Raw genomic sequence first — 230,686 nt, 5'->3', positions numbered from 1 at the left:
CTAGAACCCCTGACGTCCCTTTATCAAGGGCGGCTATTCGGCGATCGATGTCGTTAATTCCCAAACGTTCCTTATCCAACAATGCTGGGTCTATTGTTGCCGAAATAGTAACTAAAATTTCATTTGATTGGACTCCTTCACCTACAGCATCTATAAATGCTGCTTTTACACGATAAATATCTGCAGCACCAGTATATGTAATCATATTACCTGTAGAGTTTAAAATATCTGTTTTTGCAGAACCTACAATATAAAATCGAATACTATTCGCTGTGCTTGGCATATTAGATACCAATAACGCAAATCCTTTAACCATATTCATAGATGTTACTACTGGCGCATCTAATTGTTTGAAATCATAAGATACATTGAGGCCTTGTCCATATCCTTTTACTGGATTATGTCCATAAATTAATAATGTACCTTTTCTGTTTTTAAGTTGTATGATCTCTCGAATTGAATTTGATTTTACAATTAATCCTTGTAAATCACCTGTATTACTATTACTTCTAACTTCATAGAAATCGATGTATGTATTTGTGATTGGTGTCCATTCTAGTAATACCCCATTTTTTGTTAATTCAATACTTGCCGAATCAACTTTGTCAGGTACTGCTATACTTCCCTCTGAAATTGTAATTTGAATACTTACCTTTGTGGCGGTTTCAGATTCAATTCCGGATGTATTAATTGCTTTAATCCCAAATGTATATGTCTTACTTTCGGTTGCAAAAAACGTATAATTTGTGGCTCCTATATAATTTACAAGTTCCTTACCGGCATTATCATATAAACGATAGCCATATATGTCAGGCTCCTGATTAGGCGCCCATTGCAGATGTAGAATACTACTATTTACAACATCCTGTGTGACTGTGAATTGTTTTACTCCTGCAGGTGCTGTTTCCTTACCAGCAATATATATAGTTTTTTCTATTCCAGGTCCGGCAATGCCTAAATCGTTCAAACATATGATACGGACTACATAATTTTGTGTTGTAAGCACTGATCTAATGACCGCTGATGTTTCATTTCCACTGAATATATTTAGCAAAGTATATGTTTCTTCATTTGTACGTTTGTAATATACCTGTACTTGTTTACATTGATTACTAATTGGCAATACCCAGTCAACTTTGATATCACATAATACAGTCCCATCTTTTAATGTGTTTACAATTTTGGTTAGCTGAATATCCTTTACCGATAATTCTTTTTCTACCTTGGCATAATCAATTACAGGATACCGACTATAATCAAGTTCATATACAGCCGCATCATATTCTGTGGCTGTTATCGTTACTTGATTATCTCCATTCTTTGTGATTTTTGTAATTCTAAATGGTTTGACTTCCTTATTTGCTTCACCGAGCATATATGGATCATATCGTTTAGGTAATTCTTGTTGTGAAAATTCACCAATTACAGTAATTGTATCTGTATTTATTTCCTCTGTTACCGCTTGTATTTGCTTTGTAATAATACTGTCATCTTCTAACCGAATCATAATGCTATGATTTTTATTCGGTTTCAATACAACAAATTTATCCAATACGACTGTATTGCCTTCTGCTTTTACAATACGGCCGCTAGCATCTCCAAATTGAGGAACCGCATGATTGATACCTATAACATCGCCATATTCACACACCATACCGCCTATATCTGTACCAAATGTAACAGTCTGTAACTGTCGCTCATTCGTAGCCATTAGATACATTCCTTCTCTGTATGCTTGTGAACGCCTTGTTACACCAAACAATGACAATTTAGCTGTGTTATCATTCTTCCTTAAATCGTTTGCATAGTTTGGACTTCGCACCATAAATACAGTATTTTTGTAGTCATTATCTGTATCATTGTACGTAATTTCTACTGAACGGGCCCTATCGTCCCTAGATGAATATTCACCTTTAAAAGATGACTTTACTATTTGCCCTTCTCCAAATACCTGCACAATGTTACTTGGTCTATCCACTACTATGCCATATTGTGTACCATGTCTTAATATTGTAGCTCGTCCTGATGTTGCAGCCTTTTGTGCTGCTTCCCATCTGGTCTGTGTCGTATCCATAACCGCATCAAATCTAAACCTTTGTTCTTTTTCTCCACTAATCATAGATACTTCTTCATCTGCATAAGCCGCCGCACTTTTCCATTCATCCCAATACTGTTTAAAATTATTAGCCGGTACACCTTCAACTACATATTCTTCAACATTTGTATTGATGTTATACAGTCGTTTACAGTTATGTAACATATCATATGCTGCCCATATAGGGTTCTTTGCATCTTTTTCAACATATGTTCCTGTGTCCCAATCAAATACATGCACCGTATTTCTTGTTTGCCTCCAATTTACATTTGGAATGCCTCCGGATAATTGATTAGTTGCCTTTATCCGTAGTCCAATTAATACCTTACCTGGTCTACTATATGCGCTATCCATAATAAAACTTGATAACGTTGACCATGTCATATAAGCCGTTGCTCTTGTTGTCGTTGGTAACTTAGTACCTACAACCTTAATATCATATTGTCCTGCCTCTGGCATTTCAAATTGATATGATCTGCGCACAGCTTGACTGGTTGCTTTCGTTAAACTAAATCTAGACTTCTGTACTGTAATGGTTATGGTACCTTCTCTTTTCATAAAGACTTCTCGTCTCTTCAAATCAAAGGATATTATGCCATTGTCATAATGCTCACCATACTTAGCATCTTTTTTCTTGCCGCTTATACTCCCCGTTACACTTACAGTGTCTTTGCCCTTAGCTGTTACTAATGTCCATACCTCCAATGGTGCTGCATTACCTATGGATTGTACATTTGTAACTATATTTGATAATCTTCCGTTTGATTTAACAATGTGATTACTATCATCGCCGCTAAAATCTTTCCATTCCGCTGTACCCGTTTTCCTATACAGAATTTGAAACTCGGCTGTATTCTTATCATAATCCCCTTTATCATTTACCTTGTATAAGCCATTTGGAAATTCAACTGTTACCTCTAACTTCTTAGCTTTCTTAGTATCTGTTGTTCTAATTAATGGTTTATTTTCAGCACACTCAAGACCTATTGATTGGTCTAATACAGTAGTTGGAAAGAATGATATCGGCTCTTGATTATTTTCGCCTAACCTTGTTTCAATCTGAACATCTGTAAAGTTTTCTATGGGGGTTGTTCCGATACGGATATTGTTAATACTATCCACAGGACCCCATCCACCACAATACAAGAGATTTAAATATTGAACATTTTTATCTTGATCATCTGTATTTGTGGTTTCTACATGACACATTAATAATTGAGGGGTTGGAATACATTCCCCATATGTTTCTGCAATCACACCACCTTCATATGTCTGTACACTTGGCAATGACCATCCATAAGATGTGCTTTGTGAATTTTCTGATGTACTACCTATCTGGTTTAATCGAAGCATGCTATTTATCAGTTTGCCACCAACCATTGTAATGGCCCCTGTCATGAGTCCGATTGCTAATTTACTAGCTGTTGCAGGTAGCCACTTTGCAGCTAATGCAGGAGCATAAACGGCTAGTGCTATCATAGCCACCATACCAAGTATCCCCTTTAGACTTTTACCAATATGTGGGGTTACTACAATTTGATTTCCATCTTGTGGAAAACAATTTACAGGGTCTAATACAAGTATTCCATTTAGGTACACATCTTTATCTGTTGGATCTAAATAAGAATAGAGTGTACCATCTGTACACTCTACCTTTTTTCGTTCCTTTTTATTCGGTTCAAACGGATTCTTTATTTCAACAATTTCAATCATTATATAATACCCTTTCTGTTGGAATATAGAAACCTAGTATTCTTGACTTCCATTTACGAACTCTATCAATTACTACCCCTGTTTCATGACAATAGGCGTGAATAAAATGACCATCACCAATATAAACGCCACAATGGTTCGCCCATTCATTTTCTGCCAGTCGAATAATCACCAAGCATCCTATTTTAGGCTCTTCTATTTTTTGCCACATCTCATTCAAATCATGTTGCATAGTATCTGATATTACATGTGCCTCTTCCGAAGATATAGAATAGTCATGAATAATATAGCCTTGTCGTTTAAATAATTCCAACGCAAGGCCCCAACAATCTAAGCCTGTTATATCTCGGCCCCCATCTACAAATGGAATGCCTATTAGATCATCATAATTAAACATTGTTTCCATTCATGCCTTCCTCTCCCCCAAATCGTGATGGTATTCTACATGTTTCTAATGTATTATTGCAAGGCTCTTTACCTCCGGCATACCCACATCTAACTGATTTAAATCTATATGGACAATAATGAGCCATATAAATATGAGTTGGAAACTTAACTACTGTTTCCGGTGATGCCCCTAGTATAAATGTTACCCATTCCTCATCGTATTGAGTCGTTGTAACAGTAAATTCAAAGGCTTGTAACGGCTCTGTATTATCTAGCATATTTGCATGTACAACATATATTGTTACTTCCGCATCCGTAAACCCTTTGAATTTTTGTATATACTGTTGCAATGTTCCAGCACAGTTAGATACAGTCCAACTTAACTTAGGTTCTGTTTGCCCATCAATTGTATTGATGTCAAAATTCATAGGATATGCTTGCCACTGTTTACCATCCCATGTAATACTTTCTGTATTTCTAACCAAGCATATTGGCTCTGTTAATTCTGAATGGATCATTTTAACCAATACTAAGAAAGGGGCATCACTTGCTAATTTATTCTTTTCAATAATTGCCGTAGCAGGCCATCTTAGCATTTGTTACACCTCCTCAAATTGTAATGATCCATACCATCCAACAGGATAATCCAATCGGAAACTAAACTTATCTACGAATCTACATCTATATGTTTTCCCATCAGTATAATTCTTAAATTCAAACTTTTCTGATGTTCTAACCTTTTTCCAAAACGCTTTCAACTTTTCGTAATTTTCATCGCTAAGTCCTAGCCATGTATATGTCCAGCTTCCAATAACCCTTGTTGTTCTCGGCCGTGTGATTTTATAGTTGGCATCCGTAGTGGATGTGATTGTACTATCTGTTAGTACTTCCGTATAAGTACTTCCGGAATTCGATGCGGCCGGTATGATTGGCTCCGGAATATCTGTAGGAAACACATACATTATCGCCTACCTCCTATTAATTGTTTCAAAATATCTTGGCTTCCATTTCGGTTACTAGCAATTTCTTCAATCACAATATTTACAATTTGTGTTTTCATATCACCGGTTGATGTCTCTTCCGTAACTGTAACCTTACTGTTGGTATAATTATTTACATTCACCATAACCGGTCCCCCGCCTATGGTGCTCGCAATATTACGCCCAAGACTAGCAAATGTATTTTGGTTTAAAGGTAATACAGCCTCATGATCTTTACCTTCCCCCATTAATGACATTACTGGAGCAGTAATTACACCACCGCTTGCAAACTTATATGTAGGCATATTGGGCATTCTAGCAATGGCACTATTTACAAACCCCTGCATTGTTAATGTTTGTACATTACCCCCACTAGCAACACTTGGTGCTCCTACGCCCAATGACTGCCCTAACAATGCTGCCGCTAATCTTGCAGCCGCTATCTTAGCAATGATATTTACTACTGTACTAAGAATTAATTTCCCCATATTTGTGGTTAAATCTTTTACGCTTGTAATATCTGTCGCTAGATTTGAAAAGATTGAGGATAATCCACTAGCAAATGACTCTGCCGCCTCTGCTGTAGCAGCTGACATTGACATATTACCTTGTTCCCAAAGCTTATAGAATGTCTGTAGTTTGGCTGTATCGCCTTCCCAATCCCTATATTGCTTTGCATCTTTTGAACTTGTTAATTGTTGGAGTCTATTTGTATCATGTCGGCTAATTGCTAATTTAACAGCTTTATCATATGACTCACGCTCTGCCGTTTCACGTTCTGTTACTAAGGCTTTATATTTGGCTGTATACCACTCTTCAACCTGTGCTTTAGCTTCCGCATCATCCTTTTGTTTTGCAACTGATTTTAAGCGCTCTTCTCGCTCTCTATCTAGTTCGCTTTTAGATACTATAAATTGCTTTTCAGCTAAATCTTTATAGTTTCCTAAGATCTCTGCATTAGTCTTAGCTGTATCCAGTTTTAATTTATCCCGTTGTTCCTGTAGCTTTTTATTTACTTTATCTACTTCAACAGTTTTAAACTGATCTAATAGCTTTTCAGCATTTGAGGTATCAATCGTATCACTTACATCTTTAATCTTCTTGATTGCTTCAGATTTTTTCCGTACATCCTCTTCAATCTTTTGAATTTCACTTTCATAAGATGTACCAATTTCTCCGGTGATACTTTGCTTTAATTCACCTTCTAAATTCTTTAAATCCTTTTTAGCATCATCAATTGATTTTTGACGGCGTAATATATCAGCCCCAGTAAGGCCCCCTTCACCCTTCATATCTTTATAAAGTAATTGTGCATTGGCTGCCTTTTGAGACCTAATATCTTCCGTTCCTTCTGAACGTGTTATCCATTTGTCAACTAACTTAGCCGCTAATCCTACATCTTGACTATTTCCAAGTTCTGCTAATGCCTTCTTATAATTATCCTTTTCTTTCCCATATAGCATTTCATATACCTGAAACGCTTGTTGAGTATGAATATCATATGGATCTGAATGATTCTGTTTGGCAAAGTTAAATAAGTCTTCTTTTCTATCTAACAACCATTGTTGAATACCGAATGCTCCCCCATTTGGATTTACAGCCTTTGCATTTAAGTTCTTTGTATTTCCGCCTGATTCAAGCATATTTCCACCAGCCATACCAAATGCTATACGTGGATCAATGCCTTGATTAATCATGAACCTAACTGTTTCGGCTGCACTTGATGCATCTTTATGAGTCGTAGTAGTTGATGTTTTATTTATAGAATCTCCAATATTTGATATGCTTTGCATTTGTGTAGCTAGCTCAGCTTGCATTTTAGCTTGTTCTGCTTTAATATCACCTAATGCCGCATCTGCACTGGCTTTCTTTTGAGCAGCTACATAAGATTCATATTTTTTCCTTAGTCGTTCTGGAACCTCTACATAACCAGCACTATCATTTGCATAAACAACTTTACCATCTTTATTTTTTGCAAGATGATATTTCTTTCCCTTATCCATCAAGGTAACTTCATTAGCGTGTTGGAATTCTGCTTCTGCTTTATTTGCTTGTCCCATAGAATATAATGCAAATCCTACGGCTGTCGCTACACCTAGCCATCCACCAGCAAGCCCCCATACTGCACGTGTTAATGTAGTAACGGCCCCTAATGCTCTACCTGCCGCACTAACTGCTACCTCTCCTGCTGTTGTGGCTCTTACACCGACACCTTCATAGCTTGCTGCTAACACTGCATTCTTTTCAATATTTGCTGTTGCCGCTGCTGTTGCTGTTGCACTAGCTTCTACGGCTTTTGTGCCTGCAACCGTTGCAGCTACACCTACTTTACCTTGACTGGCTACTACAGCCATATCACTTTCTACTTTACGAACATTAGCCGCTACATGTAGATTTGCTGATTCTTCTGCTGCTACGCCTGTAGATAATATGGATCTATTAACTGCAATTGAACTTTCTGCCGCTTCTGCTCGTGCGCTTTGAAACCCAATAGTCATAGCCGCTCGAATTTGCTCTGCTGATTGCGTTGCCTTAATACTAATCTTGCTAAATTCCTGCGCTAAAAATGCACTCGTTTCTTCTGCAGATAACTTTTGTTGATTAGCTGTTTTAATCGCTTCTCTTCGCATTTGTGCATATACACGTTCATTATCTCTAAGGGCTTTATTAATCTGTACTTCTTGCGCTCTTGTTAATTCAGCCGTATCTAACCCCATTGAGCCTTGCGAATTTTTCACAGTTGATACTACTGCATTAACTGCCGCCGCTGCTTTTTTAGCAATCTTAATGCTTTCATACAATGCTACAATCTGAACTAATGTTTTAGCCGTGCTTGCAATCTCATTTTTATTTTTATTAATCCATACTGCCGATTCTTGCAAATACGGTAGTAATTGTGGTAATAATTCCATTACTAATGGTGTAATGGCTGCGCCACTCGCTAGTTTAAGTTGTCCAAACTGCAATTCCATCTCTTTCAATTGAAGAGATGCTTTATGCATTTCTTCTGGATTTAGACCAATTCCTTTGACTTTACTAGCAACTTCCGCCGCTTCATTGTAATTCTGCAATACAGAAATTAAAGCAAGACCACGAACACCAAGGGTATTCATCACATATTCCTGCCCATATCCCGCATCAGCAGCCGCTTTATATCCTTTGGCTAACTCCGCCAATTGTTGATTAATTGGTAACATCTTACCATTAGTATCAGTTAATGAAACACCAAATAGTTTTAGTGTTTCTTGGGCTTTCTTACCTTCATTACTATTTCCGGATAACGCTTTATCCAATCGCATAATTGTTTTAGCTGCTGTATCCGCATCAGAACCTGTAATTTTTAGAATTCGGTTCATTTCAGATGCTTCTTTAGTTGTGATCTGGTACCGTTGAGATAATTGGTAAACTGCTTCGCCAGCTTTCACAGAACCTTCAATCATGGATGTTAGTCCAAATCCTCCGGCCATAATTCCTGCTATAGCTGTAAACTTACTAACCAAACTACCTACACGACCCGTTACACTATCTACACTTGTAGAGAACTCATTAATTGGGTTTACATTAAATGCTTTCCCTACCTGCGTTTCTACTTTCTGTAGTTCTTGTTTAAACTGATTACTATCCGCACCTATCCTAACCTCTAAATCTGCTATGGTTGTTCCCATCATTCCACCTCCTTTCTTTATAAATTAAATGTACGTAATAGCTCCTCTTTTTCGCTTTCCTTATCCTTTACCATATCTTGATGCAATGGATTGAAGATATCATCTACTGTAATTTTGCTTTCTCTCCCTAAGTTTGGAGCAAGCATCCAATATGTGAAATATGCTTGCTTATAGTCCTCTTCTTTTTTACGGGCATAATGGCCATCAAGTAACAAATAGAACTCTTTCATAGTTAGATTTTCAAGAGCATCAGGCAATAGATGTAATGGTCCATATGCAATTGGTTCTACAGTTCTAATCCATTCTTCAATGGAGGCTACTTCTTTTTCTGTTCCTCCACCTGTGCTTCCACTTCTTCTGGTAGCTTTGGGATAAAAAAACCAGTATTATATAACGCCATCATTAGGAACCCTGCCAATGTATCTAGTGTGCCTTCACCTTCACAATATTTATCGATGAGATCATATGCTTCATCTTCCGATAAGCCACCAACTACCGCATATTGCAAGTTTGCCATAATGAAATCAATGCCTACTCGTTCCTGTGCGTTGCCATCAAATCTTGTTAGAATTGAAATCAACGAACACCCTAATGTTCGTTCAATCTGTCGCATAATACCAAGTGTATACAATAATTCATATTTTTCCCCATTGACGGTCAATGTAGTCTGTTCTTTCATTTTTATCTCCTTATATAAATAGGGCGGGTTTTAACCCGCCCTTTGTATTACAAAATTATGCTGTTACAGTTACTGTGATAGGAATTGTCTTTGCTGCAAATTTTGCTTCAAGTACATGGTTACCTACTGTCATATTTTTAAGGTATTCCTTTTTCAAAGTTAATGTACCTTCTGCAAATTCGTAGTCTTTTCCGAATACCAATACAGTACCAGTATCATCGGTTACAGTACGAATTGTAATGTCTGTTGGTGTTACAGCTACAGTTTTATCTGCTGTAGCTGCCTTAGAGAATGCAGCTGTAGGAGATGTGATTTTAACTTCACCAATCGCAATCAAATCGCTAATTGCGCCATACCCTGTCAAGGATACCTTTAATGTTTGAATTGCATCAGAAGAGTTGTTATCTTCAAAAGATGTTACATTCGCCCATCCTTGTTTGTAAGAACCATCCGGATATTCTACACGAACATACACAGCCTTACCTTCACGGAAGGAATAGCGCAAGATATCCACTGCATTATCATTTAACACATATAGACCATCATATTCGATGCTCCAAGATTTCATACCAGGGATGCCTTTTTTCCATCCACCACTAGATTTATCAGAACCATCCAAGGAATCTGCCTGTTCTTTAAGTGGTGAGTTCTTTTGACCACCAACCAATAACCATGTTAATGGTGTTTGTTTAGATGCAATATACAATAACGTATCTTTACCAGCTACCGCCTTTGTATCACTAGGTGCCACTGGTAGTGCTGTAATTTGCTCTTGTGTTAATGCCATATTAATTACCTCCTAATCAATTTCTTCAATTGTGTACTCAATCATCATGATTCCATGATAAGCACTAGTCTTATCTTCGTATCGTTCCCCTATTGCCTGATATAAAGATATATGAGCATCACCAACCTGTTTAAACCCTTCAAGTGGTAATTGGTAATGTCTAACTAATGTAGCTACATCATTCAGAATTTCATTAACCTCTTTCTTACCAGGTTGATTACTCCATATATCTATTTGCTGACTAATTCTATGTACTGTATGTGTTTTATTATCTTCCACAGGTACACCATGAAACTCACCCAGCCAAATATACGGCATTTCTTCATCCCCTGCAGGTATACGATCATATACAGGGGCCGTCTGTCCTTCTGACAGCAGTTTATAAAATGCTTTTTGTACAGCATTAAATGGAATAGTTTTTATCTTCATTTCTTTATTGCCACCTTAATTGCGCCTTCAATCGTTGGACGAACCTTATCCATAGCCGGTTTCATAAATGGCTTTGCAGATATTGCAGGAATTGTAGCATTAGTCATAAACCATCCAGCCGCTCCTGGCGCCAATGCTTTTTTCTTTTTAGGCATTACTACATGCCCCTTTGTCCCAAATTCAATTAAATGTGCTACCGGTGAATTTGTGAATACCCGTCCATAGATACCTTGACTATGTGTTTTAATTTCTTCCCTTATTGTTCCTTTAAATTTACCGGTTATATAAGGTGCCAATTGAATTGCCACAGTTAATACTTCATGCGTTTTATTCCTTGTAACTTCTTTAATTCGTTCTTGTGTTTCAGAATTATAATTGTGAATATCTCGCATTGCCTTATAAGTGGCATTAGATATATCAGCTTTTACAAATGCCATAGTTACCTACCGTTTCTTGATTGCCTGACATGTCAATATATAAGAGTCCGTATTATACTCTATGTCTAATATTTCATAATTTGTATTACGGTACCTAATAATACAATCAGTATCAATTGCTTTTAACGGTCGTATCTGTATACCTTGTGTAATTGCTGTAGTAGGACCTTTCCCACTATCACCATCCCAAAATCTTGGTTTTAAAATAGCGGCCCATACCGTGGCAATTCTACGTGGTTTTTCTTTTTTTAAACCACCTTGTCCATCCGGCTCTATGGTCTGCCGTAATATTTCTATCCGGTTCTTCATAGATCCAATCCGTAACATGATTACTTACCTTTACCGGACTTAGGACCTTTACCACCGTCATCATTTGTTTCATCATCCGATGTGTTTTCATCACCGTCATTATTGTTATTTGACTGTATAATTGTTTCTTCATCAACAGCTTCAATTAATCCCAATTCTACATATGGTTGTGCTGTTTCGATTTCAATGTCTACTACGTCATCAATTTGAAGCCATTGGCTATCAATGATTGTTGGATGCAATACTTTTACTTTCATTTGCTACCCCTCTTTCTTATGTTCAATCTGCAGTAATAATGAAGTAATAGTAAACGGTAGTTCACCACCACCGCCTACTACATTCCGATTATCATACCAATGCCCACATAACATATTAACGACTAAAAGCATTTGACTATTATTTTCGTCAAATGCTTTTCCTGTGCCGTTCTCTATATATGTTTTTGCTGCTTCAATATAATTTTCAATTACTGTATTTTCATCATTACTGTCTACCCGTAAATATTCTTTTACATGATCCAGTAACTTTTGCATAGCAATTACCTTATGCTAATTTCAACTGCCCAAATACAGCCGCTTCATTATCTACTACTTTTGTATCAAAACGAAGTGTACCACGGATATTATATCCATCTGTTACGAACGCGTTACCCCCAATGTTTGTACCTAACAATGTAATTGCTTCACGGTCAAACAATGTAATTGCTTCTGTTAAATCCCCAACAATTACTGGTGCATTTTTCCCGCTACCAGTAGTATCTGTAGGTAATACTTTATTACTTGCCACTTTAACCACAACACCGCTTAACATTTTCTCAGTTGGATTTAATGGGTTAGGTTGCAATAAATAATGACCTTGTGTATCTTTCAATTTATCAAGATAGTTATAACCATCTTGGTTAGTTAAAATCACCGAAGACAACGCAATTGCTGGATCTAAATCCACATTTAAAATGTCTTTTAACCCATCAATACCTGTAATTGGTTTTTTCGTAAGCGTATTGATTAATTTAACAATTTCCGTATTACGAGTAATTGTATCCTTTTTAGCCAACCAACGATACAAATATTCCAATAAGTTTTGGTCTGTATCCGCCAATAGTTCACTAGAAATCGGTAAAATTCCTGCATATTTTTGAACTTTGTATTCAATACGATTAAATTCCGGAGTTTCCAAATTTGCAATGTTTGCCAGTTCAGCTACATTTGGGAATGCTGTCATGGTAGAAAGCTTTTCATAAGTTCGCTCCCCACTCATAGTGGCAACCTTTTCAACACGTACTAATTCATCCAATGGATTTAATGTTCGTTTCAATTCATTAATAGCTGTCTGTACATCTTTAGGAACAATAAACCCACCATCTTTACCCGTTCCTTCATTCAGTGTGCTAGCACGCACCAATACTTCATTTTCTTCTTTAGATAATTGATTGCCACGCAAAGCACGAGCCATGATTTGATTTACATCAATATCATTATCATGATTTTGATGTTGACGTGCTTCTGGTGGTACAGTATCTACACTGTTTTCACCCAATGTAATTTCTACTTGTAATTCACGTTTTAAGCGGCGCAATTCTTCTGTTGCTTGCTCCGCATCATCCAGTTTACCTTCATTCATCAGGCCACGGATTTCTTCATTTTTTGCTGCCATCTTTTGGCGTAATTCACGTTCTTTTTCGTTCATTGTTTATCCCTCCAATAATTCCAATTCAATTGCTAATTTACGTTTTCGAACTTCATCTAGTTCATTTTGTTGAGTCCTCTTGAACTCTTCCAAATCACGTTTTGCCGTATCTGCTTCTGTATCTGGATATGCCGGTGTCGTAACAATCGAAACATCCCATAATCGTTTGATCGCCGTAATTGTTCGAATGTATACATTATCATCTTCATCCCATATCCATTCAGAACCACTTGGAGCCAATGAAAATGCAAATGAGCATTGACCTACAACACCCGCATCAAGATTTGTAATTAAATCTTTTGCATATGTTGTTTCTGTTGGTGTTAATCTAAAATACAAACCAGTGTCATCAACTTTAAGCTCCAATGACCCCGCCCCTGATGGCACAGTATTACGTGCCAATGGATAACTTTCATCATGGTTATACAAAGCAACGACATTATTCATGTCTGTATTGTCCAAACAGTTTTTAGATAACATTTCCACAAAGCCACCCATATTTTCTGACCGGGTTCCAAACTTCAATGCATAACCTTCGATATATGGTAACTCACCGTTATCATTCTCCACCTTCCGGATTTCTATCTTGGTCTGAAGTGTCCTCCGTTCCTTGTCCATTCCCCTCACCTCCTTTCACTGTTAAGTCTTCACCAGCTTTAATTTTTGCCAGTTGTAATTTCTCCAAATTATCGGTAGTCGTATAATTTAGAGATATAAAATGCTTATCACCCATACCATCATTCATAGGCTTTTGCTCTTCCATGGCTCGCACTTCATTTAGTGTGTATACCCCAGTCTGAATCATCTTTGTGTAGTATTCAGCCCTAGACTTACTATCTCCTCGAAGTTCCGCATCAGCATTAAATTTTACATAATATTGTTGCCGTTCTATTTTAGTAAATAATTTGTAGTTTAGTTCTTGTTCCCATTGCATAAAAATAGGAAGCAGTGTTGACTTGATATATTCAAGCCCCATTGCTTCCGCATTTGCATAGGTTGCTCTATCTAGTTGTGCTAATTTATGAGGAGGTACCCGGTAAACTTTAGCCACCTCATTAATCCCAAATTTTTGCGTCTCAATAAATTGTGCTTGATCAAGTTGCATACCTATGGTCTGAAACTTTAAGCCCATATCCAATACAACTGTTTTACCAGCATTATCTGGACTCGCATACCGGCTTGCAAAATCTTTCCTCAACTTATCCTTTGCTTCTTGATTGATTTTTGAATCTGTCTGCAATACACCTGACACTAGTGTTCCATTCTTGTAGAAATTGCTGATAAATTCTTTCGTTGAATTCTGCCCTCGTAATTCATCAACCAATGTTCTCCATGGTGCTTTACCTACAATGCCATCTCTAGCCATTGTTTTAAAATGCAATACATCAGATGGTTGTAATGTAATTGTTTCACCTTGTAATGTTTGTGTTTGATATGTTAATCGCCCAGTTTTTACATCCAAATATGGAGCAGTAGATGATGGTTCTAATGGCCATATTGCTTTTGTAAATCCATCATTTCCCCAGTCAATAAATGCGAAGGCATTGCCATACAACCCCACATGCATTTGTAATGTTTGTTTCAATGTAAATGCACTCATTAAATGGTTAGGCCTTGTATATAACAATTCTGCTACAGGATGTTTCATCCCTTTTGTTCTATCTCCATCTCCATAATATGTATGGATTGGAAGTTTTGCTAAATCATCTGCCAAGATGCTGACACAGGCAAATACATTTGAGTTTTTTATAACATCACTTACCCGCATAAATTTATTTGTTGATGTTCCTAAGAAATCTATAATTGAATCCGCATCAACATGATTAGGCTGCATATAGCCATCCCTTTTTTCAATGAACTTTCTTAGTATCAATTGTTATATCTCCTTTCCTATTCTCCATATGGTCTATCCCTCGTTCCTTTTCTTTCAACATGATACGCCGTTCCAATTATGTACCCAAGTACACAGGAGGCCAACGCAACACTATATATGCCTACTATCGTATGGATCATAAATCCTCCGATGCAAAAAAAGATGGCCCCTATTGTAAATAGCATGTCATCAATTATACTTCCTATTATTTTTATATATTTCATTACGACTCCTATAGACTAAACTCATCACTCATTATGTATGCACTTAAATCATCATCAGCTGCTACTTTTGCCCTTGTGTATGCATTTATTATGGCTGCTATTGGGTCAATACGTTCAGTACTTTTTGCCTTATCTAACATAATATTTTCTTGAGCATCAACTTTTGTTACAGCATTACTAATTGCCCAATCTAATAAATCATTAGTTGGGTGCAATATATTGCCTTGATATGTTTCTGCTCTGAACGACTTTGTAGGTTCTGACAATGTAATAATACCTTGCCTGATTTCTACAATTCCCCATCCTTTATTTGACTCTAATTCTTGGGTATAGTGAGTAGCATTATATGGATCATAACAAACATCTTTAATATTTAATCCATATTTATTTAATGTTTCTTCAATCCATTTAGTCATAAATCGATAATCAACAATTTCACCTGGAGTAATTGTTAGCCATCCTCTTTCACTCCATAGTCTATATGGGATTTTATCTGTTCGTTCTTTTGTTTGTACTGTTTCTTCCGGTATAAAACCATGTGCTAAAGTAATAAATTTCTTACTGTTATTAATATCTACCGGGATTACTATCCCAGCAGCTGTAAGGTCAATTGTTTTTGATACGTCAATACCTACATATGCATCATATCCATATAGTGATATTCCTAAATCGTTTTCAAAGTCCTCATTTAATCTTCCTCGTGCCTTCCATTTTGCCATATCAATATATGACTGCGCTGATTGTTTAACCCATATATTCATATTCTTAGTCATAAATGACACCATCTTTTCTGGGCTTTCTATCGCTGACATATAATTACTTCTGATATTCTTTAATCCTACCTCATATGTAGCTGCAATTGGATTTGCTTTTATCCAACACTCTTCATCGTTTATGTCATCAATCAGATTCCCTTCTTCATCTCGATCTAATTCATTAACCATACAAAAATAATCCGGTATATCAAATTCGATATCCGGATTTAGGATTTTACTTACTAATGGATATTCAATTCTATAGCAAGGCCCCCCTAAATTATTACCTGCTGTTGTAATAATAAATAATAAAGGTTGTCGCCGTGCAATCATACCTGTCTTAATGACTTCTAATATTTCATCTGTTGGATGCGCATGATATTCATCAATCAGTCCACATTGTGGATTTAAACCATCGCCAGTTTTTCCATCATCTTTAGACAAAGCACGCATTATTGAATTACTTTTAATATGTACAATCGTACTATATGCTTCTTTCCATTTGCCTTTAAACAAAGCACTTGATTTTTTAAGCATTGCCAATACTTCATTGTAAATGATTTTTGCCTGGAGTGTTTTAGTCGCACCTATATAAACTTCTGAATTATCTTCACCAAGTGCCATTAATTCATAATCACCAACTAGACCTAATGATTGAGATTTTGCATTTTTTCTTCCCACTTGCCAATATGCCTTTGTAAATCTTCTATACCCAGTATCTTTATGAATCCATCCATAAATGTTACCAAATATAAACCGCTGTATTGGTGTAAATATAATGGGCGTATTTACTAGCACGCCTTTAGTATGCTTATGTAAACTTGCCCATTTATAAAATCTCTCTGCTTTTGCATCATCAAAGATATAAGGGAATTCATCCGTTCCTTCACGGCTTATATCCCTCAGAAATCTTTCACATGCCCATCTATGTTTCTGGCAACAATGCTTGGTGTCATTAATACAGTCTTTAGCATATTGTATTAACTCTTCCTTTATTGTCATATATCACCAAATCCATTCTGATCTAATTCTGTTTTTTCTTCCTCTGGCGGTTTCTTAGGTACGTTTTTAATTTTAGCCAATGGATTCAAGAATAACCTATCTTCCATTTTAACCAATGCATCCATCTTTGCATTGATTGCTTTATCAAGTGCAATGAGTCCACCTATTGATAAGATAAATTCGTACTTCTCTATCATCTTCTCAATTCGTTTTTCAGGGACTCCTTCATCTTTCAACTCTTTTTCAATATAATAATGTTCTTCAATATTAATTGATAATTGGTTGATTATCGCTCTTCGTTCAATTAAATCAAGATATTCACTATAGGCCATACAGTAGCGACCTAGCATCCCAACATCTCCGGATGCTACAAAATTAAAATCTTTATAAAGACGCATTAATTCTTTCCATTTTGCATATGCATTTTTGTTATTTTTTATATGTTTTGGACATACTAATTTATCATTTCCAAAACGTATTTCTGTGTTTTTTCTATGTTCAATTTCAGCTTTTGTTAAATGTCGTTTATTCCCATCAGCCATTATTAAATCTATAGGTTTCGCATTTCGGCCCACTACTTTTTCACCTCTTTTCATTGCCTATAAAATTTTCGTTTCTCAGAAATAGTTTATTTCACGAACTTTTTACGAAGAAAGGAGCCACACGGTCTGGGTTTTCAAGGTTCAAACATTTTTAAATAGGGGGGTATTCTCACTATTTATCATTATCGTTTAACCATATTACCAAAACCGCCATTTTCTCTTGCTGTTTTCTTATCATGACAGCGTTTATTCATAGCTTGCCAATTATTCCTATCCCAAAACAATTTCATATTTCCTCTATGAGGAATGATATGATCCACTACATTTGCCGCCAATGGATTTCCTGATGCCTTGCATTCGGCACATTCACATGTTGGATGTTCTGCAAGAAATACCTTTCTAGCTTTATCCCATTTAGAGGTATACCCTCTAGCATGTGCAGATAGTCTTGTATTATCTTGTTTTACTTTATGCTTTTCACAATATCTATCTGTTGTTAATTCATGACATCCAGGATACCTGCATTCATGCCTTGCTCTTTTCATTTGTATCTCCACATAAAAGGCACCCACTAATAATGGGTGCCTTTTATTTCTTCTTCATTCCATATTTATTTACACTATCATTATACCTTTATCTTTACGACACGTCCACGACACTTTTACGACAATTTATTTTTAATCCCGGTTAATCCCCACAGAAGAATGGACATCTCTTCCAATCCTCTTTTGATGTATCGCTGCACTGTTCTTTCATCGACTTTAGGATTAAATGAATCGCCAATGTTCTGCAAGGATTCATTGTCAATATAATATCGTCTTACGCAATCACAGTAATTAACTCGCCTGCATTTGCAACGTTCATTATAGATATCAATCATGTTATCTATATGCCGCATCATGAGTTCGGTTTGCTCCTTACTCTTAATTATCGATTTAACCATTACCTTGCTATCATCATCAAACATTTCTCCTAATAATTTATCAAGCCATAAATCTTTAGCTTGTGATGAGTCAGATATACTATTCTCTACATAAGTCTTTAACTTATTGTAATGTTTGAATAGCTTCATGGTATTGTGTCTAAGAGTATCTACCGTTTCCTTTTCATTCTTACTTATTTCTTTCCTATATTCTTCTATTGCTGTTTTAGCCGCAATAGTCGTTATCTCTCTTATTAGTTCCTGTTCAGTCAATGGCTACCTCCCGCATCAAGTACCTTGTACTTATTCCCCTTGTACCACTTTTAATGCCGATTCTGTCCAATCATATATATGCTCATCCGCATATATAAAATATCCATCTTTACCGTCTATCTTTTTATTTTTCCCTTCTACATATGTAAAGATGCTTGGTGTCCCCCATGTACTCGTTGCATATGCATCATTATGGATTACTTCACCATGATCATATATAACCCCACATGTATTTTCCCAGTCTTCATTAATACCAGCATATACCATTATATTAGGGCCATGATTTACAATATGTTCTGCTACTTTATCCCAGTTAAGATTTCTTATTCTTTCTCCTCTTAATTGTGCTTCTATATTATTATTGATGCATTCCATTGTATCCATAATTTTTCACCTATTAACCCACTTCATACAACCAATCCTTAAATAGTTCATAACATCGCTTTCATTCAACAACCTTACATTTTTGCGTTTCTTTGCCCTCTTAATGTATTTAACTGCTTCGCCTTTGTTTTGAAATAAATTAACCACTATTAACCCCGCATCACCTAATAAGCTTTCTATTTCATCCTTATGGTCTTCATACAGGTCTTGTGGTATTGCATAATACAAATATCCTACATGTAAATGATCATGATATCTTTTCTTCTTAAAATCTGCCCTAAAATCTTGAATGCTTATCTTTATTTCTACTTCAGTGATAACTCTTGCTTTAAGATTGAAGTAGATTAGATCTGCTTCATATTGCCCCTTACCTCTTCCATCTCCATGCATTGTTATGTTAGGAATGGTAATATTCTTTAAAAATAAATGCCGGCCCAATTTCTTTTGTATTTCTTCTTCCGTCATATCTTACAGCCCCTTATGCTACCTTATTTGGCTCTTTTCTGTTTTGCATTCGCCCTATATCTTGCTCTATTAGTTTGCAACCGTTCTATACGCATTTTCTCTTCACAATCATAATCACTGCATATCACTCGGTTGGTTTTATTTGTATAGAATTTCTTACCACAACATATACAGTACCGTTCATACTTATATTTCTTTGCTTCTTCCGCATCACGCTTCGCTTGTATTTCTGCCCTTACCTCAGCTACTGTTCTCTTCTTTGGTATTGGCTTTCCTTCTATACAATCCGGACAATGCTTTTCTGACCTTACTGGTGTGAATAACTTATCACACCTATGACATTTCATTTGCATAACTTTTACCATCCTTTATTTAATTTAAACTCAACAATTTCAAATTCTAAATCTAATTCTTTATGATTCTTTACTGTTCTTATATATTCTTCTGCTAATTCTTTCTTAGTAAATATGCCTACCATAGCCTTTTCTCCGCCCAACATAGTAAATACTGCATATACCTTTTCTTTCATCTATTTATTTCCTCTTTATAATTCACAATATTCTAATAAATTCCCTTGTGTTTTTACATCGCTAAGCATTTCCTCTTTAGCCTTTATGTAAAATTCCTTTGATATTTCAAACCCATATGCACTACGTCCTAACTCCATAGCTGCTCTTAATGTTGTGCCGCTACCTGCCACAGGATCTATTACTACATCACCTTCATCAGTAAAGATTTCTATCAATCTCTTTAATACTGATACAGGCTTTTGTGTTGGATGAATTTTAGGGATCATATTCTTATTATCCCTACGCCATTCAAACCAGTTAAATATCATCTTGTGATTATTATTAAACTTAGGTAGTTTATCCCTGTACAAAATTAAGGCATATTCTGTGGCCCCTACTACCCTCATATTTGCTTTCAATGCCTGTGCCGAATAATTCTTGATGAAAAAAATAGGAATGTAATTCTTAAATCCATGTTTCTTAGCATATTGGATTACCATAGATTGTTGTTCATAGCTACAGAACACAATCATACATGGAGCCTTGCCCCTCTCTTTTGGTTCTTTTTTTAATAGGCGGTTACAGAAATGAAAATATTCTGCAATATTGAAGTTATGATCTGTATTAAAGAATGCCTTTCCTGCTTTCTTACTTTCACCATTCTTATTGTTCCCGCCTATATACCACATGGGATTGCTGGCATATGCTGCCCCCCCCCAAATTATATGGAATATCGGCTATTACAAGTTGTGCCTTAGGTATGCCATATCTTTTATAGTTCTGAAAATTATCATTAAATAATTCTACTTTCATATTCTGTTCAATGCCTTCCATTCATCTAGTTTGAATACAGCCTTACCATGCTTTTGAGCATATTCATATTCACCTTTACATCCTCTACTCTGTTCCCATCCATCACATAATACTAGGATGTCGCAATGACCTAAGAGACCTAAGCAAATATCTAGCCCCTTTTGGTATTCATCGCCTGTCAAATAAACAAATCCATAGTTGTGGATAGGCGATACATAATCATTTGCTGTATCTGCAAATATTAATTCATTCATGATTACATCTATCTTTTCTCTATTTCTTTTCTTCCCACCATAAGGATGGGCTACATAGATAAGTTTCTTACTCATTAATTGAATCCCCTCGCTACTCTATTACTTTCTAAATGTCCGCATCAGCGTGATTAGCATTATTTTCTCTTTGCCTTTTCTTTTCTAGCATCTATATACCCGTTACAATTTATGCACTTCTTAGCCATGATATAAGGTACTTTTACTCTAATTCCTCTTTTATCCGGCACCGGCAGCATTAATTTATTTGGGCATTTACAAGTAGTTCTTACAAACAATCCTTGATTGCCTGTAAACTTTACTGCATGCTTACAGGTTTTTGCTTTTAAAAACATATCCTTTGGTCTTGCCATTACCGCATCAACCTTTCCGCTCTTTCTATGGCCTTATTTCGTTTCTTCTCTATTGGCAATATCTCTGCATTGCCCTTATCAAAAGGGGATTTGTTCATCATTATTGAAGTTGTCAAAATTCGATGGTTCATTATGGCCCCCATTCAATGTGGCCCCTACAAAACTTGTAACTACTTCTGTTACATATCGCTTTTCACCATTCTGATTTTCATATGATCGTGTTTGAATTCTTCCCTGTACCAAACATTTGTTCCCTTTCCGTAAGTTCCCTATTTCTTCTGCCAGTGTTCCCCACGCTACACAGTTTACAAATGCCGTCTGTTCTTTTGCTTCCTTTGTATTGGCATCAATATAGGTATTACTTGCAGCTACTGTAAATGTTGCTACCGCTCTACCAGTTTTTGTATATCTTACTTCCGGGTCCCTCACTAGATTTCCCATTAGATTAACATTATTCATGCTTATTCTCCTTTACTCTATTTGTTCTATTTGTATAGATACCTTCTACCTCTTTTAATTCGGTAATTGATATCTCCCCATTTAACCATGCAGCACATATAGCTACATCCATAAATGAATTTATGTATATCCCGTCATCTGTTGTATGTATCCCTACTGATATTCCATCCTCTTGAAAATAGATATACTTCCCTGTGTCATTCCATGCATTCATTGCATATGCATTTATGATCGCTTCTCCAGTTGTTCTTGGAACAAATACAAGTCCTCTATATTCCATTAGTTATCTACCCTTTTATTCCATGCCTTTTCACAATCCAAATACATTGGCCATTCTTCAAAATGAGTAACGGCTCCACATTTATCACATGCCACCATATGATGTTTTACTCCTACTTTTATTCCTGTCATAATTCTCATATTTTTATTCCCGCAAAACGGACAGGGCCTTAGTCGATTTTCTCTGTTCATATTCTCCCCTCCAATCAGGTAATCGAATTAGCCTATATGTTCTAAATGAAAATCCATAATTATTTACCCCTTCATAAACACTATCTTTATCTAAGTAGTATCCATTAGGTACTTTAATATCTTTACGCCACTCTGTAGCCTTTAGTATCTTTTTCTTTACTTTCGGCTTTTCAAGATTTGTACTAGATACCCATTTCTTTCTTATCTGCGCATCATTATGATCAATGTCAGATTTTCTCTCCTTCATAAAATACTTAGCCAACCCTATAGCATCTTCTGCTTCCCCTCTGTAGTACTCAATTTTTGTATAACCATGTGGCCATAGTTTTTTTAATAATTGAGTGGTTAGTTCAATCCCTCTTGAAAGTAATGCATGAAAATGTATGCGCCCCTGCTTTTCCATCACATAAATGTACTTACAGGTTTCCGCCGCCTTATTAAATAAGTCTCTTACCTTTCTAAAGAATTTTCGTATCATCTCTTTTGCATCTAATTCATCTTCCTCATTCCTAAATGTGAGTGTTAGATAATAATCATCTGCCTTGAAATTCATATCTATTAGTAACCTCAATTGCTTTTCAGCCATCCTTAAATTATTCTTTCTTATGACTTCTGGTGTTACTTGCTTTCTTTCACTCCGTATTTTTCTTCCTGGTTTCCCATAGTATGAATTCCCTGTAATATGATCTGATACTTCAATCATATTTTTAGATGTTATAGTTGTTCTTCTTCTCATTTAGTTATCACCTTATGTTGAGTTGTTAATGTATCTATCTAGTCTCACAAAATAGCTATCAAACCGCTATTTTACTAGACTTTTCCCACTATACGTGATATACTAAACATGTAAGGTTTTAGTTATCACATAACTTTAATGGCCGTGTTTCCCGACACGGTCATTTTTCTTTGTCAAAATTACAATGCCAATCACCTTGAGACTTTGTTAGGTATTGGCAATTACTGCAGCAATCCATGCATATCAACTGTTTATGTCTATGACATACTACAGCATGCTTGATTGCTTTTTTACATTCCGGACATGTATTATTTAGTGCTTTCTCATACCATTTAGTACTCATATCCATGCCTTTCTTTTAGTATTGTTTGTAAAACTTTTCTGTATTCTCTTTGATGTGATCCAGCGTGAATTTTAATTCTATGGCAATGCCAGCATAAGCAACATAGATTTTCTATGTTATTTTTCCCTCCTGCTGACCTATATTTGATATGATGGACCTCTTCATAATGCGCCCCACATAAAATGCATTTTCCGTGGTCTCGCTCTATTACTTTCGGCCGGATTTTCTCCAACTCCATATCATTCTTTTTCTTATTTCTACTTTTCTTGCTTAATGGCTTCTTTGAAACCAGTCTTGTTTTGGCTCTTAATGGTGTCCTTTTAAGCATTTTTATCCCAGTCCCTAGCTATTTGGGCCTCAACTAATCTACAATCCAATTTATAAATATTGATGGCTTCCGTAGCACTGGCATAGAGTGTTTTAGCTACATCTCGTTCATATCGTAATTGGCTGATAACCTCATCCCCATTTACCAGTTCCATAATTAGAGATACTTTTTCTCCATTATGTTTTGCCTGTAATATAGCCTTACGTTTTTCAACTCTATATTTCCGTTCTGCTGCTGCTAACTCTATGCCTCGCTCTTTGGCAATCGTAAGGGCCTTATTTAAATCATCTCTTTTCCTATTTAAGTAAGGTAATAGCTCCCAACTATCTAATTGCTGCATACTGTTTCCTTTTTAGTTCTTTAATTTTCTTGTTATAAAGCCATATTCGTTTAATTTTTTGAAGTAAATAAATTCCTATACTGTAAGCGATCATGTTGATGACATTAAACAAAACATCCCCCCATGACTCTGCAAATTCAATGCCACCATATAAACCAAATACAATGACACCAAATAACCACTGTATCGCTGTAATTACCTTATCCATATCTACCACTCTTATGCCTTTAACCATTTCATATGTTGTGAACGCATCCACATTTCAAATTTATCTACATGGACCAATGTTTGTTGTGGTCCAAGTTGCATACAAATTTCGTCAAACTTTCCTTCATTGCGGATTATGTCAATCCGCCGATAAATGTACATTTTACTGCGCCCCCATATTTTAGCTAATTTGCTAATGGGAACGTATTTAGGACTAATATTATCCATATAGTTACCCTCTTATTGTTAATATGTTATGTTCTATCAAATGTTTTTTATGATGAATTGGCTCTACTTTGATTGCCATATATCCACCATCATTATGTAAGTATCGTTTGTAATATATTGGTTGTTGTTTAATCTTTTTCTTTCTACCCATTTTCTTTTTGATATTCTCCTTTAATATTCTTTTCATGTTTGTTTCATTTTTATTAATAAGTTGTTGTTATAATCGCCTTAGAAAATAGATTGTTATTATAGATGATTATTTAATTACTCAATTAAATACCTCTTTGCTTTTAACTTTTGATTATTATGAATGCTATAAACATTCTAGAAAGGAAGTATTTTTATGGATTTAAACCTTACTCTCAATTTGCCTGAACCAGTAAATAAAGTGTTAAACCCTGTCACAAGTGCTGCCGGTGAAACCTTAGCAAATATTTGGAATGGTTGCTTTGCCTATGTAAATACTTGGTCTAAAAAACAAGTTATTAAACACGAACATTCACTTTTAGAATACAAACGTAGTATTGAAGAAAATTTTGCTAATATTCCTGAAAATCATCTAGTTGAACCACGATTAAGTATTGTCGGACCTGCTATAGAAGCTTCTAAGTACTACATAGAGGAAGAATCTATTAGAGAAATGTTTTCCAAATTAATAACAGCAGATATGGATGATCGAAAAAGAAATTTAGTACATCATTCATTTATTGAAATATTAAAGCAAATGAATCCTACTGATGCTAAAATACTTGCAGAATTTGATAATCCTACAACACTTTTACGCTGTCTTATAAGAAGAAAATCTACCCCAGATGTATCATTATCTATAACAGATATATATTTGTCAGAAAACTTTAAAGAATTTGACCAATCACACTGTATTTCTATAGCAAATCTAGACCGATTAGGCTTAATTTCAATTCCAACTAGAAACTTAGGTGGTATTTTGGTCGATTCAGAAAATTCAGATGCTATTACTAGATTTAAAGCGACTAATCTCTATTCAGTTATAGTTTCTGATTGTAATAATCCATTATCTGATTATTCAGATTATGAAATAGTTACCTACAACGGTTATTTAACTGAGCTAGCTTTTAGCTTTAAAAAAATCTGTCTCTGATTCAAAAATTTTCTTCTCCATAAATCCAAACATTTTTATTGTTAAAAATCCCGCTACAGTAACGTTAATAAACGTTGAAAATAAAAATCCCAGTGTTAATAACACATATGTATACCCTTCCATCTTTTAAACCTCGTTTCCAGTCTTAAACAATTAACAATTTAATTTACATTTATCTTGCCTCACAATGTTCACAGAAATTTCCATCTATCACTTCTGTATTACATTTGGGGCATTTTACTTTTCCTGTTTCATTTTTATCACCTCATTAAAAATCTCATTTTTGAGACTATTTTGATAAAAAAATAGAATAAGCTTCCGAATCAGTTAATGAAAGTACCGCTTTAATTCGTAATGCCTCTTCTATTGTAAAATTGTTTCCATCTTTATCAAGTCTTCTATAAAACGTGCTTCTATCAATTCCAACTCTATCAGAAAACTCTACAATATTATACCCACAACTTAATATTTTTGCTTTTAAAGCCTGTACATCCATATACATCACCTCCCTTGATGTTTGTCTCATTTTTGAGATTAATTAAAGTATATCCCTATCATTATATTTCGTCAAGATATTTTTTCTCATTTTTGAAACATTTTAAACTTTTTAAATTTATTTGTTGCAAATATGATACACTTATACTATACTTGTCTCAAAGGAGGAGAAGTTATGACTGAAAGGATACATGAGCGTATAAAACGTTTACGCAAACAGAATAACTTATCTGTAGATGAGATCATTAAAAAATTAAATATTTCTCGTGCGACCTATTATCGATATGAAAGTAATGAAATAGAAAAATTACCATTAACGATACTTGAACCACTTGCAAACATATTAAATACTACTCCTGCATATTTAATGGGATGGGAAAATCCGCATCAATCTACACTCAATACTAATTCCAACCAAACCGACAGTTACTATTTAGATGCAGAAGCTGCAGAGTATGCGGAAATGCTTCGCACTCGTCCAGAAATGCGTATGTTATTCTCCGCATCAAGAGGTATTTCTAAAGAGGAAATGCAAGAGGCAGTAAATTACATTGAATTTATCAAATCTAGAAATAAAAAATAATGCTATTAGGGGTTGTTAGTTTGATTATTAATATTATTGAGTGTGATATTCCTAATGTAAAAGCCATTTCATCAACTGGGGAAGATGAAGGTGTACACAATATTTATATCCGTAAAAATATGTCTATTGAAGATATGCGTAACGAAATAAAGCACGAGTTATTGCATATTATTAATGATGATTTTTACTTAGATCATCATGTTAATTTAATTGAACATATGGTAAGACGTAGAGAACTTACTGATGATGTATTAGAAGAAATCGACTTTTATCATCATGTATTATAGATTTCATGCCTTTTTGTTGACATCAACAAAATCATAGATCACTTATATAGGCCGTTTGAGTTGCAATGGCAACCTTTATATATTTCATTATTAAAATGGGAGATTTTATTATGAAAAAAACATTATTAGCAGGTTTAATTGTAGCATCTTTAGTTGCTAGTGGTTGTGGCGGTGTAACCAGCAATAAGTATACCTTAGAGAAATACAATAAAATTCAAACAGGTATGACATACGAACAAGTCAAAGATATTTTGGGAGACCCTGGACAACCTTCAGCAGAAAGCAAAATGCCTGCTATTGAAGGGGTATCTGGTGAAGTTGTTTTTAAAATCTATCAATGGCAAAATAGCGATGGATCTAATATGCAAATCTCATTTACTAATAATCATGTTGATATGAAAGCACAAGCTGGATTGAAATAAATCGGATGTAACTAAACAAAATAATGCCCCTTATCCTCTAACATGTAGGATAAGGGGCTATCATACAACCTAAGAAGTATATAACTTACAATTTTAATATTATTTAGTGTCAAGTATGATATACTATAGATAGTGAATTGACTTCAATGCTACGGGCGTTGGTCACTAAGGCGCTATCTTCGGATAGTGCCTTTTTTATATATCAAAGGTTTTATTATGGCATACGATAAGCCATTACCTAAACTTAAGGAAAAACTTCATCTTCATATGGAAGATAATATTGATAAGTCTATTTATCAATATTCTTGTGATCAATATATTATAAAAACGTATCCTGGTTAAATTCCCATATAAAGGAGGTATAAATTCATGTTAAAAGCAACCCACCAAGGAAAGATTAAAATTGGGAAAAAAGAAATACCTTGTGCAGTACTTGAAGATGGAACACGAGTTTTAAGCGAAACAGGTATTACTAATGCTGTCTTGGGTGGTCGTAGTGGGGCTTCAAGACTATTAGCAAAAGAATTAAAAAATAGCGGGTCCCCTTTACCAATATTTTTAGCATCAAATAACCTAAAACCTTTTATTCATGCGGATTTATTGGATGGCCCCCTTGCTCGCATAGAATATATTAATAGTAACAATAAAATTGTAACTGGATTCACAGCTGATGCACTACCAGTTGTTTGTAATATTTGGTTAGAAGCTAGAGCTGCTGGTGTTCTAATGGCAAATCAATTAGATAAAGCACAAACTGCAGAAATTATTATGCGTGGTCTAGCTCACATTGGAATTGTTGCATTAGTTGATGAGGCAACTGGATATCAAGCCGATAGAGAACAAGAGGCCCTTCAAAAACTTTTGTCTGCCTATTTATCTGAAGAACGTCTAAAATGGGCTAAAATGTTTCCTGATGAATTCTATAAGCAATTATTTAGATTAAAGGGTTGGTCTTACAATCCTATGAGTGTTAAACGTCCTCAAATTGTAGGTAAACTCACAAACTTACTAATCTATGAAAAATTACCACCTGGAGTATTAGAGGAGTTAAAGCGACTAAATCCTATAAAAAATAAACGTACCGGACGAAGAGAGGCAACACATCATCAACATTTAACTAATGATATTGGTCAACGTGATTTACATGATCATCTTATGCAAGTCATTGCAATCATGAGAATTTCCAAAAACTGGCCTGATTTTATGAATAATTTTAAGAAAGCATTTGGTAACTTCGTTCAAGATGAGTTAGATTTTGACATTTAATTTTAGTGTTAATCTATAGAATATAAATAAAAAATGCCCCTATCTAACTACTACTAGATAGGGGCTTACAATTCATATATTCCATCATAAACAGAAAGATATAATATTATGAATACCGAAACAACACAATTTGAAAACTTTGAATCCGGCTATTATCAAAATATGGGAGATTTTAAGTCTTTTATACCTTCCTATATAAACAAAGAATGGGTTTGGATGAATCCTCAAATCAATATGCTTCTTTCTATTGCAGATCAAGAACTTGGTAAATTAGAAATGTACTCTGATCGCATCCCTAATGTAGAGTTATATATCCAAATGCATATATCTATAGAAGCCAATAAATCTAGCAAAATCGAGGGAACAAAAACTACAATCGAAGAGGATTTTATAGATATTGAAGATTTAACTCCTGAAAAGCGTGACGATCAACAAGAAGTAAAAAATTATATTACTGCAATGAACCATGGTATTAATCGCATTATCAATGATGATTTTCCAATATCCACCCGTTTAATTAAAGAAATCCATGAAAAATTATTATTCGGAGTACGTGGTGAGCGTAAAACACCCGGTCAATATCGAACAACTCAAAATTGGATTGGCGGTAATAAGCCTTCTGATGCTAATTTTGTTCCGCCACCAGCAAGTGAATTAAATAATTTATTAAGCGACTTAGAAAATTTTATCCACAATGAACAAATATATGTTCCTCATTTAATTAAAATTGCCATTCTTCACTATCAATTTGAAACTATACATCCTTTTTTGGATGGAAATGGCCGGGTTGGACGATTAATAATTCCTTTATATTTATTAAGTAATAAGCTTCTATCAAAACCTTGCTTCTATATTTCAAATTATTTAGAAAAAAATAGAATTCAATACTATGATGCATTAGATCGTGTCCGCCATTTTAATGACTTATCTGGTTGGATCATATTCTTTTTACAAGCGGTTATTGAAACAGCACGTGTAGGAAGAGAAAAATTTGAAAATGTTTTATTACTAGTTGATAAACACAATGAACAATTAACCAAATTAAAAGGGAATAAGGAGAATTTAAGGGCTGTTTTTAATGCATTCTATGCCTCTCCCATTTTAACTATAACAAAATTATCTCAAACTATTGGTGTTACTTATAATACAGCCCGAAATCTTGTTAATACATTGGTTGCTGCAGAAATTTTAGATGAATTTGATATTCCTGGTAGCCGACATAATCATTATGTTATGTCTGATTATTTGCTTATTTTTGTTTAAAATTTAGTTATCCACTTCTTTCAACTCAAAAAAATTCTTTTTTTTTAGTTATCCACAAGACTCAACGCAAATTTTTACTAATTTTTGAGTTGGAATTTTTTATAATTCCAACTTATAATATGGTACCCTGTAATTTAACTTATCATTGGAGGTGCTTTTATGTGGGTTGAAACCGTTATTTCTAAATCTGGTGTTACCAAATATAAATTTTTAGAACGCTATGTAGACCCATATAGTGGTAAAACAAAACGTGCTTCCGTAACCTATTCTTCTAATAGTAGACAAGCATATAAGGCCGCATCAGCAGAGTTGCAAAATAAGATTGCTGAATTAACTAATACCGATGTTAATAAAGATATACTGTTTAATGATGTTATCTCAAATTATCTTGACTCTAAACGTAGTTTTCAAAAACCATCTACTATTTATGCCTTAGATCGCTTACATAAAATTATTGTGCGTTGTTTTCCGGAAGATATTCTGCTGTCTAAATTATCAACATATATCATTCAAACTACGCTTGATACTATCTCAGCAAAATACGCCTATAATACAACACGTGCCATTGTAAGCCTTATCAAGCAATCATTAAAGTATGCAAGGCGTATGGGCCACATCTATGATATTTCTTTTCTAGATAATATCGAAATACAAAAGCCTCCTACCGATGTTGACCGAATCAAGAAACAGCGTTCTAAATTCTTAACTAAATCAGAATTACAACAGCTCCTTCAACTTATCGATAAAACACATCACCATGTTGCTTTATTGTGTGAATTCCAATCTTTGACCGGCCTTAGATTCGGTGAAATGGTTGCCTTACGTACACAGGATTATGATAAAGCTACAAATGAAATTGATATTAACGGCACATTATCCACGTACGGTAGTGCAAAAGACCCGGACAAACGATTGCCACCCAAAAATGTACATTCTATCAGAAAGGTTCAATTGGATCATCGTGCTTCCCAAATCATTAATTATTTTCTTACTGCTAACCAGGCTCGTAAATTATGGAAAGGACAATTTACTAATACAGATTATATATTTGTAACTGATGGGGGCCTACCTTATGATCTAAATTTTGTTAATAAAATTCTACGTAAAATTAATTTCCATAAACATATAAGCACCCATACATTTAGACACACTCATATTTCATTCCTTGCAGAAGCAAATGTACCATTAAAAGCGATCATGGAACGTGTAGGCCATAATGAGCCACGCACTACATTAGCTGTTTATACTCATGTAACAGATGAAATGCGTAAGGAAATGAACAATGCTATTAATTCTATAGGCAAATCTATTTCCCATAAATAAATCGAACCCATCACATTAAACTTGTGATGGGTTTATTTTTTATAAAAAGGGGCAGCGAAAAGGTGGCAAAAAAGGGGCAAAACTTTGTTATAATGCGTTACAATCCGTAACACTTCAAAGTCTTACCCCTTTCAATTTTACTTGATAACTACTGCATTTGTTACACTTTGTTATAATGCGTTACAATCTGTTAATTATCAAGTAGCTGTGGAGCTGATAATAGGATTCGAACCTACGACCTACTCATTACGAATGAGCCGCTCTACCAACTGAGCTATACCAGCATATGTATAGATTTATAGTACATCTATATACAGGTATTGTCAATTTATATTATTTCAATACGGTATGAAGCCATTGATTCCAATGTTGGAGCACCGAAATGGACAGTGCCGTTACGATAAACATAACCAAAAAGGTTTTGGCAATTCCTAAGTTTACATAACGACGCATGATTTGCGCAGCGATAAATACGGCATAATACTGACTGAAGGTCGTGATAAAATACGCTACATCAACTATGTATCGTCTCCACGACAGAGTATATAAGACAACCCCTATCAAATGAATTAAAACTATGATCAACGTGCGTAACGCGTTCATATAGGACAGGCCATATATGTAATTCTGTACAACCCCTTTATAAGAACCTCGGCCACCGACAAGGTCCAATAAACGCCATAAGATACATCCGCCCAATACGACTTGAACCACGAGAAAAGAAACACTTGCTAATGCAGTAATCCCATCAAATTGAGGCAATCCTTTCAGAAATTTAACGCCCGTAACGGAAATTACGTCTGCCACTACAAATGGTGAAAGATAGGTAACCAAATATAAAATGATGGTGGAAGCCACCAAGTTGATCAGAGCCTTTCTAAAGGTTCCGCCGTCAACAATATTCCAAAATGATCTGTCACTTAATTTTGTAAAGAGGTGTAATATTTCTTTATACCAGCTCATAATGTATATATACCTTCAAAAATACTACAGATAATCGCAGCCCCAACCATAACAGCCACACCTTCAAAGACGGAACCGCTGACACAGGCACCGATAATACGTCCCACGACATTGAACAACAGCATCAGACTCAACACACATAAGCTCACCAAGCTTATCCCCATAATAATTTGCACCCCTATCGGCAATGTGGCAAGGACTAATAAGACGCCCAATGTTAATGTGATCAAAGCTATCACCAGTTGACTGACAGCCATGATGTGAAGTACCCCGGTAACAACAGTCCGCACATAGAAGGTCCGTTCCCTGGCAAGTGCATACCCGCCTACCACAATAGACATGATAAGAGCTTTCACAACCACCCATAACAGATGTGAAAGGTTCCAGAAATCCTGTTGTGAACATAGTCGATTTACAAAACATCCTAAATCATGATGAGACAATAGCGGTAAAGGAATGATTTGTAATTTCAAGAATATAGTGGAATTGCGTATAAACGATCGAATGGCCTCCATATAAACGCTATCCCCTACAATGGTAAATTGATAACATATGAGTGCCAGCACCAGCATAGCGGCAAGTTGCCCATAAACTGTATCGTAACGATATATACGAGCATTCTTATCTTCAACAGGGCTCAATAGGCGATACGCAAATTCTGTAAGACCGGCCAACATATGTTTCACCACCTTTCACAAACGCTCAATAAAATGCCTATGTACATGAAACATAGGCATAAATAACTTGCTATAATCAATAGTTTTAAATATATCTATAAATATAAAATATATTTAAAAAATTCTATTTTATTTCATACTCATTATAGCACAAAAGCAAGGCATACAATATACCTTGCTTTTATAAGTCTATATATTTTTGCTACTAATACTGACTATGATGATATGATTTATCACTGATCCAATTCCACCGTAAAGCTACGCATGTATTCCCTTTAAAAGCAGGAACCCTGCCCCCCATATGATCACAACAAGTATCAGAAATGCCAGTATTGCAATACCGAGCACAGTTAAACGGGAGATATTAATCTGACGGCTCAGCAACGATACACTAACCCAGAAACACCAAAGTATTACGGCATATGATAAATAGACAAAAACCACCAGACCAATATAACGTACATAATTTGAAAGGTTTAACACTATGCAAAGTAACAGAAATATCGTCTGCCATATAGCCAGAACACTCTTAAAAATCTGTCCATATGCCATCTCATACCAGCAAACCGTCAATACAGTTTCATAGGTTGTCTCTATCTTAAATTTACCGGCAATCCAGGAAAATATAACCGAGTAAAGTGCTAGAATAAAATAAAGAAGCACTATACCGAGAGTAATCGAAAATAAACCTTGTCCTACTACCGCACCAAGCTCCGACCCCACCTCGCCTAATGGAACGCCTAAAAAAGCATCGCAGATCAAAGGGATTATCTGACTGCAGAAAATATACAGCAAAAAAGTCATCAATGTGGCAATAAAACCCTTATGACAAGACCCTTGTTCTACAATCTGAGGAATCCCCCGTTTAAACGGAGCAATTACAAGAGCCCAAATATCTGAATACCATTTTGTTTCCATTTTCCCTCCCAAAAACTAAAACCAAACTATATTGGGCTCATTATATCATATTTTTTTATAAATTAGATACTAAATATTCGCATGTAATCAAAGGACATTAACATATATAATAAAAATATATGCTAAACTTAAATTTTGTCCGCTCCCCCATTTGTTTACCTCTCAAAGCAAATAAAACTGGCGACCCGCGGTCGCCAGTTTTATAATTATGTTATTGCAATGATGCAACAATTTTTGTAAGATTTTCATCCATCCGATCGAGATAGGATTTATTATCTTCATTACTTTCGATTGTATAAATCGTTTCGACTTTAGCCCCTACTTCTTGTGCTAATGTTTTAGACACATCAGGGCTTGCCATTTCCTCTGCAAAAATAGTTGTGATATGATTATCTTTGCAGTATTCGATGAGTTTTGCCAACTGTGCCGCATTCGGTTCACCTTCGGCAAATACATCTTCTACACTGTTCTGTTTCAACCCGAAATCACGACAGAGATAAGCAAATGCCGCATGACCTGTTACAAAATTTTTATGAGGTGCTTTGGCGAATTGATCTTCATACTTCTTAATCATAGCATCCAGTTTCGCTACATAATCGGTATAGTTCTTTTCATAATACTCTTTATTCGCCGGATCCGCCTTTACAAGGGCGTCTTTGATGTTCTTCACTTCAATCTTAGCATTCTTCAAAGACAACCATGCATGAGGATCTTCTGCACCATGTTCTTTGATTTCCTCCGGATCTGTATTTTTAATGGCTTCTACACCGTCGGATGCTTTTACAGACACGAGTTTATCATTTTTAGCCGCCGAAATGGCCTGTTCAGCCCAAGGTTCCATACCGAGGCCGTTATACACGAATAACTGTGCCGAAGATAGTTGTTTCATATTTTCCGGTTTCAATTCAAAATCATGAGGTTCCGTGCCGTCCGGAATAATCGTTGATACTTCCACCTTATCACCACCGATGGCCTTCGCAAATTCCACCATTGCATTAAAACTTGTTACCACTTGGACTTTCTTATTTGCCTGTTCTTTCGGAGCATCATTACCGCATCCCGCAAATACAGCAGCCATCAATATACCAATGACTAACAATACCAATTTCTTGACCATAGTAGTCCTCCTTTTTTAATACTGATCGTCTACGCACACAAATAATATGACACCTCTTCTTTGTTGCAGTTGCGACTCAGTTGCATTTGTAATATAGTTATAGTATAAACGTACCAAAAATTTTGTCAATCAGAAAAGTGGTTTTCATATGTTATCAATTAAACACCTTTATTTTTCCTATCAGGGTCAACCGCCATACGTCTTGAACGACCTTAATCTACATATTCATAACGGTGATTATATATCCATCGTCGGCGACAACGGTTCCGGTAAAAGTACCTTGCTTCGTCTTATCTTAGGCTTTCTGACACCTGTAAAAGGCAGTATCAAACGGAGTACAAACAACATCCGTTATGTTTCTCAAAAGAATGATTTTTCCCACGCCGGATTTCCCATTACCGTAAGAGAAATCCTTGACTCCTATCATAAGCTATTGAAAATTAAAGATAAAAACGAAGTAAATCGCGTTCTATCTTTAACCGGCATGACAGACTTTAAGAACCGTCTCATCAGCAAGCTGTCCGGCGGTCAGGCGCAGCGGATTTCCATAGCCCGCGCCCTCATCGGTCATCCGGACCTCATCATTCTCGACGAACCGTCTACAGGTATCGACCGTAAAAGCCAGGAGGGTATTTACGCACTCCTGCGCGAGCTCAACCAGAAGCATCATATTACAATTATTTCCGTAGAACACAATTTGGAAATGGCCCTTGCGAACTCCACGAATATTTATCATATTGCAAACGGACAGGGACATCTCTGCTCCCCGGAACAGTATGCCAACGAAATCATGCACAGTTCAGGGCGCAATCCTGTAGCGCACGCGGACTGCTCCTGTTTCACGGATGTCAGAAATAACAGCGATACAATAAGCTTAGATAATACGGCTCCAATGTGTAACGAAAAATCAAATCCACCATCAGAAGTGCAGACTGATACATTATCAAATGCTACAGCCGAGGAGGTGCACCATGTTTAATTATTCATTTATGCAGAACGCCTTCTTCGTTGCCCTCTGCATTTCTCTACTTTGCCCATGTATCGGCATCTTTATGGTACTGCGCCGCTCCAGCATGATCGGCGACACCATGAGCCACGCATCCCTCGCGGGGATAACGCTCGGTCTGTTGACGAATACGAATCCCATTCTGGGGGCTTTCATCTTCACCGCCATCTGCGGCGCACTCATCGAGTTCCTGCGAAAATATTTCGCACACCATCTCGACCTTATCCTCACCATTATTCTATCCCTCAGCATCGGCACCGCCATCACCTTGATCAGTTCAGGTCTGTTGAAAGCAAACGCCAATGTATTCTTCTTCGGCAGTATCCTCACCGTCAACATGACGGACATGATCAGCATCGGAGCACTCACGATTCTATCGGTACTAACCCTGTATTTCCTGTATAACTCCCTACTCTACATCGCGTACGATGAGGAAGCGGCTCGCGTAGCGGGCGTAAAGGTTGACCTCATCAACTATATTTTCGCCATTCTCATGGCAGCCGCCGTATCCATTTCCATAAAAATCGTCGGTGTCCTCGTACTAAGTGCCATGATTGCCCTTCCGGTAGCATCCGCACTGCAACTGGAAAAAGGATTCAGAGTAACGCTCCTATGCTCCATCGGATTCAGTTTGCTCGCCATGATTATCGGTCTCTTCGGATCCTACTACCTCAATGTGGCGCCGGGCGGCTTTGTGTCCCTCACATCGGTAGGTATTCTACTGATCGTTCTGGTCATCAAAAATATCCGTGCCATCATACGTCGACTCCAATTCAGTAAATAATAGTAAACAATAGTTTTATCTACATAAAATTAGATAAAATTAATCAGCACAGAAAGAAAATTATGAAACACTTACAGTGGCCGGAAGGCATAAAAAAGACTAAACAGCGTGAAGCCATCTGGTCTGTATTGACAACTGCAGATAAACCAGTCACCGCCATCGACATCGCCGACCGAATCGGCGATGGTACAACATGGATGTCCACGATTTACCGCACCTTGGAATTACTGGAAACAAAGGGCATCATCACGCGTACCACCATCATGGGCAGCGATATGGCGTACTACGAGATCACACCACATACACATCGGCACTATGCGGTATGCACTAATTGCGGCGCCATGGTTCCGCTCCATACCTGTCCCGTTGTAGAAATGCCAAAAGAACTGAAGGATGCGGGATTTACCGTGACGGAACATCATCTGGAAATAGCGGGTCTATGTAAAAAATGCAATAACAAGAAATAAAAATGATGCCCAGAGAATCAAACGCCGGGCATCATTTTTATTTACTTTGGATACCTTAAAAACACAATATAGCATAGCCTTACAGGATGGTAAGGGCAATATACGTCTATATACAAAAAGGACGTAACTGTATAGTTACGCCCTCTATAGTTTCATAATATATTCTATTTAACCGTATTCAGCTTTCACCAATCACAACATCAACGGAGCCACAAGGAATCCAAGTGCCACGGAGATAGCGATGGCGAGCACGCCCGGAATGAAGAACGGATGGTTGAATACGAGATTACCAATTCGCGTAGAACCCGTATCGTCCATCTGAACAGCCCCTAACAGTGTCGGATATGTCGGCAGTACAAAAAGCGCCGATACAGCCGCAAAGGATGCGATAATGATGTACACAGATTCCGTATGTTCCGGTGTAATACCCAACGCCAGGATTACTGCCGGCACCAAAGCCTGCGTCGTAGCCGCCTGGCTGTAGAGTAATGTGCTGGCAAAGAAAAATGCCACCGCCAACAGGAACGGATATGCCGTTACAAGGCTGGACGCGAGAGCTTTAATTTCAGGGATATGTCCTTTCACAAAAGTATCCCCGAGCCATGCAACACCCAATACGCAGACACAGGCGGATAAGCCAGATTTGAACGTGCTTGTATTAACAAGATCCGCCGTATCAAGCTTACAGAAGAATGTAATCGCTGCCGCGATAATCATCATAAAGCCTACGATAGCATCATTCCGACCGAAGATAACCGGCTTGATGATACCGATATTTTTAGAAATAGCCGTCGCATAAAATACGATACAGATAATGCCGATTAAGAAAATCAAAACAGACGTCTTTGCCCCCGGTTTCAAGTGGAAATCAACACTCTTTTCACGAGGTGGCGCCACATGGCCCGCCGCCAATCGTTCCCGGTAAACCGGATCAGAAGATAAATCATTATTCGCAAATGTGGACATGATAAACGCCGTAATCATAACGCCCACAAAGGTTGTGGAGATACAGATGGCGAGCAGTGTCGGATAATTCACGCCAAACGGTTCAAGGAATCCGCTCATAGCCACGACCGCCGCTGATACAGGGCTCGCGGTGATACCGATTTGACTTGCCACCACGGCAATCGACAACGGAACGGAAGGTTTAATATTCTCACTCTTCGCCACTTCCACGATAACGGGAATCATGGAGAATGCCGTATGACCGGTACCTGCCAAAATCGTAAGAAAGTACGTTACGGTCGGAGCAAGATAGTTGATATGCTTCGGATTTTTACGCAAAATACCTTCCGCAATACGCACCAGATAATCAAGGCCGCCGGCGAGTTGTAATGCACAAATCGCTGCAATAGCAGACATGATTATAAGGATTACGTCCCATGGAATCTGTCCCGGGAACATCCCCATCCCGAGACTCAAAAGGACTACCCCCAGCCCGCCGGCATAACCGATACCCATACCGCCGAGTCGTACACCGAGGAAGATGGCCCCAAACAAAATAATAATCTGCATAATTACATAAATGTCCATACGATGACCTCCTTTATACATATATAGTATCATAAGTATACTTAATTATCATAGTGAAACAGCATTGTATAGAATATAGTTTTTAAGTTTCAATATACCCCCATAAAAATAAGCGCCGCACGTATCGTTTGCCCATACGGAGCAATATATCGATAAGTGCGGCTCTCGTTTATTATATACTGTTAACGCTTTATAAAATAATCGGCTTCATATCTTCCAGTACGCCTTCCTCTTCAGTGGCACGGCGAATGCTTTCACCGACGATGCGTACCATATCCTCAAGCTGTTCAACGGTGGAGGCCAACGGAGGCATCAGAATCACCACATCCCCGATCGGACGACAGATGAGACCCTGTTCGCGGGCCAATACGGCAACCTTCGCGCCGACCGCATCATTCGGACGATATGCTTCGTGCGTTTTCACATCCTTTTCCAGCTCAATCCCCACGATGAGGCCTCGTTGGCGCACTTCTTTTACATGTTCGAGGGATTCGATCGGTTTCAATGCCTTTGTGAAAGCTTCAATCTTAGCCGGCAACTGTTCCATGACATGTTCATCTCTGAACACTTGCAACGAAGCCAACGCTACGGCACAGGCCAACGCATTCCCAGTGTAGGAGTGACCGTGATAGAAGGTTTTTCGTTCCTCAAAGGTGCCGAGGAATCCGTCAAAAACCTGTTTCGTGGTGAGCGTCGCCGCCAACGGCATATAACCGCCCGTGATACCCTTCGACAATGTCATGAAATCCGGTGCCACATCCTCCTGCTCACAGGCGAAGAATGTGCCGGTACGACCGAAACCCGTAGCCACTTCGTCAACGATGAGGAATACATCATGGGCTTTAGTGAGCTCACGAACCCGTTTCAAATACCCTTTCGGCATGACGAGCATACCCGCAGCCGCCTGTACTAACGGTTCCATCACAAGAGCCGTAATTTCATCACCTTCACGGTCCAGGATGCGTTCTAATTCCGCCAGAGACTCTTCAAAAGCCTGCTCCCGTTCCGCTACATCCCGATACACACCGGGACTTGGCAAAGTAATCGGCTTAAATAATAAATTATGGAACACTTCATGGAATAGCTGAATGCCGCCGACGGATACGGTTCCTAGTGTATCACCGTGATAACCCGCGTTAAGGGATATAAATTTTGTCTTTTTAGTTTGCCCGACCTGTTGACGATACTGATAGGCCATCTTGATGGCAATTTCTATGGCCGTACTGCCGTCATCGGATAAAAATACTTTATCGAGTCCTTCCGGCGCCAATTCCACCAATTCCTTACACAACTGTGCCGACGGAGGGCTCACAAGACCCAACAATGTGCTGTGAGCGATTTTATCCGCCTGGTCTTTCAAAGCCTGATTCAACACGGGGTGATTATGTCCGTGAATATTAACCCACAAGGACGACACGCCGTCATAATATTTCTTGCCATTTTCATCGATGAGATATATCCCCTCACCGCGCTCGATTACTACCGGTTCCTGTGCGAGCCAGTCCTGCATCTGCGTAAACGGATGCCATACGAATTCATGATCCCATTGTGCCGCCTGTGAAAGTTGTTTTGCTGCCATCATATCACCTCATACTTACGAATATCACTATTGTTTTAATGATTTTTGTTTTAATAATTTTCAATTGTTTTTCAAATCCCTCGGTATTCTTGTGAACACCCATGATATATATGATCAATTTACCATTATCAGTTTACACCAATGGTAATATATTCCCTTGCTATTTCAACGGAAATCCAACACCGTCTTCCACAACTGTTTCGAGTCTACAAAGGACCGTCCCCATCCAAGCCGTACACTATGTATATTCGGGCCTTGATACGGCGGCAATGCACCTACAACAGGAAGTCCCGTATACCGCTCCATATCCTCTATATTCGCCTTTAATAAAAACGGGTCCACTAATGTCGTATCATTTACGATGATTGCTTTCACGGAGATTCCGTGAGCCTTCGCATACTCGCAGGTCAATACGGCCCGGTTGATAGAACCCAGACGACCGTCGGCAATCATAATCGTCGGTAGCTCGATGGCTGCCATAAAATCCGTAAATGTCTTATCCCCGTAAAGAGGCGTCGTAATACCGCCCGCCCCCTCTACAAATGTCAGATCATAGCGCGATACCACATCTAATGTATGACGCACCACATCATCGTAATCGATGACTACATCCGCCAGCTCCGCAGCGAGACGCGGCGAGTAATCCCCCGCTAAAGCATACGGATTTACCTCATGCCGGCGTGATTCCGGTATTCCTACAGACTGCATCAGATACGTAGCATCCTTGCTTTCCAGATCATTTCTTACATTATCCTCATCCATCGTAATGCACTCCGGAAACGGCACCGCACTGGATGACACGGGCTTCACCATTCCCACGGAAAAGCCGTCATCTTGAGCCATTGCACCTAATAAACCTGTTACGAACGTCTTCCCCACATCTGTATCCGTACCGATTATCGATATACCGAGCTGTTTCATCGGGAAACCTCCCATCATATAACAAACTATGAGTTAACTGTTTCATTCTGTCGAGTTAACAATCTCATTTGCAGTATACAGCCGAACCGCATATATAGTCAACCGTATTTAATTATTCAGTTTACAGAAAAATCAAAAGTACAGAGTATCACTTGATTACTAATTTAGATTAAATATCCTCTACCGTAATTAATACTAAAAACAATGAATATCTTGAATATCATGTATATTTTATTAATAGAAGTATAGATTTACGTCCCCCGACTGTGATACTATTAATTACGTAGAATATATTACGCCGCATGATACCACATATGACGTAACTGTATGTACAGTAAGGAGGTTTTATCATGGGTATCAATCAAAAGACATTGCCCGGCATTTTGCTCTGTGCGATTCTCGCTATTCCTTGTTGGCTGTTAGGACAACAGTTCCATCTCATCGGCAGCCCTATTTTTGCCATTATTTTAGGTATTATCATCGGATCCGTATTCACTTCCTGGAAGCGTGAAAAAACAGGGGCCGGTATCGGATTCACATCAAAGAAAATTTTGCAGTGGGCCGTTATCTTACTCGGCTTCGGGCTTAATATTACACAGATTCTGCATGTAGGCTGGATTTCGTTACCTGTCATTATTTCCACCATCGCTACATCGCTCATCGTGTCGTATGCGCTCTACCGCTTCACCCATATCGATTCCAATACGGCAGTCCTCGTCGGCGTCGGCTCCTCCATTTGCGGCGGATCCGCCATTGCCGCTGCGGCTCCGGTCATCAAAGCGGACGACCAGGATATCGCCCAGGCTATTTCCGTCGTATTCTTCTTCAATGTAGTGGCAGCCTTCGTATTCCCTGCCTTCGGTGATATGATCGGCCTCTCCAACATGGGATTCGGCTTATTCGCGGGCACAGCCGTTAACGATACATCATCCGTTACAGCGACAGCGGCCGTATGGGACAGCATGAAAGGCACCGGTACACAGGTTCTTGAATATGCAACCATCGTAAAATTAACCAGAACCCTCGCAATCATTCCTATCTGTCTCGGTCTTGCCAGCTATCAGGTATATAAAGCAAAAAAAGATGCCGCTCAGTCCGGTGGCGGTTCTGTCAGCATCGCTAAGATTTTTCCAAAATTTGTACTGTATTTCGTCATCTGTTCCTTGATCACTACAGTGTTATCCTATATGAAGATAGACACTGCATTTCTCAATATCTTTAAACCTATTTCCAAATACTTTATTACCATGGCCATGGTAGCCATAGGCCTCAACACGAACATTGTAAAGCTCATCAAATCGGGCGGTTCCGCCCTCGCGTTGGGCGCCTGCTGTTGGATCGCCATTACGGCGGTCAGCCTTTTGGCACAGCACATGATCGGTTTATGGTAAATTTATAGCAAATAACAAACTCCATCTAGTCAACAACAACAGACATATGGTATAGTTAATGTATAGGAACTGAACGTTATACCTCCTATAATCTCTTAAAAGATGTACCCTTGCAGGTACTGATTAAAGTCGATTATAGGGGGTATTTTTTATTATATTTATATAAGTCCATCACATCTATAGGAGAGAGGAGAGATCACATGTATTTCTTACAAGGGCTGCTCATCGGTCTCGCCACCTTTGCACCGGTAGGCATGCAAAACTTATTCATCATCAATACGGCTCTTGTTCAGCCGGTGAGACGTATCCTATTGACGATTCTCATCGTAGGTGTCTTTGACATGTCGCTCAGTATAGCCGCCTTCTTCGGCATCGGTGCACTCCTTGAAATCTGGCCTTTGCTGAAGCTGGGCGTCCTTCTTATAGGCGGTGTATTAGTGTCTTATATGGGCTATACCACGTTCAATACGGAGCCGGATATACGCAATGTAGATACCAATGTACCCATAAAGAAAATCATGATGTCCGCACTCGTCGTATCCTGGGGCAATCCACAGGCCATCATCGATGCGAGCATGATGTTGGGGGCTTTTCAGGCAAACTTGCCGCGAGAAGGTATTTATCAATTCTTTGCGGGATTCCTGACCATGACACCGATCTGATTCGGCTCTCTCGCAACGGCGATGCATCTGTTATCAAAGAAAATAAAGTTTTCACATATGACAATAATCAACCGTATTTGCGGTAGTATCCTCATCGTGTACGGCATAAAACTTGCCATCGACGGAATCCATATGCTGTTAGAATTACTTTAATTATTAAAACAACTATAAAAACTTAGAACTAATATAAAAGCCGTTAGCACCTCATTGCTAACGGTTTTTTTCTACGGATAGTTCATCCAATATGTGTTTGAACATACCACTGAATATATTAATATATGTATTTGTCTGATTTAACTGGGATATGAAAAAATACTGTTTTTCTATGACATGCCCATGATTGGTCACCTGTTTACGCTCTATGCCCTGCATCGGCTCCGTCAAACGCTCAAAACAGTCCAGTAACAGCAATCCTTGATTACCGGCTACCAGGTATCTCGCCTCCTCCAACGTACGGGCGTACGCAAAGGCACCATTATAGCCGATAGCCTTTCGATAATGTTCCTCCTCGCCGAGGGTATACTTACCGCGACACACCAGGATGAGCGGCACATCATCGATCTGTTTGATATCGATACTTTCAGCTGTCGTGTACCCTTGCGGAACCTCAATAACAGACCGTGCGGTCCCTACGAGATGAGTGTCATATATGTCCGCCAGGACCTGCCATTGATCATTAAACACAACATCTACGCGACGATCCTGTAGCATACCGTACAATTCTTCGTGACTGCCGCTGTACATGCGGATATCGAGATTTTTATGACACTTCGCCATGCGGATGACGGTCTGTTGCAAAACTACGCCGCTATAGCGATTTAAATAGCCGATGCGCAAACTGACCCTTGCATCTGTACCGATACGTGTCGTTTCCACCGTAATGTCATGAAATCGCTCCAACAGTTTCTTGCCCGTCCGATACAGATACTGCCCGGCCGGTGTCAGGTGAAAGCTGCGTTTTTCACGCACAATCAACTCCACGCCCAACCCCGTTTCCAAAGCCTTGATCTGCTGCGATATGGCGGACTGAGAAATATATTGTTCATTTGCGGCCTGGGTAAAGCTGTTATTCTCTACGACAGACACAAAATACTCCAGCTGTTTTAATAACATAAGGATACTCACTCTTTACAAACTGTCTATACCAAAAATAAAAATTTACATATACATCTTTATAAATCATCGACTTAACGGCGATTTGAAAATCAAAAAACTTGAACAATTGCACTAAATAGATTTACGGATCAGATTTTGGTAGATAAATAATGCAGCCACAAAGAAAATGCCTGCCGTACTCCAAAAGACCGCACCATATCCGAAACCACGTGCAATCATACCGCTGATAACCGGCCCCAGAACATTCCCCATCATCGCCACACTGGATACAGCGCCAAAGACAATACCCCTACGCTCTACGGGCACGGCCTGAGAAATGAGGGTATTCGCAATAGGCGTAATAAAGCCCATAAAGAAACCCGCAATAGCCCGAAAGGTCCCCAAGGCCCAAACGCTCGGCACGATATACTGCAATACGAAAAATCCTCCTACCGCACAAGTCGCCATCAGCAAAATTCTCGGCATGGAAAGACGTTTTGAGAAATGACCGATGGACAGGGATGCAAGAGCGCTGAAAATACCGGCACCGAAAATGATAACCCCCACAATAGTCGCTACATACTCATCATTAACATTCATATAATGTTTGATGTAAAGCGGTAGAATCGGCCCTATGCCGGTAATGCCGAAATTACAGAGAAACTGCATACCCACCAGCAACCGAACGGCCGGTATCGATAAAAATGATTTAATCAACGACAACTGTGATTCCTTCTCATCCACCTTATGTGTAAACTGCAAATTAGGCATTAGGAAATACACCCCCAACAGGCAAAATCCCGACAAGGCGGAAAAGAGGAAAAATGGAGCCCGATACCCCAACAAGTCCGCCGCCAATCCGCCCATGAGGGGGCCGAAAACAAGGCCCATTACCATGGATGCCTGATAAAGCCCCATGGCCCACGGCACCTTCTCCTCCGGCGTAACCAATATAATGATGGCAAGACCTATAGGCACATAACCGCCTACGAGCCCCTGCAACGTGCGAAGAGCCAATAGCTGCAGCGGTGTTTGTGTAAATCCGCATACACCTACAGAGACCGTCAGTGTCAAGAGAATAAAAAGCATCACCTTGCGCGGTCCTATTTCATTAGCCTTTCGAGACCAGAACGGCGCACTCAAAGCCACCATACAAGGCGTTACACCGGATACAATTCCCGCCCACATAGCGGCTTCACCCTGATCATGGAGACCCAAATCAACCAGGAATAACGGTATAAAGGATAGAATACCTATAATGGTTATTCCAGCGCCGACTTGGATGGCGCAAATCAAATATATCAATCGTTTCCAATCAGAACCCATATGCGTCCTTCTTTCCAATTCGATAAATCATAACCTAAACTTATAGTATCGTTACCTAAACTAATTGTATCGTAAAGCACATAAAAAGACCATCAGTTCCGCTGATACGACATTTAAAGTTTTACCTTTAAAATGACATCCAGCAGTATCTGATGGTCTTTGAATATTCTTTTGCAATGCTCAGCCTTATTGTTTCCAGACTCTACACTCACGGAACACAATTATTTTTGTTTGAACATCCAGTAAATATAGTAAATAACTAAGGCATAAGTTAACACATCGAACACAGGCATGAACGGTACCATTTTAGACAGGCGCCCGAAGCCGTGTACATGAATATTCGCCGCTATGATGGCGACGAGGTTAAGACGGTGAATCCAGATCGCTTTTTTGCGGGATATGGACTTTGCCATATTTCCGATCCATGGGGTCAAGTATAAAATACCGAACACCAATGCGATAAGCATAGATGCAGTAGAAACATAACCGCCCCAGAAGCCCAACGGAGATTTAACGGCTTTAAGGAAATACACATACCAGTGAATACATACGAGTACCACGGTCACAATCCCTAAAATTCGATGAATTTGGAACATCTCCGCCGGATTATACCGCTTAATGAACCATTTAGGTTTCGTCGCGATATAGGTCATCACAAGCCATGTCACATACGGTACAAGACCTAGATGAACCTTCCAGTTACCAAACGATCTCCCGCCGGAGACATAACCGTATTCCACCATCCCCATAAAAATCAAGGACAAAATAATAACCCACCACAAAATATGATACTTGCTCTTAAATTTTTTCTTAGCTACTTCTGCCATAATAAACCTCGTTTCTTCATCTCACTACAGACTATTATACGACTGATACTTGTGTTACAAACACTTTATCTCTGGATCTACCTCTAATTTCCAGTTTTATCGCTAATTAAAATTTAAAGTTGAGATCTGCACGGTAGTAATCATTTACTTTATTACCCTCATGCGTCTTTCCATGAAAACCGTAGAAAGCATTAATGCCGACATTCTTTTCCGGTGCATAAGATGCGCCTAATTGCCATGCTTTATAGCCCTCGAATCGCTTATTTTTCTGCAGATCATTGGACTCGTATTTTTGCGTTTTAAATACCGGCGCATTTTTAGCCTGATCAAAGTAATCTAAACGAACGATCCATGAGTTTTTCTTGTCAATCTTATAGTCTCCCCATTTAACACCTACGTTCCATACATCGGAATCACTAAGGCCGGATGCTTTCACCCATTCTCCATCGACGCCGAATTTCCCGAGGCTATATTTTGCATTAAAGCCGTAAACATTATCAAAATCGTTATTACGCTTACCGTTAGCCATGCGCACATTAGCATTTCCCACATGTGCAAGCATACCGCCTACATCGAGGTGTTTACCGACCTGAACCTTGGCATTTACCAAACCCACATCGCCATTATCATCCTTGCTCACCTTCGCAAAACGTCCGGCTGTCATATAACCATAAGCGCCGTTCAACGTAACATTGCCGAGTTTTGCTGTAGCCCCGACACCGTCAAAATTAGAGGAGTAAATCAGACCGTTACCGAATTTCTGTGTATAACGGCTCGCATCGACGATAACATTTTTACCAAATTTATGTTCCACATAGGCTAGATCCCAATTAGCTTGTGCCGTCTTGGAGGAATCGCCAAATTCAATAGAGCCTGTCGTGATACGAGCTTTAACCGAAGTATTTTTGTTGACCTTTGCATCAAGTCCCAATCGAACACGGGTGGTAAACTTGTCTTCATAATCGTACCCGTCGCCGCCTTCTTTGCCGATGTAATTGATACGCGCATCTCCTGTCACCTTCACATTACCGACGCGGTCTTCGAGTTTTGCCACACGAACGCCCAATGTATTCAATTCATTGGAAAATTCATCCGCCAGACGATTCAATAACGCCTGCTGCTCCGCATTAGCGCGATCCTGATTGGCCATTCCCTTCGCAATCATCTGCGCCATTTCGTAGCGGGTAATATTATTTTGCCCTTTGAAAGTACCGTCCGGATATCCGTTAATGATACCCGCTGTCATTAACTGATCAACAGCTTGATAGGCCCAACTGTGAGAAGGCACATCGGAAAAAGGATTAACAGCAAAAGCCGTCGTCACGCCAATCATGGCTACCGCTGCAAAGGCACCGGTAATTTTACGTTTCTTCATAATAAACCTCATAAATAAGAACTAGCATAACACAACATGAAAATTCGATGAATATTGATTTATATAATCATTATCATCTTTAACATCAAAATAATAACAATTTTCATTATAAGAGTAAAGAAAACTCATATGCCAATCTTACAATCAATCATGCCTTATAGGGATAACTCATGAATAAAAAAAGATCTTTACAATGGCAAAAGCGGAGCTTTCATCATCATAAAGATCTTTAATAAAAATTGATGTGCCCTATTCATAGATAGGAACATACAAATTAAACATCATCCTATTATTTATTTGTAATCCCGTTTCCGATAAACGATAAACGGACGGGTCAAGTAGTTGAGCGGAACACTCAAGCAGTGTACCAGACGGCTGAACGGGAAGATAATCGCCACAACCATCCACGCCAACATATGGAACTTGAACATAAACGGCACACCTTCCATCAGGGACGGATCCGGCATAAAGGATAGTAAGCTGCGGAACCAAGGGCCGATGGATACGCGATAATCAAAGAAGCCGGATGCATTGAGCAATGTACCCGCCATGCCGCTGAAGATAGCTAAAGTCAAGAACAGATATAACCATTTATCAAGACGAGATGTGTTGACCTTCATTGCGGGAACCGTAAAACGGCGCTTCATCAAGAGTAAGAACCCGACGATGAAGATAAGACCGGCTACAGCCCCCAAATATAACGCCCCTTCATGGTACATATGGTCATTAATACCGATAGCGGCAGTCCATGCTTTAGGTACCAATACCCCCACTATATGCCCACCGATAACGCAGAGCAAACCAAAGTGAAACAACGGATTTGCGATGCGCAGCTGTTTTTTCTCTAAGAATTCACTAGATTTTGTAGTCCAGTTTCTTTCAAAATAAAAGAAACGGACAAGCGTGCCTACGATTAAGAAGGTAAACGCAATATATGGCAAAGCGCCCCATAAAAATTGATTCATCGTGCACTGTCCTCCAATCCGTTCGCAACCGACAATATGATATCAAATAAGAAAGCATAGGTCAGTTTTGCTTCAATCAATCGCTCCCGAATATACTCTAATTTCGGCTTGCAGTAATCATATACTTCACGCGCTTTATCCGGTTCGATAACGGCGCAAAGTTCTAAAATAGCCGGGATGTAATCGGGCATTTCCTTTGGCAAATCAAAACCGTTTTCGAGGAAAAAAGCTTTGTATTTAACAAGTTCTTCCGCCTGTTCCCCTGTACCTTGCACCTCGTAGGACGACAGATACATCGTCGTATTCCGGCTGAAGTCAAAGGTCCGCACATATTGATCTTCAAAAGCCTTGCGGTCCGATTCCTCAATATAATCGAAGAACTCCAACAACCCCTGGCGAAGTTGAGGATGCTCAACGGATCGGGCATCCTCCCTCCATTCGCCTAGTTCGTTATACCAGGTTTCATCGGGATAGCGAAGCAAAAAAGAAGCAATTAAAGCTATTTTTTGTGCATCATCCATTATGACAACCCCCTGTCAGGCATGCAAAACCACGGTGTTGCTGCATTTCTAAGCGACCTTCTCGGGATACCTTGACATCGGACGGAATGACAAAGCGGTCATTGTATTTGGACAATGCCAACAATTTATACATAGCATACATCTGCTCTTCCGTAAGATCCACCTCATGAGCAATAGGTTCCGCTTCGATTTCACGACGGCGCATGTATTCGCGCATATCGAGAATGCGTTGTAATACACGGGCCAAAATTTCCGTATTGCCCGCGGTAAACATATTCGCCAGATATTGTACAGGCACGCGCATTTCATGTGCATCCGGCAAGTATACATCGGATGTAACACGTTGCAAAATCGGGCTGAGCGGTGGCACATACCAAACCATCGGCAATGTACGATACTCAGGATGCAATGGCAATGCTACGCCCCATTCTTTTACCAGCTTGTACACAGGGGACTTCTGAGCTGCCTTCAGGAATGCTTCGGAAATACCTTCTGCGCGAGCAGCTTTAATAATCTCAGGATCATGAGGGTCCAAGATCAAATCCACCGTATTTTGATAGATATCCTGTTCATCCCTTGTAGATGCCATTTCTTCCACCTTATCCATATCATACAGCACAACGCCCACATAACGCATACGTCCAACGCATGTTTCCGCACAGATCTGAGGCAGACCGTTTTCCAGACGTGGATAACAGAATACACATTTTTCAGCTTTGTTTGTTTCCCAGTTATAAAAGATTTTTTTGTATGGACAGGATGGAACACAATGTCTCCAACCGCGACATACGTCTTGCGATACGAGAACGACACCATCTTCATCGCGCTTGTAAATAGCGCCGGACGGACATGCAGCCACACAGGAAGGATTCAGGCAGTGATTACAAAGACGCGGCAAGTAGCGCATGAACACTTCCTCGTAATCAAATACGATATCTTCGCCCATTTTCGTGAGATTTACGTCTTCACGAGCATGATGGCCACCGGCCAAATCATCATCCCAGTTCGGACCCCAGGTAACTTCCATTTTCTGTTTTGTAACAAGGGAACGGGGGCGCGCCACCGGTTGATTATTTTTACGACCAGAGTGAATCAATGTTTCATAGTCATATGTCCACGGCTCAAAATAATCCTTCAATTCAGGTTGTTCAGGATGATAGAACAACTTCATCAGACGAGACCCTTTAGAGCCTGTAGAAAGTGCCAGCTTACCGCTCTTGTCGATAATCCAGCCGCCTTTCCATTTCTCCTGATTTTCCCAATTACGCGGATACCCTACGCCAGGGCGGGTTTCCACGTTATTAAAGTACATATATTCCGCGCCTTCGCGGTTCGTCCACGTATTTTTACAAGTGATGGAGCATGTGTGACAGCCTAGACACTTGTCCAAATTTAGGACCATGGATACTTGAGCTTTAATCTTCAAGCCAATCCACCTCCTTCAATTTACGAGCCACAATTGTCATATCACGTTGGTTACCGGTCGGACCATAGTAGTTAAAGCCATAGCTCAATTGACCATAACCGCCGATCATGTGTGTCGGTTTCATGTGAATATGTGTTGGTGCATTGTGCGTACCACCACGACGATCTTTCTTGACTTGTGTACCGGGAACGTTGATATGACGGTCTTGGGAATGATGCATATAAGAAATACCGCGAGGAATACGAGGTGATACGACTGCTCGAGCCGCTACTACACCGTTTTTGTTGAAAGCTTCCACCCAGTCATTATCTTTTACACCGATTTCAGCCGCATCATCTTCGTTGAGCCAAATGGTTTGACCGCCACGGAACAATGTCAACATCTGTTGACTATCAAAATACATACTATGCGTAGACCACTTGTGATGCGGTGTTAAGTATTTCAACGTGATCTCCGGTATACCTTCAATGGAATAATCCTTTTGAACAGGTTTATAGGATAGTACAGGTTTATACAATGCCATGGCTTCACCGTAATCGCGCATCATTTCATGATCGCAATAGAAGGATTGTCGACCGGTTACGGTACGGAATGGCACCTTGTCCTCCGTAGACGTTGTAAATGGAGAATAACGACGATTTTTATCGTTCTTACCGGTACTTGTTACAGAACTGATGATAAAGCGTGGTTGGCGAACCATATCATCAAAGGTAATTTTTTCCTGTTCACGACCCTTTGCATTCTTTTCCAGACCGGAAAGACCTGTTTTTTCTTCCATCGCCTTCCAGGAGCGAACAGCGAGTTTACCGTTTGTACAGGATGACAATGTCAACACTGCATTACAAGCTTCTTTACATTCATAGATACTTGGACGACCATGAGAAACGAATTCAGGATTGTCGATTGTACCATTTTGATCGTACAACGTCTTGTATTCATCGGAAACGTCCCACGCCATACCGTGAGCCCCCATCTTGTTTTCAATATTAGGCCCCAATGCGATGAATTTTTCAAAGATTTGACCGTAATCGCGTTTTACATGAACGAGGTTCGGCATTGTTTTGCCGGGAATCGGCTCACATTCTCCTTTACTCCAGTCGAGCACCTTACCTTCCGGTTGTGCCACTTCACCGGGGCTGTCATGACCAAGAGGCACCGCTACGATATCTTCGTATTCCGTAAAACCAGACTCTTTCGCCACGCGAGATACGGTTTCAGCAAGAGCACGGAATGTATCCCAGTCGGATTTAGTTTCCCATGCGCAATCAACAGCAGCCTGGAATACGTGTACGTATGGATGCATGTCCGTAGAGGATAAGTCTTCCTTTTCATACCATGTGGCCGCCGGGAATACGATATCCGAATACAGACCTGTAGATGCCATGCGGAAGTCGATATCGATTAAAAGATCGAGTTTACCCGCCCCATCGGCTTCACGCCATTTAATTTCTTCCGGACGTGTAGGAGAATCATCGTCTTCCAATACCGCATTTTTAGTGCCCAGTAAATGTTTCAAGAAATACTCGTGGCCTTTAGAGGAGGAACCGATAAGGTTCGCACGCCAAACAAATAAATTGCGTGGATGGTTCTCTTTAGCCGCCGGATCTTCTACGCAGAATTGTAATTCTTTATTTTTCAATGATTGAGCCACATATTGGTTGATTTCAGATTCTGTACCGGCACCGGCCGCACGAGCATCGTTAATCAATTGTTGACTGCCTTTGTTGAAAGTAGGATACGACGGCAACCAGCCTAAACGAGCGGCCAACACATTATAGTCACCGGGGTGACGGTAGCGAGGCTTAGCTAATTTAGATACACGATCCGCTAAATCAATGCAGTCGGAACGATATTGTTCCGTAGCAAAGTAGAACCAGGATGTGCCATTTTGCAAACGGGGTGCCTTGCTCCAGTCATTAGCAGTCATAATACCGCCCCACCCTTCAACAGGACGCAATTTTTCCTGTCCTACGTAGTGAGCCCAGCCGCCGCCGTTAACACCTTCTGTGCCGCAGAACATGATAAGATTCAAGATTGTGCGGTAAATAATGTCAGCATGATACCAGTGATTGATACCGCCTCCCATGATAATCATGGAACGGCCTTTCGTTTTTTCCGCATTATCGGCAAATTCACGAGCCGTAGCAATAGCGATATCAGCTTTTACGCCTGTGATTTTTTCCTGCCACGCCGGTGTGTAAGGAGTGTCATCAGTATAACTTGTCGCTACTTCACCGCCGATACCGCGGTCGATACCGTAGTTAGCAAGGATGAGATCGTATACGGTAGTTACTTTTACCGGACCATCTACAGTTTGTACCGTAATGGTAGGAATAGCACGTTCAATAATACCTTCATGTGCTTCGTCACCAAAGTATGGCAATTTAACGATGGTAACGTCCTCGCGTTGGTCAAACACGGATAATTGAGGGTCGATTTTTGCCCCCGTATCACGGTTTTCAAGACGCAAGTTCCATTTTTCAGGATGGGTATGACGATCACCCATTGTACCGTTCGGAACAACGATTTCTTTAGTCGTTTCATCGATCAGTACCATCTGGAAGTCTGCGCCTTCCTCTTGACGACCTAAGTCCTTCGCATTCAAGAAGCGGCCCGGTTGTACGTTGCCGTTGATTTCTTCAACGCGCACGAGGAACGGCATGTCTGTGAACTCTTTTGCATACTCCTTAAAGTATGGCGTCTCTTTATCGATGTAATATTCTTTTAAGATAACATGCCCCATTGCCATAGCAAGAGCCGCATCAGTGCCGGCTTTCACATTGAGCCATGCATCGGAGGACGTCGTAGATTCCGCATAGTCAGGGGATACGGACACAACCTTCGTACCTTTATAGCGAACCTCTGTCAAGAAGTGAGCATCAGGCGTACGAGTCAATGGAACATTGGATCCCCAAGTCATAATATAACCCGCATTATACCAGTCACCGGATTCAGGCGTATCAGTCTGTTCACCCCAAACTTGTGGACTGGAAGGCGGCAAATCGGCATACCAGTCATAGAATGATAATGGAGTACCACCCATTAAGTTAAGAAAACGGGCACCTGCCGCATAGGACAACATGGACATCGCCGGAATTACGGAAAAGCCCGCATTGCGGTCAGGACCGTATGTTTTTGCTGTATATAATAGGGATGCGGCGGTAATCTCTGTCGCTTCCTCCCATGTGGAACGCACAAAGCCGCCCATACCACGGGCAGACTTATATTTTCTGGCCTTTTCTGGATCCTCTACGATGGATTTCCAAGCTTCGATCGGATTCTTGGCATTCTTTTTCGCTTCTCTCCAAAGCTCAACCAATTCACCGCGCACATACGGATATTTTACGCGCAACGGGCTGTAGAGATACCAGGAGAATGTCGCACCGCGAGGGCATCCACGCGGTTCATAATCAGGCATATCATCCGGCGTTTCAGGATAATCGACAGCCTGATTCTCCCACGCCACCACACCATTCTTAACGTAAATATTCCAGCTGCAGGAACCGGTACAATTCACACCATGCGTCGTACGGACTACTTTATCGTAGGACCAACGGTCTCGATAAAAATTTTCCCACTCACGACCACCATCCTCTGTAATCTGATGACCGCTTGAAGACACGTCCTTCTTGCGAAGAAACTTAAACTTTTGAGACAACAGGCTCATCTCATGTCCTCCTTCAAAACTACAAAAAATCCCTTGTGCCAGGCATGCCGACACAAGGGAGAAAAGCCAATTATTCGATGTTACTGATGTTCGGGTCGATAGCATCGACATCCAAATCAAGCAATCCGATTAATGCATCAAAGTCACAGATAACCAGATGGTGTTTGTCGTAGGCTACATAGCCTAGTCTTCGTAACTCACTGAGCATGCGATTTAAACTTTCTCTTGATGTGGCAGCAAATTCGGCCAGCTCTTGATTAGTCAAGGCAATATCTATAAAGATACCGTCCTCACGCTTAATGCCATAACTATTGGCTAAACGTAACAGGGTAGAATAAAAAGCACCCTTCTTGCCGTATAAAAGCAAATCGCGGTACTTCGCCTGCTGGCGGCGCATATGTAATGTATAGATCTTCATCATCGCAATCGCTAACGAATGGTCCTTTGCAATAGCCGACTCCAACACATCATAACGTATGCAATACACAGAACTTGGTTCTCGTGCAATCGCATTAAACACGTATGTTTTTGTATTCTCCTCATAGAGAGGAATCTCGCCAATTACATTATCAGGACCTACAAGACGCAGAGCAAATATATGCCCGCTGGCCTCAAACTTTTTTATACTGAATCTACCTTTTAAAACAATATAAAAGTATTCAGCCCTATCTCCCTCATGGAAGAGAAAGTCACCTTTTTTTAGATGTACTTCATCCCCCGGCAAAGCAAGCAATTTGTCAATTAGATTACGATCCATACTATCACCGCCTACGTACTTTCAACATAAATCATTAGAAAAACTAATTCATCCTTCGTAAAAGTACATAATCCGTATACATTCAAGTACACTTAAAATTATTATAACTTATTAATTTAAATATATGTATGTTTTATATCACATTCATAGTATATTCTACACTATATAATATGTGTGTGATTTAAAGCACATGTTATTAAAGATGATACAATAATTATAACGTAATTCTATTCTGAAAGAGAGTACTTTATTGAATTGGCATTCATCAAACTGTGTAGTTGTTATAGCAAGGAGAAGTTCATTATGAGCGAACTAAAAATGCCTCAAGTAGGCGCTAGCCGCAGTGAAATCGTGGCAAACTGGCAACCGGAGAACCCTGAGTTCTGGGAGAAATTTGGTAAGAAAATCGCGAAACAAAACCTGGTTATCTCCACTATCGCCCTAACCTTATCATTTTGCGTATGGTATCTATGGTCTACCATCGCCGCACAGCTGAACAGCGCGGGATTTAACTTTACAACGGATCAGTTGTTCACATTAGCGGCCTTTCCTGGTCTCGTAGGTGCTACCTTACGATTTGTGTACACCTATATGCCGGCGTTGGTGGGCGGTAAAAACTGGACATTCTTCTCCACACTTATCTTATTGGTTCCTGTTGTATGGCTCGGCTTTGCCGTTCAGGATACGACGACATCCTATACCACATTCATGATTTTAACCGCTCTTATCGGTTTAGCGGGCGCCAACTTCTCGTCCTCCATGGCGTACATCGGCAACTTCTTTCCTAAATCAGAAAAGGGTACCGCCCTCGGTATCAATGGCGGTATCGGTAACCTCGGTATTTCCGTAATCTACTTCTTGGCTCCATTCGCTATGGGCTCCGCTGCATTGGGTAATATTTTCGGAGTGACACCGGCTATCATTAAAGGCAATGCGGTATACCTTGCCAATGCGGCTTTCATGTGGATTGTACCGCTCGTAATTATCCTTGCACTCATGACACGTTTCATGGATAACTTGCCGCTAGATAAACCGAACCCTAAAAATCTCGTACAGATTTTCGGTAATAAACATACTTGGGCTTTGACTTTACTTTACACATGTTCCTTCGGTGCTTTCTCCGGTTATGCCGCAGCGCTTGGACTCTTAGTAGGTAAAGAGTTCCCTGAAATTCCATTCGCATCGATTGCATTCGTAGGCCCGCTCGTAGCAGGTGCACTTCGTCCTGTCGGCGGCTGGCTCGCTGATAAGATCAACAGCGGTACAAAAGTTACATTCATCAGCCTCATCGGCCTATGCACTACGACGGCATTAATCGCAGTCGGTGTAGATATCCACAATTTTCCATTTTTCTTTGCAATGTCCGTATTGACCTTCGTATGTTGCGGTTTTGCAACCGGCGCAACCTTCCGTATGATTCCGCATGTATTCGGCAATCCATTGCTATCCTCACTTATTACAGGATTTGTAGCGGCCGTAGCTGCATACGGTGCCTTCGTTACACCTAAGATTTTCGGTTTCGTATATTCCACATTCGGCAATATCCATCCGGCCTTTGCCGTATTGCTCGCCTTCAACATCGTGACCGTAGCTGTCTGCTACTGGTTCTATGTACGCAAGTCGGCAAATATGAATGTATAATTTTTTAAACAAAAAATTTATACACACTAATACCGTACTGTAAAATATAATTCACATCGATAAATTAAATGATAAAAGGACCCCGCAACACTCCTCCAAGCTTATTAGGTCTACGGCCAAAGGCTTTGACCTCGCAAGTCGGATCGTTGCGAGGTTCTCTTTTATAAAAATATATCCTTCAGCGAGATGAAGGAAGATAATGAAAAAGGACTGCGTTGCAGTCCTTTTTCATTATCCAAAGATTTCTTCGACAATACATCGTCAATAATAGGGAATACTTTATCTACCGTATATTATTGGAATATTTCTTCAAATAGCGCGTCGTCAATAATAGTTCCAACGTAGAAATCGCTGAAGATGCCATATCGTGCACTCGCTTCTTCAAAGCGCATATCGTACACGATTTTTTTGAATTTCACATCGTCATTGCTGAAGATGGTGATGCCCCATTCCCAGTCATCAAGACCACAGCCGCCGGTGGTGAATTCGGACAATACATCTAAATATGTTTTCCCGAGTTCGCCATGAGCTTTCATCAAAGCACCGCGATCACGAGGCGGCAACATGAACCAGTTATCGGCACCTTCGCGTTTTTTGCTCATATTGTAAAAGCAGATATATTTATCACGCGGCACATGAGGATATAGTTTCTGATTAACCTCTTCCGTATCGAGTTTATCCTTAACGTAAGTGCTCACTTCAGTCACGGAGGTGTACGAATACGTCTGTACCAATACGCTCGCAATGGCAAGACGACGGAATGCGCGTTCCACCTGTGCCAAATACTCCAGAGACGGTCCCAACACCCATAAAATCAGATCACCTTTAGCACCGTTTACATCATAGAACGCATAACTGCCTTCCTTCGCCTGATGTTTTTCTTCAAGGCCCGATAAAAATGCTTTTAACTCGTTGCGAGCCGCCGCTTTTTCATCTGCCGTGAAGCAGTTCCACGCACTGAAATCCATGGTGAATACCATATGTTGACTATGCCAACCTTCTACCGTAGGGATTGCTTTACCCATTATAATCACTCCTATCGAATACATAATTCAAACTAAATATAAATATCAGACTATTTCTTCACTGATACGCTGTACGAGTTCCTTCGCCTGTTTCACGCCATCCGGGATACCGATACCGTCAAATGGTGTGCCGATGAGATATAAATTCGGATAATTCCGAGCCACATGTGCTCGAACGGCTGTAATACCAGCACGGTGCCCCACATTATATTGAGGCATGCAATGAATAAGACGATTGATTTTTACCCATTCAGGTGTAGCTGAAAAACTCATAATGCGTCGGATTTCCGTAACGGCCAATTCTGAAAGCTCATTATCGCTTAATCGTTCCACCATATCATTGCCGGGCTTTCCGATAAAGACGCGCAGCACGATTTTATCATCCGGCGTCGTCTGCGGCCACTTCTGATTCAAAATAGTACATGCCGTAAGCGGTGTATCTGTTTTTCGGGTAATTAGGAGTCCCGAACCTTTCAATTCACCGTCAAATGTGGCTTTATCAAAAGCCATGATGGCAATGGCACAGCTGGACTGCTCCATGGAGCGCAGATAGTCAAATCCGGAATCATCCCCGAACCATTGTTTGTAAGCAGCGGGCGGTGTACAAATAATCAACGCATCCGCAGCAACATTTCGACTCCGATTAACGCCCTGCGCTCCATCCCCCAGAATTTCAGAAGGGGATAAGAATGAGGATGAACCTATATCCGTATGTAAACACTCACAGCCACTTCGTTCCATTACATGTAGCTCATATCTGTCGCTATTCCGTTGAATATCATCAACAAACGTATTATTATGTAATTTCACATTGCCGGGCATAGCCTCAACAATGGCGGTAATAACGCTTTCAAGACCGCCCGTCAACTGACGGAACATACCCGATTGAACGGCGGTGCCTTTACGGGCCTCTATCGCCGACTGATGCGCCGACGTCTTAGCGGACTGATACTTCGCGTATTGACTGTCCGTCATGGCACTCTTGCCGGCGCGAGGCACATCGCCTTCCGCAACGGCCCCCTTAACAGCCTTCGTAACGCCCGCCTTGGAGTGACTCATCTTTGCAGCCATCATTCCTTTGACCATGTTTCCGTATTTTTGTTCCACCTGAATAAAGTGAGGGAACGTAGACAGAAGGCTTATCTTGTAGATATCTCCACCGTAAATGCCCGCCAATAAAGGCTCGATAAGCTTATCCATCATCTCCTGTCCCAAGTGATACTTGAAGAAATGACCGATAGACACATCGCCATTTACATCAAGCGGATAAGGCTTTTTGAAATAATCCAATCCGGCCCTCAATTTCCCGGGCCACGAAATAAGACCGGCTTTCACAAAGGGCATAATTTCCGTAGGAATCCCCATGATAGATCCGCCCGGAATAGGATGAATGCGGCCCTCATCATAGACATAAGCCTGCCCCGTTTCATTGGACACCAAGGTATCCCCCAATCCCAAATCATACACGAGGTCCGTCATTTCCGTCTTGCGCCCCAAATAGGAATCGGGTCCCAGTTCGACTACAAAATCATCTACGTGCTCAGTTTGAATTTTGCCGCCAAATCGCGACGCCTGTTCATACAGTTCTATATTCCATTCCGGCTTAGCATGACCTAAATAGTAAGCCGCTGTCAACCCCGTAAGTCCACCGCCGATGATTATTACTTTCACAAACGAATCCTTTCTGTTATAGCATCAGCCATAGCTCGTATAAAGCGCACATCATCATCGGGCATCGGAACGCGTCCATATCGGGCGCCGCCGGCCTCGACAAAGCCTCTGCACTCTATATCATTATCATACAACACTTCCACATGATTGCTCACAAAGCCGAACGGTACGAACACGATATGTCTAAAACCGTTCTGTACGGCCTCTTCAATGGCATCCTGCACCGTCGGTCCCAGCCATTGTCCGTGTGAACCCGCACTCTGCCACGCCAGAGACTGGTGAGGAAGTCCCAGCCGCTGGGCAATCCGTTCTGCACCAGCACGAAGGCTGTCCGCATAACCATCGGCACTCACAGCATCCACCACCGGTACGCTATGAGCACTGAAAACAACTGTCGTCTCAGCTTTATCAAATTTATGGGATTGTAAATATCCCTGAATAGCTGTCATCCAATAATCAATGAATGCCGGCTGGTCCCACCAGTGCCGAATAAATTCACTCGTTACGTGAGGATATTCCGATACCGCCGCATCGACCCGTTGCTCATAAGCACCCGTTCCGAGAGCCGAATAAAACGGCGCCGTCACAATAGCTACGATATGACTGACACCGCATTTTACCAAATCCGCAACAGCATCACCGATAGAGGGCTGCATGTGAAGATAACCGATTGCTGTCGGTACTGACGGCAACAAATCCTGTAATACATGACATTGCCGTTTCGCCATCGTCGACAGCGACTGATCTGTCCACTGCCCTATAACCTCATAACGATTTACCAAATTCTGTACTTCACAGTCTGTCGGAGTGCACCCCCGTCGAATGTTCGTCATATACGGAATCAAATCCCTCCTATCAGACGGGCTGCCATACGACAAAAATAACACTCCCACTTGTTTTGCATCTTTCACAATATCCGTCATCCCTCTTGCGCCCACAATTCCCGGCTGCGTTCATGCACATAGTCCGTTAGCCAATGCAGTTTTTTCGGGTCCGCTTCAGGGAATACACCATGTCCTAAATTAAAGATATGGCGACCGTATCGGATACCGTCCAGCAAAATACGATCCACTTCACGAGCCAATGTCTTTTCATCGGCATATAGATACGCAGGATCCAGATTTCCCTGAATCGTTTGTGTTACGCCCCGCTCATAAGCCATATTGATACAGCTGCGCCAGTCAAAAGCGATGACATCCAGCGGCAAATGAGACCAGATCGATACGAGATGATCCGTTCCGACGCCGTTCATGGCAATCGGTAAGCTGGGATACTTTGCTTTCACAGCCTTGATAATACGTTCCACATGCGGATAAATACCCTGTTTATACTGCTCCGCATTGACGGCACCGACCCAGGAGTCGAAAATCTGCAATGCATCGGCGCCCGCATCGGCCTGCATAGACAGATACACAATAGACATATCTGCCAGCTTTGTCATGAGCGCATCCCACACCTGAGGGGCACCGATGAGCATGCCCCGCGTTTTATTATAATTCTTCGTCGGTCCGCCCTCTATGAGATATGACGCAATTGTGAACGGAGCCCCGCAGAAGCCGATGAGCGGCACATCAAGCATGCCCGTTGTGAGCAACCTGATGGTTTTCGCAATATAGTCCACCTTCGCCGGATCGAACGGAGCGAGGCGTTCCACATCCGCCATCGATTGAATCGGCGTAGAGAATACGGGCCCCACCCCGGGCTTGATATCCACATGAATATTCATGCCCACCATGGGACTCATGATGTCTTTATAAAGGATTGCCGCATCAACGCCGTATTCACGCACGGGTAGTTCCGTAACACGAGCGCATAACTCCGGCTCCTTTGTGATTTCAAACAATGTATATTTCTCTTTTATCTTGCGATATTCCGCTTGACTACGGCCTGCCTGCCGCATATACCACACAGGTGTTACCCCCGGATTTTTACCCTGAATCATATCCAAGTATGTTGTATTCAAGTATTCATCCCCCTTCTGTTTCGCTGTATTGTCTATATACTAGCACAGGCATCCATCCAAAACTATTACTTCGGTTACACTCCGATATAACTTTCAATTTTGTGAAAGTTCCCTTACAAATTAATTTATAATTACTGCTCAATATATTACACTAAATCAGATACTTACGCTTTGCGCAGTTGGTGATAATCGATACCCGTAACGGATTGCGCCATATCATACACGCTGCGTTGACACGTAAAGAGCCAAATCTGTTGATCCGCACCGATATCGGCCAGTAATTCCAAAGCCTTTTTCTGACGTGATTCATCAAAGCGAACCAGAATATCATCAAGAATAATCGGCAACGCCTCCACCTGATAGGAAAAACCCTTTGCCAACGCAAGTCGCAACGCCAGATACACCTGATCTCCGAGGCCGCTGGACCAGAATTTCAGTTCCAATCGTTCACCCTTCGTATTAACCAGTGCTATGCCGTCGTTGATTCCCATCATATCAATCGTATATTTACCGCCCGTCAGACGCTCCACATAGGACGATGCCAATTCCAGCATATGAGGCTGTTTTTCCTGCTCATACGACTGCTGTGCCCGTTCCATGCAATGACTGATGAGAACCTGCGTAGCCCAGTCTTCCAGGGCATCCTCCAACTGACTCTGTAGCTCCTGGCGTTCCTGTAACGCCTGATGTTGCTCCTGATCGGAGCCGAGCGCCCGCATGGATTCTACAATTTGTCCTCTCTTTTCATAGAGATTGGCCAATTTTTCCTCGATGGACGTCATTTCCCGTTCCGAGTGAGCCAATTCATCAAGCCAGTTTTCCTTATTACCTTCATGCAGACGACGGTAAAATAAATCTTTATTTTCCGCATCAGGCGCCAACAAATCGAGCTGTACCTGACTTTGTTTATAAATAGTCTGCCACTGTTTATACTGATCCTCATCGATGAGATGCTGACGGTATTCATTGGAACTGTCCACGCCCGCCTTATGCAGCAACTCTTTCTGACGCAACAGCAGTTCCTTTTCCTTGCGATGCCAGTTATCATATTCGTTACGGAAACTCTTGCGCTGCTCTTCCTTTTGCTCCCAACGGATTTTATTTTGCTGAAAGTTCTTATACTGATTATATATGCGCTTCAACTCCGTCGGAGACACGGGGGCCTCTACGCCGAGGTTATACCACAAAGTCATGGCCTGGTCTTCAATAAGGCGCAATCCTTCCTTGTGTTCCTCCAGCCGTTTTTCATAGCCTTCAATGGTTCGCAGCTGCTCCTGATATTGATCGTACTCCTGCTTGAGTCCGAAGAAATCATCTTCACTTAAACTTTTAGCGGCCCCCTGCGGTAACCAGTTTTGCCATGCATTATAAGCTTCGTCATATATGGATTGTAACGTGAGGCCTTCCTGAGACCATCTATCCAATGACGCAGCAGCCGAAGAACTGGCTCCGGCCTGCTCTCTGGAGCTTGCCACCTGGTCCAGCGCATCCAGCTGATGCTCTACATCGGATTTACGGGATGATAACAGCTCCAGCTGATAATTCAGCTTAGATGTATCCGTACTTCCGTTATGACGCATCGTCGATGCATACCAGAACAGCCCCATCGATAAAAGAATCAGCACAAAGCCGCCCACGGTATATAAGACGGATTCCAACGCCACCAGGCCGACCAGGACAAGCAAAACGCCCACGACGGCTCCGATGCCGCCGATGCGTTGCAACCACTTCGGCAATTGTGTCTGCTGTAATTCGCCATCATATTCTTCAAGCTTTTCATCTACGAGATCCATATCCGCCAGAATACGTTGTAATTCAGCTTCCAAGGCTTCTCTCTTTACAGCATTTTCATCACCGTCATCTGATGTCGATTGATGTTCCAGATGCGCTGATGCGTCACCGACTTCAGACGGCTTGCGGTCCTGCCAGTGTAACAGCTGGTCTTTAGCCGTACGCAATCGGCTTGTCAATCGTTCGCCTTCAACCCAGTTGACCGTATCCGGCATAGGCTCATCATCGCGCCATGTGGAATATAGGGTACGGGAAAATTCAAGCTGCTCCTTGACCTTCCGGATGTATGTATCCCCTTCTTCACATTCGCTGCGCAATTGTTCCCATTTAGCCCCTTGATGGATAAGATTTTCAATATCTTGCCCGTAAATACCGAAAGGGCTGTCCGGGCTGAAGTTCTCCGGCATCAAGGACGCTTCCTTTTCCTGCCATAACTTCATATTTTCCCGAGCCCGTCTGATATCTTCATCAATGCTCAGGAACTCATCCCGGCTGAGCGCCAAATCGCTGTTATATTGCTGCATATGCATACGCGCTTCTTCGCTGCGTCTATATGTATCCCACGCCCGCAATACCACATCAATACCGTCCCGATAATCCTTCCACTCCTGCAACTGACTCTGCAGTTCCGCCTCGGTCTGTTCCGTGCTGTGAAACTCCCGTTCCAAGGCTACATATTGGGCTTCATGCTGAGACAACCGACTTAATTTCTGACGGTTTTCTTTCAGTTCATCCATCAGAACATTGATGCGACGCTTGCCGTTTGAGGACGCAACCAGCAAATCGGTGGCGCCTTTTTCCACATTCTTTACGGCAGAGCCTAAGTTCTCGCCCCCCTCGGCACCGAAGAATCGGGAACGCACCTCTACCTCGCGCAATACATCGAGGCCTTGCAGATCATCAAGGGTCAGTGCGAATATGCGGTTGTATGTATTCTTATCGATGCCATGCCACCAATATTGGGACGGCTCCTCATGAATGGCCGGATTTCCCGGGCTGTAAAAGCTCAATTCTTTGCCCTTACGGCCGATATAATAGCTTTCACCGTCCCGTTCTATATCAACAGAACCATTCATGGGCCCGTACGTTTTATGCGTACCACCGAAAAGCAGTGTGCGCATGCCCTCCAAAAGAGATGTTTTACCACTTTCATTCGGACCGTATAAAAGCTGAACCCCATTGGAGCCTGCCGTAAGCGACCAGTCCCGATACGGGCCAAATTCATCAAATCGTATGCGTTTAATGTTCATCGTTAGCCCCCATCAACACCGTAACACCTTCCAATTCACAGCGTTTTAAAGCCCGCTGCAACAATTCATCAGTCAGGAGTTCCGCATAAGGTCCCAACCGTTTAAATTCAGGACGTTCTGCCATGATACGCTGCGCCTCGCCGACACCGCCGGCAGATACCATATCGTCATAGGCGCGCAAGTAATCACCGACCACATCGGATAACATACGGCGCTGCGCTAAATTAACGGCCGGCCGCGTACTCGGAATCATGCGGTACGGCATGACGAAAATGGATTTTCCGTGCTCTTCCCCTTGCGACTCCTCAAGCCACAACTTGCGTATCGACTCCTGAGCGCAAAGACGATGTAGCGGACCCGTACCGGTCAACACAATAGATAATAAAATCGGTTTCTTATACTGTTTCCGTAAATTATCTTTCTTACGGCGCAGGATTTCCATGAAATCAGCTTCATTCTGCATGCCTGCGATATCGATTCTGATCTCTTCAAAACGAATGGCGCAGGTATCGATGAAACGCAAATCACAATGACCGTTATGCGATACGGACACCAGATAACAGCCCTTCGGCCCCACCTCTTTACGATGCAGCCCCTGCGGATTGCCCGCATACACGACCATCGGCTCTTCATTGAGCACCTGTGCTTTATGGATATGACCGAGCGCCCAGTAATCCATGGCAGCCTCCGCCAGATCACCTAAGCTGCACGGACCGGTTACATTATGATTCTCCGCTCCTTTACTGGATCCCACCGTACCATGCATAACGGCGAGAGAAAATTCATCCCGTTCAAACGCACGATACTGAGCAGCAAAATTATCGCCTTCATTACCATGCCCGCAGCTGATACCGTAAACACCGCCGATTTCTATATTATTGACGAGCAGCGGAAAGCGTTGTACCTGCGTATCGGAAAACACATGCACATTATTCGGCATTTGCAGTTGTGCCTGCCAACTTTCAGCAGGATCATGATTTCCCTGCACCATGTACACGGGAATGCGATGCTCCGCCAATCTGTAAAGGGCACGCACAAATCGCACCTGCGCCTCCAGATTATGATCTTCGCTATTATAAATATCGCCGGCAATAACGACGGCGTGAACCTGTTCATCAATCGCTGTATCCACAATATTGTTAAAGGCGGTATACGTCGCTTCACTCACCATGCGATCAACGGTACGACTCATACCTGTCGCATATTGAAAGGGTGCGCCTAAATGCAGATCACCACAGTGTATAAATCGAAACGGCTGCATCTATATCCACTCCTTTGTATCAGTATTATTAGTTAGAAATTACATATTTACAATATTTTATTATACTATAAAACGATGGATATTAGTTAGAAATAACTATCAATTCCCCTATATCCACGAATATATCCTCGTATATTTGTTAACTCCACCTTTAATAAAGTTGACAAATACATCTGTGAAAGTTTACAATCAAATTGTCAATATTTTATGATTAAAAACAGGTTAACAATATATCAGGAGGCTAGTATGGCATTGCCTATAGATCAACAACCATCCCAAGTGGGAGCATACGAAAAAATTCTTACCATTGCAAACCGCATCATAAACGGCGGTGAAATCACAAAGGCGGAAGCCATCGAGCTGATTCACACCTCAGACGATGATACGATGATTCTGCTCGCCATGGCCGATAAGATACGCCAACATTTCAATGACAATTCCGTTGATGTATGCGCCATTGTTAATGCACGCTCCGGTAAATGTCCTGAAAACTGTAAATTCTGTGCTCAATCGGCACACCACAACACAGGTGTTCAGGAATATCCGTTTATGGATGAAAAAAGCCTTCTCGATGCGGCACGCAAGGCTAAAGAGGCCGGCGCTATCCGCTTCTCCATCGTAACGAGCGGACGCAACACAAATAATCCTAACGAATTTGAACAGATCATACATATTCTGGATCGTATCAAAAATGAGGTAGGCCTTGAAATCTGCTGTTCACTCGGTCTATTGAGCTACGAACAAGCTGTCAAATTAAAAGAAGTCGGTGTTACACGATACCACTCCAATATCGAAACAGCACCAAGCCACTTCCCTGATATCTGCAGCACTCACTCATATCAAGATAAAATGAGCACAATCGACAACGCTCAAAAAGCGGGCATCCGCGTCTGCTCCGGCGGCATCCTCGGTCTCAACGAGACTCTGGAACAACGCGTAGAAATGGCATATGAACTTAAGCGTTTAAGCATTGATTCCGTGCCATTAAATATTTTAAATCCTGTTAAAGGCACTCCATTTGAAAGCAACGAGGCGTTGCCTCCGCTTGAAATCCTGCGTACCTTTGCAATATTCAGATTTATCTTGCCGAAGGCTTTGATTCGTACCGCCGGCGGTCGCGAAGTCAATCTGCGTGACTTACAGGCCTATGCATTGAAGGGCGGTCTGAACGGTATCATGGTAGGCGGTTATCTGACAACCGGCGGCCGTTCACCAAAAGACGACCTTCAAATGATTCAGGATTTGGGCTTAGGCAGGACATCCGTTCAATCCTGATGAGACTTGCAGAACAAAACTGTCCTATAAGCCACTGATGATTAAACGGTATACAACCAGGTTTATAAATTATTTACATATATAAAAAGGACCATCTAGTTTGCTGTGCTAGATGGTCCTTTTATTCATAATATACATTTAATTCCATAATAGATTATAAATGGCTTGACCGTTTGTGTTGCCTTCAATAGGCTCAGGGTCCTCATTATAATTTACGTTCTGATAAGGAGTGCCGTCAGACATATAAGCATCTACCGTAATCGTCTCCATCGTATGATTATATCGGCTTATATACACCTTATACCGCAATTCATCACCACTCAGCTCATTGACGCGCAACCATAATAATGCATCATACTTACTCTTTTGCACACTGTCATTGTCAATGAACAGTTGATTGCCCGATGCATCAGGTCCCACATAGTACCATTCCGTCGCCAAAGCGGTTCCGTCTGTACTGAGTAGCCACAAAAGGGACAATATGGTAAATATTTTCCTCATATGACTGCTCCTCTCTTGCTACATAAACCGTATATTTTATAAAAGATTAAAGTTGATCAACCCTTTATAAAGTATACAACTTTCCCCTTTCTATATAATACCAAAAGAAGATACCATTTATCAACAATGATTAAAATTTATCCTCATTTTTTATTAAATATGAAAGAAATATGAAAAATTTTCAAAGGAATTTCTAAAATATCTTCATTTCCTGTTCATTTCACTTGAGTATTATAATGATGTCAAGTGATAGATGAAGGTAACAATTCCCTGGTTACTTTAGATGTATTTATCTCCCGACAAGTAATACTAACCCCAAACCTACTACTTGTTTAAATACATCGAGTCATTTGATATTAATACTAACACTCCCCTTACATGAAAAAGACTCCGTATGGAGTCTTTTTTCGTTGTATAAAAACTTCACAGAATACTAAAACATAAGCGAATATGAAGACTATTTACTTTGTAAACCACGATAAACGAGTTCAAAAATAATTTTCTGAGCTTCTAACCACTCATCGCTTTGAGACCACTTGTATTCTTTATTAACGGCATATAGTCCGTGTACTAAAAATAAAAAAATAGATACGCCCACATCAAATGAAACCCCAAGTGCTTCTGCCATAACGAGCCCTTGCCGATCTTTTTCACGCCGTATAATACGTTGTAATACATATTCTGAAATTTGTTCATCTAAAAATAAGGGTAAATACTTTTTATGTCGTATAATACGCTGACATAACGGCAGTCTATCAAAAATAGAATCGTATGCTTCTCTCAATGAAACAGAATCAGAAGCAGCTGATAAGGTTTTAGCTATAGTTTGTAAATTATTATTATCTACCATTCCTGAGTTTGAATAAGCGATTGCATCATCCACTAAATCATCAACAATTTCCATAATATTACTATAGTGTAAATAAAAAGTGGAACGAGTTATACCTGACGTTTTACACAACAATGTTACTGTTACAGACTCAAAAGAATGGTTCTCTAGACAGCCAAGCAACCCTTCTTTTAACAACATACGTGTCATTTCTTTTCGAGTTATCATAAAACCTCCAATATAGACACTTTTATACAATGTGTCTATTAATAAACAGAGTGTTAATTATTGTTGAGACTAGTATAACAAAACAAGGTACACTAATTCTAGAGATTACAAATAGTAATCTATTCAATTAAATCAATAGTAATTCAATTAAGGAGATAACCATGACTCAATATACTCACATTCGAAATGCAACGGGAAAATTAACAATAAAAAACACAACATTCCTTATTGATCCATTCTTAGCACCAAAAGATACTTATCCTGGCTTTGAAGGAACATTTAACTATCAACAGAGAATGCCTATGGTTGATTTGCCTGTATCAATAGACAATCTATTAAGCGATATAACTGCAGCAGTAGTTACACATACACATCTCGATCATTGGGATGATACGGCAATTAAATCTATTCCAAAATCACTTCCTATTTTTGTACAAAATACAGCGGACAAAGAACTTATTACGTCACAAGGCTTTAATGATGTACGCATCATTTTTGAAGGTCTAGAGTTTAATGGTATCACATTAAGAAAAACAGGTGGCTCTCATGGTACTGTAGAAATGTATGCAAACCCAATTCTCGCACCATTAGCAGGTGATGCGATGGGTGTTATTTTTGAAGCACAAGACGAGCCAACAGTTTACCTTGTAGGTGATACAGTTTGGACAAGTGATGTAGAGAAGGCACTTCTTCGTTTTGACCCTAACGTTATTATTATGAACACGGGATATGCTCAAATTTTAGGCTTTGAAGATAGTATTATTATGGGTACAAAAGATATTGGCCGCATGGTGGTACGCAAACCAGAGGCTAAAATCATCGCTGTTCACATGGATACAGTTAATCATACAGCAACAAGCCGTAAGGATGTACATAAATTTATCAAGGGTACTAACATTGAAAACCATGTAGCAGTCCCCGAGGATGGCGAAACTATTATATTATAATATCCGTAAAACAATTGATACTTTAATCGAAAACTAACACAACAATACTAAATATTATCTATCTACAAATAATAGAAAACACCCTCTATAGTCTAATAGTTACAATAACTACAAAAACGATAGAGGGTGTTTTTATACTCAACTACAAATTATAATTCATTAAACAGATAAACTATTTTACTGCTACCCAACCTAAAGCGGCACGTTTGTCATCGATATCCGCCAAGATTTTTTCAGCAACCTTCTTAGGATCGGTATTTACATACATAACAGAGCCTAAGATGTCTTTAGTATCCTCTTTGAGCCATTTTGTAACGGCATCGGAGCCTTGTGTAGGCGGTTCAACGCAATGATAGGAGTTGATACCCATCAAGCGGAAGCCGAGAGACGCATCGATACCTTTTTCATTGGACCATTCAGGACTGGACATGGCAAACGGCAACTGCGGCAAATTAAGGCCCAGCTCAGCGGCGATACCGCCGAAGATACCCGATGAACGGGCATTATCCACGCATTCACCGACATGCCATACCGGCGGTTGATCATCACCTAGAAATTCCTGCAACGCAGGGCTACATTTCTTAATAGCATCTGTATTACAATAGCCTAGCTTCATCAACGGGAATGATGCGCAACCGTTCGTTAAAATGATACAGCCGTTTTTAATGAGTTCATCAACGATATCAACGGTCGCTTTTTCATAAATAACACGAGGGTTTGAACAACCGACTACATTGACGATACCGCGAACCTTACCGGATTTTAAAGCCTCCGCCAACGGTTTGAAAGAACCGTAATGTTTAACCGTGGATTCCGGAGAGAAACCGACCTCAGCCGTAATTTCGTATGGAGGAATAAATACCGGCATGCCTTTACGCAATTCATGGGCTTCAAGAGCACGATCCAAAATTTTCCGTGCCAACTCTTTCGTTTCCGCCAAATTCGTATGATGGTGATCATAGCCGATATGTTCCGCGCCCGGCAGACGGGCCGCATCGGATGTGGTAATCACCTTTGTATTAAAACAACGCGCCACGTCCATGATAGCAGGGTACACATCCTGTACATCCGCTACCCAACAGTCGAGTGCGCCCGTACCGAGCACGAGCTCTGCCCCGATAGCATTACACAACGGAATAACATTTTCATACCGATACATGCTGGACAAACCGGAGCAGCAGATACCGTAAAACTGAATGCCTTTTGCACCGATAGCCTTAGCTTTTTCCTGATATTCTTCAGATGCACCGATCGTACAGATCTGAGATACCAGCGTCGGCAAATGACCATGTACGGCGATATTTACATAACCTTTTTTTAGAGCTCCGATATTAACCTTGGACGTACGACGGCCGCCTTGACCGAACAACGCATCCGTAGCGATATCCGCCGCCACTACACCGGTAAATGTGAAAGCCAGTCCGCAACGCAAGAATTGCTTCATGTTGCTTTCCCAGTCGCCATCTGTACCGACACAGGTGCGATGATATGCATCAAAGGCTTCATTGTACGCGGAAATAGGTAAGATATCCAAATTTTTCCAGACTTCACGACGTTCAGCAGGTGCCATCGCCGTAATCGTTTTATATTCACCCGGAAGAGCACGGCTCAAGTCTTCCAGCAACACATCCGCCAAATCATTGGCGACGTCATTTAACGGGCGCCCCTCCTCAGGAATGTTGAACGCCTTACATACGGTACGGATTTTCTCTTCTCCTAAAATAGGAATATCCAATTCACCGTTAGCAGCCGCTTTCAGAGAAATCAGAATTTCGCGCGCATGTGCACCATGTTGAGTCAACCCGCCTGCAGCGGCACGGGTCATGTTACGGGCAACGATAAGATCCGCATCCGCACCGCAGACACCGCGAGGGCTCTTAGGCGTAATCTTACAAGGACCCATAAAGCATACGCGACAGCAAACACCGGCAATACCGAAAGCACATTGAGGCTGCTGTTTATCAAAACGGTCAAAAACCGTGTCACAACCGATTTGTTCCATGCGAAGAATCATTTCACGAACCGCCGGATCCGGAGTCTGTTCAATTACATCCTGTTTTGTAGGCCATGTTTTGCGATACTCCGCAACGGCTTTCAAATAATCGTTTACACCATGTTCATGAGGCACCCCCGGCTCATGGGTATGCGGCACCCATTTATCCGTAGGTAAAGCTTTGGCATGGTTATGATCGTGTTCATGGTCATGACTATGGTCGTCATGGTCGTGGTCATGATTATCATCATGAGTTTGACCATGCTTATGCTGATGGCCATGTTCATGGTCGTCCGTATGATTATGGTCATGATGGTCTTCATGATCATGTCCGTGATGATGCCCCCCACAATGACAATGTTGATGTTTATGGGCATTTTTATTTTCTGCATCTTTACTCATAGTAAACCTCCTTGTGACCTACATAGGCCAAGCATTAACAATAAGGAACACAATCCTCACCACAATTCATAGTTAATACTACCATAATCATGGGCTTTAAAACCTATCTCATAGATATGTTTTAATTCACTATAAGTATATTTTCTGCACGGACATTTGTCAATTATATTTTGAGAAAATTTTTTCACATATACATTTATAAATCCGATAACAACAATGTTTTTACATTACTTTATTCAGCTTATATTCATAAATTCGTGAATAAGTTAATTCCCATTAATATAAAGGAATTAACTTTGCCATATTCATTATGTAAAATAATATAGTTTTAATATGTGATAATATCTTTTAGGTATGTGATGATATCGTTTTGGTATGCATATACAATGCTATAACTTTGGGGCATATGAATATATAATATGGATATATAAACAATAATAAGAAGGACCGCACCGGCTGCGATACATTCGCAGCCGATACAGCCCTTCTTTTATTATTACATTAATGTTTTAAGTACATTCATAACTTCTTCCGGTAATTCGTTCTTATAACCGATGAGTTTTTCCACATAGTCATAACGGAACTCAAAAGCCTGATGTAACTGATGGTGGTATTCACGCACCTCAAATGGCGGTTCAAAGCCCGGTATCTCGACATAGGAAAGATTTTCATACGCACCGAACGGTTTAAAGTCCAAATTGCCTTCTACCAATTGTTCCAATAAATTCAACGTCACTTCCTTAGGAATTTTCTTTTCCAGGAAGAATCCCGTGTTCATGATAAAGCAGTCTACGCCACACTCTTTAAAGAGTTTTTTGTAGCTTTCATAATCACGAACCAACGGATAGGTACGGAACGGATTTGCATACGGTTCGATAACGAGTGCATCCGGATCCACATGTGCGTCAAGTTTTTCAGCCGTAGAACGACGCGTCGCCAACGTCGCCCCCATGGTGGACGCCAACACAGGGTCGGATATTTTAAGAATCGGCGGCAATGTTTTATCCTTCATAAGCCATACGATGGCATTGACAGGTTCACCTACATAATTTACGCGATTATCCGTCCAGAATTGAGATTTAATGGCACGACCGTTGTTATTGCGCACATCCTCAGCCAATACGACCTTGCGACCCTCTTCATCCATCGTCACCCCTACATTCTGCAAGGTTAACAGGAATTCATTCGCCGGATGTTCTACAGGATAATCCTGCATTTTATCGAAATACGTAGGCTCCATCGCAATCGAGCTCAAATCCTTCGTATTAATGATATACGCATCGTCATGCAAAATGGAAATATCATAACGGCCATTGTGTTTTTCATGGGTCAACGTGGATTTACCGGAACCGGACAGACCGAACACGCCGATGGTATACGTCTTACCGCCGTCCAGGTTATAGCGCTTCATACCGCCATGACAGGCGACATAACCGAAGCGATTCGCCAAGGACCACGCCAATGTAAGGGTGCCTTTTTTATGTTCCCCGAAATAACGCATGCCGAGAATCATCGCGCAGTTATGAGCAGGATCAAAAATCGCAAGCCCGCCCGGATGACCGGGAACCACATAATCAGGGTCGGAGTAAATATAGATATCCCCTTCCGGAATGTCTTCGCTTTCATTATAAAATTCTTTTACAGCGGCATCAAAAAATTTAAAATTCATCACCCAGGAATATAAAATGGATGCATGATCCTTCGGAATCATCAAGTGAGCACGAGCGGTAAATTTCTTGTCGAGGCCGACGATAACCTGTGCGGCAATCCATTCCTTACCGCGACTGTCATACACGGCGTCGCGCGCAATATTGGCAAGTTCGATTTCATCAATACCTTCATCACCGATGATGCGACGAGCCTTTGCATAACGCCCCGTCGTCTTGCCATCATTCGTAACGAGCACCTTCGCATCGGCCGGTAAGCCCTGCTCCAGCGGTTTATGTACAGGCATATCGAGGACGATGACACCCGGTTCTTCAGAGGCCAGCTGATACGCTTGTGCCACAGAGGTAACCGGTTCTACATTATTTCCATAAAATGCGGTTTCAATCGTACTGCGTAACTTCGAAAATAATGGGTTTGTTTTGATTTCACTTTGTTTCCAAACGCGTCTCGTCGACATAATATCTAAATCCTCACCTTTTAATATATACATGATTTCATCTGTGAAAGTATGAAAATAGCCAATACTCTCATTAATACTTATTTTACCCTTTTCTATCAAGTTTGTATACATAAAACAACCAGCGCGCCCTTAATATTGTGTATTTACTATTAATTAGTGCAACATAATTAAACCGGCAACAGCCGCAGGCCAGTACTTACACCAACATGTGGCTGTAACCAGGATATACCATACGCTCCCGATAGTACGGTACATCCTATACATATACAATATAGGAAATACGAAATGTCAACTATTATTATTGATAAATGCATTTAGTTTGGCAATCAGGTCGTTCACATCAAAATCTCCGCGTTGTTCCGCAATCATTTTAACGGTCGCCACCTTCGCCATGACTTTCACCATAGGGGTTTTCAATTTTTCAAATTTAGGATTCAAGGAAACCAAATAGTCCACCACATCCGGAGAATGTTTGATCAGCTTGGACAATGTCGTTTTCTCATCGATGTGAACGTATCCGCCCGCATCGACTGCCAACGGTTCTTCTGCCACCGATTCCGCCGCTTTTAACGCCAAGGATTTTTCCGAGCCGCCATCACCTACATAATCAGCCTGATCCCATGTCAACAATGTGCGGGAACCTTCCAGTTCGCGAATATGCGTGCAGTCCTGCATCATTTCCAAAACACCGCGGAACTTGCCGTTTTCATCACGCACAGCGGTATAAATAACATAGATAAACAAACCCGGTTTATTGATCCAGAACTCAGCCTGACTTTGTTCACCGGAACGGAACTTTTCAACGATTTCCTCCACGATATGCACGGATTTTGCAGGATGACAGTTCTTCACCTCTCGGCCGATAACATTGGCACTGCGCGGGAAAATGCGATGAGCCGTATCACTGTAAAATTTAACAAGTTCGTTTTCATCCACATAGGATAAATCTACAGGCAAATGACGGAAAATTAAATTGATTTGATCCAATGTCAACTTTCCTGTAGCCACATCGAGCACTGCCTCCTTACCGACGGGTGCACCACCCACAGGGCCTACGTATTTAGACAATAGACCTGCCAAATCATTCAGAAATTCATTGGATACAGCACCGTCCCGAGTAGAGCCGCTTTGATTCAACTGCAACGCCGAATCGTTGATGCCCGGTACCACGTAAAGATCCGGAGTCTTAATGATAGCATAACCGATTTCATGGTCATTCTTGCTCATGCGCACAAATTCTTCATCGCTCAATAACTTAAAAGATGTAGGTAATAATACTTCCAATTCTTTGGAGTTCAAATCACGTAATTTAGACAATGTCTCCGGTACAGAGACCAGGAACTCATCATATTTATCTTCGCGAAGCAAAGCATAGGATGCGGAAATCGCATCGCGCACCGCATCGTCAAATGTCCACATGATGCGTGTAGGACGATCAAATCCATGATCCTCCAGCATCGGATACAGCTGATTCTGCTTACGGGATAAATGAGTTCGCCATTGAGCAAGCGAATCAAAAACGCCAAGCCACGGATTCTTGATAAATTTATCCTGCTTCAACAATTCATCAGCCTCGACAGCCACCTTTTCAACGGCGTTGATCTCCTCCAAATACACCCACAACGGATGATTTTCAGGATATTCATTCTCAGCGCGCATCAGTACGCCATCAAACAGATTCAGCAGATCATCCATCTTATCGAGGATTTCCTCATCCTTATATACGCCCTTTAAACTTTGCTCCGCGTAAGCAAACTCATCAGGCGTGCAGGTACCTAATTTTTCTTTCAGAATACGATTCCCGTCCTTCAGGGACAATTTACCGTCCAGATAATCCTCTTTCACGGACACGATAATTCTATACCGCTCGTTATTAATATCCAGTTCTTGTTTTAAGGGATTCATAATTTATACCTCCAGGGGCTCACTCGTTTATGACTATATTTTTATTATATCATTTTGAAAGTGATTTTCAGTAGCTACGGGTACAAATTTATAATTTGTGAATTTTTTACACATAATACACGTTTTATCCTATCCCTAATAGACCAAGAATTAATATGAACAGTCATACAAAGAAAAAGACACCCTCACAACTATGTGAAGGTGTCTTCAAACCGTATCTTATTTTTTAAAATCAATAAATTCAGTTTTAGAAGATGCTACCGGTTTCCCGTTGGAATCAGAGGCAGGCTTAAACTGCCAAGAGGATACAGCGCCCACAATAGACGCATCCACCGCGGCATCACCGCTGGACGTAAGTAATTTCACATCATCTACGGAACCGTTTTCTTCAATAGTAAACTGTACATCAACGCCACGCGCGTTGCCGGCATAAGCACCAAAAACCCCCGGATCAACAGCCGGTGTAGACACAGCTACAGGCGGTTCATACGGCGCAGCCAGGGCCGCCGTCACGGAACCGGCAGCGACCAATGCACTTAATGTTATACAACGCAACACTTTGTTCATCATCATTCTCCTTATTTAGCAGATTGACCTACAACCTTCTTAGGTAATGTAATCGTCATACCGATAATAGATTCATGCGGTTTCTTATCGTTGCCGATAGCAGGTGTAAATTTCCATTTCATAATGGCATCTTTCACAGCCTCATCGACCGGTGCATAACCGGAAGACTGTTCCACGAACACTTTCTTCACGGCGCCCTGTTTATCAATCAAAAATCGGACCCTCATATTCGGTGCCACCTTAGCTGTCTGAGGGATCTCAGGCATTTCAGGTTTTACGATGGTAACCTCCTTAGGGGGTGAAATAAAACCCGCCGCGTTTGCCGTATAATTTCCAAACATCCCGAATGATGCCGCAAGTACAGCCGCAGCGGTATAGCGAATAATTCTATTCATGATATAAGTCCTCCTTGGTTCTCTTAATCTATGGATATTATCATACTAAATTAATATGAAGAAATGAAGAAATTAATCATTTTTCTTATTGAGATTTAATCTCATTTATGATATAGTCTAATTAAAGTAATCGATCGGCCATCACACATCATGTCGATGTGTAACATAAAAAATAAACAAGGAGGTTCTTCATGAAACGTAGAAAGCGTATTCAAATGAAGGTCATGATGATACTCGGTATTATAGCCCTCATCGGGCCGGACCAGTTGCAATCATTCATACACTAAAGAACTCATGACCTCGGCAGAAGTACGACAGATCTGCCCCAGCCGCTACGTTGGTAGCGGCTATTTTTCTGTATTTTTTTTACACGGGAGGTTTATTATGAAATTCAATCGACTTGTATTAATCGCTCTATCGTTAACCGTCATGATGCTGGCTCTGATCGGCTGCGGAAAGGACACCGCCCGGGACGGGCAAAAGAAACTCCAGGTCGTGGCAACTACGACGATGTTGACGGACTTGGTGAAAGAAATCGGCGGCGATGATGTTTCCGTTCAAGGACTCATGGGCCCCGGCGTCGACCCTCATCTCTATCAGGCCAGCGCAGGTGATGTGACGACCATGTCAAAAGCGGATGTTGTCGTATATAACGGCGTTCACCTGGAAGGGAAAATGGGCTCCATCTTTGATAATTTGGCAAAGCAGAACAAAGCGACCATTCGCGTATCCGACGCCATCGATCCTGCCACACTGCTTGATTTCGAAGAGGACGGAGTATCCACAAAGGATCCGCACATCTGGTTTGACGTAGCCAATTGGAAATTGGCCGCAAAAGCGGTCTATGAAGGTTTGTCCAAAGCCGATCCTGCACATAAGGAAAACTTTCAGAAACGTTATGAATCCTACCTCACCAAGTTAGATGAGGCGGATGCCTACATTAAAACACAGGCCGAATCCATTCCTAAAGAGTCCCGCGTTCTCGTAACGGCGCACGATGCATTCCAATACTTTGCACGGGCCTACGGATTCGAAGTCAAAGGTTTACAGGGCGTAAGCACCGCTACGGAAGCCGGCACGCAGGATATGAACGAGCTCGTCCAATTCATCGTCGACCACAAAATCAAAGCCATCTTCGTGGAGTCATCGGTACCGCATAAAACGATTGAGGCCGTTCAGGAAGCCTGCAAGGCTAAAGGCTGGGACGTATCCATCGGCGGCGAACTGTATTCCGATTCCCTCGGCTCTGAAGGAACTGAAGGCGGCACATATATCGGCATGGTAAAAGCCAACATCGATACCATTGCGAAGGCACTTAAATAAAAATGCTAATTCAAGACCTGTTAATTAGAGCACGAAGTCGGTGCTGCAGATATGTATATTAAGACCTGCTAAAATAGAGCACGAAGTCGATACAAAAAAATATATAACAAGGAGGCATATATGGAATGGGCCGTAGAAGTTGAAGATATGACCGTCGCCTACACGACAAAACCCGTGTTGTGGGACGTGGATATGAAGGTCCCTATCGGTTCACTGGCGGCTATCGTTGGTCCCAACGGAGCCGGTAAGTCCACATTATTAAAAGCCATGCTGGGTCTGCTGACAGTCATTTCGGGCAGCGTCAAATTTTACATTGACCATCACCTGGCGGTCAATAAAAATGATTACAAAAAGATCGCCTATGTACCGCAAAGCGGCAGCGTTGACTGGGATTTTCCCACCACCGTGTTAGATGTGGTCCTCATGGGCCGCTACGGTCATCTGGGCTGGTTCAAACGCCCTACAAAACAGGACAAGGAATTAGCTTTGTCCATGATCGATAAGATGGGCATGACCGATTATGTAGACAGACAAATCCGTCAGCTCTCCGGCGGACAGCAGCAACGAGTCTTTTTAGCTCGCGCCCTCGTACAGGAGGCGGATATTTATCTCATGGATGAACCGTTCAAAGGCGTCGATAAGACGACGGAACGTGCTATCATCACATTATTACAGGAGATGAAAGCTCGCGGTAAAACGGTTATCGTCGTCCACCACGACCTTAATACGGTACCCCAATACTTTGATTGGGTCACACTGGTTAATAAACAAACCGTCGCTTACGGTCCTGTAGCGGACACATTCACTCAGGAAGCGATCGAGCGTACCTATGGTACAGGAGGAATTCTATGACGATTCTCCATTCCTATACGACGCAGATGGTATTGCTCGGCACCGCTCTATTGGGTCTTGCCAGCGGCATCGCAGGCACCTTTGCGGTACTTCGCAAGGAAAGTCTCATCGGCGACGGCTTATCTCACGCGGCATTACCGGGCGTAGTACTCGCCTTTTTGCTGACGGGCATCAAGGATATAGAGGTGCTCATCACGGGGGCCGCCCTCTCCTCGATTGCCGCCGCATGGCTCATCACGATTACCGTTGAAAACAGTAAAATTAAATTCGACGGTGCGTTGGCGACCATTCTATCCGCATTTTTCGGCTTCGGCATGGTGCTGCTCACCTATATCCAAAGCCTCAACAATGCGGGTCAGGCGGGGCTTTCAAAATTCATATTCGGACAGGCGGCGACCATCTTGGCCCGCGATGTATATATTACATCCATTGCGGCGATTATCATCATGATTTTGACCGCTTTGTTTTGGAAGGAACTGAAACTCATTTCCTTCGATTTGGAGTATGCAAAAACCTTGCAGATCCCCGTTACCTTTACCCTCATTTTATATAGAGCGTTGCTCATCATGACCATCATTATCGGGATTCAATCTGTCGGAGCCATTTTGATCAGTTCTCTCCTCATCGCACCGGCTGTTGGCGCCCGTCAATGGACAGATAAACTGGGAACCATGTGTATATTGGCCGGCGTATTCGGCATGCTTTCCGCTATCGGCGGTACATTGTGGAGCACGATTATTCCCAAATTACCTACAGGGCCTGCGATTATCGTCATCCTGTCGATTTTAGTGTTACTCAGTCTGCTGTTCGCACCGAACAGAGGTCTCCTATGGCAACTGCGCCGCGTTCGTCAGACGAAATACGCATTAAAATCCATGTCGGTCCCGCCCGCTAAAAAAATGATGCCATCAGATTCGGTCACAACAACCCCTGAAAGCGACAATATAGGAGGTACCCTATGACAGCTCACACCGAGATTTTACTCATCGCTATGGCGGTCTCCATCACCTGCGCCGTGCCCGGTGTCTTTCTGGTACTGCGCCGCATGTCTATGATGGCCGACGCCATTACGCACACCGTTTTCTTAGGCATTGTACTGGCCTTCTTCATGACGAAGGACTTGAATTCGCCGTTCCTGCTCGTAGGGGCTACGCTCGTCGGGGTCGGAACTGTATGGCTCATAGAAATGATTCATAATACACACCTCGTCAACGAAGACGCGTCTATCGGCATCATCTTTCCCCTGCTCTTTTCGGGCGCCATCATTCTGGTGAGCCTCTACAGCGGAAACGCTCACCTTGACGTAGATACGGCATTGCTCGGGGAAATCGCGTTTGCGCCTTTCGACAGATTCATCGTGAACGGAACTGATTTAGGTCCCGTATCGCTATGGATTTCGCTCTCAGTGGCCACGATCAATCTATTGCTGGTCATTCTGTTCTACAAGGAACTGAAAATATCCACCTTCGATTCCCTATTGGCCGGGCTTTTCGGATTTACACCGATTCTTATCCACTATGTATTGATGACCATGGTCTCCCTCACCGTAGTGGCATCATTCCAGGCGGTCGGCGCAATCCTCGTTATAGGACTTATGATCGGTCCTGCGGTTATTGCCTATTTATGGACCGACTCCGTGAAAGCCATGCTCATAGGCAGTATTCTCATCGGTATCGCCTGTGCCGTCATCGGCACGGAGATTGCTTTCACCATGGATGTATCCATTGCAGGGTCCATCGCCACCACCATCGGCATGGGCCTGATTATCGCCGTCATCGCTACGCCTAAGACCGGTTATATCGCCACATACCGTCGGCAACGCCATCTGCGTCGCCACTATCGGGAAACGATGATGTTGTGCCATATCTATACACATATGAACACGCCTGTTGCGCCCGTTGAAAACGGTATCGGCACCATCCATGAACATCTGAACTGGACGGCGGACTATACATATCAGGCTGCGGCCAATCTCAAGAAACGCGGTTTGCTCTATGTAACGGAAGGACGATATGCGCTGACCGATAAGGGTATCAAGCAGGTAAAAGAATCCATATAAATAGAAATAGAATATATAAGAAAGGGAATACATAAAATAAATAAAGCGCACCCTCAATAATATCGGCACCTGGTGTGGAAGATTTTAGTTCCGTAACCGCATTTCCAAAGCCGCTGCCGCCAGACGCTGCAAATAGAACAATCTTCTTTCCTGAGAAATCATAACTTTCAAGGAATGTATTAATAATCGTTGGTGCTATATCCATCTAGTTAAGATCTGCCTCAGTATATGGAACTGTAGGCTTAATCTTATAAATATCTGCTTTAGCTGCAGCTCCGCTATGTTCTTTGTTATTCCAGTGGCGCTAAAATACGCCACTAATGTTTTTGCCATTTTATTTCCTCCAATTATTCTTCAATATATTTTATAAACTTTGCATATAATGGACCTCAGCGGATAAAACTATTGCTTTGAAAACAACTTATAACGCTAAAAAAGCCAACAGAGGATATACTCTGTTGGCTTAATTATTATATTTAAATATCTTAAGTAAAAACCTCTTGATAAAATGCTATCAAGTCTTTTGCATATTTTGCGGCCCGAGGAATAGCTATTCTTTTATAATAGTCAGCTAATATTTCTTGATGATTCTTCAAAAGATCAAATTCAATTATATACAAACCAACACTCGTTATAGAATATTTTCCTATTTCAATTGTAGTTGATTTGTCATCTTCAGATATTTCCTCACCTATAGGAAATTCACCATCAGGATACGCCTCAATAGTAACATCACTATATTGCCAAAACTTCTTACTCCAAATGATAATATCTTTTCGATATTCTTCTATCATTTGCTTGTAAAACTGCACCATCTCTTTATCTGAAAGCACCTTACAATTAAACCCTTCTAATAAGAATTGTCTTTGTTTCAATCGATTTTTTACTTCTTCTATTTCAACACTCTGTAGGTCTTGATTAAAGTTGTCAACACCTAGTTCTTTTATAATATCTAAATATATGTTACTATCTAAAAATTCTTTTATAGTCTCCATATCCTTGTTCCCATAACAATATTGGCACCTTCCATGATAAAGAACTCTGTACCTGCTTGTAGAGCCGAATAATCTACAGTTTCATAAAGTGGCAACGCATTAGCTCCTATTTACTTATCAAAGATGACATCTTCACCATCAATAAAGTTGATACCAAGATATTCCTCATTTTACGCCTCATTTAACTACATATACCATATCACCTTTAAAGTATATGTTCATTATACAGTGTACTGGATTCCCTTTGGTCCATAACCACCCCTGGAATACAGCGTGTCCCCAATTATAGGTCTCCGTAATGACCTCAAATTCACTTTCACTATAATCCTGTTGATACTGGGGTAACTCAATTCTTTTACCTGTGAAAGTATCTAGTATTGTATTATTAAACACGAGAATTTCAAAAAAATCTATATCACACGTCTCAAACACGACTTGAGCCTTATGAGTTTGTTCAGCACCGTTCTCATAAGAAAAAATGTACTCAAAAGTAAGGATCAAATTATCATCTGCGTATTCTATTTTCTGTACTCTTGCATCATGGAGAGAATATTGGAGATGCTCGCTAAAAGATTTTATCGTTCTCATAGAACCTCGTTTTTACAAATTAATATACAATACATAACGACATAGACTTACTAGTTCAAGAGGAACGAAATCCCAAAATTCAGTTACCCTATTCCTTTACAATTAATTCATTTTTAGTTTTTCTATATAATCATTTGCTTTGTCAACTATATCAGAAATTTTTGGATAACCAGCTTCTTCAATTACTATGTTCTCAAGAATATAATCAGTAAGACTACCTTCACCCATTTTTTGCTTTACTTCTGCATAATCCCATTTAGAAAAGTCAAATGTTTTTTGCAATATATAAGGCACAAATACTTTCAAATAATCGGACATATCAAATTTATCATTTATACTTGAATGAAAAAGCAAATCGAAATATTGAAAAGCAATATCATTCCTAATATATGGAATAATTTTTAAGTTTTGCATGCAATTAAATGTTGCGATCGCCCCCATGCAATGTTGACTAATCAAGATATAAAATAGATCAGCCACACTCATCGACTCCATGGAAGGAATATACTTCCCCCCCATTTTGAGAGCTTTTTTACACTTTTCTTCTATTGACAATTTACTATCTTCAAGTGAATCAAAAACTATCCGTTCTTTTATCCAGCCGTGTAAATGACGCTCTAAGTCCTCATATGAAGAGTTATCATTTTTCATTTCTTCAATAGAGCCATATGGCTTAGAAAACAATAACAATAGCATTTGGTTCGCAGCATCATTAAGTGCCTCATAATATTCAGTACTTTCAGTAATAGTTATTGTTTCTAACGGAATCACAAAAAAATCTTCAGAATACTCACGTAAAAGCACAAGCATATCAAAAAAGCAATCCTTCAGATATCTATTTACTGTTTCAAAATTTATTTCATTATCTGTTCCACGGTAAAAAGTCGACATCTTCATGAATGGATCATTTATTAACCTACATCCTTTTACAATAATATACTCTTTGTGACCAGAATTACTTATATCCAATCTTACAGCACCTGATAAATATGTTACATAATCCTCTTTATCAATATTTGAAAGAAAATAGCATACATAACGTTTCTGACGATACCAAAACAAGCGGACTTCACCTATCAATCTCTTAATATCGTCTTGTGTAAAGCAATCAATTTTATCTTCATATTTTTCAAGAACGGAAAGATATTCATTCATTATTTTCTTTAAGGGTTTTGTTTCAATCAACCTAATTTCTCCCTTCTACACTTAATTAGCATAATAGAAATCAGGAAGCTCAATATATCCTGAAATAAGTTCAAACAATTTCTTCAAAAGCATATCACAATCATCTTGTACACTTCTTAATTTTTGTTCGGCATTATAATCAGGAATCATATGATAATTGTGGGTTGGATTGTCACATAAAAGCATTGAAGATTCTCTTATTGCTCCCCAAAAACCATGTGTAAAATTCGTTCCATATTCATAATAAATCTCGTACAGCATTTGTTCATCACATGAAATAAATTTTTTGTTTATTTGTGTTTTATCAAAATATCCAAAACTAGTATCAACAAATGCCTCATCCATATCCTCATTAACAAGAAGTTCCATCATTTTTAGATGAAGCTGTGCATCATCTGAAACAGAGTATTTACTTTCTCTCAGCTTAGCCATAACAAGCTTATACTTTCCTATTCCGTAAGCTTTAAATCTGTCATACACATCAGGAATTTCTTCTTCTTGCAACATAATATATTTTAAATTTATATAACTCTCCGTCATAGTTCTAAATAGTATTCTTCCACTTATATCATTTTGAAGTTTCTTCTCTGATATTTCTTTATAAATTTTATATATATAGCAAGTAATCCCCATTACAACTGCATATTTTTCATCCATCTTTTTATTATCATTAGTAGCGGCAATATAATCAATAACTTTTGATATTTTTTCAAAGAGTTTCATTTCTTCATTTCCATTCCATACTATCACTAAAGGATTACATTCCAGTATTTCTGCCAATTTTTCCCATATCATTTTTGAAAATATTTTACTACTATCAATACTACTTACTCCTTGAAATGTTGCCCTTATTGCAGGCCTATATATCCTCATTTTTTCATCAGAATGATTATATTTGTAATAAGTAGTCAACGCTTGTGGCAACAGATCTAATTTACTTGAAATTTTTAATCTCCCATTCTTTATATAGAACCAATTCACCGAAAAACATATATCTGTTGTAAGTTCATCATGAAATGTACTACATTTTTCTATTATCGAGAAAAGTTCAGAAATACTATCATCAATATTTATTGAATAATCAAAAAAGAAATTATAGAAAACATCATCTACATCTGGTGTCGCAACAATTGTAAATGGAGCCAATACATTACGATCCACATGGTTTAAAATAATAGACCAAAAATACTCTCTTTGTTCTTGCTCTAACTCATGTATTTTGGAAAACTGAGGAATACATATTGAGTGTGAATTTAATTCATAAATAATATTATTAATTTTCTCTAAGCCTATTTTTCTCCCATATTTATGAATAATTAGTCCAATCCATAAATATTCTGGAAGCCAATTTTTAGACCAACTCGATAAACTTAACTTGGCTCCAAGCCCTTCTGGATTGGTATAAGGTGTATATAATGTATCGCCTTTTTTTATATGCTTTGATAGTTTAATTCGCTCCATCAAAATGACTTCTCCTCAAAATAATAATGAAGATATCTATTTATCTCTTTTATAGATTAAAATAACCCTTATCTTCTAGTTAATTCTCTATGCAGCAAGTTCAAATTTTCTACATGTGACCTTAGTAGATTTGTTTATTGAGCATCATCCATAGAGTCCTCCCCTCTATAAAAACTAATACCTTCATCTTTGCATTAAATATTACGACTACCTACCTTCAATCTTCATACAAAGCTCCCCAGAACAAAAAAAATATTTTCAAAACTTTTATTTACACCTATCCCATAATTTCAATATAAAAAACACTTAAATTCTACCATATGTCATGTTTAATTTAATTTGCGTCGATGTCTTAAATATTTTTTAAGTTTCTATCCAAACATTTTTCCTTCCTCTTAGATGTGAACTCTGATTATTCTACTAATTCTAAACGTACATAGCTTTTATTAAAAAAGACACTAGCTGAGATCTGCCAATTTCTTTCATCCCCTCCAATAATTATCAATATCGGTTCAGGACATTTTAAATCATTGTTCCTGGACAGGGTAAACATTTGTTTTAAATCAATATCACTGGGGTCAGCCGAAGCATTCGGATGATAATGCCATTCCCCTAAATAATATAAACCTTGATTCCATACTGAATCTAAAAGCTCTTTTAATCCGCTTGAGCTCCTACGAAAATTATATTTTGAGTGTTGAGAGTTCTTAGGTGCTGGTGTTATCTGTAAAATATCTGCTATCATTTGATTATGTGAGTAATTTCCTATTAACACACCTCCCGTTTCATAAGGATTGGATTCATTACAATAACCAATCATTTGTTTATATATTTCTTTTCCCAAATATATATTATATGTTTGACTCTTATCTTTAAAGATCATTAATTATCTATCTTCCTTTTTTCTACCAATATATACCCCTCAAAAATCCCATTATTTTCTTTTTGTTCATAAACAACTGAAAGAGTCTTCTCTGGTTTAAAAACAATATAATTTTCGATTGCCTTTACTGCTGTAGAAGCTGCAAGCCAGATATCATCACTTCTTCCAGGAAATGTAGGGTGCCAACAACCAATTCCATTCCTTGGTAAGTTGTAATCATCAAATAATTCTCTTTCTTTTTGTATATATGGCGAAATCAACTCATAAAACGAATCAAAACTAAAAGAATTGCCACTCATTAGCGCTATATATAAATGCTTTGCTCCCAAACCTACAGATACAGAGGTTATGATATGACTTTTTGTAAAAACAACTTTTTCAAAAATATCAAGAACATTATGTTCTCCTGTGCAGTCAATAATTATATCGTATTTATCTAGATCAATATTTGTTTTATATTCTTCATCAATTGTAAGGATATCTTTAATTACTTCAATGTTTGCATGTGGATTTAAGGAATTAAGATAATCGCTCAATGATTGTTCTTTAAGTTCTCCAATATTACTTATATTAAGAACATGACGTGACAAATTTCCGATTTCAAATATGTCAGAATCTGCAATAGTAAGGTTGTATAGTCCTGCCCGTACAAGTATTTCTGCTACTGATGCGCCGATACAACCTGCTCCAAGAAGCAATATCTTTTTTCTAAGTAAAAGGTCGTTCAATTTCCCTCTCTGCAATATTTCTTGTTGATTCCAGTTTTCTGAAATAATCCATTCCAATTTCATCTTTCGTGTTAAAACGTCTCTTTTATCACGAAACCACCATCCTTTGTGATTAGTTCGGAATCCATTTGCTGTCTTTTCACCATATGATAAAACTGGTAAATACATAGCCATCCAAAAAATACTTTCGGTCTCACCTCCAAAAACTCTCGGAATTGGAAAGCCAAGTAGTAGTAAATGATGTTTCCCATCCCTAATCTTTGATACAACCTGTTCCAATATATTCATAACATCAATCTGTTGACTATTACAAACAGTTATTAACTCATCCAAAGTTTCTGGAGCTTGCCATTCATTAATTACTGGAAGATGCTCCAAAAGTATCCACGGAGCATTAATTGACGGGGATATATTCGTTTTAGAAAGATAGCTCCCCCATTTTGTATAGTGCACTATATTGCCATTTAATGATTTAAAATACTTTACATAATACACAGATGGCTTGTTTTTGTAAACATCTAATTCTGCGATTCCATATCTACAATCAGTACTTTGCCATTGCATAAAAGTAACACAGTCTTCAGAAAAAACAAATTGCATTTCAGACACATAAGTCAAACTAAACTCAGGCAATTCAAACAGCTCATTATCTAATACTAATTTATTTTGTGCCGCTAACTCAAGCCAAATTATTGCCCTACTTACATGGTATATCAATCGTTCATCAACACTATAAGGCTCTCCTTGAAAACCAGATATTGTGTTTCTCTCCAAACACAATGCTCCTTTTCTCCACAGACCATTCTTTTCCAATTCTGAGTTATTAGCTTGATGATATAATGTCACATTAATACTATTTTCTACATCAGGATATATCTTAATTTTACCCTTTGGATATTTATCTTCTGCTATAACATACCACTGGGACAATTGAGGAAAATAAGATGTTTCATATTTAATTGATATGCCTAAATGTAAAAACCAAACTTTTAATTCATTATCAAAATTCCAATCATCTAATATTTTAACCTGTGATAACGAATCCAAAGCTCTTCGAGCCTGTTTTAATTTATCAGGAATCTGTATTCTTTCCATTTATGCGAATCTTCCTTCTGGAATAGCTATTGACTTTTCAGTACGAGTTGAAAAACCTGTTGAAGAATTAGATTTTGTAGGTTCTGGAGCAGGGGGGAATTCAGTACCAAATAACTCTCTCCATTTGCAAACACTATCATATAATTCTTCACAATCAAAAGCTTCACGAGCAATTTTAGCAGCACCGCAAACTGTATCATAAAAATCAGCGTATTCGTCGTTTGTAATTCTTGCAAAAACATCATGTTCAGGTACACCTCTATCAGCCAAGAAAGGTTTAATAAGATATTGAGAAACAATATTTTCAAGAGTTAACACTATACCCTCCGCTACACTAGTTATACCATCCGGACAGCAGTCACCAATAAAATGCTCAAATGGATAGCTCTTTGGATGTTTTATATCTGGACACTGTATCTTACGCCACCATTTTAATGCCTTAACAACATTTATATAGTGTGTATTACAGTTCTTGTTTTTCTCAATTGTCCATCGAATTTGCTCAAGCGGATGTGTTTTATCCCATTCTTCAACTTCACGATCAGGAATTAGAAGTGGATCAGATTTCCATTGCAATTCGCTATCCGATTTACAAAATATATTATAGGTACTTTCAACCAAAACATTATCTAACGATTTTGTAAGCAAATTTTGCTGAAATTCTTCAATTGTATATTCAGAAATAATGGCTCTATCTTGCAATATTCCTATTTCACTTTTGCTTGGGGCGGAGGTAAGTACAATATCCAAGTCAACATAACTTAAACTTATACCTATTGATCTGCCTTGGAGTCTATACTTATCTTTGTAGTACTTGTCTAAAAAAGGTACAAATATATTTAATGCTTCTTCTGGCGTATATTCTTCAGAGTCTAACTTTGTTACAACAATAATATCAACATCGGATTTGTTCCCATTTTTAGGTTTGACAGCTGTAGAACGTCGATAGCTCCCCTGCAAAAATGTGCTAACAATAATATTCGATAATGCTTCGTCTTCTTCCAATCTTTTTCTTAACGTTGTATGTCCTGTTTTCAAGTCATTCACTTGATTTTCAGACAAACGGATATTAGATAAAAAGTCTTTAAAATATGACGGCACAATAGACATAAATACTTCTCCTTTACTTTATGAAACTTATTGATTTTGAATATGAGCAAGAACCTCGTTGTTCATAATCATATTCATACAAAACGCATTTACCAAATCCACGTGAGTTTTGTCCTAAAAAAAACATAAATGCACTTGGCGCAGCAGCAAAAATATGTAGCGTTGCTCGTCGTTCTTCAATAGACCTTTCTGCTATAGCACTACAAACAGAATTAGCAAGATTCGCTGCATGGTTTCCATCTTCTATTGAAAAGTTTGTGGCACCAACTTTGTTAGGCGTACAATTTATGATACGTCTAACTGATAGATTTTTTTCTTTAATATATCTAACCACATCATTATAAATAGGGTGAGTAACATTTAGTATTAATACAGAATCCAGTTGGGATTTATCAAATATTTCATGTGAAATATCCCAATTCGAATAATTTCGCTGAGCTGATTGTTTTACATCCCATAATTCAATACCATTTGTTGCGGTCTTTTGCATTGGAAATATATTAACACCTGATTTGCTATCAAGAACTCTCCCCGCAGCAAAAGCTAACGATAAATGTGTATCTAAATATATTTGATAGGCATCCTTATCGTTAGTATTTTCAAGCAAAAAGTCTCTCAGTATGGGATAAATATCATTATTCCAATCATATTCACTTTTCAGATTACGCCCTTCAAACCTCTCTATTAAGGACAAACATTGCGTAATATCTTCCAATATCACGGTTCCACGTGTAAAGCTTTGAACACTGATAGATATTCTTTTAGGAGAACACTCATCAGCCACCATAAAAATACGCTTTTCCAACGCCTCATCAAATGTATCTCTATCAATCCCTCTACCATTTGTTGAAGAAATTATTTGATCATGTACAGTAGCAGAAGCAATGAAGCTAATTTGATCAAAAGTCAGTCTTTTATTTTTATTTGAAATATATTTAAGTAAAGAATCTCTAACTTTTGCTTCCAATGTATCAATATCAAAAGAGTGGCATTTAAATTTTATTTTTCTACCTTGTATGATATCGGTATTAAATCCTTTCAATGAATTTTGTGTTTTCTTATCCAAGTTATTGCGTTGAAATTTATCTATTGAATTGATAAATGCAATAGCATCATTATCACATTGCCCTATTAGAAACAACTCAAACTCACTCGAACCCACATCATCACTAATAAGAGCTTGTAACCATGTGCTTAGCGAATGTTTAGTAAAGGTATTTATTGTCGATTTTACCTGAATGCTTTTGAAAATCCTATTCTCTTTTTCTAATGCAATATCAACCTTATCCTTTTCAGACTCAAATTCAATATAAATTTTATCCCAATTCTTTTGACACAGTGCTTCAAGAACGGATGCAAATGCTTGATACAAAAAGCCTCGTGAAGCTTCTTTTCCTCCCATACTATACTCCTCTTTTCATATTTTTTCGCCTAACTTTAACATAATAAAAAAAATCACAAAAATTCTTTCAATTGTTATAACACCAAATAACTAAATTACATTTTATTACTCACTTCTGTACAAAAGCCTCCCACCAAAATGATGGGAGGCTTTTATGCACTCTTTAAATCCAAAACTCTCCCTTTCAAACCTATTCTTTTACCTTTCAGTTAAAGTAAATATTACTCAAAAGTTTAGTTAATGAATTTAAAATCAATATTTCTTATTATTCCCACTCAATTGTAGCAGGTGGTTTAGATGTAATATCGTACACGATGCGGTTGATGTGTTGTACTTCGTTTACGATACGACGGGAGATTGTATCCAATACGTCGTAAGGGATGCGTGCCCAGTCAGCGGTCATGAAGTCTGTTGTCGTTACGCCACGCAATGCCAATGTATAATCGTATGTACGGAAGTCACCCATAACGCCTACGGTACGTGTGGATGTTAATACGGCAAAGTACTGATTGATGCTGCGATCAAGTCCGGCTTTCGCGATTTCTTCACGGAAAATGGCATCCGCATCACGCAGAATATCGAGTTTTTCCTTTGTAATATCGCCCATTACACGGATAGCAAGGCCGGGTCCCGGGAATGGTTGACGCCATACGAGGTAATCAGCCAAACCTAATTCAGAACCGAGTTCACGTACTTCGTCTTTGAAGAGGTTGCGCAATGGTTCGATAAGGCCTTTAAAGTCTACAACTGCAGGCAAGCCGCCTACGTTGTGGTGAGATTTGATAACTTCCGCTTCACCGGTACCGGACTCGATAACGTCAGGGTAGATTGTACCTTGCGCTAAGAAGTCAACGGAACCGATTTTACGGCCTTCGTCTTCAAATACGCGGATAAATTCTTCACCGATAGCTTTACGCTTCGCTTCTGGATCTTCAAGACCGGCTAATTTATCTAAGAAACGTTTTTCTGCATCGACACGGATGAAATGCATGCCGGAATCTTTGAAAGCTGCTTCAACTTCATCGCCTTCGTTTTTACGCATTAAACCATGGTCAACAAAGATACAAGTCAATTGGTCGCCTACAGCTTTAGAGATAAGTGCTGCCGCAACGGAGCTGTCTACACCGCCGGACAATGCCAATAATACTTTGCCATCGCCTACAGTGTTACGGATGTCTTCAATAGCAGTTTTTGCATAGTTTGCCATTGTCCATGTGCCTGTGAAACCACATACTTCGTACAGGAAGTTGTGAAGCATTTCTTTACCATGTTCAGTGTGCAATACTTCTGCATGGTATTGCATAGCATATAGTTTGCGTTCTGTATTTTGCATGGATGCCACAGGGCAATCCTTAGTATGTGCAACAATTTCAAAGCCTTCAGGAACCTTTGCTACATAGTCAACATGGGACATCCAAACAACTTGGTCTTCTTCCAAGCCTTTGAACAATGGAGATGTAGTGTCCACTTTAGTAGGTGTTTTGCCGAATTCACGGTTGTCCGCAGATTTAACTTCGCCACCCAATGTATGTGCCATAAATTGCATACCGTAGCACATGCCTAGGACAGGAATACCGAGTTCAAAAATCTCTTTATCGATTTTCGGGGAATTTTCTTCGTACACGCTGTTAGGTCCGCCCGTAAAGATAATCCCTTGCGGTTTCAGTTCCTTAATTTTTCCCAATGCCTTGTTGTATGGATATACTTCGCAGTATACGTGATTTTCACGAACGCGGCGCGCGATCAGCTGATTGTACTGGCCGCCAAAATCAACAACAATAACAAATTCCTTATTTTCCATGCCTTCCTCCGTATGCATCTATTTGTGAAAGTAAATTCACTGATTTCTATAGGTTATACATTTCTGTACGAAAGTGAGTTTATCAGACAAATGCCTGTTTTCATTACAGTTTATTATACCATAGGCGCCTTTTCGCCTCTACATGTTCCGTATGAAAGTTTCACGAAACTTTTAAACGTTCGGATTATTCCATTACCCATTCTAATTACCAATTCTATGTAGTATAAGAATTAACATCCAGTAACTAATCACCGGTATTAAATGCCGGCAGTTACCAGTTAGCATTTAATCTCTACCATCTTCTTTTGCATCTTCCTTAAGTCTTACCATCTTAACGGAATCCGATTTTACCATCTTGACGGCGCCTACGGGACAGATGGAATAACAGTCCCCGCAGGAGATACAACCCTTGCCAATGATAAACTTGACAGCACCTTCCGTTATGCACTGAACAGGGCAGTCTACAGCACAGGCACCGCATTTGACACAGGTATCATCAATATGGAATTTTATTTTTCCCATGCGCAGCCTCCTTTCAGTCAACTTCTACCTTCCGTTCCTATAACGCTTACGCAAAACAATTAATTCCGATGAGCAGACACCAATTATTTAGGGGAAACCAATTTATCCGTGACGATCGCGAATCATCACATTTCATCGCGGTTTATGAAACGCCTCATTATATGCAATTGCCGAGTAAATGGCTCTTTCCACACCGTGGTGGTTATTATCCGTCGTTTCATAGCGGGCCGCTTCTTTTATATCGGCATTTGCATTGCCCATGGCCACGCCGGCTCCGGCAAAGCGCAACATGGACAGATCATTTTCACTGTCGCCGATCGTCATCACCTCGTCAGGACTGAAGCTCCAGTGCTGTGTCAACGCCTCCACAGCCGTACCTTTTGTAGTATGAGGCAACACGAATTCCAGATTGCCCTCACTGGACAGCAGCACATCGTAAAAGCGCTCCCGCCCCGTTCCGTCATGAGCCAATCCCTGATAGTCGTCACGCAGGTCCTGTAAAATGCGCTGACGCATCGGTTCATCACCGTAGAAAATTTGGATTTTCTCTGGCCCTTCATCTAAGGATTCCATATGAGATAACAAATCACAAACCATGGTACGGGTCTCCAGGATGAAAGGGCGGATATTCGGACGAAAAAAGAACGTAGACTGCTCCGTCTCGCAATCCGACAACCCTCCATTCACCGAATTATGATTGACTCCGACGGATACGGATTGATTCCCGTCTATCGATGTGCCGGATACTATGTCAGTCGACTCCTCACGACGATCACAAATGCACGAGGTTAACCGTTCAGGCGTGATACATCGCGACGGAGGATACATGCCGAAGATTTCGTCCTTCACATAAGCCTCCACGTACACGCCATACGCAAGAAGTTTGCGCAGCAAATATAGCGCCTGCTTCTTATCAAAGGCGATATGAAACAGGTTTTTATTTTCATCCTTATCGATGACGTACGCCCCGTTGGTACACATAAAGTACCGCAAACAAGGCAATGCGTCAATAACATTATGCATTTCATTCCACGCCCGACCGCTGGCGATAGCAACGCGAATACCGCTTTCACGGGCGGCACGAACGGCATCCACCACCTCCGGGTCGATTATCTTCGCATCATTGACCAAAGTACCGTCCACATCGGAAACGATGAATCGGATCGGCTTGTCACCGGTGAGGCCAATATAGTTTTGAACCGTTAAATTGTCTGAGTGAATCATATGACCTCCCTAAACTCCGCTACAATATCCGTCATCACCTGCGGTTCATCCATCACATGCAGCAAGGTCCCGCCGATAATGCCGGCGCCGTCGCGGATTGTTTTTTCAATGGTCGGCTCCAGCATGGCAGCTGCAAATTCTTTCGAGTGGCACACCTTCTCTTCACCGGCCAGGCGAAGTTTCGGATGAAAGGCCGCACATTGAAAGCTCACATTACCGATATCCGAACTGCCCCCGATATCGGCCGGTCCCGGTTCGAAATCAATGCCGAGTTCCGTCATCACCTCTTCGATGAGATGTGTGCCCCGCTCATTCTGATTCATGCTGTCATAGGAATTTCCGTAAAACGCATAATCCACGGTCGTTCCCGTACAGAGCGCCGCCCCTTCAAAAATCTGTTGAATCTGTTGAGATACACCGTTCAGGTACTCCCGCTCCGTATGGCGTACCGTCACCTCCAGCTCACCGAACGGAGGAATCACGTTAGATGCGGTACCGCCGGCGATAATCCATGTACCGATACGCGTCTCCGGCCGCACCTGTTGACGCAGCATATCCATCGCGTGAATCGCCAGCTGCACACCGTTCACCGCATTAACGCCGTTCCAGGGCTCCTCTGCCGCATGGGCCGGCTTGCCGTGGAACTGAGCACGGAAGCAGTCGAGGGCGAGAAACTGCGAGTTTGGCCGTGTTTCCTTTCCGTCGAGATGCACCATAATCGCCAAATCATATTCCTTGAACACGCCGGCATTGCACATATCGACCTTGCACCCCTTCGCCTCCTCGTCAGGGGTCCCGATAATATCGATATCCATGGTGAAAGCCGCGCCGTCCTCCTGCATTTTATGTAACGCTAGAGCCGCCAATACGCTCATGGACCCGCTGGCGCAATGGCCGCACGCATGCCCCACCTCAGGCAGTGCGTCGTATTCACAGAGAATCGCCAGACGCCCCTGAGGGTTCTCTACTTTCACAGCGGACGCCTTAAACGCGGTCGGCAAATCGCAGAATTCATAGGTAACGGGAATGCCGTGCTTTTCCAGAACGGCGCCGATGGTTTTAACGGACTCAAACTCGCAGCCGGAAATCTCCGGATTCTTCGCCAATGTATAATTGATCGTGAAAGCATCCTGCACGAAGCTTTCACAAGCGGAACGGAACGTATCGATACGGGACATATGCACCTCCTGAAAAATCGTGATTTAATACCTTTAATTATACAATGTTATTGCCTATTGTTACAAAATTCCGTACAATATAATCAGATTTGTAGAAACCGACGTTTATGACATGGTTTAGGAGGATATTATGTTCAAGTTCAAAAAATTGACTGCCCTCGCCCTCGTAGCTGTAGCGGCAATGGGAATTCTGGCCGGTTGCGGCAGCGAAAAAGGTAAAATGACTCAACAGGAGGGCGTATTACGCGTAGGTTCCGAGACGACGTTCCCGCCGTTTGAATTTACGGAAGGCGATAAATATGTGGGCTTCGATGTTGATCTGTCCGAAGCAATCGCTAAAAAACTGGGCATGAAAATGGAATTCAAATCCATGGGTTTCGACGCTTTGATTCCGGCTGTTCAGTCCGGCGATATTGACATGATTGCGGCAGGCATCAATGCGACACCGGAACGGGAAAAAGCATTGGAATTCTCAGACGTATACTTCGATCAGGGCGGCTTTATCACGGTCGTACGCAAGGACAACGACACGATTCACAACATGGATGAATTAGCCAATAAAACCGTAGGTGTTCAGATCGGTACGATCCCTGTAGAAATGGCGCATAAAATTCCGGGAACGACGGTAAAAGAAATCGATTCCAATGCGAATATCTTCATGGAATTAAAAGCCGGCACCATTGACGGTGCTATCCTCGACAACGCTGTTGCCATGTACTACCTGAAACAAGGCGCCGACAAAGACCTTAAACTCGTAGGCGAACCTACACAATCCCCGGGCACCGTACTGGGCGTGAAAAAAGGCAACACCGAACTGCAACAAGCTGTTAACAAAGCACTCAAAGAACTTAAAGAAGACGGCACATACCAAAAAATCTACGATAAATGGTTCGGAGATTATACAAAAAAATAACCCTTTAACGTGCGCTTAGTACGCTATCAATAAAGACACCTCTTGAAAAGCCTCCGAGGCCACCCCTTCGGCGCCAAGTCATTTTTCAAGAGGTGTCTTTATTTTTTCTATCTACCTATGGCCACCGCTAAAGGTTTATTTTGTTTGTATCGCTAACGCGTTTTTAGGAGCCGCCAAGTCGTTTTCCTCGAGGATTTATTTTTTTTACAAACTACAGCAAATAGGGTTATTGTTTTGTATAGGAAGAAAAATGGTATGTCAAGTCGTTTTTTTAGAGGTGCCTTTATTTTTTTCTATCTACCTACGTCCGCTAAAGGTTTATTTTGTTTGTATCGCTAACACGCTTCTCCCCGACGATCTTTAGAAATTTTATATTTATTATTTACTGCAATCCCAACCGTGGTTTGTGGTGATGGGGTTCTCTCTAAAAACGACTTGGCGGCGTAGCGGTGGCCTTGGAGGCTTTTAGAGAGGACCCCATCACTCTACCGCCACTAATGGATTCGGTATATAATAAATATGAAATGTTAAAAACGAAAGGAGTCCTTATGGGGCAATATTTCACAGACCGCCTGCAAGAGGTCTTCCACATGATTTTTACGTCTTACGATCCAAAGCAAGCTCAAGAGGGTTTACGCCGTTTAGAGTTAATTGTAAATAATCAAAGTATCGACAACCATACAACACATCACGGCTTACGCAGGGATGTGGCAACATATACCGCCCCCACCGGATCAACTGAAAATGCTGAAACTAGTGAAAATGCTGAAGCTGCTGGAGCTGCTGAAATCGATCAGGAATTATCGATTCTGTTAAAAAATCCGGAAAATCGCGAACTCGGTGATGCGTACGCCCTATTGGCTCGAGTCTATGCAGGTCCTCACTTTACATGGGAGGAGTCCGGATTTCCTGAAGACAACATGCGTACATACCAATGCCTTCACGACAGCATTCGCCGACATAGTCCTATCGGTACCTTACAGACATTGCGCATTGCCGGCTCTGTCACACCTACGGTAAAAAAGGATATAGAGCTGTCTTTTGATGATGCTTTCAACATCGTATACGAGTACGCCCAGCAAGGCGACGCGTACTGCCAGTACATCATCGGCAACGTATTTTTCTGGCGCGATGACCGGCGTATCGATGCGGCCAGAACATTACTGGAGCCCACAGATTCAAAGTGGTCTAATCGATTACAGCGGGTCTTTCAGAGTCGCAATATTCAGGACGGTATCGCGGCGCTGCAAGGAACCGTGACGGACAAAGCATTGCATACAAAAGCACTGAATGCGGCGAAGTTTTGGTTCAACAAGGCCTTAGATAATAAACTGGCCATGTTTCAGGGCAATCTCAGGAATATTTACATCGACGAAGGTGACCATGACAATGCACGGCGTGTTGCACGAACCGCTGCGGAGCTGGGAAATCCGACGATGATGCTCTATACGGGTCTCGACTGTCACGAAAACGGCCGCTACGAAGATGCTTTCACATGGTTTACGAAGGGTGTCGCTTTGGGACAACCGGAGTGCATCGCCGAATTGGCGGACTATTATTACCATTTCTATGATATACAGAATTTGCGCGCCACGATTCCCTATGACCCGATTAAAGCCATAGGACTCTATCGAAAAGCCGCCACAAAAAATTTCAACGATGCCGGCTATGCGGCGCTGCAGGCGGCCTTCGGATATATTTTTCACATAGGACATCTGCCGTTGGACTGGGGGCTCATTGCGGATTTAACCCATACGGCGGCCACAAAGGACCGGTTCATATTCGCCCTGCCCTACATAGCCTATATACGGCTGCATGGATTGGGCGTTTCGCAAAATACCCGATTCGCCGTCCAGTCATTGCTGCGCGTCTTGGAGGAGGAAACCCGCGCCCTTGAAAAAGAGGATCGCGTTCTTTTTTACGACATTACCCGCGCCTTGACGCGTGTCGCCCTTGGCTACGCTTATGAAAAAGGATATGTTACAGGCACCCCTGATCTTGATATGGCCGTTCATTATTATGAAAGCTCCCATCAGTACATCCTGTCCCACAAGGCCAATTGCGATGAAGAAATGCGGAGTTTTCCCGTCGATGATGAAGCGGCGGATCGCCTGCAGACCTTTGAAGAAATTGACGGACATTGGCACTATAGGGAAGGTTACACGGAATCCGTGTCGCCCGCACGTCCGGCCCCCGCAGCATGGCCGCAATTCGGAGCACGCCTTGCCGTTGATACGGATGATAATCCCTGGGAGACCACATTATACGATTGGAATACGATTGAGACAGCATTACAGAAACATCAACGCATGATGCTCAGCTTTTACAATCATTTCCTGTCCATTCCGAATACGCTCCGCAATCTCAATAAACTGGAGGCACAGCCTCTCCCGAATAACAAGTACCAGGTACGATTATACGGTTATACCGAAACGGAAGGTCAGGAAATCACCTATAAGGCCGTGCTGGATATCGAATCGGTGCGGACACTTCTACACACGATCTATGAAGATCGCACCATAGCCGCATTATCCGACGAGTGGGCCCTTGAAAGCGAAAAATCGCAACCGACTTGGCATTATGTGCTTGATGTGGATCAGGAACCGTTTCTGCTCGAAGAATACGATGACGCCGGCGCCATGATTCAAACAGCACTGCAAGGCCTCAACGATAAACAGTATAAGCAAATCAACATCCGCACGCACGACTTCATCGGACCGTCGTACTTCATCTTTCGCGGCAATTCCGCTCATCTGTTCAGAGTGCAGCTGTATCTGAAAGAATCCGTACGCCATCACATCGACGAAAACGGTGAACAACAGAATACCCCTGGAAACGCATATCTATTTGAGCACTACTTCGATAACGAAATATCGTTAAACTATTGGATTCAAAAAACCATTAATACGCTGGAAATACCGGAACTGGATAATTGGAAACAACTGAGAGTTCCTAAAGATTTGCAGTAATAAAAATAGCAGTGGCTACTGATGTAACCACTGCTAAAGCTATAAAACAAACCATCTGTATGTGAGTATTACAAAATAATCATTTTATATACGACTGTTCTTTAATTTATTTTTTGTCTGAATTAGGTTTTATACCTAATTCCTCTTCTTGTTCATACATTCGTTTTGTCTCTTTTTTCAATAATCGATCATAGAACTTATTACCGGTTTCTACATTCACTGCAATATCGGAATCATCTTTTTTATCCATATCTAACTCGTCTAATAATTCATTAGCACGCTTTTCTTCTTTATCCAATAATTTTTTCTCTATTTTTTTGCCATGGACATAGTTGAGCCCTCCATTCAAAAATAATGAAACCGTTACTCTATATGATTATTATATCTTAAAACGTTCAATATTATAATCAAATTGATTTGATAAAAACACTATAACTAACATATCAGATAAATACAATTATTTCCAACTTTATATTCACTAAATATTATATATTTATTACTACCTCGGCGCAACGGTGGCATAATGTAGGATGTTCACTGTCCTGACCTACCGTATCGCGATGGATCCAGCAGCGTTCGCATTTTTCAAGACCCGATGCGACAACAACGGTAGCAACGCCGGTTTCTTCGTCTTTTACAGCCTCAGCCGGTGCAGCGCCGTTTACGATGTGCGCTTCGGATACGATGACAAGTTTAGCCAAACCTTCTTCACCAAGTGCATGCAATGCATCGAAAGCAGCACCTTCAGCGTATACTGTGATGGCTGCATCTAATGGATGACCGATTGTTTTGTCTTGACGCGCGGTTTCCAATGCTTTTTGAATCGATGTACGCAAGTCTAATAATTGACTCCATTTATCCGCTAATGCCTGATTGAAATGATCCGCATGACCTTGCGGCCAATCGATGAGCATAACAGATTCAGGCATGCCGTCTTCTTTAGGCATATATTTCCAAACTTCTTCCGCTGTGAAAGAAAGCACCGGTGCCACCATAGCCACGAGAGTTTTCAGGATCTCATACATAGCCGTTTGAGCGGAGCGACGAGCTACATCATTCTGGCTTTCAGCATACATCGTATCCTTCATCACATCCAGATAGATGGAGCTCAAGTCTACTGTACAGAAGTTATGGATTGCATGATACAACATGTGGAATTCATAGTTTTCATATGCGTCTGTAACCTTTTGACGCACTTCTTCCAAGCGCAATAATGCCCATTTATCGAATTCGGACATATCCGCATACGCCACTTTATCAGTGTTAGGATTGAAGTCATCCAAGTTGCCCAATAAGAAACGGAATGTGTTACGAATCTTACGGTACACTTCAGATAACTGTTTTACGATATCTTTGGAGAGGCGCACGTCCGCCTGATAATCCGCGGAGGATACCCACAAACGCATAACGTCTGCGCCGTATACGTCGATGATATCACTAGGCGCTACCGTATTCCCTACGGATTTGGACATCTTGCGACCTTCGCCGTCCACGACGAAGCCGTGAGTCAATACGGAATTGTACGGAGCTTTTCCGGTTGTTGCCACAGCCGTCAACAGGGAAGAGTTGAACCAGCCGCGATGTTGGTCGGAGCCTTCAAGGTACATAGCACATGGTACATCAAGATCATTGACTTCAAGTACGCCCGCCCAGGAAGAACCGGAGTCGAACCATACGTCCATGATGTCCGTTTCTTTTTTGAATTCATCATGACCGCAATGAGGACATTTGAAGCCTTCCGGTAACAATTCTTTAGCACTATGTGCCCACCATGCATCGGAACCTTCTACCGCGACCTTTTCCTGTAAAGCCTTAATGGTATCATCGTTGATGATATGTTCACCGCAGCTTTCACAATAATAAATAGGAATCGGCACACCCCAGATACGTTGACGGGAAATTACCCAGTCACCGCGGTCGCGAACCATGTTGAAGATGCGGTCGTGACCCCATTTAGGGATCCATTGCACCTGATTATCGATAGCATCAAGCGCCTGTTGACGGTAGCCGTCAACGGAGGAGAACCACTGTTCCGTTGCACGGTAGATTACAGGATTTTTACAACGCCAGCAGTGAGCGTATTGATGACGCAAGCTGGATTTGTGAAGCAATGCATTATTATGCGCCAGAATTTTAATAACAGGCACCTCTGCATCGTGAATTTCCACGCCCGCCAACGGGAACTCGGTATCGCCATAACGGTTGTCATCCACTTGTTTCGTGTAATTACCAGTTTCATTCACGAGAGACACGATAGGAAGCTCTGTTTTGCCCTCTTTGTTGTAACGTTGAACGATGTTAAAGTCGTCTTCACCGTGTGCAGGCGCCGTATGAACGCAACCGGTACCAGCTTCAAGCGTTACATGGTCACCGCATAATACAGTGGATTTACGTTCTACGAACGGATGTTTGAACTCAGCCAATTCCAAATCGGCACCGGAGAAACGATTTACAATTTCATAGTCTTCGATACCGATGTCTTTCATTGCAGAATCAACGAGTTCCGTAGCCATCAAGTAGTATTCATCGCCTGCTTTTACCCAGCCGTATTCAAGTTCAGGATTAACGGAGATTGCTACGTTGGCAGGCATTGTCCAAGGAGTTGTTGTCCAGATAACAGCGAATGCTTGTTTCGGATCAACCCCGGCCGGCAATGTCACCTTTTTCTCGGATACATAAGGGAATTTTACGTAGATGGAGAAGGATTTTTTCTCAGCGTATTCGATTTCCGCCTCCGCTAATGCGGTTTCACAGTGTGTACACCAGTATACGGTTTTAAGACCTTTGTAAATATGGCCGCTTTTTGCCATTTCGCCGAAGATGCCAATCTGTTTTACTTCGAACTCAGGGCGCAATGTCAAATACGGACGGTCCCATTCGCCTAATACACCGAAACGAATAAAATCCTGTTTTTGTGTTTCTACGCATTCTAATGCATATTCCTTACATTTGTTGCGCAAATCCAATGGCGCCATTTCATGACGGTTAAGGCCCGTATTCTTAATAACCGCATGCTCGATAGGCAAGCCGTGCGTATCCCAGCCCGGAATATAACGTGTATAATGACCGGTCATCGTTTTGTATTTCATAACGATATCCTTCAACGTCTTGTTGAGGGCATGACCGATATGCAATTTACCGTTCGCATATGGAGGTCCGTCGTGCAGGATGAACGATTTCGCACCCTTACGCAATTCCAAGCGTTTTTCATATATTTTGTGATCTTTCCAGAATTTCAAAATTTCCGGTTCCCGTTTCGGCAAATTGCCGCGCATCGGGAATTCTGTTTCAGGCAAATGTAACGTCTTACCGTAATCCATGATGTGCTCCTTTTACATAAAAAAATCGCCCGTCCCCGAAGGGACGGACGTCATATCCGTGGTACCACCCTACTGACCTTCTGTGAAAGCTTGCGCCACCGCACTTCTGCAATTATCACATCACGCTTGCGCATGATTGTAACACATAAGACGCAACTCATCACACTTAGTGAAAGCCACTTAAACATATAACGGTGTTCACCGGCGGCAATGCCGCTTGCTCCAAAGTGATCCGCATACATCCGGATTTCCAAACCTTTCAGCCCATGAGTTCGGTCTCTACTAAACCCTTCCGATGTGTGCCGTCTTTTTCAACGCAATATTCTTATATACTAGATAATTATAGGGCGGAAATATAATAATTGTCAAATCAGTTTTGATAAAATGTATGCATTGCATAATTTTTTTATCCTTGCTGAGCAATCTGTTCAAAAATCTTTGTGCGTTTATTCAAGTATAGTTTTGTCAATGTACAGAACGGATCTTTGTGCTCTAAAGCTTTGTGATATAAATAGGATCTGCCGCGACAGCCGCCGCCACACATATATTTATATTCACAGTCACTGCAGTCTGAAATATCATCTACCGTTATTCCGGACCACTTTGCTTCTTTACTCTTAAGAATATTCTTCAAAGAATCAGTCTTAAGACTGCCCAATTTCATCTCCTCTTTATGTAGCATATGACAAGGAAAAACATCTCCATTAGCGGCAACACTGACTATACCGCACCCTAGGCCACAACCGACTTTGCATCCTAATCCGTCAAGACCGTCACTCTGTCCGTTAATAACACTATCTTCAATGTAAACACCCTCTACGTCATTAACGAACTTTGAAATTTTACCAAGATCACTTTCATCTAAAACGAAGCCGGAAAACGTTTCATCGTACGGGTCTACTGAGAATATACTAAAATTAGAGGATACATTTAATTCGTTTGCAAGTTGAATATATTCTTTCATATATTCAACATTTTTCTTGTGCAAAGTAAACACTAGATTGACAGAGATAGAATCTTTGAAATGTTCAACGAAATCCAATACCTTATCCATTATACCGTCATTTCTGATAAACCGTGTTTCCCTATTATATCCGTCCACCGATACATTCAAAACATCAAGGTACGGAAGGGCTTCTTTAACCCGATCCCAGTCCATTGTACCGTTTGTAATCGCGGCAGCATACATATTATGCTTCTTAATGCGTTCGAGTATTTGTGGCATATCGGTTCTCAAAAAAGGTTCCCCACCGGATATGGTTATTCCTTTGACACCACATTCCGCCAGTTGATCGACAATATTTAATAATTCTTCAGTAGATAAATCCTTTTGTGAGTTACGATTTTCTATGAAAGAATAACACCCAACACAGCTTAAATTACATCGATCTGTCACGTGGAGATAGGCAGTATCCAAGTTGCCGGCAGATCTCGTAAAATAACCGAGCTCATTCAAAGCCGTCATAATCTGTTTCTCTTTATCACTTAGACTACATTCACCGAGCTTGCCCTGTTTAATTTTATCAATAAAATTTAATCCCTCGTCATCCAGACCGATTATTGCACCATTATCACCATTGCCAATGATGTTTACACCTTTGACATTAAATAAATAAGTCCTATCATGAAGCATGTTGCTCATTCACTTCTCCTCCTTTTTCTATTAGTCGGTAGAATAAAGACCCATTATCGTACAATTCATCAAAACATCCGACTTCTCGAATGCTACCGTCCTCTAATACAATAATTTCATCATATAATCTCAAGATATCTTCGTCCAAGAAGTGCGTAACATTAATAACCGTTGCATCAAGTCCCACCAGCTCTCGTTCCAATATTTTAGCAGTAAGATTGTCGAGTCCGAACGAGAACTCATCAACTATAACAATATCCGATTTCTTTAAAAGCGCTCTGCATATTTCAATACGCTTTTTCTCTCCACCGGAGAAATTAATTCCGTTCTCCTGAACAATCGTTTTAAGTCCTTTAGCTAATTTATCAACGGTCTTTCTTAGATTTGCCTTATCAATAGCCTGATCCAATAAGTTATCGGAAACCGTGTTACCCAACGTCAAATTGTATTCCAACGTATCATTGAACATCACACTATGCTGCTGCATATATGTGATATTATCATACACGGATTCATCATCAATTTTACTGTATTCGTATCCATCAATAAATATAGAGCCTGAGTAGTTGTCAAAATAACGCAAAATCATCTTTAATAAAGTTGTTTTCCCACTTCCGGACATGCCTACAATTGCGTACTTTTTACCTTTCTCGAATACTATATTGATATCTTGAAGTGTATTCTGTTCTTTTCCCGGATAAGCAAAACTGACATCTTTAAATTCTATGCTTTTACTGAATTGAATCTGATCGGTATCATGTAGTTTATCGATATCAATATCATGAACACCAGATTTTCGCAACTTGATCTCATCGATATTATTCCATACTTTTTTTGCCGAAATGACACGCCCCAATGACAACAATATCATCATAATAGGGCTCATAATACTGTTGGAAAGCTGCACAACGGCAACCATATCGCCCACACGTATTTCATTTATACTCACGTAATAGGCACATATGAGAAACATTGCCAAGCTCAACATAAATGCGGCAAAATTAGAAACAACCAAAACAATATCTTCGAACAACTTACTTTTCAGTCTTTTACTTTCAAGTGCATTATTATATCGGCCAAACGAATTTATAACATTTACCAATACACGATAAGCCTTGATGACTTCAAAAGCATTAAAATAATCTTTTATAACACCATTAAACTGTCCAAAACTGACGAGATATTCGTTCTTATACTTCCCCATCTTAGTGCCTAGTAAGTTGGGGATGATCAAGCCTGCTATAACTAACCCTAGCATAATAAAGATAATTTTATAGTATATAAACCACATAATAACAAATGCAGCAATAACTGTAGCTATGCCACCGACAATACTATACAGGGTCTCAAAATAATCATCTTCAATAATATAAATATCTTGATTGAGAACAGATGTATAAACGGATGTATTATTCTTACGGAAATCACTTATATTCTTACTAAATACTTCTGTAAAAATACGGTTCTTTTCCATTCGTATTATAGAATTTATCAATCGATCCTTTACATATACATATAAAGCCGATATGCCAAGAACAGCCACTGCAAATCCTAAAGATATCATTACCTGAGCGGAACTGATTTCCTGTTTTTCAACCAAAGTATTAGTAATCCATTGTATTAACAGCGCTAATGCCGGCAACGCGATTGCATAAAGGATGGCTAGCGTTAATGAACTTATCGCCATTAACGGTTTTTGAAAGAGTAAGCTAAACCGTTTCATCTTTCTTTGCTCTACTTAATCGATAGGTAACAAACCAATGTAAAATCGCGAAAATAACGATGCCGGTAATAGTATCTTCTATTGGATTGTTAGCTTGTACGGTTACATTATTACTGTTTATAAAATTACTATTTGCCAGAATTGTTTCAAGTCTGCTGCCTGTTAAGATAAAGAAATTCTGTAAAAAGCTATATACTGCAAAAAAAGCAATATTAAGTCCTGCCAATGTCTTCAAATGTTGTTTTGCTTGATTTCTGAAAAGAAACAAAAGAATAATCGAAATAAGAATTTGAGCTGCAAGGATACCCAAAACAGATAATCCATTAAATTGATCAGTATATACCGTAAGGGCAAATATACTGAGAAGATATACAAGAGACAATATAAAAACATATTTTTTCATAATCGGCCTCCTTGAATCATTAATAATTACCATTTTACATCAAACAAGCATTGCATTATATATTAAATGTAATAAAATAGGGTACGCTAGCTTTCCTGTTTTATAGTAAATGAACCCGGCAATTAATCCGAAAGGAAATCTAAGCACAAGATTGTCTACAAAACTATTCCCCAAATGTGTTATAAAAGCAAATACCATTGCCGCTATTACAACGACAATATAATCATTCCTAAATATTTGTCTTAATTGGGTAAAAAGAACGCCCTTACTCCAGAACTCCTCACAAAAAGCAATCGGTATGTTCTGCATAAGGGCAAAGACAATATCGCCTCCTAAAAATATTGTTTTTACTATTATAAGAGATACAATCAAAAGACCTATAATTATACCATCCATCGGTAAATCAATAACTAGCCCTAAATCAGATAAATTACATACCTCTTTATCATTTTTGCGTAAATAAATCACCGGGAAAATTACCATTCCAATAATCATACTTATCCAAACGGTAATCAAAGCGGAAAAGTGACCATATCGTAAATCACCGATAAGAAGATCTATTATTAAACCTGCAACAAGTGTTAAAATAACTGGAAATACAGATAGAACAACAAAATTTATATATAACTTCTCCTTATCTTCCTTAATTTGATTCATTGATCTCAATCCTTTATAACAAACTATTTATTTTATTATTAACATCAACGTATCAACAAAACTAAACATAATCATTGAATAAAACTATTAAAATGAAGGGTCTTGAATGGTAGCTTTTATCTGACCAGTTACATCTAGATCAAAATAATGAATTATATTTTAAGTACCTTATTAATATAAATCTAATAAATAATTAGAAGCCCCACGCCCAACTTGGACCATAGCTAACACTAACAAGCACAACGCCTACAGAAACACAGTTACCAGATTTAGTAAGTTTTGAGAATAACATAGTAAATTCCTCCATTCACACAGTATTACTACCATTCAAGACTTTATACACATTCTTTGTGAACATAAATTCCACAAAGAGTATGTTCAAAAATATGAAATAAATAATCTTAATAAAATACCACACATACGCATTTGAACAACTTATAATAAATTCATCAATTACTAAAATTTAACTGATATGCTGTCAAACTTAAAATAAAGTGTCTCGGATGCCAGCGCTCATTTAATCAGTAAATCTTAAAATAAATCACTATAAGTCTTAGTTTATCAAATAGATTAAATGGGTTGACAGTTAGAAACCCCATGCCCAACTTGGACCATAACTAACAGCAAAAATACCTATACCAACAGAAACACAGTTACCAGATTTAGTAAGTTTTGAGAATAACATAGTAAACCCTCCATTCACACAGTTTCCCAGCATCCGAGACTTTATATGCATATTCTTTATGAACTTAAAGTTCACAAAGAGTATGATCAAAATAATATAAAATAAATAGATTAACAATTAAAGACCCCACAACCAATTTGGTCCATAACTAAGCAAAATAATTCCTCCAGAAAGAGCAAGACAATTACCGGATTTAAAAAGTTTCGTGAATAACATAATAAAAACCTCCATTCACACAGTATTCCACCATTTAAGGCCTTATGCATATTCTTTGCGCGTATGTATAACACACAAAGAAATATGGACTAAAATATTATGAAACAGCCCTTTGCCCGGTGGTCATGAGTAATGCAGGTTTATTATCTACCAGTTATTAAATTTAATCTCCGTTTTCAGTTCAATGTATGAAATACATCGTTTATGCTTCTACCGAGAACTACGGCTATATCATTAGCTAATTTTAAACTAGGAATCGTTTTTCCATTTTCAATGCTATTAATTGTCGCTCTAGTAACACCTACTTTTTCCGCTAATTCATGCTGAGATAAGCCCAACATAGTTCTATAAAGCTTAATTTTGTTTGCCATTTCTCCCACTGCTCCCTTTTACTCGTCCGTCGTTTCGAAATAATTCCATCTACTATTTCAAAACAGACTTCAACACTCTTGCATTCAATACAACACGCCTTACATACAACACAACACGGCTTACTATCGGTACAACACGTCTTACATTCGATACAACACGTCTTACATTTACTACAATAAAATAAAAATTTGCATCCGGAAAAGTCTATTGCACTCTCAGTTAAATTAAATTTACCTTTAGTAAACTTTAATTTACTTTATGTAAAATTTACTTTACCTTTTGTTAAGTTGATTATACTGCTTTTGTTTTTATAATGCAAGCATTAATTTAAAATTTATTATTTTTTTAGTCAAATAAAAGAAAACATCTATAGATACATGCTTCAATTATTAAATTGTACAACAAATTTACATTTTTCACCATCCTATTTCAACATAAAATTGCACCTTCAAAATTTAACTTACTTTTGAAGGTGCAATTTACAATTTAACTAAAATAGTGGATCTAAATACTGTCCAATTGCATATTGTATTTTAAGCAATTCAACAATTTTTAATTTTAAAGCAAATATAATGTTTCAAACGATTGATTAAAATCTAAGCCATAATTAACCGATCCACAAAGAACCACAGCACAACAATCGTACAGATGATGCCTACGATAAGGTTCATTGTCGGCGATGCGTCTATAAGCCCCATCTCATGCGCCATCCGCTTCGTCATCCGCATATAACCGGTCGGCATACCGAATCGATTCTCTGTACTTTCACCGGGCATGGCCATCAGGATAAAGAAAATCACCGTTCCTATTAACGGTATAATATTAATAAACACAAAAATGCCCGAACGTCCTTGATCATGAAGACGACGGACAGCAACGGCAACGCCGGGAATTGCTACGGCTACGGATATAAGCACTAACAGCACCAATCCTACCCCTACACCGACGATGCTGGACAATGGACTAATATAACTCAAAAAAGCACAGATAAAGAGAGTCGCCACAAAGAGCAGCTGATACATCAATAAAAAATACCAGTATTCACCACGACTTGCACGGCCTTCAAAATCGGCATACTTATAGATGAGACATCTCTTACAATTCTCGATCAATCCTAAATTATATTTATCTAACGAGGTTGATACATTATGAATACGACCGCAGTATGAACAGTATGAGCCGCTATTCAACCCCTCGTGTCCACAATATGGACACATCCTCATGGATAACTCCTTTCTTCGACAATTCATATATTTGGTATATGAATAGACTATACCTATAGATATATACGCACATGATAGTAAGGGAATCATATTTGATTTCCATACAAGACGATTTTAATTTCATCTTATATTCATATTACTACAAAGTCTTATATTGTCTATAAAGGAGTTGTTAAACTTTCATAAATTAATATAAACTCACCGATTATATTGAGCCGCTATTATCTGATTTCTAAACACCAAGAACAAATATGTATTAAAAGCAGTCATTCAAGGCCTCTAAAAGTAACCGTTAAAATTAACAAATACCCAGATCAGATTGATAACGAACGAAGTCATAGAAATTACCTGAAACAGGAATACTACTGTTCCCATGAGCCAGTCCTGGCGTCGTGTAGGCGTTACTTCCACACCGATTGTTTGACTCAATTCAGGCGTCACCGTAATATAACCGGTTCGTTCACCATAGACATTGACGCCTTTATCACCGGGGCGCAATTCATAGGTGAGCAGCATAAATACACCGATAATCGGAATAAATCCCAATAGCTGTGTCCATCCGCTTCGCCCGATATCATGCATGCGCCGCGTCGTGATGGCCAGATTAGGCAATATACAGAGCAGGCTCACACCCATGCTGACATACTGAAAGCTATTAAAAGCCTGATAAAAACCTATTTCATGACAGAGAAAAAGAAATACCTCCACGATACCTTGCATAATCATGATACACGCTATGAAACGCCAATATTCACTACGACTTGCACGGCCTTTAAAATTTACAAAATTCCTGACCCCCAAGAGGAACGCATCGGTGTAATTTAAATCATATATATTTACTGATCGCATAATTCACCTACTCCTTTTCAGCGGGCTTTACAGAATAAATCACCCACGCCGTTCCCGTATAATACATATTAACAGCCATACTCCGTCTATTGCCTTTGAAAGTGACAACATAGCCCATATATTCCTTAATCGGTTCATCGTCCTCACTGCGATAGACAAAGTCCAGTGAAATATTTTCCACCGCATAATGCTGCTTATCCACCTTGTGTTTCCATGTCTCAAAATCACCGTATCGCTCCATCTCACGAGGTGCTAATTGACGATATGCCGTCCTGTAATCCCCTTTCGCAAGAGCATCAAAATATAGTTCGACCACCTTGCGTCCTTCCGCTGTAGCTTGCGGATTTCTCAATTCTATAGCCGCTTTTCTTGTAAAAGAACTCGGTTGCAATGCGGCATAGGCGGATAACTCTCTATCATAGGCTCGATCAACGAGAGACATACCTAAATAATTACAAATAGAACCGACCACCAATAGCGCAATCGTTATAATGATTGGCACATTATGAGCAGCCACACGTTCATTGCCGGAAACGCTTGCCGAAATGGAATGATGGTCAAAGGCGACCTCGGAAACGGAATCACCTCCAGAAATATAGCCGGAATCTGAATTAGGGGCAAATTCAGTATTGGAAGCAGATTCCGCATTAGAAACGGTGGCAACATTCGAATCCGTTTCAGTATTGAGGGCATACGGCTGACTTTTCTTACAAAAGAAAAAAATTAACAGTAGCCAACCCAGTATGGGCACCAGTATCAAAACAAGCAATTCACGGGAGTTGTTGGAATCCCGTAATCGCCGTGCCATCAGCATGATCATAGGTAGGCACAAGAGTAATGTTAAACAAACCAATAAACCTTTTCCAAATCCGACGACATATATAAAATGATTTGGCGTAAAGACGGCCACCAGTCCCATAAGTAGGGTAATACATCCATATAAAAAGACTATAGAGGCCTTAGTTAGCCAAAAATCCCGCCGATTTGTACGTCCTTTGCCGTTCGCATAATTCAGTACCAACTCATTGTAGAGGATACTATATATGTTCTCTTTCATAATGCTCCTTATATCAATCGCGATACGATATATCCGTATATCAACAAACTCATTTATAAATTAATTTATAACTATTATACTATGTTCTAAGGAAGTGACAAATACTCATCATTTCTTCATCAAATCTGCATATACTATTAAAAAGTTTTTCAAAACTAAAGATTGCACAATTAATTTTGTATTTGTATAGGAGAAACATTATGAAAGCTAAATTGATCAAAGCAATCGCCATGTCCGGATTGGCCGCATTTTTAGTTGTCGGTATCGGATCGAATGTAGCACAGGCAAAAGAATATCGCTATAAAATCGGCGAACCATATGGAGCCCATAAATATAAAGACGGCTCCTACGATGAAAATCACCACCAGCACGGCGAATGGAACAAGCATCATCAGAAGAAAGAACGCAAGGCTAAAAAGAATAAAAAGCGGAGACATTCCTACTGGGGTCAATTCGATAATAAGAGCGAAGCGGAACGTAGCCACGCTCATATGAGAGCTGAATCTACAAACGGCTGATAGACAACCGTTCGATAATCCGCCGCCTCCACAAGAGGTTCAACAACATCATAAAGAATTAAAGGATCAACCACCGGCTCCAAAACCGCCTAAAGAAAAGAAACACAAAAAAGTAAAAAAGGCGCCTTCCCACCATCATCAAAATGCTCCGGAACATCCTCAAAATCCTGAAATTCCAAGATAGGTTTCACATAAAAAATCCCTCGATACCGAGGGCTTTTTTTATTGCTCACTTACAGCGACTTTCATTTTTTTGACATACTCAAACAAAGCCTCATCGGCCGATTCTCCGTAGTCCTTAATAATCTTAACGATGGCGGAGCCCACGATAGCACCGTCCGAAACGGACGCCATAGCCGCCGCCTGCTCCGGCGTGGAAATACCGAATCCGACGGCAATCGGAATATCCGTATACTTGCGAATCGACTCGACGATGGATTTAATATCCGTCTTGATTTCGCTGCGCATACCGGTAACGCCGAGAGACGATACACAGTAAACGAAACCTTCCGCATCTTTCGCGATCATTTCAATGCGATTTTCGGATGTCGGCGCGATGAGCGATACCACTTCAACACCATATTTATGTGCAATACCTGCCAGCTCACCTTTTTCTTCGTACGGCATATCCGGCACGATGATGCCTGCAATACCCGTTTCTTCGCAGAGTTTAAAAAATGCTTCACGACCGAATACATAAATCGGGTTCAAATAGGTCATGAACACGAGGGGTGCCGTCACCGCATCAGCTCCGGAGCGCAAACGACGCACCATATCGAAGATATCGTTGATTTTTACGCCTGTCGATAATGCACGGGTGCTCGCCTCCTGAATAACGGGCCCTTCCGCCGTAGGGTCCGAGAAGGGAATGCCGATTTCCACCATATCCGCACCGGCCGCAACCATAATGCGAATATAGCGCTCAGTCGTCTCAATGCCGTGATCCCCGGCGCTGATGAACGGGATGAATGCCTTGCCCTTTTTGAAAGCGTCTTTAATCTTACTCATGAATATCCACCCCTCTGTATTTCGCCATAGCCGCCACATCTTTATCACCGCGACCGGATAAACAAATAATAATGATATCGTCCTTACTCATGGTAGGGGCGATTTTTCGTGCATGCGCCACCGCATGCGCACTCTCGATAGCAGGAATAATACCTTCTAACCGGGATAAGTATTCAAAAGCATCCACCGCTTCATCGTCCGTTACCGGCACGTATTCGGCACGACCGCTATCGTGCAGGAACGCGTGTTCCGGTCCGATGCCCGGATAATCAAGACCGGCCGAGATAGAATATACCGGCGCGATTTGTCCATCTTCATTCTGGCAGAAATAGGATTTCATACCGTGAAAGATGCCTATGCTGCCCTTCGACATTGTCGCTGCATGTTCTTCCGTATCGATACCGTGTCCGGCAGCCTCACAGCCGATGAGGCGCACGCTTTCATCAGGAATAAAATTATAGAACATGCCCATCGCATTGGAGCCGCCCCCAACACAGGCCATGACAGCGGTCGGCAGTTTACCCTCCGCCGCCAGAATCTGCTCACGCGCTTCACGACTGATGATGGATTGAAAATCACGCACGATCAGCGGAAATGGATGCGCACCCATAACGGAACCCAACACATAATGCGTGTCCGCCATGCGGTTCGTCCACTCGCGCATCGCCTCCGACACGGCATCTTTCAATGTACCCGTACCGCTCGTTACGGAATGAACCTTGGCCCCCAACAGTTCCATACGGTACACATTGAGCGCCTGGCGTTCACAGTCCTCTGCACCCATGAATACTTCACAGTCCATGCCCATCAAAGCCGCTACGGTAGCCGTCGCCACGCCATGTTGGCCGGCACCCGTTTCGGCGATAACGCGGGTCTTACCCATCCGTTTCGCGAGCAGCATCTGACCGAGTACGTTATTCAATTTATGAGAACCGGTGTGATTCAAGTCTTCTCGTTTAAGGTAGATCTTGGCACCACCCAAATCCTTTGTCATGCGCTTCGCATAATACAAAAGGGACGGACGGCCGGTATAGTTGCGATGTAAGTCCTCCAACTCACGTACAAACTCGGGATCGTCTTTATATTTGTTGTACGCCTCTTCCAATTCGATGACTGCATTCATCAATGTTTCCGGCATAAATTGACCGCCGAAGCTGCCAAAATAGCCATGTCTTGCTTGCTTGCTCATATAACTTACCTTTCTTGAGACTCATTTATATAGTGATTCAAATTCCAACATAAGATTTCCCCATAACAGGTTCCTCCCATAATAGAATTATCTGATACAATCATTTATTCTACTCTAGGATGAATCGCATCGTAATCCACCTATACTATATGACACATCTATGTGAACTCCATAATTAATAGGCGATACGCTTTACCATCTTTGTGAAAGTTTTGATTTTTTCATCATCTTTTACGCCCTCTGTTTCGATGCCGCTGCTGATGTCGATACCATAAGGCCGCACCGTGCGAATGGCGCGGGCCACATTGGTGCTGTCGATACCGCCGGCCAGCATGAACGGTCGTTCAAATCCATCTAAACAGGACCAGTCGAACACTTCACCCGTACCGCCCCGCTCAATCCCGTGATATGCATCAAACAGGAGCATATCCGCACTGCTGTCAGGCCATGCCTGTGCATCCTCGGCACTGCGAATCTGAACGGCTTTCCACACCTCCAGGTCAGTTTGTTTCTTCAATGCTTTGATGAAAGATTCATCCTCATCACCATGTAATTGAATAACATCAAGGCCGACCTCGCCGGAGATACTCACCAGGTTCTCAATGGATTCATTAACAAATACGCCTACCGTTTTAATACCACTATCCTTATTTGCAGCACTCGCAGTACCGGCCTGTGCAATAGCGGAGGCTTCAGTATCATCTGACACAATAATATTATCGGTATTATAGCCCTTATCGATATTATAAGTATTCTCGGCATCATCCGCCGCATCCCTATACTGTATAGTTACCGCTCCACCGCTACGTTTTATATATTGTGTGCGAAGTTCACGGACAAGTTGCTTCGCCTGATCAACGGTTACCCGGCGCCTGCTCGGTGCGAACACGAGACCCATGTAATCCGGCTTTGCCTCTACTATGGCGGGAATCGTTTTCACATCGTAAATACCGCACATCTTGACTTTCGGCGTATAGTATGTCGGTCCGTAAAGATACGCCAGCTTTTCAACCTTGTCAGGAGAACGCATGAATGTTTCCCCCATCAACGCGACTCCGATGTTATTGTCCCGCAACACCTGAATGTCCTGCGGCGTTTCAAGGCCGCTTTCAGATACGAAAATCACATCGTCCTGCACCAGATTACGTAAGCGAACACTGTTCTGAACGTCCACCGTGAAGTCCTTCAGATTGCGATTGTTGACGCCGATAATACGTGCGCCGCAATCGATGGCCATCTGTACCTCACTCTCATCATGAGCCTCCACCAGAGAGGACAGCCCTAATGAATCCGCCAGTTCGCGGAACTTCATCAATGTAGGCACATCGAGGCAGGCACAAATCAGAAGGATTGCCGATGCGCCCCAGACCTTAGCCTGGTAAATCTGATATTCATCAATAATGAAGTCCTTCCGAAGCACCGGGATCTTAACTGTATTCGCAATTTCCTGCAAGTACCGTTTATCGCCCTTAAAAAAATCCGGCTCCGTCAGTACGGAAATAGCCGCCGCACCCGCCTGTTCATATTCCTTGGCGATATCCAGGTACGGAAAGTGTTCAGCGATAATTCCCTTTGATGGCGACGCCTTTTTGACCTCACAGATAAAGTTAAAATCCTGCTGGCGCAAGGCCGCCTCAAACGGAAATCCCGTATCAGCAGGTAACGCTGATGCGGCCGCTTTCACGGACTCCGGAGATTCCTTCTGTTTTTCTCGAGTCACCCGAATCTCGGTGGCCTCTACAATTCTATCTAAAATCAACGGTTATACCTCTTGCGTTACTTTCACAAATCGTTCCATCGTCGCCAGCGCCTTGCCGGAATCGATCATCGATTTCGCCTCGTTGATTCCATCAGCCAACGTGAAGCCGTCCTTAGCCAGATAAATCGCCATGCCCGCATTGAGGAGAACCGCGGTGCGTTTACCGCCTTGCTCACCGCCGAGGACGCGACGTGTAATCTCCGCATTCACCGTCGCATCGCCGCCTTCAAGCTCAGTTTTGTCGGCATAGTCGAATCCGTAATCCTTAGGGTCCAGTTCGTAACCGGTGAAAGCGCCGTTATTAATTTCGCATACATGCGTCTTATTCGTAGCCGTAATCTCATCGAGACCATCGAAACCGTGCACTACGGCACCGCGTTTTACGCCGAGATTGGACAATACACGCGCCAACGGCTCAACCAGCGCTTTATCGTAAACGCCCATCAGTTCAACCGTAGCCCCTGCCGGATTCGCAAGAGGTCCGAGAATGTTGAACACGGTACGAACACCCAAGGCTTTACGCACGGGGCCGGCGTATTTCATAGCCTGATGATATACGGGGGCAAACATGAAGCACATATTCGCCTTATCTAACACCCGCTCATTTTGCGCGCCATCGAGTTCCAATTTAGCTCCCAACGCTTCGATGAGATCCGCAGCACCGCATTTACTGGATACACTACGGTTGCCATGCTTTGCGACAGGTATGCCGGCAGCGGCAATGATAAAACCGGAAGTAGTGGAAATATTGAACGTATTCGCTTCATCACCGCCGGTGCCTACGATTTCCACAACCGTGCCGTTATGAGGTACGGAGCCCGCCTTCTCGCGCATAACCTCTGCAAAAGCGGTCACCTCGTCTACCGTAGGGCCTTTGGCCGCAAGAGCACATAAGAAACCGGCCATCGGAATCTCCGATACATCGCCGCTCATAATTTTGTTCATCGTATCCTTTGCAAGGTCGTAGGATAAGTCCTGACCATGCGTTACTGCATATAATGCATCTTTAATCATTTATAACTCCTTTTGAGGATATTTCTAGCAAATTGATACCTATACGAACACGATCCGGTGACGATTGGCATATGGCCTCAGCCTCCAGAGACCACCCACCCCTATTCGGGGCCGCCAAGTCGGCTTCGGCCATACACCGATCGTCCCTATATGCATATAAACAATCATATCAATTTCCTAGAAGTATCCCTCATATTAACATTTAACCACTGAACCTGCGCATTGTATGCCGTAACGCACAGATTCATGCCCCAAAACGACCTTGCAAACATGCGCTTCACCGGGAAAGGCACTACGCGTCCCCTCCCGAGATAAGGGGATCTGATTCGCAATGCCTTAGGCTTGTAGTAACCGTCTTAGAACGGCATAAAGGAGCGCTCACAAACGCCTTAGCACGCGAAGCGGGTGACTTTGAAAATCAAAATTCTTATTCTATGCAAGCAATAAGGTCTTGAAGAACGACTTGGCGGCCCCACGTAGTGGGGTAGGTGGCCATCGGAGTTCCGGGAGACCTTATTTCTGCCCTCATCGTTCTAGAGCCTAAGAATAGCCCCTCGATACATAAAGTAGACTGTAGTTTATTTTTCTAAGAAATTGCGAATCATCTGTTCCCCGTTCGGCGTCATGATAGACTCCGGATGAAACTGCACACCGTAAATCGGATAGTCCTTATGTTCCACGCTCATCACTTCGCCGTCCGCTGTAACGGACGTAATGATGAGATTGCTCGGAATCGTTTCATCAATAATCGCCAGGGAATGGTATCTTGCCACTTCAAATTCTTCGGGCACATCTTTGAGGATTTTTGACGGGCGCACCTGTTTCGCTACGCTTTGTTTACCGTGCATCACCTGCTTTGCATAGGACACGGTGCCGCCGAATACTTCACCGATGGCCTGGTGTCCGAGGCACACGCCGAGAATCGAAAATTCCCCTTTGCATTCGCGCAAGAGGTCTTCATATACGCCTGCGTCGGCAGGTCTTCCCGGCCCCGGTGAAAGTATCACATGGTCCGGTTTCAACGCTCTTATTTCATCAACCGTCAGTTCATCACTGCGAATCACCTTGATATCCGGATCAATGGATCCTACCAGTTGATACAAATTAAAGGAAAAGCTGTCGTAATTATCGATGAGGAGTACCATTATTCCACCTCCTGTGCTGTTGTAATAGCGCTCACCATGGACTGCGCCTTATAAATCGTTTCATTATATTCACTTTCAGGAACGGAGTCACGCACAATACCAGCTCCGGCCCGAACATATACCTTGCCGGCCTTGTTCATCGCCATACGAATGCCGATACATACGTCCATATTACCGGAAAAGTCGATATAGCCTACGGCACCACCGTATACACCGCGCGGACTCTTTTCGAGCTCATGCAGAATTTCGATAGCACGAATCTTCGGCGCTCCGGATAAGGTCCCTGCCGGCAGTGTAGCGCCGATGGCATCCAATGCATCCTTACCGTCCTGAATTTCACCGCTTACGGTGGATGTGATATGGATAACGTGAGAGAAACGCTGCAGCATATGTAGAGCCTCTACTCTCACGGAACCGAATTTGGAGATTTTACCCAAATCATTACGTCCTAAGTCGACGAGCATATTATGTTCCGCCAGCTCTTTCTCGTCATTGATGAGTTTTTCCTCGATAGCAAGGTCCTCCGCTTCGCTTTTACCACGAGGCATCGTCCCCGCAATCGGAAATGTGTTAAGCGTACCGTCCGTCAGTTTCACCAATGTTTCGGGCGACGCACCGGTCATTTCCACATCGCCGCCGGACAGGTAAAACATATACGGCGAAGGATTCAGCGTACGCAACACGCGATACGCATTTAGGAGACTGCCTTCAAACTTCGCTTCGCGACGATTCGACACAACGGCCTGAAAGATATCCCCTTCCTTGATGTAATGCTGCGTCTTTGTAACGACCGCTTCAAATTCTTCCTTTGTGAACTCTGATGTAAAATCGGACTGCAGCAGGCCTTTCGGCACATCCGCCTCTTTACCATGAAGCACGAGGTCTGCCAATGCTTTCAGCTCAATTTCGGCCTTGTTATAGTTCCGTTCCAGATCCTCGGTGCCGATATTGGCGATTAAATAGATTTTATTTTTGTAATGATCGAAGGCGATAACCTTATCAAACAGCATCAGATCCACATCATTGACCATCGCCGAGTCATCGTCCGGAACCGGCACATCAAGGGTCGGCTCAATATAACGAATATATTCACATGCAAAATATCCTACAAATCCACCTGTGAAAGTCGGCAATTCTTCGAGTCGCGGACTCTTGTATTGATGCAGGATGCGACGAATTTCAGCGGCAGGATCCGAACAGGCAAAACTACGAGTCGTCCCGTCTTTAATCGTCATTTGATGGTTTTTACAAAACAGCTCAATCTTCGGATCATACCCCAAGAAGGAATAACGGCCCCAATGATTGCTGTTATCCGCACTTTCAAGCAGATATGTATGACTGCTCACCTGTTTTAACGCTTTCAACACGCTAATCGGTGTACGTACATCAGATAAAAGCTCCATGTACACCGGCACGACATCGTACCCCGGTGCGACGGCTTTCACACGGTCAAGAGTAGGAAACATCATAAGAACCTCCATTCGGCATTTGCCAACAAAAAAACTCGCCCATGACAATTGACGTCAAGGACGAGTCTATAGTTCTATCGTTACAATCTAATTGTAGTGCTCTATAAATCGCGGTACCACCTTGTTTGAATGCATTGCATTCCCCTTTCGCAGGATACTAACATATCCCTCACGATTAACGCTCGTGTGACGTTGAAGAATACTGAGATCGGGTATCTCATCTCGCTCGGCCATGACAACCGGACATCCCAATCTGTTCACTCCACCCTCGGTGGTCCATTTAATAAGCTGCGTACTACGGGTTCTCAGCTAGTCCCGCTCTCTGTAAGTGCATTTCCTATTTTTATCTCCACCTCATCGGTTTCTAACAGGCGAGTATAAAATTATAATTAGATTATACGGTTTCTATAGAATGAAAGTCAAGAAGTTTTAATCACTTGCCGGTTATTCCGGTATAAAAATATCATTTTGTATTACTTTCACCATTTATAAAGTTGTATTTACATAAATCTCATCGGCGGATATTGTTTTCTCTTAAATGATAGTAGTATACTGACAATAAATGTATCATGAAGATATCACAATATATCCACACATATTTACCATTCAACACTAAAGGAGGTCCCGCATGGAAACGTGGAAACGAACTGTCTATATCAGTTTACTATGTGTATTCTGCACCTCCTTCGGTGTCAGTCAGTTGGCACCGATTTTGCCCCTCTACTTTCACGATTTAGGCATTACCACACCGGAAGGCATGTCCCTATGGTCCGGTTTGGCGACGGGCACCACCTATCTCATCGTTTGTTTGGCCGCTCCGTTCTGGGGGCGTATCGCCGACAGGAAAGGGCGTAAGATTACATTGATCAGGTCCAGTTTCGGCATGGCCCTGTGTAACATCCTAATCGCCTTTCAGACGACACCGGAGGGTGTCGTTATCGTACGCTTGATTCAAGGACTGGTCAGCGGATTTTATACGGCAACGATAACATTAATCGCCTCTGAGACGCCAATCGACCGGACCGGTTGGGCCCTTGGCATGTTGGCCTCCGCCAATTTAGCCGGTTCATTAATCGGACCTCTTATCGGCGGCTATATGGCCGATGTGATCGGCATTCGTAACGACTTCATCGTCGTCAGCGTGCTCATGTTCATCGCCTTTATTATGGCGACACTATTTATTCATGAGGATTATACGCCAAAATCCAATGCCAAGAAATTGACACTTTCAAAACTGAAAGAAGAAATTCCCGAGTTCAACAGCATCATTGCACTATGCGTGGCATCTTTTATCTACGCAATCTGCATCATGTCCTTACAGCCTATTATTTCTGTCTATATTAAAAGTATCGCCCCTAGCGACACGGAAAATCTTGCGTTCATCGCAGGCGCGGTGTTTTCCGCCATGGGGATTGCACAATTAATCAGCAGTTCGCCCCTTGGCAAATTAGTCGACCGAATCGGGCCGCGCAAGGTTCTCGTCGTATCCCTTATCTACGTAGGCTTGCTCAATATTCCTCAAGCCTATGTAGACAATATTTACCAGCTCGCTATCATCCGCTTCTTACAAGGCTTCGGTTTGGGCGGAATGTTGCCGGCCTTAAATACATATTTATCCTCAAAAACACCTCGCGAGTTTACGGGACAAATATTTTCCTATAATCAGTCGAGCCTGTTTCTCGGATATTTTTTAGGCGCCATCGGCGGCTCGGGGCTCATGGCGGTATTAGGATTTACCACATTATTCTGGGTTAGCGGCGGATTATTTATACTTTCAGCCCTCTGGATCGGATTAAAATTAAAATAGAATACAGCATAACCATATATATTTTTATATCACGCTGTATCAAACTATGACACTACAATAACAGCAACATAATAACTACAGTTGCCGCTACACATGGAACGGCATTGCGCTTTGCCAATTCCATCGGATTTATACCTGCCAGTCCGGCGATGATGATGCCGGCTCCGGCTACCGGGCTCATACTGCGACCGATACCGGCCCCGAGCTGAGCCATGGAGCCAAGCTCCATAATACCGTAACCAAAATCCGCCGCGTGAGGTGTTACGGCTCCATTAAAAGCAAGGGCCGCCGCATTACCGGAACCGGAAATAACAGCCAACAGAAACGGTCCGAAAGCAGCCCCGATTTGCGCAATTTGCTGAGAGTTTTTCATACCATCGATCAATGCGCTTGTAAGTCCGATATGCTGCATCCCCGCCGTAAAACATGCAGCAGCAGCCATCAATCCTACTACATCACACATGCCGTCACCGGTACCGCGGAAGAATTTCTTTACCGCATCAGTCACATTAGGACGGACCGCAACGATACCGATAGCCGTACCGATGAGCATCGAAACAGGCACGGAGATTTCCGGAATCACCGCTACTTGCTTACTCCCTAATACAAGTAATACTAACGGAATGATTGGGATAATCGCATAGAGATAATTCACCTTAAATTCTTTACTGTCTTCGGAATGGGACTCCAACACATATCCGGTATGTTCCTTTTTGACGATTGCCACGATATTAAGTAATATGGCAGCCACCACAAGACCAACAACAGCTTGCATCGTAAAGCTGGCAATAACGGTCATAACATCTGTACCTGCCAGTTGCGCCACCTGAGGGTTAAACATGAGGCCGGGACTCAAGGAGCTACCCCATGTGCCTAAGAATACGGCGGATCCCGCCATCGCCGGATGAACACCGGAGCGAATAAGGGCCGGAATCAATAAGGCCCCTACGGCGGCTGCACAGCCCGCCGCTGTCGGCAACGCGATATTAATCAGAAAGGTAATAATGACAGCACCGGGAATGATGATTTTTGTCATGCGCTTTAAGCCGGCAGAAATGAAGTATACCATGTGCTCCGTACACTTCGTGTACTCCATAACATAACTGAAACCGAGAACCGTACAGATCGTCGGCACGAGTCCGGCATTAGTAAGTTCTTTCACAAAGGCCGTTGTACCCGCCGCGATGTTACCGCCGATAAAGCACATCAACAGTCCCGATAAAAACAGAACAAGTCTCGTTTCAAACTGTTTAATGATGGCGATAAACGTCGCCACCACGATAATAATACCTGTAATAACCATAGTTCTCTCCTGTCCACATATGAATACTGACAATAAAACATGACTTCATCACAGCGTTTTATGAATCAATATAGCACTCATATCCAATTACAACTATAATTAAACACACTTTCCTTAAATAAGCCTGTCATAAACCTAAAACTAAGACTCGTGATGTACCTAATTGAGATTCTGCTAATATCTATAGTGAAACGAGTTTTGTTTCAGCCAAGCTGAGGCTACGCAATACCTTATCAAGAACCTCAGCACCGATCACGATATCGTCCATTTCGGCGAATTCCGCCGGATTATGGCTGATACCGTCACGACACGGAATAAATATCATCCCGGTTGGAACCGACTCCGCCCAATGCATGGCATCATGACCGGCTCCGCTCGGCATAAGCATATACTCTACCCCTGAAGACTGCACAGCCTCCTTAATCTGTGCGATCATAGCCGGATGCATCGCCACCGGCCGATCCTGAGCAATCGGCTCAATGGTATAGGTCAGTCCGCGTTTTCCGGCGATTACATCAATGTATTCTTTCACAAGGGTCACCACGGAATCGCGAGCCACCTTAGACATACTGCGAATATCGACGCCCAGTTTCACAGCGCCCGGAATTACATTCATCGCACCGGGACTAACATCTACAACACCGACGGTCCCCACAACAGGCGGTTTCTCCTGCATCGAGGTGATTTCCTCAATGCCGAGGATGATTTTCGCCGCACCGCACAACGCATCGTGACGTAAATTCATCGGCGTGGCGCCGCTGTGGTCCGCATATCCCCGAACGGTCACATAGAAACGTTCCGGCGCTGCAATACCTGTAACGATGCCGATTTTTTTTCTTTTCGTGTTCTAAAACTTTGCCCTGCTCAATATGCATTTCTATGAAAGCTTTCACAGGTTTCTTATATTCCATCTGTTCAATAGCATCCGGATCGAGGTTGCGATTCTGTAACGCCTCATACAGTGAGATACCCTCTTTATCAACTAAACGGTGTAAATCCTTTGCGGTCAATTCGCTTCGCATCGCCTTGCTGCCTAATGTGGCAGCACCGAATCGACTGGATTCTTCACACATAAAGGACACCACAGCAATGGTATGATCATGTTCAAATCCGTCATCCACCATACTACGAACCGCTTCAATAGCGGACAATACTCCGACAACACCGTCGTAATTTCCGCCGTCAGGCACACTGTCTGTATGGGAACCGACCATCACGACCGGCAAGTCAGGCTGTTTTCCCGCCTTATAGCCGATAACATTGCCAAAACCGTCGGTCTCTACCGTCAAGCCCGCCTCAACCATGCAATCCATGATATATTGACGCCCGTCCCAGTCCGCCTCTGTAAAAGCAAGTCGATTAATGCCTTCACCCGCTGCCGTAAAGGACTTCATATTGCTGAAGTCCTTAGCCAGTCGTTCTCGTTGTATCATACGCGCTCCTTTCCCCATATACAGCCTTTCACAAACTCTTCTTATCCGTTTTAATCTATACAAAGAGTATGCTCATCCGGTCAGATTTATCGTTTTAGTATGATGATTCGGTCAGAATTAGCATTTCAAATAGTATTCCGCTATAGCACCCAATGCGATAATTCCGTTCAGCATGTCTTCTTCATCGATATCAAAAAGAGGATTATGATGCGGCGCCTTAATGGCAGAGCCCAACACCATATACGTCGCCTTACCGCCGTTATCGATGACGCGATTGAGAAAATATGCGCAGTCTTCACTGCCGCCGCCACTATAGTCAAAAGGAACCTCTTTGAAGATACCTAAAGGCTCAATGATCTTTTGTACTTCTAGGGCTAACTCATCACTGATGCGACCTGCCGGTGTCTCACCCTGTTTTGTAATTTCATAGGTACAGTCGTGCATTTCCGCAGCGGCTTTAATAATAGTTTTTGCGCGATTGATCATGTAATCGTTAATTTCCGTTGTGGCACCGCGCGTTTCAAGTTTAAGAACCGCCACGTCCGGTGTTACATTGCGGCCGGTACCGCTTTCAAAGACGCCCACATTCATGCGGGAAGCCCCCTGGCTATGGCGAGCGATGGCCTGTAAGTTAAGAACTGCCGTACAGCCTGCAAGCATCGCATTTTGCGCCTTTTCAGGGGATCCGCCGGCATGCGCGGAATAGCCGTGAAATACCGCATCAAGCTTGGTAGTGGCCAGAAAGCCGTGATCGCTGCAAGCAAAGCAGTTGGACAGTTTTTCGTTAAATCCGATATGCATGCCAAACATCAAATCAACATCATCCACCACACCGGCTTCCGCCATGGCTTTTGCACCGCGCACACCTTCCTCCGCCGGTTGGAATATGAGTTTAATCGTACCTTTGAATGTCTTCTTATGAGTAGCCACATATTCCGCCAGACCGAGGCCCATCGTCATATGTGTATCATGGCCGCATGCATGCATCGCCTTGTCATGACGGGAGCGGAATCCCTTATCTGCCGGTATATGACCGGCCTCATTGGATTCGATAACATCATTTGAGTCCATATCCGCCCGAAATGCCACAGTAGGGCCGTCATCGTCGAATTTCATTGTGGCTACGATGGCCGTTTTACCGTAACCCATTTTTTCCACCAGTTCGGGATCTGCCCCTTCCTCAACGGCACGATTCATGGCGGCTTTCATAATCTCATCACCGGGAAGTCCCATACGTGAATCCAAATCAAGGACATCCGCCCCAATGGCCACATCATACCCCAATTCAATAAGACGCGCCGCCACCTTTGCCGCGGAACGATACTCAAGCCACCCCGGCTCGGGATACATATGGAAATCCCGTCGCATCGCGATAAAAGCATCGCGCCGTTCCTCTACAAAACTCTGAACAGACATAGAAACCTCCTCTATAAACAAAGAATCCGCATATCTTTACTATATGAACAGATATGCGGATAGTCAACCGAGTACGGTCATGTATACAATATATATAATTGTCTGCTTGATTTATATTTATAAATAGATAATTGCAAGATTAAGCGATTATGCAAGCTCCGTCTTATTGAGCTTCGCCAGTACCTCACGCTTGATTCGGCGGTGCCGTTCCCAGCCGATAATAAATACAGTGCTGATGATAAACACCATACCGAGAATTCCGGTAAGGGTAAATTCATTGCCTAACAACGCCCAGCCGAACATAGCCGCCGAAATCGGTTCCAGCGATGACAGGATCGATCCCTGAACGGCTCCGATGCAACGGACACCTTCCATGTAGGCGTTAAACGACACCACTGTACCAAGAATGATGATGGTAAATAAACCTAACCACGTCATATGGTCCCAAACGGCTTTCGATTCGTAGGCGCCGAATATGGAAATGGATAAGATGCCGGATATGAGCATGGCGAATCCCACAATCGGACCCGTGCCATACGTACGCAACAACTCAACCGGCTGCAAGCTGTAGACGGTGATTCCTAATGCGGATAACAGCCCCCAGAAGAGGACCCCTCCATTTACATTCTGTATATCCAGACCACCTTGGAACATGATCAACATCGTCCCCAATATGGCGAAGAACACCGATACGACCTCTCCGGAGCTCGGCTTATTGTGATAGCGCAAAAATAAATATACGATAATCATCGTCGGCGCCACATATTGAAGCACCGTTGAAATCCCTACGCCGGCAAGAGCGATAGATCTAAAATATGTATACTGGCACATCGCCATCCCGAAGATGCCGAAGATGAGCAGTTTCATGATATCCCTCGGACTGTTAAAAACGTTAAATACGGCTGTTCCCTCTTTCATAAACGCCAATATAACCGTGATGAGGCCGGCCCCGATCAGGCGCACCTCCAGCAACCATTCCACGTTGACATGTTTCACGTCTTCAATAAATTGTACGGCCGTTCCCGACAACCCCCACAGCAAGGCCCCTAATATGGTGAGCCCCATGCCGACCCATTGTTTCTGTTCCATCTCTCCCCCAATATCTAGCGAGATTCATCTTATAATTATGACTTATGGTGAAAGTCGACCACAATTTCATGACAATTAACATGCTCATGAGGCAATCATTAAACTTTCACAAACGTTCTACAAGAACCTATTGTAAAACAAAAAACAGCCCGAGTCTATACAGATTTCCAGGCTGATTCTCAATATTTATTTCTAACTGATTAAGATTTCTTTTCTAACGCGATGATGATGACGGTCGTAATGATAAGAGCCATCCCGACGATGCCTAAAATGCTGAACTGATTTCCCAAGAGGATCCACGCAAAAAAGGCTGCCGAAATCGGTTCAACGGAAGATAAGATGGATCCCTGTACGGCACCGATGCGCTTGACCCCTTCAAGATAGGAATTAAAGGATACGATCGTTCCGAGAAATATGACGGAAAAATATCCTAAGCCGGTCCAGGCATCCCACGTTGCAGAGGATTCAGGCTGATGAAATAAAATCCCTGCCGCAATGCCGCTGAGGAACATCCCGAATCCTACAATCGGCAAGGTGCCGTACCGGGCCAGCAAATGCACCGGCGATACGCTGTAAACGGCTACGCCTACGGCAGATAAGAGCCCCCATACGAGTACATCGAGACGGATGCTTTTAGCGGAAAACCCGTCATTACCGATAAGGCAGATGATCCCCACCAACGCTAAAATAACGGATATGACCTCGCCCCGTGTAGGATGTTTACCGTAGCGAAACACGGCGTACAGAATGATCATGGACGGCGCCAGATATTGAAGGACCGTTGCAATGCCCGCACCGGCCAACAGAATCGCGTTAAAGTAGGTATACTGACACATGCCCATGCCTAAGATACCGAAAATCAGCAGCTGCATCGTATCCCGGCGACTCCTGAATACGTCGAATATTCGGTTACCGTCGCGAAACCACGTGTAACATACCGTAATACCTCCGGCCAAGATAAGCCTCGTCGTGACGAGCCACTCCAAGTTCATGCCTCGGCTGTTCCCGAGAAACTGGACGGCTGTTCCCGACACGCCCCACAGGGTGGCCCCCAGTAATGTCAATGCGATACCAACAACCTGATATCGGTTCATAATACTCCTCCTACCGGCCTAACGTAACAACTGATACACACGAGTTCATATAGGCGACACACATTACACACTGAATATTACAGGCAAACCGTTGGAAAACTCAATCTTATAACAAAGATACGTGAACCTTAACTACTACTTTACGAATATCGATCGGTTTATCATTCACAGCCAACAGAGGTCGATGTATATCCGACGGAAAAAAGACGGTGTAATACCCTTCCGGACAATGAATCATGCCCTCATCGACGGCTTCATTAGGATAAAAATAACAGTCCCGATCCGGATAGGATTCAACGGGTTTAACTTTACCTCGGTCCACAAAGAACCCCATATGTTCCTCACCGCACACCATAAACTGTATATCCACATAGTTTTTATGCGATTCCGGCTTGGTTTCTTCAAATAACTTCGTTTTCACATCATCCACATTGGCGTACATCAGATCGCCTTCGATAGCATGACGGCCCCCGGATAATGATTTGAGGTCCGTAGTCTTCAGAAAATCAAGGGCCCGCACAATAGCCGCGGGATATCCCATTTTCGTATAATCCGCTTCAATGGAAGAAAAAAACATATATAACATCCTTTCAAAAGGCAACCCGGTATTACGTTCAATCATAATATATTTATAGTAGCATATATACCGGCAAGGGACTAGCAAATATTAACATAAAGCCCTCCATACGCTACATATATGGAGGGCCTCGTAAAATACTATTCAAATTTATGACTTACTGTCAATTATTATGCTTATGAAATTGTGTATTCAATTGTCAGTTTAAAAACTAAAACTAAATCATGAACATAATCAAATCTTATTCTCGATTTTTGAAAGCAGCGATAATTTCTTCGGCTTGCTTATGCGGAACCTCTTCATAGCTGTAGAACTGTCGATTGAATACGCCCTGCCCTTGCGTCATCGAACGCAATACAGTAACATAATCCGACATTTCCGCCAACGGCACTTGTGCTTTGACCACGGATATACCGGTTCTTTCACTTTGTTCCATGCCTAATACACGACCTCGTCGACTATTTAAATCGCCCATGATGTCACCCATGAAAGCATCCGGTGCAAACACGTTGACCTCGTAAATCGGCTCCAATAGGACCGGTTTCGCCTTCGGAATTACATCCTTGATGGCTTGTGACGTAGCTACTTTAAATGCCAACTCCGAGGAGTCTACACTGTGGTACGATCCGTCCAGGAGTGTCACCTGTACACCAATCATAGGATAGCCTGCAATTAGACCTTTATCCAGGGTTTCTTTGGCGCCCTTTTCCACCGCCGGAATATATTGCCGTGGTACAGCACCGCCAAAAATCTTGTCTACAAAAGCAAAGTCGCTTCCATCATATAATGGATCCACTTGAATCTTAACATGCCCATATTGCCCATGACCGCCACTTTGTTTTTTGTATTTAGATTCTGTTTCTGCAGAACCTTTTATCGTTTCACGGTATGGAATGTATGGAGGTACAAGTTTCGCCTGTACACCGTATTTACGGTCCATCTTATTAAGAATATGTTCCAAATGCACCTCACCCATACAGTCGATCTGTAATTGGCGGGCTTCCGCATTTTTCACAACTACACAAGTAGGATCTTCCTCTGCTACTTTCATCACCGCACTTGCTAATTTCTCCTCCTCACCCTTTTTCACCGGTTCCATAGCCACAGTGTAAAGCGGTTGAGGGAAGCGAATTGCATCGTACGTCACTTTGAACTCGGGAGCGGTCAATGTATCCCCTGTCTTAGCATTCGGCAATTTCGGTATCACTACGATATCCCCGGCTTTGGCAGCGGAAACAGGAATCTGTTGCTTCCCTATAAGGGTAACCATCTTGCCCCATTTTTCCTCTACTCCTTGGTTCACATCGAATAGTCTATCACCTTCCTTGAGTTCCCCTGAGAAGATTCGTACAAAGCTTTGTTTTCCTGCGAACGGATCTAACAGCGTCTTGAATACGAAAGCAGTTAACGGTTTATCTACATGTACTGCCCGCTGTTCGCCGGTTTCCGCATCCGTCGCGGTCATCACTTTTTTCGTTGCATCCGGCATATAGCGGATCATCCGATCCAACACCTGATCTAAACCAATCCGAGATGTGGCGCTGCCACACATGATTGGGCATACACGGCCACTAATCATCCCTTCGCGTAGCCCCTGGCGAATTTCCTCTAACGTTAATTCTTCACCTTCTAAATATTTCTCCAACAGTTCATCGCTACCTTCGGCCGCGGCTTCTACGGTTAACTCCCGTATTTCTTGAGCCTTTTCAATAAGATGAGCCGGTACAGCAATCTCTGTCGGTTGGCCGTCCTTGTAAGTAAACGCAGTCATTTTCGCTACGTCTACGACGCCTTCGAAATCGGCGCCTTCACCAATAGGAATCTGCAACGGCATGATGCCCTTGCCGAATAATTCCCACATTCTTTCAATAGTACCGAAGAAATCGGCACCATCTACATCCATTTTATTGATAAATGCCATACGAGGCATTTGTAATTCTACAGCATAATCCCACGCGCGCACCGTATCCGTTTCAACACCGGACGTAGAGCTCAATACCATCAACATACCGTCACAGGCGCGCAATGCGGCACGAACTTCGCCATGGAATTCATTATAACCCGGCGTATCCACGAAATTAACCTTGTGGTCATGCCATTCACAAGGGGCCATGCCCAACTGAATGGTCACGTTACGCTTAATCTCTTCCGGTTCAAAGTCCATAATATGCTTATTATCTTGACCGCGGCCGACAAAATCGACGGCACCGGAGGTTAATAACAAAGATTCCACAAGAGCAGTCTTCCCCGCTCCATCATGGGATACGACAGCTACATTTCGAATTCGGTCACTACTATACTCTTTCATCGGAATCGCCTCCTTATTGGCAAATTACGCTTTTGCTATACTATTTCGACGTTCCTTTGTAAAAGTCCTCTTTTCCGATCAAAATTATTTTTTATTGTAAAAATTAATTCTCATCGGTAATAGTTTATGTAATCCCAAAACAGTAGAAAGGTCACCTATACGCTCTTACTCCTCATTCATGATATGGTTGCACAAATATAGGTGACCTTTTTATAGAATAAACTAACCGCTTACAAACACGACAAAAGACGATCCGTACATATGCCGCCACCTCAGGGACGCGGAGCAAACATGCACGGACCGTCTTTTCAACAATAATACATCAAATAAAATTTTTTATAATTATCTGCCGACTAATGAGGCGCAACCGTTTAATAAAGCTATAAATAATGCATAAATAATAAGAATGATAAGCGAAGTAATCACACAGGCCAGGAATACTTTCAATTTTGACAACATGACCTGTTTTCCCATCAGCGCCAAGGATACCCAGATCATGATGACAAGCATACCTATAAAGCTGATAGAAAATACAACCACAAATAATGTGGGCGCATCGAAGAAGCCTACTAATATACCTGCGGAAATGGCAAGCAGTACATAAAATGCCGTCCCAAACAGTACGCCATAGCCTTCCAAGTACCAGTTAACTTTCATAACCGCATTGACATTATCGGTACCGCCCATTTTCTTAACAACCCAGTTAAAAATATAAGAATAAATAGCTACACCGATAAACGACAGCAAAATTCCTAAAAACCAAATCAAAACGAAAGCTACACCGGCAAAGGTAAGGACCATAAGAAAAGTATTCGTGATCTCGTTACGTGGCAACAGGGGAATGAGCATCGTGCCGAATAAAGCTAATAACAAATAAGGAATGGCCCAGAAGAAAACCGTGCACCAAAAGCCCTTTTTCAAAGTGCCGAATTCAACAATTTGATCAATCCCCTTCGAAAAAGGATGCACCAACAGCTGAAAAAAATCCGAGTACCATTTTGTTTCCATAATATTCTCTCCTTTTATGCTATACAACACATAACATCATCATGCCGTATACGACTCATATGAACAGTGAACTAAAATGTTCCGGTTCTTTTCCCGTAATGTTTGGAGTCCCCGTTCTGTTTCCATCCCACCGTATCGCCGATGGACATAACGCGGCGCGTTAGGCAGTCCTTACATTGTTCCGCATTATCGTCCACACATGGTTTATTATCGTACAGCAAGTATTTTGCGCGGTGTTCGGGAATCGTTATGATGGGCATCAAGATATTCGCCCCTGCGGCAAGGCCTTTTTCGCGCCCCAGTTTATCGAGGGCCTGTAGAGCCGTAGTGGCCGCAATATTTACATCTTTCAAAAATAGACGGGTCAATGCGATCATCTTAAGTCCCAGCTGAACGCGGCGCAATTTACCCGCTTCATCATCGATACCCAGCGCAAGGGCCTCCCGGCCGAGCGGCGTATCATGATGCACCACATAAGGTCCCATACCGATCATGTCGATATCCATATCGCGATAAAACAGAATATCATTGACTAAATCCTCTTCCGTTTGTCCCGGCAGTCCGATCATGACACCCGTGCCCACCTGGAATCCGACGCGACGCAGACGGCGTAAGCATTCCACGCGCGTCTCAAAAGAGTGCAATTCATCGTGGGGATGAATTTTATAGTATAATTCTTTATTCGTCGTTTCAATGCGCAATAAGTAGCGGCTTGCGCCGGCTTCGTGCATACGACGGTACGCCTCTTCCGACTGTTCTCCGACACACATGGTAATCCCCAAAGAGCCGTCACCGATCGCTTTAATATCGCGAATAAGTTCCACCACATAGTCGACAAATGCATCATCACAGCGCTCGCCGGATTGCAAGGTAATCGATCCGTATTCATGATCGTACGCCCATTGCGCCATTTTGATGATGTCCTCCCGATTCATATCAAATCGTTCGGCCTTATCATTTTCCCGGCGGATGCCGCAATAGTTGCAGTTCTTTATACATCGATTCGAAAACTCGATAAGACCGCGATAATATGCCACAGGTTGCACATATTTCGACTTCACTTCGTAAGCTTTCTTATAGATCAATTGCAACTGTTCTTCATCGGTTACGGACATGAGAAACCGCAACTCATCTTCGGTCAGTGCGGCATCGCCGACGAGATCTTTTGCTAAAATATCCTGAACCTGCAATCAATCACTTCCTTTCATAACGAACCGTCATCGATTCGCTTGGTATCGTAATGGATTCAATATCCGTCACACATGTAAATCCATTTATTTCACGAGGCAAATCACACACATGCTTCACCTCACGCATCAAACAATCATGCGCCATCATGCCGCGACTCATCTTGGACGACGTGCTCATCTGCTTATAGGCATCGCCACGAAGCTCCCAGAATTCCGCGATTACAATCTTCGGATGATCCAGCATTTTAGCGTATTCTTTTGATGCTAAATTCAATATCCAGTCTTCTTTGTGAAAGTAGTCCTTCACCGCATCACACCATGTATCGTAAAGGTTGATACCGATTTTATCCACCATGTCGAGGCGATAATCGCGAATCCCCATGTGAGGTTCTACGATGCCATACAACGCGGACAATATGACGAGATGACGTTCACCAAACCGCTTCGCCCGATCGGACAAGCCGAGCCAGTTCAAATATTTAAACGCGATGCCGTCATAGCTCTCACCGGCATGCCCCACGGGATACTCCTCATGTCGCTGATAAAAGTCATGTACCGCCGCGGCCTTATCGCCTTTCAACTTGAGCGCCTTCCCCAACGTTTCTACATCAAGGGTTTTCACGTGATCTAACACGGATGCGGTAATCTGCGGATGGAACTGAGCGCATATATCCTCCACATGTGCGCTAATAGTCTTGGTTTTACTAGGAGAGAGGACGATTTTCATTCGCTATTTCCGCCTTGATAGATTCCTCTGTAAGGTTATCGATAAGCTCCGGATTCCACAACATGAGCGGTACCGCTACCACGTGAGTCGCTTTCATTTCCTTACACAATTTAATACACTCTTTGAGGTATAGAGACTCGTCATCAAGAAGATCGCAAACGATAACCACATGACGTCCCTTGAGATTTACACCTTCATAATCGATGCTTTCAGCGGACACGGTGAGCATCCCTGTTTCCAAACGACCTTCGCTCATGTCCCCGAGTCGGGTCATCAATACATGTTCAAGCAAGGTCGATAGCGGAGTCACAACGCGACCGATGCCGATGAGCGCCTCCGGTTGAGCATGGACGATGATTGTCTTCTTACGTTTATCCGTTCTGAAATCAACGAGAGCCTGCTCAAGTGCCGCATAAAATACAAACAGTTGCCATGGGTCGAAAGAACCCGTCTGGAACATGTCGATAATCGTACCGTCATCATCCATATTGAGACGTGTCAATAATTCCTCCGCAATATCATTTACAACGATGCTGAAGTCGGATTGAATAGGTTCTTGTACATTCTTTTGATCTGCCATTAATTCCTCCTGAATAGGATATATAATACTGCGCCGGTCGGCGCCGTCACAAACTTTTCTTTAATCTTAATTGTAACATATTTCGCGTCATCGTTGGGATACCGAGGATACACTTTTCACATGAACTATACGTTGACTACATGTCATGAATATATCTTTTGAAAGCATTCCTGCCGAAGAACACATACGGAGTGTAAAAATGGACCGCCGAAGCGGTCCATAAATTACTTGCACTTAAACATATACCTGAAATGATATGCACATAGCATTATATACTTAAAATTACATCTATTTGAAAGTACATATAGATAAAATTACATGTACTTATTACATGCTTTCACCGTTCTGAACATTATCCATCAATATACAATTAATCAGCCCATTATGAGTAAATAGATATTCATAACAGTGACGATAATCCCGATGCCCCACAGTACAATATTTGTAAATGTTCGATTTACATATTGCCCCATAATATGACGGCTGCTGGTCATGTACAGTTGCAGAAATATCGTAACAGGCAGCTGCAGGCTCAAAAACATTTGAGACACCAGTAAGGCTTGGAATGAATCCGTTACAAATATGATGAGCAGCAGCGCCGGAATATACGTCAAAGACAATCCCAGACGACTGTGAAAGTCATTCATATCATAGGATTCGCCAAACATGCCCGCAAAAATACTCGCACCGGCCATGCCCGCCGTCGCGGATGATGCAAATCCGGCAAAGAGAAGCGCCAATGCAAAGATGGTACCCGCTGCGGGTCCGATTAAAGGGCGCAATAATTCCTCGGCCTGTTCCAGTTCCGTCACCTCTATGCCGTGAGAAAAAAAGACAGCTGCCGCCAATAAAATCATAGCGGAATTAATCATCCAGCCGATGCCCATCGAAAGCAATGTATCGAGAAATTCATAACGCAATTGTTTCTTTATCACCGTCGGATCCTGCGTATTGAACTGGCGACTTTGAATGATCTCGGAGTGCAAAAATAAATTATGCGGCATAATAACAGCGCCCAGAATACTCAAAATAACGAGCATCGATTCATTTGGAATCTGAGGATTCACCCATCCGATACCGGCCGCCGCCCAATCCACATGAACCATATTGACCTCTACCACATAGGCCAATGCAATGAGAGACACAAAGCCGGCGATGATACGCTCCAGCTTACGATACGAATTGGTGATCAGCATAACCGTACAGATCAAAGCGGTCAAGATGCTGCCGATCAGCAACGGTATGCCGAAAAGCATCTTCAAGGCTATCGCCGCACCGATAAATTCAGCCAAAGCCGTCGCCGCAGCAGCGATGCCGGCCGTACTGAGCACAATGCGGGAAACCCAACGCGGCAAAAATTCATAGGCGCATTCCGATAGACATTGGCCGCGGACTATGCCTAAATGCGCTACATTATGTTGCAGTAAAATGAGCATAATTGTGGACAGTGTCACCACCCACAAAAGTTGATACCCGAAACTGGCGCCGGCCGCCAGATTGGCGGCCCAGTTGCCCGGATCAATGAAGCCGACGGTCACGATAATACCCGGACCGATATATTTAAAAACTTCACTCACATGCTGTTTACCGTTTTGATGAACGGTAAACAATTGTCGCTTTAAAAAATCAATCATCCTAACTCCCTAAGTAAGGATTATAGAGTGAACTTCATCTCCGTTCTTGCACGCGCATCGGTTTTAGCCTTACCGTTTTTGGAATCGCTGTAACGGATGCGAACATCGCCGCCTACTTTAACGCGGGAATCATCAATTTTAAAATGTTTCATTTTTTCCTTGATCTGTTCATCCGTCAACGCGCGCTCTTCAGGCTTTGCCATTTCATCATTAGCCTTATCGAGAGCCTCCTGTTGCGATTCGCTTACGCGATACTCCTTGCCCGACGCTTTAGCCTTAGCGGCGCGTTTCTGGTCCGCTTTTTGCCGACGTTCGTCCGTAACTTTCTTATCCCGTGCGATACGATAATCCATTACATCACGCATGTTTTCTTGATAAAGGCGCAATGCAAACTGGCGATCATTGTCATTCATCTGTTCCCGTTTTTCCACGACCTCATCGATAAGCGGCATCAATTCATCCTTTGTATAGCTCGTGCCATCAAAGGCCAACCCATGAGTATCCGTGATAGAACCATGTTTAATCAACGTTTTCAATGCCGTATACGTCCAATCGTTCGGAGTTACCACATCGGAGCTTACACTATGTCTGGAGTCGGAAGCGCGTACCACCTCCGTGTCAGCGCTGACACCGTCCACCATAGGGCGAGCACTAGGAATGGCGATACTTTCAGCATGAACGGCCCCCAGAGAAGCGGTTACACAAAAAGCCCCGACACCTAATGTGCGGCAAATCATTTTCAATCGACGTGTATATGTTGTATTCATAAGAGCCTCCTTAAATTAAATTTGATACAATCTATTATAATAACTCCCTTATGTATACGTCAACTCTATAACCCTTATACACTTCTGTCATGAGGTAACAAGCCTTGCTATCGCCGTAAAATCCTAAGATAAATTAAAGCGACACCACAACCGATTACCCCATTACTACACAAATATACAAAAAGACCCCACATCAAGCGATGTGAGGTCTCAGCATGGCGGAGGATTAGGGATTCGAACCCTAGCGACGGTAACCCGCCCTAACGATTTAGCAAACCGTCCTCTTCAGCCTCTTGAGTAATCCTCCATGCTTTACTGAGTAATCATATCATACTCAGCAAAACATCGTCAAGATTATTTCAACATGGATTCGATGAACCAGATTTGTTTTACATAGTACTCAATATGGTCTTCCATCATGTTGGAAAGCAAGAAGTTATCTTCTTCACCTGCCGCTTCACGAATAGCTGCAGCCTGATCTTTCATATATTTGAAATCCTTCAACAGAATCTCGATTACCTTATGTTGAGGAACATCTTCCTGACCCAATTCGCCGATTTTTGCCAATTTCGCATATTCAACGGAGTTAACCAACGGGAATTCACCCTGCATTTTCACATGCTCAGCTACCGCATCAAAATAGTCAAACGCTTCATCATAAATGGATTCCAAATATTCATGTATAGATTTAAACTGTGGACCTGTTACATTGAAATGTAAATTATGCAATTTTACGTTCCATACGGAAAGATCTGCTAAATATTGATTTACTTGTGCTACGTTTTTCATAATAAATTCCTCCATTCTTAATCAATTCTCAATTACCATGTATAATAAAAGACTTATACATTCAGTTGACGTCTATGCCATTAACTCTTTTTATTTAATTTGTAATCAATATTGATTACATTGTAAGTATAACAATAATAATTATCCGTGTCAATATATAAAAATCTTTATCATCAAAAAAAATAACCTATTACTATAAGACCATTTAATCCTATAGCAATAGGTCAGTATATAACCATCTGCGCAATTTAAATATAATATTCTATATAATCATCCGGCACCTTCTTTTCCTCCGAGGTCGCTTTATTATTTGTATTAAGTCTGGACTTTCGAACATACATATTTTCAGGATCTGTTTCGAAGATGACCATATCCTGAGGTATATCGTGCTTAATGACGAGGTTACAGCCGATTTTAGTGCGGGCACCGATGGTGATGTCGCCCAAAATTTTCGTCCCCGTACCGATGAGAACATCATCCTCAACCGTCGGATGTCGTTTCACTTTTTTAGATGACATACCACCGAGTGTGACCTGGTGAAATAATGTCACATTATCCCCGACAATAGCGGTTTCACCGATAACAACACCCATACCGTGATCGATAAATAAGCCGCGTCCGATGGTAGCGCCCGGATGGATTTCTATGCCCGTCACATGACGTGAATGCAAAGCTATACGACGCGCTAAAATAGGCCATCCCGCCTTATAGAGGCGATGTGCAAAGAAATGCCAGAACAGCGCCGTTATGTGAGGATATGTCCAGATAACCATCCACACACTGGTTGCCGCAGGGTCCGAGTCCATAACACGCTGAATATTATATTTGATTTTTCCCCATAACTCGCGTAGACCTTGCATCACAGGTACTCCGTTTCTTCCTACAAATTTTTACTTTATGGATAGATGATAAAAAACGTCCTCAGGAAAATCCCAAGGACGATATTGTGGTTCCACCTTGTTATCCACTATGCACAGTGCATATGCCTTTGTGCACTCTGATTACCCATACTCTAACACCTGAAAGCAGCCATTGTCAAGAGAATGAGAAGTACTTTTAAAACCCTAAAAAAGCAGGAAATAACTAGGTTCATCGATTAACTTGTAATTGTCGTTACATCGTAGGCCATGACACCGGGACTATCAGCAACCACAATGCCATACCTATCAATAGTATAGATGTCATGACCATACAAAAAACGGGAATCCCCGCAAGCCATCTGTAAAGACCGGAATCAGACAGTCTCTCAAGGGTCTGCCGGTCGTGAAACATAATGTGTCCCCATACATAACCCATGAGGAGATACGATACAAACTGAGGAGCACCGAATAATATCCACACAAGATACGGCCAGGTGCTACGAATAGGCATACGCAACAAATAAATACAGTCCGCTAAACCTTTTGCAAGATTACAGCGCCCGTTCAACATGTACTTCTCTTCCCACGAAGAGCCTTGCACGCCCTTATCAAGCTGTTCATAACGAAATGCCAGATTGCGCTCACCATGGCTAAAGTCGATAATCCTCAACTCCTGTAGAATCAGAATGACAAATAAAATAATACTGATGACTTGCCACCACTTACCGAAAACCCATGAAATATCAATTGCTAAGGGCATATACGTAGAGTAAAAATGTATCAGACAGGCCCCCAGCATATTAATAACAAATAGTATGGCAATAAATAGGCCATAAGAAATCCATGGTTTCCCATTGTCTTTCATATATTGATTACTACGAATACCGGCCATCACCACTGCGGGCTTTAATGATAACCCCAGTCCTATCAAAAAAAAGAGCATAAATGATATGATTGCGGTTATATAATGTTCTAACATAGTATCTGTACGTTACGCGCTTTATCGGTACGCTACGCGCTCAGGCTGCATATCGTGAAAATGGAGGCGCTCCTTTGCCGTCTTTTCCCACTCCGTCCCGGACTTTCCATAATTCGCATACGGATCGATGGATAAACCGCCGCGTGGCGTAAACTTACCCCAGACCTCGATATACTTCGGATCCATCAACTTCACGAGATCTTTCATGATAATATTGATACAATCCTCGTGAAAGTCCCCATGATTACGAAAGCTGAACAGGTATAACTTGAGAGACTTGGACTCGACCATGCGCTTGTCGGGTACGTAGGATATATATATGGTCGCAAAGTCAGGCTGTCCCGTCATAGGACACAAACTGGTGAACTCCGGACAATTAAACTTAACGAAGTAATCATTATCAGGATGTTTATTTTCAAATGCCTCTAACACCTGCGGTGCATAATCAGTAGGATAATCGGTTTGATGACCTAGCATCGTTACGCCTTGTAACTCTTGTTCAGATCTGCCGGATGCCATAAGGAACCTCTTTCTATATAACACAATAAAAACCAGGAAACAATTCACTTAATACTTAAATTATATCACATGGAAAACTATAAAAATGTTCATAGCCTCGTACTACGTTTATTCACATTTAGTCCTTTCATCTTTTTCCCCTTTTTCATCAAATTCATATTCACCAACCATAAACGCTTTCAACATTATTAACCAGTCGTAAACTCTCTCAATATCATCCACTAGGCATAAACACATTCAACATCATCAACTAATCATAAGTGTCTCCCACATAAATTGTATAAAATTTAAGTTTATAATTAAATATTCATCTCTTTATAGTACAGTACAAATGTATAATTTATCGTAATATTTTTATACATAATGGAGGATCTCATGAAATTAAAACAACTTATTTTATCAAGTATAGCCTTAGGGACTCTTGCTTTCACGAGCGGTATCATACAGCCTGCACAAGCGGCGGTCGGTGCGGAAAAATCTGCTACAACGCAAAATATTGAATCATCTGCAACTGCGCAAACACCGACACCTGCAACGAAACAAAATGTAAGAACATCTGCAGCTGCACAAACACCTGCGCCTGTAACAAGGCAAAATGTAAGAACACCTGCAGCTACGCAAACACCTGCACTTGCAACGAAACAAAATGTAGGAACATCTGCAGCTGCACAAACACCTGCACCTACAACAAGGCAAAATGTAGGAACACCTGCAGCTACACAAACACCTGCGCCTGCAACAAGACAAAATACGGGAATGCCTGCAGCTACGCCGGCATCAACACCGACATCGATGCAGAATACAGAAAAATCCGCGGCGGTGACGACACAACATCGTATCAATGTGGATGACAAGGTATTGGAACCGACAGCTAATAAGCCAAATGTCATTTATGTTGAGGGTCAACCTCTCGTGGCGTTGCGTCAAGTGTCTGAAGCTTTAGGATACAAAGTATCCTGGGACGCGCCTACTAAAACGGCATTAATCGATACGACCGTCGCAACCTTGGCGGTACAGCCGGATTCTAAGCAAATACTACGAAAAGGTAAATTACAAAACATCAACCTCGACACATCTGAATCCTTGCTGCCTGCTGCGCGTATAGTAGACGGAACACTTTACGTGAGCCCGCAAGCGTTCAAATTATTGCTGAATGATGTGAATATAACAAAAGACGAAATCTATATCGCACCTCAACGCTCTCAATCCATCGATAATCCGGCGCAAAACGGCCAACAGAACGGTGTAGATACGTTCTTGCCGCCTGAAGAGGACAAGGTGATACCGTACGAAGAAGATACATCCGCTACTAAAGAAAAGAAACCTCTTGTAACGGTAAAACGGACTGATACGAAAACGGATACCTCTAAAACAGATACAGCTAAATCAGACACGGACGATACGAAAAATACAGTAAACACGAAAAATACAACAAACACAAAGACTTCCGGGGACCAACGATCCAACGGCTTAAGCAGATAAATAAATCTCTGCCGTAAGCTAATTAAATCGCCCCTATCAACAAAAGATGGCGACTCATCACATCGATGAACCGCCATCTTTTTTTATTTTCTATTATTACTCTCAATTATTAAATTGAAAAACATTTCTAAATTCAGTCTCAATAAAACAACAATCATTAATAATAGCGGTTATAATAAGGTGCTCAATAAAAGCTTATAATTTGCTATTAATTATTTTACCATGGTTTACATATCTAACACATGCATTACAGTTAAAAAAAATATATCTAACAACTATATTTTCTATAAATACACAATTACAAAATCATGGGAAGTAACTGAAAATAGAATAAAAAGCGATTTCATGATAATATTTTTTCATTAAAATCGCTTTTTCTTATAACTCTCTTTTATAACTTATGGCAATCAATATACGTGCTTATAAAAAAGTTAATCATAATTCTATTGTATTATCTTGTTATTTCAATAATTCTATCCGTTAACCCATCAAATACATTATGAAACTTCTCTGCACTTTCAGCCATAGTATCTAAAGCTCGACCAAATACATTAGAATGTTTTCTTATATCTTCAGACGTTAACTCAAATATTGGACGTTTCTCTAGATGACTAATTGCTATTAATGAATTAAAGTCAGGAATATATGCTAGTGTATATGGCTTTAAATCTGATTTTTCTAATACAGTCTTTATATGATCATGAGGCAATATACAATTCAAATCTTCTAGTGTGGGAACTAACTTATTATTAACTGCAATATTTATTTTATCTATCCAATTTTGAAATGAACTTGCAGGCCGCTCACTACGAGGTCTATATCGCTGTTGAATAATTCCTATAAATTTTGGTTCATTATGAACAGCATAGTTCTTTTGTACTATTTCATTATCTTCTTTAAAACGATTTATTTCACGTTTCCACTTTTTTATATTTTTAGTTAATGAATCTATTGCTTGTACACAAAAATAATCTGGAGATGTAGGCACAATAAAATAGTCACTAGACATTAATATAATTTCATTTAAACCACCTACATTTGGACTTAAATCAAATAATAAATAATCAGCATCAAAATTTTCTGCTATTCTCTTAAGCACTGCAGGCAAATTTCCAACTATATTCTTAGTTGCAGGAATACCCGATGCAATTTTTAATGATACAGTAATTTGTGAATCTAAATCAGATACATTTAAATGTCCTGCTAGCAACATTAAGTTCGGGTTCTGCGTCTCATATAAACGCTCACCAGCCAACTTAATAATAGATTCTACTGATTCACCATCTACTAAACCTTTTACTATCGGACTCATACTGATATATGTTCGTTCATTGTAAAATGTTTCAAAATAATCTTCTTCTAACAATTTATAACCAAATACCTGCCCAGTCAAATTACATTGTGAATCTAAATCAACCATCACAACCTTATAGCCTTTATTAGCTAACATCCAACCTAAATTAAATGTGGTAGTGGTTTTACTTACCCCACCTTTGTGATTAAATAAGCATATCGATTTCATAACACCACTCCTTTTGTCCATTGCAGCTAATTAATAAATATAAATATACAGAAATAATAGTCATATACTATATATTATCACAACTCTACCAAGCTAAAAACATCTAATACAACGTCATCCCTATATTCATACACTTATTTTAATGACGATTTCTATTAACAGATTCTTTAAAATCATCTATCCCCCGTTTTAAATCCTTCACGGATTCCTTCATGTCCGGCGGCGGTGTGAGGCCCGACTTATCAAGACCCTTTGCAGATTCGGAGGCGCGCTTCATATTTTCGCCGGCTTGCCCCATGCCGCTCTTAATCCGGTCCATATTGGCATCCATCTTATCGATTTCATCTTCATCATAAATAAAGAAATTACTGCCCCCATGAGAGGTGATATTCAATGGTCCCAGTGTGAGCTCCCCATTATCGATACGCAAGGCATCCGTCGAAATTGTGGTGACATTCGTGTTAACTTTCACATCACTAAAGGATAAATGACGCCCCTTATTGTGAAAGTTTCCCGTAATGCTCTTAATCGGTATCAATACATAATGGCCCTCGCCGGACCAGAAATTCCCCCACACCTCCATATCTCGCGGCTTACCTTCACTTTTAAAGTTCAAATTCGCCGATACGGGAACGTCGAACTCCGGCGTTTTTAAGGCTATACTGCTATCGAGATCCGTCGCGGTTCCCGTAATGGTATAGGCGCGGGTATCGAGATTATATATGCCCTTCGCCTGTAATTTGCCGCCATACACATTGGCGCTGACATTTTCAAAATTTAAATTTCCGTCTTGATAGGTCACATCCCCTACAACAGTTTCAAAGGTAAGTGCAGGAATATGCAACACCGGCATCGTGACGCGCCCCTTTGCATAAGGACGATTTAAATCTCCCGTCACCTTTGTGAGCAAGGTCATCGCATCATGAATATTATCACCGAACCCGAGGGATGCGGGATCCACACCCTTGATATCGAGCTGCAGATTCAGTTGCGGCATGCGATGTTTCAACACATCCTTCAAATCGATACGACCTTTCATGACGAGTCCGTCGCCGATAGCAGTTCCGCCGAATTTGCCGGTCTCCAAATCGATGCGCATAGCACGATGGCTATCGAGGTCAATTTTCGCATTTACATCCTTCATCACATAATGCCTGTTTTTTTGAAAGATTTCCAGCTGATTATGGCGCAGCTCAATTTTCACATCCAGATGTTGTCCCTGCCAATTAAAATTGCGGACGCGTTTACCCAATTCCTCCTGCCGTTCCTGCGTCGTTTTCTTCGGCGCTTTCGGTCGCGGTTCCACCTCATTGAGAGGTTTTGTAACATCCGGCGACATAGGCACAAAATCCACACGGTTATTGTCATCCAGATCAATAACGACCACCGCATCCTCCAACAGGATTTCACGCACCGCGGAGGCCTTAAAATTTCGAGTTACGATATCCCACATATTAACGCGAATCTTACCGCTCGGTGCATTGAGCAGTTCATGGCCTTCCGGATCCTTCCAGACAAGCTCTGTAAAGGACAACGTTCCCCACGGCGTGGCGGATAAGCTTTCAACCGTAACCGTACCGCGCATGATGGTCTGTCGAGCCATAACCTCGTTGAAAATAACGCCCATACCACGACTGGCAATCGTCGCGAGGATAAAAAATACAATCCCGCCGATGGCAAGGAATAAGATAATCCCCTTGATTCCTTTCTTATACAATTGTTTATATTTTATCCAATAGGAACGCATGTAATGTTTCATAGCCCTATTATAGCACGTTGAAAGTATAAGTTTTATTTTGATTCGTCTCGCTATATTACTACATTTATATTGAACAGGAGTGCCTATACCTTCTGCGCTCCAAAGCAAGCTGAGTCGCTTATCCGGTATAGGCACTCCTGTTCATAACATCAGCTAAAGGTGTCCAATCAAAATAAACTGTTATCCCGGCACCTGTTAATAATGAGACTATGAAACATTACTGAGGGAAAAGAAAAGACGAGGTCAGACCTCGTCTTTTTATTTAAATTTTCAATTATTATGCTTTTGCTTCTTTGCCGTATTTTACAAGACTTTCAGCCTCAATTTCAGCCTGAGTGCGATAGTCTTGAGGAATACCGGATAAGCGAATCCAGCTGCGAACAGCCTCAACCAATACGATGAGGATCATAAGGAACATAGCTGCACTGAATGCCACTAGAATCCATTTGCCCGCGGGAATATAACTGTTGAATACGTTTTCAAAGTCGGCCGTAATAGCGACGATAGCCATCAATACACAAGGAATACCTGTTACCCATGCATACCGCTTGTGACCGAGACGCATAATAACGGTAGTCCCTACGGCCAATGTCATGGTGCCCAGCAATTGGTTGGATACACCGAATAGAGGCCAAATGATACCAATGTTCCCCTGCAATACGAGGTAACCCCACAATACGCAAATCAAAGCAGCACATCCGTACACGCCGGGAGCCCAATGCTGATCGTTGAATTTATGGTAGAAATGACCGAGCAGTTCTTGAAGTAAATAACGACCTACACGTGTACCGGCATCGATCAATGTCATGATGAACAAAGCTTCAAACATGATACAGAAGTGATACCAATAGCCCATCAAATGATCCATGTTAGGTAATTTGGAGAAGATGTGAGCCATCCCTACAGCAAGGGATACGGCACCGCCAGGACGATGCATCAAGTCTTCGCCGACCATTGCAGACAATTTAGGCAATTCATGAACCTGAAGGCCTAACGCCTTAAAGGATTCCACAGTGGAGTTAATTGCGAAATAATCATCAGGATGCAATGCAGTCGCCGCAATCAAAGCCATCATGGCGATGAATGCTTCCGTCAACATGGCACCGTAACCGATAGGCAAAATTTCCCGTTCATTAGTAAGCATCTTAGGTGTTGTACCGGTAGCGATAACAGTATGGAACCCGGATAACGCACCGCAGGCGATAGTAATGAAAATATAAGGGAATACGGAACCTTTCAACACAGGACCGCCGCCATAGATATAAGGAGTGATGGCCGGCATCTGAATTTCAGGCATTACGATGATAATACCGAGTGCCAATGCACCGATAGTACCGATTTTAAGATATGTAGATAAATAATCACGAGGTGCTAACAAGAGCCATACAGGAAGTGCGGCTGCAAAAAAACCGTAAATAGCAAGCATGATTTCAATGGTCTGTAAATCATAGGTAAACCAATGCGCATATTCGCTGGCAGCCACGTTCGGACCATAAATAATAGCCGCAAAGATCAAAGCCACACCGATAACGGTGGCTTCCTGAATTTTACCGGGACGCAACCATTTCAAATAAATGCCGATAAAAATAGCAATCGGAATCGTAGCGAATACGGAGAAGAAGCCCCAAGGGGAGTTATGCAACGCATTAGCCACCACTACGGCCATCCCCGCAAGGGTGATAATCAACAGGAACAATGTGGCAAGCATGGCACCGAATCCGGCCCATTTGCTGATTTCTTCGCGCGCAATATCCGCAATAGACTTGCCGTCGTAACGAACGGATGCGAAGAGAATAACCATGTCGTGTACGGCACCGGCCACAACGGAACCGATCAGGATCCATAAGGCGCCCGGTAAATACCCGAACTGAGCTGCGATAACAGGACCTACGAGAGGACCTGCACCGGCGATAGCCGCAAAGTGATGACCGAATGTAACCCATTTATTGGTCGGTACATAATCGTGACCATCGTTGTGAACCATAGCCGGCGTCGGACGATACTGGTCCAAGGTGAGCACCTTCGCCGCTATGAAAGCCCCATAAAAGCGGTACGCTAAAATTAGAATACACGCGGAGGCTATAACTAAGTAAATACCATTCATAACCATATAAACACCTCCAATTGTCCCGTGACATGGTGCACATATGAATATAACAAATAAAACTATTTTTACCATGCCACTATGGCTCTCTATACTTTTGTACTTACAAGTTAATTGTATAACTAATCAGAAATGTGTCAATAATTGATTTCTCATTTTGAAAGTTTGCTATGATAAAAACGCATTATAAAAGGCATTCTCCCGTTTCGGGAAAATGCCTTTTTCTTAACGCTTAACTGGTTATATCTGTCACTATACATTCTATTGTATCAACTTCGTAATGTTACCAAATGTGCGGAGTAAATCAAGTCCTACGGCTCCGCTCTTCTCCGGATGAAATTGCATACCGTATACCGAACCGCACTCGACAATCCCCGGCACGGCCATGCCGTAATCAGCGGTAGACGTAATATATTTCGAATCGGTATCCACATAGTATGAATGGACAAAATACGTATATTCTCCATCGATGCCGCTGAAAACACTTTCCCGATGATGCACAGTATTCTGATTCCATCCCATATGAGGAACGCGAAGCCCCATATCTCTAGGGATCGCTTTCACAACGCCCGGAATGATTCCAAGCCCCGGCGCAGGTCCGTATTCCTCGGATTCGTCAAACAATAGCTGCATGCCGAGACAGATACCGAGAAGAGGAATATTTTGTTTTACCACCTCTAAAAGCGGCTCAACAAGGCCTCGTTCCTTCAACACGGTCATGGCCGCCGCATAAGCGCCCACGCCGGGCAGAATGACGCCGTCCGCCTGTACGATTGTATCGGCATCGGCCGTCAATACCGCATCAAGCCCGATATAGGCCAACGCCTTTTGAACGTTGAATGTATTTCCCGCATCATAATCAATTATGGCAATCATGGTGTGTTCCTTTCCGATGCCCACCGTTATATACTCATTTATACTACATTTCTATTTATGCTACATACTCGCGCAAAATAGCCCGCATTCTATCTCCGTCCTGCGCGGCCGGGATGGTGAGACGCAACCAATTCGGGCGCTGACCCCGGCGCACCTGATACCCCGCCGAAAGCCATACATCGGCTAAGCCGTCCGCATCAGGTACGGTAAAGAAGATAAAATTCGCTTCGCTTTTATAATAGTGAATCCGCAGTTCATCAAAGAGCGATTCCCATATATCCCGTTCCGCCGCATTTTGAGATACCGTACGCGCTAAAAATTCCTGATCTGCCAAAGCCGCCTCCGCCGCCACCTGAGATAATGTGTTGAGGTTATACGGCAGGCGAATGGTCTGGATGTAATTAGCCAGTTCCACGGGCGCCATCATATAGCCTACGCGATAGTTTGCAAGTCCGTAGGCCTTTGAAAAAGTGCGCATAATCGCTACATTGGGAAACTCATCAAGCAGAGCCCGTGCCGTCGGCACCGCTACGGACGTGACAAAGTCGATATACGCTTCGTCGATGATAACCAGCGTATCTGTCGGTATATTTTCCACAAATCGCCGAATATCTTCCACCGCTTCATACGTTCCCGTCGGATTATTAGGATTACAGATCCAGACGAGACGTGTCGTATGATCCACCGCTTTCACGAGGGACGAGAAATCATAATGCCCCGTTTCAAAATCAGCGGGCACCTCACGGATTTCGGCGCCTTCCACAAGACCGTTCAAGGCGTATTCCGAAAAAGCCGGCGTGCTGACCACGACGGAGTCCCCCGCATTAATCAATGTCTTGTTGACCATGGCGATGACCTCATCGAGGCCGACACCGATGACCAGCTGCTCCGGCTTAACCTGCCAATACTCCGCCAGCTTCGTCCGCAAGGGCGTCGCATTGCCGTCCGGATAGTAGTTCGCATCATTATGCGTCACATAGGACAAAATCGCTTCGCGCACCTCCGGAGATGTACCGTAAGGATTTTCATTCGCCGACAGTCGCACCAGACGATCCACCCCGAGGCGACTTTTAACCGCTTGCGCCGGCTCTTCCGGCACATATGGTTGTAATGTACGAATAATCTCTTTCATAATCTGTCCTTTCCGACACCGCTTCTGCCGATTTTATAAATTCGTAATCTCCGGCCGATCCGTGGTCTTGCTCACAACCCCTTCGCGGCTCGCCAATTCGGCTTCAATCGCCTCGTAAGGAATCTCTTTTTCCACCAACAGCACCAACAAGTGATACAATACGTCAGCCGTTTCATAGATGAGCTCCTGCGGATTTTCGTTCTTCGCGGCGATGACAACCTCTGTCGCCTCTTCGCCTACCTTTTTCAAAATCTTGTCGAGCCCCTTATCAAAGAGATAATTCGTATAGGACCCTTCCTTCGGCTCCGCTTTACGCCGCCTGATAATCTCGTATAATTCGCTCAATGTCTGCCGTGCCATCTATATCATCCACGCTTTCTACAACTCAATATCATTAAAGAAACAACTGATTCGCCCCGTATGACAGGCCGGCCCTTGCGGTTCCACCTGCACGAGCAGCGTATCCCCGTCACAATCGAGGTCCATCTTCACGACGCGCTGCACATGACCGCTCGTACCGCCCTTGTGCCACAGCTCCTGCCGCGACCTAGACCAGAACCACGTTTCCTTCGTTTCCAGGGTCTTGTGAAAGCTTTCTTCATTCATCCACGCCACCATGAGAACTTCCTTCGTACGAATATCCTGCACAACCGTCGGCAAAAGGCCGTTACCTTTATCAAAATCAGGTTTCATAAAACCCTCCTCTTGAAATGTCTGCTATGAAAACAGCATTTGTTAGTATGCACTTTAAAATTTACCGTACGGAAATACCACATTTTCTCAGTTCCGCCTTGAGTTCCGGTATTTTGATCTCCCCGAAATGAAATATGGATGCCGCCAGAGCCCCCGTCACACCGGTCTGTTCAAAGAGATCCACGAAGTCCTGTACCGTTCCGGCACCGCCGGATGCGATAATCGGCACATCCACAACCGATTCGATGGCCTTATATAACGCAATATCAAAACCCGACTTTGTGCCGTCCTTATCCATGCTGGTCACCAACAATTCACCGGCACCGCGCGATACCGCTTCCTTTGCCCATTCAAGAGCCTTCTTCTCTGTTCGATTACGACCCCCGTGAGTATATACATACCATTCGCCCGTGTCTTCATCGGTTTTCACGTCAATAGCCACTACCATGCATTGATTACCGAATTTTTGAGCACCCTCGCTGATAAGCTGCGGATTAGCCAACGCCGCCGAATTTAAGGATACCTTATCGGCACCGGCTTTCAGCAAAGCAGTCATATCCTCAACGCTCTTGATGCCTCCGCCCACGGTAAGGGGCATGAAAACCTTTGCGGAAATATCCTGCACAACGTCGCGCATGGTCGTCCGGGCATCAACGGTAGCCGTAATGTCCAAAAACACAAGTTCATCAGCCTGCTGTTGTTCATAAGAGGCCGCAATACCCACCGGACTGCCCACATCTACAAGGTTCACAAAGTTAACACCCTTTTTCACGCGCCCGTCATCCACATCGAGACAGGGTATAATCCGTTTTGCTAACATACCTTTCCTTTCTATCGAGCATACATCGAGTTATTATGTCTATTCTCTACGCTTATTCGCTATATTTATAACATCTATTCAATAGATTTACTATATCTATATCACTACGGCTATTCGCTACATCTATTCATTACGGCTATTCGGCACATCGATTTACTATCTTTGATTACGACGTTTATTTTCTATTCAATTCACTGCATCGATTTCGTTCCGCAATAGCCTCCAGCGTAATTGTCCCTTCGTAAATCGCTTTACCTACGACACTATCCATGATACCTCGCGCCTCCAAAGCCTCAATATCCGTCATATTCCGAATACCGCCGGATGCGATGATGCGCACCGACGGAAACTTCGCCTGTAAGTCTCCCAACAGGTCTTCGTTGGCTCCTTCCATCGTACCGTCTCTATCCACGTCGGTAACGATAAAATACTTCGCGCCGGCTTCAGCCATGATTTCGATAAGATCAGACATTCCCACGTCCGACTGATCGAGCCAACCCTCGGCGGCAACCTTTCCGTTTTTGCCGTCCACGCCAATAACGATGCGCTCAGCGCCGTATTTTTTCAACATTCGCTTCGTAAATTCCGGATTTTTCAGCGCCACGGAGCCTAAAATAATGCGATTTACCCCTATCGAGAGATATGCATCCACCGCCGCTTCATCGCGAATGCCGCCACCTATCTCCAAAATGCCGGTGAAAGCTGAACGCACTGCTTTCACCACATCCACGTTAACGGGCTTACCCGCCTTGGCGCCGTCCAAATCCACCAGATGCAGGGCCCCTACACCTGAGGCTTCATACGCTTTAGCCTGCACCACCGGATCGGGATTAATAACCGTCTCTTGGGCAAAGTCCCCCTTATAAAGGCGCACACTGCGGCCATTTTGCAAATCGATTGCCGGAAAAATCATAATGACCTCTATTCTTATATAAAATAAATTAATACGTTTTTATATGGTACCTTTTGTTGAATTAACACCGACAATATCAAGATTGATAGTTACCGCCTTACGCAAAGCACGTCCTGTCGCTTTAAACATACTCTCAATAATGTGATGAGTATTGCGACCGTAAAGATTTCGCACATGTAAATTCATGGCGCCGCTCATGGCGAAAGCTTGAAAGAAGTCCTCCACCAACTCCGTTTCAAAGTTCCCGCCCAGCACGGGCGTACTCCATTCACCTTGAAATACGAGGTAAGGCCGGCCGCTTAAATCAACGACAACCTGTGTCAAAGCCTCATCCATAGGTACCCACGCATCACCGTAACGCTCGATGCCGACCTTGTCACCCAAGACTTTCACCAAGGCCTGCCCCAAGGCAAGCCCCACATCCTCAACAGTGTGATGCGCATCAACATATGTGTCGCCGTTCGCTTTCACAACGAGCCCGAAGCGACCATGTTTCGCAAAGAGTGTCAGCATATGATCAAAAAAGCCGATGCCCGTCGAAATACTGCTCGCCTGATTGCCGTCGAGGGCAAGCTCCACAATAATATCCGTTTCTGCAGTCCTGCGCTGCACCGTTCCTGTTCGTATCATGATATCCTCTCAATAATTAATCTTTCACATAACAATCGGCAAATTCCGTTTAAACATATTTCTTGAATTGCTCGAAACCGCCTTAATGACAAGCGCTATGAACTATGCCAATTTGCCTTAATGCGATTTTTCCGCAATTACTCAAATCTCACTTCGATAGCGCGCGCATGAGCCTCAAGGCCTTCGGTACGCGCCAAGGTGATAATGTGTTTCGACACTTCCTGTAATCGTTCCTTCGTAAATTGAGTGAAAGATGTGCGTTTCACAAAATCATATACCCCTAACGGAGACGAGAACCGCGCCGTACCGCTGGTAGGGAGCACATGGTTCGTACCGCCCACATAGTCCCCTAACGGCTCGGATGCATATGCACCGAGAAATACGGAGCCTGCGTTCTGAACCAGACTCATATAACTCATCGGATCCGGCAGCTGAATTTCCAAATGCTCCGGCGCCACTTCATTCATGACCGTAAACATATCCTCCACAGAATTCAGCACCGCAATATAGCTGTTGTTTTCAATCGCGGGACGCGCGATGCTTTCACGAGGTAACGTCTTAAGTTGACGTTCCACCTCATCCGACACGGCATTCGCCAAGCTTTCACTGGTGGTCACCATGATAGCCCGAGCCCGCGCATCGTGCTCCGCCTGCGACAAAAGGTCCGCCGCAAGATGCACCGGATTAGCACTGTCATCCGCAATAATACCGATTTCACTGGGGCCGGCGATCATATCGATATCGACCTGACCGAAAACCTGACGCTTTGCGGTAGCCACGTAAATATTGCCGGGGCCTACGATTTTATCAACCTTCGGAATTGATTCCGTACCGTATGCGAGGGCCGCCACACCTTGGGCGCCGCCCACCTGATACACCGCATCGACGCCGGCTATTTTGGCAGTACCCAGCACGGCCGGATTGATGCCATCCTTTTGAGGCGGCGTCACCATAATGATTTCCTTAACGCCCGCAATCTTCGCCGGCAATGCCGTCATCATAATCGTCGACGGATATGCCGCCGTACCGCCAGGCACGTACAGACCGACGCGCGCCAAAGGAATCACATTTTGACCGCGAATAATGCCCGGCGTATCCAGGTCCACGAACCCTTGTTCAATCTCACGACTGTGAAATTCCGTGATGTTTTCCTTTGCCTTGAAAAAGGCCTCCTTGAGATCATTCGGCAATGATTCATACGCCGCATCGATATCCGCCTGAGGGACTCTGAAAGTATCAATACTGACGCCGTCAAATTTTTCCGAGTAGGAACGCAACGCCGCATCTCCGTTCATGCGCACATCGCTGATAATATCATACACGCGCCGCTCGATTTCCATATCTGTCGTCTGCTGCGTATAATTGCGCACGATAGAAAGCATCGAGTCCAGCGATTCCTTGTAAATTTTCATTTCCATCCTTCTTTCCGTTTGAGTGTTGTTTTAAACTATACCTACTTAAGTATTATTTCACGTAACACCTATTTAAATATTATTTCACATAACACCGACTCAAATGGCATATCATATCGATTCAAGTTTTTCACGATATACCGACACAAATACTATTGCTCATTATCACTACTATTGATTAATCTCCTCAGACAGTTGATCTATCAACTTAAAAATGATGTTCCGTTTTTGCTTCAATGCCAGCGGATTCGCCACAAGCCGTGTTGAAATGTGCTGCAACCGGTCAAAGATTTTCAAATTATTCTCACGCAAAGTCGTACCGGTTTCCGTAATATCCACGATGGCATCCGCCAATCCTACAAGAGGCGCCAGCTCTACGGAGCCTTCAATCTTGATGATTTCCACATCTTGGGCTCCGAAATACTGTTTCGTCACTACGGGATACTTCGTGCCGATACGCTGACGACGACCCTCTTTCGGATTGTATCCGCCAAGCGATGCCAGGATAAATTGACATTGCCCCGTCTTAAGATCTAATAATTGATAACTCGTCTGTTCCTGCTCATCCAGCACATCACTGCCGACGATACCGATATCTACGACCCCATTATTCAGATATGTCGTCACATCTCCGCCTTTCACTAAAATAATCTCCAGCTCATCTCCGAGCGGAATGATGAGCTTACGGGCTTTATTCCGGAGCGGTTCACAATCGATACCGCATGCTTCCAGCAACGGAACAGCCTGTTCCTCTACGCGGCCCTTCGTGAGAGCGATGCGAAGCTTTCCGGCTCCACTCGTCACGGCAGATGTAACCGAGGCGCTCACGTCGGTAAGAACATCGATATTGAAAGCCATCCCCACCGCATGCACGGGATTACCATCAAAGTTATTTAGCAGATTATCATAACGACCGCCGCTGACGATATATTGAGACACACCGTCCACAAAGCCTCTGAAGGTAAGTCCCGTATAGTAGGATTGAGGCGGCTGATTTGATAAGTCGATACGTACCGCTTGTCCGTCAGCCTCAACGGATTGACCGAAATCCATCAATGCGTCCCACAATCGCTGTGCAGGGGCCGGTAAAATTACACCGGCCAATTCGGATAACACTTCATCAATGGTCCCGAACAAACGCGGCCACACCGCAAGGAACGGATACAGTGCACTATTTTCGTAAACCTCGATGATACTTTCATAAAGAGGAAGATTTTTCGCGAATAACGCATCCAGTAAAGGTGTTCGTTCATCATCGCTGAGCCCCAAGGCGTCAGTAATAGCAAACGCAAAACGCGCATCCCCCAGCTCAAGTTGCAATGCGCCTTTCAGCTGTATCTGATTGACCTCCTTGATGAGATCGATACATTCCTGTTCAGCCGCCATCGACTCATAACCGACGAGTTCGATTCCGCCCTGCGTCACCTGATTAATGCCACCGCGATGCTTCTCGGTACGCCCCAGCACATCACCGAGATAATAGAATTTACGCGGCAGCTCGATATTTGTCGTCGCCAGAAAACGGCCGATAGGCATGGTCAGATCAGGACGAACCACAATGGACTTAGCCGTACCGTCGAGGAACTCGTACATATGTTGACGCCCCATGGCATACCCTTGAAACACGTCCTTGTACTCCATGAGAGGCGTCGAAATTTTCGTGTATCCACGATTCCGACACAGATCCAGCACATAGCGGCCCATATCATCCTTGCGTTCCGCCAATACCCCTACATCATCGCGAAACCCCGTAGGCAATTGCTGCTGTACCATCGTTACCATCCTTTCCATAGCTCAATCTATATAATTCTTTTCTCTATGAAAGCACTATCCAATCCGCTATTTGTTTAAAATTGAATTTCACTAGGAGAAATAAATTACCTATATAGATATTTTTCTATTTTATTGCTTTATCTTATTAAAGTATGAAATCATAATATAACGGTTCTACTAATATGTCAATAGAACCGTGAAAACTTCATATATTTTATATATACTCTTTACTGATTACTGAAATTTATTAACTTTAATTACAGCCCAATGCTGCTTTCCCATTTTAAACTCTGTATTTACAAAATCTATTGAGACTTCAGATTCCGGTTCGAATAAGTGATTATCTCGATCATATCGTAAATCCCAATCCGTCTGACTTTCAGGAACAGACGAGTCATCATAATCAATACCTCTCCAAACGGCGTTATCTCTAAAGTTATCCATTCCATCAACCTTTAAACGAGTATCTAAACAAAATTCTGATGCTAACGTAAGATTTCCTTGTAACAATAGATTTCTAAGAATTATACATTCATACTCCCACCCGCCGAACAACAGATATTTATAGTATCGAAGTGCAATAAATGCATCCCATTGCCTACGACATATTAAAGTTTTAAACCAATCATTTATTTTTTCATATTCGCCGGATATATAATACGAATTACCAAGCAAGTAATCATATAACTCAGCATCCTCAAGATCAGGTAATGTATCTATAACAGTAAATATATCTTTCACCAGATAAGCTCCTTTTTTCTTACGCTCTTAACAGATTATTACTTTTTGATGGACTTTTTTACTGCCAGAATTTTAAAAAGAGTCGCCTATCCTGATGAACGACTTGACTCGTCATGGAGTGAAAAAGTATAGGTGACTCTTTTAACAATGTAACAGTAACATAATTAAGCCATCTAAAAGCAATAACGCTGTTACCCCCATACGCGCTCTATATCTTTAACACTATGTGCATCGGATCCCAACACGAACGGTACGCCGATAACGGCAGCCATGCCCTGTATAAATCGACTCGGATACATTTCCTGACAGTCCGGCTTGAAGAAACCGCTCATGTTATAGTCCAGTTCACGGCCCTGAACGCGCATGATATGTAGGATATCGCTCACCATTTGAGCGTTACGGCGATCAAAATGATGCTCAAAACCAAAATGATGTTGGTATTTCTTGATTAAATCAAAATGGCCGATTCGCTTCGGCGTGTATTCGCCGAGATCGGCACGCACAGCCTGGTGTACGGTGGCGAAATATTTATAATACAAATCAAACTGCTTTTGTATCCACGGACCGAAACCTCGTTCAAATTCTTCAGGGCTGTAGTCAATGCAATAAAAAGCGTTGTCCACGCCTTCCATAAAATGCACGGATAGAATATTCTCCTCCGTCAACGGACCATAGCGATCTAAGAACTCCTGAATATCCGCTTCATATCCCGGAATGTAATCCACTTCAAAGCCCAGTGAAATATCAATATGCGTACCGTACGCCCGTTGTAACTGACGCCCCAATTCAAGGTAGGCATCTACTTGATTCAATTTTAAGGAAGCCGTTTCGAGGGCCATCATATCACCGCCGTATTCCGACGCAAACCCCACAGGCAACGGAGCATGTTCCGTAAGACATACCTTTTCAATGCGCAATTCGATGGCCTTTTCAAGCATCATCGCTGTCCGATCCCCGCTGCCGTGCGGACATAGTTCCGTATGTACATGACCATCGACGAGACGGCTGCGATATGTGCTGTATCCCACGAACTGCCGTTCATATTTCATATTCATTCTATCACCCTATTCGCCTTACCCCACGGCGAACCCTTATAGATAATCTATCCCTTTGCATATCTTTGCATATATTATAAAATTACAGTTCACTCAACAGCTTAATTCTCTTCCAGCTTTTATTATACCAATAATGAGTATGTTTCGGTATCCTGATACACACCATTTTTAAATCCCACCTGCGGCGTCAGTCCGCAATAGGTAAATCCGAAACGCTCGTGCAGTTTAGTACTGCCTTCATTGCCGGCCGTAATCACGGACACCACATTGTGTAAGCTTTCATCATCCTTGGCCATATCCAAAATATGACTCATCAATTTCGTTGCTATACCTTTTCCGCGATAATCCTGATGAATATAAATGGACAGTTCCACGGTACTTTTATAGGCCTCTTTAGCTCGATATGGTGAAAGCGACGCATAGCCGGCCACAACATCATCAACGGTTCCTACAATAATCGGATGATGCTCATCACGATTGTGTTCTGCAAACCATTCGTGCCACTCCGCTAACGTGCGCGGTTCCAGGTCAAGTGTAGCCACGCCGTTCAGGACTTCGTAATTATAAATATCTAAACAAGCCCGAATGTCTTCAGGACAGGCTAACCGGATATCTAACTGCATATGGTACTCCCAAATCTATTATCTTTATAATAAGTCTATTTTAGTGTACCATACATCAAAAAAGCTGTCATAGCATATCGCTACAACAGCTTAAGAATCAATTATATAGTACGAAAACTAATATGGTAACAACTACTAATCCCGCTATAACGCCATAATCAAGTGAACGAAGTCCCACCGATGCCGCAAAGCTATGCGTCGGTCCGCCAAAGCCCCGCAGTTCCAGGGACAGCGCCATGGTTTCGGAACGTCCCAAGGATTTCAGGAGCAACGGTTGAATCACAGATGCATAAGATTTGATGCGCTTGATAAAGTTTCCCTCCAAGGATAAACCACGACAGGCCTGAGCCTCCTGTACGGCGTGGCTTTCAGCAATAAAATCAGGCACGAAGCGAAGCGCCGCGGTAAACATAAATGCGTATTCATAAGGAATTTTGCATTGCGTTACGAGGGCCGCCGTCAAATCCTGCAGTTTTGTCGTCGCCAAAAGAGCGATGAACACTAATGTCATAGCAAGCATCCGCAAGCCGGACACGATAGCCGACTCCACATCGCCGCTGCCGAGGAATTGGATCAGTCCTAAAAACACGGCAAATGAAATCAATGCAAAAACAGTTTTGTATTGTTTTACTAACAGACCGAATACGAGCAGAACCGCCAATTCGAAGATCACCAGCGCTAACAAGGACGGCCAGTCTCGAAGCAATATGGCCCACACGGATACGGCGAGGGTCATCAAAATTTTTGTTAACGGTACTAAACGTTCCATATGTCCCTCCTATTTCCCGCTCAACTGAGCCACTAATTTCGATTTCAATTCATCCATGGACTTGCAATAACCTAATTTCGGTACCGCCAGTGAAAGCTCCACACTTGGCGGCTTCGTAAGTCCCAAGTCAAGTAATTCGTCGGTGGATTTCATAAACAGATCCTGCGGCGTACCGTCAAAGGCGAGCGTCTGATGTCCCATGATAAGGGCACGACTGCATTCGCCGGCCATGATTTCCATATCATGTGTGATAAGTAAAATCGTAATGCCTTCATCGTTCAGTTGACGCAATAACTGCAGCAATTCCTTCGTTTCCTTGCCATCCTGACCGCTGGTCGGTTCATCAAGGATGAGGATTTTAGATTGCATCGCAAGAGCCGATGCAATGGCAACGCGTTGCTTTTCGCCGCGTCGCAACGTCGGAGGATAGGCATCCTTCAGGTGAGAGATCCTCGTTTTAGCGAGAACATCCTCAACGATGCGGTTGACTTCGTCCTTACCGCGTCCGAGCGATTCCGGTCCGAAAGCAACCTCCGTAGCAACGGTCGGTCTGAACATCTGGCGATCCGGTTGCTGAAACACGTAACCGATAAACTGCCCACGCTTTGATGCGGGCATCGCGGTAATATCCGTGCCGTTATAATACATATGACCGCTCGTAGGACTTTCAAGGCCCACTAACAGACGCGTAATCGTCGTCTTACCGCAACCGTTGCGACCGCCGATGGCGATATATTCGCCGCCGTCGATTGTGAAAGATACATTTCGGAAAATATCTACGGTCGACACATAGCCGAAACTTACATTTTCAATCTTAAGCATGCGTGCCACCGTCCTTTCCCTTTACGATTTCATCAACGGAACTTTCACCATGGACCTCAACCTGAATGGCATGCGCCATTTCCAGCTGATGCAGGCCCTTGATAGCGGATTCGATACTGAGCCAAGGTTCATCACTATGAAAACCCGCCTGTTCCAGTTCCATATAGGTTGTAAATACGGACGGCAATGCATCGACGTGAATATTGTGCTCGTACATATAGCGAAGCGTTGTAGGAACGTCCTCATCGCACACGATGGAACCGTCCACCATGAGAGCCATCCGATTTGCGTACGGCAACACGGCATGAAGGTCATGATCGATAACCACAACGGTAATATTGTGATTCCGGTTCAAGCCGCCCACAATTCGATACAATTCCGCGGTACCGTCGGGATCAAGAGAGCTGGTCGGTTCATCGAGCACCAATATAGACGGATTTGTAGCCAAAACGGAGGCAATGGCCAGCCGTTGACGCTGCCCGCCGGAAAGGCTCGTAATCTTGCGGTCCTCTAAACCTACGAGACCGACCTGTTCAAACACCTCTTGGGAACGCGCTTCAATCACATCCCGATGATATCCGCGATTTTCCATGGCGAATGCCACCTCTTCGCGAACGGTCATCGTTACGAGCTGCGTATCATAATCGGCGAGAACAACCCCGATGTGATTCGCCAATTCAGGAATTTCAAGCTGTGTCGTCGCTTTCCCTTCTACGAAGACCATGCCTTCGAGACGACCGCCGTAAAATTTAGGCACCGCCCCTACCATCGCCATACAGAGGGTACTTTTACCACAACCGGCAGGACCCGTCACGACGAGAAAATCACCGTCATGCACATCGAGATTGATGTTCTCCAACGTCGGAGCGGTCGCCTTCGGATGATAATAATTCATATGCTCGATGGAAATTTTCGCCTGCCGTTCCGGCAAAATGGTGAGGCCGCTATGATCCGATGTTAACTGATCCGCATCCGGCAACATACCGCGCTTTGAAAACAACCGCTGAGCCGGAATGTATAGAATCGGCGTAATGGCGCCGTTCAACGCACCGACGATAAGTACCATAGGCCACATACCGTACATATATACATTATTCGGCAATCCGAGAATCTGCCACAAAATCGTTACGAAAATACCGCCGGACACAACGGTCGCCATAAAGCCCGTAATAACCGGCGTAATATCAAAGCCGCCAATTTTATGGAACTTGACGGACATCATAGCACGCGCTACGAGGACCGCCGTCAACGCACCACCCGGTTCGGACAACAAGTTACCGTACGGGAATGCCGATTTAGACGTCAACACATTGATGAGCGCCGCCACAAGTCCAATCCCTAAAGTTTGACTCAAACTGGGCCGCGTCAATAAAATAGCCACGCAGTACGTAGCAATCATCCAGTTCGGCGTTACACCCAATACACTGGGGCTCACCAAATGTAAAATAGCCCCCAACGCCAGCATCAACGTGCTGACCGTGACCCACCTGAACTGACCACCCTGCACATGGGTATACACAAGATCCTGAATCCGTTCCATAATTGCCTCATTTCTATAAAAATATATATGGATTTATTTTATCATTGTTCTATCAGTTTTGCACGCAGTGTTCTATCAGTTTGATGTGCCGTCCACCAAATAAATATGTAATCATTGTGTCTGGAAAGGCATATATATTCATTGTATAATTGAAATGTTACTACTCCATTCTGGTAACAGAAAGGAGGTGAAGACTCTGTTTGATATTTTCGTTTCCTTAGCAGTGTCTGTCATAGCAGGTATAACTTGTCACTATATCTGCAAGTGGCTGGACCGGCACTCTCGTTAGTAACCAGCACAACAAAAATAGCAGGGCGGCAACCCTGCTATTTTTATTTGTATGAAGACTCTATATCTCCATATCTTCGTTTCCTTTGTCATATATAGGATAGCATTCTATACAGAGATAGTCAACAGTAGTTGTTCTTATGGTACATCAGGAGTAGCCTAATAGCCTGCAATTAACATTAACCTTTTTCGTTTACTAACAACAATTTTGACCGTGAGGATAATAATCTTAAAAATATTAGTATATAATATATGTATTATATATCCTAACAAGGAGGTTCCTCATGGCGCAGGCATTAATCGTAATCGACATACAAGAAGGCTTAGTTAAGGCAAACCCTTATGATGCGAAAAATCTTATCGAAAATACAAAAGCAATCATTCAATATTTCAGAAATCAAAATATAGAAGTAATTTTTATCCGACACTCTGAAGCTGAAGGTTTATTGGTAACGGGTAGCGATAATTGGCAAATCTACTACGAATTAAAACCGCAGGAAAACGAAAAGATCTTCAATAAATATTATAACAGTATCTTCAAAGATACTGAATTAAAGGAATATTTAAACAACAAAAATATTACCGATTTAACGTTCGTAGGAATGCAGGTGGAATTCTGTATCGACACCTCCCTAAAAGTAGGCTTTGAATATGGTTATAATCTCACCATCGTCGAAGATGCCGTCTCTACCTTTGACAATGATCATCTATCCGCCGATAAAATCCTATCATTCTACAAAGAAAAAATTTGGCAAAATCGATTCGCACAGCTAAAAACAACAAAAGAAATCCTAGGCAATAATTAAACTTTCAGAATCTCAAAGCAATTCTCAAAAAATTATTTCTCACCATTTTTTCTCACGTATTTGTCATATATGTATGTTAAAATTTCACCAAATATTTATGCCCGAACATAGGAGGTCTTTTTATGTATAAGTATATTACGATTTTAGGAGCTGCGGGCCAAATTGCTCAAAAATTGACTGCTACCTTATTAACATACACAGATATGCATATCACATTGTACGGTCGTCAATTAAAACGGCGCCTGGATCCCGAGATTTATGCACACGAACGTATCACCGTTATAGAGGGTTCCTTTCAGAATCCCGCAAAATTGGAAGAGGCCGTGACTAATGCCGAGGTTGTATATGTGAACGCTATGGAATCCGGCAGCGATATGGCCGCCATCGTAAAAGCCCTAAGTCGTAACAACGTACGCCGCATCATCGGTGTTTCCATCGCCGGTTTGTCCGGTGAATTCCCGGCAGCCCTCGAAAAATGGACCTTTGACAGCTTACCTATCAGTTACGTACAAGGCGAACGCCAGGCCCGAAATGTGTTGCGCGAATCTAATTTAAACTACACTATCCTACGCCTCACATGGCTTTACAATGATCCGGAAAAGACCGATTACGAACTCATTCCTGAAGGCTCTCAGTTCAACGACGCCCAGGTATCTCGAGAGGCCGTTGTGAAAGCGATTTTCGACATCTTACACGCAGATGATGAAACTCCGTTTACCCGTGCCAGCATCGGTGTCGGCGAACCGGGTACACACTTTGATAAACCAAGCTTTCACTAATATATAACATTAAATTTAGTAGAAAAAAGAAAATACTATATACCAATATCAGACTATCTCCAATACATATGGAGATAGTCTTTTTATATATCATTATATGATTAAAATATCTAGTTAAAACCCTTTAAATAAATGCCTCATATATATTTACATACTATAATTATATCGTTTAAATGATATAATTATAGTATACAAATAATAAACTAACACTTTTAAAACTATAAGGAGATAACTATGGGAATATTACGTGAAACAATACGTCCATCCTCTGATTTACGAAATAAGTATCCTGAAATTTCTAAATCCCTACAACTTAAAAATGAGGCTGCTATTATTACTGTAAATGGTCGTGGAGACACCGTAAGTCTCGGCTATAATACTTACAATATGTTAAAGTCAAAAATAGAATTACTATCCTCTCTTGTAGAAGGGCAAAACGATATCATTCAAGGTCGTACCACTACACTTGATGAAACTTTCAACAGTATTGATAAAATGCTAGAGCAAATGGGGTAAATCTATGAAATCCCAAACCTACACAATCATTCCTACTGAAAAGTTCAATAAAGAGCTACATCAGCAAATACTTTATGTAGCTATGCAGTTTTCAAAAGAAACAGCTATACAAGTCAAAGAAAATATTCAAAATTCAATTTCAAATCTTATGAATCATCCATATATGGGGACTACACCTAAAATTAGAGCACTTAATGACAGTGACTTTCGAATGTTGATTTTAGAAAAGCTTATTATTGTCTACACAGTTGTAGAGGAAACTAGAACTATTTATTTAATCTCTATACTTGATCAACGACAGGATTATGTAAATATACTAAACGGATTATAACATTTGAACTAAACCAGTGCTTCTTTAAAAATTAAATACCCTTCAAAGTGGTATATCCTAAATCCAATCAGTACATTTTTACTCATGTAAAGCAATTTCAGAGTATACCTTTTTTATTCCCATATTTTATAGATATTTATATAGATAAACTCGCGTATTTAGGCTATACTAATAAATGATTAAGTTATACTAATAGATACGTGAAAGCAAACGCCTATGCGATTATCGATTACATTAATATAATATATACATTTTACTGTATAAAACATCTCAAAGTTTGTGTATAAAAATAAATGATAAACATTTTTAGTCCCACTAAGCGCTAAGACTTATTAAGGAGTTATTATGAATCACATTGTTGTTATTGGCAGTTGCAACATGGATATTGTAGTCCTCGCGGATAAACGTCCTGCGGCAGGCGAAACCATTATGGGCAACGAATTGCACATCGCTCACGGCGGCAAAGGGGCCAACCAGGCGGTGGCCGCTGCCCGTCTAGGTGCAAAGGTCACTATGGTCGGCTGCATCGGTCAAGATGCATACGGTCAGATGATTTTAGATAATCTGAAAGAAAATTTCATTAATACAGACTACATTGTCACTGTGCCGGACACTACAACAGGTACAGCTCACATCACGTTAGCCGAAGGTGACAACAGCATCATCGTTATTGCCGGTGCTAACGCGAAGGTCGATAAATCCATAGTAGACAACGCGTGGTCCGCTATCGAGCAGGCCGATCTCGTAATGGTTCAAAACGAAATTCCTGTTCCGACTATCGAATATATCGTGCGTCGTTGTCACGAGGCCGATGTGAAAGTCCTCTTAAATCCGGCTCCGACAGCTGATCTCAGTCCTGAATGGTTAGAATTGGCAACATACATCACTCCAAACGAACATGAGCTATCAGCCCTCTACCCTGACCAATCTACGGAAGAAACTTTGTTGGCTAACGAAAATAAAATCATCGTTACCCTCGGCAGCAGGGGCGTCGGCTATGCCGACAAGGGCGAAATCCTAACGGTATCAGGCTTCAAGGTTGAGCCGGTGGATACAACAGGTGCCGGTGATACCTTCAACGGTGCCTTTGCGACGGCTATCGTCAATGGTAAAAGCCTCGCTGATGCCTTACATTACGGGAATGCGGCGGCTGCCCTCTCCATCCAGCGCCTGGGTGCTCAAGGCGGCATGCCGACAAAGGACGAAGTCGCTGCATTCTTAGCGGAACACGTATAGATTGAACAGGCCTTTAAAAGCTCCACTGAACGGGCGCCTTCGCAGGCCATAAGTAGGGTGTGAGCTAACAGAGGAGCAACGCGACGCATGGGAGCCACACATCACTTAGTCCTGAACGTAAGATTTCAAGAATCGAAATCCACAGTGAAGGTAAAGTCGCTTTGAAAGGCCTGTTCAATCCAAGCTATACGTTCTTCAAGTAATAGATGCAACTATCCTCTTATAGCAGAGAGAGTTAATGAATGAGACTCTAACGCCTCACTCATGGGAATAGAAAAAGGAGTTATCTATGCAACGACACGGCATTTTAAATAGCCATATCGCCAAGGTTCTTGCGGATCTCGGCCACACAGATACTATTTGTATCGCCGATTGCGGCTTACCGGTACCTGAAGGGGTTCAAAAAATCGACTTGGCCTTAGAATTCGGTGTACCCGGCTTTGAGCAGGTGGTATCCATCATCGCTAAACATATGAAAACAGAGGCGATTCACATCGCCCAAGAAATGAAACAGCAAAACGCTGGTGCTCACCAGTTTTTAGCTTCTACCTTTCCACCGGATCAATTCGAGTGGATTGAAACGAGTCATGATGCTTTTAAAGAAGCGACAAAACAGTGTAAATGCATTATCAGGACCGGTGAAGTATCGCCGTATGCGAATATAATCTTACGTGCCGACTGTATTTTCAGCGACCGTCCGTAAATGATATAATCGATAAAGTCCTGAATATATGATGTAAATGCATAGTTTTAAATCATATATATACTATTTAAATCATATATGCATATATAGGTCATATATACATATGATATATACGATATCGATACTTTCACCAGTAATATAGGAGTAGTTATGGAAATTGTTATGTCAGGCATTGCGAAGGCATTTGGTACGAACCAGGTACTGCGCGATGTGAGTATTACCCTCAAGGAGGGCGAGGTTCACGCCTTGATGGGCGAAAACGGCGCCGGCAAGTCTACCCTCATGAATATCCTCACCGGTATTCATAAGGCGGATGCCGGTACGATTACCATCGACGGCGTAGAGCGCACCTTTCAAAATCCGCGGGAGGCGGAGCTGAACGGCGTCGCCTTCATTCATCAGGAACTAAATATCTGGCCGAACTTAACATTGTTGGAAAACCTGTATCTAATGAGACCGAAGCGCACACGATTCGGTATGCTCGATAAAAGGGCCATGCTCAAAGAAGCGCAGGATACATGCCGCGAACTGGGCATCGAACTGCCGCTCACGACCGAAGCGGGTCTCTGCTCCGTCGGTCATCAGCAGATGACGGAAATTCTTCGTATTCTGATGTTAGATGCGAAGGTTGTCATCATGGACGAACCGACAGCAGCCCTTACGGAACGTGAAACGGCGACCTTATTCAAGATGATGCGCAAAATGAAAGAACACGGCGTTGCCATCGTGTACATTTCGCACCGCATGGAAGAAGTATTCAGCGAGTGTGACACCATTACGGTCATGCGTGACGGTCACACGATCATCACCAAGCCCACCGCGGATATTTCCGTAGACGAGGTAGTACGCCATATGGTAGGGCGCTCCATCGATGAATTCTATCCGGACCGCACCACAACACCTGGCGACGTCGTCATGAGCGTAGATAACTTGCATCCGCACGGTTTCGACAATGATATTTCCTTCAATTTACGAAAGGGTGAAATCCTCGGTGTGGCAGGCCTTATGGGGGCGGGCCGAACTGAAATCATGCGCGCCATCTTCGGTGTGGACAAACACAACGGCGGAACCATCACGGTAAACGGGTCCGTCCTCAACTGCCAAAAGCCGGAAGATGCCATCAAGGCGGGCATTGCTTTCATCACGGAAAACAGAAAGAGCGAAGGGTTGATCCTCGATTTTTCCATCGGTTCCAATATTACATTGCCGAACCTCGGCGAAATTTGCCCAACCCATGTATTACATAAAAATAAACTGGAGTCCTTTGCTGACGAATTATCTAAAAAGCTGGGCGTTAAAACTCAGTCGATTCACGAGCCCGCATCGTCCCTTTCAGGCGGCAATCAACAAAAGGTTGTCATCGCCAAATGGGTCGGCAAAAAGCCGTCCATCATCATCATGGACGAACCGACGCGCGGCATCGACATCGGCGCCAAGCGTGATATTTACGATTTAATGAACGAGTTAACGAACGATGGTGTGTCCATTATCATGGTGTCATCCGAGTTGCCTGAAGTGCTGGGCATGAGCGACCGCGTCATGGTCATTCATGAGGGGCGCGTAGCAGGTATCTTGGACCGCAGCGATGCAACACCGGAATCGATTATGACATTAGCCACAGGAGGACAATAATGGACAGCAAAGCTCTGCAATATGTAAAAAAATTAGGCCCCCTCATCGGCCTCATCTTATTATTTGTAATCATCTCTGTCATGAACAACAGTTTTCTTGAATTCTCTAACTTGCGTAACTTGTTGCGCCAAGTATCCATCAATGCGATTATCGCCTTCGGTATGACCTTCGTCATCCTGACGGGCGGCATCGACTTATCGGTCGGCTCCATCCTCGCCCTCTCCAGTGCGGTGATGGCCAACCTCATCGTAACTGGCACTGACCCTGTATTAGCCATTGTATTAGCGGCGGGCGCCGGCCTCGTATTGGGCGGCATCAACGGTCTCGTTATCACCTACGGCCGCGTAGCTCCATTTATCGCTACACTGGCGACGATGACAATTTACCGCGGTGCGACCTTGGTATTCACCGACGGGAATCCGATTTCCGGACTTACGCAGGACCCTCTATTCCACGCCTTCGGCCAGGGGGACATCGCAGGCCTTCCGGTACCGGCTATCACAATGTTTCTGGCTTTCATCATCCTCTGGTTCGTATTGAGCCGTACCTCCTTAGGTCGCAAAACATACGCCGTAGGGGGCAGCGAAAAGGTCAGTTACATTGCCGGTATCAAGATTGACCGCGTTAAAATCTTCGTGTATGCCTTAACCGGTATGCTCTGCGGCATCGCCGGTGCAATCATCACTTCTCGTCTTAACTCTGCACAACCGACAGCAGGTGCAGGCTATGAACTGGACGCTATCGCGGCGGTGGTTCTTGGCGGTACAAGCCTTGCAGGCGGTCGTGGTCATATCGTCGGCACTCTCATCGGTGCCCTCATTATCGGTACCCTCAACAACGGGTTAAATATTCTCGACGTTTCCAGTTTCTATCAACAAGTCGTAAAAGGTATTGTCATTTTATTGGCGGTTCTTGCAGACCGCAAGAAAGCCTAGGAGGTTCCTATGAAAAAACTATTGTTACTTTTGGTGATGGCCATTATGGTTATCGGTCTTGTAGCGGGCTGTGGTAAAAGTTCCGATAACGGCGGCGACAAAAAATCCGGCACGATCGGCTTCTCTGTTTCCACATTGAATAATCCATTCTTCGTGTCTATGAAAGAAGGCGTTGAAGCCCAAGCTAAGGCGCTCGGTCTTAAAGTCAAAATCGTTGATGCGCAAAACGATCCTGCAAAACAGGCAAATGATATTTCCGATTTGCTTGAAAGCGGCGTATCCGTATTGATCGTCAACCCTGTAGACTCCGCAGCGATTTCTACGTCCGTAGAAGCGGCAAATGCTAAAAACATTCCTGTAATCACTGTTGACCGCTCCGCCGACAAAGGCAAGGTAGTAGCTCACATCGCTTCCGATAACGTAAAAGGCGGCGAAATGGCGGCACAACTTATCGCTGATAAATTAGGCAATGGTGCTAAAGTAGCTGAGCTTGAAGGTATCCCCGGTGCTTCCGCAACGCGTGAACGCGGCCAAGGCTTCCATAATGTAGCTGACAAATCCTTAACAGTCGTGGCAAAACAAAGCGCTGACTTCGACCGTACAAAAGGCTTGAATGTAACGACAAACATGTTGCAAGCTAATCCGGATGTACAAGCTATCTTCGCTCATAACGACGAAATGGCACTGGGTGCTATCCAAGCCGCTAAATCCGCAGGTAAAACAATCTTTATCGTAGGCTTTGACGGTACTGCGGATGCGGACAAAGCTGTTCAAGACGGCACATTGGCTGCAACAATTGCTCAACAACCGGATCAGATGGGTAAAATCGCTATCGATACAGCTCAAAAAGTCATCAAAGGCGAAGCTGTAGAAGCTAAAATCCCTGTAGATCTTAAAGTTGTTAAAAAATAAGACATTTATCCCGTAAGTAGAAACGGGTAAACACCCCATCGATACAAATAAAATCACCGATGTCAGCCTGTAGTGGCTAGACGCCTGTTGATTTTAACCTGTATCTTGATGAATATATGGAAACTGGCATGAAAACAGCCGCAATGCAAATGCATTGCGGCTGTTTTATTTATCATATTTTCTCAACCTATAGCTATTCGCTATACTATATTTCATTATATTTATCGATAGGTTTTCTTTCTAGAAACTCTTTAAAAAAGTTAATAAATTTAGGCAAATATGTTTGATCAAGACCTTCTACCGTCATTTCACCCCTGTAATTAAAATCAACAATATTAACCTCAATTTTCAAACTACCCTTATAGTCTAAGGAAAATACAACTTTGTTACCCCCACCAGTCAGGCAATAACAAAAGGTAGCCTGCCCTTTGCATGTCTGATACAAGTTAATTAACTCCTTATAACCATTCTCGATTCCTGTCCAATCACTAGGATCAATATAACCGGAACAAGTATTATATCCCTGTCTGACATAAACGCCAAATACTCCATATCCAGATAATTCAACGTCCATATCAAATGAGATAATTAAATTCGCTTCATTTACAAGTTCATACATACTATCGCACACTCCATCACTAACAAAACATCAATTTATTATATCCTCAGCCATATAGATACACAAAAAACCAACCGCATCCGAAGGATACGGTTGGCTTTGAAAGGAGAATGCATCTCTTCTATAGATAGCCGACGGCCATCTATAGAAATTATTTTGTTGGAGTGGTTGTATCTGTTGTAGTTGTTGTACTTGTTGCAGAGATACGGGAACCATATACGTCACGTTCGTTTTTAGGTTCGTTATTAACGCGAACACGTTCTGTCTTATGACGATCATTATCATCACCAGAAATACGGTCAATGCGATAATGGTTAAGACGGATGTTTTGTAATTCAGGACCGAATTCATCCATTGCACGACGCATATTGTCATCGATTGGAGCACCGTTTTGAAGTGCACGATACAACATAGTTGCGAATTCATAGCGAGTCATCTTCACATCGCCCTTGAACGTACCGTCAGGATAGCCCACAAGAATACCATTACCAGCCAATTGGCTAATGTATTGGTAAGCCCAATGATTTTTAGGAACATCCGGGAATTCAGCAGTTTTGCTAGGATCGATAGCATGTGGATTCAAGATTTGTAACAAGTTATTGTATCTGTTTTCCATATCTTGAAGACGTGCATTAAGTTCAGCAATTTCACGACCCATAGCTACGCGGGAACGGGATTCCGGAGCACGTTTGCCGAGGCGTAAGGATATACCTGCATTTAATTGAGGATTACCGCTACCTACAGTACTTCCGATGGAAATCATTGTATCTTCATTAGGACGGTAGAAAGCACCTAAAGCACCTGCATTCGCGTTGCGGTAATGACCGTAACCTGCAGCGATAGTCCATTTATCATCCGGATTGAAGTCCAATGGATGCAAGGATGCCAATGCAGCAGAACCAGCACCTACGCGATTAATACGTTTACCCAATTCACCGATACGGCCATTAACATTGGTAATTTCAGTACTAATACCGTTAGTGATTTGTGTTTGCAAATCATTTGCTACGGAGTACAATTGACTACCGTTTACAGCATCTGTGGATGTAGCGGAAATTTCACCGGCAGCCACATTATGAATTTGACGTTCCTGACCTTCTTTACCTACGGATACGGAACCTGTAGGGGAAGTACCGGCAAAGCCACCGAATGTGTGATTAGCAATGCTTGCACTGGATACATTGGTAGCCGCACGTGTAGCAGATAAATGACCTAATGCAACGGAGTTTTCAGTAGTGGCTTCCGCTTTATCACCGATAGCAGTTGCATAATTTGCAGTTGCTTTAGTATCAGAGCCGAATGCATTGGAACGTTCTCCCTCAGCATTTGCGCCAGCACCATACGCCTGTGCATGCTCACCATTCGCATACGCGGAAGATCCCATAGCATTAGAGTGATTACCAAAAGTGCGTGCATCAGAACCGATTGCATTAGCTTTATAACCACCCGAAAGTGCTTCATGTCCGATAGCTATAGAACGATCAGCAAGAGCCCCTGAACGCGTACCGATTGCCGTGGAGGATACGCGATCAGCCTGTGCATTATGACCGATAGCTGTCGCTTCACTCAAATTTGCGTGAGATAAATCACCGATAGCAATGGCGCTACTACCTCGTGCGATGTTCTCATTACCAATCGCAACAGAGTCGGAACCAAAGTTACCTTCCACGCGAGTCGAATCATCGGGTTCATTAATATAATTACGATCACGGTAACTATGATCCGCAGGAATAACGCTGTTACCCGTACCGATAACAGTAGCATTACTTGTACCTCTAGCTATAGTATTTCCTGTACCATAGTCAGTACTTGCCGCCATTGTCACACTCGCAGGCACTACAGTCGCACCGACTGCAACAGCAGCCAATACAGCATACGCTAAATTTTTTGAATGTTTGTTTTCTCTCATTCTTACACCTTCACTTTAGATTAAACTTATTAACCTGATATACAGTCAATATAAATTAATACCACGGCTCTCATGATAGAATAGAGGTTCAGAAATATAAAATTTCATCTCCATTTCACCATTCTTGGTTTAAGAATAATTTATATTGTTTATTGCCCGCACATCATATCAGATATCGGAAACAGATACAAGTATTTTCTTTACATTGTCTCATTAAGATTTCTTCATGAAGTCTGTAAATGCCGTCAAATTAAACTTTTCTACTATTTTCAGCAAATCGACAAATTCCTACTAAGTGTAGATTTTTCCTCATATTAAGAGTCATTTTTTACATATTATTTTTCTTAACTTATAAATAAACCAGTTAATTATAAGTTTATAAAAACACTATACGCTGCAAATCACATAATTTTCATTTAACAATGACCTATAAGCTGTGAATTTTTCAGCAGTTCTTCATAAACGCACAGATATACGGAACTATATATACTTATATAATTTGAATATAATTGCAAAAATCCCTCTGTATGACCTGTGGTAGATACGATCTACACCTCACCCATTAATAGTGCTATATATTAACTATTAAAAAATGAACTTCAGTATACAGAGAGATTATTATATTATTTAATTTTACTATTCCAAGAAAAACCGCTACACAAAACCGTTACAAGGTTACATGATTACTATTTCAACAAAGCCGTTACGAGCGGTGCCGCCTTATCAAAATCGATCTGTTCCGGATTCCAGTTACATTTAATTTCCGGCTCTACTACGGCAAAACCGAATTTCGTCAATTCTTCGCGCAAAACCTTAGTCGACTCACCGGACCAGCCGTATGTGCCGAACACAGCGGCCTTTTTATTCTTAAACTTTAATTCACGCAAGAAATCGAGCCAGCCCGCTACGGATGAAAGTACGCTGTTGCCCACGGTCGGCGATCCCACGGCGATGGCTTTCGACTTGAAGACTTCCGTCATGATATCGTTCTTATTCGTCTTGCTGATGTTAAAAATCTTAACCCGTGTATCCGGAGATTGTTTTGCAACTTCATCTGCAATCCGATGCGCCAATTTCTTCGTACCGTCCCACATGGTATCGTACACGACGGTAATCTGATCTTCCTGATACGCCTGAGACCATTCGTAATACTTTTCTACGATCTGCATAGGATTTTCACGCCAGATGGCACCGTGACTCGTAGCGATGATATCGATCGGCAGGTTGAGCTTTTGAATTTCCTCAACCTTAGCTTTCACCAATGGAGAGAAAGGATTCAAAATATTGGCATAGTATTTCATAGCCTCGGCCCACAAACGGCACTGATCCGCCTTGTCCGCCCACAGTTCCTCTACGGCGAAATGTTGCCCGAACGCATCGTTAGAGAACAAAATATTATCGCCCGTCATATATGTCGCCATCGAGTCAGGCCAGTGAAGCATACGCATTTCAACGAACACCAGAGACTTGCCGTTCCCGATATCCACGGAATCGCCGGTCTTAACAGTCTTGAAATTCCATTCCGGATGATGATATTGCCCTACGAGGGACTTCACCGCATTTTCCGTACAGTAAATCGGCGTATTCGGAATCCGCTCCATCAACGCAGGGAGCGAACCGCTATGATCCACTTCACCGTGATTACATACGATAAAATCAATCGTATTCAAATCGATTTCAGACTCGAGATTATCGATAAATTCCGTAGAATGAGGCTTCCACACCGTATCGACGAGGACCGTCTTCTCCTCTTCAATCAAATACGCATTCTGACTGGAACCGTTATTGATGGTGTAATCGGAACCGTGAAACTCCTGTAGTTCCCAATCAATTTTACCGACCCACGAAACATTGTTTTTAATGTGCTTTCTCATAATAACCTCCATCTATCCCGTGAAAGTTGAGCCTCTATAGCTACTTTCACGTGATTGTTTAACAACACATGGCCCATGTGTGCTACATCCATTAATACCCTAACGTCGCACATGATACATATCCTGATCACGTTGCGGTGATTAATACTATGCATTTAACACATATAGGTTATCTGATTTATTCTCATTATACTGAAAGCACATAACTATGTCTGTATCTATAGGTACAATTTATTTACTTTCACCAAGTAAAAACCGTTTAGGAATCGCCCGATAGATATATAACGAAATATAGCCGTCCACCAGGCTATGTATGATGGTACCGCCACCGACAAGGCCGAATACGACGTACACGAGATCGATATTCGGGAGAGTCGTCGTAGTGTAAAAGAGCAGACACGCCAGAACCTCGCCAATAGCATGAACAACAGCGCAGCCGAGGTTAAACAAGGCAAACGACAAGCCGCCGGACAAAACAGCTCGATGGTTCCTGATATAAAGGGCCCCTAACATCGCAAATAGGATATGCGATGCGGCGCGCATAACGATGACAAGAGGAAATCCGGCCACAAAGAATCCCAACGTCGAGCCCAGGACTACGCAGGCCGTCATCTTACGGGATAAAAACATGGCCAAAAAAATCGGCACGTGACTCGCCAAGGTATATGATGCCGGCGGTATCACGACCTTCAACGGCATCACGATGGGAATCATGATGGCTAAGGCCATTAATAATGCAGTAATCGTTAAATCTCTGTATGTAGATGATGTCATAAGTCCCCCTTTGCGCTCAGCTCAACAGAATCATTGCAAGTAATATTATTATGCTAAAATATAGAAAAAGCAACATTTGAATTTCTAGCAAACAGGAGCAATGCGCTATGAAAAAAGCAAGCGATTTAAAAACAATCCCCGGAATAGGTGTAAACGCAAAAAACAAGGCCTTTCAATCCGACTTGGCGCACGCAGTGGGTGGCATCCCTTTTTAGGTGATTGACGACTAAAAATTCTAAGAATAGAACAATAAGACTCCGATGAGCGACTTGGAGGCCTCGTGGAACGAGGTGGGTGGTCACTGAAGCGCATCGGAGTCTTATTGTTTACTAAAAGGAATTTATAGGCGATCAATCACCGCTTGCGCCATTTCTGTTGTCCCCATCCGTTTCATTCCTTCACGGTAAATATCGCCCGTGCGATATCCGTCAACGAGTACTTGTTCCACGGCGCTTTCAATAGCGTCAGCCACCTGAGGTAAATCAAGGGAATGACGGCACATCATCGCGGCGGACAGGATTGTCCCCAACGGATTCGCCAAGTTCCGACCCATAATATCCGGCGCGGATCCATGTATCGGTTCATACAAAGCGGTCCCGGTACCCATGGATGCGGACGGCAATAAGCCGATAGAGCCGGAGATAACGGCGCCTTCATCAGAAAGAATATCGCCGAAGAGGTTCGTCGTTACGATAACATCAAACTGAGCAGGATTTACAACGAGCTGCATCGCCGTATTATCCACATAGAAGTAATCCGTGCTGATATCCGGATTTGCAGCCGCTTTTTCCTGCGCAATTTTGCGCCATAAACGGGAGGACGCCAGTACATTCGCCTTATCTACGGATACGACCTTTTTATTGCGTTTTCGAGCCGTCTCCATAGCGATATCCATGATGCGTTCCACTTCATAGCGGCTGTATGTTTCCTTGTCCCAGGCGAACTCATCAGCACCTTCACCTTGCGCCTCTTCGCGTTCACCGAAATAAATACCGCCCGTCAACTCGCGAACGATGACAAAATCTACATCCTGCACAAGATCCTTTTTAAGCGGAGAATATTCCTGCAATGACGGATAAATCTTAACAGGACGCAAATTACAGAACAAACCGAGCTCCTTGCGAAGACCGAGGATTGCCTTTTCCGGACGGATCGACGGATCTACATTATCCCATTTAGGACCGCCAACGGCGCCCAACAATACGGCATCGGCCTGCTTACAAGCCTCAACCGTATCTTCTGTCAACGGCACGCCGTATGCATCGATAGACGCACCGCCCGCCTTTTTATCAATCCAGTTAACCGCTACGCCCGCCTTTTCAAACGCCACGTCGCACACGGCCTTCGCCGCCGCAATAATCTCGGTACCGATACCGTCACCGGGAATCAATACAATGTTCTTTTCGCTCATCTTACCTCTCCAATATATAGTAAAAGATTGCAAACCTCATACTCTCCCCCAGTGCCCTTTACGAAGAAATCGCAATAACACTTAATCGGGTAAGAGCTGGCATATGCCTTGAAACCGACTTAGCTCGCTTTGGAGGCTTGAGATACGTGTTTCGTTTCTTCTATACTACTTGCGATTTTTCGCAAAGCTCACAAGACCGCCGGCCGCCGCAATATCTTGAATGAATTGTGGCAGCTCCGTCCCTTGGTATTGTTCATTTTTAGTCAAGTTATACACAATCCCTTTGGACAAATCCACGCCGATTGCATCACCTGCATCGATTCTATCCACCTGGTCTCCGATTTCAACAACAGGCAAACCGATGTTGATGGCATTACGGAAGAAGATTCGCGCAAAGGAATGCGCCACGATAACAGGCACGCCTTTAGTCTTAATAACGCCCGGTGCGTGTTCACGGGAGGAACCGCAACCGAAGTTCTTTCCGGCCACCATGATTTCTCCGGCTTTCACATTAGGAGCGAATGTAGTATCAATATCCTCCATCGCATGTTCCGCCAACTCGTTCCAGTCGGCAATTGCCAGATAGCGGGCCGGAATGATCACGTCTGTATCCACGTCGTCGCCGTAGCGCCAGATTTTTTTACTTTCAAAATCCATATTAAACCTCCTCAGGCCCTGCAATACGGCCTAGTACAGCACTCGCTGCCGCCACATAAGGGCTTGCCAAATACACCTCGGAATCCACGTGCCCCATGCGACCACGGAAATTACGATTCGTCGTGGAAACGGTGCGTTCCCCTTCGGCCATGATGCCCATGTAACCGCCCAGACAAGGTCCGCAAGTCGGTGTGGACACGGCGCAGTCAGCCTGAATGAAGATATCCAAAAGGCCGTCCTTCATCGCCTGGTCGTACACATCCTGAGAGCCGGGGATCACGATACAACGCACGAAGGGAGCCACCTTGCGACCTTTCAAGATTTCAGCGGCGGCCAACAGATCTTCGTAGCGCCCATTTGTACAGGAGCCGATGATGACCTGGTCGATTTTGATATCTTTATCGATATCCCCAATGTAATGCGTGTTGGATGGCAAATGCGGGAATGCCACGACCGGCTGCAATTTAGACAAGTCGATGGTTACCGTTTGCGCATACACCGCATCAGGATCCGGATTGATAGGCTCAACAGGTCGATGTACGCGGTCTTTGATATACGCTTCGGTGATTTCATCATAAGGGAATACGCCGCATTTACCGCCCGCTTCGATAGCCATGTTACAAATCGTCAAGCGGTCCGCCATGGTCATGTGCTTTACGCCTTCGCCGGCAAATTCAAGCGCCATATACCGAGCGCCGTCAACGCCGATGCGTCCGATTAAATCGAGGATTACGTCTTTACCGGTTACCCATTTATTCGGCTTTCCGATGAGTTCAACCTTGATGGTTTCAGGCACCTTGAACCATGTTTTGCCTTCCGCCATCGCCACGCCCGCATCGGTGGAACCGACGCCTGTGGAGAATGCGTTAACCGCGCCATATGTACACGTGTGGGAGTCCGCACCGATCATCATTTCGCCGGGACCGATAAGGCCTTTTTCCGGCAAAATAACGTGCTCAATACCCATACGCCCCACTTCAAAATAGTTCGTAATACCATATTCACGTACGAAGTCGCGCATCACCTTGGCCTGTGTAGCGGATTGAATATCTTTATTCGGTGTGAAATGATCCGGCACCAGATAAATTTTATGACGGTCAAATACGGGTTTTCCGATTTTCAAAAACTCTCTGCGAGCCGGTGGAAACGTGATATCGTTCATCAACACCGCATCCAAATGACATTCGATAATCTGGCCCGGCTTAACCACATCGAGACCCGCGTGACGAGCCATATTCTTTTCAGTAATGGTCATACCCATTTATTCTTCCTCCTGTTGTTCTAGCTCCATAGCTAGGAATACGGAATTCACCGCATTGATATATGCATTCACACTTGATTTAACGATATCGGTGCTGATACCACGACCATGGTACAGGCGACCGTTGTATTCCACCTTGAGGGTTGCTTCCCCGAGGGCATCTTTGCCTGCTGTTATGGCGCGGATCTGGTAATCCTTCAAGCTGATCGGCAAACCGACCACACGTTCAACGGCCTTGAGGGATGCGTCTACCGGACCGTCGCCGACCGCTGCATCCGCTCTTTCACCATCCGGAGTCATGAGACGGACATCAGCGTATGCGTAGCCTTTTTCCCCCAATTTGTAGTATTGAGCCACGAGCTCGAACGCTTTTTTATGGTGAATATTATCCACCACAAGGGCGATAATATCGTCGTCGTACACTTGTTTCTTGCGGTCCGCCAACGCTTTAAACTTCATAAACAGATCGTTGATTTTTTCCTCCGTGAAAGTATGGAACCCAAGGGATTTCAAATGATCATCAAAGGCATGGCGCCCCGAGTGTTTACCGAGAACGATGTTCGTCTTCTCGGCCCCTACGGATTCAGGTGTCATGATTTCATAAGTTTCAGGATTGTTGAGCATACCGTGCTGATGAATACCGGATTCATGAGCGAATGCATTGGACCCGATAATAGCCTTGTTCGGCGGCACTACGACGCCTGTTAGACGACTTACGAGTTTGGATACCTTTGTAAATTGTTTCGTATCGATATGTACCTGAAGATCGCCGAAGTAATCGTGACGCGTTTTAAGAGCCATAACAACCTCTTCGATGCCGACGTTGCCCGCACGTTCGCCAAGTCCGTTGACCGTACATTCCACCTGACGTGCGCCCGCCTCGATAGCCGCCAGAGAGTTCGCATTGGCAAGGCCCAAATCATCGTGACAGTGAACGGAGATAATCGCCTTTTCAATGCCCGGCGTATGTTCCCTGATGTAGCGAATCTTATCGACAAATTCTCGCGGCATCATATAGCCTACCGTGTCCGGCACGTTGAGAATCGTAGCGCCGCCGGCGATAGCTACACCGAATACTTCGCACAAAAAGTCAAGATCCGTACGGGACGCGTCTTCACCGGAAAACTCGATTTCATCGAATTTACCCTTAGCAAATTCCAAAATGGATTTCACCTTTGCCAACACCTCTTCACGAGTCATCTTCAATTTATATTTCATATGGATTTCGGATGTCGCGATAAACACATGCAACCGGCTGCGCTCCGCATCTGCAAGGGCCTCCGCCACCTTCTGCACGTCCTTTTCGTTCGCACGCGCCAAGCCGCAGATCGTTGCGCCCTTTACTTCCCGTGCAATGGTCTGTACCGCTTCAAAGTCCCCCGAAGATGCGGCAGGGAAACCGGCTTCGATCACATCGATGCCGAGGCGCACGAGACCTTTCGCAATTTCCACCTTCTCCGGTGTCTGCAATGCCACACCTGGTGTCTGCTCTCCGTCACGAAGCGTTGTATCAAAGAAATATATACGATTCTGTTCCATAATAGCCACCTTTTCTATCCTCATAAAACATAACACTGTATTATATCTATCCATAGTAAAAGTTTATAAAATCGCCAATGTCAACACCATGTATAATCAATGATTTACTAGACTTTCACAAATAAAAAGCCCCTCAGAACAACCGTCGTTGCTCAAAGGGGCGTTATATTCATAACACGGTACCACCCTAATTGGGACTCGTTTCGGCGATAACGGAACCACCGTCGATGACTACTGACGTTCGCCACCGAAGCTCACGGGAGAGTGTCGGCGTACAACCTCTATTGCCTCGCACCGGCCGGCAACTCTCTGAAAGCAGGATTTGTAAACCTTTATACCCGTTCATCGCTTGATTTAAGATATAAGGGTATTATACGGCATTCTATAGAACTGTGTCAACCAGATGGACATGTGAGTTTTGTGAAAGCACAATTTTATCATTACAATTTGACATAGACCATGATTTCACGCATACTGAAAATAAGCAGTACCAAAGATTGGAGGAATTATTATGAGCGGTTCAAGCAAATTCTTCTTTATTTTATCGGGTATTGTAAGCATTATCCTAGGGATATTCTTACTAGTAAACCCCGTTATTAATCTCATGGCTTTTGCCTGGCTATTTTCTATTATCTTTTTTGTCAGTGCAGTCAGCTCCATTATGAATTATTTTATGTTACCCGCTGAATTGCGTAGCAGCTGGTATCTCATCGGCGGCATTATCAATGCTTTATTCGGTATCTTTCTCGTGTGCGGCGGATTTGCATTCCTACCGTTGGTATTCCCGATCACAATCGGTATCTGGATGGTAATCGATGCTATCATCATTTTCATTAAATCCAGAAATGCCGACTCCATGGTATCACTATTGGGCGGCAGTGCAAAATGGCTCGCACTTGTTCTGTTACTATTAGGCCTGTTACTCATATTCAAGCCGATTGCTTCCGGTGAGGCATTTATCTACTTTATCGCTTTCGGTTTCTTGTTTGACGGCATTCACTCCATCGCGGAGGCTTTCAGAAAATAGAATAACCATACACTATTAGATTGACCAGTACTGCCAAATAGCTGTCACAATGGCGATTATATATCGTTCTTGTGGCAGCTATCTTATTTTGCCAACCGTCATGGTAAATGTACTCGCCTACTACATTTGCAAGTGGGTAGACGCTTTCCTAGCCATTTTATTTAGCAACTAGCCTATCGCTCTATCATTAGCGTAATAATGTACACTCTTAATCATTTCTCTAGCCCTATCAATAGAAACTGGCTCATTAAATAAGAACACATGGTTCTGATTTTCATATTTCCACGATGCTAAATATACAGAATTATCTACCATTCTATAGGTCACCGGCATGCCTTTCACAACATCTGTTCTCTGAGGTAAGTAATCTTTATAATCGCCTGCGATATTACCTGATACTGTAGATACGCGATACTTAATATATTTTGGTATATCATTTACACTGTCAAAATATTTTCCTTTTGAAAGTTCATGATACGCATACACCACCTGTAGCACATCATGATCCACAATGGCTACATGTATAGGACGGAGTCCCTCTACCCCCATCGGCAACTGAGAATTAAAGTGCAAATGCTGTTTAGCCTCATATACAGAATCAAATACCTCTAACGTTTGATCCTTGCGAGTACTTCTATAATCTGTATCAGTCATAGCACAACTACCAAGTCCATCAGGACATGGAAACTCATTTCGATCACCATAAGGCTGGTCATAAATAGAATTGCCGTTAAGGCGTAACCGCATCAAGTCATCTGCGGAGGCGACATTGATAGAACCTATGAAAGCTAATGCAGACAATACACACACAATCTTTTTTATGATACAATCCCCTATAAACAAACTACATCTATTAAGTAAATTATATCATTAAAGGAACAGATGCTCATATAATACTAGTTACAGCATGATTCTAAAGCCTATAGTTAGTAAATATAAAGGAGATTATAATGATGTACGCATAATTAACATAATTGTGCAAGCTTTATTAGATGCACACACAAGTAATCCAGCAGTAAAAAATTGCTCAATCATAAGCTGATGCCGAAGACAAGCCTGAGCAAGACCAACTACTAAAATTTCAGTAGTCCATTTTCATCAAACTCAAATTTTGGCCCCCATGCAACTTCCCAGTAATATCCATCCGGATCAGAAAAATATGCATGGTATCCACCCCAAAAAACATCTTGTGGTTCTTTTATAATTCTCCCACCAGCATTTCGTACTAATTCAATAACCCTATCAACATCTTCTTTATGTTCAACATTATAAGCTAATGTAATTCCCGCAAATCCATTTTCCGCTGGTGGATTACTTTCATCAATATCTTTTGCTAATTGTTCCAAAGGAAATAGTTCAAATTTTGTCCCTGCCGTATCAAAAAATATTACCGGAGGATTATTTTCTTTACAGTCAGTCTTATATCCTAAACCATCTCTATAAAACTTTATTGATTTTTCCATGTCTCTAACACCTAAACAAATGCAAGTGATCTTATTCATTACTACCTCCATAAGTTCAAATTACTTTAATCTAATAAGCCGGAGTTTATTTGTATTTCCTTATAATATATTTCGGTTTAGAATTTCAATTACCTCGTAGAAGTATTTAACAATCTCCTTATTATCCCTCTTATCTCCTCCTCAATTTTAGTTTGTTTATATTATCCTAATCCTATCTTTTACAAATTCAATAAAACTACGTTGCGCCAATCGCTGATAATCCGCTTTTATTATAAAATTATATCAAAAAGTTCCTCAGTAATCATCACAAATCTATCACATTTGATAGTATCTATCTCAAATCATTCTACTATTCAAAATAATTGTAGGTGCTATAATAAATTCAACAAAAGGAATATATGCTCATATAATGCTAGTTACCGCACTATCATGAACAGATGTTAGTAATTATATAAAGGAGACTATCATGACACACGCACAATTAACACAACTCGTACAAGCTTTATTAGATGCACCGACCAGCAACGAGACGGTAAAAGAATTCGCTCAATCCTGGCTCAATGCGGAAGGCACGCCTAAACAAGCGGAGCTCACAAAACAACTCGTATCCGTGGCGGAACAGAATATCGCCTTCATCGATGAAACAATCGGCTTTGCCGGCTCCGATCTGGCAAAACAAATGCTCGGTGCCGAAGCAGCCGCACAGTTATTGCAACACGCAAAAGACATTAAGGCAAAAGGCGCTGAATTCTGCGACTGTCCGGGATGCACGGCGGCTAAACATATTATTGATTTGAAAGCGGAAATTGAATAGTAATATATTACTTATTAAGAGGTCATCAACACACGTTGTTGATGACCTTTTTAATACACAAAACGGCCCCTCATAGAAGGGTCGCTTTGTTTAACAATATGTCTAATATATGTGAAAGCTTTCCGTTCATAGTCTAATTAGATGGTTTTTGTAACACCTGTAATATTTTAAAACTCACCGCAATGTTTACAAGGATAAGTAGCAATGTTATGAACGAATACGCCAGGAGCCAATAGTTCATAGATACCACATCATAGATCCGGCAGGCACAATAACCGGCCGTGATGACGCCGCTAAGAACACCCGGTATATACTGTCTCAGAAAAATACTTTGGAATATATGCCCGATCACATGGTATATATACGCTATGATGACAGTAATGTAAATGTCGAAGCTTTCAAAATACATACTCAAGCCCAGCACAATCAACAGGAGTATGAATTCCTGACAGACGACGGCGTTGAATCTGGACGGTGTAAACGCCCCCGCTAAAAATCGACGTTGCAACTGCTGATTTCGCCCCATAAAATAAGGAAACAAGAGCATCTCCTCAAATTCGTGCAGCATAAAAATACTGGGAAACAATAAGAAAAAACTATTCAGATCCATAAGGCGCCTCCTTCATAAATCCGATTAAGTTTAATATGACAGCTTTATACTACCCTTTTTTCACCTGCACGCGCAATACAGTCTTCAATTTTGCGGGCTCCACCTTTCGTGCATCGGACAGATAAATTTCCCGATGCCACTCGTCGTTAACACGTTGCAAATTATGAGCAGCGCAGAATTCATCTACTTTCACAAACGATTCCGGTTCATTATCATAAGGCCCGACATGCAATATCTGCACGCAATCGCCATCCTCTATCGATTCGAGTCGCACGTCCTTAAATCGAGGCAACGATTTTTTCTTGGACACATTAATAATAGCCGCCTCCAACACGTCAGGGGTCACAAAATCAGGTTGTCTGATCATCAGCCGATATTGTAGATTATTCTTATCAAACTGCTCCGTATGCTCGATCTGCTTCCAGAGTGCCTCCAACGGATACACGGTGTAATCAAAGTACCCATCCGGCGTCACGCCCTTTTTCGGCAGCATCTTTATCCCGTAGGACAACGAATATAACGTCTCAATATCATCGGCAAAAGCCGCATGATTAGGATTTCCCACGCCATCCAGCACGAGGAACTTCATGCTCGGCACCGTAACCTGCACCGCCTGCTGCTTCGGACAATACAGGTCTTTCTCATGTTTACGCCATTCGTGTTTTACTGTAGTCATAATTAGGGACTCGCTTTCAGAAAGTATAAATACTATATACTATTAATAATAACGGAAAATTATGAAGGATTAAAAATAAACGTTTATCATCAAGCTTTCAGCAATAATCTTATATTCATAATATGTTTGTATTGTTAATATAATTATACTTTTCTATAGCCATCCTGATTTAAAAAACGATTAAGCCTCTTATATTTTTTACCGCTACTTTTCACCCTTCTTGCAACTCGTCATATAAATGAATAATTTCATCAATGGCATTTTCTGAATAAAAACATTTTTTAGCTCCAGACTTTGTTTTAGGATTTAAATAAATAATCTGGCATAATTCAACATTATTTTTTATATTACTCATTATATTATGAAATGCTTTACCTATTTTTATATCACTCCTCTTTTCCCTAATCCTTTGTATTAACTCACCGTATGTTAAAGGCAATACATCAAATTCAAAACCATGATAAGCTGGGGCATTAGGATTATTCGTTAATCTAACCCCTTTTGTTATGCGAACCGATCCATTACGCTGGTCTATAGATGCAATTATATCCGCATTTTGTATATTCTTATAACTAGCAGTATAAACATCAAAGCCTATAACAATACTTTCACCAATTCCTTCAGCCAAAAGCTTTCGAGTACTATTCAAAACAGAATTAACGAATTCATTATGACATCTCTTATAATTTTGTTTCAAATACTCTATTGGATCAAATGGCAATTTAAATCCTACCGGTAAAATAACCAAGTTATCATCCCGAGTAATATCTTTGTTAAAATATCGTTTTACAAATTCATCATAATTCATAATTGCTTTACTTAATAGCATAAATATTACTGGATCTAATTCGGGTTCATAAAAATGAACATTTAAACATCTATATTCATTTAATAAAAATAAATTTTCAGCACTTGATTTAAAAGGCAAATAATCATTTTTTGCATTAATGTGATTTCTTGTCAAGGCTAATGCTTTAGTAAAAGAAATGGTATGTCCATCTTTTTTATTTTCATATATATTCTTTTTACTAATATATTTATATACATAAGCTTTTAAAACTAACTCCCATGCATTTATTATAAGGATAATAGTTGTAGGATATCTATATGGTATATTAGGTTTATTATGAATTTCTATCCCTGCAAATAATGCAGCGATAGAAGAATTAAGCAATAATTTAGTTACTGACTTCCCTCTTGGCAAAATAATCTCCTCTAATAGATATAAATTTGTTATACGACCATCAATTTAACTTAATATCCACACATATTTTTTCTAATCCATAATTCTTTCTTTAACATATTATACTCTCTTTATAAATCAGGTCATCTAACGCTTTATCTTTCATCCCTTTTCTTTTACTATAAAATGAATGTAATCGTCTGTGATATTCATCCAAAGCATCATTATTATCTTTGATATAAATAAGACTCTCTTCATACTTCCAATGTATTCCAAAATCACTTTTATTTTTTATGATATTCTCTACCTCTTTTTTGGGAATAAATCTATCTTTATCATTATCATAATATTCTCCTGCACTTCGCTCTCTTTCAATTAGAACTCTAGAAAAAAACTGTTCAATGCTAAATAAATAATTTTTCCTAACAATAGACTTAGGTACAATAAGCAACTCTTGATTGTTAACTTTATATGATGGAGCAGGAACTTCTTTCCAACTCAAACTAGCTAAATCCCAAGTCCAATATTTTGTTCTGCCATTACTCTTCACCTTAAACTTTTCCATTTGCTTTAACATATATTCATTTAAGTGATTATGTAAAATATTAGTTAATAAATCTGACAAACCATCCTGTGAAAAGCGAGTAAGCAATAATGGTAAGTCTACCGCTTTCTCTATAGTAGAAATCCTCTCAATATAATCCTCTAGGGGACTAAATATAGCTAGTAATCCATTTACAGTATTGCCTCTCCCATTATCACCTCGTCCATAACCGAAACGAGTTGCATTTTGTTCTCCAGCATGAGATAATAACTCCCGTTTCCTTGATATATTATTATCTCTATAGGCCTTATAAAATTCATCAAAAAAAGATTGAACTATTAGGTTCGCATCTTTATACCATTTTCCCTGATTCATTTCAATCAATACCGGATCAATAAATAATAAATTATCACTATTAATATTCACATCAACAAAATCATAATGTGAATGCCCCTTTACCCGTTCGTTCCAAATATCTGATACATGTTCTCTTGTCATATATATCCCCTTCTCCCATAAAAATACATTCCAACCACAAAACTTTCAAATCCCTATAATTGTGTTGCTTCTTCCATCAGAATATCATTTTTCAATATTTTAATTCGCTATACATGTGATTTAATAATACTTTCGAATTCCATACAATACCTCCTACACAAAAACAAACTTTTTTATCTCATATTATTATATTTCTACATATTATTAGAAACTCCTGCATATATAAGTATAGTTAATTTATTTTTATAATTTTTATACTTTTGATAATTTTCAAGGTTATAATTCTTATTACATTACATGCCCTAGATTACAGTTATTTAATTCTAAAAAAGCTATTTTATCAATGTCACAGAACTGAATAAATATTAAAGGTATCCTTAATAGTTAAACTTATGATTTAATAAATACTCAAAAAGAGAGCCCCTGTTCCAAACAGGGGCTCTTTCTACACACTCGCTTCCACTAGTGCTTGTGTATACGGATGTACCGCTTCTTTCAGTCGGGTTGATTCGATGTTTTCCACGATTTGTCCGTCTTTCATCACCAGGATTCGATTTGTTACGGCTTGTAGCAATCCGATGTCATGGCTCACAAACACATAGCCGAAGGGTTGTTCTGTATGTATTTTTTGCAATAGGTCGAGTACGAGTTTCTGATTCACCGCATCAAGGGCCGATGTAGGTTCATCGAAGAGTACCAGTTTCGGCTTCATCAGCATAATTCGCGCCAGTACGACACGTTGCAGCTGGCCTCCGCTGACTTCGTGAGGGTATTTCCGGATAATCGTTTCCGGTAAGTCCACATGTTGAATCCATTTGCGGATATCTTCCTTCGCTTCGGCCATGTCCATAAGACCATAGTTAATGTACGGCTCAAGCAGAAAGGCTTCCAATTTCATCCTCGGCGGAATGACCGCCAACGGATTTTGAAACATCATCTGCATCGAGCGGTACACTTCCGTATGGTTTTGAATCTGCCATATATCTTCGCCGAAGAGTCGCAATGTACCCGATGTAGGTTTTTCCAACATTGCAATGAGTCTAAGTAGCGTACTTTTACCGGAACCGCTACCGCCGGCGATGCCTACCCGCTCATGATCAGCAATTGTAAAGGACACATCATCAACGGCACGCACCGTGTGATTATGGTTCGTATAATATTTACATATATGCTCAGCTTGTATCATATTACACCACTTTCATCACGGAATCCAACAATATACGCGTATAGTCATCTTTAGGATGCGCCATTACCTCTTCGGCAGCGCCCATTTCAACGAGGCGGCCCTTATTCATCACGCCGATACGGTCGGCAATGCGCGCAGCCGCCTTGATGTTATGGGTTACCAGAATCACAGTTGCCCCGAGGGCCTTTGTTACCTCTTTCAGTAAATCCAGCACCGACGATTGCACTAGCATATCCAAAGCACTGGTCGGCTCATCAGCAAATACGATGTCCGGTTTCAGAAGCAGGCTCAACGCAATCGCCAGGCGTTGCTGCATGCCGCCGCTCAATTGAAATGGATAGGATTGTAAAATACGTTTCTCTTCCGTCAAGTGAACGAGCTGCAGCATATGCAGCACGCAATTTACATCATACGGTTCATCATGGGCACGCAGTAAGTCTTTGAAATGGTTTTCCACGGTACGAGCCGGATTCAAATAGGCACCGGGGTTCTGAAAAATCATCGACGTACTCATGCCGCGCATTTGTCGCCAATCCTTATCGCTCAATGTCGAAATATCCGTACCGTTCAGCAAAATTTGACCACTTATGGTAGCCTTCTTCAGCATACCGAAGGCGGCGCGAATCAAGGTCGATTTCCCGGAGCCGCTTTCACCGACGATGGCAAACACCTCACCGGTGCGCACGGAAAAGGATACATCGCGTACGGCCTGTTCCGCACCATATGAAATTGATACATTGTCAAATACTATGCAATCAGATTTATTCAATAGTAGAATCCTTTGTTAATAAGTAGTAATCGATCGGATGTACCGGTACATTTTTAACCTTGGATATGGAGACCACATTGGCAGCAGGATACAACAAATAGATGTCAGCCACGTCATCAAGCAAAATGGACTGTACTTGTTTAGCCACATTGGTACGTTCATTTTGATCGAATGTAACCGCTAGTTTGTCAATTAGTGCATCCACTTGAGGATTGCTATAACCGCCTACATTAGCTTTAGAACCGGATTTATAGAACAAGCTGAGGAACCAGTAAGGATCGTTTGTGGACATGGTCACCACATTACGTTCCACCAAATCAAATGCGTCTGCGCCGAGGGTATCCACTTCATTAGGACTTTGCAATTTTCTGAGTTCTACCGCGATGCCCGCCTGTTTCAATTCCTGTTGAATTTCTTCATACATGCTGGTATCTTTGCCCCAAATAGCAAGGGTCAACTTCAATTCCTTGCCGTCTTTTGCATAGATACCGTTGCCGTTCTTCGCATAGCCCGCTTGCGTCAACAATTCATTTGCTTTTGCAAGGTCAGTGACTGCCTTATTTAAAAGCCCATCATAGCCCAAGTTTGCGGAAGGAGGGAACGGAGCACCACCCGCCAATGCACCGCCGCCGATAACTTTCGCCATCGTATCGTAGTTGATGATATGAGCCACCGCGGAACGTACATTTTTATCATGTAGCGGAGAGGCTTCCGTATGATTAATTTTTAGCATCATTATGCGGACACCGGCCACATCTTGAATGCTGAATCCGTCTTTAAACAGGCTGCGATTAGCGGAATCGACCTTTTGAATGACATCCACGTCTTTAGATTGCAACGCCATGGCGCGCTTATTATTGTCTTCAATATCTTTTACAGTTACAGAATCAAGGCCCGGTTTGCCGCCCCAATAGTCGGCGAACGCCGTTAACTCGATGCTTTCACCCTTTGTGAAAGAGGTGATCTTGTACGGACCTGTAAGAACCGGTTTAGCCGCCACATCCTTAAGATCTGCCGTATCCATGATAACGAATGCCGGTTCAGTCAAGCTGGACAATAAGGAGCCGTTAGGTTCCGTAGTTTTAATAATCAAGTTTTGACCATCGACGGTAATGGATTCGATTTTAACGGCCTTCGCAGAGCGAGGGCTTTGTTTCATCGTATACTCGATGGACTCTTTTACCTTTTGAGGTGTCATCGCAGTACCGTTATGGAATTTTACATTTTCTCTGATATGGAATTTCCATGTGGTGGGGTCAATATTTTCCCAGGAATCAGCTAATTGTCCGGTAAATTTCATATCCGGTGTCACTGTAGCCAAGGTTTCACCTGCACCGATACGTGTCAAGGTCCACGCATCCCATTCATGCGTCGGATTCAATGTTTCACCGAACCAGTATAGACCGACATTCAAATGCTTGCCTTGTTTAGCCGTATCATTGCCGCAGCCCACCAAAAGAACTACCATACACAGCATGGACACACATGCCAATAACCAACGTTTCATAAATACTCCTTTTCATACACCCCATCGTAATGAGGCTTTCACTAAAAACATTCATATTGCACGCGGTCATCGTGATACATCGAGGGCATCACGCAACGCATCGCCAATATAGTTAAACAGAACAACAGTAATAAAAATCGCCAGCCCCGGATAGATCAACAGCCAAGGCGCGGTTTGCAGAAAATCGCGGGAGCTCAACAGGATCGCCCCCCACTCAGGATCAGGCGGTTGCACACCGATGCCGATGAGCGAGAAACTGGCCACCATAATGATGGCGTCCCCTAAATGTTGAATAATGACAATTAATAACGGCGGCAGTACATTCGGCAGAATATAGCGCCATAGGATCCGAATCCTCGAAGCGCCGGACATGCGAGCAAAGGTAATATACTCGGCATGGCGTTCGATATGGACGAGGCCCCTCGTGATGCGCGCATATTCCGCCCATTTAGTAATGCACAGCGAGATGATCACATTCGTTATGCTTGGCCCCATGATGCCGATGAAAGCAATGGCGATAACCATATTCGGGAATCCCAGCACCAAATCGATCAATCGCGACAGCCAACGGTCAACGCGCGGCGTGGAGAATCCCGCCAGCCCGCCGATAACGATGCCTATCGCTCCGCTGATGCCGATAATGGTGAAAGCAATCCACAGCGACGCCTTCCCTCCATAAAGGATACGGGACCACACGTCGCGGCCCAGCTGATCGGTTCCGAGCCAATGAGTACTGCTGATATCCTGCAACCTATCGGCTACATTCGTCACCTCCGGATTATAAGGCGCAATGTACGGGGCGCAGAGGAAAAATACGATCCACAACGCCGCCAGTACAAGCATGATATATAGGCCGTAAGGCTTTCGTCTATTCATAAGAGCCTCCTTTTATAGCGGCCCTTCGCTTCGGATTAAGCCAGATACTCAATACATCGATGATGATGTTAATTACGATGAACACCATAGTAATCCAGATGATATACCCTTGCATCAATACATAATCGCGGGCGGTTATGCCCTGTACCATCATATAGCCGATGCCTTTGATGGAGAACACCGTTTCAATAACCGCGGAGCCGCCTAACATGGCCCCCATCGTAACCCCCATCATAGGTAATAACATAAGTCCTACATGAGGGAAGATATAGCGACAATATACCATCCATTCCGGTAAACCGAGAGCTCTGGCCCCCTGTACAAAAGGCCGTTTCTCAACCTCCAGAATAGCATTACGCAAACGGCGAATATATAAGCCGCAAATCCACAGAGCAATCGTCAAAGCCGGCAGTATATACACGGTAAAGCCCTTTGTATTCGTCACCGATACAAGCTGCAGCTTCACGCCGAATAAATACAATAGCAAGAGCCCCACCCAGAACCCCGGAATCGCCAAGGCGAAGAACGTAAATAGCCGAATCACATGATCGGCCCAGGAGTCCTGATACCGTGCCGACAACATGCCAAGCGGTATCGTTACGACTATGCCCATCAAAAGCGCGAGGGATACGAGTCCCAATGTATTTGGCAGCGCTCCACCAAGAAGCGTAGCAACAGGCAAAGAATACAATATAGATTCACCGAAGTCTCCTCTCACGAGTTGTCCCAACCAGCGTACATATTGCTGCCACCACGGGTCGTTGAGGCCGAGCTGCTCCCGCATCTGTTCCACTAATACAGGATCAGGTGTAGCCCCTACCAGATTAAACTTCATCGCCACGGGGTCGATGGGGGACACCTTCATCAGTAAAAACGTTCCCAAGGTGACGACCAATAAAACACCTGCAATACTGACCAGCCGCTGCAGTACCAATCGATACAATCCATCACCTTCTTTCATTTATGAATACCCATAATAATATTTTAGCAAAAACGGCGTGGACATATGTATACCCGTGGCGGTATATTGGAATTATTCTCATTATGAAAGTTTGGCATAATACAGAAACGACGTTTCATACAAATCGTAATAAAACTAAATACTTATGCTATTATGATGACAAAAAAACAGCCCCCATTAAAGGAGCTGTTTCATTATGAATTATTTTGTATATTTTGTATGTTGTTTTTGCGCCACCGTGTTAGCAATGATCGCTTTTGCCATATCGCGTGTCACAGGGCGTTCAAATGACATCGAATGGTTTTGTCCGTCCTTAGCCCAATTTACGAGATACACCATTTTCTCGCCGCCTCTGAAAGTCACTTTCACGCCGTCAACCTTTTCAGTCGCAGTCACTTTGTGCTGTGTGTACTCACCGCTGATGTCCTCTTTCAACGTGGAAACACGATAGGTAATGCGTTTACCGTTCGCCTGATTACGTGTTTCATCTTCACCGTCCTGATATGTATAAATCACTTGAAGGATATCCTTATTAATGGTGCTCACAGATTCAATATTATAGCCCACCGGCAATACCTTCGGCATCTGCGGAACTATATTCATGTACTGAGCCGCTTCATCAACGGTTTTAAATTCATGCATCGGATTCGGCATGCCTGTCTTAGGTGCCGCAGCTTCATTAGCCACCTCTATAGATTGAGATATGTCAGCCTTTACCGCATCAGCTTTTGACATATGGAAACCGACGCCCGCCGCACCGGCCGTACAATACGAAGCCGTACCCACACAGGCACAAGCCACAGCTGTTAACAAAAATTTTTTCATCGTAGATTTCATTATTACTCCCTCACACAGCAAATTGCATAACTTTACATTATTAAAATTTTATTAAATTTTCTTTAACAATATCAGTATAACTTAAAATGTAAAGGAATTCAATCCGGTTCTTTATTTCTTATGTACCATAAATCCCGCTGCCTGCTGGTTCGCCATGATGGTTACGTCCGAAATCTGCATCCGTTTCGGCTGGTTCGTCACATACACGACGACGTCGGCCACATCCTGCGGCTGCACCGCATCAATGCCGGCATAAACGGCTGCCGCTTTTTTCTTATCCCCGTGAAAGCGCACTTCGCTGAACGGCGTTTCCACAATGCCCGGCTGAATGGTGGTCACCTTGATATCCGTGGCGATCGTATCCATGCGAATACCGTCACTGAGGGTCTTAACCGCCGCCTTCGTGGCGCAGTAAACGGCTCCGCCCGGATACGCATAAATACCGGCTGTTGAACCCATATTCACGATATACCCCTCATTTTTGGCGATAAAGAACGGCAATACCGCCTTTGTCACATACAGGAGACCTTTCACATTCGTATCAATCATCGTTACCGCATCATCGATATCACTGTCCTGAAACGGATCCAGCCCCTGCGCAAGACCTGCATTGTTCACAAGAATGTCAATACCGCCGAACGATTCAATGGCAGCGGGCACCTTGGACATGACATCATCACGATTCTGTACATCAAGCACCAACGTCTCCACGCGCACGCCATACTGTTCCATCAACTGAGACTGCACCGTATCGAGCAACTCGGTACGACGCCCCGAAATCAATACATTATCGCCATTCTTGGCATACGCCTCTGCAATCGCAAGACCGATACCGGACGTAGAGCCGGTAATAAATACATTACGAGACATAATAAACACCTCACATTCTCACAATTCATATACACCCTATCCACATTAAATGATATGTAGGCGCATCATATACAGCTAATAATACATTCAAAAGGATTACCGTCCTAACATAAGTATGATATTTTTTATAAGAAATACCTTGCTAATGTCAATTTACTTTAGTAATGAAATTGAGGTCCCCTTTCCGAAAACGACTTGGCGCACGAAGTGGGTGGCCTTGGAGGCTTTCGGGAAGGGGACCTCATACAAAAACTTACAAAGGATACCCACAAGGTATTTCTCATGTATTAAATTGTCTATCTGGGACGGTAATCCTTTACAACGAATCTATATGGCTTACTTCAGATGCGCCAACATATCATGTAAGACTTCCATGCAATCCCCCACAATCCCATAGTTCGCGTGTTGAAAGATTTCCGCATCAGGATCGTTATTGATGGCCACGATGGTATCTGCACCGGAGATGCCGCTCACATGTTGAATGGCTCCAGAGATACCGAATGCCAAATACAACTTAGGACTTACGGTCTTACCGGTCTGTCCCACCTGATACGGCAGCCCAATCCAGCCTTTTTCAACGAGAGGCCGAGTTGCGCCTACGACGCCTCCGATGGCATCCGCCAATTCATAGAGTTTATCAAAGTTTTCCTTCGAGCCCATACCTCGGCCGCCGGCAACGATGATATCCGCCTCCTGAATGTTATAGCCGGACTTGCTGAACGGAATGAATTCAAGACGTTTCGTCCGAATGTCTTCAGGTGAAAGTTCAAACGCTTCATACTGAATGCGCCCCCAGCTCGCATCATTGCGTTCCGGTTTCTTAAATACGTTAGGGCGAACGGAGCCCATTTGCGGGCGATGGTTCGGGGAAATAATCTCCGCCAATATATTACCGCCCAGTGCCGGACGAGTCCACTCAACGAGGCCCTCCTCCGTATCGACCGTCAAAATTGTACAGTCCGCAACAACGCCGTTCTTCATGCGTCCCGACATGCGAGGCGCCAGATCACGGCCGTTATTCGTTGCGCCGATTAAGAGAATATTCGGCTTATGATCTTCAAAGAAATCCGTCAATACCTTCGTATAGCCGTCAGTTGTGTAGTATTTCAAAAGAGGACTTTCAAAAACGTGGACAATATCCGCCCCATACGCGACGAGTTCCTCCGCCTGGGACTGAACATTTTCGCCGAGCAGCATAACCTGCACCAGCTGCCCCATTTCCTTTGCGATGCGGCGGCCTTGTCCGACAAGCTCGAATGTGACCGGATGCACCACGTCATCGATGGTATCGGCCACGACAAAGACATCTCTATATTCATCAAAATTTGTTACAGCCATTACCGGTCACCTCCCTGCACATCTGTTGAATCATCAGTACTTGCTTCGCTATTATCGGGGTCAGAAACGGCCCCATTACTCTTCGCACCGGCGGCCCGAGCCGCCTCCCTGTTCTGATGAAGCGCCGCCACGACCTTGAAGTCACTAGGCGATACACTCTCTACGGATGCCGCACGCTGTACGGGATCCTTTACATCTACACCGTCATCAACGTCATCCGGTGTCTCTGGTTCCTCCGGAACATCTACGGAAACAAGTAGATGAGCGAACTTCTCAGGCTTAATAAGGTACGCCAGTTCAAGAACCTTTTTAGCACCGTCTTCAACGGAATTGATCATTTCCACCCTGCCACGAATCGGCGGCTGATACACCTTGCGCACCCGGGTAGGCGAACCGGTGAGCCCGATTCTGCTTTCATCGATGCTCGGCATATCCCGCAACGTAAGGTTTGAAATCTCATAGCGTTTTGCGTAAATAGAACTCCAAAGCCCCGGTTGACGCGGCTCGTTAAGCTCCGCCGTAGCCGTCACCAATAACGGTAACGGCGCTTCGATTACTTCATAACCGTTTTCGTGCTCCCGTTTAACAATGGCCTTTTGCGCGCCTTCATCAACGGACAATTCACACGCATAGGTGGCCTGCGCGATGCCGAGTTCCTCCGCAATCTGAGGGCCTACCTGTGCCGTATCACCGTCAATCGCCTGCTTTCCACAGAAAATCATTTGGAACCGGCGATTCATATTTCTTTCAACGTGACGGATAGCCATCGCAACGGTATAGCTCGTCGCCAATGTATCGGCACCGCCGAACGCACGGTCCGTAACCAGCACCGCATCATCCGCACCGAGGGCCAGACACTCACGAAGCGCAGCCTCCGCCTGCGGCGGACCCATGGTAATAACCGTTACACGGCTGCCTTCGTACTGATCCTTCACGGATAGCGCCGCCTCAAGGGCATGCATATCGTACGGATTGACGATGCTCGGAAGGCCGGTACGGATCAGATTGTTCGTCTCCGGATCCAGCCTGATTTCAGATGTATCCGGCACCTGTTTTATACATACTAGTAATTCCATGCACTCACCCCTGTCTAAACTCAATGCCCTTGCTGTTGCGCGGATACTTCCAGGCTTTCACAATCGTATCACCGCACAGAACGCGGCATGTGCCGCACTCGAGACAACCCGCAAAATCAAAGACCAAGTCGCCATTTTCCTGCAAGGTATACAGCCCCGCCGGACAACCGTTGACGAGCTTCATTTTCTCTTCCTTGCTGAACCCCGAGCCATCCACCTGAATGTGAGGACACGTTTCATCTACATAATATTTATTGGCACCCAGCCGTTCTTCCAATCTCATAGGGAACGCACCCCTTTCCATGCATCACGAATCAAGTTGATTAAACCTACGTCGCCCACGCGGTGCATTAATTTTTTCATCATCGGCACCGCACCGTCGCCATTGACGGTGAATACATCGCGCATCAGATGATTCACAAACTTCGGATATTCATTGAAAATACGCGGATGAGTAGCGAGGAATTTCGGCATATCCTTATAGAGCTTCAAATCCTTATGAAGCCACGAATTCTTGATATTCTTTTCGTATAGTTTCGGAACGCGGTCCATATTTTCGTCGCGCAGTCCCACATTGACGGCCTCCGCCGCACAGATACCGGACTCGATAGCGAGGTCCATGCCGCGAATCGTATAGCCCAGATTCATGCACATCCTAGCCGCATCACCGATGATGATATATCCCGGACCGCCCAGCTTCGGCATCGAGCGATAACCGCCCTCCGGCACGAGATGAGCGCTGTGTTCCTTCAACTGTCCGTTCTTCAATAACGGCGCAATACGAGGATGGCTTGTGAAAGCAGTGAGCATATCGTCCACGGAACGACTAACGGACCCGATGTCATCAATGCCCACAACCATGCCTACAGACATGCTGTCTTTATTGGTGTAAATAAAGCCGCCGCCCAGCAGCCCGTCCGTCATGTCGCCCAAGGTAAGCCATGCCATACCGTCATCACCGGTCAGCATGAGCCGATTTTCAAGGTCCTCTTTCTTGAGCTTATACACCTCTTTAACACCTACGGCCATCGTCTTCGGATCCGTAGGTCCCGTGAGCCCCGCTTCTTCCAACAGAACCGTATTGGCACCTTCAGCGATGATGACGAGCTTTGCATAGACTTCGTCATCGTGACAGCGCACGCCCACAACGCGGCGCTTTTTGCCTTCCCCTTCGGTGATGAGTTCCGTCACCTGTACGTTCGTTACGAGAAGGGCACCCTTTTTCTCCGCCTCTTCCGCAAGCCATTTATCGAATTTCGCACGCAATACGACATACGACTCTTCGTTCGGCTTCACATCCTGATAACTATATTCAACAGTCGTCATTTCATCGCCTGCACCGATGGAAATGCGTTCTTTCGTCACCTTTCTCTCAAGAGGTGCACGGTCTCTGAAATCCGATACGATGCGTTCCAAGGAATGGGTATAAATACGTCCTCCCATCATATTTTTAGCACCCGGTGCGGTACCTCGTTCGATGAGCAACACTTTCACCCGTTTCTCCGCCAGACGCAACGCCGCGGCAGCCCCTGCAGGCCCTGCACCGACGACGATCACATCAAATGTTTCATTTCGATCAATTGCCATATACTCAGCTCCTTTTGATGAAAGCTTGAACTTACATAAGTCTATATAATATATATTCACGATAAAGACCTAAAATACCTGCCCAACATACCACAAAAGTATGAAAGTAATCTGTATTCATGAATATAAAATGTAAGATTCCGTTAAAATTGTATAACCGGAATATACTTTCACATACTTATTCATGCGATATGTTTTTAAAGTGTGCAATAAAATTCATCAATTCGTGAAATTTATAAATTTTTCTAGCTTTCACAAATAAAAAGGCGTATGATAAAAGTAGCAAAAACCGTATACGGAGCAACACGCGTATAATTCGACCGCATAATGCAAGACCACGGTCAAGGTTAGGCACTCATTATTTTGGAATTACCAGAGGAGGCCATATGGACCCGTTAAGAATCTTGAAAGCATTATCAAATCCACATCGGTTAGACATTATATTGTGGCTGAAGCACCCGGAGCAAGAATTTGGTGTACAGGTACACGCTAACACCCTCATCGATTTCCCGCACAGCGTCAGTGTTAAAAGCATCCAGAAGCGCTGCGGCGTATCGCAATCATCTATTTCTACATTCATGAGCATCCTGGAAAGTGCGGAACTTGTAGAATCCCGAAAAATTGATCAATACACGTATTTCCGTCGCAACGAACCGGTTATCCGCGAATTCGGCAGCTGGTACAACAAGGAAGTATCCATCCAGAACGACGACGTCGAAAAATTGCTGCAAACCGTGAACCTGGAAGACACATCGTACCCCATCGCAGAGGAGTCGGCCCTCTCTAGCGAACGTCCGGCTATGGAACTGCGTACTAAGGGGAGTCGCGATGAAGATGAGAATAGATAAATCCATACGAATGATACAAACAAAAGAGCAGTAGCAATGAGGAATTTCTCATATGTTACTGCTCTTTTCATATTCACAAGCATCAAAATAATTTATTTAATGAAATTCTTTCAAATACTCAACTAGCAATCGATATGCATCTTTCATACCGACTTCTGCCTTCCACCCAAGGTTTTCTAATTTATCCGTATTCAAAAAATACTTTACAGTCGGTGCATATCCATAATTATTTACCGTTGGAATATCAAATTTAACCGAAATCTCCCCGTTTGCCACTTCATCAGCAACTAAACAGGCAATTTCATATATACTTCTTGTCTCCTTAGCATTACAAATATTATAAGCCTCACAAGATTCACCGGACTTCAGCAATACCAAAAGAGCCGTTAACGCATCCATAATATAACAAAAATTTGATAAAGATTCACCTTTTGTGTGTAATACAATGTCTGAACAATTCAAAACACTCTTAGCAAACTGCATAGAAACTCGATTATCTTCAACCGGGATTCCCGGCCCAAATGTTTGAGCCAGTCGTGCAATCGTTACAGACACACCATATTCTTCAGCATAAGCATTACAATAGCATTCACAAATACGCTTTCCCTCAGAGTAAGAACTGCGGACATCTAAATGGTTAATATATCCTAAATCCGCTTCTGTCATTTGTTGCTTATCGACTAGTTGAACACCATACTGCTCCATGGATGATAAATAAAGCATTTTTATAATGTTTTTTCGTCTACCTAATTCAAGACAATCAACAGTATTACCAATAGAAGCATGCAATGTCTCAACCGGATTTTCAACAAAATATTTGGACTGTGTCGGTGAAGCCGTATGCACAATATAATCAATAGATTCGTTTATACATGATAACGCTTCCGAAGTATATATAAATTGATCATTATCATGCATATCCCAGTATAGTTGTCGAGCCTTATTAATATTCCTTACATGCCCAATAATTTTTATATCAGTAGACAGCAACCTATTAGCCATAAGCATCGATTTGATCAGCATCGAACCTATTAATCCGGTCGCTCCGGTTACCAATATCGTCTTATCACTAAAATATCTATATAAATCTACATTTTTACAAACGACACGTTCCAATTCATGTATCAAAACAGTATCCATACCTAAGCCTCTAGCCATACCAACTATAAACCGATAACATTCAGACTATCTTTTACATCCAGATAGGCTTTAAATGTATAGAAATCTATAGGAGTTGTAATTTTAATATTTTCAGCCGGTCCTTCAACCAAAAATAAATCGTTATTATAATATTGCATCATAGAGGCAGAATCTATAAATTCCAAAGATTCTTTATTAGCATTTATATGAGCGTTATAAATATCGCGAAGGAAAAAGCATTGCGGAGCCTTAGCTATAACGCATTGTGAACGTTCTAAAATTCTACCGATTTGATTCGTATCCTCTTTTCTTATGAAAGTTGTCTCTGTTGCAGGTGCTACTGTTATAGCATTCCCATGATCTTCAACAGAAGTGATACAATTTTTAATTAATGTATCATCGATAATAGGTCGTACTCCATCATGAAGCAATACTATATCGGTTTCCGAGAATAAGCGTCGACACTCGGTCAAGCCTAAAAAGATAGATTCTTGACCTGTATGCCCTCCCGGCACCACAGAAGCTACCTTAGTCAAAGAAAACTCTTTGACTAAGGAATTTACTTGCTGAATAGCCCGTTCTAACGACACAATAATAATATGATCAATACTTGCACTCTTTTGAAAATGCTCCAATGTATGTACTATTATGGGTTTTTGATGCACTTCTAAAAATTGTTTTGGTGTTCCCGAAGAACTCATACGCTGTCCCGTACCGCCGGCAAAAATAACCGCTATATTCATACACCTGTCCCCCTTACAATTATACGAATCCATCAATCAGTTGCACTATGAATCATATATGCAAAGGATGCAAACGGAGCAATATCGCTCGGAATGAGACGATGCGATTTAGGAACATAAATCATATCTCCATCCTGCAATGCGATATTTTGTTTAATATCCTGTTTCTTTATGAAGCTTTCCAAATCAACTTCACGTACATATACAGTATCATCAATGACACGAACGACCTGAATATGGCGAGGTCTAGCCTTTCTCGCCGTCCCTTGTGCGCTTGAAATCGCCGCGAATACATTCATGTAATCGGCTCCTAATTTGTAAATACCAGGTTTTGGCACTTCACCCATTACATAAACCTGTCGGCCACCGTATTCCGATACATTGACAGTCACATCCGGTTTATGAATATAATGCGAGAATTTTTCGCTTAATAACGCCGATGCTTCTTGCAATGTTAATCCTGAAAGCTTTACAACCCCCGTATACGGTGTATTAATACGTCCATCCGGACCGATCATTAAGGTAACACCGGAATTACTAGTATTGTCACTAGTCGAGTCAGTAAACCCTAATTCACTGCTAGTGTAACCTAGAACATGTAAATTAATCTTGTCATACTTCGACAAACGATATTCTCCGATATCAGGACGTGCTATGGAGAAGACGCTATCTTTCGGATCGATATACTCACCGTTTTCCAAGACCATCTTCAATTTCTGCTCTTTATTCGGATGTTTAACGGCATTTGTTTTGAAAGTAACAACTTCTCTACCCTTTACACCACTATCGACAACAGAAACATCCTGTACGTTCGGCATATACGGAACAGAAACCTGTCCCATATATTCTCCGGCGCCGCTACCACTGCCGTTATTCATATCTGTATTAGTAGCCGCCATAGCCACATTACATGCTAAACACGCGCCTACAAGAGCCATCAACAACTTACGTTTTCTCATGCTTATCTCCTTAGCAACTCTTCTTTATTAATCCTACTTTCAACAAGAATGAATAAAAAAGATTTTTCTCATAAGAATTAAAATTACTAATCCATTGAACACCAAAATAAATGAAAGAATATAACAGCATGCTAATTACAAGAATGTAAATAGAACTGTTTAAATCGATATGAGGAATCACATACAGGCCTAGAACCGTTAACAGTATCATAACTACGGATAGGCGCGCAATTTGCTTCCAAAAATGAACAATGTTTAAGTTCATATACCGATGATAATACACGTTCATGATAATACCATTGCCTAAAAGCATGGAAAGACCTGTGGCAACAGCACCCCCGGCTATTCCATACATATCAATCCAATAATACGCCAATACGACATTAAGAATCCCGACAAATACGTATACAGCGGCCCTCACATGATACACATTACGAGCCTGCATAATCGCAAGGCCCACATTCTGAATGAGATCAATCGTGAAAGGAACGATAATAATCAGCGTAATCCAATATACTAAATCAAATCCATCACCGACCCAGTAATGAAGAAAGCTATGTCCGAACAATATAAATCCGCTCAAAATCAGCGACAATAAATAAAATTGTAATCTACCGACTTTCAAAAATAAATGCTGAAATTCTTCATCACTACATCGATTCGTCACCATAGCCGTAATCTTCGGCAACAATGTACTGGATACGGCTAGCGAAATATTCATATAGTTAATATAAATCTGACTTGCAATAGCATACATGGCAACGGATTCCGCCCCGATTTTTATACCGATCAGTAACTGATTACTTTGCCAGAACACTTGGTCGACTACAGATACTACAAATAAACTGAGTGAAAGGTTTCGCATAGCCAGGAGAATCTCTGAATCCCAGCCATGATAGACAAAGCGAACCTGCAATACACGCCTGCAATATATAACCTTTACGAGAACCAGCAGCAAATTAAATACCGTTTGTACCAGTACTACACTTAACGCGGTGGGATAAAAGATCAGCACACCCACAATAGCAAAGGGCTGTAATAAAATCTGTATCAAACTGATTGACCGATGAAAGATAAACCGTTCTTCAGATATGATAACTGCATCGAAGACTTTAGATGCAAATAACATCAACAGATTCAACAGTAACAACAGAAATATTTTGTTTGCACTATCAATCATATCAGGAGCTAAGCTGTCCTTAAATATGTAAGGAATACAGTAATACACAACGAGTCCGCAAAGGCTCAATATGACGCCTATTCCTACATACAGCAGCAATGACATGGTTAACAACTTATCAATTCTAACCTGATCTTTCAGCGTTTTATATTTCACTAAAAAACGGGTAATCGTCGCAGACAGACCAAAGTCCAACACGTTAAAGTAGGCGATAATAGAACCCAATAGCCTATAAAGGCCAAATTCAGCCACACCGATAAAGGATAAAAGAATAGGTACATAGGCTAAATTAATAACTGTATTCCCCAATAGTAATGCGTAAGATAGTAAAGTACCTACTTTTCGTTGTGTGGAAGAATTCTGAGACATGTAACCGATCCCCTATTTACAACTATTCGAAAATTTTAAAATTAAAATCATACTCTATATTCATACTGGATGGATACGGGTTCCGCCAACTAGTAAAGTAATCATGTGGAATCCCTTCAATGCCACGTAAAAATACAAAAAAGAAAAATACTAATACTATATAACCCCATTTAAAATTATATATTCTATTCTTAATTTGAAGCTGAAAGACAGTATTTAAATATTGTATTGTATATGACATTATCAAAATAATGAAATACTCAAAATATTTAGTCAATCTTGTAATAGGTAAGGAAAATGAAAATAAAAAATGTCCTAATATACTGATAAACCATATATTAATCAAACCTTTATATTCCGGTTTTAATTTCAAAATAGCCAACCGAGATACAGAAAATAATATAAATTGATATACCATATATAACCCAGTCATATTAACAGAATCTATATCCGAAACATACCCCAGATATCGCCCGTCTATATGCAGCATACCTAATATAACAGACAACAAAGATAATACTATATTCAACTTAAATATACAAAATGCAAGTACAAATACAATAGCATAAATGTACCAAGAATATACTTTTCTAGGAACCCAATACAATACAATTGCCACTATAGCACTATAATGAAATACAACGGCAGCGGCAACAACTAATAAATATCTCCAAAACTTTCGTTGTAAACAGTATTGATATCCCCAAAATATTAAAACTAAACTTAACGCTTGTCGTATACCATTAAGAGAGAAAAAATATTCTGCACATAAAAACAAAGTCAAAATTAATATTTGAATTTCGCTATCTTTAGTATATCGTTGAATTCCTTTCCATAAAAATATCATAATCAATAATTCATAAACAATAAACATTGCTTGATAAGACATATGAAAATAACGAAGGACTTCAACAATAATTAAAAATGACGGCTCAGGATATGCATCATTAAGTGTTACTTGATTAAACAATACAACATACCAGTCATAATCTGTACCGATTTCATATCTGAACATCCCTAAAAATGTAAGTACCCCAATAACAATTATAGGAATAAATTTCTTATATTGAATCGGTACCAGGCGTTCCGCAATGACAGATGAAAACATAAAAATTGCAAGGCCAATCCAAAATACCATAGGATCACCTATTCTTTCATTACACTCATACGTCTAGTATATTGGAAGTAAATAAATCCACCTGCAATTATTAAATATAATAATCCGCCTACAATCATAACATATAGTTTACGCGGCCAAGAATGTTTAACAGGATAAGTTGGACTATTAAGAACACGAATATCCATAGCATCAAGATTTTCTTTAATCTTTAATTCTTCAAGACTTTTAGTTAAAAGATTATATGTATCGGTAGATACCTTTGCATTACGTTGTAACTCTAAAAATTTAACGGATTTTTGTGAAAACTGATTCGATTTTTCAAGGTTTTGTTTACTTAACTCCTCAAGCTTTGTAAGCGCTGCATTAGCTGATTCAACATTATTTTTAGCAACAACTCTTTTTTGTAACAAATCCATTTGTACAGGACTAAGTGTAACATTTTCAGAAGAAATAGACTGCGCTACCGTTTTAGCCAATTGTTTTTCTAAATAACTGATATTTTCTTTTACCTTAACAACTTCTGGATAATCATCGGTAAACTTGAATTGTAATTTAGCCAATTGTTCATTAGCATTAAATAATTCTTTACGTATAGATTGAATCTCAGGATTATCCGCCATCTGGGAATCAATAAGATTTTTATTTTGTGTATCAATCTGAGCTTCAATAGAACTTAAAATAGCTGTATTAGTATTTAATTTAACAGTCTCATCAGATTTCGCTTTTTCATAACCAGCAGCTTGTTCCAATAGCATTTTTTCTTGTTCATTAGGTATGAATACGCCATTTTCTTGTTTATATTTTTCAAGTGCAGCTACATCTGCATCCATTTTATGCTTAGCATCTTCATTCTTTTTTCCCAAAATTTTAATCAACGTAGAATCTTGAGTAGAGCCGACTCCAGCTATAGTATCTTGTAATGAATCCACTACATCTTGTGCTATTCGTTGTGCATTTTCCGGTGAATCGGCTGTAATTGTAAAAGATAAAATAGAAGTTCCTCTCGGATTATCTATTTGCATATATTTCTTTACAAAATCATCTGCATCAAATTTTTCATCCTCTGCATCTGCATTATCCAACTTTTTTATAACAGGATCAATAACTCTACTACTCTTTAATAAGGACATATAATCTAATACAGAATCCCCCGCAGAAATACCTGCCAAAGATAATAGTGCGGAGTTATTAGCCAATGTACTTAATGAACCATTTTGTGGCTTAACTTGAATCATTACACTAGAGGTATATTTTTTTGGAAGTAGAAGTGCTAGCAAAAGAAATATAATTAATATCCCCCCCATTAAGCATAATAAAAGTTTTTTGTACTCTTGAATAATTGCTTTTATAAGTTGATATGAGATAACTTGTGGTTCCATACTAATCCTTTCTAATAATTAATTTAATTACCATATATCTTCACATATACTTTTAAATCGATAGTATATCATTATGAGCCAATACATTTTATATTGTAATAAATATAATATTATTTTTCTCTTAAAACTCAATCTCTTATCGACTACTAAAGGATTTAAATTCGCTAATTTTTTTACTAATTCATAACTTGACTTTATAGTACTCGCATCTTGAAGCTTTATATATTTATTTAATATGCCTATTAACTGATATATATATATAGCATTATAATTATTAATATTATATGTTTTAAGAAATTTATACTCCATATTTAATTTAAAAATTTCATCTTCTAACGTTTTTTTATTCACAGATAAAGTCAATGAATTACTATTCTTACGATGATAATATCTATATATACATTTAGGCTCAATTACATATGATTTAATACGACAATAATAAGAAAAATTAAAAACTTGATCTTCCGCAACAGATAGATTTTCATCAAATCGTAAATGATATTTATCTATAATCTTCTTCTTATACAATTTAATAACTGGACCACGTAATAATTCTAAAAGATTATAATATTCTTGCTGTAAAAACCCAGATTGTTTTGAAAAATAGTTTCGTATTTTTTGTTTATATACAAAACTATTTTCATCGATATATATATCTTCTATAACTCCAATTATAAGATCTGCATCATAAATCAATCTTACAAACGATTCAACATAATTCAAAGATACAGAATCATCACTATCTATAAATAATATAAACGCCCCTTGCGCAATGTCCAAGCCTCTATTGCGAGCAGCACTGACACCGCTATTTTCCAAATGCACTACATGAATATTAGCATACTGTTCTTCAAAACGATCACACAGTCCGGATGAGCCGTCAGTGCTGCCATCGTCAATTAAAAGTATTTCAAGATTCTTATAAGTTTGATGCACTATAGATTGAATACAGCGTTCTAAATAAGGTTTAGTATTATAAACTGGAATAATAATACTAACAAGTGGATTTTTAACTATTTCCATTATTTATTACTCCAATAAATATTAAAATTATAACAACCCATACTCTTTTCATAAAACATACTCATATTTTACTAAAATACTCATATGTTTTACATAATCCACTATGTAAACTATAGTTCGCTTTAAATAATAATTCTTTTTCTGCTTTCTCTGCATTAAGTCTAGAATGCTTAATATCGCCTAATTTTGGTTTTTCATATAATATCTCAATATGTTTACCACTAATATTTTTAAATTCTTCTACTAACATATTTATCGAACTCTCTATATTAGTACTTATATTATATGTCCCAACAAAACTACTATTCATGCCAAGAATGTTAGCATCAACTACATCCTCTACATATATAAAATCTCTAGTTTGCTTACCATCACCATAAATAGTAATCGGTAAATTCTGTGTTATAGCCTTAGCAAATATGCTAATTACACCACCTTCTCCACCATTGCCTTGCCTTGGTCCATATACATTAGAATAGCGATAACATATATAATTTAAACCAAAGGACTCATTATAAATACGAAGATAATGTTCTGAAGTTAACTTTGTTAATCCATAAAATGATGATGGCACACCTACCATAGATTCATTTAAAGGCAAAATGTCAAGATTACCATAAATGGCAGCTGATGAAGGCATCAAAAATTTTTTTACTCCACAAGCAACTGCTGCATTTAGTACATTAATCAGCCCCATCAAATTTATATCACAATCTAAACTAGGATTATTCATAGAAACAGATACTTCAGTTTGAGCCGCCTCATGAAAAATATAATCCGGTTTAAACACCCCTATAACCGAATTCAATTCAGAGTCTCGTATATCCATTTCTATGAATTCCGCTTTTGGATGAACAAAGTCCTTATTACCACTTTGTAAATTATCTATAACTTGCACAATATGTCCATCTTTAATTAATCTATCTACTAAATGTGATCCGATAAATCCTGCACCACCAGTAACGCAAATTCTCATTAAAATTCCTTTCTTTTAAACCGACTCTACAATCTATTATTAACGCGAATTAATATAGTAATCTACACATCAAAACTTATATATTTTCCGATACTACAAAAATACATTTATAACTTTCATTATTTATACAGCCAATGCTCTAACTCTTAAAAGCTTTTATAGTAGATATTTTTCGTTTCTCAACAGGAGGAATCTGCATATAATCAGCACCATATAAATTAGACAAATATGAATCATAACAAGAAAAAACTTCCAGTTTCAAATCTTTAAAGGAAACTAATACACGTTTTTCAAAATCAGATTTAAGCATCCGTTCCTTAGCTCCATACACGCCACCTGTAATGGCCCCAACATACTTTGATTTTTTATAATCATATTTCTTAGCTAAAACATCTAAATTACGAGACCAATAACTAGGTCCAAACAACTTAGCGATAAATATTAAACAAGACTTAACAACTGCTCGCCATAAGGTCTTACCTTTTCCTAATTTCGCATCACACAATTCAAGCATTTTACTATAAACTTTTCTCTTTTTATAAATACTTGAAACCTGATTTAAATCATCCGGCAAACCATCAACCGGCATTATATCCATAAATAAATATTTATTTGAATTACTATATGCATCTTCTATATTAATATCTAGCTTTTCGAGTCTAGCAAAAGGGTAAATAGAATTTTTACGCTCAACAGATTTAAGAACATACAACTCATTTAGCACTGTCGGGAATATGGAAACTAATCTATCATAATCATTTCTACTCATACACACATCTATATCATCATCCCAAGGAATAAAATCATGATGTCTTATAGCCCCCAATAATGATCCGCCTGAAAGAGAATACTTAATATCATTCTCCTTACAGAATGAATCAAACTCTTTGAGCATAATATATAGATGGCTCTGAATTTCTTCTATAGTTAGCATCTCAGTATCTCCTAATTCTCAAACCAAACTAATTTCATTTGCTTATGAAATTCCATCTCAGACCAATTCTCTACACCAAATCTAGGTAAAGAAAAACAATTAGTATTAGTATGCACTTGAGCCCTGTTAGTACTAACAGAAAAAGAAAAACCTAACGCTTCAACAATTTCTTCAGTCATCTTATCAAAACTATGTTTATGTCCGAACGGATATGCAAACAAGTCAATATTAATACCTAATAATTTTTCCAAAAATAATTTAGAAGATTCAATCTCATTATATTGTTCATTATAACTCAATAACTTTAAAGCGGGATGATTAATCGTATGTGCACCTATAGTAATTAATTTACTATTATATATCTCCAATAACTCAGAAGACGACATTGTCCTATTTTCAATATTAGGTTCTAAACTGTATTTATCATAAAAATTATTTAAAATCTGATCACGATAATCAGGTTTCAAATTAAATAATAATTTATGTGCTGCATAAAAAGATTCTTGCCGGACTGATTTACTTGAAACATCAAATAAATACGTTTGATTAAAAATATCAAACGATATTGAATCAAATAATTTTTGATTTTTAAAAAATATTGTTTCCAGTCGATCCCACCAAAACTCTTTTATTGAGTCAATTCCAGAGGTAGTAACAAAAATAGTCGCTGGTATATTATATTTTTTCAAAATAGGAAAAGCATTTTTATAATTATCAAAATATCCATCATCAAATGTGATAATCACAGATGGTTCTTTAATCGCCTTATACTTTAAATCTTCAAAAGAAATAACATTATACTGTTCTTTGAGATGTTTTATATGTTTATCAAAATTATCTGGAGTCACATTAATATTAAACAAATCATAATTTACATTATTTATTCTGTGATATAACAAAATTACAACAGGTTTATCTATTATATTATGAATCAAATTAAACGGCGCTTTTCGTTTTCTATAAATAGATCGAGTCCAAGGCATCTTTGCCTTTATATAATTTTTAAAATCCATAATATCTCCTATATAACTGCTCCACAGATTTAATTGCTTCCTTTAGATCATAGCCAGCTGCTTTAATTTGATTTTTATAATCACATGTATTATTTATATGACTTTTTTCTAAAATCTTATTAACCCATATGAGTTCATCATCTATTGATAAAAAATTACATAGCTCAGTTATAGCAACTTCATTTGTAATCGTATCTGATAGCAATATAGGAATCCCTAGTGCCTGCGATTCTATAGCTACCAACGGCATACCTTCAAATAAAGACGGTAATACTATCACATCCATAGTCTGCATTATCTCTACAGGATTGCTTACGTACCCCATAAAAATAACATTTGATTCTATTTCTTGCGCATTAACCAATAACTCTATTTTTTTTCTTTCTATACCATCTCCAAGCAGTAAAAGATAACTATTTGGGTTCATTTCCAACAGCTTTCTAAACATACTAATAATAAAACTATGATTTTTTACAGGTGTAAACCTCCCTATATGCCCTACAACTAAAGCATCTTTAGGAAGATTCAATTTCTGTCTCATTTCAATATATTTATTATGATCTTTATTATACTCATCTAAATCTATTGAATTATTAAATAAATAATAAGAATCACTATTAATGCATTTATCAGAAAACATCCATCTACTTGCCTTTTGAGAGCACCCTATATAAGCGTCAACGATAAAAGGTATAAATAATTTTCCAATCTTATGTAATATGGTTTTTAAATATCGAATTAAAGATCTATTATCATCAATACTAGAACTATGCGCATGTAAAATTATATTATTAAATCCCGCTAATTTTGCTAATAATATAGGCACAATATTAACATATGACTGATGAAAATGTATGATATCATAATTCAATTTTACTAAACGCCTCATGGATTTATAAAAACTCAAAAGTTGATACGGCCTATCAACTTTCATTACATTATTTAAATCATCAAAGCAAGCAATATCATCATAAGTTAATAACATTAAATCAAATTCTTTTTTATCAATATATCTATATAGTTGAAGTACATATGATGTTAATCCACCCATGTCTTTATCTATAGGAAGTTCAACAACCTTAATCATATTCTTCTATTATCTCCCTAACAGCTTTCTCTTTAAAAAGCTTCCTCCTTTTTTCACCCAATTCTGCGGCTCCATAAAGGATACATTTTGTTCCTTATACTCAATGCGATTCGCTTCGAGCCACACATCGAGCAGAATTTCGCTGACAAATCCGTAAATACGAGATTCGTACGCATCATAACCGGAAATATCCACGCGCTTTTCCAACTCCGCCAATATGGAGAACATCCATTCACAATACTGATTATACAAATCCCGACGCATCACAAACATATTGAACATGTGCGCCCATGTACGATTGCAGACCGTCGTGAAAGCGGCACTGTATTCAGGATATCGCTCAGCGATAATCTGCTCCGCCACATCAAGACCTTCACTATGATGAGCATTGTTGTAGTGAGACCTGTTCGTTTCAATATAATATTTGCGCTTATCCGCCACTACCACAGGGTATTGTGAAAGCAATGTTTCCCATTCCTCACCGGTGAGAATCTGGTTCTTTTTATCCTCTACAGAACGCACCTCTTTACGCGTAAAATACCGTCTGTAATGAACAAGACCGATATAATCCGCCTCAAGATTCTTCCATGCCCAATATAAACCCGTCAACTCGCAGTAATTTGCGTTTTTCTCGGAGATATTGTCCCCCGTATGATCCCCAATATAACCAATATCAGATTTGCCAACTCTCCCCACATGGATGGGCATATAGACAGAATCTGTCGGCATCCAATATTGCTTATGAGTGGCTACTAAAATTTTTATATTCACTGTTGTGCTCCTTACACACTATATATTTCCTTACACACGTTCAACAGTTACAGCATATCAAGACAACTACAACTCACAATTTACAAATTAATGTAATACATCAAATATATCTGTAACCTGTAAAAAGATAATTAAACTAATTCTCTTTCAACCAGTGCCAACGCACTCGCAATAACCTTATCCATATCGTAATATTTATATTCCCCTAAGCGGCCTCCGAAGATTACATTCATTTCCGTTTCGGCTTTTTTTACGTACTTGGCGTATAAATCCAGATTCTTTACATCATTTACGGGATAATACGCCTCTTCGCCTATTTTCCAGTCTTTCGGATATTCTTTCGTCACATAAGTAACGGGCTGCGTACCGAATTCAAAGTGCTTATGCTCGATGATACGGGTATACGGAATATCCGCCTCCGTATAGTTCACAACGGCCACACCTTGATGGTTTTCCTCTTCAAAACGCTCTGTTTCAAAATGAAGACCACGATATTCCAATATTCCTTCAGAATACTCGAAATATTCATCGATAGGACCCGTATAAATAATCTTCTTCGCGATGCTTTCATATTCATCGCGATGCGTAAGGAAATCCACGCCCAATCGCACCTCGATATCATCCAGCATTCGCTCAATCATCTTCGTATAACCGCCCATCGGAATCCCCTGATAACGGTCATTAAAATAATTGTTGTCATAGATATAACGAACGGGTAATCGTTTAATGATGAAAGCAGGCAGTTCCGTGCATTTACGGCCCCATTGTTTCTCCGTGTAGCCCTTGATGAGCTTTTCATAAATATCCGTACCAACCCTCAAGGTTCTTCGGCTCACCCGTAATTACCTGACGTTGCTCCGTAATGATCGCCTCCGCCTCTTTCGGCGTGCGTATGTTCCACATCTTGGAAAATGTATTCATATTAAACGGCAAATTATACATTTCGCCCTTATAATTCGCCACCGGACTGTTCACATAGTGATTGAATTCGGCAAACTGATTTACATACTCCCACACATGCTTCATCGATGTATGAAAGATATGGGCACCATATACATGAATATTGATATCATCCTTGCTTTCACAATATAAATTACCCGCCACATGATGACGTCGATCGATGACGAGAACGGATTTACCGCGCTTGTGCGCCTCATGAGCAAATACGGCACCGAACGGACCGGCCCCTACAACTAAATAATCGTATGTCATTAATACGCTCCTTTTCCCTTCACAACGGCCAATACCGTTTTTATCAAATATACAATATCAATCCACACGGACCAGTTATGCACATACCAGGAGTCCATTAACACCCGTTCTTCATAGGTGGTATCACTGCGACCGCTGACCTGCCACACACCGGTAATGCCGGGCGGTACAAGATAGAAATCATTGATATAATCGCCGTATTTCACGATTTCATCTCGAACGATAGGACGCGGTCCCACAAGGCTCATATCGCCCATGAGAACATTCCATAGCTGCGGCAGTTCATCGAGGCTGGTCTTACGTAAAAATTTACCGATTTTCGTAACCCGCGGATCGTCCTTCAACTTGAAGTCCCGCTCCCATTCTTCGCGAGCTTCCGGATATTCCTTTAAATAAATTTCCAACGCTTCCTGCGCATTGGGAACCATGGATCTGAATTTATAGCAGAAAAATTCCTTGCCGCCCTGACCGACCCGTTTATGGCCGAACACGATAGGTCCCGGAGAGTCAAGATAAATCAGCACCGCCACGATTGCGATAATCGGCAGGATCAAGATGCCGCCGCACACGGTGGCCACGATGTCAAAGATGCGTTTCATAATGCGGTTGGATTTGCGAGCCAAATTGTTCTGCACACGCAATACAACAGCCTGTTCCTCCATCATACCGCGAGCCGAAATATTGCTGGCCGGCAATCCGAATAATTCCGGTACGAAGGAAACCCTTTTTACAAGCAGCTGTAAGCGGTTGATTAAGGACACCAGTTTTTTAGATTCAAGACCGGGAGCACACACCAATACAGTGGATACGTTATATCTTTTAATAACGTCCTCCACGTCATTGAAACCGCCCAGGCGCGGATACTTTTGCGCTAATAATGAGGACTTCGGATTATCGTCCACAAAGCCGATAATTTTATAGTAATTAATAAGCATTCTGTCATGATATCGATCAACTAATTCCGCCGTTTTTCCCGCTCCGACCAATAAAATCGGAATATATAATAATTTCAGCTTTATCAATATTTGAATCAATATATATCGTAAAACGACAATATATAACAGTATAAATATATACGATAAGCCGACAAATAAACGGGATACATTGTCGATAATATGCCCGGCATACATCAGAACGATGGATACAACTATACCGATTGTTATGGACCGAAATATAATTTTAATCTTATCCCAATAGGCCTTATCCATATTATATGCACTGTTTAATAACAACACGATAATAAACACTATAGGGGTAGTAACATATCCATAGAAAAAATCTATATGTAAACTATTAGCACCATTCCAGAGCGGCAATGCGGTTCTGATATTATATGCGGAAATAATGCCACATACAATAGCAATATAATCGACGACAATCATTAAGGTCTGTACTAATAAAGGAGGACTAGCCCACTGTTTATTCATAGATTTTTCCTCTCTTAATAAATGTAACGAACAAACTGAATTATATCTTCCATGATAACATAATTTCATTTATTTTTCATGATTTACCTGGAATTTTCTTGTAGATTTCTCTACCGATAATCGACTTTATCTCATACTATAATCATCAACTTCATCTCATGTTATAATAATAGACAGTATTCATAGGTTTCTCACCTATGAACACAAATTATCTCTAATATTTACTAATAGAAGTCTCATTTAGACAGCAAAATAAAGTTTAGGTAACAACATGAAGCTTTCACAAATACATTCAGCCGGTGATTTAAAACAATGCACCGAAACAGAGTTACTGGAAATAGCACGGGAAATACGCGAAGCCATCATTCACAGAACATCGATTCGAGGCGGCCACGTAGGTCCGTCATTGGGCGCTACAGACATTATTCTTGCGCTTCATTACGTATTTAACTGCCCCGGCGACAAGATCATATTTGATATATCCCACCAGAGTTACGCTCACAAAATATTGACCGACAGGCTCGAAGGGTTCACGCAGGAAAATAAATTCAGCACCGTTTCAGGTTACAGTAATCCACGTGAAAGTAACTGCGATCTGTTTCACCTGGGGCACGCATCCACCGCCCTCAGTCTGGCGTGCGGGCTCGTAATCGGTCGCGACCTCAATCAAACAAAGGAAAACATCATCGCGCTCATCGGGGATGGTGCATTATCCGGCGGCGAGGCCTTTGAGGCCTTAAATCATCTCGCTACGCTACGGTCCAACTGCATCGTGATCATCAACGATAACGACCGGTCCATCGCCGAAAATCACGGCGGTTTGTACACCCATTTAAAAGAATTGCGGGACACGAACGGAGCTTGTACGAATAATATGTTTAAAGCCCTCGGCTTTGATTACCGCTATATCGAAGAAGGCAACTCGGTCTTATCATTAATCGCGGAATTTAAATCAGTAATAAATTATCCACGCCCCATCATCTTGCATATCCGCACGACGAAAGGGTTCGGTTATAAAGCGGCGGAAATGGCGCCGGAAGACTTTCACAATCCGTCATCATTCGACGTCACCACAGGCGTAGTCAATAAAAATTATAATAATACATACGAAGCTATCGCCGCAAAGGAATTAATTGCCGAGTTGGAAACAAACAAATCGGCCAGCCTCATCACGGCGGCCACGCCCGGAGGATTTTGCCTGACGCCTGAGGTTCGTCAGAAATTGGGCCCTCAATATATCGATGTGGGCATCGCCGAGGAACATGCCATGACCTTATTGGCCGGCATCGCTCACGCCGATGCAAAGCCGATTTTACCGATATACAGTACATTCCTGCAACGGGCTTACGATCAGCTGATAAACGACGTATGCATTAACAACAGCAACGCTTTGATTCTCGTATATCGCGCCTCCATTTACGGTACAAAGGACATCACGCATCTGGGATTCAGCGATATTCCTATGCTCACCAACATACCGAATCTGACCTATATTGCGCCTGCCACGGCGGAGGAATTACAGGCGTCCATTCAGTTTGGCTTGCAACATCATGATTATCCTGTCGCCATACGGGTTCCCGTAGGGACACCGAATCACGAGCCTCTTCAGACACAAGGCATTACGGATGTTTCCATCCGCAGCTGGGAAACCGTCCGGGAGGGCAGTGAAATCGCCATTATAGGTGTCGGTAACTTTTACCGACGTGCCATTTCCCTGGCCGAGGCGGTGAAAGCAAAATATGCTATCACACCGACCGTGATAAAGCCGCTTTTGATATCGGAACCGGATACATTTCTGCTCGACCGATTACGGAAAAACCATTCTCTCATCATCACGCTGGAGGACGGCGTCATTGACGGCGGCTTCGGACAGAAAATTGCCGCATACTATGGCAGGCAGAACATCAAGGTCATGAACTACGGCATTCAAAAAGGTTTCTATGACAGATATGATCCCGATAAATTACTGCGAGACAATCATATGGAAATTGATCAGATACTGCAGGATATCATGCTACAAATCTAATCATGGATACACTCACTTCGGGCTCTTAAACAGAAAAGTGCTCTACGTTTACAACACTCGTAACTGTAGAGCACTTTTATTTTCAGTACGACTTATTCAGTTCGTTGTGCCTCATAGGCTCTAAACAGTTTAGATAACAATTCCGGTGCCAGGCGCAACAGTTCCGGATCTTCACAGAACGACACGCGAAGCTGCGTTCTGCCCGGATTGTCTTCCTTACCACGACCGCTGTAGAAGCCGTTCAGCGGCGCCATGAGCAATGTATATTCCTTGCCGTCATCCAGACTGACCGCACCGTGTTCGGCGCACCAGGACGCGAACTCTACACCGTCAAAGCCCGGTTTCGCTTCATTCCGCACGTCGATAACGAAGTAAATGGACGCTTGCGGTCTGGACACGATAAAGTTCGGTTCCACCTCTTTGAAGCCTTTATGGAGCTCAAAAATCATCTTACGGTAGTAATCCCGCTGTTGTTCATACCAATTGTGCAGCTGTGCATGCGACTCATGAGCCAGTGCACCGAAGATATATTGCCCCAATGTATTGGCACTCAAATTCGCCGTATATTCGGCAACGGATTTTTCATAGCACATCTTATTATCCGTAATGATTGCCCCTATGCGCAGTCCGCACGCATTCCACACCTTGCTAGCTGTTTCAAGGCTGATTCGGCGGCCTTCAATGCCGGGTACGTCCTTATCGGTTAACGCCCAGATACTCGATGTTTCCTTGCCTTTTTCATAAGCCAGTTCACGATACGCCTCATCGGAAATGATCCATAAATTATGCTTTACACATAACTTCGTATATTCGATAAGGGTTTCCTTGCTGAACAGCTGTCCCGTAGGATTATCGTAAGGAATGATGAGCAGTGCACCCGGTTTCGTTTCTATGATGCGCTGCTCCACCGTTTCTACGGACGGCAGTTCAAATTCGCCTTCTTCATTGAGTTCGCGCTCAACGGTAACCGTCTTACGTCCGATGCGATGACCTACCGCATCATAATTCGTATAAGACGGATTAAACATCAACAGAGGTCGTTCCTCTTCTCCGGCACCGCCACAAACACCGAGCATGATGATTTCCATCGCCATTGATGCCCCATCCGTAACAAGCACATCAAGTCCCGTCGTATCAAAGCCCTGACTGCGCAGAATATGAAGGAACGCTTCCCGACATTCCTCGGTTCCCGTCGTCGGCACATACGGAACAATACCCGATTGAAACGGACTGTCCGGTCCGCCCAGATTAAATAAACGACGCTGCATGGCGGGATGCATAGGACGCATAACATTGCCGATGGAACCGTTCACCAGAATCGGCGGGTTCTTGCGCTCTAAAAATTTAATTTGTCCTAGTCGAATCCCTGACGGCTTGCGAGCCATCATATAAGGGGATAAGATTGGTTGTTCCGTCATAGTACAATCCAACTCCTCTTTAATACAATTTACGCCTCTAATCATACGAGTAGCAACACATATATCATATATTATAGTGCTTTAAGGTGATAAAATCTACAATTTTCTACTCCTAGACAAGGCTCTCTCTTTTGCAAGGACTATACTAACAACCTTTTCTGAATGATTTATGATACCAATGCTCATCCCCTACACGCCGCAGCCCTGTACGACGCTATATTGTGAAAGTATATCAAACTTTCACAATGCTACCTTATGTGACATTACGGCCTCTGAGCAGCATCTGATAAATGGATCAGAACGTAACCTCCATGCCGACTCTGAAGTTACGACCTTGACCGGTCCACCAGTCGCCGGGATTACCGTAACGAACATTGGACTGTTCCGCATAGTACGTGTTGAACAGATTATTCACGCGCCCGAATACGGTTATATTGTCATTGACGCGATAGTTGGCGCTGAGATCTGTAATCCAGTACGTCGATTTAGGGAATGCATTCGCCCCGGTGCCCGGACGGTCGATATTCCCGCGAATATCAAGATGAGCGTCCCACTTGGCATCGTTATAGTCAAGACCCGCATTAACCGCATGTTTCGGCACGTATCCGTCCACATTGGCACGTCGTGTCGGTGTCGCATCAATGTGCGTATAGGTATAGCCGACGCGAGCGGACAGATGATTCGTCAACTGCTTGCGTAAATCTACCGATACGCCATGGGCCCGTTCCGTATCAAAATTGCGATACTGGCCCGTGAAAGTTGCCGGATCCGTCATAACCCAGCCGATTTTATCCTTCGTGCGGCGCGTGAAGAAGTTAAGATTTCCGTTCCACGTACGTCCGAACTTATGATGTACACCGAGATCCCATTCACGACCGCTTTCAGGTTTCAAGTTCCGATTACCGTTATACCCGTCAAACAGCTGATACGGAGTCGGTGCCAAGAAATATTCATTATACGCTACGTACACATTGGTACGCTCATTCACATCATACCCTAAGGATACATGTGGCGATGTATGCGTTCCGAATGCGGAATGATGGTCCACGCGAACACCCGGCGTCAACGTCCATTTAGGTGCGAACTTCCAGGCATCCTGCACGTAGTACGAACTATTCGTCAACTTGACGCCGTTCATGTTGAGGACCTTGTCCTGACGCCAGTCAAAGCCACCTATAACGGTATGATCCTTGCTGCGGAATGTCACCTGATCCCCGACAGCACGTGTTTTTACGTCCGTCGTGTATCCGTCATAAGTCGTTTTATAGTGATTATTCATACCATATAACTGATGACTCCACTTGTCGTTGATCTTGCTGTTCCATACGGCGCGAAGGGAGTCATTGGCTTCATGGCCGTATCTGAGTTGATTCAACTGCCCCAAATGATTGGAATACATCACATCGCCGCGATATGTATCATAGGAAATGCGCACATCATTATTCTTATCGATTTCATTACCGATCATGAAAGACATGTTATGACTGTTTCCATGTTGCGGAATACGCACATGATGGGCATCCTTATAACTTCCGATAATGTCCTTTTCATAGCCTAAACGCCAGTACCATGTATCCTGACGACCTTCATTCATCAACGCGTACTGCTCCAGATCATAGCTGCCGCCCATGATACGGGCCTTTGTTCTGACGCCCTGCTCAGGCTTCGCGGTGATTACGTTAACGACGCCGCCTACAGCACCGGACCCGTACAATGTGGACGCCGCCCCGCGCAATACTTCAATGCGTTCTATACCTTCCATATTTTTAAGGATCGTCATCGGCGGATTAACCCCGGCCGCATTCATGTTGATACCGTCCACCATGTATAGAACCTGATTGGATCCGTTGATACGGAACACATTGGAATTCGTATACCCTACACCGCCGCCGTATGTATTGATATCCACGCCCGGCGCTATGCGCAACGCTTCATTCATATTCGTCGCATGACGTTCTCTCACATCGTCTCCGCTGACAACCGCTACGCTGGCAGGTACTTTTGAAAGTTCCTGCTCGCTTCTCGTCGCCGTAACGACAACCGTATGCGTTTCTTTCACGTCATCAGGTTCCTCACCTTGCACCCCGGGAACCGTGAACATACAGCCGCTGACTAAGATCATCGCCACATAAGCGGCTAATTTCTGATGTTTAAATGCTTTCATCATAACCTCCACATTACTACACACACCAAAAAATATGCAACCAAATCGATGTATATGCATCGTCGGGTTTACATCACTGTACATTGTAAATATAACGCGTCATATCGAGCATCGCCTTCGTCATGAACTGCGAATAACTCATGAGCATGCGTGCATCCACCGTGTGGACGCGATGGTTCTGAATCGCTTTCACCCCCTGCAACGCGGGATCCGAGTATAGCTGGTCCATATTCACCTCAGAATATTGATCCTGATTATACGCATCCGAAGGAATGATTATCACATCCGGATTGATCCGTATCAAATCCTCCCTCGTTCCGTTATCCGTGAGGCCCAAACCGATTGCAGCGGCACCATTTCTGACATGCATATACCCGCACATATCGTCAAAGGTGGAACCTTTGCCGCCGGTCATCCCCAATCTCGTGTAGAGTACGGCTACCGGTTGCGCCTTATCGGCATGAGATGTTACAATGCCGTCGATTTCGGCCAGATCCTTATCCATGGCTGCAATCAGGGAATTATCGGATGCTCTCAGTACCTTGGCAATCTCACCCATCACCTCTTTTGCCTCTTTCACCGTTCCCGGCGTTTTATATACGTATAAAGGTATATTCATACCTCGTATTTCGTTAATATTCTCCGGCGATACCCAGTCCGGCATGATGACCAGGTCCGGTTTGACCGATAACAGGGATTCGCTGCTGGATTTCACGCGCCCCTTGACATGACTCGATGCATCGGGCACATTGTTAGGCAGCGTTCCTATGGCCGCCACTCTGTCCGGTGTCACCATGGACAACACGATATCCTCCGTACTGACACCGATCGGCACGATGCGCTGCGGCCGTTCCGATATGTTGACCGCGGTACCCGTCGCATCCGTCATGGTGAAAGCCCCTGTATTCTGCTGATTACTTTGCTCGGGACCGCACCCGCATAGCAGAACCATCAGCATAAAAATAATACCGAATATACTCCATGTTTGTTTTATGCCGATGGATTTCATACCCATGTCTTTCATAGCGCAGTCCTTTCTACAGATATAGGCGTTACGTCCTGAATTCTGTCGCATCTCTGGCGCGGTGCGCCATCCGTGATTATTATTTCATTCATAATGTTGTCCTTTCTATAAATATAGACATGGATTCATCTATCTCCGTACTGCGCCGGTACGGCGTAATATCCGTCGTCCCTTTAGGAAATATGTAAATGCGCTGCTGCTTGAAATACGGGTCATCGTATACGGCCGACGAAAGGTGAAAGGCGCTGTGCAGATAATCCGCCGTCAATACATCGCGAGGGTTTCCGGTCGCCATAATTTCACCGCCCGAAATAAGTACCAGTTTCGTACAGTATTTTGCGGCCAGTTCCAAATCATGAACAACGATTAAAATCGTTTTCCCCTGCTCACAGAACCTGCGCCCCTGATAGAAAATATCATCCGCATAGACAAGATCGAGCGCCGCCGTCGGTTCATCGAGGAGCAGCACATCCGTCTGTTGCGCCAAGGCCTTCGCAAAAAATACGCGCTGTCGCTCACCGCCGCTCAACGATTGAATGGAGCGGTCTCTCAAATGCCATACGCCGGTTTCCTTCATCGCTTCCTCTACAATTCGGCGATCGTCAACACCCTCCTGCTGCCACCACTTTAAATATGGGTAGCGTGCAGTCATCACGATATCCTGCGCTTCGTAACCGAAAGAAACGTTTACGGACTGCTGCATATACGCTACCCGACGGGCAATCTCCTTTTCTTTCATGGATGACAAATCGTCCCCGTCCCATAGAATGTGTCCTTTCTCAAGGGGATAGAGCCCGCGCAAGGCTTTCAGCATCGTCGTTTTACCGGAGCCGTTAGGCCCGATGATGCCTACAAATTCCCCCGCCTGCACGCCGAGAGACGCGTCTTTCACAATCGTACGGTCCCCTAACGAGACAGATACGTTCTGAACATCCAGTTTCATCATACCCCTCCCTTACGGCGCAAACGATGCAGTAAATATAGGAAATACGGCGCCCCGAGCAATGCCGTCATGATGCCGACGCGGATTTCCACCGGCTGTACCACGACGCGGCCCAGGGTATCACAGAATACCAGAAACAGCGCTCCGCCCACGGCGGACATAGGCAGCAATATGCGATGATCGGGCCCGACCAGCAGCCTCACGATATGCGGTACCACTAGGCCCACAAAGCCGATGAAACCGCTCACGCATACGGCGGTCGCCGTAATGAGCGACGCCAGGAACAGAAATAAAATCCTGTACAGCATCACGGGCAGCCCCAATGCACGGGCCTCCGTATCGCCCAGAACGAGCACGTTCAGATGGCGCCCGAGCATCATAAGAATGACGCTGCCGACCGTAATCGGCCCCACTGCGAGCAAGACATGGTCCCAACGTCTGAAATCGAGGCCGCCCACCATCCAGAACAGAAATTCTCTGAGGCGATATTCATTAATCATCGTCAATATGCCCGATGTGAAAGCCCCCAGCAGCATGCTGACCGCTACGCCTGCGAGCAGTAAGGTCGTCGTATCGAGACGGTTATTGCGCCATGTCAGCATAATCGTAATGCCAACCGACAAAAAAGCGCCTACAAAAGCGAATAAAGGCATATAAAACATGCCGAGTGAAGTCATGCCAAATGCGATGGCGATAACGGCACCCAGTGAGGCCCCTGCGGAGACGCCCATGATGCCGGGATCCGCCAAAGGATTTGAAAATACCCCCTGCATGACGGCACCGGCCAACGCCAATGCGGCACCGACCAATAGCCCGATCATGAGCCGCGGCATGCGAATAAACCACAGTACGGACTCCTGCTCCGCACTGATAGGCTCCGCAAATGAAATCGGAATTCCGATTCCGTGCAGAATACTCTGCAGACCGCCGCCGACGGGTATCATGATCGTTCCCACATGCAGGGCCAATATGACACATATACCTAACGCGACAGCGATTAAGGCTGCCGCCGTATATCCTTGATGCCGTTTATTCATGAAAATTCCTTTCTAATTGGGGATACACAATATACATAATAGAAAGCATCGCTTCCCCGATATGTTGATTTGATGCATATAAATATGAAGCGGGCAAAGACTGAACTTGATTATTTTTCATCGCAGGCAACGATTGGAAGGCCGGTGTATTCAAAAATCTATCTGACAAGCCTTTATCCATGCCCTTATAAGAAGGAATAAAAATATAGTCCGGATTCATCTCTATGACCCGTTCATCCGTAAACGATGTATGAGGTGCATATCCAGCCGCAGACGGTGCATTATAAATGCTCATATAGCGGCACATATCATCAAATAAACTGCCCGTTCCCGTATATCCATCCATGGAGGAGACAAATAAAACGCGACGACGTTCATTCAAAGGGATAGTCTTTCCCAGTCTGTCAAGCTCAGCAATTTGCTTATGAATTGTATCCACATGTTCCCGTCCGATCTCAGCTTCATTAACGATTTCAGAAATGTCCTGTACATTGTGAATCACTTCATCCACCGTTTTTCCTGTATTAACGACGACCGTAGGAATCCCCACATGCCGTAGGCCTTCAATGACATCACTTGTTATATATTCAGGGGCAATTACCAAATCCGGATGTAATGCGATGATGCGTTCTAATGAATAGGAGCGCATTCGAGTCTTAACCTGTTTCGCCTTTTCCGCCTCCATCGAGTACTGTTCATACGTTGACAAAGAACTGATACCGGCAAAACGATCCGTATCTACGAGGCCAAGTAAAATCGTATCATATGCTGAAGACAAGGCTATAATGCGTTTTGGATGATCCGGTACAGCCACCATAGCACCGTCCGCACTTTTTACAGTTCTATTATATACGGTATTTCCGGGTTCTACGCTTGGACCGCATCCAGTAAGGCAAACACAAAGGAGAAATATCAAACTTAAAATATAATACCATCTCTTATATTTCATGATGTCACTCCTTATGAAAGTCTATGAACGGCTTAAAACTATGCATCTAAACAATATCAATATGCCTTCTAATGTAGGATATTGATACATTAGAATTTTTGAGTATAAGTAATCTGATAGTTGAAAGGTTCATCCCAGTATTCCCAATCTCCATTGGAAATAACATTATGACGGTTAAGAATATTTCGCGCATCAATGCGTAGCGATGAGGATTCATTAAATTGATACCCTACATACGCATTCCATGCCACGAGATTAGGGTTGATACCGCCATCCCGGTTTTTCATGCGTTTCGTCACAAAATTAAAGGATGTGCCTGCAAGCCACGTAGGACTCGTATAATGCAATCCACCGGTAAATTGTAATTTCGGATTAGCTTGCTTCCAATAAGACTGATCAATTTCCATCTGTTTCGGATTCGAATAGGATACACCAACATTAAACTTCAATCGATCGGATAATAATCGCCCATATTCGGCTTCTATACCTGCATTACGGTAACGCCCGCCATTGACACGAATTGTCATCCTACCATCTGTATCAGGCTTCCATGCGAAGAAATTTTTAAAGTCCATATAGAATAGAGCTACTTTCCAACTATCTTTTTTGGAAATATGTTTATATCCTAATTCATAATTCCATCCCTCTTCAGGCTTCAAATTCCGACCACTTACGGAATGAAATTGATTGCTTACCCGTTTAAAAGTATCGCTCAAATTAGGCATAGTAAAGGCTTTCCCCACATTTACATAAAGTGAGGATTCCTTATTAATAGAGTGAAGCATCTGGAATTGAGGCGTAAGTACATGTTGATCTTTTACAGGATCCTTAATATCCGTATAGCGAAGCCCTAAAATAGTTGTCCACTTCGGATTTATCTGATAAGAATAACTGCCATAAACAGCATAACTGCTACGGTGAGGATTTGCATAAACAGGACCGGACTCCGTCTTATATGTCTCCCGTTTTCCCAATATACCGACGATTAAATAATCCTTACCGCCTCTAAAGTCCCATTCATGTTGAATATCAATGCCATATTGACGAGCAATATATTCGCTGTCGCTAGGCTTATAAATATGACTGCTATGAACGCGATTCCATCCGCTCAAATCCCGATCATTATAAAAGATTGTGCCCGTCGTGGTTCCATTTTTATATATCAATGATACTATATTCTTATCGTCTTTATATTTATATGTCGTAGAATGCTTTGCACGCTTTATCGCATTGCTCTCCGTGCTAAGTTGAGTAAATGCGGATTTTGATTCGGAACGGCTGTAATTTAACGTCCAATGATCAGATAACTTGCCGCTGAAGAATAGACCTAATGTATTTCCCTTTTCACGAGCCGTATAGTATTCATACCCCTTCTTACGAAGTCCTATATCAGAGCGAACCGGTGTTGACGGATCTTGACGGCCGAAATAATTACGATCTACAGCGACAAAAAACTTTGGTGTACCATAGGAAACATTATAACTTTTACTCCCCATATTACCGATGCCGACGGAAATGCTGCCCCCCTCCTTATCAGGCGATTTCGTAATAACGTTCACAACACCGCCCAATGCTTCAGAGCCATATAATACGGATGCCGCGCCTTTTACCACCTCAATATGATCGATAGATGCTACAGGGATGGAACTGAGCCCCCCTTTGCCGTTAAGATTTACAGGCACTCCATTAACGAGAATTAAAGCACCTCTTTCAAGACCGCGGATATTAGTACGACTATCCATTGCCCCGTATTCAAAGCCGGATGCCCCATAGGAAAACGACGTAACACCGGGTATATCGGTAACAGCATCAAATGCATTTTTAGCACCGCTATTCTTCAAATCCTCATGCGTGATTACGCTCGTAGCCGCCGGCGTATCCAAATCAAGCTGCTCCGTACGGTTAGCCGTGACATTTACCGTATGAACCTCCTTGACATCCTGCTCCGAAATATCAGCCGCCACACCGACCTGAATCTCTAATAATACCGCTAAAATACTTGCACATAATGCCTTTCTACGGGTATTATACATGATTATACCTCCCTATACACACCTTAATATACACATAATCTTATATCTCCAAATACATTATTTGAACTTATACACCACATCTACTTCAATAGAGATAGATTCTCCTGTTGAATTTTCTATCCCCCCTTGACTCGACACTAAGGCATATCCCGCTTTATCCAAAAGACTTGATCCACTACTATTAATTATCTCTGCAGAATCGAAATTACCGTTGGAATCAAAAACAACCTTAAATGTTACAGTACCGGTTATACCCCTTCTAATCGCCTGATCAGGCATAACCGTATTCTCTCTAACTCGTTTCATATATTCAGCCGTATTAAACGTACCCTTACCCGGTTGAGAGTCCGGTCCCGGAGGTCCATAGGAAGGCCCTTTTCCCTCATCTTCAAAACCTCCATGCCCCTTAGTGTGACTTATACCCGGTCCGGGCTGATTATGTTGCCCCGGGTTTCCTACCGGTGCTTTTATATCACCGTTTACATTAACCGGTGCCGGTTCGTTACCGCCTAAATAGGGATTAAGTTCTTTCAGTCCCGGTGCAGGCTTTCCGGATAAATCAGGCAGTACAGAACCCGATTTGCCGCCGGCCGGGCCATGGTCTGTCGGCAATGGTGTTTCCTTCTTTTCAACCTGCTTTTTTTCCGGCTCCTCATATTGACTCATGTCCAAATCGACGACCAGGTCCTTATGAGTATGGCTGAAATCTTTCAAATGCTGTGCCCAATCGCCAACACAGCCCCAATACAGGAGGTTTACCACAATCGCTGCAGCCAACGGAATTCTATAGCGTTTATTCAGCATGGAATCACTTCCGTTCCGTAGCAACGCTGACATATCTAGCGCCGCTCAACTTGAGGTTATCCAGGATTCCTATCACATCTTTATACGGCACATCCTCTGAAGCGCGAACAACGAATGCCTGTTGCGGCTCCTTTGACACCAGCTGTTGAATTTCCGCCCCCAATTGTGCAGGCACAATTTCCCGTTCATTAATATACATCTTATGCGTTGCCGTAAGAGAAATGGTAACCGGTTCAATCGTCTTGGCCGTCGATGACGATGCTTTAGGCAGATTCAACGGTATTTGCTCCTCCGTATTCATATACAAAGTGCTCATCATAAAAAACACGAGGAGGAAAAATACAATATCAATCATAGGAATGATCATGATGGACGGTTCTTTTTGTATACCTATCGAACTGCGTTTCATTTCATATGACTCCTGTTAAAGATATCCAAAATCGATCCTAAATTTTGTTCCAATACGGAAATATTCGTATTTACCTTATCGGAACACCAACTGTAAAAAGCCAATGCCACGATCGCCACGGATAAGCCCGTCGCGGTAGCAATCAGCGCCTCCGATACGCCGCCGGTAATCACCGTAGGGGCTCCTATATCACCGCCAACAGCGGCAAAGGAACGAATCATACCGACAACGGTCCCCAATAACCCCAACAAAGGCGCCATCGTAACCATCATATTAAGCCAGTTTAATCCACGTTTTAAACGAGCGTCCATGTAAGCCACCACATCTTGTAAGCGGTTCTCCAAACCTTCAAGATTATAAACGGAGTCAATAATAGGCGACATAAATTCAGATAACTCCTGTCGGTCATTATCGATAGCCTGCTGTAATACGTCCCAATTCTTTTCCGCCTGTGCCTGATCGATGCAAACACGCAACGCCTCCAGTTCATCGTTGATCTTTCTATAGGTGCGTATCCGTTCAAACAGAATTGTCCAAGCCGCTACCATAAACAATACCAAAGGATACATAACGGCCCCGCCGGCATTAAATAAATGAATTGCATATTCCATAATAGCCTCCATGCATTTAACCACATTAATCAAAAAAACTGTTAACAAATCGGATTACTTTATATACCAGTAAAATAGTTCATTTTAGATATAACAAAAAGCATATCTATGCAATAGATATGCTTTATTACTGACTCCACGCGAACTTATCTACTGCAGACAGCCAAATTTGGAAAATCCGAATAACATATAATAAGACAGCTTAAGTATTTCTTCATAGAAAAATCTAAATAACTCTTATATAGAAATCCATATAAACCTTCATCGGAAAATCTAGATTAGCCTCTAATCACCGTTATTATCACACAAAATAAAGGCCTGTACAATAAACCTATACCCCTTATATGTATATGGATCTCGTCAATTTTAGTTCTTCCTTGTAAGGAAACTAGAAACAGAAAATCCACAATTACAAAAGTCAAAATTTTACAAAAAAAGAGGAATGCCCTAAAATAGGCATTCCTCCTGTAAAGTCGACATAATAAAGTTACGACTTTCATATTCTATATAGTACTGATAGCGATAAATACAGCTGTATTTATAAAAAGCGAGCAAATATGAATTAATATTATAGCATAATGATTCTATTTCATAATCGATTTACATCAAACTGACTACTCGAGTTTACTGTCTAAAGTGAGATGAATTTATATAATCGTATCTAGATTATAATTATCCGCATTTAATTTATCAGTATATCTTTATTTAGATTATCAATCTATTTTATGAGCATTCAATTTATCAGTGTATCCGTGTATTCAGATTATCGATCTATACTACCTCTTCTGGAATCATCACGTGTTGTATCTTTTTGCTTTACCGACTTCTGCTTCAAGTCTTTCTGCTTTATATTCTTCTGCTTAACTTCCGCCTTTTTAACGTCATTCTTTTTATCGGCTTTCACCTTAACAGGTTTCTTAGCGGTAACCGCCTTGCCTGCCGGTTTTGCAAAAGCATTGTTAAGATTTGTCGCCACCTGCAACGCCACATCGGAATCCGGTGTCGTCACGATGGATTGACCCGACACGGTAACCGTACCGCCGCTATACGATGCGGAACCCTGTCCGACCTGATTATCATGATACAAGCGAGCCAATTTCCCCGCCATGTAGTACGCCCGTTCCTCACCGGAATAACGACCGCTGTTAGCAGGTGTATAAATATTATCTCCATTTACATAAACAGTGCCGTTCGACACATTTACATGATTGCCGGAATATGTATACATGCGGCTAATATTATTATTTACACGGTCGCTCGTCTTCGGATGGTTATTAGGTGCAATGACCTGTGAAAGCCCTTCACGGTAATGATCGCCGTATTTATTGCGCAATACCGCCATCGCACCGGCTGAACCGCCTACATTATACGGTGACTCGCTGATAATCTTGAAACCTAATTCATCGGCCGCCTTTTCCTGTCCCATTGTGAAAACCTGATTCTGCAAATAGTTGCCCGCTAAATTAGATAAAATAGCCGCACTTTCACCACCGCCGGCCGCAATGCCCACAGCCGTGGATAAACCGACCTGTTTTTTTACGCCGTTGATAATATCCTTATGCTCGCCGTGCGCGATTTCATGGGCCATAACATACGCCAGCTGATCATCGTCAAGCGTGTCGAGCGCCCCCTTATTGACGGACATAACACGACCGATTGTAGCAAAGGCGTTGAATTCTTCACTCGGATTTGCATACACCACGTAAGAACGCTTAACGCTGGGCGTCGCCTCCAAAGTCTTCATAATGCGTTGTACGCGCTCTTGTGCCGCATTGTCCTCCAAATAGCCGGTTTGCTGTTTAGCACGTGCCAGACTCTCTTTCTGACCTTCCGGAGAATTATCCATTCTGTTAAGTGCTGTGCTCACATATGCCATGGCAACAGCCCCTCCCGCCAATGTCTGCACCGCATTGGACGCCGCAACAACAGGTGCCGTCTGCATAACTGCGGGCGCAAACGTCGCCGCCATCACAACAGACATAGCCGTAGCCGTTAACTTCTTCATACTCTCAACCTCTCTTTACTACCACAATAATCACCATAACGAGAATACTGATTAAACAATATATCGATGCAAATACACCATATAATATCGATTATCGATAAAATGTTATGTATATCTCTAGAGATATGATTGCCTATCTCTATTGTAATATACAAATTTGTATTCTCATATATTCATATGAACTCTAATCCTTATCATACGTCGTTACTGTAAAAGTAGCATGAACCGACTCTATTTATAAATTAGGATTATTCACATCGCCACAGGCAGATAGAATAACAGCCTCCTTGCCGTCCTTTGATACGGCTCCGCCATGCGTATATCCGACTACATCAAAGCCCGCCTCAGCACATTGCCGGGCGATACTTTCATACTGATCATTTTTACCGCGCGTACAGGTCGATAAATGAACCGCTGTAACGCCTTTCTTTTTGAAAGACTCAATTTTCTTCGCCAGATCCCCATCGCTGTGAGTAAACCCGACTAACTCGATATCCTCATCCCCATAACGCTCGAAGGAATCCGCTTTATTCATAAACGCTTTTAAACAACCGCCGCAGGAACAGCGCTGCATCGTATCCTCATTGACGAGAACCGCAATTTTCTTAATCATAAAACCTCCTGTCAAAGCATTGTACGCAATCATTATACCATAATCAATATAAAACAATGTGTCTCAGGATACATTACTTACAAGAAACACCCTGATGTACGCCATTATAAATCAGGGTGTTATATTACATAATAGCTTCTTCGCGTCCAAATTTACCGTTTTTGTATTCCCCATAAGCGAGAAGAAGTTCTGTTTTATTTGTCATAACAAATGACCCTTGTTTTACCACTGGTTCATTGAGTGGTTCTCCAGCGAGAACAAAGATTTCAAGACCTTCATCACCAGACTCTACCTCAAAGCGCTCTCCATCATTGTTGAAAAGTACAAAGTCTGCAAATTCTATGCTTTCACCATTGGCACTACCTGTACCATTAATCACAAGGAAGCCTGTATTCCAAGTCATATTCTCAGAAATAGAGATCCATGAATTAGGTTGAAGTTTTAATTTGTAAATATTCATCGGTGTATGGGATTTAGCAGGACCTGTTATATGTCTGAAAGCACCGGTGTAAACGATGGCATCGATTGTTTCATCAAGAGATTGATACCGCCCCATTGTGGTAGCAGGTATATATTGATATGCAGGTGCATCGTTTTTATGACGTTCAGGTAGATTTACCCATAATTGTAAGGCATGGAACAAACGTCCCCGCTTTGCATATTCTTTTTCATGAAATTCTTTGTGCAAAACACCACTAGCTGCAGTCATCCATTGCACATCACCAGAGTGAATAACACCACTATTACCAGCTGCATCTTTATGTTCAATGGAGCCGGAAAAAGAAAATGTTACCGTTTCAAAGCCTTTATGGGGATGTGGAGTGACACCTGTATCAAAAGGACTGGCCTCAAAATAATATGGCTCGTTATAGTCGAGTAACAAAAATGGAGACATACGATCAAGCATAGGTGACTCATCGCCATCAGGGAAGTACTGACGTACTCTAAATCCATTGCCTACCCAATGAATATCAGGAGCTTTAATAATTCTTTCAATTGTTCTTACAGGATTCATTCTATCACCTCTTAATCGAACAGGATTCATAATAGTTGTATTATATATGAATAGATACTCATATATCTCAATACTATTATATCTATTTTTTTCGATATGTCAAGGGTGGGCTATTAGAATAGTAATTTACATAAGTTTCGAGCTACTCAACTAATTTACGGTTCGATAATACCATTGGTGATATGTGCTGCGAAATTGATTAGCTATAGTTAATTTACATAAATTTAAAGTTACTCAACTAGTTTACGATACGATACCATAGGTGCTGCACACCGCGGTATCGGTTAGATAAAGTTTATATCTACCACTAGCCACGGCTTCCTATCACACTCGCCCATGGCAATATATAATACAATAGTTTAATGCACAGTACACTCTTTAGGGCTTCGTCGAACCTGATGCAATGGGCGTATACGTCGCTGCGCTCCTTTACGCCCTATTGCCCTACTTGCTTCCTCACTGTGGATTTCCCTTTACTGCTTCGCAGTTTGGCACATCTTACGTTCGGAAGAAGGTGATGTGCGGGCTTCATGCGTCGCTTCGCTCCTCTGCTGCCTCGCACCCTACCCTTCCCATGCCGTCCATACGGACTCTATCATAGATACTACTTGTACAACCTTGGCTGGAGACGGCTCTGGCAAAAATTAAAATATACTCATTAGAGCACAAAAAGAGGGCCAACCCTTTAGGGGTGACCCTCTTTTTATGCTTAATCAGCGACTTCCTATCCTCCCAGGCCGTCTCCAGCCAAGTACTTTCGGCGTTTATGAGCTTAACTACTGTGTTCGGGATGGGAACAGGTGAATCCTCATAGCTATCGCCACTGAATCTGTCAGAGTTTGTACTCTGAAAACCACATAGAAGTCATATATATCTGTTGCACATTTCTGCTTAATTGTATTGTATGTTACGTCCCATACTCAAAGTACACGTCCGGAGGATTGCGTCGAAGCCTGTGGATTTCACATCGTGAAATCTTACGTTTCGACGTAAGCGACTCCACGC

At 41.9% G+C, this 230,686-nt stretch carries 213 protein-coding genes, 2 tRNA genes, 1 rRNA gene, 4 pseudogenes and 1 other annotated feature (1 of these 221 cut by a window edge); of the genes and pseudogenes, 37 read left to right on the top strand and 183 right to left on the bottom strand.

Translation table 11 applies throughout. The features are described from left to right. The 34 genes from VEHSUH05_RS01115 to VEHSUH05_RS00950 form a co-directional block, all read right to left on the bottom strand. Window positions 1-3,808: the 5' portion of a host specificity factor TipJ family phage tail protein gene (locus VEHSUH05_RS01115; RefSeq protein ID WP_105090478.1), read on the bottom strand. It extends 1,382 nt beyond the left edge of the window; only the first 3,808 of its 5,190 coding nucleotides appear in the window; it begins with the start codon at window positions 3,806-3,808; its stop codon lies off the left edge, out of view. Then, window positions 3,801-4,214 (bottom strand): C40 family peptidase, encoded by a 414-nt coding sequence (locus VEHSUH05_RS01110; protein ID WP_105090477.1) that lies wholly within the window; start codon window positions 4,212-4,214, stop codon window positions 3,801-3,803. The genes VEHSUH05_RS01115 and VEHSUH05_RS01110 overlap by 8 nt, the downstream gene beginning before the upstream one ends. Then, the gene (locus VEHSUH05_RS01105) at window positions 4,198-4,791 is read right to left on the bottom strand and encodes a DUF1833 family protein (protein ID WP_105090476.1); all 594 of its coding nucleotides are present in this window, start codon (window positions 4,789-4,791) and stop codon (window positions 4,198-4,200) included. The genes VEHSUH05_RS01110 and VEHSUH05_RS01105 overlap by 17 nt, the downstream gene beginning before the upstream one ends. A gap of 3 nt (window positions 4,792-4,794) precedes the next feature. Then, on the bottom strand, window positions 4,795-5,157 hold the full coding sequence (locus VEHSUH05_RS01100; protein ID WP_054673977.1) for a hypothetical protein: 363 nt from the start codon (window positions 5,155-5,157) through the stop codon (window positions 4,795-4,797). After that, window positions 5,157-8,843: a phage tail tip lysozyme gene (locus tag VEHSUH05_RS01095; RefSeq protein ID WP_146104583.1), complete on the bottom strand. Its 3,687-nt coding sequence runs from the start codon at window positions 8,841-8,843 to the stop codon at window positions 5,157-5,159. Before VEHSUH05_RS01095 ends, VEHSUH05_RS01100 begins: the two co-directional genes overlap by 1 nt. A 14-nt stretch (window positions 8,844-8,857) precedes the next feature. Next, window positions 8,858-9,055, bottom strand: coding sequence for a hypothetical protein (locus VEHSUH05_RS01090; RefSeq protein ID WP_051147521.1), 198 nt, complete (start codon window positions 9,053-9,055; stop codon window positions 8,858-8,860). Window positions 9,056-9,156: 101 nt separating this feature from the next. Next, complete coding sequence (locus VEHSUH05_RS01085) at window positions 9,157-9,519, bottom strand: hypothetical protein (protein WP_105090474.1); 363 nt, start codon at window positions 9,517-9,519, stop codon at window positions 9,157-9,159. 55 nt (window positions 9,520-9,574) lie between these two features. After that, window positions 9,575-10,306, bottom strand: a complete 732-nt coding sequence (locus tag VEHSUH05_RS01080; RefSeq protein WP_054673987.1) for a phage tail tube protein — start codon at window positions 10,304-10,306, stop codon at window positions 9,575-9,577. Window positions 10,307-10,318: 12 nt separating this feature from the next. Continuing rightward, the gene (locus VEHSUH05_RS01075) at window positions 10,319-10,735 is read right to left on the bottom strand and encodes a DUF3168 domain-containing protein (protein WP_058948208.1); all 417 of its coding nucleotides are present in this window, start codon (window positions 10,733-10,735) and stop codon (window positions 10,319-10,321) included. Continuing rightward, window positions 10,732-11,172, bottom strand: coding sequence for an HK97 gp10 family phage protein (locus tag VEHSUH05_RS01070; protein ID WP_054673991.1), 441 nt, complete (start codon window positions 11,170-11,172; stop codon window positions 10,732-10,734). Before VEHSUH05_RS01070 ends, VEHSUH05_RS01075 begins: the two co-directional genes overlap by 4 nt. Window positions 11,173-11,178: 6 nt before the next feature. Next, on the bottom strand, window positions 11,179-11,481 hold the full coding sequence (locus VEHSUH05_RS09485; RefSeq protein ID WP_425445591.1) for a phage head completion protein: 303 nt from the start codon (window positions 11,479-11,481) through the stop codon (window positions 11,179-11,181). 20 nt (window positions 11,482-11,501) lie between these two features. Continuing rightward, entirely contained in the window at window positions 11,502-11,738 is a 237-nt protein-coding gene (locus tag VEHSUH05_RS01060) for a hypothetical protein (protein ID WP_054673995.1), read from the bottom strand. A 3-nt stretch (window positions 11,739-11,741) separates the two neighbouring features. After that, entirely contained in the window at window positions 11,742-12,014 is a 273-nt protein-coding gene (locus tag VEHSUH05_RS01055; protein WP_105090473.1) for a head-tail connector protein, read from the bottom strand. 10 nt (window positions 12,015-12,024) lie between these two features. Continuing rightward, complete coding sequence (locus tag VEHSUH05_RS01050; RefSeq protein WP_105090472.1) at window positions 12,025-13,167, bottom strand: phage major capsid protein; 1,143 nt, start codon at window positions 13,165-13,167, stop codon at window positions 12,025-12,027. A 3-nt stretch (window positions 13,168-13,170) separates the two neighbouring features. Further along, window positions 13,171-13,785: an HK97 family phage prohead protease gene (locus VEHSUH05_RS01045; RefSeq protein ID WP_105090471.1), complete on the bottom strand. Its 615-nt coding sequence runs from the start codon at window positions 13,783-13,785 to the stop codon at window positions 13,171-13,173. Next, window positions 13,727-15,001: a phage portal protein gene (locus VEHSUH05_RS01040; RefSeq protein WP_105090606.1), complete on the bottom strand. Its 1,275-nt coding sequence runs from the start codon at window positions 14,999-15,001 to the stop codon at window positions 13,727-13,729. The genes VEHSUH05_RS01045 and VEHSUH05_RS01040 overlap by 59 nt, the downstream gene beginning before the upstream one ends. 271 nt (window positions 15,002-15,272) lie before the next feature. Then, window positions 15,273-17,021, bottom strand: coding sequence for a terminase large subunit (locus tag VEHSUH05_RS01030; RefSeq protein ID WP_105090469.1), 1,749 nt, complete (start codon window positions 17,019-17,021; stop codon window positions 15,273-15,275). After that, entirely contained in the window at window positions 17,018-17,596 is a 579-nt protein-coding gene (locus tag VEHSUH05_RS01025; protein WP_245875907.1) for a terminase, read from the bottom strand. The genes VEHSUH05_RS01030 and VEHSUH05_RS01025 overlap by 4 nt, the downstream gene beginning before the upstream one ends. Before the next feature lie 149 nt (window positions 17,597-17,745). Then, on the bottom strand, window positions 17,746-18,108 hold the full coding sequence (locus VEHSUH05_RS01020; protein ID WP_054674009.1) for an HNH endonuclease signature motif containing protein: 363 nt from the start codon (window positions 18,106-18,108) through the stop codon (window positions 17,746-17,748). 116 nt (window positions 18,109-18,224) lie between these two features. After that, window positions 18,225-18,758: a hypothetical protein gene (locus VEHSUH05_RS01015; protein WP_054674011.1), complete on the bottom strand. Its 534-nt coding sequence runs from the start codon at window positions 18,756-18,758 to the stop codon at window positions 18,225-18,227. A 30-nt stretch (window positions 18,759-18,788) separates the two neighbouring features. Next, window positions 18,789-19,142, bottom strand: a complete 354-nt coding sequence (locus VEHSUH05_RS01010) for a hypothetical protein (protein ID WP_105090468.1) — start codon at window positions 19,140-19,142, stop codon at window positions 18,789-18,791. A 6-nt stretch (window positions 19,143-19,148) separates the two neighbouring features. After that, a complete protein-coding gene (locus tag VEHSUH05_RS01005) occupies window positions 19,149-19,607 on the bottom strand; it encodes an MmcB family DNA repair protein (RefSeq protein WP_054674014.1) in 459 nt (152 codons plus the stop codon). A 358-nt stretch (window positions 19,608-19,965) separates the two neighbouring features. Continuing rightward, window positions 19,966-20,136, bottom strand: a complete 171-nt coding sequence (locus VEHSUH05_RS09280; RefSeq protein WP_170007084.1) for a hypothetical protein — start codon at window positions 20,134-20,136, stop codon at window positions 19,966-19,968. Window positions 20,137-20,151: 15 nt separating this feature from the next. Beyond that, window positions 20,152-20,805 (bottom strand): DNA-methyltransferase, encoded by a 654-nt coding sequence (locus VEHSUH05_RS00995; RefSeq protein ID WP_245875906.1) that lies wholly within the window; start codon window positions 20,803-20,805, stop codon window positions 20,152-20,154. Window positions 20,806-20,925: 120 nt separating this feature from the next. Beyond that, window positions 20,926-21,258, bottom strand: a complete 333-nt coding sequence (locus VEHSUH05_RS00990) for a DUF4406 domain-containing protein (protein ID WP_054674016.1) — start codon at window positions 21,256-21,258, stop codon at window positions 20,926-20,928. A 59-nt stretch (window positions 21,259-21,317) separates the two neighbouring features. Beyond that, a complete protein-coding gene (locus VEHSUH05_RS00985; RefSeq protein WP_054674017.1) occupies window positions 21,318-21,551 on the bottom strand; it encodes a hypothetical protein in 234 nt (77 codons plus the stop codon). Window positions 21,552-21,629: 78 nt separating this feature from the next. Further along, window positions 21,630-22,010, bottom strand: a complete 381-nt coding sequence (locus tag VEHSUH05_RS00980; RefSeq protein ID WP_105090467.1) for a single-stranded DNA-binding protein — start codon at window positions 22,008-22,010, stop codon at window positions 21,630-21,632. Next, complete coding sequence (locus VEHSUH05_RS00975) at window positions 22,003-22,290, bottom strand: hypothetical protein (RefSeq protein ID WP_105090466.1); 288 nt, start codon at window positions 22,288-22,290, stop codon at window positions 22,003-22,005. The genes VEHSUH05_RS00980 and VEHSUH05_RS00975 overlap by 8 nt, the downstream gene beginning before the upstream one ends. Next, window positions 22,290-22,421 (bottom strand): hypothetical protein, encoded by a 132-nt coding sequence (locus VEHSUH05_RS09480; protein ID WP_425445590.1) that lies wholly within the window; start codon window positions 22,419-22,421, stop codon window positions 22,290-22,292. The genes VEHSUH05_RS00975 and VEHSUH05_RS09480 overlap by 1 nt, the downstream gene beginning before the upstream one ends. 13 nt (window positions 22,422-22,434) lie before the next feature. Further along, entirely contained in the window at window positions 22,435-23,217 is a 783-nt protein-coding gene (locus tag VEHSUH05_RS00970; RefSeq protein WP_105090465.1) for a rolling circle replication-associated protein, read from the bottom strand. Between the two features lie 332 nt (window positions 23,218-23,549). Further along, window positions 23,550-23,798 (bottom strand): HNH endonuclease, encoded by a 249-nt coding sequence (locus VEHSUH05_RS09475; RefSeq protein ID WP_170007080.1) that lies wholly within the window; start codon window positions 23,796-23,798, stop codon window positions 23,550-23,552. Between the two features lie 82 nt (window positions 23,799-23,880). Then, the gene (locus tag VEHSUH05_RS00960; protein ID WP_105090463.1) at window positions 23,881-24,228 is read right to left on the bottom strand and encodes a hypothetical protein; all 348 of its coding nucleotides are present in this window, start codon (window positions 24,226-24,228) and stop codon (window positions 23,881-23,883) included. After that, the gene (locus VEHSUH05_RS00955; protein WP_105090462.1) at window positions 24,212-24,436 is read right to left on the bottom strand and encodes a hypothetical protein; all 225 of its coding nucleotides are present in this window, start codon (window positions 24,434-24,436) and stop codon (window positions 24,212-24,214) included. The genes VEHSUH05_RS00960 and VEHSUH05_RS00955 overlap by 17 nt, the downstream gene beginning before the upstream one ends. Window positions 24,437-24,447: 11 nt before the next feature. Next, window positions 24,448-24,663: a hypothetical protein gene (locus VEHSUH05_RS00950; protein WP_105090461.1), complete on the bottom strand. Its 216-nt coding sequence runs from the start codon at window positions 24,661-24,663 to the stop codon at window positions 24,448-24,450. Between the two features lie 343 nt (window positions 24,664-25,006). Between VEHSUH05_RS00950 and VEHSUH05_RS00940 the strand changes: the two genes are divergently transcribed. Next, a complete protein-coding gene (locus tag VEHSUH05_RS00940) occupies window positions 25,007-25,783 on the top strand; it encodes a DUF4393 domain-containing protein (protein WP_105090460.1) in 777 nt (258 codons plus the stop codon). A gap of 289 nt (window positions 25,784-26,072) precedes the next feature. On the opposite strand, the gene VEHSUH05_RS00935 is transcribed toward VEHSUH05_RS00940, so the two are convergent. Further along, window positions 26,073-26,279: a helix-turn-helix domain-containing protein gene (locus VEHSUH05_RS00935; protein ID WP_105090459.1), complete on the bottom strand. Its 207-nt coding sequence runs from the start codon at window positions 26,277-26,279 to the stop codon at window positions 26,073-26,075. 174 nt (window positions 26,280-26,453) lie between these two features. On the opposite strand from VEHSUH05_RS00935, the gene VEHSUH05_RS09330 reads away from it, so the two are divergent. From VEHSUH05_RS09330 to VEHSUH05_RS00905, 6 genes are all read left to right on the top strand, one after another. Then, window positions 26,454-26,861 carry a helix-turn-helix domain-containing protein gene (locus VEHSUH05_RS09330; protein ID WP_054674027.1) on the top strand — a complete coding sequence of 136 codons (408 nt, stop codon included), beginning with the start codon at window positions 26,454-26,456 and terminating at the stop codon, window positions 26,859-26,861. Between the two features lie 20 nt (window positions 26,862-26,881). Beyond that, window positions 26,882-27,148 (top strand): ImmA/IrrE family metallo-endopeptidase, encoded by a 267-nt coding sequence (locus VEHSUH05_RS00925; RefSeq protein ID WP_105090458.1) that lies wholly within the window; start codon window positions 26,882-26,884, stop codon window positions 27,146-27,148. Window positions 27,149-27,258: 110 nt separating this feature from the next. Further along, window positions 27,259-27,570 carry a DUF3862 domain-containing protein gene (locus VEHSUH05_RS00920; protein WP_170007078.1) on the top strand — a complete coding sequence of 104 codons (312 nt, stop codon included), beginning with the start codon at window positions 27,259-27,261 and terminating at the stop codon, window positions 27,568-27,570. A 369-nt stretch (window positions 27,571-27,939) separates the two neighbouring features. Beyond that, on the top strand, window positions 27,940-28,836 hold the full coding sequence (locus VEHSUH05_RS00915) for a P63C domain-containing protein (RefSeq protein ID WP_105090456.1): 897 nt from the start codon (window positions 27,940-27,942) through the stop codon (window positions 28,834-28,836). Between the two features lie 108 nt (window positions 28,837-28,944). Further along, complete coding sequence (locus VEHSUH05_RS00910) at window positions 28,945-30,099, top strand: Fic family protein (protein ID WP_105090455.1); 1,155 nt, start codon at window positions 28,945-28,947, stop codon at window positions 30,097-30,099. Window positions 30,100-30,258: 159 nt separating this feature from the next. Further along, window positions 30,259-31,422 carry a tyrosine-type recombinase/integrase gene (locus tag VEHSUH05_RS00905; protein WP_054674030.1) on the top strand — a complete coding sequence of 388 codons (1,164 nt, stop codon included), beginning with the start codon at window positions 30,259-30,261 and terminating at the stop codon, window positions 31,420-31,422. A 208-nt stretch (window positions 31,423-31,630) separates the two neighbouring features. Here VEHSUH05_RS00905 and VEHSUH05_RS00900 read toward each other — a convergent pair. The 5 genes from VEHSUH05_RS00900 to VEHSUH05_RS00880 all read right to left on the bottom strand — a co-directional run bounded on the left by VEHSUH05_RS00900 (window position 31,631) and on the right by VEHSUH05_RS00880 (window position 35,097). Then, window positions 31,631-31,706, bottom strand: a tRNA-Thr gene (locus VEHSUH05_RS00900). Between the two features lie 49 nt (window positions 31,707-31,755). After that, on the bottom strand, window positions 31,756-32,385 hold the full coding sequence (locus VEHSUH05_RS00895) for a hypothetical protein (protein ID WP_095065061.1): 630 nt from the start codon (window positions 32,383-32,385) through the stop codon (window positions 31,756-31,758). Beyond that, window positions 32,382-33,062 (bottom strand): hypothetical protein, encoded by a 681-nt coding sequence (locus VEHSUH05_RS00890; RefSeq protein WP_245875905.1) that lies wholly within the window; start codon window positions 33,060-33,062, stop codon window positions 32,382-32,384. The genes VEHSUH05_RS00895 and VEHSUH05_RS00890 overlap by 4 nt, the downstream gene beginning before the upstream one ends. A 258-nt stretch (window positions 33,063-33,320) precedes the next feature. Continuing rightward, a complete protein-coding gene (locus VEHSUH05_RS00885) occupies window positions 33,321-33,980 on the bottom strand; it encodes a hypothetical protein (protein ID WP_105090454.1) in 660 nt (219 codons plus the stop codon). 211 nt (window positions 33,981-34,191) lie between these two features. After that, the gene (locus VEHSUH05_RS00880) at window positions 34,192-35,097 is read right to left on the bottom strand and encodes a metal ABC transporter substrate-binding protein (RefSeq protein ID WP_105090453.1); all 906 of its coding nucleotides are present in this window, start codon (window positions 35,095-35,097) and stop codon (window positions 34,192-34,194) included. Window positions 35,098-35,245: 148 nt separating this feature from the next. Between VEHSUH05_RS00880 and VEHSUH05_RS00875 the strand changes: the two genes are divergently transcribed. The 3 genes from VEHSUH05_RS00875 to VEHSUH05_RS00865 all read left to right on the top strand — a co-directional run bounded on the left by VEHSUH05_RS00875 (window position 35,246) and on the right by VEHSUH05_RS00865 (window position 37,354). Further along, entirely contained in the window at window positions 35,246-36,076 is an 831-nt protein-coding gene (locus VEHSUH05_RS00875) for a metal ABC transporter ATP-binding protein (protein ID WP_245875904.1), read from the top strand. Continuing rightward, window positions 36,069-36,887 carry a metal ABC transporter permease gene (locus VEHSUH05_RS00870; protein WP_105090452.1) on the top strand — a complete coding sequence of 273 codons (819 nt, stop codon included), beginning with the start codon at window positions 36,069-36,071 and terminating at the stop codon, window positions 36,885-36,887. Before VEHSUH05_RS00875 ends, VEHSUH05_RS00870 begins: the two co-directional genes overlap by 8 nt. A 62-nt stretch (window positions 36,888-36,949) precedes the next feature. Continuing rightward, window positions 36,950-37,354, top strand: coding sequence for a Fur family transcriptional regulator (locus VEHSUH05_RS00865; protein ID WP_054674040.1), 405 nt, complete (start codon window positions 36,950-36,952; stop codon window positions 37,352-37,354). A gap of 192 nt (window positions 37,355-37,546) precedes the next feature. On the opposite strand, the gene VEHSUH05_RS00860 is transcribed toward VEHSUH05_RS00865, so the two are convergent. From VEHSUH05_RS00860 to bioD, 3 genes are all read right to left on the bottom strand, one after another. Continuing rightward, window positions 37,547-38,887, bottom strand: coding sequence for an anaerobic C4-dicarboxylate transporter (locus tag VEHSUH05_RS00860; RefSeq protein ID WP_095065051.1), 1,341 nt, complete (start codon window positions 38,885-38,887; stop codon window positions 37,547-37,549). Window positions 38,888-39,077: 190 nt separating this feature from the next. After that, window positions 39,078-40,466: an adenosylmethionine--8-amino-7-oxononanoate transaminase gene (bioA, locus tag VEHSUH05_RS00855; protein ID WP_105090451.1), complete on the bottom strand. Its 1,389-nt coding sequence runs from the start codon at window positions 40,464-40,466 to the stop codon at window positions 39,078-39,080. A 165-nt stretch (window positions 40,467-40,631) separates the two neighbouring features. Next, the gene (gene bioD / locus VEHSUH05_RS00850; RefSeq protein ID WP_105090450.1) at window positions 40,632-41,387 is read right to left on the bottom strand and encodes a dethiobiotin synthase; all 756 of its coding nucleotides are present in this window, start codon (window positions 41,385-41,387) and stop codon (window positions 40,632-40,634) included. A 350-nt stretch (window positions 41,388-41,737) separates the two neighbouring features. Here bioD and VEHSUH05_RS00845 point away from each other — a divergent pair, with 350 nt between their 5' ends. Together VEHSUH05_RS00845 and VEHSUH05_RS00840 are read left to right on the top strand one after the other, a co-directional pair. Continuing rightward, on the top strand, window positions 41,738-42,778 hold the full coding sequence (locus VEHSUH05_RS00845; RefSeq protein ID WP_105090449.1) for a YeiH family protein: 1,041 nt from the start codon (window positions 41,738-41,740) through the stop codon (window positions 42,776-42,778). 200 nt (window positions 42,779-42,978) lie between these two features. Then, window positions 42,979-43,593 (top strand): annotated as a pseudogene (locus tag VEHSUH05_RS00840) (LysE/ArgO family amino acid transporter). A 57-nt stretch (window positions 43,594-43,650) separates the two neighbouring features. Here VEHSUH05_RS00840 and VEHSUH05_RS00835 read toward each other — a convergent pair. From VEHSUH05_RS00835 to VEHSUH05_RS00795, 9 genes are all read right to left on the bottom strand, one after another. Next, complete coding sequence (locus tag VEHSUH05_RS00835; protein ID WP_105090448.1) at window positions 43,651-44,553, bottom strand: LysR family transcriptional regulator; 903 nt, start codon at window positions 44,551-44,553, stop codon at window positions 43,651-43,653. Window positions 44,554-44,667: 114 nt separating this feature from the next. Continuing rightward, a complete protein-coding gene (locus VEHSUH05_RS00830) occupies window positions 44,668-45,861 on the bottom strand; it encodes an MFS transporter (protein ID WP_105090447.1) in 1,194 nt (397 codons plus the stop codon). Window positions 45,862-46,082: 221 nt separating this feature from the next. Next, the gene (locus tag VEHSUH05_RS00825; RefSeq protein ID WP_105090446.1) at window positions 46,083-46,688 is read right to left on the bottom strand and encodes a ferric reductase-like transmembrane domain-containing protein; all 606 of its coding nucleotides are present in this window, start codon (window positions 46,686-46,688) and stop codon (window positions 46,083-46,085) included. 106 nt (window positions 46,689-46,794) lie between these two features. Continuing rightward, window positions 46,795-48,063, bottom strand: a complete 1,269-nt coding sequence (locus tag VEHSUH05_RS00820; RefSeq protein ID WP_105090445.1) for a putative porin — start codon at window positions 48,061-48,063, stop codon at window positions 46,795-46,797. 293 nt (window positions 48,064-48,356) lie between these two features. Beyond that, on the bottom strand, window positions 48,357-49,028 hold the full coding sequence (narI, locus tag VEHSUH05_RS00815; protein ID WP_105090444.1) for a respiratory nitrate reductase subunit gamma: 672 nt from the start codon (window positions 49,026-49,028) through the stop codon (window positions 48,357-48,359). Beyond that, complete coding sequence (gene narJ / locus VEHSUH05_RS00810) at window positions 49,025-49,549, bottom strand: nitrate reductase molybdenum cofactor assembly chaperone (protein ID WP_038116284.1); 525 nt, start codon at window positions 49,547-49,549, stop codon at window positions 49,025-49,027. Before narJ ends, narI begins: the two co-directional genes overlap by 4 nt. Beyond that, window positions 49,542-50,975, bottom strand: coding sequence for a nitrate reductase subunit beta (narH, locus tag VEHSUH05_RS00805; RefSeq protein WP_105090443.1), 1,434 nt, complete (start codon window positions 50,973-50,975; stop codon window positions 49,542-49,544). Before narH ends, narJ begins: the two co-directional genes overlap by 8 nt. Next, window positions 50,965-54,642 carry a nitrate reductase subunit alpha gene (locus VEHSUH05_RS00800; RefSeq protein WP_105090442.1) on the bottom strand — a complete coding sequence of 1,226 codons (3,678 nt, stop codon included), beginning with the start codon at window positions 54,640-54,642 and terminating at the stop codon, window positions 50,965-50,967. The genes narH and VEHSUH05_RS00800 overlap by 11 nt, the downstream gene beginning before the upstream one ends. 70 nt (window positions 54,643-54,712) lie before the next feature. After that, window positions 54,713-55,399, bottom strand: coding sequence for a Crp/Fnr family transcriptional regulator (locus VEHSUH05_RS00795; RefSeq protein WP_038116295.1), 687 nt, complete (start codon window positions 55,397-55,399; stop codon window positions 54,713-54,715). 303 nt (window positions 55,400-55,702) lie between these two features. Between VEHSUH05_RS00795 and VEHSUH05_RS00790 the strand changes: the two genes are divergently transcribed. Next, window positions 55,703-57,040 carry an MFS transporter gene (locus tag VEHSUH05_RS00790; protein ID WP_054674047.1) on the top strand — a complete coding sequence of 446 codons (1,338 nt, stop codon included), beginning with the start codon at window positions 55,703-55,705 and terminating at the stop codon, window positions 57,038-57,040. Between the two features lie 293 nt (window positions 57,041-57,333). Here the strand turns inward: VEHSUH05_RS00790 and hemQ are convergent, their stop codons facing one another. From hemQ to VEHSUH05_RS00760, 6 genes are all read right to left on the bottom strand, one after another. Then, window positions 57,334-58,065 (bottom strand): hydrogen peroxide-dependent heme synthase, encoded by a 732-nt coding sequence (gene hemQ / locus VEHSUH05_RS00785; RefSeq protein WP_054674049.1) that lies wholly within the window; start codon window positions 58,063-58,065, stop codon window positions 57,334-57,336. A 45-nt stretch (window positions 58,066-58,110) separates the two neighbouring features. After that, window positions 58,111-59,736, bottom strand: a complete 1,626-nt coding sequence (gene hemG, locus VEHSUH05_RS00780; protein WP_105090441.1) for a protoporphyrinogen oxidase — start codon at window positions 59,734-59,736, stop codon at window positions 58,111-58,113. Then, the gene (gene hemH / locus VEHSUH05_RS00775) at window positions 59,733-60,647 is read right to left on the bottom strand and encodes a ferrochelatase (protein ID WP_245875902.1); all 915 of its coding nucleotides are present in this window, start codon (window positions 60,645-60,647) and stop codon (window positions 59,733-59,735) included. The genes hemG and hemH overlap by 4 nt, the downstream gene beginning before the upstream one ends. Before the next feature lie 8 nt (window positions 60,648-60,655). After that, window positions 60,656-61,699, bottom strand: a complete 1,044-nt coding sequence (gene hemE, locus VEHSUH05_RS00770) for a uroporphyrinogen decarboxylase (RefSeq protein ID WP_105090439.1) — start codon at window positions 61,697-61,699, stop codon at window positions 60,656-60,658. A 164-nt stretch (window positions 61,700-61,863) separates the two neighbouring features. Further along, a complete protein-coding gene (locus VEHSUH05_RS00765) occupies window positions 61,864-64,740 on the bottom strand; it encodes an ATP-binding protein (protein WP_105090438.1) in 2,877 nt (958 codons plus the stop codon). Continuing rightward, window positions 64,730-66,001: a metallophosphoesterase family protein gene (locus VEHSUH05_RS00760; RefSeq protein ID WP_054674051.1), complete on the bottom strand. Its 1,272-nt coding sequence runs from the start codon at window positions 65,999-66,001 to the stop codon at window positions 64,730-64,732. The genes VEHSUH05_RS00765 and VEHSUH05_RS00760 overlap by 11 nt, the downstream gene beginning before the upstream one ends. Window positions 66,002-66,247: 246 nt before the next feature. On the opposite strand from VEHSUH05_RS00760, the gene bioB reads away from it, so the two are divergent. Further along, on the top strand, window positions 66,248-67,276 hold the full coding sequence (gene bioB, locus VEHSUH05_RS00755) for a biotin synthase BioB (RefSeq protein WP_105090437.1): 1,029 nt from the start codon (window positions 66,248-66,250) through the stop codon (window positions 67,274-67,276). Between the two features lie 138 nt (window positions 67,277-67,414). Here bioB and VEHSUH05_RS00750 read toward each other — a convergent pair whose 3' ends face one another. Together VEHSUH05_RS00750 and VEHSUH05_RS00745 are read right to left on the bottom strand one after the other, a co-directional pair. Further along, window positions 67,415-67,777 carry a hypothetical protein gene (locus VEHSUH05_RS00750; RefSeq protein WP_038116316.1) on the bottom strand — a complete coding sequence of 121 codons (363 nt, stop codon included), beginning with the start codon at window positions 67,775-67,777 and terminating at the stop codon, window positions 67,415-67,417. Window positions 67,778-68,234: 457 nt separating this feature from the next. Then, on the bottom strand, window positions 68,235-68,834 hold the full coding sequence (locus tag VEHSUH05_RS00745) for a TetR/AcrR family transcriptional regulator (RefSeq protein WP_105090436.1): 600 nt from the start codon (window positions 68,832-68,834) through the stop codon (window positions 68,235-68,237). Window positions 68,835-68,995: 161 nt separating this feature from the next. On the opposite strand from VEHSUH05_RS00745, the gene VEHSUH05_RS00740 reads away from it, so the two are divergent. After that, the gene (locus VEHSUH05_RS00740) at window positions 68,996-69,781 is read left to right on the top strand and encodes an MBL fold metallo-hydrolase (protein ID WP_105090435.1); all 786 of its coding nucleotides are present in this window, start codon (window positions 68,996-68,998) and stop codon (window positions 69,779-69,781) included. A gap of 172 nt (window positions 69,782-69,953) precedes the next feature. On the opposite strand, the gene cooS is transcribed toward VEHSUH05_RS00740, so the two are convergent. From cooS to VEHSUH05_RS00715, 5 genes are all read right to left on the bottom strand, one after another. Continuing rightward, complete coding sequence (cooS, locus tag VEHSUH05_RS00735) at window positions 69,954-72,176, bottom strand: anaerobic carbon-monoxide dehydrogenase catalytic subunit (RefSeq protein WP_105090434.1); 2,223 nt, start codon at window positions 72,174-72,176, stop codon at window positions 69,954-69,956. Between the two features lie 496 nt (window positions 72,177-72,672). Continuing rightward, window positions 72,673-74,301: a phosphoenolpyruvate carboxykinase (ATP) gene (locus VEHSUH05_RS00730; protein ID WP_105090604.1), complete on the bottom strand. Its 1,629-nt coding sequence runs from the start codon at window positions 74,299-74,301 to the stop codon at window positions 72,673-72,675. Window positions 74,302-74,592: 291 nt separating this feature from the next. After that, on the bottom strand, window positions 74,593-76,209 hold the full coding sequence (locus tag VEHSUH05_RS00725) for a DUF438 domain-containing protein (protein ID WP_105090433.1): 1,617 nt from the start codon (window positions 76,207-76,209) through the stop codon (window positions 74,593-74,595). A 219-nt stretch (window positions 76,210-76,428) separates the two neighbouring features. Next, window positions 76,429-76,776, bottom strand: a complete 348-nt coding sequence (locus tag VEHSUH05_RS00720; protein WP_038116324.1) for an energy transducer TonB — start codon at window positions 76,774-76,776, stop codon at window positions 76,429-76,431. Window positions 76,777-76,787: 11 nt separating this feature from the next. Continuing rightward, window positions 76,788-77,171, bottom strand: a complete 384-nt coding sequence (locus VEHSUH05_RS00715; protein WP_038116325.1) for an energy transducer TonB — start codon at window positions 77,169-77,171, stop codon at window positions 76,788-76,790. A gap of 384 nt (window positions 77,172-77,555) precedes the next feature. Between VEHSUH05_RS00715 and VEHSUH05_RS00710 the strand changes: the two genes are divergently transcribed. The 4 genes from VEHSUH05_RS00710 to VEHSUH05_RS00695 all read left to right on the top strand — a co-directional run bounded on the left by VEHSUH05_RS00710 (window position 77,556) and on the right by VEHSUH05_RS00695 (window position 81,405). Further along, on the top strand, window positions 77,556-78,494 hold the full coding sequence (locus VEHSUH05_RS00710; RefSeq protein WP_105090432.1) for a metal ABC transporter solute-binding protein, Zn/Mn family: 939 nt from the start codon (window positions 77,556-77,558) through the stop codon (window positions 78,492-78,494). A gap of 120 nt (window positions 78,495-78,614) precedes the next feature. After that, the gene (locus VEHSUH05_RS00705; protein WP_105090431.1) at window positions 78,615-79,346 is read left to right on the top strand and encodes a metal ABC transporter ATP-binding protein; all 732 of its coding nucleotides are present in this window, start codon (window positions 78,615-78,617) and stop codon (window positions 79,344-79,346) included. Next, complete coding sequence (locus VEHSUH05_RS00700; RefSeq protein WP_245875901.1) at window positions 79,343-80,308, top strand: metal ABC transporter permease; 966 nt, start codon at window positions 79,343-79,345, stop codon at window positions 80,306-80,308. The genes VEHSUH05_RS00705 and VEHSUH05_RS00700 overlap by 4 nt, the downstream gene beginning before the upstream one ends. Next, complete coding sequence (locus VEHSUH05_RS00695) at window positions 80,305-81,405, top strand: metal ABC transporter permease (protein ID WP_105090430.1); 1,101 nt, start codon at window positions 80,305-80,307, stop codon at window positions 81,403-81,405. Before VEHSUH05_RS00700 ends, VEHSUH05_RS00695 begins: the two co-directional genes overlap by 4 nt. On the opposite strand, the pseudogene VEHSUH05_RS09325 reads toward VEHSUH05_RS00695, so the two are convergent. The 13 genes and pseudogenes from VEHSUH05_RS09325 to VEHSUH05_RS00625 form a co-directional block, all read right to left on the bottom strand. Beyond that, window positions 81,380-81,652: pseudogene (locus tag VEHSUH05_RS09325) on the bottom strand (flavodoxin). The gene VEHSUH05_RS00695 and the pseudogene VEHSUH05_RS09325 overlap by 26 nt on opposite strands. 238 nt (window positions 81,653-81,890) lie before the next feature. Then, on the bottom strand, window positions 81,891-82,400 hold the full coding sequence (locus tag VEHSUH05_RS00685; protein ID WP_054674066.1) for a hypothetical protein: 510 nt from the start codon (window positions 82,398-82,400) through the stop codon (window positions 81,891-81,893). Between the two features lie 177 nt (window positions 82,401-82,577). Further along, window positions 82,578-82,988, bottom strand: a complete 411-nt coding sequence (locus tag VEHSUH05_RS00675) for a hypothetical protein (protein WP_105090429.1) — start codon at window positions 82,986-82,988, stop codon at window positions 82,578-82,580. A 102-nt stretch (window positions 82,989-83,090) separates the two neighbouring features. Further along, the gene (locus tag VEHSUH05_RS00670) at window positions 83,091-84,173 is read right to left on the bottom strand and encodes a hypothetical protein (protein ID WP_245875900.1); all 1,083 of its coding nucleotides are present in this window, start codon (window positions 84,171-84,173) and stop codon (window positions 83,091-83,093) included. 21 nt (window positions 84,174-84,194) lie between these two features. Then, window positions 84,195-85,634 carry a DUF5677 domain-containing protein gene (locus tag VEHSUH05_RS00665; protein WP_105090428.1) on the bottom strand — a complete coding sequence of 480 codons (1,440 nt, stop codon included), beginning with the start codon at window positions 85,632-85,634 and terminating at the stop codon, window positions 84,195-84,197. A 412-nt stretch (window positions 85,635-86,046) separates the two neighbouring features. Continuing rightward, window positions 86,047-86,517: a M67 family metallopeptidase gene (locus VEHSUH05_RS00660; protein ID WP_105090427.1), complete on the bottom strand. Its 471-nt coding sequence runs from the start codon at window positions 86,515-86,517 to the stop codon at window positions 86,047-86,049. After that, window positions 86,517-88,340 carry a HesA/MoeB/ThiF family protein gene (locus tag VEHSUH05_RS00655; RefSeq protein ID WP_105090426.1) on the bottom strand — a complete coding sequence of 608 codons (1,824 nt, stop codon included), beginning with the start codon at window positions 88,338-88,340 and terminating at the stop codon, window positions 86,517-86,519. Before VEHSUH05_RS00655 ends, VEHSUH05_RS00660 begins: the two co-directional genes overlap by 1 nt. Continuing rightward, the gene (locus VEHSUH05_RS00650) at window positions 88,341-89,450 is read right to left on the bottom strand and encodes an SMODS domain-containing nucleotidyltransferase (RefSeq protein WP_105090425.1); all 1,110 of its coding nucleotides are present in this window, start codon (window positions 89,448-89,450) and stop codon (window positions 88,341-88,343) included. A 13-nt stretch (window positions 89,451-89,463) separates the two neighbouring features. Next, window positions 89,464-90,852 (bottom strand): SAVED domain-containing protein, encoded by a 1,389-nt coding sequence (locus VEHSUH05_RS00645; protein ID WP_054674076.1) that lies wholly within the window; start codon window positions 90,850-90,852, stop codon window positions 89,464-89,466. A gap of 265 nt (window positions 90,853-91,117) precedes the next feature. Continuing rightward, complete coding sequence (gene guaA, locus VEHSUH05_RS00640; protein WP_105090424.1) at window positions 91,118-92,653, bottom strand: glutamine-hydrolyzing GMP synthase; 1,536 nt, start codon at window positions 92,651-92,653, stop codon at window positions 91,118-91,120. Window positions 92,654-92,938: 285 nt separating this feature from the next. Then, window positions 92,939-93,175, bottom strand: coding sequence for a 4Fe-4S binding protein (locus VEHSUH05_RS00635; protein WP_105090423.1), 237 nt, complete (start codon window positions 93,173-93,175; stop codon window positions 92,939-92,941). 132 nt (window positions 93,176-93,307) lie between these two features. Beyond that, window positions 93,308-94,399, bottom strand: coding sequence for a Cof-type HAD-IIB family hydrolase (locus tag VEHSUH05_RS00630; RefSeq protein WP_105090422.1), 1,092 nt, complete (start codon window positions 94,397-94,399; stop codon window positions 93,308-93,310). Next, window positions 94,396-95,577, bottom strand: coding sequence for an amidohydrolase (locus VEHSUH05_RS00625; protein WP_105090421.1), 1,182 nt, complete (start codon window positions 95,575-95,577; stop codon window positions 94,396-94,398). Before VEHSUH05_RS00625 ends, VEHSUH05_RS00630 begins: the two co-directional genes overlap by 4 nt. 130 nt (window positions 95,578-95,707) lie before the next feature. Here VEHSUH05_RS00625 and VEHSUH05_RS00620 point away from each other — a divergent pair, with 130 nt between their 5' ends. Both VEHSUH05_RS00620 and VEHSUH05_RS00615 read left to right on the top strand, forming a co-directional pair. Beyond that, complete coding sequence (locus VEHSUH05_RS00620) at window positions 95,708-96,490, top strand: basic amino acid ABC transporter substrate-binding protein (protein WP_054674083.1); 783 nt, start codon at window positions 95,708-95,710, stop codon at window positions 96,488-96,490. A gap of 548 nt (window positions 96,491-97,038) precedes the next feature. After that, the gene (locus tag VEHSUH05_RS00615) at window positions 97,039-99,459 is read left to right on the top strand and encodes a tetratricopeptide repeat protein (RefSeq protein ID WP_105090420.1); all 2,421 of its coding nucleotides are present in this window, start codon (window positions 97,039-97,041) and stop codon (window positions 99,457-99,459) included. A gap of 106 nt (window positions 99,460-99,565) precedes the next feature. Here the strand turns inward: VEHSUH05_RS00615 and VEHSUH05_RS00610 are convergent, their stop codons facing one another. The 10 genes from VEHSUH05_RS00610 to VEHSUH05_RS00565 form a co-directional block, all read right to left on the bottom strand. Further along, on the bottom strand, window positions 99,566-99,757 hold the full coding sequence (locus VEHSUH05_RS00610; RefSeq protein WP_054674084.1) for a hypothetical protein: 192 nt from the start codon (window positions 99,755-99,757) through the stop codon (window positions 99,566-99,568). A gap of 187 nt (window positions 99,758-99,944) precedes the next feature. Further along, on the bottom strand, window positions 99,945-102,779 hold the full coding sequence (gene ileS / locus VEHSUH05_RS00605) for an isoleucine--tRNA ligase (protein WP_105090419.1): 2,835 nt from the start codon (window positions 102,777-102,779) through the stop codon (window positions 99,945-99,947). 406 nt (window positions 102,780-103,185) lie between these two features. Then, window positions 103,186-104,421 (bottom strand): radical SAM/SPASM domain-containing protein, encoded by a 1,236-nt coding sequence (locus VEHSUH05_RS00600; RefSeq protein WP_105090418.1) that lies wholly within the window; start codon window positions 104,419-104,421, stop codon window positions 103,186-103,188. After that, on the bottom strand, window positions 104,402-106,135 hold the full coding sequence (locus VEHSUH05_RS00595; RefSeq protein ID WP_105090417.1) for an ABC transporter ATP-binding protein: 1,734 nt from the start codon (window positions 106,133-106,135) through the stop codon (window positions 104,402-104,404). Before VEHSUH05_RS00595 ends, VEHSUH05_RS00600 begins: the two co-directional genes overlap by 20 nt. Next, window positions 106,122-106,538: a hypothetical protein gene (locus VEHSUH05_RS00590; protein ID WP_054674095.1), complete on the bottom strand. Its 417-nt coding sequence runs from the start codon at window positions 106,536-106,538 to the stop codon at window positions 106,122-106,124. The genes VEHSUH05_RS00595 and VEHSUH05_RS00590 overlap by 14 nt, the downstream gene beginning before the upstream one ends. Window positions 106,539-106,577: 39 nt before the next feature. Continuing rightward, window positions 106,578-107,195, bottom strand: coding sequence for a CPBP family intramembrane glutamic endopeptidase (locus tag VEHSUH05_RS00585; RefSeq protein WP_054674098.1), 618 nt, complete (start codon window positions 107,193-107,195; stop codon window positions 106,578-106,580). A 1,077-nt stretch (window positions 107,196-108,272) separates the two neighbouring features. Beyond that, window positions 108,273-108,467, bottom strand: a complete 195-nt coding sequence (locus VEHSUH05_RS00580; protein WP_054674191.1) for a helix-turn-helix transcriptional regulator — start codon at window positions 108,465-108,467, stop codon at window positions 108,273-108,275. 597 nt (window positions 108,468-109,064) lie between these two features. Further along, complete coding sequence (locus tag VEHSUH05_RS00575) at window positions 109,065-109,685, bottom strand: DUF805 domain-containing protein (protein WP_245875899.1); 621 nt, start codon at window positions 109,683-109,685, stop codon at window positions 109,065-109,067. Between the two features lie 285 nt (window positions 109,686-109,970). Further along, the gene (locus tag VEHSUH05_RS00570) at window positions 109,971-110,540 is read right to left on the bottom strand and encodes a DUF805 domain-containing protein (protein WP_105090415.1); all 570 of its coding nucleotides are present in this window, start codon (window positions 110,538-110,540) and stop codon (window positions 109,971-109,973) included. 7 nt (window positions 110,541-110,547) lie between these two features. Continuing rightward, window positions 110,548-111,597: a DUF805 domain-containing protein gene (locus VEHSUH05_RS00565; RefSeq protein ID WP_105090414.1), complete on the bottom strand. Its 1,050-nt coding sequence runs from the start codon at window positions 111,595-111,597 to the stop codon at window positions 110,548-110,550. A 200-nt stretch (window positions 111,598-111,797) separates the two neighbouring features. On the opposite strand from VEHSUH05_RS00565, the gene VEHSUH05_RS00560 reads away from it, so the two are divergent. Continuing rightward, window positions 111,798-112,115, top strand: a complete 318-nt coding sequence (locus tag VEHSUH05_RS00560; protein ID WP_105090413.1) for a hypothetical protein — start codon at window positions 111,798-111,800, stop codon at window positions 112,113-112,115. A gap of 222 nt (window positions 112,116-112,337) precedes the next feature. On the opposite strand, the gene trpA is transcribed toward VEHSUH05_RS00560, so the two are convergent. From trpA to VEHSUH05_RS00530, 6 genes are all read right to left on the bottom strand, one after another. Then, window positions 112,338-113,123: a tryptophan synthase subunit alpha gene (gene trpA / locus VEHSUH05_RS00555; protein ID WP_105090412.1), complete on the bottom strand. Its 786-nt coding sequence runs from the start codon at window positions 113,121-113,123 to the stop codon at window positions 112,338-112,340. Continuing rightward, window positions 113,116-114,312: a tryptophan synthase subunit beta gene (gene trpB / locus VEHSUH05_RS00550; protein WP_105090411.1), complete on the bottom strand. Its 1,197-nt coding sequence runs from the start codon at window positions 114,310-114,312 to the stop codon at window positions 113,116-113,118. Before trpB ends, trpA begins: the two co-directional genes overlap by 8 nt. A 175-nt stretch (window positions 114,313-114,487) precedes the next feature. Beyond that, complete coding sequence (gene trpC, locus VEHSUH05_RS00545; protein WP_105090410.1) at window positions 114,488-116,071, bottom strand: indole-3-glycerol phosphate synthase TrpC; 1,584 nt, start codon at window positions 116,069-116,071, stop codon at window positions 114,488-114,490. 3 nt (window positions 116,072-116,074) lie between these two features. Continuing rightward, the gene (trpD, locus tag VEHSUH05_RS00540) at window positions 116,075-117,085 is read right to left on the bottom strand and encodes an anthranilate phosphoribosyltransferase (protein WP_105090409.1); all 1,011 of its coding nucleotides are present in this window, start codon (window positions 117,083-117,085) and stop codon (window positions 116,075-116,077) included. 578 nt (window positions 117,086-117,663) lie between these two features. Next, window positions 117,664-118,230, bottom strand: a complete 567-nt coding sequence (locus VEHSUH05_RS00535) for an anthranilate synthase component II (RefSeq protein WP_105090408.1) — start codon at window positions 118,228-118,230, stop codon at window positions 117,664-117,666. Continuing rightward, complete coding sequence (locus VEHSUH05_RS00530) at window positions 118,230-119,699, bottom strand: anthranilate synthase component I family protein (protein WP_105090407.1); 1,470 nt, start codon at window positions 119,697-119,699, stop codon at window positions 118,230-118,232. The genes VEHSUH05_RS00535 and VEHSUH05_RS00530 overlap by 1 nt, the downstream gene beginning before the upstream one ends. A gap of 628 nt (window positions 119,700-120,327) precedes the next feature. On the opposite strand from VEHSUH05_RS00530, the gene VEHSUH05_RS00525 reads away from it, so the two are divergent. Beyond that, window positions 120,328-121,506 (top strand): MFS transporter, encoded by a 1,179-nt coding sequence (locus VEHSUH05_RS00525; RefSeq protein ID WP_105090406.1) that lies wholly within the window; start codon window positions 120,328-120,330, stop codon window positions 121,504-121,506. Window positions 121,507-121,558: 52 nt separating this feature from the next. On the opposite strand, the gene dcuC is transcribed toward VEHSUH05_RS00525, so the two are convergent. From dcuC to queF, 18 genes and pseudogenes are all read right to left on the bottom strand, one after another. Beyond that, window positions 121,559-122,809: a C4-dicarboxylate transporter DcuC gene (gene dcuC, locus VEHSUH05_RS00520; RefSeq protein WP_105090405.1), complete on the bottom strand. Its 1,251-nt coding sequence runs from the start codon at window positions 122,807-122,809 to the stop codon at window positions 121,559-121,561. A gap of 181 nt (window positions 122,810-122,990) precedes the next feature. Further along, a pseudogene (locus tag VEHSUH05_RS09455) lies at window positions 122,991-124,242 on the bottom strand (allantoate amidohydrolase). 117 nt (window positions 124,243-124,359) lie between these two features. Continuing rightward, window positions 124,360-125,658: an amidohydrolase gene (locus tag VEHSUH05_RS00510; RefSeq protein ID WP_105090404.1), complete on the bottom strand. Its 1,299-nt coding sequence runs from the start codon at window positions 125,656-125,658 to the stop codon at window positions 124,360-124,362. Window positions 125,659-125,805: 147 nt separating this feature from the next. Continuing rightward, a complete protein-coding gene (locus VEHSUH05_RS00505) occupies window positions 125,806-126,747 on the bottom strand; it encodes a DMT family transporter (protein ID WP_105090403.1) in 942 nt (313 codons plus the stop codon). A gap of 200 nt (window positions 126,748-126,947) precedes the next feature. Continuing rightward, window positions 126,948-127,841, bottom strand: coding sequence for a DMT family transporter (locus VEHSUH05_RS00500; RefSeq protein ID WP_105090402.1), 894 nt, complete (start codon window positions 127,839-127,841; stop codon window positions 126,948-126,950). Between the two features lie 106 nt (window positions 127,842-127,947). Continuing rightward, entirely contained in the window at window positions 127,948-128,418 is a 471-nt protein-coding gene (locus VEHSUH05_RS00495) for a NanQ anomerase/TabA/YiaL family protein (RefSeq protein ID WP_038116574.1), read from the bottom strand. A gap of 241 nt (window positions 128,419-128,659) precedes the next feature. Further along, window positions 128,660-130,726 carry an elongation factor G gene (gene fusA, locus VEHSUH05_RS00490; protein ID WP_105090401.1) on the bottom strand — a complete coding sequence of 689 codons (2,067 nt, stop codon included), beginning with the start codon at window positions 130,724-130,726 and terminating at the stop codon, window positions 128,660-128,662. 342 nt (window positions 130,727-131,068) lie between these two features. Continuing rightward, window positions 131,069-131,734, bottom strand: coding sequence for a hypothetical protein (locus VEHSUH05_RS00485; RefSeq protein WP_105090400.1), 666 nt, complete (start codon window positions 131,732-131,734; stop codon window positions 131,069-131,071). 71 nt (window positions 131,735-131,805) lie between these two features. Then, window positions 131,806-132,924, bottom strand: a complete 1,119-nt coding sequence (hydE, locus tag VEHSUH05_RS00480) for a [FeFe] hydrogenase H-cluster radical SAM maturase HydE (RefSeq protein ID WP_105090399.1) — start codon at window positions 132,922-132,924, stop codon at window positions 131,806-131,808. A gap of 4 nt (window positions 132,925-132,928) precedes the next feature. Further along, window positions 132,929-133,651, bottom strand: a complete 723-nt coding sequence (locus VEHSUH05_RS00475) for a YaaA family protein (RefSeq protein ID WP_105090398.1) — start codon at window positions 133,649-133,651, stop codon at window positions 132,929-132,931. Continuing rightward, entirely contained in the window at window positions 133,629-134,231 is a 603-nt protein-coding gene (locus VEHSUH05_RS00470) for a hypothetical protein (protein WP_054674114.1), read from the bottom strand. Before VEHSUH05_RS00470 ends, VEHSUH05_RS00475 begins: the two co-directional genes overlap by 23 nt. Before the next feature lie 374 nt (window positions 134,232-134,605). Further along, the gene (locus tag VEHSUH05_RS00465) at window positions 134,606-135,865 is read right to left on the bottom strand and encodes an Nramp family divalent metal transporter (protein ID WP_105090397.1); all 1,260 of its coding nucleotides are present in this window, start codon (window positions 135,863-135,865) and stop codon (window positions 134,606-134,608) included. A gap of 20 nt (window positions 135,866-135,885) precedes the next feature. Further along, on the bottom strand, window positions 135,886-136,632 hold the full coding sequence (locus VEHSUH05_RS00460; RefSeq protein WP_105090396.1) for a hypothetical protein: 747 nt from the start codon (window positions 136,630-136,632) through the stop codon (window positions 135,886-135,888). Window positions 136,633-136,848: 216 nt separating this feature from the next. Next, a tRNA-Ser gene (locus VEHSUH05_RS00455) sits at window positions 136,849-136,939 on the bottom strand. Between the two features lie 47 nt (window positions 136,940-136,986). After that, on the bottom strand, window positions 136,987-137,421 hold the full coding sequence (locus tag VEHSUH05_RS00450) for a Dps family protein (RefSeq protein ID WP_054674116.1): 435 nt from the start codon (window positions 137,419-137,421) through the stop codon (window positions 136,987-136,989). A 248-nt stretch (window positions 137,422-137,669) separates the two neighbouring features. Beyond that, the gene (gene epsC, locus VEHSUH05_RS00445; RefSeq protein WP_105090395.1) at window positions 137,670-138,284 is read right to left on the bottom strand and encodes a serine O-acetyltransferase EpsC; all 615 of its coding nucleotides are present in this window, start codon (window positions 138,282-138,284) and stop codon (window positions 137,670-137,672) included. Between the two features lie 250 nt (window positions 138,285-138,534). Then, window positions 138,535-139,260 carry a hypothetical protein gene (locus VEHSUH05_RS00440; protein ID WP_105090394.1) on the bottom strand — a complete coding sequence of 242 codons (726 nt, stop codon included), beginning with the start codon at window positions 139,258-139,260 and terminating at the stop codon, window positions 138,535-138,537. Window positions 139,261-139,281: 21 nt separating this feature from the next. After that, window positions 139,282-139,779, bottom strand: a complete 498-nt coding sequence (gene queF / locus VEHSUH05_RS00435) for a preQ(1) synthase (RefSeq protein WP_038116615.1) — start codon at window positions 139,777-139,779, stop codon at window positions 139,282-139,284. Window positions 139,780-140,154: 375 nt separating this feature from the next. Between queF and VEHSUH05_RS09470 the strand changes: the two genes are divergently transcribed. Next, a complete protein-coding gene (locus VEHSUH05_RS09470; RefSeq protein ID WP_425445589.1) occupies window positions 140,155-141,261 on the top strand; it encodes a stalk domain-containing protein in 1,107 nt (368 codons plus the stop codon). Between the two features lie 451 nt (window positions 141,262-141,712). On the opposite strand, the gene VEHSUH05_RS00420 is transcribed toward VEHSUH05_RS09470, so the two are convergent. From VEHSUH05_RS00420 to VEHSUH05_RS00335, 18 genes are all read right to left on the bottom strand, one after another. Then, window positions 141,713-142,783, bottom strand: coding sequence for a ParA family protein (locus VEHSUH05_RS00420; protein WP_218017160.1), 1,071 nt, complete (start codon window positions 142,781-142,783; stop codon window positions 141,713-141,715). A 139-nt stretch (window positions 142,784-142,922) separates the two neighbouring features. Continuing rightward, window positions 142,923-144,542: an AsmA family protein gene (locus tag VEHSUH05_RS00415; protein WP_105090393.1), complete on the bottom strand. Its 1,620-nt coding sequence runs from the start codon at window positions 144,540-144,542 to the stop codon at window positions 142,923-142,925. 277 nt (window positions 144,543-144,819) lie between these two features. Next, window positions 144,820-146,652, bottom strand: a complete 1,833-nt coding sequence (locus tag VEHSUH05_RS00410) for a carbon starvation CstA family protein (protein WP_105090392.1) — start codon at window positions 146,650-146,652, stop codon at window positions 144,820-144,822. Between the two features lie 255 nt (window positions 146,653-146,907). Then, complete coding sequence (gene hisH / locus VEHSUH05_RS00405; RefSeq protein WP_105090602.1) at window positions 146,908-147,522, bottom strand: imidazole glycerol phosphate synthase subunit HisH; 615 nt, start codon at window positions 147,520-147,522, stop codon at window positions 146,908-146,910. Between the two features lie 55 nt (window positions 147,523-147,577). Further along, window positions 147,578-148,654 (bottom strand): histidinol-phosphate transaminase, encoded by a 1,077-nt coding sequence (gene hisC, locus VEHSUH05_RS00400; protein ID WP_105090391.1) that lies wholly within the window; start codon window positions 148,652-148,654, stop codon window positions 147,578-147,580. Window positions 148,655-148,687: 33 nt separating this feature from the next. Further along, a complete protein-coding gene (gene hisE, locus VEHSUH05_RS00395) occupies window positions 148,688-149,014 on the bottom strand; it encodes a phosphoribosyl-ATP diphosphatase (protein WP_105090390.1) in 327 nt (108 codons plus the stop codon). A gap of 18 nt (window positions 149,015-149,032) precedes the next feature. Further along, window positions 149,033-149,347, bottom strand: a complete 315-nt coding sequence (gene hisI, locus VEHSUH05_RS00390) for a phosphoribosyl-AMP cyclohydrolase (RefSeq protein WP_105090389.1) — start codon at window positions 149,345-149,347, stop codon at window positions 149,033-149,035. 61 nt (window positions 149,348-149,408) lie between these two features. Beyond that, window positions 149,409-150,167 carry an imidazole glycerol phosphate synthase subunit HisF gene (hisF, locus tag VEHSUH05_RS00385; RefSeq protein WP_105090388.1) on the bottom strand — a complete coding sequence of 253 codons (759 nt, stop codon included), beginning with the start codon at window positions 150,165-150,167 and terminating at the stop codon, window positions 149,409-149,411. A gap of 175 nt (window positions 150,168-150,342) precedes the next feature. Beyond that, window positions 150,343-151,080 (bottom strand): 1-(5-phosphoribosyl)-5-[(5-phosphoribosylamino)methylideneamino]imidazole-4-carboxamide isomerase, encoded by a 738-nt coding sequence (gene hisA, locus VEHSUH05_RS00380; protein ID WP_105090387.1) that lies wholly within the window; start codon window positions 151,078-151,080, stop codon window positions 150,343-150,345. A gap of 39 nt (window positions 151,081-151,119) precedes the next feature. Beyond that, a complete protein-coding gene (hisB, locus tag VEHSUH05_RS00375; protein ID WP_105090386.1) occupies window positions 151,120-151,710 on the bottom strand; it encodes an imidazoleglycerol-phosphate dehydratase HisB in 591 nt (196 codons plus the stop codon). A 137-nt stretch (window positions 151,711-151,847) separates the two neighbouring features. Continuing rightward, the gene (hisD, locus tag VEHSUH05_RS00370; RefSeq protein ID WP_105090385.1) at window positions 151,848-153,122 is read right to left on the bottom strand and encodes a histidinol dehydrogenase; all 1,275 of its coding nucleotides are present in this window, start codon (window positions 153,120-153,122) and stop codon (window positions 151,848-151,850) included. Between the two features lie 171 nt (window positions 153,123-153,293). Next, the gene (gene hisG / locus VEHSUH05_RS00365) at window positions 153,294-154,895 is read right to left on the bottom strand and encodes an ATP phosphoribosyltransferase (protein WP_105090384.1); all 1,602 of its coding nucleotides are present in this window, start codon (window positions 154,893-154,895) and stop codon (window positions 153,294-153,296) included. A gap of 234 nt (window positions 154,896-155,129) precedes the next feature. Continuing rightward, window positions 155,130-155,636, bottom strand: coding sequence for a hypothetical protein (locus tag VEHSUH05_RS00360; protein ID WP_054674132.1), 507 nt, complete (start codon window positions 155,634-155,636; stop codon window positions 155,130-155,132). A 191-nt stretch (window positions 155,637-155,827) separates the two neighbouring features. Continuing rightward, window positions 155,828-156,691 carry a histidinol-phosphatase HisJ gene (gene hisJ, locus VEHSUH05_RS00355; protein WP_105090383.1) on the bottom strand — a complete coding sequence of 288 codons (864 nt, stop codon included), beginning with the start codon at window positions 156,689-156,691 and terminating at the stop codon, window positions 155,828-155,830. Between the two features lie 122 nt (window positions 156,692-156,813). After that, complete coding sequence (locus VEHSUH05_RS00350) at window positions 156,814-157,314, bottom strand: GNAT family N-acetyltransferase (RefSeq protein ID WP_054674134.1); 501 nt, start codon at window positions 157,312-157,314, stop codon at window positions 156,814-156,816. A gap of 97 nt (window positions 157,315-157,411) precedes the next feature. Next, complete coding sequence (locus tag VEHSUH05_RS00345; RefSeq protein WP_054674136.1) at window positions 157,412-158,083, bottom strand: energy-coupling factor transporter transmembrane component T family protein; 672 nt, start codon at window positions 158,081-158,083, stop codon at window positions 157,412-157,414. 9 nt (window positions 158,084-158,092) lie between these two features. Continuing rightward, entirely contained in the window at window positions 158,093-158,905 is an 813-nt protein-coding gene (locus tag VEHSUH05_RS00340) for an energy-coupling factor ABC transporter ATP-binding protein (protein ID WP_054674138.1), read from the bottom strand. Continuing rightward, window positions 158,898-160,445 carry a tryptophan transporter gene (locus VEHSUH05_RS00335; RefSeq protein WP_105090382.1) on the bottom strand — a complete coding sequence of 516 codons (1,548 nt, stop codon included), beginning with the start codon at window positions 160,443-160,445 and terminating at the stop codon, window positions 158,898-158,900. Before VEHSUH05_RS00335 ends, VEHSUH05_RS00340 begins: the two co-directional genes overlap by 8 nt. Window positions 160,446-161,017: 572 nt before the next feature. Between VEHSUH05_RS00335 and VEHSUH05_RS00330 the strand changes: the two genes are divergently transcribed. The 9 genes from VEHSUH05_RS00330 (at window position 161,018) to rbsB (ending at window position 168,583) form a co-directional block, all read left to right on the top strand. Next, window positions 161,018-161,539 carry a cysteine hydrolase family protein gene (locus VEHSUH05_RS00330; protein ID WP_054674140.1) on the top strand — a complete coding sequence of 174 codons (522 nt, stop codon included), beginning with the start codon at window positions 161,018-161,020 and terminating at the stop codon, window positions 161,537-161,539. 122 nt (window positions 161,540-161,661) lie between these two features. Next, window positions 161,662-162,318, top strand: a complete 657-nt coding sequence (locus VEHSUH05_RS00325) for an NAD(P)H-binding protein (RefSeq protein WP_038116657.1) — start codon at window positions 161,662-161,664, stop codon at window positions 162,316-162,318. Between the two features lie 234 nt (window positions 162,319-162,552). After that, on the top strand, window positions 162,553-162,834 hold the full coding sequence (locus tag VEHSUH05_RS00320) for a type II toxin-antitoxin system Phd/YefM family antitoxin (protein ID WP_095064828.1): 282 nt from the start codon (window positions 162,553-162,555) through the stop codon (window positions 162,832-162,834). Between the two features lie 4 nt (window positions 162,835-162,838). Continuing rightward, window positions 162,839-163,165 (top strand): type II toxin-antitoxin system RelE/ParE family toxin, encoded by a 327-nt coding sequence (locus VEHSUH05_RS00315; protein ID WP_105090381.1) that lies wholly within the window; start codon window positions 162,839-162,841, stop codon window positions 163,163-163,165. Between the two features lie 345 nt (window positions 163,166-163,510). Next, a complete protein-coding gene (gene rbsK, locus VEHSUH05_RS00310; protein ID WP_105090380.1) occupies window positions 163,511-164,401 on the top strand; it encodes a ribokinase in 891 nt (296 codons plus the stop codon). A gap of 289 nt (window positions 164,402-164,690) precedes the next feature. Beyond that, entirely contained in the window at window positions 164,691-165,104 is a 414-nt protein-coding gene (gene rbsD / locus VEHSUH05_RS00305) for a D-ribose pyranase (RefSeq protein WP_054674146.1), read from the top strand. 150 nt (window positions 165,105-165,254) lie between these two features. Beyond that, window positions 165,255-166,736 carry a sugar ABC transporter ATP-binding protein gene (locus tag VEHSUH05_RS00300; protein WP_105090379.1) on the top strand — a complete coding sequence of 494 codons (1,482 nt, stop codon included), beginning with the start codon at window positions 165,255-165,257 and terminating at the stop codon, window positions 166,734-166,736. Beyond that, window positions 166,736-167,671, top strand: coding sequence for an ABC transporter permease (locus VEHSUH05_RS00295; RefSeq protein WP_105090378.1), 936 nt, complete (start codon window positions 166,736-166,738; stop codon window positions 167,669-167,671). The genes VEHSUH05_RS00300 and VEHSUH05_RS00295 overlap by 1 nt, the downstream gene beginning before the upstream one ends. Before the next feature lie 9 nt (window positions 167,672-167,680). After that, a complete protein-coding gene (gene rbsB, locus VEHSUH05_RS00290; protein WP_105090377.1) occupies window positions 167,681-168,583 on the top strand; it encodes a ribose ABC transporter substrate-binding protein RbsB in 903 nt (300 codons plus the stop codon). A gap of 205 nt (window positions 168,584-168,788) precedes the next feature. Here rbsB and VEHSUH05_RS00285 read toward each other — a convergent pair whose 3' ends face one another. From VEHSUH05_RS00285 to VEHSUH05_RS00250, 8 genes are all read right to left on the bottom strand, one after another. Further along, complete coding sequence (locus tag VEHSUH05_RS00285) at window positions 168,789-169,202, bottom strand: hypothetical protein (RefSeq protein WP_105090376.1); 414 nt, start codon at window positions 169,200-169,202, stop codon at window positions 168,789-168,791. Window positions 169,203-169,353: 151 nt separating this feature from the next. Next, complete coding sequence (locus VEHSUH05_RS00280) at window positions 169,354-171,111, bottom strand: S-layer homology domain-containing protein (RefSeq protein WP_051435756.1); 1,758 nt, start codon at window positions 171,109-171,111, stop codon at window positions 169,354-169,356. Between the two features lie 686 nt (window positions 171,112-171,797). Then, entirely contained in the window at window positions 171,798-172,985 is a 1,188-nt protein-coding gene (locus VEHSUH05_RS00275) for an oxygen-binding di-iron domain-containing protein (RefSeq protein ID WP_054674153.1), read from the bottom strand. A gap of 231 nt (window positions 172,986-173,216) precedes the next feature. After that, window positions 173,217-173,759, bottom strand: coding sequence for a hypothetical protein (locus VEHSUH05_RS00270; protein ID WP_054674155.1), 543 nt, complete (start codon window positions 173,757-173,759; stop codon window positions 173,217-173,219). Window positions 173,760-174,099: 340 nt separating this feature from the next. Continuing rightward, window positions 174,100-175,170, bottom strand: coding sequence for a 3-isopropylmalate dehydrogenase (gene leuB / locus VEHSUH05_RS00265; RefSeq protein WP_105090375.1), 1,071 nt, complete (start codon window positions 175,168-175,170; stop codon window positions 174,100-174,102). Window positions 175,171-175,335: 165 nt separating this feature from the next. Next, entirely contained in the window at window positions 175,336-175,827 is a 492-nt protein-coding gene (locus VEHSUH05_RS00260) for a 3-isopropylmalate dehydratase small subunit (RefSeq protein WP_054674157.1), read from the bottom strand. A 1-nt stretch (window position 175,828) separates the two neighbouring features. Continuing rightward, a complete protein-coding gene (leuC, locus tag VEHSUH05_RS00255; RefSeq protein ID WP_105090374.1) occupies window positions 175,829-177,088 on the bottom strand; it encodes a 3-isopropylmalate dehydratase large subunit in 1,260 nt (419 codons plus the stop codon). Next, entirely contained in the window at window positions 177,089-178,627 is a 1,539-nt protein-coding gene (locus VEHSUH05_RS00250; protein ID WP_105090373.1) for a 2-isopropylmalate synthase, read from the bottom strand. Between the two features lie 153 nt (window positions 178,628-178,780). Beyond that, window positions 178,781-178,982: a binding site (T-box leader), on the bottom strand. Window positions 178,983-179,138: 156 nt separating this feature from the next. Between VEHSUH05_RS00250 and VEHSUH05_RS00245 the strand changes: the two genes are divergently transcribed. After that, on the top strand, window positions 179,139-179,654 hold the full coding sequence (locus tag VEHSUH05_RS00245; protein ID WP_105090372.1) for a DUF308 domain-containing protein: 516 nt from the start codon (window positions 179,139-179,141) through the stop codon (window positions 179,652-179,654). Window positions 179,655-179,822: 168 nt separating this feature from the next. Here VEHSUH05_RS00245 and VEHSUH05_RS00240 read toward each other — a convergent pair whose 3' ends face one another. Together VEHSUH05_RS00240 and VEHSUH05_RS00235 are read right to left on the bottom strand one after the other, a co-directional pair. Beyond that, complete coding sequence (locus VEHSUH05_RS00240) at window positions 179,823-180,476, bottom strand: hypothetical protein (protein WP_054674193.1); 654 nt, start codon at window positions 180,474-180,476, stop codon at window positions 179,823-179,825. 251 nt (window positions 180,477-180,727) lie between these two features. Next, window positions 180,728-181,156 carry a VOC family protein gene (locus VEHSUH05_RS00235; protein ID WP_054674162.1) on the bottom strand — a complete coding sequence of 143 codons (429 nt, stop codon included), beginning with the start codon at window positions 181,154-181,156 and terminating at the stop codon, window positions 180,728-180,730. 427 nt (window positions 181,157-181,583) lie between these two features. On the opposite strand from VEHSUH05_RS00235, the gene VEHSUH05_RS00230 reads away from it, so the two are divergent. Then, window positions 181,584-181,931, top strand: a complete 348-nt coding sequence (locus tag VEHSUH05_RS00230) for a hypothetical protein (protein ID WP_054674164.1) — start codon at window positions 181,584-181,586, stop codon at window positions 181,929-181,931. Between the two features lie 133 nt (window positions 181,932-182,064). Here VEHSUH05_RS00230 and VEHSUH05_RS00225 read toward each other — a convergent pair whose 3' ends face one another. The 15 genes from VEHSUH05_RS00225 to VEHSUH05_RS00155 form a co-directional block, all read right to left on the bottom strand. Continuing rightward, window positions 182,065-182,541 carry an HXXEE domain-containing protein gene (locus VEHSUH05_RS00225; RefSeq protein ID WP_105090371.1) on the bottom strand — a complete coding sequence of 159 codons (477 nt, stop codon included), beginning with the start codon at window positions 182,539-182,541 and terminating at the stop codon, window positions 182,065-182,067. 49 nt (window positions 182,542-182,590) lie between these two features. Continuing rightward, window positions 182,591-183,217: a GyrI-like domain-containing protein gene (locus VEHSUH05_RS00220; RefSeq protein WP_105090370.1), complete on the bottom strand. Its 627-nt coding sequence runs from the start codon at window positions 183,215-183,217 to the stop codon at window positions 182,591-182,593. A gap of 211 nt (window positions 183,218-183,428) precedes the next feature. Beyond that, entirely contained in the window at window positions 183,429-184,421 is a 993-nt protein-coding gene (locus VEHSUH05_RS00215; RefSeq protein WP_105090369.1) for a DUF3644 domain-containing protein, read from the bottom strand. A 91-nt stretch (window positions 184,422-184,512) separates the two neighbouring features. Continuing rightward, complete coding sequence (locus VEHSUH05_RS00210) at window positions 184,513-185,442, bottom strand: hypothetical protein (protein ID WP_105090368.1); 930 nt, start codon at window positions 185,440-185,442, stop codon at window positions 184,513-184,515. 445 nt (window positions 185,443-185,887) lie between these two features. Further along, a complete protein-coding gene (locus VEHSUH05_RS00205) occupies window positions 185,888-186,628 on the bottom strand; it encodes an ABC transporter ATP-binding protein (protein WP_054674172.1) in 741 nt (246 codons plus the stop codon). Between the two features lies 1 nt (window position 186,629). Beyond that, window positions 186,630-187,397: an ABC transporter ATP-binding protein gene (locus tag VEHSUH05_RS00200; RefSeq protein WP_054674174.1), complete on the bottom strand. Its 768-nt coding sequence runs from the start codon at window positions 187,395-187,397 to the stop codon at window positions 186,630-186,632. After that, window positions 187,390-188,904, bottom strand: a complete 1,515-nt coding sequence (locus tag VEHSUH05_RS00195; protein WP_105090367.1) for an ABC transporter substrate-binding protein — start codon at window positions 188,902-188,904, stop codon at window positions 187,390-187,392. The genes VEHSUH05_RS00200 and VEHSUH05_RS00195 overlap by 8 nt, the downstream gene beginning before the upstream one ends. A 66-nt stretch (window positions 188,905-188,970) precedes the next feature. Beyond that, complete coding sequence (locus VEHSUH05_RS00190; RefSeq protein ID WP_105090366.1) at window positions 188,971-189,780, bottom strand: ABC transporter permease; 810 nt, start codon at window positions 189,778-189,780, stop codon at window positions 188,971-188,973. Then, window positions 189,773-190,723 carry an ABC transporter permease gene (locus VEHSUH05_RS00185; protein ID WP_105090601.1) on the bottom strand — a complete coding sequence of 317 codons (951 nt, stop codon included), beginning with the start codon at window positions 190,721-190,723 and terminating at the stop codon, window positions 189,773-189,775. The genes VEHSUH05_RS00190 and VEHSUH05_RS00185 overlap by 8 nt, the downstream gene beginning before the upstream one ends. A 219-nt stretch (window positions 190,724-190,942) precedes the next feature. Next, entirely contained in the window at window positions 190,943-191,578 is a 636-nt protein-coding gene (locus VEHSUH05_RS00180; protein WP_054674815.1) for a hypothetical protein, read from the bottom strand. A 111-nt stretch (window positions 191,579-191,689) separates the two neighbouring features. Continuing rightward, the gene (locus tag VEHSUH05_RS00175) at window positions 191,690-192,448 is read right to left on the bottom strand and encodes an SDR family NAD(P)-dependent oxidoreductase (RefSeq protein ID WP_105090365.1); all 759 of its coding nucleotides are present in this window, start codon (window positions 192,446-192,448) and stop codon (window positions 191,690-191,692) included. Between the two features lie 336 nt (window positions 192,449-192,784). Then, window positions 192,785-193,786 carry an electron transfer flavoprotein subunit alpha/FixB family protein gene (locus tag VEHSUH05_RS00170; protein WP_105090364.1) on the bottom strand — a complete coding sequence of 334 codons (1,002 nt, stop codon included), beginning with the start codon at window positions 193,784-193,786 and terminating at the stop codon, window positions 192,785-192,787. Further along, on the bottom strand, window positions 193,786-194,862 hold the full coding sequence (locus VEHSUH05_RS00165; RefSeq protein WP_105090363.1) for an electron transfer flavoprotein subunit beta/FixA family protein: 1,077 nt from the start codon (window positions 194,860-194,862) through the stop codon (window positions 193,786-193,788). Before VEHSUH05_RS00165 ends, VEHSUH05_RS00170 begins: the two co-directional genes overlap by 1 nt. A 4-nt stretch (window positions 194,863-194,866) precedes the next feature. Continuing rightward, entirely contained in the window at window positions 194,867-195,145 is a 279-nt protein-coding gene (locus VEHSUH05_RS00160) for a ferredoxin family protein (protein WP_095064762.1), read from the bottom strand. Beyond that, window positions 195,142-196,449, bottom strand: coding sequence for an FAD-dependent oxidoreductase (locus VEHSUH05_RS00155; RefSeq protein WP_105090362.1), 1,308 nt, complete (start codon window positions 196,447-196,449; stop codon window positions 195,142-195,144). Before VEHSUH05_RS00155 ends, VEHSUH05_RS00160 begins: the two co-directional genes overlap by 4 nt. 386 nt (window positions 196,450-196,835) lie before the next feature. Here VEHSUH05_RS00155 and VEHSUH05_RS00150 point away from each other — a divergent pair, with 386 nt between their 5' ends. Further along, the gene (locus VEHSUH05_RS00150; RefSeq protein ID WP_038116743.1) at window positions 196,836-197,297 is read left to right on the top strand and encodes an ArsR/SmtB family transcription factor; all 462 of its coding nucleotides are present in this window, start codon (window positions 196,836-196,838) and stop codon (window positions 197,295-197,297) included. Between the two features lie 96 nt (window positions 197,298-197,393). On the opposite strand, the gene VEHSUH05_RS00145 is transcribed toward VEHSUH05_RS00150, so the two are convergent. The 14 genes and pseudogenes from VEHSUH05_RS00145 to wbaP form a co-directional block, all read right to left on the bottom strand. Next, entirely contained in the window at window positions 197,394-198,437 is a 1,044-nt protein-coding gene (locus VEHSUH05_RS00145; RefSeq protein ID WP_105090361.1) for an NAD-dependent epimerase/dehydratase family protein, read from the bottom strand. Between the two features lie 23 nt (window positions 198,438-198,460). Beyond that, window positions 198,461-199,180, bottom strand: coding sequence for an IspD/TarI family cytidylyltransferase (locus tag VEHSUH05_RS00140; RefSeq protein WP_054674809.1), 720 nt, complete (start codon window positions 199,178-199,180; stop codon window positions 198,461-198,463). A 32-nt stretch (window positions 199,181-199,212) separates the two neighbouring features. After that, on the bottom strand, window positions 199,213-200,139 hold the full coding sequence (locus VEHSUH05_RS00135) for a polysaccharide biosynthesis/export family protein (RefSeq protein WP_054674807.1): 927 nt from the start codon (window positions 200,137-200,139) through the stop codon (window positions 199,213-199,215). Between the two features lie 10 nt (window positions 200,140-200,149). Beyond that, a complete protein-coding gene (locus VEHSUH05_RS00130; protein ID WP_105090360.1) occupies window positions 200,150-201,688 on the bottom strand; it encodes a lipopolysaccharide biosynthesis protein in 1,539 nt (512 codons plus the stop codon). 22 nt (window positions 201,689-201,710) lie between these two features. Then, entirely contained in the window at window positions 201,711-202,826 is a 1,116-nt protein-coding gene (locus VEHSUH05_RS00125) for an EpsG family protein (protein WP_105090359.1), read from the bottom strand. 8 nt (window positions 202,827-202,834) lie between these two features. Next, a complete protein-coding gene (locus VEHSUH05_RS00120) occupies window positions 202,835-204,187 on the bottom strand; it encodes a GumC family protein (RefSeq protein WP_105090358.1) in 1,353 nt (450 codons plus the stop codon). A 27-nt stretch (window positions 204,188-204,214) separates the two neighbouring features. Beyond that, entirely contained in the window at window positions 204,215-205,210 is a 996-nt protein-coding gene (locus VEHSUH05_RS00115) for a glycosyltransferase family 2 protein (protein ID WP_105090357.1), read from the bottom strand. Between the two features lie 61 nt (window positions 205,211-205,271). Continuing rightward, the gene (locus tag VEHSUH05_RS00110; protein WP_105090356.1) at window positions 205,272-206,186 is read right to left on the bottom strand and encodes an NAD-dependent epimerase/dehydratase family protein; all 915 of its coding nucleotides are present in this window, start codon (window positions 206,184-206,186) and stop codon (window positions 205,272-205,274) included. A gap of 139 nt (window positions 206,187-206,325) precedes the next feature. After that, the gene (locus VEHSUH05_RS00105; protein WP_105090355.1) at window positions 206,326-207,120 is read right to left on the bottom strand and encodes a LicD family protein; all 795 of its coding nucleotides are present in this window, start codon (window positions 207,118-207,120) and stop codon (window positions 206,326-206,328) included. 11 nt (window positions 207,121-207,131) lie between these two features. Next, complete coding sequence (locus VEHSUH05_RS00100) at window positions 207,132-208,133, bottom strand: polysaccharide deacetylase family protein (RefSeq protein WP_054674789.1); 1,002 nt, start codon at window positions 208,131-208,133, stop codon at window positions 207,132-207,134. Next, a complete protein-coding gene (locus VEHSUH05_RS00095) occupies window positions 208,123-209,220 on the bottom strand; it encodes a glycosyltransferase (RefSeq protein ID WP_105090354.1) in 1,098 nt (365 codons plus the stop codon). Before VEHSUH05_RS00095 ends, VEHSUH05_RS00100 begins: the two co-directional genes overlap by 11 nt. Before the next feature lie 9 nt (window positions 209,221-209,229). Then, window positions 209,230-209,991 (bottom strand): DUF4422 domain-containing protein, encoded by a 762-nt coding sequence (locus tag VEHSUH05_RS00090; protein WP_105090353.1) that lies wholly within the window; start codon window positions 209,989-209,991, stop codon window positions 209,230-209,232. 131 nt (window positions 209,992-210,122) lie between these two features. Beyond that, window positions 210,123-211,203: pseudogene (glf, locus tag VEHSUH05_RS00085) on the bottom strand (UDP-galactopyranose mutase). Beyond that, window positions 211,203-212,630 (bottom strand): undecaprenyl-phosphate galactose phosphotransferase WbaP, encoded by a 1,428-nt coding sequence (wbaP, locus tag VEHSUH05_RS00080; RefSeq protein ID WP_105090352.1) that lies wholly within the window; start codon window positions 212,628-212,630, stop codon window positions 211,203-211,205. Before wbaP ends, glf begins: the two are co-directional and overlap by 1 nt. Before the next feature lie 271 nt (window positions 212,631-212,901). Here wbaP and VEHSUH05_RS00075 point away from each other — a divergent pair, with 271 nt between their 5' ends. Continuing rightward, window positions 212,902-214,656, top strand: coding sequence for a 1-deoxy-D-xylulose-5-phosphate synthase (locus tag VEHSUH05_RS00075; protein WP_105090351.1), 1,755 nt, complete (start codon window positions 212,902-212,904; stop codon window positions 214,654-214,656). A gap of 92 nt (window positions 214,657-214,748) precedes the next feature. Here the strand turns inward: VEHSUH05_RS00075 and VEHSUH05_RS00070 are convergent, their stop codons facing one another. The 14 genes from VEHSUH05_RS00070 to rrf form a co-directional block, all read right to left on the bottom strand. Beyond that, window positions 214,749-216,074: a pyridoxal phosphate-dependent aminotransferase gene (locus VEHSUH05_RS00070; protein ID WP_095064727.1), complete on the bottom strand. Its 1,326-nt coding sequence runs from the start codon at window positions 216,072-216,074 to the stop codon at window positions 214,749-214,751. A gap of 295 nt (window positions 216,075-216,369) precedes the next feature. Further along, window positions 216,370-218,238 carry a TonB-dependent receptor plug domain-containing protein gene (locus VEHSUH05_RS00065; RefSeq protein ID WP_105090350.1) on the bottom strand — a complete coding sequence of 623 codons (1,869 nt, stop codon included), beginning with the start codon at window positions 218,236-218,238 and terminating at the stop codon, window positions 216,370-216,372. A 73-nt stretch (window positions 218,239-218,311) separates the two neighbouring features. Continuing rightward, a complete protein-coding gene (locus VEHSUH05_RS00060) occupies window positions 218,312-219,262 on the bottom strand; it encodes an ABC transporter substrate-binding protein (protein ID WP_245875895.1) in 951 nt (316 codons plus the stop codon). A gap of 88 nt (window positions 219,263-219,350) precedes the next feature. After that, entirely contained in the window at window positions 219,351-220,205 is an 855-nt protein-coding gene (locus tag VEHSUH05_RS00055) for an ABC transporter ATP-binding protein (RefSeq protein ID WP_105090349.1), read from the bottom strand. Continuing rightward, complete coding sequence (locus tag VEHSUH05_RS00050) at window positions 220,205-221,242, bottom strand: FecCD family ABC transporter permease (RefSeq protein ID WP_105090348.1); 1,038 nt, start codon at window positions 221,240-221,242, stop codon at window positions 220,205-220,207. The genes VEHSUH05_RS00055 and VEHSUH05_RS00050 overlap by 1 nt, the downstream gene beginning before the upstream one ends. Next, window positions 221,235-222,191, bottom strand: coding sequence for an ABC transporter substrate-binding protein (locus VEHSUH05_RS00045; protein ID WP_038117690.1), 957 nt, complete (start codon window positions 222,189-222,191; stop codon window positions 221,235-221,237). Before VEHSUH05_RS00045 ends, VEHSUH05_RS00050 begins: the two co-directional genes overlap by 8 nt. A gap of 89 nt (window positions 222,192-222,280) precedes the next feature. Next, complete coding sequence (locus VEHSUH05_RS00040; RefSeq protein ID WP_105090347.1) at window positions 222,281-224,224, bottom strand: TonB-dependent receptor plug domain-containing protein; 1,944 nt, start codon at window positions 224,222-224,224, stop codon at window positions 222,281-222,283. 57 nt (window positions 224,225-224,281) lie between these two features. Beyond that, window positions 224,282-225,028, bottom strand: a complete 747-nt coding sequence (locus VEHSUH05_RS00035) for an energy transducer TonB (RefSeq protein WP_105090346.1) — start codon at window positions 225,026-225,028, stop codon at window positions 224,282-224,284. Window positions 225,029-225,032: 4 nt separating this feature from the next. Beyond that, window positions 225,033-225,437, bottom strand: coding sequence for an ExbD/TolR family protein (locus VEHSUH05_RS00030; RefSeq protein ID WP_105090345.1), 405 nt, complete (start codon window positions 225,435-225,437; stop codon window positions 225,033-225,035). Continuing rightward, window positions 225,434-226,048: a MotA/TolQ/ExbB proton channel family protein gene (locus VEHSUH05_RS00025; RefSeq protein WP_105090344.1), complete on the bottom strand. Its 615-nt coding sequence runs from the start codon at window positions 226,046-226,048 to the stop codon at window positions 225,434-225,436. Before VEHSUH05_RS00025 ends, VEHSUH05_RS00030 begins: the two co-directional genes overlap by 4 nt. A 763-nt stretch (window positions 226,049-226,811) precedes the next feature. Then, window positions 226,812-227,990 (bottom strand): M48 family metallopeptidase, encoded by a 1,179-nt coding sequence (locus VEHSUH05_RS00020; protein WP_174678704.1) that lies wholly within the window; start codon window positions 227,988-227,990, stop codon window positions 226,812-226,814. Between the two features lie 298 nt (window positions 227,991-228,288). Further along, window positions 228,289-228,666 (bottom strand): CGGC domain-containing protein, encoded by a 378-nt coding sequence (locus VEHSUH05_RS00015; RefSeq protein WP_054674779.1) that lies wholly within the window; start codon window positions 228,664-228,666, stop codon window positions 228,289-228,291. Window positions 228,667-228,790: 124 nt separating this feature from the next. Further along, a complete protein-coding gene (locus VEHSUH05_RS00010) occupies window positions 228,791-229,681 on the bottom strand; it encodes a pirin family protein (protein WP_105090343.1) in 891 nt (296 codons plus the stop codon). A gap of 711 nt (window positions 229,682-230,392) precedes the next feature. Continuing rightward, window positions 230,393-230,509 (bottom strand): 5S ribosomal RNA (gene rrf / locus VEHSUH05_RS00005). Window positions 230,510-230,686 lie beyond the last annotated feature (177 nt).

Origin of the sequence: Veillonella denticariosi JCM 15641 (genome assembly GCF_002959855.1) — a bacterium.
Taxonomy (GTDB): domain Bacteria; phylum Bacillota; class Negativicutes; order Veillonellales; family Veillonellaceae; genus Veillonella; species Veillonella denticariosi.
The sequence above is the reverse complement of the archived record's forward strand: the minus strand, read 5'-3'. Positions and strand labels throughout refer to the sequence as shown.

Coding starts and splice junctions, on each gene's coding strand:
- VEHSUH05_RS00990 (WP_054674016.1), bottom strand. CDS start 21,258: ATGAGTAAGAAACTTATCTATGTAGCCCATCCTTATGGTGGGAAGAAA.
- VEHSUH05_RS00055 (WP_105090349.1), bottom strand. CDS start 220,205: ATGAAACTGGATGTTCAGAACGTATCTGTCTCGTTAGGGGACCGTACG.
- VEHSUH05_RS00765 (WP_105090438.1), bottom strand. CDS start 64,740: ATGAACATTAAACGCATACGATTTGATGAATTTGGCCCGTATCGGGAC.
- VEHSUH05_RS00790 (WP_054674047.1), top strand. CDS start 55,703: ATGAGCGAACTAAAAATGCCTCAAGTAGGCGCTAGCCGCAGTGAAATC.
- rbsK (WP_105090380.1), top strand. CDS start 163,511: ATGAATCACATTGTTGTTATTGGCAGTTGCAACATGGATATTGTAGTC.
- VEHSUH05_RS00950 (WP_105090461.1), bottom strand. CDS start 24,663: ATGGATAATATTAGTCCTAAATACGTTCCCATTAGCAAATTAGCTAAA.
- VEHSUH05_RS09330 (WP_054674027.1), top strand. CDS start 26,454: ATGACTGAAAGGATACATGAGCGTATAAAACGTTTACGCAAACAGAAT.
- VEHSUH05_RS00980 (WP_105090467.1), bottom strand. CDS start 22,010: ATGAATAATGTTAATCTAATGGGAAATCTAGTGAGGGACCCGGAAGTA.
- VEHSUH05_RS00535 (WP_105090408.1), bottom strand. CDS start 118,230: ATGGTACTCCTCATCGATAATTACGACAGCTTTTCCTTTAATTTGTAT.
- VEHSUH05_RS00300 (WP_105090379.1), top strand. CDS start 165,255: ATGGAAATTGTTATGTCAGGCATTGCGAAGGCATTTGGTACGAACCAG.
- VEHSUH05_RS00995 (WP_245875906.1), bottom strand. CDS start 20,805: ATGTGGTATATAGGCGGGAACAATAAGAATGGTGAAAGTAAGAAAGCA.
- VEHSUH05_RS00730 (WP_105090604.1), bottom strand. CDS start 74,301: ATGTCGACGAGACGCGTTTGGAAACAAAGTGAAATCAAAACAAACCCA.
- VEHSUH05_RS00150 (WP_038116743.1), top strand. CDS start 196,836: ATGGACCCGTTAAGAATCTTGAAAGCATTATCAAATCCACATCGGTTA.
- VEHSUH05_RS00575 (WP_245875899.1), bottom strand. CDS start 109,685: ATGTGTCCATATTGTGGACACGAGGGGTTGAATAGCGGCTCATACTGT.
- VEHSUH05_RS01045 (WP_105090471.1), bottom strand. CDS start 13,785: ATGGACAAGGAACGGAGGACACTTCAGACCAAGATAGAAATCCGGAAG.
- VEHSUH05_RS00070 (WP_095064727.1), bottom strand. CDS start 216,074: ATGACGGAACAACCAATCTTATCCCCTTATATGATGGCTCGCAAGCCG.
- queF (WP_038116615.1), bottom strand. CDS start 139,779: ATGGCATCCGGCAGATCTGAACAAGAGTTACAAGGCGTAACGATGCTA.
- bioD (WP_105090450.1), bottom strand. CDS start 41,387: ATGAAACAGCTCGGTATATCGATAATCGGTACGGATACAGATGTGGGG.
- VEHSUH05_RS00195 (WP_105090367.1), bottom strand. CDS start 188,904: ATGAAACGTTGGTTATTGGCATGTGTGTCCATGCTGTGTATGGTAGTT.
- VEHSUH05_RS09485 (WP_425445591.1), bottom strand. CDS start 11,481: ATGAAGAACCGGATAGAAATATTACGGCAGACCATAGAGCCGGATGGA.
- VEHSUH05_RS00960 (WP_105090463.1), bottom strand. CDS start 24,228: ATGCAGCAATTAGATAGTTGGGAGCTATTACCTTACTTAAATAGGAAA.
- VEHSUH05_RS00325 (WP_038116657.1), top strand. CDS start 161,662: ATGTATAAGTATATTACGATTTTAGGAGCTGCGGGCCAAATTGCTCAA.
- VEHSUH05_RS00165 (WP_105090363.1), bottom strand. CDS start 194,862: ATGGAATTACTAGTATGTATAAAACAGGTGCCGGATACATCTGAAATC.
- VEHSUH05_RS00665 (WP_105090428.1), bottom strand. CDS start 85,634: ATGGAGCGAATTAAACTATCAAAGCATATAAAAAAAGGCGATACATTA.
- VEHSUH05_RS00510 (WP_105090404.1), bottom strand. CDS start 125,658: ATGTCTGTTCAGAGTTTTGTAGAGGAACGGCGCGATGCTTTTATCGCG.
- VEHSUH05_RS00760 (WP_054674051.1), bottom strand. CDS start 66,001: ATGCAGCCGTTTCGATTTATACACTGTGGTGATCTGCATTTAGGCGCA.
- VEHSUH05_RS00645 (WP_054674076.1), bottom strand. CDS start 90,852: ATGGGAGGAAAAGAAGCTTCACGAGGCTTTTTGTATCAAGCATTTGCA.
- hisI (WP_105090389.1), bottom strand. CDS start 149,347: ATGAAACCTGATTTTGATAAAGGTAACGGCCTTTTGCCGACGGTTGTG.
- VEHSUH05_RS00180 (WP_054674815.1), bottom strand. CDS start 191,578: ATGAAATCTACGATGAAAAAATTTTTGTTAACAGCTGTGGCTTGTGCC.
- VEHSUH05_RS00745 (WP_105090436.1), bottom strand. CDS start 68,834: ATGATAACTCGAAAAGAAATGACACGTATGTTGTTAAAAGAAGGGTTG.
- VEHSUH05_RS01075 (WP_058948208.1), bottom strand. CDS start 10,735: ATGAAGATAAAAACTATTCCATTTAATGCTGTACAAAAAGCATTTTAT.
- VEHSUH05_RS00525 (WP_105090406.1), top strand. CDS start 120,328: ATGGAAACGTGGAAACGAACTGTCTATATCAGTTTACTATGTGTATTC.
- VEHSUH05_RS00250 (WP_105090373.1), bottom strand. CDS start 178,627: ATGGAACAGAATCGTATATATTTCTTTGATACAACGCTTCGTGACGGA.
- VEHSUH05_RS00910 (WP_105090455.1), top strand. CDS start 28,945: ATGAATACCGAAACAACACAATTTGAAAACTTTGAATCCGGCTATTAT.
- VEHSUH05_RS00685 (WP_054674066.1), bottom strand. CDS start 82,400: ATGGAGACTATAAAAGAATTTTTAGATAGTAACATATATTTAGATATT.
- VEHSUH05_RS00705 (WP_105090431.1), top strand. CDS start 78,615: ATGGAATGGGCCGTAGAAGTTGAAGATATGACCGTCGCCTACACGACA.
- VEHSUH05_RS00890 (WP_245875905.1), bottom strand. CDS start 33,062: ATGTTGGCCGGTCTTACAGAATTTGCGTATCGCCTATTGAGCCCTGTT.
- bioB (WP_105090437.1), top strand. CDS start 66,248: ATGGCATTGCCTATAGATCAACAACCATCCCAAGTGGGAGCATACGAA.
- VEHSUH05_RS00345 (WP_054674136.1), bottom strand. CDS start 158,083: ATGGAACGTTTAGTACCGTTAACAAAAATTTTGATGACCCTCGCCGTA.
- VEHSUH05_RS00280 (WP_051435756.1), bottom strand. CDS start 171,111: ATGAGAGAAAACAAACATTCAAAAAATTTAGCGTATGCTGTATTGGCT.
- VEHSUH05_RS01085 (WP_105090474.1), bottom strand. CDS start 9,519: ATGAAAGAACAGACTACATTGACCGTCAATGGGGAAAAATATGAATTA.
- hemQ (WP_054674049.1), bottom strand. CDS start 58,065: ATGGGTAAAGCAATCCCTACGGTAGAAGGTTGGCATAGTCAACATATG.
- VEHSUH05_RS00795 (WP_038116295.1), bottom strand. CDS start 55,399: ATGGATCGTAATCTAATTGACAAATTGCTTGCTTTGCCGGGGGATGAA.
- narJ (WP_038116284.1), bottom strand. CDS start 49,549: ATGGATGATGCACAAAAAATAGCTTTAATTGCTTCTTTTTTGCTTCGC.
- VEHSUH05_RS00875 (WP_245875904.1), top strand. CDS start 35,246: ATGTTATCAATTAAACACCTTTATTTTTCCTATCAGGGTCAACCGCCA.
- VEHSUH05_RS00615 (WP_105090420.1), top strand. CDS start 97,039: ATGGGGCAATATTTCACAGACCGCCTGCAAGAGGTCTTCCACATGATT.
- VEHSUH05_RS00035 (WP_105090346.1), bottom strand. CDS start 225,028: ATGCTGAATAAACGCTATAGAATTCCGTTGGCTGCAGCGATTGTGGTA.
- VEHSUH05_RS00630 (WP_105090422.1), bottom strand. CDS start 94,399: ATGATTCACTCAGACAATTTAACGGTTCAAAACTATATTGGCCTCACC.
- VEHSUH05_RS00050 (WP_105090348.1), bottom strand. CDS start 221,242: ATGAATAAACGGCATCAAGGATATACGGCGGCAGCCTTAATCGCTGTC.
- leuC (WP_105090374.1), bottom strand. CDS start 177,088: ATGGGTATGACCATTACTGAAAAGAATATGGCTCGTCACGCGGGTCTC.
- VEHSUH05_RS00025 (WP_105090344.1), bottom strand. CDS start 226,048: ATGGAATATGCAATTCATTTATTTAATGCCGGCGGGGCCGTTATGTAT.
- VEHSUH05_RS00675 (WP_105090429.1), bottom strand. CDS start 82,988: ATGAGAACGATAAAATCTTTTAGCGAGCATCTCCAATATTCTCTCCAT.
- VEHSUH05_RS00870 (WP_105090452.1), top strand. CDS start 36,069: ATGTTTAATTATTCATTTATGCAGAACGCCTTCTTCGTTGCCCTCTGC.
- VEHSUH05_RS00500 (WP_105090402.1), bottom strand. CDS start 127,841: ATGAACCGATATCAGGTTGTTGGTATCGCATTGACATTACTGGGGGCC.
- VEHSUH05_RS00580 (WP_054674191.1), bottom strand. CDS start 108,467: ATGGCAAACAAAATTAAGCTTTATAGAACTATGTTGGGCTTATCTCAG.
- VEHSUH05_RS00210 (WP_105090368.1), bottom strand. CDS start 185,442: ATGACAAGAGAACATGTATCAGATATTTGGAACGAACGGGTAAAGGGG.
- VEHSUH05_RS00110 (WP_105090356.1), bottom strand. CDS start 206,186: ATGAGAATTTGCGTTACTGGTGGTGCAGGATTTATCGGATCACATTTA.
- trpB (WP_105090411.1), bottom strand. CDS start 114,312: ATGAGCAAGCAAGCAAGACATGGCTATTTTGGCAGCTTCGGCGGTCAA.
- VEHSUH05_RS00295 (WP_105090378.1), top strand. CDS start 166,736: ATGGACAGCAAAGCTCTGCAATATGTAAAAAAATTAGGCCCCCTCATC.
- VEHSUH05_RS00130 (WP_105090360.1), bottom strand. CDS start 201,688: ATGTCTCAGAATTCTTCCACACAACGAAAAGTAGGTACTTTACTATCT.
- VEHSUH05_RS01105 (WP_105090476.1), bottom strand. CDS start 4,791: ATGCTAAGATGGCCTGCTACGGCAATTATTGAAAAGAATAAATTAGCA.
- VEHSUH05_RS00205 (WP_054674172.1), bottom strand. CDS start 186,628: ATGATACAAGCTGAGCATATATGTAAATATTATACGAACCATAATCAC.
- hisE (WP_105090390.1), bottom strand. CDS start 149,014: ATGGCACGGCAGACATTGAGCGAATTATACGAGATTATCAGGCGGCGT.
- VEHSUH05_RS00835 (WP_105090448.1), bottom strand. CDS start 44,553: ATGTTATTAAAACAGCTGGAGTATTTTGTGTCTGTCGTAGAGAATAAC.
- VEHSUH05_RS00825 (WP_105090446.1), bottom strand. CDS start 46,688: ATGGCAGAAGTAGCTAAGAAAAAATTTAAGAGCAAGTATCATATTTTG.
- hisJ (WP_105090383.1), bottom strand. CDS start 156,691: ATGAATATGAAATATGAACGGCAGTTCGTGGGATACAGCACATATCGC.
- VEHSUH05_RS00750 (WP_038116316.1), bottom strand. CDS start 67,777: ATGAGGAAAATATTTACCATATTGTCCCTTTTGTGGCTACTCAGTACA.
- VEHSUH05_RS00710 (WP_105090432.1), top strand. CDS start 77,556: ATGAAATTCAATCGACTTGTATTAATCGCTCTATCGTTAACCGTCATG.
- VEHSUH05_RS00020 (WP_174678704.1), bottom strand. CDS start 227,990: ATGCAGACGGCACCTGTTGTTGCGGCGTCCAATGCGGTGCAGACATTG.
- guaA (WP_105090424.1), bottom strand. CDS start 92,653: ATGGAAAATAAGGAATTTGTTATTGTTGTTGATTTTGGCGGCCAGTAC.
- bioA (WP_105090451.1), bottom strand. CDS start 40,466: ATGGCAGCAAAACAACTTTCACAGGCGGCACAATGGGATCATGAATTC.
- VEHSUH05_RS00450 (WP_054674116.1), bottom strand. CDS start 137,421: ATGAAAAACGTAGCACAAGTAAATCAATATTTAGCAGATCTTTCCGTA.
- VEHSUH05_RS00135 (WP_054674807.1), bottom strand. CDS start 200,139: ATGAGAAAACGTAAGTTGTTGATGGCTCTTGTAGGCGCGTGTTTAGCA.
- VEHSUH05_RS09470 (WP_425445589.1), top strand. CDS start 140,155: ATGAAATTAAAACAACTTATTTTATCAAGTATAGCCTTAGGGACTCTT.
- VEHSUH05_RS00115 (WP_105090357.1), bottom strand. CDS start 205,210: ATGGAAATAGTTAAAAATCCACTTGTTAGTATTATTATTCCAGTTTAT.
- wbaP (WP_105090352.1), bottom strand. CDS start 212,630: ATGAATAAACAGTGGGCTAGTCCTCCTTTATTAGTACAGACCTTAATG.
- VEHSUH05_RS00650 (WP_105090425.1), bottom strand. CDS start 89,450: ATGTCTATTGTGCCGTCATATTTTAAAGACTTTTTATCTAATATCCGT.
- VEHSUH05_RS00955 (WP_105090462.1), bottom strand. CDS start 24,436: ATGGATAAGGTAATTACAGCGATACAGTGGTTATTTGGTGTCATTGTA.
- hisH (WP_105090602.1), bottom strand. CDS start 147,522: ATGATTGCCATAATTGATTATGATGCGGGAAATACATTCAACGTTCAA.
- VEHSUH05_RS00860 (WP_095065051.1), bottom strand. CDS start 38,887: ATGGACATTTATGTAATTATGCAGATTATTATTTTGTTTGGGGCCATC.
- VEHSUH05_RS00335 (WP_105090382.1), bottom strand. CDS start 160,445: ATGGAACGGATTCAGGATCTTGTGTATACCCATGTGCAGGGTGGTCAG.
- hisG (WP_105090384.1), bottom strand. CDS start 154,895: ATGGTACAGCAGCAATTGCCTACGGGGTTTCGCGATGATGTAGGGGTA.
- VEHSUH05_RS09280 (WP_170007084.1), bottom strand. CDS start 20,136: ATGAAAGAAAAGGTATATGCAGTATTTACTATGTTGGGCGGAGAAAAG.
- VEHSUH05_RS01110 (WP_105090477.1), bottom strand. CDS start 4,214: ATGGAAACAATGTTTAATTATGATGATCTAATAGGCATTCCATTTGTA.
- VEHSUH05_RS00565 (WP_105090414.1), bottom strand. CDS start 111,597: ATGAAAGAGAACATATATAGTATCCTCTACAATGAGTTGGTACTGAAT.
- VEHSUH05_RS00740 (WP_105090435.1), top strand. CDS start 68,996: ATGACTCAATATACTCACATTCGAAATGCAACGGGAAAATTAACAATA.
- VEHSUH05_RS00905 (WP_054674030.1), top strand. CDS start 30,259: ATGTGGGTTGAAACCGTTATTTCTAAATCTGGTGTTACCAAATATAAA.
- VEHSUH05_RS00220 (WP_105090370.1), bottom strand. CDS start 183,217: ATGACTACAGTAAAACACGAATGGCGTAAACATGAGAAAGACCTGTAT.
- VEHSUH05_RS01055 (WP_105090473.1), bottom strand. CDS start 12,014: ATGCAAAAGTTACTGGATCATGTAAAAGAATATTTACGGGTAGACAGT.
- VEHSUH05_RS00725 (WP_105090433.1), bottom strand. CDS start 76,209: ATGAATCCCTTAAAACAAGAACTGGATATTAATAACGAGCGGTATAGA.
- VEHSUH05_RS00720 (WP_038116324.1), bottom strand. CDS start 76,776: ATGAACAAAGTGTTGCGTTGTATAACATTAAGTGCATTGGTCGCTGCC.
- cooS (WP_105090434.1), bottom strand. CDS start 72,176: ATGAGTAAAGATGCAGAAAATAAAAATGCCCATAAACATCAACATTGT.
- VEHSUH05_RS01080 (WP_054673987.1), bottom strand. CDS start 10,306: ATGGCATTAACACAAGAGCAAATTACAGCACTACCAGTGGCACCTAGT.
- VEHSUH05_RS00075 (WP_105090351.1), top strand. CDS start 212,902: ATGAAGCTTTCACAAATACATTCAGCCGGTGATTTAAAACAATGCACC.
- VEHSUH05_RS00935 (WP_105090459.1), bottom strand. CDS start 26,279: ATGGATGTACAGGCTTTAAAAGCAAAAATATTAAGTTGTGGGTATAAT.
- fusA (WP_105090401.1), bottom strand. CDS start 130,726: ATGAAAGAGTATAGTAGTGACCGAATTCGAAATGTAGCTGTCGTATCC.
- VEHSUH05_RS00595 (WP_105090417.1), bottom strand. CDS start 106,135: ATGAAACGGTTTAGCTTACTCTTTCAAAAACCGTTAATGGCGATAAGT.
- VEHSUH05_RS01040 (WP_105090606.1), bottom strand. CDS start 15,001: ATGCAGCCTAATCATGTTGATGCGGATTCAATTATAGATTTCTTAGGA.
- hisF (WP_105090388.1), bottom strand. CDS start 150,167: ATGTTAGCAAAACGGATTATACCCTGTCTCGATGTGGATGACGGGCGC.
- hisA (WP_105090387.1), bottom strand. CDS start 151,080: ATGATTTTTCCGGCAATCGATTTGCAAAATGGCCGCAGTGTGCGCCTT.
- VEHSUH05_RS00350 (WP_054674134.1), bottom strand. CDS start 157,314: ATGCAGTTAGATATCCGGTTAGCCTGTCCTGAAGACATTCGGGCTTGT.
- VEHSUH05_RS00590 (WP_054674095.1), bottom strand. CDS start 106,538: ATGAAAAAATATGTTTTTATATTGTCTCTTGTATATCTTCTCAGTATA.
- VEHSUH05_RS00820 (WP_105090445.1), bottom strand. CDS start 48,063: ATGAAGAAACGTAAAATTACCGGTGCCTTTGCAGCGGTAGCCATGATT.
- VEHSUH05_RS00440 (WP_105090394.1), bottom strand. CDS start 139,260: ATGTTAGAACATTATATAACCGCAATCATATCATTTATGCTCTTTTTT.
- VEHSUH05_RS00715 (WP_038116325.1), bottom strand. CDS start 77,171: ATGAATAGAATTATTCGCTATACCGCTGCGGCTGTACTTGCGGCATCA.
- rbsD (WP_054674146.1), top strand. CDS start 164,691: ATGCAACGACACGGCATTTTAAATAGCCATATCGCCAAGGTTCTTGCG.
- VEHSUH05_RS00285 (WP_105090376.1), bottom strand. CDS start 169,202: ATGTATGAACTTGTAAATGAAGCGAATTTAATTATCTCATTTGATATG.
- VEHSUH05_RS01005 (WP_054674014.1), bottom strand. CDS start 19,607: ATGACGGAAGAAGAAATACAAAAGAAATTGGGCCGGCATTTATTTTTA.
- VEHSUH05_RS00155 (WP_105090362.1), bottom strand. CDS start 196,449: ATGGCAATTGATCGAAATGAAACATTTGATGTGATCGTCGTCGGTGCA.
- VEHSUH05_RS00010 (WP_105090343.1), bottom strand. CDS start 229,681: ATGAATCCTGTAAGAACAATTGAAAGAATTATTAAAGCTCCTGATATT.
- trpA (WP_105090412.1), bottom strand. CDS start 113,123: ATGAGTAAGATTAAAGACGCTTTCAAAAAGGGCAAGGCATTCATCCCG.
- VEHSUH05_RS00885 (WP_105090454.1), bottom strand. CDS start 33,980: ATGGAAACAAAATGGTATTCAGATATTTGGGCTCTTGTAATTGCTCCG.
- VEHSUH05_RS00260 (WP_054674157.1), bottom strand. CDS start 175,827: ATGGATTTTGAAAGTAAAAAAATCTGGCGCTACGGCGACGACGTGGAT.
- VEHSUH05_RS01060 (WP_054673995.1), bottom strand. CDS start 11,738: ATGAAAGTAAAAGTATTGCATCCAACAATCATTGATAGCCAATGGCTT.
- VEHSUH05_RS00970 (WP_105090465.1), bottom strand. CDS start 23,217: ATGAGAAGAAGAACAACTATAACATCTAAAAATATGATTGAAGTATCA.
- VEHSUH05_RS00470 (WP_054674114.1), bottom strand. CDS start 134,231: ATGGCAGATCAAAAGAATGTACAAGAACCTATTCAATCCGACTTCAGC.
- VEHSUH05_RS00570 (WP_105090415.1), bottom strand. CDS start 110,540: ATGCGATCAGTAAATATATATGATTTAAATTACACCGATGCGTTCCTC.
- VEHSUH05_RS00120 (WP_105090358.1), bottom strand. CDS start 204,187: ATGGAACCACAAGTTATCTCATATCAACTTATAAAAGCAATTATTCAA.
- VEHSUH05_RS00330 (WP_054674140.1), top strand. CDS start 161,018: ATGGCGCAGGCATTAATCGTAATCGACATACAAGAAGGCTTAGTTAAG.
- VEHSUH05_RS00410 (WP_105090392.1), bottom strand. CDS start 146,652: ATGGTTATGAATGGTATTTACTTAGTTATAGCCTCCGCGTGTATTCTA.
- VEHSUH05_RS00270 (WP_054674155.1), bottom strand. CDS start 173,759: ATGACATCATCTACATACAGAGATTTAACGATTACTGCATTATTAATG.
- VEHSUH05_RS00045 (WP_038117690.1), bottom strand. CDS start 222,191: ATGAAATATAAGAGATGGTATTATATTTTAAGTTTGATATTTCTCCTT.
- VEHSUH05_RS00505 (WP_105090403.1), bottom strand. CDS start 126,747: ATGGAACAGAAACAATGGGTCGGCATGGGGCTCACCATATTAGGGGCC.
- VEHSUH05_RS00315 (WP_105090381.1), top strand. CDS start 162,839: ATGAAATCCCAAACCTACACAATCATTCCTACTGAAAAGTTCAATAAA.
- VEHSUH05_RS00245 (WP_105090372.1), top strand. CDS start 179,139: ATGAGCGGTTCAAGCAAATTCTTCTTTATTTTATCGGGTATTGTAAGC.
- hisC (WP_105090391.1), bottom strand. CDS start 148,654: ATGAAAGAGATTATTCGTACATTACAACCATATGTGCCGGAAGAGCCG.
- VEHSUH05_RS01050 (WP_105090472.1), bottom strand. CDS start 13,167: ATGAACGAAAAAGAACGTGAATTACGCCAAAAGATGGCAGCAAAAAAT.
- VEHSUH05_RS00030 (WP_105090345.1), bottom strand. CDS start 225,437: ATGAAACGCAGTTCGATAGGTATACAAAAAGAACCGTCCATCATGATC.
- VEHSUH05_RS00015 (WP_054674779.1), bottom strand. CDS start 228,666: ATGATTAAGAAAATTGCGGTTCTCGTCAATGAGGATACGATGCAGCGC.
- VEHSUH05_RS00235 (WP_054674162.1), bottom strand. CDS start 181,156: ATGAATAAGATCACTTGCATTTGTTTAGGTGTTAGAGACATGGAAAAA.
- VEHSUH05_RS01010 (WP_105090468.1), bottom strand. CDS start 19,142: ATGGATACAATGGAATGCATCAATAATAATATAGAAGCACAATTAAGA.
- VEHSUH05_RS00225 (WP_105090371.1), bottom strand. CDS start 182,541: ATGGATCTGAATAGTTTTTTCTTATTGTTTCCCAGTATTTTTATGCTG.
- VEHSUH05_RS09480 (WP_425445590.1), bottom strand. CDS start 22,421: ATGACAGGAATAAAAGTAGGAGTAAAACATCATATGGTGGCATGTGAT.
- VEHSUH05_RS00275 (WP_054674153.1), bottom strand. CDS start 172,985: ATGAGAAAGCACATTAAAAACAATGTTTCGTGGGTCGGTAAAATTGAT.
- hisB (WP_105090386.1), bottom strand. CDS start 151,710: ATGATACGAACAGGAACGGTGCAGCGCAGGACTGCAGAAACGGATATT.
- VEHSUH05_RS00485 (WP_105090400.1), bottom strand. CDS start 131,734: ATGGAAACAAAATGGTACTCGGATTTTTTTCAGCTGTTGGTGCATCCT.
- VEHSUH05_RS00895 (WP_095065061.1), bottom strand. CDS start 32,385: ATGAGCTGGTATAAAGAAATATTACACCTCTTTACAAAATTAAGTGAC.
- VEHSUH05_RS00830 (WP_105090447.1), bottom strand. CDS start 45,861: ATGGGTTCTGATTGGAAACGATTGATATATTTGATTTGCGCCATCCAA.
- VEHSUH05_RS00985 (WP_054674017.1), bottom strand. CDS start 21,551: ATGGCAAGACCAAAGGATATGTTTTTAAAAGCAAAAACCTGTAAGCAT.
- VEHSUH05_RS00495 (WP_038116574.1), bottom strand. CDS start 128,418: ATGTTTTTTTCTTCCATTGAAGCGGATTATACGAAAATGGGATATCCC.
- VEHSUH05_RS00920 (WP_170007078.1), top strand. CDS start 27,259: ATGAAAAAAACATTATTAGCAGGTTTAATTGTAGCATCTTTAGTTGCT.
- hisD (WP_105090385.1), bottom strand. CDS start 153,122: ATGAAAATTTACAAGGAATCGCTGGACTCGATGCTTTCTATCGTGCGC.
- VEHSUH05_RS00865 (WP_054674040.1), top strand. CDS start 36,950: ATGAAACACTTACAGTGGCCGGAAGGCATAAAAAAGACTAAACAGCGT.
- VEHSUH05_RS00140 (WP_054674809.1), bottom strand. CDS start 199,180: ATGAATATAGCGGTTATTTTTGCCGGCGGTACGGGACAGCGTATGAGT.
- VEHSUH05_RS00060 (WP_245875895.1), bottom strand. CDS start 219,262: ATGAAAGACATGGGTATGAAATCCATCGGCATAAAACAAACATGGAGT.
- VEHSUH05_RS00100 (WP_054674789.1), bottom strand. CDS start 208,133: ATGGATTTTAAAAATTATATAAAGGCAAAGATGCCTTGGACTCGATCT.
- VEHSUH05_RS00975 (WP_105090466.1), bottom strand. CDS start 22,290: ATGGAATATAGAGGACTTGTATTTGTTCCAAGAACAACTGGAGAAGCG.
- VEHSUH05_RS00065 (WP_105090350.1), bottom strand. CDS start 218,238: ATGAAAGCATTTAAACATCAGAAATTAGCCGCTTATGTGGCGATGATC.
- leuB (WP_105090375.1), bottom strand. CDS start 175,170: ATGAGCGAAAAGAACATTGTATTGATTCCCGGTGACGGTATCGGTACC.
- VEHSUH05_RS01100 (WP_054673977.1), bottom strand. CDS start 5,157: ATGTATGTGTTTCCTACAGATATTCCGGAGCCAATCATACCGGCCGCA.
- VEHSUH05_RS00655 (WP_105090426.1), bottom strand. CDS start 88,340: ATGGAAAGAATACAGATTCCTGATAAATTAAAACAGGCTCGAAGAGCT.
- VEHSUH05_RS00880 (WP_105090453.1), bottom strand. CDS start 35,097: ATGGTCAAGAAATTGGTATTGTTAGTCATTGGTATATTGATGGCTGCT.
- VEHSUH05_RS00635 (WP_105090423.1), bottom strand. CDS start 93,175: ATGGGAAAAATAAAATTCCATATTGATGATACCTGTGTCAAATGCGGT.
- VEHSUH05_RS00530 (WP_105090407.1), bottom strand. CDS start 119,699: ATGATGTTTCCTACTCTTGACCGTGTGAAAGCCGTCGCACCGGGGTAC.
- VEHSUH05_RS00845 (WP_105090449.1), top strand. CDS start 41,738: ATGGGTATCAATCAAAAGACATTGCCCGGCATTTTGCTCTGTGCGATT.
- VEHSUH05_RS09475 (WP_170007080.1), bottom strand. CDS start 23,798: ATGGAGTTGGAGAAAATCCGGCCGAAAGTAATAGAGCGAGACCACGGA.
- VEHSUH05_RS00460 (WP_105090396.1), bottom strand. CDS start 136,632: ATGAATACAACATATACACGTCGATTGAAAATGATTTGCCGCACATTA.
- VEHSUH05_RS00320 (WP_095064828.1), top strand. CDS start 162,553: ATGGGAATATTACGTGAAACAATACGTCCATCCTCTGATTTACGAAAT.
- narI (WP_105090444.1), bottom strand. CDS start 49,028: ATGAATCAATTTTTATGGGGCGCTTTGCCATATATTGCGTTTACCTTC.
- VEHSUH05_RS00475 (WP_105090398.1), bottom strand. CDS start 133,651: ATGAAAATCGTCCTCTCTCCTAGTAAAACCAAGACTATTAGCGCACAT.
- VEHSUH05_RS00915 (WP_105090456.1), top strand. CDS start 27,940: ATGTTAAAAGCAACCCACCAAGGAAAGATTAAAATTGGGAAAAAAGAA.
- VEHSUH05_RS00340 (WP_054674138.1), bottom strand. CDS start 158,905: ATGCTTAAGATTGAAAATGTAAGTTTCGGCTATGTGTCGACCGTAGAT.
- VEHSUH05_RS00040 (WP_105090347.1), bottom strand. CDS start 224,224: ATGTATAATACCCGTAGAAAGGCATTATGTGCAAGTATTTTAGCGGTA.
- VEHSUH05_RS00560 (WP_105090413.1), top strand. CDS start 111,798: ATGAAAGCTAAATTGATCAAAGCAATCGCCATGTCCGGATTGGCCGCA.
- VEHSUH05_RS00660 (WP_105090427.1), bottom strand. CDS start 86,517: ATGATCTTTAAAGATAAGAGTCAAACATATAATATATATTTGGGAAAA.
- VEHSUH05_RS01030 (WP_105090469.1), bottom strand. CDS start 17,021: ATGACAATAAAGGAAGAGTTAATACAATATGCTAAAGACTGTATTAAT.
- VEHSUH05_RS00600 (WP_105090418.1), bottom strand. CDS start 104,421: ATGAGCAACATGCTTCATGATAGGACTTATTTATTTAATGTCAAAGGT.
- VEHSUH05_RS00415 (WP_105090393.1), bottom strand. CDS start 144,542: ATGAAACATTACATGCGTTCCTATTGGATAAAATATAAACAATTGTAT.
- VEHSUH05_RS00105 (WP_105090355.1), bottom strand. CDS start 207,120: ATGCTAACTATAGAAGAAATTCAGAGCCATCTATATATTATGCTCAAA.
- VEHSUH05_RS00620 (WP_054674083.1), top strand. CDS start 95,708: ATGTTCAAGTTCAAAAAATTGACTGCCCTCGCCCTCGTAGCTGTAGCG.
- ileS (WP_105090419.1), bottom strand. CDS start 102,779: ATGGATTACGGTAAGACGTTACATTTGCCTGAAACAGAATTCCCGATG.
- VEHSUH05_RS00940 (WP_105090460.1), top strand. CDS start 25,007: ATGGATTTAAACCTTACTCTCAATTTGCCTGAACCAGTAAATAAAGTG.
- VEHSUH05_RS00145 (WP_105090361.1), bottom strand. CDS start 198,437: ATGGATACTGTTTTGATACATGAATTGGAACGTGTCGTTTGTAAAAAT.
- VEHSUH05_RS00125 (WP_105090359.1), bottom strand. CDS start 202,826: ATGGTATTTTGGATTGGCCTTGCAATTTTTATGTTTTCATCTGTCATT.
- trpD (WP_105090409.1), bottom strand. CDS start 117,085: ATGATTAAAGATGCATTATATGCAGTAACGCATGGTCAGGACTTATCC.
- VEHSUH05_RS00465 (WP_105090397.1), bottom strand. CDS start 135,865: ATGATTGATTTTTTAAAGCGACAATTGTTTACCGTTCATCAAAACGGT.
- VEHSUH05_RS00700 (WP_245875901.1), top strand. CDS start 79,343: ATGACGATTCTCCATTCCTATACGACGCAGATGGTATTGCTCGGCACC.
- VEHSUH05_RS01020 (WP_054674009.1), bottom strand. CDS start 18,108: ATGAAAAGAGCAAGGCATGAATGCAGGTATCCTGGATGTCATGAATTA.
- VEHSUH05_RS00420 (WP_218017160.1), bottom strand. CDS start 142,783: ATGAAATCGATATGCTTATTTAATCACAAAGGTGGGGTAAGTAAAACC.
- VEHSUH05_RS00190 (WP_105090366.1), bottom strand. CDS start 189,780: ATGAATAGACGAAAGCCTTACGGCCTATATATCATGCTTGTACTGGCG.
- VEHSUH05_RS01095 (WP_146104583.1), bottom strand. CDS start 8,843: ATGATGGGAACAACCATAGCAGATTTAGAGGTTAGGATAGGTGCGGAT.
- rbsB (WP_105090377.1), top strand. CDS start 167,681: ATGAAAAAACTATTGTTACTTTTGGTGATGGCCATTATGGTTATCGGT.
- VEHSUH05_RS00625 (WP_105090421.1), bottom strand. CDS start 95,577: ATGTCCCGTATCGATACGTTCCGTTCCGCTTGTGAAAGCTTCGTGCAG.
- dcuC (WP_105090405.1), bottom strand. CDS start 122,809: ATGGTTATTACAGGTATTATTATCGTGGTGGCGACGTTTATCGCCATC.
- VEHSUH05_RS00095 (WP_105090354.1), bottom strand. CDS start 209,220: ATGATTAAGGTTGTTGAACTTCCTATAGATAAAGACATGGGTGGATTA.
- VEHSUH05_RS00585 (WP_054674098.1), bottom strand. CDS start 107,195: ATGAATCAAATTAAGGAAGATAAGGAGAAGTTATATATAAATTTTGTT.
- VEHSUH05_RS01070 (WP_054673991.1), bottom strand. CDS start 11,172: ATGGCATTTGTAAAAGCTGATATATCTAATGCCACTTATAAGGCAATG.
- VEHSUH05_RS00170 (WP_105090364.1), bottom strand. CDS start 193,786: ATGGCTGTAACAAATTTTGATGAATATAGAGATGTCTTTGTCGTGGCC.
- VEHSUH05_RS00160 (WP_095064762.1), bottom strand. CDS start 195,145: ATGAGATTGGAAGAACGGCTGGGTGCCAATAAATATTATGTAGATGAA.
- VEHSUH05_RS00695 (WP_105090430.1), top strand. CDS start 80,305: ATGACAGCTCACACCGAGATTTTACTCATCGCTATGGCGGTCTCCATC.
- VEHSUH05_RS00800 (WP_105090442.1), bottom strand. CDS start 54,642: ATGAGCCTGTTGTCTCAAAAGTTTAAGTTTCTTCGCAAGAAGGACGTG.
- VEHSUH05_RS00175 (WP_105090365.1), bottom strand. CDS start 192,448: ATGTCTCGTAATGTATTTATTACCGGCTCTACGTCCGGTATCGGTCTT.
- VEHSUH05_RS00230 (WP_054674164.1), top strand. CDS start 181,584: ATGACACACGCACAATTAACACAACTCGTACAAGCTTTATTAGATGCA.